Genomic DNA, 230,686 nt, shown 5'->3' with positions numbered 1-230,686 from the left:
GATCGTGATTATCTGCTGATAAAAAAGTTTTAAACTTAAACTCGTTATCAGATAACAAGTATTTAATTCCATCGTTTGTTAAAATACTCATTCCAGTAACAACTGAACTGATATAACCAGATCGTTGTTTATCATTCTCACATTCGATAAAATAAGCGTTCAAAAATTCAAAACATTTTGCTGTTGGGTTGATATCTTTACACTCTAACAAATCTTCAAGTAAATTTTCTTTTTGTTTAAAAATTATTCCTGCAATACTTGGAAGATTGAATTTTTCAGGTGTTATAAAATCAAAACAGAATTCTAACAAATACCAAATAACTCCTTTTACAATCGCTTCAGCTCCCATTACTCATTCAATGTTTTCGCCTTTCTTGTTAGGGTTAAAAAATGGTTCAACTATGTTGTTAATTTCTGAATCCACTTCAGTCTTAAGTTTTAAAGATTTTTCAGAATCTTTTTTGGATTTCAGATATTCTAACCACAAACTATAAGTTCTTGCTAATGGATTTCAGCGATGACTTTTGAATGGATCATACAAATTAACTTCGATAACTTCGTAATCATTATTTTTGAACTCATCTCTAAACTTAGCTAAAATTTCCCCTTTTACGTCAATTACGAATAAATTCGGCTTATTTTCGTAACTTAGCCTTAAGTTATAATTCAAAGTTGGATATACGAATCTTTGAGTTTTACCTGAACCGGTAGCACCTAAAACAAGTGTGTGAACTGTTGATTTTTTGTTATCAGCGAGAATTGTATTGTATGCTATCTTGCCTGACTTATCACGATAAGTTCTTGCCACAAAGGCGGGAATTTGTTTATCTGGGTATTCTTCATTGAATTTTTCTAAAAGTTTAGTTGGTTGTTTTCTTCTTTCGTCAATCAAAAATTTAGCATCGCCGTGAATTTGTTCATCACTAGTTTTGATGAACGTTGAAGATTTCTTGAACGTTGTAAAAGCTAAGAATATCGAAGCTACAAAACCTACACTTGAACCAAAAACTCAATTTCAGTAATTTTTAATCTGGTCTATAATTCCAGTCTTGTAGATAGTCATTTTAGCTACAGAAACAAGCAGCGAAAGCGTAACGCAAGCCATTAAGCAAAATAGCACTAAGATTAAAACAACAAGTTTAGTTTTCTTGAAATTTCTCATAAGTTATCTAGTTGAAAATTTCCTCTCTAGCCAAGTTTTTAAGTAATAGTTGTGAATTATTGTCGAATCGGAATTGTTTAAAACTTTTTGAATTTCGAAAGCAGGTTTTTAAGTAATTAGAAACCAATGGTTTAATTTCGTTTTTTAGGTTAATGAAAAAAGTTTTTGTGATTTTATGCTTTCCGGTTTTTCACATTTCAAAAAATAAATTTTGATTATCGATTATGAAGTCGAGCATTTCGTTTTTTGATAATTCGTTTGAGAAACAATTAGTCATTTCAGAGATCAGATTCATAACCAATTGTTCTGTTTTGATTTTGTTGTTGATAAGTTTTTGAGTTTTGCTTACCAATGTATCTTGAAAAAATTTTTTAAAGTTTATTTTTGGGGTTCGATTTCGGTTCATAAAACAAAGTTAAATTTGGTTTATTTTTTTGAGGTAATTTTTAGTGGTTTTTAAAAATATTTTGCTCGATTAAGAAATTTATAAGAAATTTATAAGAAATCTATAAGAAATTTATAAGAAATCTATAAGAAATTTATAAGAAATCTATAAGAAATTATTTATCCATAAAAAGCATATATGTTTAAATAACATATATGCACAAAAAAAGCAAAGTGCAAAATACGGAAAGAGTTGTGCAAAATACGGAATGACTTGTGCAAAATACGGAATGACTTGTGCAAAATACGGAATGACTTGTGCAAAATACGGAATGACTTGTGCAAAATACGGAAAGAGTTGTGCAAAATACGGAAAAAATCGTTGTTTTTTAATATCAAAATTCAGCTAAAATCAGCAGCATTTTTTAAGCTAAAAATCGGATAAAAATTGACTATTTTTTCTGATATATTTTTTCTTACTTTTTCCATTTTTATTTTGTCTCTTAGTTCGCTTTTTTGAAGCTATTTTATTAACTTAATTTATCGAATTCTACCGTGCTTAATAACTGTTTTGTATCGTTCTTAATCTCTTGAAAGAAGTACTCTTTGTTGATCTGATAACTTTCGTATTCACCTCGATATCACTTGTTGAATTCCTTGTTTAAGAACCTTCCTTCAACCTTAACTGATTTGATAAAATCAATGTTTTTAAGTTGGTCAATCGAAGCAAAAACTGATCTTTTTTTAAGCTTAGTTAGTTCAAAAATAATATCGTTGTTTATCAATCCTCTAGGCACTAATCTATGACCAAAAGAACTAAACAAATCAATAGAATATATAACAGCAAATATTTGTCTAATTGACCAAGTTTTTAACTCAGGTAATTTATTCATTCAGGGTTTTAAGAAAAAGAATTTATTGTTTTTAGAGCTTAATTTAGCTTCTAATTCATTAGATAAAAGCAATTTATATTCGGTTGTTTTATCGCTATTTTTAGTTATTTTTAATAAACCTGCTTTCGATAAGTCTTCTAATGCCTTATATACAGAACTTTTCTTTAAACCGGTTAGATATATCAAGAAGTTTATATTGCCGAAAATAATCTCCTTCTCTGATTTATGAAAGAAGAAAAGAACCGCAAATATACAAACATGCTTGAATGTCTTTAATTCAGGCATATTAATCATTTCTTGATTAATAAATATTGAAATTTTATTAAATTTTTGTTCTTCAAAATAATCTAGGAATTTCATAGTTAACTAACTTTCTTTTTGTCTTTCTGTTTCTTAATGCGGTTATGATATTTCTTAACTATTTTTTTAGCTCTTTGTTCAAGAACTTTACTTATTACTTCGTCTTGAACATATTTCATATCAATAAAATATTCATAACCACCTCTATCTGGTCTATCGAATCTTCCGAAAATTTTATTTTTAATTAAAAGATCTAAACTGTCATTCAATTCCTTCTTGCTATAGCAAAAAACCTTTCTAAAAGTATCAAATTCAGATTCATTGATTCCATAACAAAACTTTTCATTTCTAGTTGGACCAGACCTTGTAAAAACCACAGAAAATAAAACCAGAGCTTTAACGTTCTCTCTTAATAAAGGCATTCATAGCATTCATTCTTCAAACATGAAAGAAGCGCCTCAACGATTTACAAACTCAAATTCAACCATTTCTTCGTCGGTTATTGTTTCTTTTTGTTTTTGATAAATTGATAAAGCTTCTTTGTAATAATTAACAGGAACTTTTTCTTTCTTATTAACTTCTTTTTTCATAATTTGTAATTTCAGAACTATAAGAATTACACTTATATAAAACTATTACTGTTCTGATATACCTAGCAAAAGCTAGGAATAATAGTTTATTAATCATCTGTTTCAGAAACATCGTTTTCTCTAGTCTTATTAAGTGATTCTTGATTCGCGTTTTTTTTATTTTCAAACTTATTTAATAGCTTCAAAGGTTCTAAGAACACTTCAATTGATTCTTTTTTATTGCTACCTTTAACTTTAATTTGCGCATCGATACGAATGAATTCACCATTTTTTAAACCTTTCATGGCATAAAAAATTGTTTTATTTTTGGAATTAGCAAACACACAGGCATTGAATCCAAAATTAGCGGTATCTTTATCACTTTCGCGATATAATTTTTTGTTGCTAGATTCTTTAAGCTCTCCGTCCTGATTAGGTACTGAAAAATAAAAACTCACGTATTCTCTACCTTTACTTGTTGTTCCAGTTTTATGGTTGTAAACTGACCCAGATAAGGTTCCACTCCCTATTACAATAGCGTTTTTAGGTGGATTAAAAATTCTTTCAGTTTTAGAATTATTAGATTCAGAGTTTTCATACTCTTCAATTTCTCAAGTTGGATCATTGTATTGGTCTAGTTGACTGCCGTCAAACTTTCCATTATAAAAGTTTATAAACATAGTATGTAATACCTTTTTTAAAGTAGTTTATAGACTTACTCAGGTCTTTTACAAAGCAAAATTAAGATATCGTTCGATATCCTTTTTTCATATAAACCAATTTATCTTGGTTTAGAAGCTTTAAGTGTTCAACTACTTTTCTCTGGCTACATTCAAAGAATCAAGCATTCATATATGAACTTTTATCAAAGCTATCTTTGAAAAAGTTATGCATCATATTTCTTGTCTTATAGTTGATTCGTTTGAATTTCTTGGATTTATCAAAATCTACATCGTAGCTAGAGTTCTCAAATAAAGATCTAGTTTTGTTGTCAAGAGTTTTTCTATACCAAACACTTTCTGATTTTTTAGCTTTAAAATGAAGCGATTTAATGAAAGCATCGCTAATACCATCGTCCATATGACCGCCATCAATAAATCCGTTATGAAAATTGTTATCAATATCTGATGATTCATTTTCCATTCCAGCCTTTTTAAGATCGCTACCAGGGTTATGAGAAGCTTTAATAAATGCATTTCCGAATTTTGCATTCAATTCTTTTGTTAAAAAATCAGCACTCAACTTATCATAGGTCAGATCATGATAATTCAAGCTACTCTTATCTTCTGGATCATCTATATCGTTATAAGTAGCTATACGATGATTTTCATTGAATTCCTTGATTTGTTCTTGAATTCAAGAATTAATAATTTTGGCTTGCTTGTAGTACTCATCAAGCATTTTAGCTAGTTCAGGGTCAGTTTTAAATACACTTCTAACTCCTTTAAGGATTATTTCCTGTTCTTGTTCAGTTAAATTTTTGAAACGAATTTCTTTAGTTGATTTATTTTCCTTCACCCAATTATAGGCATCGGCATAGTCTTTGTTTTCAAACGAAACAACACCGTTTTCAAGTTTGTTTTTAAAGATTTCAACAAACTCGGAAGTATAAAGTTTTTTCTCATTTTGAATTTCAAGAATTCTAATGAAGATGTCTTGTTTAAGTTTTAAAAAAGTTTCTTTTTTAAGCGCTCCCTTAATTCTGAAAGATCTATCTTCTCCATTTTTAGTTCGCAACTTATAAGTTTTTTCTTTTTCTCAGAAAGAAAAATGAATATGTGGATGTTCTGTATTTTGATGAATACTGAAGACTAAATCAATATTTTTAGGATTAATTCCATTGCTTTTTCAGAAATCATAAAGCGGACGTTGAATAAGTTTAGCTATAGATTTCTTATCGTTAAAATCAATCAGTTTTTTAGTCTTGTCATCAAAAGATAAAACATTTTCTCATACGAATTGATCATCATCTAATTTAGCCATTTTTTGTTTAGCTAAATCTAATGATATTTCGTTACCTTGAATATCGAAAACCTTACTGCGATCTTCTTTTGATACAGCTTCTTCTCTTGCGATGTACTCTAAATACAAACCATCTTTAAAGTATCTCGCATGTCTATTCTTTTTTTGATTTGCGGATGAAGTTACTTTTTGAGATGCTTTAAAAAACAACGATCCATAAAAAACTGCGTTTTTATGTACGCTTCCAAATTGCCCTGTTAAAGAATCTAGTTTGTTTTGTCTTGTCTTTTCCTCAAGGTTTCTCATAACTTTTTACGAGAACCCCCAAGTTTGTTACAACGGTCAAAATAAACTATTATTAAATAATACAAGAAACCAAAAAATAATTACTACTAACATAAAAAATACAACCCTATTTAGAATGGGTTGTGTTTTACATATTTTGTTTTTTATATTTGAAGGTTAAAAGATATTATTTCTTAAAGAACATATCATTTATATAAACTTTGTAATTAGTTCTTAGAGGTACAGTTTCGTTCATTCCTGTCTCCTCAGCAATTACTACACCATAGTAATATTTAGCGTTCTTATCTAAAGCTGCTAATAAATGACCTCATTCCTTAACTTTTTCTTCACTAGTTAAACCGTATTTCTTATAAGCTTTTCTTTCACCTAGAGTCGATTTGAATAATACAGTTGATAAGAAATCGCTTGTAATACCAACATTGTCATCACTTACTAAAGGAGTGCTGAATGAACTATAGTAGATATCACCATAATTTCAATCGTGAGCTTTAACAACTTCGTCAGTTCCTTTGTTATAGCTGTGAACTGTAGATACATTAACGTTATTAGATTCTATACGAGTGAATCCTAAAATACCTTGAAGAATTAATTTAGCTTTTTCATTAGCATTTAAAGTTGATGATGCGTCTTGTAAAGCGGGTAAATGTAATTTAGTTCTTAAAAGGTTTCATTTAGCTATTTGTTTAGCTGTATAGTTATCATTAAATGTAATTAATGGTTGTAATGTGGTTACATCAACATCTTCAATAGCAACCATAGCAGCTTTATCTTCACTTAATAATCCGCGACCTGCATCGATTTCAGTTTTAAACTTATTCTTGTATTTAGTTATTAATCCCTTTACTTCTTCGGTATCAATAACTGTATCGTATGAAGGATTATCTTCAGTTTGTTCAAAGAATTCTCCGGCAGTGATATCATCGTACATTTTAGAACTTAATTCAAATAATTTGAAGTTTTGTTCTGTATTTGATCAGTTAAATGTAGCTGGTGCCTGAGTGCTATCGAATTCTGATTTAGATGATTCTATTCTGTTTGCAAAAGCAATTCTTTTTCTTAATTCATTTTCGTATAAGTTTTTAGTTTCTGTGAATTTGTTATAAAACTTACCTGTACCATCTTCAGAGTTATATTGTTTTAATTTATCATCTGCATTTTCTTCTTTTTTAGCGTTTTCTAATTCTGCAGTTAATCAAGCTATATTATCATCAATAGTTTTCTTAATGGAATTATCAACTATTTCTGTTTTAAAACCTTCCATTTTCTTTATAAATGATTTGGTTTTTCTTTCTTGCAAAAGTTTCCCAGCTACTTCAGTAACCTTATCTTCTACGACATTTAAAATTTGATCAACATCAATATTTACTTTTTTAAGTACAGGTCTTATTTTGGTTAAAAGAGCGTTATATTCACCTTCGCCATTATTCTTTTTAGCAAACTCTTGATCTGATAATCTTTTTATTTTATTTATTTGGCTATTTGCCGCTGTCACCGCTGCTTTCTTAGCTATTTTAATTAATTTAGCAGTTACACCCTTTTTCTCAGCTATGGCATTTACTTTTTGGATTAATAGCTGAATTTTTTCAATAGCTTTTTGTCTAGGTGTTTTTTCAACTTCTGTTTCTTCTTTTTTAGAAACATCTAATGATGCGTCAATTTGAACAGCATCTTCTTGAACAGGCTTAATTTTATCAGCGCTAGATTTAACTATTAACTTGTCGTTTATTTCAACAGGTTTATTTTCACTAGTACCTGATTTATTGCCATCAGAATCCTTCGGGGGGGGGGGGCTATCATTCCATCATTTTCTTTTTTACATGATGATAATGATAACGTCGGTCCTGCTAATGTTAACATTAGCAATCCGTTAACTAATATTTTTTTAATACTTAATTTCATTTTCTATCTTTATTATTGGTTAATATTATAAATTTTTATATTTATAAACAATCTTTTCATTTTTAAATTAACTAAGACTGGATGTTGTGAATCATGCCTGTAAATAAAGTTAAATGTCCTATTTATTTACAATTGTATAAACCTCATTTATTATTAAACTTATTAAACAACTATGGCAATTAAATAGAAATCCTTAAAATTTAATTTATAATTATTAGATAAAGATTGAATAGATTAAGATTGAATTTATAAATTAATACATGAATATTTATATTTCCTTGTATTAATTTTTTTATTAACACTAAATAATCACCCCTAGATTAATAAATAAAACTTAAGATTATTAACAATGAATATTAAGAAATCTAAACTATTATTTAGCCTATTTGGAACTTTAATAACTCCAGCAGCCTTACTTACTTCTTGTAAGAACTATTCTAACGATGTAAACTATCAACTAGAAAAACAAACTCTAAGTTTGATTTTAGATGATCAAGAAGTTGAATTAAGCAAATACGACCAACCTAAATACAATGTAATTGTTGTTGAATTGCGTGAAGCTTTTAATCAAGCTAAACAGATCTATAATAATGATCAATCTACAATTAGTGATCTTAGAAGAGCGATTGGTATCCTTGAAAAAGCGATTACTAAAGCGTTAACTGATAAACGAAGTATTGATAGTAATAACTCTGATCATCAAAATGGTACTAGTGAAAATGGGTCTAGTTCAGGTGATAATAATTCATCTAATGAAGTTTCTAATAATGCCAACTTAGATAGCAACAACAGCAATAATAATAGCTCTTTAGGTTCAACAACTTTAGATAATAGCAATCAAGATACAAATACTAATTCATCTAATAATAACAACAATAATAATCAAGATAACGCATTAAGCAGTGAAGATAATCTAAAACTATTTAACGATCTAACAAAAGATTTAATGAATATTGATAAAACTCAGGATGATCAAGTTTTAGATTCTAGTTATGATATTAATACTGCTTTAAAAAAATGAAACTCATTGTCTAGTGAAGTTAAATCAAGTTTAGCATCAATTAAAGCTAAACTTGATCAATTAAAAGCTAGATTAAATGAGTTAGAAAAAAACTTACCAGATTTTGATAATAAATATCGTGATGTATTAACTAAACCTAGTTATACGAATGAAGATGAAATCAAAGTGATAACAGCATTAGCTGAATATGAAACTTTTAGCGCTGAGAAAAAACAAGAGTTTTTATCTAAGAAACAAAAATTAGATAAGATTAAGGATGATATTTATAAACAAAGAATAAATCAAGGTGTTTTCTATCGTGACTCTCAAAGTGCGCAATGATTTAAGCAAGATAACTATAATGTTTTAAATCTAACTCTAGATACAGTTCAAGCTTCTGATTATAGAGCGATTAGTGAAGCTAAGAAAACAATAGACAAACTTCTTCCATCTATTAAAGAAATATTAGCTAAAGAACATACTTTAATTAATAATTTATGAACTAAAGTTCAACAATTAAGAGATGCTCAACCTAATAGTGTTTATGGTGGATCATCAACCAATTCTCAACCAAGAGAAGAAGAAAGTATAACATACATCCCAAGAGCAGAAAACAGTGAATACCAAGACCCTAAACAATTTGATTTTGCTAACAAAACAATGTTTGTTTATGGGGTAAATGCTCCTGGATTTAAAAACGATCCTGAGAAAAAATGAATTGTTAGAAATGATGTAGCCAGATTACCTTATGATAAGAAATATGGTTGATATGATGTTAATAAGATTGCTTTAGTTGAAGATCAATATCGTGATTTCAACTTATGTTGAGCTGCTTCTGCTTCTAATCTATTGCACTGATGAATTAACAATAATAAGCAATATATTGATGCTTATTTCAAACTTAATTCTACTTCAGAATGATCTAAAAATGTTCCAACTTATTATCCAGAACGTCAATCTATTCAGAATGATAATAAAGAAGGTAGAAGCCAGATCTTCCAAAGATTTAGTGATGCTTGAAGCGACCGTGGTGGATTTATCAATGACGGAATTAACTGATTTGTATCAGGTTGAAAACCTAGATCATCTGGTCTTTTAGTAGATATTGATGAAAATAAAGGAGGATACTTCAAAGATGTATTTACTCCTAAACCTAATAGAGAAACTAGAGGTCGATCAAACGATGTAACAGAAGACTATAACGGTTTAAGCTTTAATCGCTTTAACGATGTCTTAAAAGATGCTTTCTTAAACAAGAAAGCAGTAGGATTCTCATACCCAGGTCACGCGATGTCTATTTGAGGAGCAGAATTTGATGCTAATGGGAATGTAGATTATATTTACTTCTGTAATAATAACTATGGTGATCAAGAAGAAGATCTAAACGGTGGTTCATTAATTAGAGCTAAGGTTGTACCAATTAGCACTTATGCTGTTGGTTATTACACTGACTCATTCTATGCTAATAAACCTAAATCAATTAAATCATTTACTGTATTACCTTTATATCAAGATACTTGGAAACAATATTTAGCTAAACACAAATCATAATATAAAATCCCAACTATAAAGATTCTTCTTAGTTGGGATTTTTCTTATTAGTTAATTGTTTATATTTATCATAATAATTTTAGATAAATCATTAAATAGGTATTGATACATTTTTAATCGATCAATTTAAATCTTTAGATATATCTTGCTTTAGTTGGGTGATTTAATTAATTAGATAAAACTTAGTAAGTAGTAATATTTTCTATTCAATACTTGATAAAAAATACAACCTATTATTCAATGTTTTTAATACTTTTATAAGAACGATCAAAAAACGTGATTAAAAAAATTTAATTTTTTTATCAAAATCTGATTTTATTAAATATAATTTAGAATGTTTCAAATAAGATAAATTTAAGAGTTATTACTAAATAAGCTTATAAAATTATTAATAACTCTTAATCGGTATATGTTGAATTATTTGATTAGTTCAATTAAATAATTCAACCATTGATTTGTTAATTGTTTGATTTATATATTAGTTACAAGAAAGATTCATAGATAGAAATCTACAAATCTTTCTTGATAAATTTTTAGTCTAAGTGAAGATAAAAAACTTTTTAAAATTTCTAAGTTTAATGGGTGTAGGTTCATTTGTTGGGCTAGCTATAGCTAGTTGTTCTAAAACAGAACCTTCTAAATCTCTAGATGGGCAAAGTGGTAGTGATTCAGATAAAACCACTACAAATAAAAACGCTAAAACAGAAGTCGAAAAGTTAGCTAATTCCCTAACACCTGATAGTTTTGTAATAGTTGATAATTCTAAAAACAAAATAGATAAAACTAATATTAAAGCTAACGAAGTTAAAAAAGAAAATATCAAACTGAAAAAAGAAATAGAAACTAATCCTATCCTGGAAGGATGAGAAGTAGTTTTAGAACTAGTCTCTAATCCTCAAGATTTAAATCAAAATAACGATAGTATTCAGATCAAAATCAAATTCAACAAAGATAATGATTCTGTTACTTCTAATCCTATTACTATTGATGGTTTTAAATCATTAGCTAATTCAGTTAGATCTGCATTGTTATCTACTGAAGAGATAACAAACCAAGATGGATCTAAACAATCTATAAAGTTATTAAACTTAGGTGATAGTGGATGAAAAACCTTAGAAGAATTACTAGGTTCTAATTCTTCAATGGTTGATAGTTCATCTGATATGATGGCTAATCAACGAAATTCATCTATTAGTTTAGCAGAATCTAATGATAATAGTGATGAATATATCAATGATGCTAAACCACTACTAATTGATAGTAATTCTTTATTAGTTAAAGAATTATTTAAAAACAAGGTTGCTAGTTCAAATATTACTTCTAATCTTATGCTTTCATTAGAAGGAAAAGTTAAATTTGAAAGTATTAGAAAAGCTAATGATTCAGCAGAACTTATCCTAACTTCTTCTAGTGGAGAAAAACTTAAGATAACAGGTTCTTCAGTTGAAGATAATCAACAAAACACTAGAATAGATATCGAATTCGATAAAATTGTTTTAGCTAATGTAAAACCTTCAGATGTTGTAGTTCAGGTTTTATTTGGGGATACAGACAATATTAATAGTAGGAATAGTTCTCTGAACATTGTAAAAGTTTATAAAGATCTAGTTCTAAAGAATAATGAAACATCATCTGAAACTGGAACAGAAACAGACAACACATCAATAAAAGTTCCAAGTAAATACACTGATGTAGATGGCGAAAAACTCGGTTTAACTATTAAAGATAAAAAATGAGTATTTTATCCATTAGGAATAAGTTATGACGGTAATTCTGATATCGATAATTTTAGAGTTCTAGTAAATTTATCTTTCGGAAAAACATTAATCGCAACTAATGCATATGATTATAATGTTTATGTAAGGAAAATAAATGGTAAAGATTATGGATCATCTAGTAATAATGATGGTAGCAAGGAAAGTGAAGTAAATGCATTACTTATTAAACCTACCGTATTTAGTAATATTAGCGTAGATGGAAATAATATTAATGAATTTCTAAAAACTACTGATAGAAAAATTGATGAAAAATTAAATTCTTGATACAGTTTATTGGATAGTTCAAATTTAAGTTCTCAATGAGTAAATGATAAAAATCAAAAAGGGATGGGTAATGTGATAGCTAAAATAACTAAAAATAATGAAGAATATAAATCTAATTTAGTGCATATGAAAACGAATAATTATCTTTTCATAGCTGGTATTAAATCAGGTTCTAATGATTACAAGTTCTTACCTAGAATTACGTTTGTAACCTTTGTTTATGATGATAAAAAACCAAATAATCCAGCTTCTAGGGGCTAAAAATTAAAATCTTGTACTATAAATAAATAGATTTAATTAAAAATATATTAATTAGTAAATGAAAATTTAATAACAATATAATTTATTGGTTTTAATAAATCTAATAACAAAAATTAAGTCTATAAAAATAATTATTCGAACATCATTTAGTAATAAGTATAGAATTGTTTTCACAATCTTTAAAAATGAAAATTTAATATTATAAAAAGCAAGAAGCTAACTTTCTTGCTTTTTTATTTATTAACTAAAATAAATATCAATTTTCTTATCAAAACCCTTTGTTTCTAGAAGAAGAAGAAGAAGAAGAAGAAGAAGAAGTTCCTATACAATCTTGTTATATTTAAATAATTTTTATTAATAATGTTCATAATTTCTAAATTATTATAAAGTTATGCTCATAGGTTTTAGTAAGCCTATATTTTTTGCTATGTGAGCATATTTAATTAATAGATTGAAATATAACAATGAATAAAAAGAGTATATTAAAAGTAGTTAGTTTATTAAGTGTTGGATCTATAGTTATGTTATCAGCTACTAGCTGTAACGGAATTAAATTATCAGAACAACTAAAAAGTTCTAATTTAGACACGCAGCCTCAACCTGATCCAACTCTAGATAAAAATCCAACCAATGAACATATGGTTGAAGGTGGAGTATCTGCTTTAGTAACTAAAGCAAGAACAGAATTAGATAATCTAATTAAAACTAAAGCTAATAAGCTTGATGCTTATTCAGACTATTCTGTTATTAAAAATGAATTAATATCAGCATACAATGCTGCTGAATTAACTAAAAATTCTAATAGCGCCACAGAGCAACAACTTAATGAAGCAAAAGCATCATTACAATCATCTATTAACAAGGCTGAAGCTGATAAAACTGAGTTTGATAATGGTCATACAGATATAGTTAGAGCTTATAACGAACTTAAAACAACATTAAATAATAAATCTGCAATATTATCATCACTTAATGATGATAAATATGTCGGTATAAGAAGTTATTTTAAAACTTATTATGATACAGCAGAACAAATCATAACAAATACACTCCAATATGATGGATTAACTAAGAATACTATTGATCAAGCTAAAAATAAAATAGTGGAATTGACAGATAATTTAGATAGCAAGAAATCTAATATTGATCAGTATTCAACTTTTAAGATGTTTAGAGTTAATAATACCAACTTTAAAGGTAGTTTAAAATATAGCGCAACTCCAGCAGATAGTCAAAAGCTTGTAACTTTTTCATCTGATTTTGATAACGATAATAATTCATATCAATGAAGATATGCTAATAGATTAATTGATAGCGAAACTAAAGAACGTAGTATTCAAATAACAAATGTTAGTTGAATCTATAGTTTAGATACTCAGGATGGAATGAACATAACTACTGCTAGTTATGATCTAGATTTTGAATATTACGGTGGTAATACTGCTACTTTATACTTCCCTTTTAAAGCAGCTAAAGCTGATCAAGTCAGCAGTTCTAATCTTTCTCTTAAATATAAATTGAATGAAGCTAATCCAGTTAATATTGATTTAAATGGTGTTGCTGTGGACACTATAAAAGTGGCTAGCATCAACCTAACTGGATTAAAATTCGGTATGAATAAAATATCATTTACTACAGAAGCTAATAAGAAAGCTCCTATGATTGGTAATATTTATATCTCTACAACTGGTGATACTGTTGATGCTGTCTATAATGATATTTTTGGTAATGAAGTTAGTAATGAAAATCCAGATAAAATAACAGTTAATTTCCTTAAAGGATATGGGTTAGCTAACAAAGGTTATGGAGTTCTTGTTCAAAATACTCCAAACAATACTTTTATCAAAAAAATGAATTTTAAATTAGATTCAGATACACTTGGAAATAATGTGCCAACTAAAGAATACTATATAATAGGTTATTTAGGTGGTACCGCTGGTGGTTCAGGAGGGGCTAATGGTTCCAATGTTAAATACTATACTTTTTATGTAAATGCTCCTAAGGATGGCATGTACGAAATTAGTGGTGTCTTTAATTCAGGAGATAACAGAGGATTAGCTTTTTGAAAAGGATCATACAATGCTTCAAGTAATGGTAATAAAGCTAAATTTCAAAATCTAAATTCAGGTGATTGGAATAGTAAATTAAAATCGTTCAATAAAAACCAAAAAGCTACTAATGAATCAGCTAGTTTACAACTTACTAAAGGACTAAATAAAATTATTGTTTCTGGTCCAGATTCAAACTCTGCTGCTCCTAATTTAGGGAATGTATCATTTACATTTGTTAATAGTTCAGCATCAAATACTTAATTAAAATTATTTAAAAATATTAAATCATTTAAAACTCTTTATTTCTAGAAGAAGAAGAAGAAGAAGAAGAAGAAGAAGAAGAAGCTCTTAATCGATTTCGGTTCATTAATATCGCTCATGAGCGATAATGAACTGAAATTTTTTTATATAAATATAATTAGTGGTTTTTAAAAACTATTGTTTTGTTATTTATTTAAAAAATAAGAAGATTGAATGAAAATTAAGAAAAATATATTAAAAATAGTTAGTTTATTAAGCGCTTTTTCTATAGTTGTATTATCAGCTACTAGTTGTACGGGAGTAAAAATATCAGAAACAAACCCTCCATCAATATCTCCGAATCAACCAACAGATCCTAATCCAAGCAATCCTGAACCTACTAAACCAACGATGAAGGATGAATCCAACCCATCGTTAATTCTAGCTAAAGAAGAATTAAATAATTTATTAAAAACAGAAGATTCAAATATTTCCTTATATAATGACTATTCTGAAATAAAAAGTAAATTACAAAACGCTTATAATGTTGCTAAAAGTATAAATAGTGATTCCACTTCAAATGAACAAAGTATTCTTGAAGCTAAGAATACTTTACGAACAGCTATAGATAATGCTGCTAGCGAAAAAAGTTCATTTGATAGTTCTAAACCACAATTAGTTGAAGCGTACAAATCCTTAAAAAATACTCTAGGAAACAAATCAAATGTTTTAAATCAAATAGGTGATAATGCTTCATATCAAGGATTAATAAATCAATATAATTCATTGTATTCTGTTGCTGAATTAATAATAACTAACACTCTTCAAGCTAACGATTTAACCAAAGGCAAAATTTATAACGCTAAATCTGATATAGAAAATTTTGTTTCTACAATTAGTGATAAAAAAATGGTTTCTGATGAATATTTAAACTTTAAAAAGTTTTCAATTAAATCTGATAATTTTATAGGTGATTTTTCAAAAACTCAAAATCAACCAGAGAATTGAAGAATTGTTTCATTTAGTTCTAATTTAAATAATGTAAATAATAAGTTCGCTTTTAGAAAAATTGATAAATTAGCTCAAACAGATAACTTATCAGATATAACTGATGTTGCTTGAATTTATGATCTAAGAAGTCAAGAAGGCAAAACTGCTAGTTATGATTTTAAATTTAACTATTATAGTGGTTCAAATGCTGTTCTGTATTTCCCGTATAAAATCTATACAACATCGCAAAATTCAACTAATTTAGGATTACAATATAAACTTAACAATGGAGATCTAATTGATATCTCTTCTATTATAAGTGATGCTCAAATAGATGATATAAAGATAGCTAAAATTAATTTAACTGGTTTAATTTTTGGAGAAAACACTATTTCATTTAGTGTTCCTAGTGATAAACAAAATCCAATGATTGGTAATATGTATGTTGCTCAATCAGAATCTGAAGAATCAATAAACAAAATTCGTGACAATATATTTGCTAATGAATGAAATGAAAACAATCATAATGTGATAACAGTAAATTTAGTTAAGGGATATGGAATAGCTAATAAAATCAAAACTAACTTAACTAAATTTAGCGGGAAATTTAATGATAATGAAGAAACTAAAACATATTATCTATTAGGTTATCTAGGTTCTAAAGAAGGATCAGGAAATGATTCGAAAACTGATCGTTACTATGTATTCTATCTAAACGCACCTACTCAAGGAACATACAAGATAAGTGGATTTTATAATTCAGGAGAGACTAGAGGTTTATCTTTTTGAAAAGATGCTTATAATGCTCAAGAAAACGGTAAAAAAGCTAAATTTAATAATTTAAATTCAGGTAATAATAATTGAACTAGCAAATTAAAGAATTTCAATGAAGCACAAAAATTGAGTGGTAATAATGCTAGCTTGGATTTAATAAAAGGTTTGAATAAAATTATAGTTTCAGGTAAAGAAGCAAATAACGCAGCTCCAAACCTAGGGAATATAACATTTACTTTAGTTCAATAAGTTGAACCAACAGCTTAAAAAGAATATATTTTGAATAATAAGAATTTAATCGAAAAATTATTTTAATTAAAACCGTTTATTTTTAAACCTAAAAGAAGAAGTAAAACAAAATTTAATTAATTGTTTTGGACTCGTTCAACTAACGCAAGTTTGTGAATGAGTCTAATTTATTTAATTGAGTGTGTTTTTATAAATTTATATAAATTTCAGTAAAACCATTTATTATCGGTTTTATAAATCATTTTTGTGAAACGAAAAAGTTTTTTAAAAACAATTAGTTTCTTAGGTATTAGTACATTAGTTAGTCTATCAGCAACCAGTTGTAATGCTTTAAAAACAACAGAACCAATAAAAGAATTCAAAACTGATTTAAAACCAGAAACACCAATTAATACAGAAACACCAATTAATAAAAAGAATTCTGATCCATTAATAGATAATGCTAGAGCAGAATTAACTAATATAATAAAAGATAAACAATCAAAAATTAATCTATATGCTGATTACTCAAAAATAAAAGAAACATTAGAATCAGCATATAATCCTTCTGAATCTATTAATACTAATCCTGATTCAACATTAGAACAATTACAAAAAGCTATAGCAGATTTACAATCTGCTATAGATACTGCTGCTAACAATAAAGAACAATTTAATAATGCTAATGAAGCATTGATAAGAGAATTTAATTCATTAAAAGTAACTTTAAATAATAAAGATGAAAAATTAAATTCTATAAATCAAGATAAATACAGTGGCATTAAATTTCATTTAAATTCTTTATATGAAGTTGCTGAAAATATTGTTCAAAGCGGTTTACAACCTAATGGAAGTTTAGAAGTTAGTTCGGTGATGACTGCAAATAATAGTATTAAAGATGAAATATCTTTAATTGATAGTCAAAAAATCAATGCAGACAAGTTTGCGGATTATGAAAGATTTAATATTAACCAAACTAATTTTAAAGGAACTTTCACTAAAACTGGAATGCAAAATTCAGATTACAGTATCGTAGCTTTTAATTCTGATTTAGATTTTAATTTTAAGTTAGCTAATAGAATCATTAAACAAGAAAATAAAAGTCAAAATTTAAGCGACACAAAAGAACTGACCAATGTTGCTTGAATTTACGATCTAAACGGTACTCAAAATCCGATGTACCAATTTGAATTTACCTATTATGGTCCTGCTAGTGCGACATTATATTTTCCTTATAAGTTAGCTAAAGCTAACGATAAGGATAATTTATCATTGAAATATAAATTAAACGATTTAGAACTCCAAGATATCGTTTTAAATGATCCTAAAGTTGATGATATAAAGGTTGCTGCAATTAGATTAAGTAACTTAGCTTTTGGTAAGAATACAATTTCATTTACTACTGATAATAATAAAGTTACACCTATGATTGGTAATATGTATATATCTTCAATAAATAGTTCAGCGGAAAAGGTATATAATGATATCTTTTCTAATGAATTATCGAACAATTCTAATTCCATAACCATTAATTTTATTAAAGGTTATGGAATTGCAAATAAATCTGACACAATAATTAGAAAGCTTAATGCAGCATTAGATGATTCAGGTAGTCCTAAAGATCATTATTTAATAGGGTATTTAGGTAATGGTGGAAGTACGAATCCTAAAACTAATGAAAAATACTATTCATTCTATGTAAATGCTCCGCAATCAGGAGCATACACTATTAGTGGAAGTATTAATTCAGGAGAAAACAGAGGATTAAGGTTTTGAAGTGGAACTTATGAAAATCAACAAAATATTGTTAAGTTTCTAAATTTAAAATCAGGTGACAATTGATCGGGATTAAAATCATTTAGTTCATCTACTAATACGATGAATAATAAGAAAACAATAACTCTAGAAAAAGGTATTAACAAAATTTTTGTTTCAGCAGATGAAGCTACTAAAGATGCTCCTAATTTAGGAAATGTAACATTTACCCTAACTCCATCTTCAAACCCATCTTAATATTTTTCTTATAAATTTTTAAAAGACTAAATAAGTCTTTTAAAAATACAAAAACTCACCGAATTAATTTTTATCAAAGTTCAATTCTGGTAATAGATCTAATTTATTCATGTTTTTAATTTTATATAAACCTTTGGTATTAATGTTTGATTAAATTTCATTAATTAGAACAATTGAATATGAAAGTTAAATCTATCACAAAAATAATAAGCTTATTAAGCACATCTTCTTTAGTTACTTTATCCATAACTAGTTGTAATGGTTTAAAGTTATCTAATTCTAATGAGATAGATCAGCCTAAGGATATAGATCCTAAACCTGATCCATCTTTACCAACTACGAATAATAAACCAAGCAATGATCCTTTAGTAAATCAAGCTAGAACAGAGTTAAATTCATTAATAAATGATAAAGAAACTAAAGTGAATTTATATGAAGATTACTCAAAAATAAAAGAAACATTAGAATCAGCATATAATTCTTCTGAGATTATTAATACTAATCCGAATTCAACATTAGAACAATTACAAAAAGCTAAAGCAGATTTACAATCTGCTATAGATACTGCTGCTAGTGCTAAAACTGATTTTGATAACAATAATAGTGAATTAGTAACAGCATATTTTTCATTAAAAACTATTCTTGCTACAAAAGATAATAAAATATCTGAATTAGGTTTAAATGATATTAAATATAACGGAATTAAAGAACATATCAATTCCATTTATAACTCAGCTAATACCATAATTAATAACACTTTACAGCCTGTTACACCTTTAGATATTTCAACAGTTAATACTGCAAAACAAAATATTGAAAATAGTATTAAATCTACTGATATACAAACTTATAAAACTAATGTAGATGGTTATGTTGATTTTAAGAAATTTCCAATTATTAATGACGCAGAACACTTTAAAGGAACTTTTGCTAAAACAGGTAACCAACCAAGTGATAAAACAATTGTTGCATATAGTTCTAATATTTCAGAACCTAGCTATAAATTTGCTAAAAGAACAATTAAAGATCTTGGTAGTTCTGCAAATCCTACAGATGTTGCCTGAATCTATGATTTAAAAAGCGGAGAAAACCAATCTGCTAGTTATGATCTAAAATTCACATATTATGGTGGGAGCTCTGCTACTCTATATTTCCCATATAAGAGTTATTCAAACTTGATAACTCAAGATAATTTTGCTCTACAATATAAATTAAATGATGGAGAAAATGTTTTCGATATTACGTCATTAATTAGAGATGCTTCAGTAGATGATGTTAAGGTTGCTAAAATCGAGTTAACTGGATTAAACTACGGCGATAATACAATATCATTCAGTATTCCTAGTGATAAGAAGAACCCTATCATTGGTAATATGTACATAACATTACCAAATTATTCTGGTTCTGAAACTAAGGTATATAATTCTATATTTGGTAATGAAGCGGATATGCAAAATAAAAATAAGATAACTATTAATTTTGCGAAAGGTTACGGATTAGCCAATAAATCTATTACTGAAATTAAGAAAATAAACGCGGCTATTAATAACAATGGTACAGCTACAGATAATTTTGTTTTAGGTTATGTAGGCAGTAGAGATAGTGGCAGTAATAATGATGCAGTTAATATACGTTACTATTCATTTTATGTTAACGCTCCTACAGAAGGATTGTATGAAATTAGTGGAATATATAATTCAGGCGAATCAAGAAAGTTAGTATTTTGAACTAAACAATACAATAATACAGAAACGGATGGAAAAGCACAATTTAAGAATCTTATGTCTTCTGGAAGTTGAGATAACAGTTTAAAATCATTTGATTCTACTAATAAGGATGACGGTTTTAAATCAACACTTAAATTGAAACAAGGATTAAATAAAATAGTAGTTTCTGGTGATGTGAATAGTTCAAATGCTAACCTTGCTCCTAATTTAGGTAATGTTACATTTACTTTATCAACATCAATGAGTAGTTCAAAATAATAATTTATTTTAACTAAATAACATAAAATATCAATTTATATAAAATCCTTTATTTCTAGAAGAAGAAGAAGAAGAAGAAGAAGAAGAAGAAGAAGCTCCTAATCGATTTAGGACTATAATTCGTGCATATACGCGATAATAGATCTAATTTTTACATAAATATAATTATTAGGTTTTTAGTTACCTAATCCCATTTTTTTATATTAGTGAATAACAGTAAGAGAATTGAATGAAGAATAAAAAGATATTAAATATCGCTAGTTTATTAGGTATATTTTCGGTAGTTTCATTATCAATGACTAGTTGCAATGGGCTGAAGCCATCTAATTCTCAAATGAACAATGAAAAATCTACTAATCGAGATGAATTGAATAACGGATTAAATCCAATAACTCCCGACAATTCAGGTGTATCTGTTGATGAGATGGATAATTCTGTAGTAAATAAATTGAAAACAGAGTTAAGCCAATTGATAACTAATAAGAATTCTATTGTTTCGATGTATGCTGATTATGCAAAAATTAAAAAAGAGTTAGAAAATGCATACACAAATGCTGAAACTATAAATAACAATAATGGTTCTAATAAAGAACAGTTAGAAAATGCTAAAGATAATTTAGAATCAGCTATCAACAAAGCTAGAACAGATAAAAATGAGTTTGATGATAAAAATCAATCATTAGTATCTGCTTACAATAATTTAAAAAATATTGTTAAGTCAAAAAATACCAATTTGGATCAATTTGAATCTGCAAAATATAAGGGAATTAAAGATAAACTTAATATTTTGTATGAAAACGCTGAAACTATTTTGAATAATACATTACAACCTGAACGAGATTTGCAAATAGATACTATAACATCTAAGAAAATTGAAATAGATACAGCAATATCAAACATATCAACATGAAAAACTAATGCTGATATGTTTTCGAATTATCTGATGTATAAAATTACTCAAGAAAAATTTCAAGGTACATTTACAAAAACCGGAACTCAAAGTGCTAATTATAGTTTCGTAGGATTTAGCAATGATGAGCAACATGATTTTAAATTTGCTAAAAGAGTTGTAAAAGAAAATGTTGCTTCTGCTAGTCTTAGTAACTCAGATCAATTAACAGATGTATCTTGGATATATGATTTAACAGGTACAGACGCTAAATATGAATTTAATTTTGAATATTTCGGACCGTCTAATGCGTTTTTATATTTTCCTTATAAATTAGCTAAAAGTAGCGATATTAACAATTTATCTCTAAAATATAAACTAAATACCTCTCAAACCCAAGAAATAACTCTTGAAAATCCTGAAGTTAAATCAATAAAGATAGCTAAAGTTCGGTTAAATAATTTAATTTTTGGACAAAATACAATTAGTTTTAACACTGATAATAATAAAGTAACTCCGATGATCGGTAATATGTATATTACATCATCAGAGGATTCTGAAAATAATATTTATAACAATATTTTTGGTAATGAAATTTCAAATACTAACCAAAATTCTATTACGGTTAATTTCTTAAAAGGTTATGGTCTTGCTAATAAGCATGATACGATAATTAGAAGATATAATGCTACATTAGATGATCGTGGTTCTGCGCAGCAACATTTTGTTTTAGGGTTTCTTGGTAACAATGGAACAACTAATCCTGAAAGTAATGAATCTTATTATTCATTTTATGTAAATGCTCCTCAAAAAGGTAATTACGATATTAGTGGAATTTTTAGTTCTGGAGAAACTAATAATAACAATATAAGAGGCATAATTTTATGAAGAGATTCATATAATAATGATAAGAAGGCTAGGTTTGATAGATTAATTTCCTTTAACAGTTGAGATAAATTAAAAACTTTCACTAAAACTGATAAAGCTAGCGGTTTTTCAGGTAGTTTAGAACTAGAAAAAGGGTTAAATAAAATTATAGTTTCTGGGAATATGTCTGCAAAACCTGCTCCTAATTTAGGTAATTTAACATTTACATTAACTACTATAGATTCAAGATCTATGTAAGAAATTAAATTTTTCATTGATTGAAACCAATTTTTCAATATTTTAGGATCGTTTATTTTTATTTAGTAAACGATCCTTATTCATTGTTTCTATTTATATAGAAATGCTTATTATATAGAAATACTTATACTTTTAAGTTGAAAATTACTTAAAATCATGTGGTTTTGATAAAAAACTACTGTTTAATACATTAATAAAATAAGAGCATTCAGTTATTAAGATCTTTTGAAAATGTGTAAAATTTAGAGCTATTTTTATATTTGTAAAGTAATTCAATTATATATTTCTAAATCTTTATAAAAATTTTAAAAAGTTTTAAAACCCTTTATTTCTAGAAGAAGAAGAAGAAGAAGAAGAAGAAGAAGAAGAAGCTCTTATATGTTTCAGGGTCATTTTTCGGTTTTTTAACCGAAAAATGATCCTGATTTATTTATTAATTATTCAGATTTATATAGATTTTTAGCAAAATCTATTATTTGAATTAATTAAGGAAAAAGATTTTGCTAATTACAAACTTTAAGTGAAAAGAAAAAATATCTTAAAGTTTATTAGTCTATTAGGTGTTGGTTCTTTTGTTGCTTTATCTGCAGCTAGCTGTAAACAACCGGTTACTGAAAAACCTACTAAACCAACTGAACCAAAAAATCCGGATAACGGAGGTGGCACAACTACGACTCCTCCTACAACAGGTGGTGGTGGTGGAGCTACCACTTCAAATCCTAGTGGCGGATCTGATGGATCTAACAATATGACTCCATCTGAACCAACAAATAGTAAAAAAGCAGTTGAGGCTTATGTAAAAACATTAATGCCGGATAGTTTTAAACTGGTAAATTCTAGTAATGCTGAAATAGCTAAAGATAGCATAAAAGCTAGTGAAGTAACTAAGGAAAATATTAAATTAAAAGAAAATAATCCCGCAACTGAAGGATGAACATTGGGTGTTGAGTTAGTTAGTAATAGTGATAGTACAAATCCAGAAAATGACTCTGTTAAATTTAAGATTAAATTTACTAAAGAAAGTGATGAAGTAACTAGTAATGAAATTACTATATCTGGATTTAAGACATTAAAGAGTTCTATAGCATCTGTTTTATTAAAAACAGCATCAGTTAAAGATGAACAAGGTGAGAAAGTTAATAAAACTGTCTTAGATTTAGGAAGTGCTGAATTTAAAAAATTATCAGAGTTAAATAAACAAATAACCATAACAACATCTAGTTTAGAACGATCATTAAGAACAACTGATGATGTTAATGAACCGAATGTATCAAAAACATCAGAATTAGCTATAAAATTTAAAAGTTTAATAACAAATAATGAGTCAGAAATAAAAAATGAGTTAAATAGCTTAAAAACTAATTTTAATGAGTTTGATCCAGAAAAATTATATTTATCAGGTGAAGCTGAGCTAGTGTCAATTATTGATTCTGAACAAAACCAATCACAGGCTAGCTATTATTTAACATCTAAAGATGAAAATAATAAATTATCAATAAAATACGAAGATAATCCGAATTGATCAATAATATTAGATGACGGAATAGTTCTTAAAGATTTATTACCAGATGATATAAAAATAAGTGTCTATATTAAAGATGGTGATAGAATGGAAAATTCTTCATCTAACATTGATGAATACAAAGAAAAAATAAAATCTGAAGGTTCTGAAAGTACAAGATATTCTTTAGATAGTAATAATAATTTAAAATTTAAAGTCAGCGTAAATGCAAACAATTCTTCTATAGATAAAATAGTAAATGTTGATCCGATTAAATTACCTTATATAGGCGAAGGTAAGGTTGATAAGATATTTTTCAAATCAAAATACATTTTTGATGGTAAAGAAATATTTGATGATAAATATTTTGGTACCAAATTAATTTTCAAGAAAATTCATAATATTGATTCTGGATCTAAAAAAGCATTAGATTCATCTGTTGTAAATAATTCAGGAAATGGCTTAGGGAGCATTCCAGGAAGAATGGGCGACAGTGTTACTGATTGAAAATCAGTACTATCTTCAAATGATGCTAATTATTTCTTTTCAAAGAATGATAATTCTAATGAATTTAATGACTTAATTTATGGAACCAATAATAGTAGTAACGGTGATGGGGTTGTTCAATTGATAGAAAATAATATTATGTCTGGAAATATTAATGTTACTAAAATTAACAATAATAATCCTACGACATTTATAATCTTTTCAAGAGTGGCTTATAAAAAGTCAGCTACTACATTCGGTTATTACTGACCAAATTCTGTTACTATCTTGTATTTTGCTAATAGAACAAATTAATAATCATAAATTCTTAAAACAATAAATAGGTATATACTAAAGTTCTATTTTATTAATTATTGAATTTAACCAAAACCCTTTATTTCTAGAAGAAGAAGAAGAAGAAGAAGAAGAAGAAGAAGAAGAAGAAGCTCCTATTTGTTTCAGGGTCATTTCTTGGTTTTTTAACCGAAAATGATCCTGATTTATTTATTAATTATTCAGGTTTATATAGATTTTTAGCAAAATCTATCGTTTAGTTAAGAGGATTTTGTTAAACAGAACTTTAAGGTGAAAAGAAAAAATATCTTAAAGTTTATTAGTCTATTAGGTGTTGGTTCTTTTGTTGCTTTATCAGCAGCAAGTTGTAAAACAGAAAAGGTAGTAAAACCTACTAATCCAACCGATCCAAAAAATCCGAATAATGGCGGTAATAAAACACCAGAAAACCCAGGAACTGAAAATCCTGTAACCCCTCCAACAAATGGTGGTGGTAACGGAGGAACAACTACTCCTACTACTCCTGCAAATTCAAAAGCAGAAGTTGAAAAATTCGTGAAAACTTTAAGTCCTGAAAGTTTTAAATTAGTTAATGCTGATGGAAATGAACAACCTTTTAACGAAGTTAAAACTAGTGAAATCGATTTAACTAAAATAATGTTAAAAAACACTAGTCCAGCTATTGAAGGATGACAATTGGGAGTTAAGTTAGTTAGTAATAATATTAGTTCTAGTGAGGATAAAGATAATATTCAAATCAAAGCTGAATTCACTAAAGGTAGTGATCTTGTAGCTAGTGATCCTATAACTTTAAGTGGTTTCAAAACTTTATCTAGTACTATAGCTTCACTACTATTAAAAGATGAAACTGTTAGTGGCTCTGATGGAACAAGTACAGTTGCTAAAGTTTTAGATTTAGGTGATGCTAATTGAGATACGTTAGAGGATTTAATCTCTGCTGCGACTAAAGAAGTTGGAACTGATGATAGTACTGAATCGGCACATCCTGAAAGAGCAACTGCATCAGGACCTTCTGGAGTTGGCGCTAGATCATTAATTAAATTAGTGGATTCGACTTCAGGTGATACAGAAACATCTGGAAAAAGTTCTAGTAAAGAAAATTCTACGACAACAGAATCAGATAATAGTTCAAGTATTGGTGATAATTCTAAGTTATCTACTATATTATTAAAAAATAAAGTAGAAACAATTGGTAAAATTAAAAATCCTGAATTATCAATTAAAGGTAATTTAATTTTTGAATCAGTATCTAAAGATGGTGAATCTCCTAAATTAGTGTTTAAAGCGCAAGAAGGTAAAAAACTTAAAATTGTTGGTACTGCATCTGAAAATGATTCTGAAGTAATTAAGAATATTAGTTTTGATTTTGATAAAATAGTGTTAAGAAAAGTTATTCCATCAAATATTAAAGTAGATGTGTTTAATGATAACACAATATCTCAAAATAATTTCAAAGATTATAGCGATGCTAGTTTAGTAGCTAATTCCGGTGAAGTAGTCGGTACCGTAGGTACTGTTGATAATAATGCTAATACTAGAACTATAACTGTTGCAAGTAAATACACAAAGAATGATGAAGATAAACTAGGTTTACAAATTCAACAAAAAAATTGAGAATTTATTCCGACATCTATTTATTATAATGGTCAAGATAAAATAGAAAATTATAAGGCTTTAGTTAAAGTATCTTTCGGTAAAACATGGACTACTACAAATGTTTATGACTACAATGTTTATTTAAAGAAAATGTTTTCTGATGATTATGAAGGTAATGGAACGGAAAGTGCTAACAAAGCAAAATTATCTTATATTAAGCCTGAAGTATTTAGTCGTATAAATATGTGGAGAAACAACGTTAATAAATTTTTAGATCCTAATCCAGGTTTTGCTGACAATCTAACTTCATGATACAGTTTATCTAGTGATAATAATGCCAGTAAGTGGGTTAATGATAATAATCAAACAGGTAAAGGTAATATTATATCTAAAAATATAGATGTAACTAAAAACAATGAATCAGAAAAAGGTTGAAGATCAAATTTAGTTAGCAATCAAAATAACAACTTTATGTTTATAGCAGGAATTAAATTAAGTGATGATAACAAATATGTATTTTTCCCTAAAATAACATTCGTTACATTTAAATATCAAGCAGCTCCTGCAGCAACATCAACCTCTGAAACAACATCTTCTTCGGGAAGAAACGCTTAATCTATTTATTTAATAAATAACTCATTGTTAATCCTAAAAGGATATTTAAGAAACAATAACGATTATAAAATTATAGATAAACAAGAAGTAATAGCATTAAGCTAAATACTTCTTGTTTTTTTAATTATTATCTTATTGGTATACTATAAGCATTATTTTATGCTAAGCAATCTTCTTTGAAGAATATACATAACAATAAACTAGATATAATAAAAATAAAATAATCAATGTAATAATATATAGAAAGTAATAAACCTTTAAATAAAACCTATAATTTATTTAGTGTATATTATTAGATAAATAAGTTATTCCTTTCTAAGATATAGTTTTTAGATTTAGCCAAAACCCTTTATTTCTAGAAGAAGAAGAAGAAGAAGAAGAAGAAGAAGAAGCTCCTATTTGTTTCAGGGTCATTTCTTGGTTTTTTAACCGAAAATGATCCTGATTTATTTATTAATTATTCAGGTTTATATAGATTTTTAGCAAAATCTATCGTTTAGTTAAGAGGATTTTGTTAAACAGAACTTTAAGGTGAAAAGAAAAAATATCTTAAAGTTTATTAGTCTATTAGGTGTTGGTTCTTTTGTTGCTTTATCAGCAGCGAGTTGTAAAACAGAAAAGGTAGTAAAACCTACTAATCCAACAGATCCAAAAAATCCGAATAATGGTGGTAATAAAACACCAGAAAACCCAGGAACTGAAAATCCTGTAACCCCTCCAACAAATGGTGGTGGTAACGGAGGAACAACTACTCCTACTACTCCTGCAAATTCAAAAGCAGAAGTTGAAAAATTCGTGAAAACTTTAAGTCCTGAAAGTTTTAAATTAGTTAATGCTGATGGAAATGAACAACCTTTTAACGAAGTTAAAACTAGTGAAATCGATTTAACTAAAATAATGTTAAAAAACACTAGTCCAGCTATTGAAGGATGACAATTGGGAGTTAAGTTAGTTAGTAATAATATTAGTTCTAGTGAGGATAAAGATAATATTCAAATCAAAGCTGAATTCACTAAAGGTAGTGATCTTGTAGCTAGTGATCCTATAACTTTAAGTGGTTTCAAAACTTTATCTAGTACTATAGCTTCACTATTATTAAGTGATGAAACTGTTAGTGATCCTGAAACAACTAACAAAGTTGTTAAAGTTTTAGAATTAGGTGATGCTAATTGAGATACGTTAGAGGATTTACTATCACCTAAAGCTGAAACTGTTCCAGAAACTGCGGCTGGTGAAAATCAAGGTTCAGAATCTCAATCACAACCCGCAGCAGCTATGTCTTCATTAAAATTAGTATCTACTGATGAAATGGATACTGGTAGCACTGCTTCTGAAACTCAAACTGATAATGCTTCAACAATAGAAGCTAAATCTGATTTATCTACAAAACTTCTGAAGAAAAAAGTTGAAAGTATTAGTGAATACAAACCATCTTTATCGATAGAAGGGAGTTTAATTTTTGAATCGGTTACTAAAGATAATGAATCACCAAAATTAGTGTTTAAAACACAAGAAGGTAAAAAACTTAAAATTGTTGGTACAGCTTCAGATAAAGGTAGCGATGTAGTTAAAAATATTAGCATTGATTTCGATAAAATTATCTTAAAAAATGTAGCTCCATCTGATATCAAAGTTGAAGTATTTAATGGTGATGTTAGATCTCAAAATAATTTTAAAGATTATAATGATGCCGATCAAGTTTTAAAAGATAACGAAATATCAACTAATGTAGGTACTGATAGTACTGCTAACGGGAATGAAACAATAGCTGTTCCGAACAAATATAAGAAAATCAAAGATAACAAACTTGGTTTAGTTATAAAAGGAACGTCTTGAGAATTTACTCCAACATCTATAATAAATTATGGATCAAAAAAAATAGAAGACTTTAATATTTTAGTAAAAACATCATTTGGTAAAACTTGAATTGTCACAAACGCATATCAATACAAAGTTTATTTAAAAAAAGTGTATAATGATGATTATCCAACTAGTTCAAGTTTAACTAATGTACAAAAAATGAGATTAAAGTACATTACACCTGAGGTATTTACAAGAATTAATGTATACAGAAATAATATAGATAATTTTATAAAAGGTGAACATAATCAATTCGGAGATACCTTAAAATCATGATTCAGTTTATCTAACGAGAATGAAGTAAATAAGGTTTGAAATAACGATAAAAATCAATTAAATGAAGGTAATTCTCTTGACAGAGCTAAAAACGGTCCTGGAAATACTCAAAACGGTTGAAAATCTGATTTTGAAACAAATCAAAATAATAATGTAATGATTATAGCCGGCATTAAACTTGCTGGAGATAAATTCACTTATTTCCCTAAATTAACATTTGTTACATTTGAATATCAACCAGCATCAGCAGCATCGCCAGCTCCTGCAACTCCTGCTGCATCTGGAACTTCTGGAGCAACAGCAGCATCTTCTAGAACTGTTTCTTAATCTATTTTCTTAATCTATTTATTAATAATTAAGTAATTATTATTTTTAAAAAGATATTTAAGAAACAATAAGAATTATTAAAATTATAGATAAACAAGAAGTAATGGCGTAATGCTAAATACTTCTTGTTTTTTGTTCCACCATTACAATTAATTTGTATTGGATTTATTGCAAAAATCCTATGAATTAAATAAACAATATAGCAAATTTATTAACTGCATAATAATTTATTTATATCTACTTGACTTATAAACTGTGATTAATAAAAGAAGAAATATATTAATATTTGGATCGTTTTTATCTTTAAGATCATTCCTAAGCATAGTTGGTTTTAGTTGTAGTTTAATACAACAAACTATAAATTTAAATTAAATATAGAAACTGATATATCTGCTAATGATGATTTGCAAATATCACCAGCTGTTCTAAACTCAAAAAGAGTAATTGAAAAAATACGCTTCTAGTTTATCAGCTGATAACTTTATATTTGTAGATGGTTATGATTCTTCTATTGATATTAATAAGATTAAATCTAACGAAGTAGATATTTCAAACATTAAATTAAAAAAGACAACTTTGTAATTTGTGAATGATCAACTACTATTGAAATAACTGATAATAGCAAATCTAAAAATAATGAATATGGTAATCTTCAATTAAGAGTTGTCTTTACTAAAGGGGATGAAAAAGTCTATAGTAAACCTGTAACCATCAACGAGTTTAAAAGATATACTAACACAATTAAGTCTGTTTTATTATCAGAACAATCAATTAATGATCATGATAATAAAACCACTATTAAAATTTTAGATTTAGGTGATCCTGAGTGAAAGAATTTAGAAGAATTATCAACCTGGATTATTTAATTCATACTATCAACTAAACTATTAAAAGGAAAACTAAAACAATCTGGTTTAATAGATAAATTAAAACTTCATTTAGAAGAAGATCTTAAGTTTGATTCCATCACTAAAGACAGCGATTGATCGCTACTAGTTAATTTAACTTCTAATAATAAACAAAAACTTAAATTAGTAGGTATTATGAAAATTGATAGTTCTTATCAAATTAGATCTATCAATCTTGAATTCCATAAGATTAGATTAAAAAATCTTAAACCAACAGATCTTAAGATTCAAGTATTCTTAGATAAGAATCATAAATCTGTTAATAGTTTTCAAGATTATAAAGAGATATCAGATAAAACACCTACTGATGTCAAGGTTGGTTCTTGATACGAACAAGGAAGAATTAAAGTTCCTGCAAAATATACTAGTTATCAAGATAAAAAAAACTAGGGTTAGTTATCAATAGATTCTGATGGAAGTTTAATCTGTCTTCCATCAGATACGACAGAACTAAAAATCTAGATGAATACAAAGTTGCAGTTCAAGTAGCTTTTAATAAATCATGAACTATAACTAATGCTTATGATTTAGAATGTTTATCTAAAAAAGAATTAGATCAGAAGATAACGATGAAAATATAGAATCTAGTAGAATTAAGTCTAGAGATAACAACATTGAATCTGAAGTAGTCTCAAGAGTAAATGTGTATAGAAACAATATTAATAGATTCTATACTAATGACTTAGCTGTTATTAGTAATGAACTAAAATCTTGATATATTTTATCTAATAGTAATTCTGTAAATACAATTAGAAACAATGATGACAATTTAGAAACTATAGGTAATGTTATACATAGAGTTAAGAACAATTCAGAATCATTGTCTTTTATTCTAGTTTAACATTTGCTGCTTTTAAGTATGAAGTTGATGTTAATGAAGATAGACCAATCAATGGAAATGATCATAATCAAGATGATGATTTAATAGATAGCGAAGAATCTCAAGAATAATTTAAAGTTATTTAGTTTAGCATATTTTTAATATAATAAGTTTTTATTCTTTAGGAAATATTTTTAAATTTAGTTAAAACCCTTTATTTCTAGAAGAAGAAGAAGAAGAAGAAGAAGAAGGTCTTATTTGTTTCAGGGTCGTTTCTCGATTTTTTAGCCGAAAATATCCCTGATTTATTTATTAATTATTCAGGTTTATATAGATTTTTAGCAAAATCTATTGTTTGAATTAATTAAAAAAGATTTTGCTAATTAAAAACTTTAAGTGAAAAGAAAAAATATCTTAAAGTTTATTAGTCTATTAGGTGTTGGTTCTTTTGTTGCTTTATCAGCAACAAGTTGTAAAACAGAAAAGGTTGTAAATCCAAAACCTATGAAACCAAATCCTGCGCCAGAAACAGGTGGCGGTAGTTCATCTGGAGGTTCTTCAGAAAATTCATCAGGTACAAATGATGCAAATACACCTTCAACTGGGTCAGGTAGTAATAACAACACCGGAATGAGTAGCAACAACGATGTTGCTACTAAAGAACAAGCTACATCATTCCTAAATTCATTAACTAGTGATAAATTAGAAGTTTATAAAGATAATACTGTAGTTACTAATAGAAAAGATATAAGTGTTGAATCATTTGAGGTAAATAAAGATTCAATTAAATTAAAAGACAATACTTTATTACCTAAAGGATGAACTTATGGTGTCAATCTAGTTAGTAATGGTAAGAATAAACAAGATGGAACTATTAAAATTAATGTTACTCTTACTAAAGATGGTGAAACACTTACTAGTAAAGATATTACTTTAAACGGATTTCAAACATTAGCTACTGCAGTAGCATCTGTTTTATTTAAACAACAATCTGTTAAGGATGAAGATGGAATGATGGTTAATAAAGATGTTTTGGATTTAGGTGATGCTAAATTTGAAACTCTTAGCAAACTAAATTCTAATGTTGTTATTAAAACAGATGGTCAACCTGCTGAAGCAGCCGCTCCTGGTACTTCTGGAACAATGGAAAGAACTAGTCTAAGAGAAGAAGCTAGTACTACTCCAGAAGCTTCTAATCCTCCAGCTTCTACAACTAATCAAGAACAAACAACTGTATTAGGAGCTGAATTTAAAACTTTAATAACAAAGGGTGACTCACCATATAAGATAGGGTTTGATAATGTTAAAAAGTTATACCCAGAATTTGATGTTGATAAACTTTATCTTACAGGCCAAGCTAAGTTAGTTTCTTTATTTAAAAAAGATAGTGATTGGAAAGGTAATTATTATTTAGTTTCTAAGCAAGAAGATAATAAATTAAGCTTAAAATTAAAAGATAATGCCGATTGATCTTTAGATATTCCTGGATTAGTTATTCAAAATTTATTGCCGGATGATGTTAGAATAAGCGCTTCTATTAATAATGGAGAAGAAATAAAAAAATCAACTTCTAATATTGCTAAATATAAAGAAAAAATAAATTCTAAGGATCCACAAAATGCAAGATATTCTTTAGGTGATAAAGATAATTTAAAAATAAAAATAACATTTAATAGCAAAGATAAATATGTTGATGTTAACCCTATAAAACTTCCTCATATAGCACCAATGAATACTGATAATATTTTATTTAAATCTGAATACATATTTGATGGTGTAGCAATATTTGATACAGATTTTTTTGGAACTAAATTAATCTTTAAGAAGATTCATAACGAACAAAAGGGCGCTAAAGAAGTATTAGATTCCGAAGTATTAAATGGAGCTGGTAATGGTGTTGGTGCTATTACTGGAAGAATGGATGGAGATAATGTTGCTGATTGAAAATCTGTTGTCCAACCATCAGATATGAATTACTTCTTTTCAAAAAATGACGATTCTAAGGAATTTATTGACTCTATACATGGAGAAGCTAATTCAAAAGATGGACAAGGTGTAGTTCAATTAACAGAAAATGACACTATGTCTAATGGAGTTAATGTTACAAAAATCAATGATGGTAAGGCTACAACTTTTATAATCTTTTCAAGAGTTGCTTATAAAAAAACTGATAAGACATTTGGATATTATTGACCAAAATCTGTAACTATCTTGTATTTTGCTGATCCTAACACTGCAACCACTACTACTCCAGGTGCTGGCGCTTAAATAAAAACTAATTAATAGAATAGTAAGAAGTAAATCTTCTTACTTTTTTATTTATATAAGAGTTTAATTTTATTCAAAACCCTTTATTTCTAGAAGAAAAAAAAGAAGAAGAAGAAGAAGAAGAAGAAGAAGCTCCTATTTGTTTCGGGGTCATTTCTCGGTTTTTTAACCGAAAATGATCCTGATTTATTTATTAATTATTCAGGTTTATATAGATTTTTAGCAAAATCTATTATTCGAATAAAAAATAAAGGATTTTGCTAATTCAAAAAACTTTAAGTGAAAAGAAAGAATATCTTAAAGTTTATTAGTCTATTAGGTGTTGGTTCTTTTGTTGCTTTATCTGCAGCTAGTTGTAAAACAGAAAAAACTGTAAAACTCACTAAACCAACCGAACCAAAAAATCCGAATAACGGAGGCGGCACAACAACTACAAACCCTCCTAGTACTGGTGGTGGTGATACTTCTACTACAAACCCTGGTGGTAGTACAGATGGATCTAATACTATGACTCCATCTGAACCAGCAAACATCAAAAAAGCTGTTGAGGCTTATGTGAAAACATTAATGCCTGATAGTTTCAAAATAGTAAATTCTAGCGATACTGAAATAGCTAAAGATAGTATAAAAGCTAGTGAAGTAACTAAAGAAAATATCAAGTTAAAAGAATCTAATCCTGCTATACAAGGATGAACATTGGGTGTTGAGTTAGTTAGTAATAGTAATAGTTCAAATCCAGAAAATGACTCTATTAAATTTAAGGTTAAATTTACTAAAGAGAATGATGAAGTAGTTAGTAATGAAATTACTTTATCTGGATTTAAGACGTTAAAGAGTTCTATAGCATCAGTTTTATTAAAGACAGTATCAGTTAAAGATGAACATGGAATGATGGTTAATAAAACTGTTCTAGATCTAGGTAGTGTTGGGTTTGAAACTCTTGTAGATTTAAATAAAGAAGGCGTTGTAAAAACTCCAGCGTCAGCATCAGATGCTGAACATGCGCAACCTCAACCAGGAGAACGCGCTAGTATTGTTGAAGCGGAAGAAGTATCAACAGAACAACCTCAACCAGAAGCTACTCAAGACAATACAACAGGATTAAATGATAAATTTAAGACTTTGATAGATGGAGAATCTTCAACATACAAAACAAAGCTAGAAGATATTAAAAAAACATATCCTGATTTTGATCTAAATAATCTATATTTATCAGGTCAAGCAAAACTAGTTAGTTTATGAAAAACTGGCGAAAGTGATTGACAAGGTAATTATTATCTAACTTCTAAAGAAGGGGATAGTAATAAGTTATCAATTAAATATAAAGGTAAGGATGAACTTACAATCGAACTAAATGATGGATTAGTTCTTAAGGATTTATTACCAAACGATGTTAGAATAAGTGCTTCTATTAAAAATAATGATAAATACACAAAATCGGAATCAAACATAGAAGCATATAAGGTTAAAAAAGAGTCTGAAGAAGGAATGATGGGTAATTCAGTCGGGAAAAGATATGAATTATCTAATAATGATAAGGAATTAAAAATAAGAATAACAGTTGATAGAAAGGATAAACATGTTGATGTTAATCCTATAAAACTTCCTTATATAAAACCAGGGAATACTGATAAGATTTTATTTAAATCAGAATACATATTTGATGGCGTAGTAATATCTGATACTAATTTTTTCGGTAATAAATTAATCTTTAAAAAGATTCATGACGAAAATAAAGGTGCTCAACAAGCATTGGATTCTAATATATTAAACAATTCAGGTAATGGTGTAGGAATTTTCCCTGGAAGACCATCAGTTAATGCTACAGAATGAAAAACATTTGTGCCAGAAAGTGACAAAAAATATTTTTTCTCAAAAGTCGATAGTTCTAACGAATTTAAAGACTCAATACATGGAGAGGATAATTCAAAAGATGGACATGGTGTTGTTCAATTAGCAGAAAATAATGAAACTACATCTAATAACGTTAATGTTACTAAAATTAATAATGATAAAGCAACAACATTTATAATCTTTTCAAGAATTGCATATAAAAAAGCTGCTAATACATTTGAATATTATTGACCAAATTCTATTACTATCTTGTATTTTGCTGCACCTACTACTAATGCTTCTAGTCCTTCCTCTACTTCAGCCGCTCCAGCTGCCCCAGCCACTGCAGGCACTTCTAGTAATGGAAAATAAAATCTAATTAATATAATAGTAAGAAGTAAATCTTCTTACTTTTTTATTTACATATTCTTAATTTGATTAAAACCCTTTATTTCTAGAAGAAGAAGAAGAAGAAGAAGAAGAAGAAGTCCCTATATGTTTCAGGGTCATTTCTCAGTTTTTTAACCGAAAATGTCCCTGATTTATTTATTAATTATTCAGGTTTATATAGATTTTTAGCGAAATCTATTGTTTGAATAAAAATAAAAGATTTTGCTAATTTAAAAACTTTAAGTGAAAAGAAAAAATATCTTAAAGTTTATTAGTCTATTAGGTGTTGGTTCTTTTGTTGCTTTATCTGCAGCAAGTTGTAAAACAGAAAAAACTGTAAAACCTACTAAACCGACTGAACCAAAAAATCCGAATAACGGAGGCGGTACAACAACTACAAATCCTCCTAGTACTGGTGGTGATACTTCTACTACAAACCCTGATACTACAAGTCCTGGTGGTAGTACAGATGGATCTAATACTATGACTCCATCTGAACCAACAAACAGTAAAAAAGCAGTTGAAACTTATGTTTCTAAATTAACGGCTGATAGCTTCAAATTAGTTGATTCTAAAAATGCTGAAATAGCTAATGATAGTATAAAAGCTAGTGAAGTAACTAAAGAAAATATTAAATTAAAAGAAAATAATCCTGCAATTGAAGGATGAACATTGGATGTTGAGTTAGTTAGTAATAGTGATAGTTCTAATTCTGAAAAAGACTCTATTAAATTTAAAGCTAAATTTTCTAAAGATAGCGATATAGTAACTAGTAGTGAATTTACTATATCTGGATTTAAGACATTAAAGAGTTCTATAGCGTCTGTTTTATTAAAAAACATGACTGTTAAAAACGCTAATGATCAAGAAGTTACTAAAAAAGTTTTAGATCTGGGTAATGCTAATTTTGAAAAACTTTCAACATTAAATGAAATGAAAGTTATTGCTACTCCTAGTAATAATACTCCTCAACCGGCTGCTCCTATGGCTGAAGGTGCTACAGTTAGAGAAGATGCGACAAGCATGGAAAATCATGATAGCGCTTCAGATGGCGAATCTAATCAAGAGCATACAACTGGTTTAGGAGCGTTGTTTAAAACCTTAGCGAATAGTGAAGAATCTGTTTGAAAAGAAGGTTTTTCTAACATTAAAAAATCATATCCTGACTTCAAACCAGAAAATCTGTATTTATCAGGCCAAGCAAAACTAGTTAGTTTATGAAAAACTGATCAAAATGATTGACAAGGTAATTATTACCTAACATCTAAAGATGCTGATGATAATAAATTATCAATTAAATATAAGGATAAAGAGGATTTGGTAATTGAACTAAACGATGGTTTAGTTCTTCAAAATTTATTACCTGATGATGTCAGAATAAGTGCTTCTATTAAAAAAGAAGATGATAAATACATAAAATCGAAATCAAACATAGAAGCGTATAAGACTAAAATAATGACTGAAAAAGATAGTAGTACAGCAGAAAAAAGATATGAATTGTCTAATGATGGTAAAGATTTAAAAATAAAAATAACAGTTAGTGATAAAAATAGATATGTTTATGTTAATCCTATAAAACTTCCTTTTGTTGGGTCAGGAAAAACCGATAAAATATTATTTAAATCTGAATACATATTTGATGGTATAGCGATATCTGATACTAATTTTTTCGGAACCAAATTAATATTTAAAAAAATTCATAATACTAACAAAGGAGCTGAAGCAGCATTAGATTCTAGTATAGTAAATAATCCAGGTAATGGCGTTGGAGCTATTACAGGAAAAACTGAGAATAATATTACGGATTGAAAAACATCTATAACACCAGATTCTAATAAACAATACTTTTTTTCAGAAGCTGACAGCAGTTCATTTGGATTTGATACTTCTATACATGGGCAAGAAAATTCCGAAGAAGGTAACGGTATTAAGCAATTAATTGAAAATAATATAAATGCTAGTAATAGTAGTGTAAATTCATCTAAAATAAATGATGATAATGCTACAACATTCTTAATTTTCTCAAGAGTTGCTTATAAAAAAGATACTAATTCATTTGGGTATTATTGACCAAATTCTATTACTATCTTGTATTTTGCTGCTCCTAGTTCAAGTTCTGCTTCTGCTACTCATGGCTCTACTACTCCTAGCGCATCACCTGCTGCCGGAGCTCAAAAATAAAATCTAATTAATATAATAGTAAGAAGTAAATCTTCTTACTTTTTTATTTACATATTCTTAATTTCGTTAAAACTCTTTATTTCTAGAAGAAGAAGAAGAAGAAGAAGAAGAAGAAGCTCCTATTTGTTTCAGGGTCATTTCTCGGTTTTCTAACCGAAAATGTCCCTGATTTATTTATTAATTATTCAGGTTTATATAGATTTTTAGCAAAATCTATTATTTGAATAAAAAAATAAAGGATTTTGCTAATTTAAAAAACTTTAAGTGAAAAGAAAAAATATCTTAAAGTTTATTAGTCTATTAGGTGTTGGTTCTTTTGTTGTCTTAGCGGCAGCTAGCTGTAAACAACCGGTTACTGAAAAACCTGCTAAACCAACCGAACCGAAAAATCCAAATAATGGAGGAGGCGGTACAACAACCACAAATCCTCCTAGTACTGGTGGTGATACTTCTACTACAAACCCTGATACTACAAGTCCTGGTGGTAGTACAGATGGATCTAACAATATGACTCCATCTGAACCAACAAACAGTAAAAAAGCGGTTGAAGCTTATGTTTCTAAATTAACAGCTGATAGCTTCAAATTAGTTGATTCTGCAAACAAAGATCTTGTTAAAGATGAAACTAAAGTTGAACAAATTCAACCTGCAAATATTAAATTAAAGGATGAATCTGATTCTGCAATACAAGGATGAACATTGGGTGTTGAGTTAGTTAGTAATAGTAATAGTTCAAATCCAGAAAATGGTACTCTTAAATTCAAAGCTAAGTTTTCGAAAGAAGGTGTTGAGGTAATTAGTAATGTAATTACTATATCTGGATTTAAGACATTACAATCAACTGTAGCTAAAGCGTTGTTAAAAGAAATGACTGTTAAAAATGCTGATGGTCAAGATGTTAAGAAGAACCTTTTAGACTTAGGTAGTGCTGAATTTAAAACTCTTGTAGACTTAAACAAACAAGGTGTTGTAAGAACATCTGCAGGTGGAACAGGTGATGCTTCAGCTCAACCAACAACTCGAGCTAGTATTGTTGAAATGACTGGAACTTCAGAAGCTCAACCTCAACCAGAAGTAGCGCAAGATCAAACATCAGGATTAAATAATAAATTTAAAACTTTGATTCATGGTGAATCTTCTGAATACAAAACCAAATTTGACAAAATCAAAGAGTCATATTCTGATTTCAACCCGGATAATCTTTATTTATCAGGTCAGGCAAAACTAGTTAATTTATGAAAAGCTAGTGACTGACATGGTAATTACTACCTAACTTCTAAAGACGGTAATGATAATAAATTATCGATTAAATATAAAGGTAAGGATTGATCTATTGATTTAACTGACGGTTTATTTATCCAAGATTTATTACCTGATTATGTAAATGTGTTTGTTTCTAAAGTTGATAATAAATCAGTTACTATCGAAGAACAAAATAATTTAGAAGTATACAAAAATCAGATTAATACAGAAAAAGATTATACCAATCAAGAAAAGACTAGAAATAATAAATATTCATTCGATGAAACTAAAGGTATTTTAACTGTTAATCCGGATAAAATTAATGACAATGATACTACGCAAAAGCCAGTTGTTGTTAATCCAATTAAAATTCCTTATACAAACCCTAATAATACCGAAAAGATCCTCTTTAAAGTTAAATATTCATTCGATGGAATAGGATTTTATAATGGTGATATATTCGGAACAAAATTACTATTTAAAAAAATTCACAAATGAGATTTCAATAATGTTGATAATGCAGCTATAAAATCTCAAAAAGTTGCTTCTATATGATTAGGAACAAATTATATTCCAAGAAATACTACCGATAAAATAGATATACAAGCAGTTAAGAATAAAAATAGAGATTTTAATACATGACCAAATTGAGAAGAATATTTCTGAAAAGGCAATGAAAACGATAAAGGTTTTGTAAATGCTATTCAAGGAACTGAAAATTCTACCAACGGTAATGGTGTTAGTCAATTAATAATGAAATCAGGCGATAAAACTTATGCACCTGGTGGTCAAAATTCTCAAACTGATTCTAAATATAATTTAAATCAAAATAGCGCTACTAATTTTATCGTTTTTTCTAGAGTATCGTACATAAAGAATAATCAGAATGATGATCAAAAATGAGGTTATTTATGATCTAATTCAATTACATTACTTCATGTTGATGCGCCTGTTTCTAACTCTACTAAATAATTAATTGTTTTAAATTATCGATTTTAAATGAGAATGCTTTTATAGTCATTTATATGTATTAATCTTATATATGTATCATTTTATACAGACAGCATATAAATAAAAAATAAAGAATATTATGTGTAGCGATTTAGGTTGCTACACATTTTATTTTTAAAGAATTTAATATTTGAATTTATACAAAACCCTTTATTTCTAGAAGAAGAAGAAGAATAAGAAGAAGAAGCTCCTATCAGTTTTAGGGTCATTTTGTCGATTTTGGACGGATAATTCGATCGATTTATTATTTTATTAATTGTTCAAAACAAAAATGAAACAAAAAACTAAGAAATTATTACAACTTTCTTTTTCGTTAGGTTTTCTAGCAACTACTGCTTTAGTTGCGACATCTTGTAATGACCCTAAGACTGTCACTCCAAAACCAAGTAAACCAAATCCAATGCAACCAGGAAATGGATCAGGATCTGGAACTGAAACAACGACGCCTGGAACAGGTGAAACTATGCAACCAGGAAATGGGTCAGGTTCTGGAACAGGAACAACAACACCTGACAATAGTGAAGCTAAAAATCAATTAAAAGCGTTAATTGATAAAGAAAATGACAATTTAGCTTTATACGCAGATTATTCTATGATTAAATCAGCATTAGTTGCTGCTTATACTGCTGCTAAAGAAGTTAATAGTAAATCAGATGCAACTAAGGATGAATTAACTGACGCTAAAACTGCATTAGAAGCTGCTGTTAATAAAGCTAAAACTGATAAAACTGATTTTGATAGTAAAAACACAAGTTTAGTATCGGCATATACAGCATTAAAAGATAAATTAACTTCTAAGGAATCAGATTTAGCAATGATAACTGATGATAAATATTTACCGATAAAAAATCATCTTACTAATTTATACAATCAAGCTTCAACTATTATTAGTAACACATTGCAAGCTAATCCAATGCCTGTTGAAGAAAATTTAACTCAATTAAAAACTAATATTGAATCAGTTATTAGTGAATTAAATGAAGAAAAGACGAATATAGATCAATATTCTAATTTCAAATTATTTACAGTCGATAACAGTAATTTTAAAGGTGATTTAAAATACAATAAGCAACCTTCAGATTCTCAAAGTTTAGTTGGTTTTTCTTCTGATTTTGATAATTCTGCTGCAGATAATCAATGAAGATATGCAAAACGAATTATAAAAAACATAACACCTGCTAATGAGAGTTTTCAACATACAAATGTTTCTTGAATATATAGTTTAGATAGTCAAGATAACGCACAAACCCCAGGAAGTTATGATATTTCTTTCAAATATTATGGAGGATCTACTGCTAAACTATATTTCCCTTACAAAGCGAGTAAAAATTCTGATACTCAAATGGACGGAACATCTAATAATAAACTTTCATTGAAATATAAATTGAACGGTGGTGATTTTGTAAATATTGATGTTTCTAATGCTAAGGTTGACTCTATAGAAGTTGCTGAAGTTAATTTAGATAAATTAAATTTTGGAGAAAATGTTATTTCTTTCTCAACAGAAATGAATAAAACTGCTCCTATGATTGGTAATATTTACATTTCATCTTCTGATGCGAATAAAAACGAAATATTAAATAATATTTTTGGTAATAAAAAAGATGAACATAACCCCAATAAAATAACAGTAAATTTTGTAGAAGGATATGCTCTTGGTAATAAAGCTTATGGAGTAACAAGCCCTACTATATTAACTAAATTAAATGGTAAATTAGATGAGGATACTATGAACAAAGATTACTATTTAATTGGTTATTTAGGGAAAGGCGCTTCTAATAATAACAACGAAGACTCAAATATAAGATACTACACTTTCTATGTTAATGCTCCTCAAGCTGGAATGTATGAAATAAGTGGTATTTATAATTCTGGCGATCCAGATAGAGGATTATCATTTTCAAAAGATCGTTTAAATAATACTGATTCTAATTCTAAGGTTATATTTACAACACCTAAGCATGGAGAATGAAACCAAAACAAATTAAAATCATTTAACGATCAATCTAAAACCCTGCAATTAACAGAAGGATTAAATAAAATAATTGTATCTGGTAAAGAGAATAATAAAGATGCTCCTAATTTAGGGAATGTAACATTTACATTAAAAGAAGCTGTTGCACCTGCTGGTGAAAGTAATAAATAGTTCTTGATTTAATTAACTTAATTGTAAAGTTAAGTTAAAAGACAATTATTTGCCAAGTAGTTAATAAAAAGTTATTAAAAATCAAGTTAGTTTTATATAAAGAACAGTTATTAGTTAAATAAAATAAAAATCATAAATGTGTAGCGCTTTAGGTTGCTACACTTTTTTATTTTGTAAATATCTTAATATTTAAATTTCGTTAAAAGCCTTTATTTCTAGAAGAAGAAGAAGAAGAAGAAGAAGAAGAAGAAGCTCTTATCAGTTTTAGGGTCATTTTGTCGATTTTGGACGGATAATTGGTTCGATTTATTATTTTATTAATTGTTCAAAATAAAAATGAAACAAAAAACCAAGAAATTATTACAACTTTCTTTTTCATTAGGTTTTCTAGCAACTACTGCTTTAGTTGCGACATCTTGTAATGACCCTAAGACTGTCACTTCAAAACCAACCAAACCAAATCCAATGCAACCTGGAAATGGATCAGGATCTGGAACAGAAACAACAAAACCTGGAACAAGTGAAACTATGCAACCTGGAAAAGGATCAGGTTCTGGAACGGGTACAACAACTGACAATACTGAGGCTAAAAATCAATTAAAAGCGTTGATTGATAAAGAAAATAACAATTTAGCTTTATACGCAGATTATTCTGTGATTAAATCGACATTAGCTCAAGCCTATAGCAACGCCAAGTTAGTTAATGAAAAAACAGATGCTACTAATAATGAATTAACTAGTGCTAAAACCGCATTAGAAACTGCTATTAATACAGCCGCAACTAGTAAAACAACTTTTGATAAGGAACATAAAGAATTAGTTGAAGCGTATAAAGGATTAAAAACAAAATTAGTAAATAAAGATTCTGTATTATCTATGGTAGATAATGATTCATATATAAAAACTTACATTTCTAACCTTTATACAGAAGCCTCAAATATTGTAACTGCTGGATTACAACCAAATACTCCTCCTGTAGTTCAAGATTTAAAAACATTAAATGAAACTATTCAATCATCAACTTCAAATTTAGATCAAAAGAAAGAAGTAGTTAATCAATATTCAAATTTTAAAAAATTTGTAATATCAGAAACTAATTTTAAAGGTGATACTCTTTATGATAAAGTTTCGCCTGATACTCAAAGTATAGTAGCTTTCTCTTCAAGTTTTGATAATTCTCCAGATGATTATAAATGAAGAACTGCAAGAAGATTCATAGATAAAGAAGAAAAAACTAAAAGCTTGCAAGAAACTAATGTTAGTTGAATTTATAACTTAAATACAAAAGCTGAAGAAGGTAAAATACAAGCTTCTTATGATATTGAATTTGAATATTACAGCGGCAATTCTGCTAAATTGTATTTTCCTTACAAAGCTATAACAACAGATCAGGCTAGTAGTCCAACAACAAAACTTTCATTAAATTATAAACTTAATAATAGTGAAGTTAAATCTGTTGATTTAACAAAAGCAAAAGTAGATGGGATTGAAATTGCCAAAATAGAATTAACTAACTTGAATTTTGGTCTAAACAAAATTTCATTTACTACAGAAGCAGATAAATCTACTCCTATGATTGGTAATATCTATATTGCTAATTCAGATAAGAATCCTGCTGATATTTATGATGACATTTTTGGTAATGAGCGCGCTAAAGATAATCCTAATCAAATTACAGTCAACTTTGTTAAAGGGTATGGTTTAGCTAACAAAGGTATAGGAGTTATAAAGTCTAACAAAAAAGAAAGTACTGATATTTTCAAGCTAACAGGAAAATTAGATGGTCAAGGTAGTGATAAGGATTATTATCTTTTAGGTTATTTAGGTCACAGTTATGATTCATCTAGCAAAAACAATGCTACATCGCAATCAAGTGATAAAGAAAAAAAATATATATTTTATGTCAATGTTTTGAAATCTGGTAATTATAAAATAAGCGGCTTTTATAATTCTGGTGTTTCTGATAGAGGGTTATCATTTAAGAAAAATGATTATAACGCTACAGGTGAAGGAAATATTGCTTTATATTCTTTACCTATGTCGGGTCGCTGACAAGATTCTATAAAGTCATTTTCTATACAACAAAAAACTGGTGAAACATCTGGAATGTTATCATTAACAGAAGGTCTAAATAAAATTATAGTTTCTGGAAAGGTATGAAATAAAGAAGCGCCTAATTTAGGTAATTTATTATTTACTTTAAATGAGAGTCAACCAACAGGATCTTCTATGTCGACTCCAGATAATTCTAGTAATACTCACAGTAATGATCAAGGAAATAAATAACCTAATTATAAATACAAGTATATAATGATATGTTTAGCCTAGTTAGTTATTTTAAAAGTTATTAGAAAACCAAGTTAGTCTTATATAAAGAACAGTTATTAGTTAAATAAAATAAAAATCAAAATGTGTAGCGCTTAATGTTGCTACACTTTTTATTTAGCAAATATCTTAATATTTGAATTTCGCCAAAACCCTTTATTTCTATAAGAAGAAGAAGAAGAAGAAGAAGAAGAAGAAGAAGAAGCTCCTATCTGTTTCGAATCCATTAATCGGCTTTTCAGTCGATAATGGACTCGATTTATTAATTGTTCAAATTTATATAAGGATTATTAGTAAAAATCTAATTTTAAATTAGATTATTGTTAAATCATAACTTTAAAAGTGAAAAAGAAAAACATTTTAAAGTTTATTAGTTTATTAGGTATTGGTTCTTTTGTTGCTTTATCTGCGGCTAGTTGTAAACAACCGGTTGCTGAAAAACCAACTAAACCAACGGACCCAAAAAATCCAGTTAATGGAGGTGGCGGTTCTACTACCGACCCAAGTTCAGGTAGTGGTGATAATTCTAATATGAATTCAAACTCTGGTTCCGATGGTTCAACTGGAACAGGTGACTCAAGTAGTTCTACAGATAATTCAGGTAGTTCTAATGGCATGACCGCAACTAATAAGGCAGCGGTTGAAACTTATTTAAACTCATTGATGCCTAATGATTTCATGGTTGTAGATTCGTCTGGTACTGAAATAGTTAAAGATAACACAAAAGCTACTGATGTTAAATCTTCAAACATTAAATTAAAAGAAAATAATACTGTAACTGAAGGATGAACATTGGGCGTTGAGTTAGTTAGTGATAGTGCAAATATAGATAACGGTACCGTTAAATTTAAGGTTAAGTTTACAAAAGAAGGTGTTGAAGTAACTAGCAATGAAATTGCTATTACTGGATTTAAAACATTAAAAACATCTATAGCTAATGCTCTATTAAAAAGCATGACTGTTAAAGATGAATCAGGTCAAGATGTTTCTAAAAAAGCTCTAAATTTAGGTAGTGTTGGTTTTAAAAAACTATCTGAACTTAATAATCAAACTGTTGTTAGAACAAGCTCTAACAACCAACCAACAATATCAACAAGAGATGCAGGCAGTATGGATGGTGCTGCTGAACACCAAGAACAAGTATCTGGTTTAGGAGCTAAGTTTAAAGAGTTAATTACGACAAATGAATCTGCATTGAAAACTAGTCTAGATTCTATCAAAACAGATTATCCTGAATTTGTTCCTGAAAAACTATCTTTATCAGGGAAAGCTAAGTTAGTTAATTTATGAAAAGGTAATGATAATGATTGGCATGGTAATTATTACTTAACATCAAAGGATGATAGTAATAACAAACTGTCTATTAAATATGCTGATGCTGATTGAACTATTGATTTAATGGATGGATTATTTGTTCAAGATTTATTGCCAGATGATGTTAGAATAAGTGCTTCTATTAAAAAAGATGATGGTAGTTATACAAAATCTGAATCTAATATAGAAGCATATAAAAATAAAATAGAAAGCGAAAAGAATGATAGTTCTGCTGGAAAAAGATATGAATTATCTGCTGATGGTAAAGATTTAAAAATAAAAATAACAGTTGATAATAAAGATAAATATATTGATATTAATCCTATAAAACTTCCTTATATAGGACCAGGAAAAACTAACAATATATTTTTCAAAGCAGAATACATTTTTGATGAAGTAGCAATATCTGATACTGATTTCTTTGGAACTAAGTTAATCTTTAAGAAAATTCATGATGCTACAAACGGCGCTAAGATAGCATTAGATTCTAATGTGTTAAATAACCCAGGCAATGCGGTTGGAATTATCCCTGGAAGAATAGATGATGAAACCACAGATTGAAAAACAGTTATACCTTCTAGTGATGTTAATTATTTCTTCTCTAAGAACGATATGTCATTAGGGTTTGATGATTCTATTCATGGTGATCATAATTCTAGCAATGGGCTAGGTGTTGTTCAATTAATAGAAAATGATGTTAAGTCAGGAAATGTTTTTGCAACAAAAATTAATGATAATAATGCAACATCGTTTATAGTATTTTTAAGAGTGGCTTATAAAAAATCGGCTGATACATTCGGATATTATTGACCTAACTCTGCTACTATCTTGTATTTTGCCGCTCATACTAACACAACAACCGGAAATGGTGTTTCTGCATAAGATAGAACATAAAAATATTATTTAATTAATAACAGAATAGCAAGAAGTGAATCTTCTTACTATTCTGTTTTATATATATAGGTTTAATTTTATTCAAAACCCTTTATTTCTAGAAGAAGAAGAAGAAGAAGAAGAAGAAGCTCTTATTCGTTTTAAGGTGGTTTTTTGGTTTTTTAAAGCAAAATACTATCGGTTTATTATATTGTTCAAATTTATATAGATAAAATTAGTAAATTCGACATTAAATAATGTTAACTTTACTAATCAAAAAACAACTTTAAATGAAAAGAAAAAATATTTTAAAGTTTGTTAGTCTATTAGGTATTGGTTCTTTTGTTGCCTTATCAGCAACTAGTTGTAAAACAGAAAAGGTAGTAAAACCTACTAAACCAACCGATCCTAAAAATCCTAGTAATGGAGGTGGCACAACACCTGAAAACCCAGGAACAGAAAATCCTGTAACTCCTCCAACAAGTGGTGGTAATGGAGGTGCAACAACTCCTACAAATTCTAAAGTAGAAGTTGAAACATTCGCTAAGCAACTAACTTTAGAAAAGATCAAGCTTTTAGATTCTAATAAAGCTGAAATAAATAGTTCTACTATAACAGCAGATCAATTTATTAACAAAATTAACTCTAAACAAGTAAGTATTGAATTAAAAGAATCATCTCCTTCTATAAAAGGATGAACATTGGGTGTTAAGTTAGTTAGTAATAGTGAAACTTCATCTACTGAAGAAAATAGCATTAAAATTCAAGTTACCTTTACCAAAGGTGATGACACCGTTAGTAGTAATGATATATCTATTAATGGTTTTAAATCTTTAAGCACATATATTAGTGAGAAACTATTATCTAGCGAAATGGTAACAGAAGGTGATCAATCTAAAACAATAAAAGTTTTAGATTTAGGTAATGCTAACTGAAAGACATTAGAAGAATTAGTGGCTCCTGAAATGAAAGATTCTGGTGGCGACATGCCTGTTACAGATGAAGCAACTGAACCTGCTAATTCTGGTAATGCTATGGAATCTGCTGGAGTTGCTCATGATGATGGTTCTGTTGAAACTAGAACTTCGCTTAGAACTGATCGAATAACTGAAGGAACTGAAAGTGATCCCCAAACCCCTTCTGGAGCTGAATCTACTGATGAACAACCTAAAGTTACTGATAATAATTTATCAGTAAATTATAATTCTTCATTATCTACTCAATTATTAAAAAGTATTTTATCAACAAAAGAGGTTAGTGAAAATGTATATTTAGAAGGCGAGTTTTCTTTTGAATCTGTTAAAAAAGAAAATAACTTACCTCAAATAACATTAGCTTCATCAACTGTGCAAGGTAAAGAATTAAAACTTGTTGTTAATAAAAAAGTCGAAGGTTCAGAAGAAGGGTCTAAAACAGAAGTTAAATTCGATAAAATCAAATTAACAAATGTAAAACCTTCTGATATTAAGGTTGAACTTTCTACAGTAATTGGTGATAGTAAGAAAACATCTTCTTCTAATATAGCTGGATACAACTCTATATCTGTAGAAAAAACTGCTGTAAACAATGATAAAGTTGGTCCATCAACTCCAACTAATGAAAGAATACAAGTACCATCAAAATACACTAAATTAGAAAACGATAAATTAGGCTTAACTATTCAAGATAAAAATTGAGAATTTACTCCTACTTCTATTGATTATAACGGCGTAGATATTGATAGTTACAAAGCTTTTGTTAAGGTTTCATTCGGTAAGTCATGAACTATAACTAATGCATATGATTATAATGTATATCTCAAATTATTAGTTGGCGATGATTTTGAAGGTAATAATGCAGAAGCTAAACAAACAGAAGCCACTAAAGATCATATTAAAACAATAGTGTTTAGTTTTATTGGTTCTTACAGAAATAATATTAACGAATATTTAAATAAAGAAAATATCGATTTTAATTCAAAACTTAAATCTTGATATAGTTTGTCTGATTCAAGTGAAATTAATGAAACTAATATTTGAAATAATGATAAAAACAAAGATGGAATAGGTAATGTCATTGGAAAAGTGAAAACCGAATCTTGAAGAACTAATATAATTAAAAGTAAAACAAACAATTTAATGTTTATAGTTGGTATAAAACTAGGTGATTCTAATAAATATACTTTTATGCCTAAAATTACATTTGTAACTCTTAAAAAAGTTTAATAATTAAACTATACAAAAAAAGCTTTCCTGCAATAGGAAGCTTTTTTTGTTATCTTAAAGTTGAATTCTAAAATTCTTCAAAACCCTTTATTTATAGAAGAAGAAGAAGAAGAAGAAGAAGAAGAAGAAGCTTCTATCAGTTTTGAGGTCATTTCATCCATTTTGGACGGATAATCACTTCGATTTATTATTTTATTAATTGTTCAAAACAAAAATGAAACAAAAAACTAAGAAATTATTACAACTTTCTTTTTCATTAGGTTTTTTAGCGACTACAGCTTTAGTTGCTACATCTTGTAAACAACCTGCGACTGTTGCACCAAAACCGACAAACCCAATGCAACCAGGAAATGGATCAGGTTCAGGTGAAACTATGCAACCTGGTAATGGAGCAGGAACTGGAACAGGTACAACAACACCTGATAATACTGAAGCTAAAAATCAATTGAAAGCGTTAATTGATAAAGAAAATAGCAATGTAGATTTATATACTGATTATTCTATGATTAAATCCGCATTAGTTGCTGCTTATACAGAAGCTAAAACAGTTAGTCAAAAAGTGAATGCTACTAAAGATGAATTAACTACTGCTAAAACGGCTTTAGAAACCGCTATTAACAAAGCTTCTATCGATAAATCTGAATTTGATAAATTAAACTCAGATTTAGTTACAGCATATACAACTCTTAAAGATAAAGTTAAGTCTAAGGATGCTACTCTAGAACTTCTAAATAATGATGAATATGCTCCGTTGAAAGCTTATATTACCAACTTATATGATAAGGCTTCACCTGTTTTTACAGCTACATTACAATCAAATCCTAAGCCTGATAAAGCTAATATAGAAAAAATAACTTCTGATATTGAAAATGCTATAAAAAATATCGAAATCGAAAAAACTAATGTAGCCGAATACTCTAAATTTAAGTTATTCAAGATCGAAGAAGCTAATTTTAAAGGGAGTAATTTATATTCCACTTCATCACCTTCTGATCAAAGTCTAGTAGCTTATTCTCAAGATTTTAACAACAGTGAAAACGGAAAGCAATGGAAATATGCAAAAAGAATTGTAAAAGGAGGTGTTGATAATTCAGATCAATTAACAGATGTTAGATGAATTTATAACTTAAATTCGCAAGCAAACGCTGATAATACAACTTCTGCTAGTTACGAAGTTAGTTTTACGTATTATGGAGGATCTAATGCTACATTATACTTTCCATATAAACTAATTAAAGATGAAGATAAGTCTAAACTATCATTAAAGTATAAATTAAATGATAAGACAATTACTGATATAAATGTATCTGAAGCTAAAGTTGATCAAATAAGTGTGGCTAAAATAGATTTAACTGATCTTATCTTTGGTGAAAATAAAATAGTATTTTCAACTGAGACGAACAAAGTTGCTCCTATGATAGGTAATATCTATATAGCGGCAACTAATACAACTTTAGATTCTGTATATAACAGTATTTTCGGTAACGAAGTAGATAGTAATAACTCTAATAAAATTACAGTTAATTTTGTGAAAGGTTATGGTTTAGCTAATAAAGCATTTAATTCTGATAAGGGTACAATAATAACTAAATTTAATGGAAAAATTGTGGGTAGTTCAGATCAAAATAAAGATTATTATTTAATTGGTTACCTAGGTAAAGCATTACCTGGTGCAATGCCTCAAGATAATCCAATAAGCATAAGATATTATACTTTCTATGTAAATGTTCCAGAAAATGGTAAGTATGAAATTAGCGGTATTTATAATTCTCATGAATCTGAAACTAATGAAAGAGGATTAACTTTTTGAGTTGGAGAATATAACGTTGGTAATGATGCTGGTAAGGTAGCTAAATTTAGAGCTCCTGACACCGGTGATTGAACTCACTCATTAAAAGAATTTAATAAAGATCAAGTAGTTACTAATTCGAATTCATATTTACAATTAACTAAAGGTTTAAATAAAATTGTAGTTTCTGGTAAAGAACAAAATAAAGATGGACCTAATTTAGGTAATGTTACATTTACTTTAAAAACAAACTAACTCCGAAGACACTTCTGGAAACACACATTAATAGTTATAAAACAGAGTTTAATAACTATAGTATCCAAGTTAGTTAATTCAAGAAGTTATTAGAAATCAAGTTAGTTTCAGGTAAAACTTGAAATAAAGAGGCTTCTAATTTAGGTAATCTAACTTTTGAATTAAAAGAATCTATATCAAATAACGCAACCCCTGATGGAATGCATGTTTCTGGAACTACTAAATAGATAAATGTTCATATATTAAATAACCAAGTTAGTTAATTTAAAAAGTTATTAGAATCAAGTTAGTTTTATATAAAGAACAGTTATTAGTTAAATAAAATAGAAATCATAAATGTGTAGCACTTAATGTTGCTACACTTTTTATTTTATGTATATCTCACCATTTGAATTTAATCAAAACCCTTTATTTCTAGAAGAAGAAGAAGAAGAAGAAGAAGAAGGTTCTATCAGTTTTGAGGTAATTTCGTCGATTTTAGGTGGATAATCACTTCGATTTATTATTTTATTAATTGTTCAAAACAAAAAATGAAACAAAAAACTAAGAAATTATTACAACTTTCTTTTTCATTAGGTTTTTTAGCGACTACAGCTTTAGTTGCTACGTCTTGTAAACAGCCTGCGACTGTTGCGCCAAAACCAACAAACCCAATGCAACCTGGAAACGGATCAGGGTCAGAAACAACAACTCCTGGATCAGGTGAAACTATGCAACCTGGAAATAATTCAGGATCTGGAACAGGTACGACAACACCTGATAATACTGAAGCTAAAAATCAGTTAGACACAGTTATTGGTACAAAAGACACAAATCTTGCTTTATATTCAGATTATTCAATCATCAAATCTGAATTAACTAAAGCCTATGAAACAGCCAAGTCAGTTAGTGATAAAGCGAATGCTAGTAAAGAGGAATTAACAGTAGCTAAAACAACTTTAGAAACCGCTATTAACAAAGCTAAAACTGATAAAACTGATTTCGATTCTGAAAACGCTAACTTAGTTAATGCTTATGCAGCATTAAAAAACAAGTTATCTTCTAAAGAAACTGATTTAGCGATGATAAGTGAAACTAAATACCTTCCTATAAAAACTCACCTTGCTAATTTATATGACCAAGCTTCAACTATTATTAGTAATACATTGCAAGCTGATCCGAAACCTAATGAAGATAATTTATCTCAATTAAAAACTAATATTGAATCAGTTATTAGTAAATTAGATGATGAAAAAACTAATGTAAATCAATATTCAAAATTCAAATTGTTTAAAATTTCTAATAGTCAATTTGAAGGTAATTCATTATATTCCGCTAAGCCATCAAGACCTCAAAGTATAGTGGCATTTTCATCAAATTTCGATAATTCTAACGAAACATATCGTTGAAAATATGCTACTAGAAATATTATTGATGTTAACGATGAAGTCATAAATTCAGAACTTACAAGTGTAGGATGAATATATGATCTTAATACTAATTCTAATGAAAGATCTTTAACTTATAACATCGATTTCGAATACTATGCAGGAACTACTGCAACTTTATATTTTCCGTATAAAGCAACTAAAACAGACGAAAACAATAGTAACTTATCATTAAAATACAAATTAAATGATAAACCAATCATGAATTTTGATCTATCTAATGTAAAAGTTGACGGTATAGAAGTTGCTAAAATTCATTTAACAGATTTAAAATTTGGTAATAATAAAATAACATTTTCAACTGATGCAAATAAAAAAGCTCCGATGATAGGTAATATTTATATATCAGCAACATCAGAAACAGATGATGAGGTTTATGATGATATTTTCGGTAATATAAGATATTCTGATAATGCTAATAAAATTACCGTAAATTTTGCTAAAGGATATGGTTTAGCTAATAATGCGCTAGGTGGAGCTGACAATCAAAATACAATTATAAAAAAATTTAACGGAAGATTGGATAATCAAAATGCAGATGTTTATTATTTATTAGGTTATTTAGGAAGTAATACTAGATATAATAACCAATCAGGAATAGAAAGATATTACACTTTTTATGTAAATGCTCCTAAAGAAGGTGTTTATAGCATTAGCGGCTTCTATAATTCTGGCGAGAATAATAGAGGATTAACTTTTTGAAAAGGTCAATACGCAGCAACAGGAAACGAAAACGTTGCTAAATTTAATCTTACTATGTCCGGGGATTGATCTAATACTTTAAAATCATTTAATAAAGATCAAAAAATTGATGGAACTACAGGATCTCTGCGATTATCGAAAGGATTAAATAAAATTATAGTTTCTGGAAAAAATATGACTAGCCCAGCTCCTAATCTAGGTAATGTTACATTTACACTTGAAGAATCAACAGATTCATCTATGATATTAGAAAACTAATATCATTAAAATGCAGACTAAATATGTTATTAAAAAGGTCAAGTTAGTTATTTTTTGAAAAAATTAAAATAAAAGTTCAATATCAAAATAACAGTTATTAGTTAAATAAAATAGAAATCATAAATGTGTAGCAAATAATGTTGCTACACATTTTATTTTATGTCTATCCTAACACTAGAATTTAGATAAAACCCTTTATTTCTAGAAGAAGAAGAAGAAGAAGAAGAAGAAGAAGAAGAAGAAGAAGAAGCTTCTATCAGTTTTTAAGTAATTTCTCAAATTTTCGACGGATAATGTGCTCGATTTATTATTTTATTAATTGTTCAAAACAAAAATGAAACAAAAAACTAAGAAATTATTACAACTTTCTTTTTCATTAGGGTTTTTAGCAACTACAGCTTTAGTTGCTACATCTTGTAATCAACCTAAGACTGTTGCACCGAAACCGACAAACCCAATGCAACCTGGAAATGGATCGGGTTCTGAGACAACAACACCTGGAACAGGTGAAACTATGCAACCTGGAAATAATTCAGGATCTGGAACAGGCACAGCAACACCTGATAATACTGAAGCTAAAAATCAATTAAATGCATTGATTGATGGTGAAGATACTAAATTAGCTATGTATGATGATTACTCTGTAATAAAATCTACATTAGCTACTGCTTATGCGACAGCTAAAACCGTTGATGATAAAACAGATGCTACTAAGGATGAATTAGCTAATGCTATAACAACTTTGCAAGCTGCTATTACTAAAGCAGCAGCTGACAAAAAAGAATTTGATGACAAAAATATCGATTTAGTTACTGCGTATAAAACTTTAAAAAATACTCTTTCTGACAAAGAAACAAAATTAAATTCTTTAACAGAACCTAAATATCAAGGAATAAAAACATATTTAACAGAATTGTATAAAGTAGCTGAAACTATCACCGCTAATTCACTTCAAGCAAATGATTTAACTAAAGAAAAAATAGAAAAAACTAATACTGATATAACGACCTTTGTAAATGATATCGGTAAAAAGAGGGAAGATGTTGATCAGTTATCAGTATTTAAAAAAATAGTTATATCTTCTGATGGTTTTAAAGGCGATTTTGTTACAAAAACTGAACAAAATTCAAATTATAGTATAGTAGGTATTGGTTCTGATTTAAACGAACCTATTTCAAAATATGCAAAAAGGGTTATAAAAAACTTAGGAGAAACTCCGAATCCTACAGATGTTTCATGGATATATAGTTTGGTTTCTGAAACTGGCGATGGAAAGAAACCTGCTAGTTATGGTATAGAATTCGAGTATTATGGAGGTGAAAAACCAACATTATACTTCCCTTATAAATTAGTTAAAAGCAACGATAGAAATAATTTATCACTTAAATATAAATTAAATGATTCAGAAGCTAAAGATATAAATTTAGATGAACCAAAAGTAGATGAAATAAAAGTTGCTAAAATTCCTTTAGAAAACTTAAAATTAGGTGACAATAAAATATCTTTCACAACAGATTCTGGTAAAGTTTCTCCCATGATAGGAAATATGTATATTTCTTCTCTTGATACTAACGAAAATCAGATTTATAATGATATTTTTGGTACAGAATACGATGAGCAAAATCCGGATAAGATAACGGTTAATTTTGCTAAAGGTTATGGATTAGCTAATAAACAATGAACTAGCGGGAAAAACGCTACTATAATAACAAAATTACATGGTAAATTAGATAATCAAGAACCTGAAAAAGATTTTTATTTAGTTGGATATCTAGGGAATAGATATGATGGAAATAGTAATGATGCTTCAAATATAAAATTTTATACATTTTATGTTAATGTTCAAAAAGCAGGAAATTATGAAATTAGTGGAATATATAATTCAGGAGTAAATAGAGGTTTATCTTTTTATGTAGGAATGTATGGAGCTTCTGAATCTGGTTTACATGCTAAATTTACTAATTTAAATTCAGGAGATAATAATTGAGATAGTAAGGTAGCTGAATTTAAAAAAGGATCTAATAACAATAATCAACAAACATCTCTTAAATTATTAAGTGGTTTAAACAAAATTATAGTAGCTGGAGATCAAAATGCTAAAGATGCTCCTAATCTTGGTGATGTTACATTTACTTATATGCAATCTACTACACCTTCAACTGACGCAGCAACTAGAACTGATACTGCTAATTCAACGTCTTAATAAAGGCTTATAATAAAAAAGTGATCGCTAAGTTAGTTAATTTAAATAAGTTATTAAAACTAGTTAGTTTGTATATAAAGTTCGGCATAAAGAACAGTTATTAGTTAAATAAAATAAAAATCATAAATGTGTAGCACTTAATGTTGCTGCACATTTTATTTTATGTGTATAACACTACTTAAATTTCTTTAAAATCCTTTATTTCTAGAAGAAGAAGAAGAAGAAGAAGAAGAAGAAGAAGCTTCTATCAGTTTTATGGTCATTTTGCTGGTCTTGGACGGATAATGTGCTCGATTTATTATTTTATTAATTGTTCAAAACAAAAATGAAACAAAAACTAAGAAATTATTACAACTTTCTTTTTCATTAGGTTTTTTAGCAACTACAGCTTTAGTTGCTACATCTTGTAATCAACCTAAGACTGTTACACCAAAACCGACAAACCCAATGCAGCCTGGAAATGGATCAGGTTCAGAAGCAACAACTCCTGGATCAGGCGAAACTATGCAACCAGGAAATGGATCAGGATCTGGGACAACAACACCTGATAATAACGAAGCTAAAAATCAATTAGAATCAGTTATCAGTGGTGAAATGAATAATTTAGCAATGTATGACGATTACTCTATGATTAAATCTACATTAGCTCAAGCGTATGAAAAAGCTAAGTCAGTTAGTAAAAAATCAGATGCTAGTAAAGAAGAATTAACAACGGCTAAAACGACTTTAGAAACTGCTATTTCTACAGCTGCTAGTAGTAAGGATAAGTTTAATAAAGATAACGCCTCTCTAGTTTCTTCTTTTAATGCATTAAAAGAAAAAGTTAAAAATAAAAATTCAGTTATCTCACAATTAACAGATGACTATGGTTATATAAAAACTTATATAACAAATTTATATAAAAACGCATCAGATATTATAAATGCTGGATTGCAAGCGCAAACTGCTCCAAGAACTGAGGATGTTCAAACATTAAATTCGAATATTGATTCATCATCAGCAGATTTATCTAGTAAGAAAGAAGTTCTTGATCAATATTCAGCTTTTAAACCTTTTATTATTTCTAAGGATAATTTTAAAGGAAGTTTTGCTTATACAAACGATGCCCCAAGCACAGGAAGCAATATACAATCTACAGTAGGTTTTTCTTCTAATTTTGATAATGATGATAATTCAAATAAATGAAGATATGCTAGAAGAACTATCAAACAAGCTAGTGAAGAAGAAAGTAAAAATTACACTGACGTAAGTTGAATATATAGTTTAACTAGTTCAACAACGGGTGAAGATCAAACTTCTGCTAGCTATGATCTCGATTTTAATTATTACAGCGGAGATAAAGCAGTTCTGTACTTCCCTTACAAGGCTGCTAAATCAGATCAAGTTGTAACTGAAGGACAAGATAAAAAACTCTCATTAAAATATAAATTAAATGATAGTGAAGCTGTTGATATAGATGTATCTAAAGCTAAAGTAGATGGTATTGAAGTTGCTGAAATTGAATTGTCTAAATTAAATTTTGGTAAGAATACTATTTCATTTACAACAGATTCTGGTAAATCTGCTCCGATGATAGGTAATATGTATATATCACCAACAAAAGAAAACAAGAGTAAAGTTTACAATGCTATATTCGGAAATTCCGTTGATCAAGAAAATCCTGATAAGATTACGGTTGATTTAGCTAAAGGTTATGGTTTAGCTAATAAACGAAGTACTATATTTACTAAATTACATGGAACTCTAGATGGTGAAACTACAGCTAAAGATTACTATCAAATCGGTTTCTTAGGCGGTCGTCTTAATAATACAGGATCTAACGATTCAACAAATATACAATACTATACTTTTTATGTAAATATCCCTAAAGCTGGTGAGTATGATATAAGTGGAATATACAATTCAGGAGATAGTAGAGGTTTGTGATTCTGAATAGATAGTTATAATAATGATACCCCAAATACTAAAGCTAGTTTTAAAAATTTAATGTTTGGTACTTGAGAACAAAATAAATTTAAAAAATTTGATGTCGCTGACAAAAATCAACAAAATCCTACAAGTTTAAATCTGAATGTCGGTTTGAATAAAATTATTGTGTCAGGACTATTACCTAATAATTTGGCTCCGAATCTATTAAATGTAACATTTACATATAAAGATTCTAATCAAAGCGGTTCTATTAATAATAGAGAATAAAACACTAAATTTTTATTTTATAAGATTAGTCATAAAATAGAAGTAATCAAGATATTATTTACATTGAATGTATAAATAATATTAATATTTGAAGTTAATAAATATTCAATAGTGTCAAGTTAGTTATTTTAAAAAGTTATTAGAAACTAAGTTAGTTTTATATAAAGAACAGTTATTAGTTAAATAAAATAAAAATCATAAATGTGTAGCAATTAATGTTGCTGCACTTTTTATTTTATGTGTATAACAACACTTGAATTCCTTCAAAACCCTTTATTTATAGAAGAAGAAGAAGAAGAAGAAGAAGAAGAAGAAGAAGCTTCTATCAGTTTTTAAGTCATTCCACAGATTTTAGGTGGATAATTCGTTCGATTTATTATTTTATTAATTGTTCAAAACAAAAATGAAACAAAAAACTAAGAAATTATTACAACTTTCTTTTTCATTAGGTTTTTTAGCAACTACAGCTTTAGTTGCTACATCTTGTAATCAACCTAAGACTGTTACACCAAAACCGACAAACCCAATGCAGCCTGGAAATGGATCAGGTTCAGAAGCAACAACTCTTGGATCAGGCGAAACTATGCAACCAGGAAATGGATCAGGATCTGGGACAACAACACCTGATAATAACGAAGCTAAAAATCAATTAAAAGTATTGATTGATAGTAAAGATACGAAATTAGCTATGTATGATGATTATTCAATGATCAAATCCAAATTAGCTAATGCTTATGTGACAGCAAAAATAGTCAATGATAAAACGGATGCTACTAAAGATGAATTAACTAACGCTAAAACAACTTTAGAAACTGCTATAGCTACAGCTGCTAGTAGTAAGGATAAATTTGATAAAGATAATGCTCCTTTAGTTGCTCTATTTAAAACTTTAAAAGATAAAGTAGCAAATAAAGATTCTATTTTATCTACATTAACAGAAGATAATTACATTAAAACTTATATAACAGGTTTATATACAGAAGCGACTAATATAATAACTGCTGGACTACAACCTGCAACAGCGCTTGTGGCTAATAATCTAGAAACTTTAAGTAATAATATCGAGACATCAACATCGAATCTTGATATGAAGAAAAATACATTAGATGAATATTCTAATTACAAAAAGATTTTAGTAGATAGCGGAACATTTAAAGGTGATACGCTTTATAATAAAACATCTCCAGATAATCAAAGTATAGTTGCTTTTTCATCCGATTTTGATAATTCAAATATGAATTATCAATGAAGAACAGCTAGAAGATTGATTCATAAAGAAGATAAAGCTAAGAGTCTAGAAGTTACAAGCGTTGGATGAATTTATAATTTAAATTCAATGATGGGTGATGATAAAAAAGCGGCTAGTTACGATTTAGATTTTAACTATTATAGTGGAAGTTCAGCTAAATTATATTTCCCTTATAAAGCAGCTAAAACAGAGCAAGCTAGTGATGTTCAAAACAAATTATCTTTAAAATATAAACTAAATAATAAAGAAGCTGTAGCAGTTAATTTAGATATGGCTAAAGTAGACGGAATAGCTGTAGCTAAAATTGATTTAACAGATTTAAATTTTGGTAAAAATACAATTTCATTCACTACTGACGCAGATAAAGCTGCTCCTATGATTGGTAATTTCTATATTACGAATGCAGATAAAGACTCTAATGTTGTTTATAATGATATTTTTGGGAATGAATATGCAACTGATAACCTTAATAAAATAACCGTTAATTTAGTTAAAGGTTATGGTTTAGCTAATAAAGGTATAGGAGTGATGGATAATGGTAATGATGCGAGTACTGATTTTTCTAAATTAACTGGGAAATTAAATGATCAGGGAGAAAATAAAGATTATTATTTATTGGGTTATTTAGGACTTAGCAATCCAGTTAATTCTGAACATTCTGCAAACGAAAAATATTATACATTTTATGTAAATGCTCCGAAAGCTGGGGTATATGATATTAGTGGAATATATAACTCTGGTTCGAATGTAGGGTTAACATTCTGGGTTGATACATTTAATAACAACATGAATAATTCACTTGCTAAGTTTAAAAATCTAATGTTTGGTAGATGAGAAGAAAAAAAACTTAATGTTTTTGATTCAAATAAGAAATTTGATAATATGACCCCTACAAGTTTAAATCTTAAGGCAGGTTTAAACAAAATTATAGTTTCAGGATTAACAGGTAATCAACAAGCTCCTAATCTAGTGAATGTAACATTTACTTTACATGAACAAAATCCATCTGCAAATACTGAAATGGCTAATCATTAATAAATAAAATTAAGTAAAAATATAGCCAAGTTAATTATTTAAAAAGTTATTAGAAAACAAGTTAGTTTTATATAAAGAACAGTCATTAGTTAAATAAAATAAAAATCATAAATGTGTAGCAATTAATGTTGCTGCACATTTTATTTTATGTGTATAACACTACTTAAATTTCTTTAAAATCCTTTATTTCTAGAAGAAGAAGAAGAAGAAGAAGAAGAAGAAGAAGCTTCTATCAGTTTTATGGTCATTTTGCTGGTCTTGGACGGATAATGTGCTCGATTTATTATTTTATTAATTGTTCAAAACAAAAATGAAACAAAAAACTAAGAAATTATTACAACTTTCTTTTTCATTAGGTTTTTTAGCAACTACAGCTTTAGTTGCTACATCTTGTAATCAACCTAAGACTGTTACACCGAAACCAACAAACCCAATGCAACCAGGAAATGGATCGGGATCTGGAACAGGTGAAACTATGCAACCAGGAAATGGATCAGGAACTGGAACAGGAACAACGACAACACCTGATAATAGCGAAGCAAAAAATCAATTAAAAGTATTGATTGATAAGGAAAATGATACTGTAGGTTTATACAACGATTATTCTATTATTAAATCTTCATTAGTTGCTGCTTATAATAACGCTAAAGAAGTTAGTAAAAAATCAACAACAACTAAAGATGAATTAACTTCAGCTAAAACAACATTGCAAGCAGCGATAGATAAGGCTGCTGCTGATAAAACAATTTTTGATAAAGAAAATTCAGAATTAGTTGAAGCATACAAAGAATTAAAAATAAAATTAACAAATAAAGATTCTACATTATCTATGATAGATAATGATCCATATATAAAAACTTATATTTCTAATCTTTATACAGAAGCCTCAAATATTGTAACTTCTGGTTTACAACCAACTAAAGCTCTTGTAGTTCAAGATTTAAAAATATTAAACGAAAATATTCAATCATCAACTACAAATTTAGAGCAAAAGAAAGAAGTGGTTAATCAATATTCAAATTTTAAAAAATTTGTAATATCAGAAACTAATTTTAAAGGCGACACTCTTTATGACAAAGTTTCACCTGACACCCAAAGTATAGTAGCTTTCTCTTCAAATTTTGATAACTCTCCAGATGATTATAAATGAAGAACTGCAAGAAGACTAATAGATAAAGAAGAAAAAACTAAAAGTTTAGAAGAAACTAATGTTAGTTGAATTTATAACTTAAATACAAAAACTGAAGAAGGTAAAATACAAGCCTCTTATGATATTGAGTTTGAATATTATAGTGGCAATTCTGCTAAATTGTATTTTCCTTACAAAGCTATAACAACAGAACAAGGCTCAAATCCATCTACAAAACTTTCACTAAATTACAAACTTAATAACGATGAAGTTAAATCTATTGATTTAACAAAAGCAAAAGTAGATGCGATTGAAATTGCTGAAATAGAATTAACTAATTTAAATTTTGGGTTAAACAAAATTTCATTCACTACAGAAGCTGAGAAAGCTGCTCCTATGATCGGTAATATTTATATTACTAAATCTGATAAAAATCCTAATGATGTTTATGACGATATTTTTGGTAATGAACGTACTAATGATAACCCTAATCAAATTACAGTTAACTTTGTTAAAGGATATGGTTTAGCTAATAAAGGTATAGGAGTTATAAGAAACGGTCAAAAAGAAAGTACTGATATTTTCAAACTAACAGGAAAATTAGATGGTGTAGGTACTGATAAGGATTATTATCTTTTAGGATATTTAGGAAATAGCGTTTCTCCATCAGATTTAACATCTAGCAACCAAAAATATTACACATTTTATGTAAACGCTAATGAAGCAGGGACATATGAAATTAGCGGTGTATTTTGATCTGGTGAAAAAAGAGGGTTGTCTTTTTGAGTAGATGAATATAATAATCAATTAAATGATAAACATACAAAATTTAAGGATTTAATGCTTGGAAATTGGATGGAGAAAAAAATAAAGATTTTTAATGTCGATAACAAAGATGATGGTGGAACAGGATCATTAGTTTTGAAACAGGGATTAAATAAAATTATAGTTTCAGGTAAAGACTCTAATAAAGAAGCTCCAAACCTAGGAAATGTAACATTTACACTTAAAGAATCTACTGAACCCACTGCATCGACAGCTGCTGTTAGTCATTAATAGTATATTGATAGAATTAAGCGTGTGCCAAGTTAGTCACTAAAAAGTTATTAAAAACTAAGTTAGTTTTATATAAAGAACAGTTATTAGTTAAATAAAATAAAAATCATAAATGTGTAGCAATTAATGTTGCTGCACTTTTTATTTTATGTGTACAACAACACTTGAATTCCTTCAAAACCCTTTATTTCTAGAAGAAGAAGAAGAAGAAGAAGAAGAAGAAGAAGCTTCTATCAGTTTTATGGTCATTTTGCTGGTCTTGGATGGATAATGTGCTCGATTTATTATTTTATTAATTGTTCAAAACAAAAATGAAACAAAAAACTAAGAAATTATTACAACTTTCTTTTTCATTAGGTTTTTTAGCAACTACTGCATTAGTTGCTACATCTTGTAATCAACCTAAGACTGTTACACCTAAACCGACAAACCCAATGCAACCTGGAAATGGATCAGGCGCAGAAACAACAACTCCTGGATCAGGCGAAACTATGCAACCAGGAAATGGATCAGGATCTGGGACAACAACACCTGATAATAGCGAAGCTAAAAATCAATTAGACATAGTTATTAATGCAAAAGATGCAAACCTTGCTTTATATTCAGATTATTCAATGATTAAATCTGAATTAACTAAAGCTTATGAAGCTGCTAAGTCAGTTAGTGATAAAACAAATGCTAGTAAAGAAGAATTAGCTAGCGCAAAAACAACTTTAGAAGTTGCTATTAATAAAGCTAAAACTGATAAAACTGATTTTGATAGCAAAAATACTAATTTAGTGTCTGCATATACAGCATTAAAAGATAAATTAACTTCTAAAGAATCAGATTTAGCGATGATAACTGATGATAAGTATTTACCAATAAAAAACCATCTTGATAATTTATACAATCAAGTTTCAACTATTATTAGTAATACATTGCAAGCTGACCCAAAGCCTAGTGAAGAGAATTTAACTCAATTAAAAACTAATATTGAATCAGTTATTAATAAATTAGATGAAGAAAAGGATAACATAAATCAATATTCTAATTTCAAATTGTTTGCAATCGATAACAACAATTTTAAAGGTGATTTAAAATACAATAAACAACCTTTAGATTCTCAAAGTTTAGTTGGTTTTTCTTCTGATTTCGATAATTCTGTTCCAGATAATCAATGAAGATATGCTAAGCGAATCATAAAAAACATAACACCTGCTAATGAAAGTTTTAAACATACAAATGTTTCTTGAATATATAGTTTAGATAGTCAAGATAATGCGCAAACTCTAGGAAGTTATGATATTACTTTTAAATATTATGGTGGTCCTAGCGCTAAATTATACTTCCCTTACAAAGCGAGTAAAAATTCTGATACTCAAATGAATGGAACATCTAATAATAAACTTTCGTTAAAATATAAATTGAACGGTGGTGATTTTGTAAATATTGATGTTTCTAATGCTAAGGTTGACTCTATAGATGTTGCTGAAGTTAATTTAGATAATTTAAATTTTGGAGAAAATGTTATTTCTTTTTCAACAGAAATGAATAAAACTGCTCCTATGATTGGTAATATTTACATTTCATCTTCTGATGCGGATAAAAATGGAATATTAAATGATATTTTTGGCAATAAAAAAGATGAACACAACCCTAATAAAATAACAGTAAATTTTGTAGAAGGATATGCTCTTGGTAATAAAGCTTATGGAGTTAGTGAAGCTACTATATTAACTAAATTAAATGGTAAATTAGATGAAGATGTTATGAGTAAAGATTATTATTTAATTGGTTATTTAGGGAAAGGTGCTTCTAATAATAACAACCAAGACTCAAATATAAGATATTACACTTTCTACGTTAATGCTCCTAAAGCCGGAATGTATGAAATAAGTGGTATTTATAATTCTGGTGAAAATAGAAGTTTATCTTTTTCAAAAGATCGATTAAATAATACTGAATCTAATTCTAAAGCTGTATTTACAACTCCTAAGCACGGGGAATGAGACCAAAATAAATTAAAAACATTTAATGCTCAAAATAATAAAGTTGATAACCAACCTACAAAATTACAATTAACAAAAGGATTAAATAAAATAATTGTATCTGGTAAAGAGAATAATAATATGGCTCCTAATTTAGGGAATGTAACATTTACATTCAAAGAGACTGTTGCACCTACTGGTGGAGGTAATGCATAATTTTTTATTTAATTAACTTAAATATAAAGTTAAGTTAAAAAACAATTATTTGCCAAGTTAGTCACTAAAAAGTTATTAAAAACAAAGTTAGTTTTATATAAAGAACAGTTATTAGTTAAATAAAATAAAAATCATAAATGTGTAGCACTTAATGTTGCTACACTTTTTATTTTATGTATATATTACCAATTAAATTTAAGCAAAACCCTTTATTTCTAGAAGAAGAAGAAGAAGAAGAAGAAGAAGAAGAAGAAGCTTCTACCAGTTTTAGGTTCATTTTCTTGGTTTTGGACGGATAATGAGCTCGATTTATTATTTTATTAATTGTTCAAAACAAAAATGAAACAAAAAACTAAGAAATTATTACAACTTTCTTTTTCATTAGGTTTTTTGGTGACTACTGCGTTAGTTGCTACATCTTGTAATCAACCTAAGACTGTTACACCAAAACCGACAAACCCAATGCAGCCTGAAAATGGATCAGGAACAACAACACCTGGAACAGGCGAAACTACTCAACCAGGAAATGGTTCAGGAACAACAACATCTGATAATAGCGAAGCTAAAAATCAATTAAAAGCGTTAATTGATAAAGAAAACGATAATTTAGGTTTGTATGCTGATTATTCAGCTATAAAATCAGCATTAGTTACTGCTTATACTGCTGCTAAAGAAGTTGATAATAAAGCGGATGCAACAGTTCAAGAATTAACAGATGCTAAATCTAAATTAGATACTGCTATTAATAAAGCTAATGCAGATAAAACTGCCTTTAATTCTGAAAATGCTGATTTAGTTACCGCTTATATGGCATTAAAAAATAAGTTATCTTCTAAAGAAACTGATTTAGCGAAGATAGATGATAGTTTCACATCAATTAAGAATCATCTTAATGATTTATATGTTCAAGCTTTATCCGTTATCGATAAAACATTGCAATCAGAACCCAAACCTAATAAAGGTGATATTGAAAAATTAACTTCGGATATTACTAGTGTAATAACTAATATAGACGAAGAAAAAGCTAATGTTACTGAATACTCTAAATTTAAGTTATTTAAAATAGAAGGCGCTAACTTCAAAGGTGAATTCGAAAATGCATCTAATCCTGCGACAACTCAAAGTTTAGTTGCTTATTCTCAAGATTTTAATTATCAAGATAATAATAAATGAAAATTCGCAAAGCGAACAATTATAAATGCTGTTGATAATTCTAAAGATATAACTAATGTAGGTTGAATTTATAATTTAGATACAAAAGCAGATCAATCTGAAAATGAAACAGCGAATTATGAAATAAAATTCAAATACTATGGCGGATCTAAAGCTGTATTGTATTTCCCTTATAAATTAGTTAAAAATGAAGCTGATAAAACTAAGATCTCATTGAAATACAAATTAAATAACGATGATGCTGCTTCTATAGATGTATCAGATGCAAAAGTTGATAGTATAAGTATAGCTAAGGTTGATTTAAGTAATCTTAATTTTGGTGATAATACAATTTCTTTTTCTACTGAAAATGGTAAAATGTCGCCAATGTTTGGTAACATCTATATATCAATTAATGAACAATCATTAAATCAAGTACGTGATGATATTTTTGGAAACGTAAAAACAAGCGAAAATCCTAATAATATTATTGTAGATTTTGCTAAAGGTTATGGTTTAGCTAACAAGTCATTCAGTTTTTCAAACGGTACTCAAATTAAAAAATTTGAAGGTAAAATGAAAGACATGGGAAATCCTAACACTTATTATTTATTAGGTTATTTAGGTAAGGGTGTAACAAATGGTAATAATCAAAAAGATAATGTTAGATATTACACATTTTATGTAAACGCACCTAAAGATGGAATATATGAAATTAGCGGTATATACAATTCAGGCGCTATGGGGCAAGATCAAAGAGGATTATCGTTCTGAAAAGATGAATATAACTCAACTGAACCTGGTAAATTTGCAAAATTTGACACTCCAAAATCTGGGGAATGAAATACTTCTGTAGATATTTTTGATAAAAGAAATATGGTAGCTAATTCGTCGTCAACCCTTCATCTAACAGAAGGATTAAATAAAATTATAGTTTCTGGAAAAGAAATTAATAAAGAAGCACCTAACTTAGGTAATGTTACATTTACTTTTAAAGAAACTACACCTACTCCATCTTCTTCTACGGATTCAGTTTCTGCAACAACAAGATAATACTAAAAATATAATTAATCAATTAATTGCCAAGTTAGTTAAAATAAAAGATATTAGAAGTCAAGTTAGTTTTATATAAAAATAGTTATTAGTTAAATAAAATAAAAATCATAAATGTGTAGCATTTAATGTTGCTACACTTTTTATTTTATTTATATCTTACCACTTAAATTTAAGCAAAACCCTTTATTTCTAGAAGAAGAAGAAGAAGAAGAAGAAGAAGAAGAAGAAGAAGCTCCTATCAGTTTTAGGGTCATTTAGTCGATTTTGGACGGATAATTCGTTCGATTTATTATTTTATTAATTGTTCAAAACAAAAATGAAACAAAAAACTAAGAAATTATTGCAACTTTCTTTTTCGTTAGGGTTTTTAGTAACTACAGCTTTGGTTGCTACATCTTGTAATCAACCTAAGACTGTTACACCAAAACCAACAAACCCAATGCAACCTGGAAATGGATCAGAAACAACAACTCCTGAATCAGGTGAAACTATGCAACCAGGGTCTGGGTCAGGATCTGGTGCTGGAACAACAACACCTGATAATGCTGAAGCTAAAACTCATCTAGAATCAGTTATTAGTAGTGAAATGCAAAAATTATCTATGTATAATGATTATTCTGTAATTAAATCTACATTAGCTAATGCTTATGCGACAGCTAAAACAGTTTATGGTAAAGCAGATGCTACTAAAGATGAATTAACTAACGCTAAAACAGCTTTAGAAACTGCTATAGCTACAGCTGCTAGTAACAAGAATAAATTTGATAATGAACATACTGATTTAGTTACTTCTTTTAATTCATTAAAAGAAACTCTTAGTCATAAAGAAACTAATTTAAATTCATTGGTAGATTCTAGATATCAAGGACTAAAAACTATTTTAGTTAATTCATATAATGATGCTCAAGGTATTGTCACAAAAACTCTTCAAGCAGAAGGATTAAATAAACAACAAATAGATAATGCTAATTCAGCTATTACATCTATAACTACTGATTTAACTAATAAGAAAGCAAATATAGACTCATATTCATCATTTAAAAAGTTTGAAATAAATGAAGCTAATTTTCATGGTGATTTTATGTATACTAGTAAGCCAGCTACTAGTCAAAGTATAGTTTCTTTTTCTTCGTCATTTGATTATGCTGCTAGTGGTAAAATGTGAAGATATGCAAAAAGAACTATAAATGGAGCAAGTAATAATTCAGAAATAACTGATGTATCTTGAATATATAGTTTAGATAAGGGAACTGGTTCAGCTAATAATAGTAATGCTAGTTATGATATTGAATTTGAATACTATGGAGGATCTACCGCAACTTTATATTTTCCTTACAAGGCTGCTAAAACAGAACAAGTAAGTTCTGGTAGCGAAACAAATGATAAATTATCATTAAAATACAAATTAAATGATGAAACTGAATCAAAACCTATAAATATATCTGATGCTAAATTAGATGAAATAAAAATAGCTAAAGTTGATTTAACAAATCTTAAATTTGGTATGAATAAGATATCATTTTCGACAGAACAAAGCAAATCAGCTCCGATGATAGGTAATATTTATATATCTACAACTGATGAAACATTAGATGATGTTAGAGATAACATTTTTGGAAATGTAAGAACAGAATCAAAACCTAATGAAATAACTGTTGATTTTGCTAAGGGTTATGGATTAGCTAATAAAGCTATTGATGTAAGAGAAGGAACAATCATCAAAAAATTAACAGGAAATATAGTAGGGACTAGCGAAAACAACACATACTATTTATTAGGATATTTAGGTAAAGGCGTCCCTAACACTAACAACAATCCTGAAAATGTTAGATACTACACTTTTTATGTTAATGCTAAAAAAGCTGGAATGTACGAAATTTCAGGCGTTTATAACTCAGGTGAAAATAGAGGTTTAACATTCTGAAAAGGCGGATATAATGTTACAACCGGAACAGGTGTAAAAGCTGCTTTTCATAATTTAAACTCAACTCCTAATAACTGAAATGATAAATTAAAAACGTTTAATAAGGATCAAAAAGTTTCTAATGAAGCTTCTAGCTTGTTATTATCAGTTGGTTTAAATAAAATTGTTGTATCAGGACTTACCCCTAATAACGAATCTCCTAATTTAGGTAATGTAACATTTACTTTAACTGAAGATTCTAGTTCTACAGAAACTTCTAATGAAACTAGAAATTAATATAGTAGCAAACATCATATAACAATCGCCAAGTTAGTTAATTTAAAAAGTTATAAAAAGTAAGTTAGTTTTACACAAAGAACAGTTATTAGTTAAATAAAATAAAAATCATAAATGTGTAGTAATTAAGCTACACATTTTTATTTCATATCAATATATGTGAAATTTATAGAAAATAAAAATAATAATTTCATAAAAAATAAGAAAATTTACCGATATTTATTAAATAAATTTAAGAGAAATCAAAGATAAAATTATGAAAAAATTCTGAATAATTTTTAACAAAAAATAATTAATAATTCGAAAATAACCTAATAATTAAAAAATAAAAAAAACTAAAAATATACGAGTATATTTTGATAAAAAGCAGATAATAGTTTGATTCATATAAGAAAAATAATCAAGAATTTTAAACTAATTTTACTGTCAAAATATCGACAATAAATCAAAAATTAAATGAAAACATTTTAATAAAAATCTGATATTCCTAGAATAAGTTCAAAACTTCTTACAACATACTTATAAACAAACAATAAGGATTGCTTTATAAGCAATCCTTATTCTATACCTTATAAATAAAACCTTAAATTAACTATTTACCACTTAATATCTTGTATTATCTTGTCTATCACTTGTCGATGTCCCATATTATGTTTAACTAATAGATCATCATTATTACCATGTTGTGGAATATCTTTAAAGTTAAAGATATGTAACCTTTTATTTTGATAGTTATTATTAACTATCAAACGATAAAACTCATTAGCTAACCCAACATTATGATAAATATCTTCATAAAGATAGATATCATCATATTGTTCTAAGATCTTGATAATATTTTTATCAAGATCATCTCCATGTACTAAGATAGCATCATAACAATCAACATAGTTAATGTTATGATGATCCAATAGTTTCTTAAAAGTGTTAGCATTATTGTTATATGAGATTAATGCTGTTCTATTAAGAATCATAGTTAAATTTAGTTTAACCCATTCGTTGATATTATCAAATCCTTGATAATAGATTTGATAATTATCAAATGGATTGAAATACCGGTTGTAGCGAATTGCTACAACATCTGTGGTGTTGTTAGCGAATTGATCAATTAGTTTTTTTAATACGATTGGATTACTAGCTGCGTAGATCTTTGATCTTGGAGTGTTTTTGATCATTCCAATATCAAAGATTCCGTGGTGTGAAGCTCCTTCTGTTCCGTTAAGTCCGCAACGATCAATTAAGAGGTTCACGCCTAATTTAAGTCTTGATAAATCATGGATTAATTGATCATAACTACGTTGTAAAAATGTTGAATAAATTGGTAAATAAACTGGTAGTTTATTTAGACTAATTCCAGAAGCCATACTTAGAGCATGTTCTTCTGATATTCCGACATCGATATAATTCTTTTTATACTGATCAATTAGATCAATAAATCCAGTAGCATAAGTCATAGCTGGATTAATTAATGCTAGTTTATCTTTCTTAGCTAGTTTTTCTTTAAGATAACTAGCAGCTATATACCCAGCTTGATCTTGATATTTCTTATTAGATGTATTGGAACTATGATAAGTTCCAATACGGTCTAATTCTGCTTGTTTTAACCCTTTACCTTTAATAGTTTTTACATGAACTATTACAGGTTTATGTTTAACTAGTTGTTTAGCTTGTTCAAAAGCTTTGAATAAGTCTTCTAAATTATGACCATTATCAACTTTGATGTAGTCATAATTTAGTTGCTTAAAGAAGTTCTTATCGTCATCTTGTAGATTAGCTAATAACTTGTTAAATTCCCCAAAGTTTTGTGAGATTGACATATTGTTATCATTAATCACAATAATCATCTTGTGATTATAATAACTGATATTGTTGATTGCTTCAAATGCTAAACCACTAGCTATACTACCATCCCCAATTACGGGAATGATTAGTTGATCTTTATTTAGTAAATTATTACTAAATACTAACCCACTAGCAACACTTAAAGAATTTGAAGTATGACCACCTGCGTAATAGTCATACTTTGATTCGTTCATATCTTGTAATCCACTCAATCCGTTAGTTTGACGGATTGAGTCAAATTGATCGAATCTTCCAGTTATCATCTTATGAACATAAGCTTGGTGGCTCGTATCATAAAATACCTTATGATCATTAAGATTAAAACTATAAGCTAGTGCAATACTTAGTTCTACAATCCCTAGATTAGAAGATCAATGAATTGATTTTTTATTACCTAAATCAATTAAGTAGTTTCTAATCTCGTTAGCTAATTCAGATAGATCTGATTTCTTAAGTTTTAAGAAATCATCATAAGTTTTAATTGTTTTTAATAATTTCATTAATCTTTTTTATTGTTATCTTCTAAAGACAAAGAACTATGGTCAATCTTTTCGACTTGTTCTTTTAAAATATTTAGCAATCCTTTGATCTTACCGTATTCCATACGGTTAGGACCAACAATTGCAATATGGTGTTTGTTTTGATCAGTTTCAATTACTGTAGATGCTACTGATACCCCATCAATACCAAATTCATTACCAAAAGTAATGGCTGATTTACCGGTTTTTTGGTGCATAAATGAGATCTGTTCTCATATTGATGTGTTTTCAAGTAAATTTAAAATCTCGCTTAGTTTATTATGATCATGAAACTCTGGATGAATAACTAGTTTTTTAGTTCCTTTGATATTAATCGTGCTCTTTTCATTAATATCAAAGATATAATTAACAATTCTTTGCATTACGAATTCGTATTCATGTACTTTTTTACGAACAATTTCTTTAATCGCGCTTAACTTATCTTTTAATTCAATAAACGGAGTATCAATCAACCGATCATTAAAAATCTGTACGCAAGTTGATACATCGTTATATTGAATTAAACTTTCGTATTTAATTGTTTTTTTAATTACCTCACCAGAAGAAGATACAATCAAGATTAATGCTGTAGTATCATTAATCTTGATTAGATCCATCTTTCTTAATAAATCATATGATTTGAATTTAGTGATGACAGAAGGGAGATTGGTAACATTATTAATAAATTCAACGGATTGTTCAATTACTTCGTCAATTGAATGATAACGCTTAGTTAAGATTGCCATTAACTTTTGTTTTAAGTTATCTGAAATCTGGGTTTCAGCTAAGTGTTTTTCATAATACTTATAACCTTTAATGGTTGGTACCCTTCCTGCTGAAGTGTGAGGTTTTTCAATATATTTTTCTTTTTCTAACACCGACATATCATTACGAATCGTCGCACTAGATACTTCGTTATTAAAATATTTCTCTAAAATTATCTTAGATCCAACAGCACTAGCTGTTGAGATATACTCATTAATAATTGCTTTTAGTATTAGAATTTGTCGATCTGTCAATTTATTAATCATAATAATAAAATTATATAAGACAATGAATTTTAATCTTAAACAAAAGATGGATAACGCACCTAAAAAACCTGGGTGCTACCTATGAAGAAATAATCTTAATGAGATTATTTATGTAGGTAAAGCTAAGAATATCTACAAAAGAATCCATCAATACTTTAACGGTCCTAAAGATTTAAAAACCTCTAAACTAGTCAATGATATCAACGATGTTGATTTCATTGAAGTTAATAATGAAAATGAAGCATTATTACTTGAAGCAAACCTGATTAAAAAACATAAACCAAGATATAATATCCTATTAAAGGATAACAATGGTTATCCTTATATTTTAATAACAAAAGAAAAATATCCAAGATTATTATATACAAGAAACTTTGAACCTAAAAAAGGGAAATACTATGGACCATTTGCTTCAAGCGAACTAAAAGCTTATGATCTATATAATCTTTTATTAAAACTGTTTCCCTTAAGAAACTGTTTTAATAAGAAAAAAAGAAAGTGTGAGTTTTATGATTTAAATTTATGCATGAAAGCATGCACTCATGAAGTAACTGATGAAGATTATGAAGTTGTTAAAAAAAAGATTGATTATTTTTTTAACAACGGAGCTGATCAAGTATTAGATAACCTAAAACAAAAAGAAGAATTAGCTAGTCAAAAACTTGATTTTGAACTAGCTAAAAAATACCTAGATTTACAAAAAGCTATTAAACTCATCTTTGATAAGCAGATCATCAATCTGTACAATAACAAAGAACGGATTGATGTACTTGCTTATCAAACTAAGGATAATGTAATAAGTATAGTTTTATTCTCTTATGTTGATGGTAAGTTGGTATCTAAAAACAGCTTATGTGATTTTTATTATGCTTCTGAACAAGAGGTATTAACTTCATATATCACACAATACTATAAGGATAATATCAAGCCTAAAACATTATATGTTTCACTAAATGAAGAGAACGCTAAACTATTAGAAAATAGTTTATCTATAGAACTAATCAATCCAGTATCTGGTAAGATGTATGAAATCATGTATCTTGCATTACAGAATGTAAGCAGTTTATTAGATCAAAAATATGAAAGTTTAGTTAAAAAAGAAAGATCAATTGATCAAGCTCTTGATCAATTGAAAGATCTACTTAAACTAGATAAGCTTAATCTTATTGAAGTCTATGATAACTCTAATCTATTTAATACAGACAAAGTATCAGCTATGGTAGTTTTTGAAAATAAGAAGTTTAATAAGAAAAAATACCGTAAGTATAAGATTAAAGATAATGATAATCAGGGTGATTATCATTATATGTATGAAGTGTTGTATCGTAGGTTGTATAGTTGTATTAAGAATAATTTAGTAGATTTAGCTGATCTGATTATTCTAGATGGAGGCAAACTACAAGTATTAGCAGCTAAGAAAGTTATTAATGATCTAGATCTACATAATAAAGTTAATGTAATCGGATTAGCTAAAAACAATAAACACCAAACAGATAAATTAGTAGATTATGATCTTAATGAGTATGATTTAGATAAACGATCAGAATTGTACTTCTTCTTAGCAAACTTGCAAGAAGAAGTACATAAGTTTGCAATTAGTTTTTTTAGAAAAACTAAAACTAAGTCTTTTTATGATTCAATATTAGATGATATCAAAGGATTAGGTAAGAAAAGGAAGGATAAATTATTAGAACACTTTAAGAGTGTTGATAATATAAAAAAGACTTCTTTAGAAAACCTAAGTCAAGTAGTGCCACTAGAAGTAGCTAAAAACATTAAGCAGAAATTAGATCAACAGTAGCGATAGCAGTTTTTCGATAAGCTTTAATCAATCCTCCAGCTCCTAGTTTTATTCCTCCAAAATACCGAACAACAAAAACGACATAACCATATAATTCTTTAGTTCTTAAAAGGTCATAAATAGGTTTGCCGGCTGTATTTTTAGGTTCGCCATCATCATTGTAGCCACCTGATTCTACACCGTTATCTTTAAAAAGATAACCATAGCAAATATGGCGGGCTTTTTTATATTCTTTTCTTAGATTATCAAGATGTTTTTTGATTTCATCTTTTGATGAAATTTGATAATAAATACCTATAAATTTTGAGTTCTTAAAAATTAGTTCAACCATTAATTTAATTATAAAAAAACTAAGTGATAAATAATGAGGTTTTGAAATGTGTTTGTGATTGTTGTTTTTATAGTTTAATAGTGATCCTTAATAAGCAAGATTTTATTAATAAAAATCTTTTTTATTGTTTAACTATATTTAATGAATTTAATGATCTTTATTTAAGAGTATTGTATTAAGTATTTGAAGAAATGTTTTAAGATTTAGATAATATAAATTAATCATTTATTATCAAAAATTATATAAATGTGTGCCGACCTCAGAACACAAAACTTTTTCAGAGGTCAGCACACTTTCTTCTATTATTTTATTAGGGTTATTTTTAAAGAAACTAATATTTTTTATATTTAAAATAAACTTGGGTATTTAAATCATAATGATTGATTTATTTCCTTATTTGAGGTTGTTATCTTTAAAATAACAAGTTAATTCAAAGGAGTTTATTATTAACTCTAACAAAAGCGACAATGCTTTAAAAGTTAGTGAACAAGATTATCGAAGGTTTAAAGAAAACTTATCTAAATTAGATTTTGAATTTATTTCACAAATAAATTCAGAACATGAATCTTCTAAAGATGCTTTTTCTTTCAAATACAAGAATCGAAATATCGAGTGTGAATATACTTCGAATAGAAAAATTATTTTTCGTGTTTCGAAAATATCTAATCCTAAAATTTATATTGATAAATTAAAAGAAAAGGTTAGAACATTATTAAATTCATCTAAAAAATCAGATAGCACTATTGGGAAAAATAAAAAAACTTCTAATATTTCGAATAATGTTAGTAATAACAAAAAAGAAAAACTAAAAGAAGTTAAAAAAGAAAATGTTTTAACTACCCAACAATCTGAAAACAAACAGATTCCCATAAATGATCCTATAAAAATTTTTGATAACAAAAATGAAGATTTAAAAGCTTTATTTAATAAAAAAGAAGAAACTTTTAATAATAAATTAAACGACATTCGAAATAGTTTTAATTCAATTAGCAATAAGTTTAATTTATTTGTTGATAAATTAAATAAAACTATAAATCAAAATGATCAAAAGATAAAAGAGCTATCAAATAAAATTGATAACTTAAACCAACAACAGATCTTATCTGAATCTAAAGCAACAATAGGTTGTGACGAAGTTGGTTTAGGAGAACCAATAGGACCAATGATAACTTGCGCTGCATTAGTTAAGGATGAATATAAAAAAATACTATTAGATCTAGGTGTTAAGGATTCAAAAAAGATTGGTAACACTAAAATTCATACAATATATGAACAAATAAAGCCGTATGTTAAATATGTGGTTTATGAAGGTGATAAATTAACAGGAATAAATCATCTGATTACTCTATTCAATAAGAATATGTCTATTGTTCAAGTTTATATGCATAATGAAACATTGTTAATGTTTAAGAATAAGTATGATATCAATTGTCCAGTCGTTTTAGATAAATTCTGTGAACCTAATAAATATAATGAAATCTTAGATGAAATTAATGTCAAGGAAAAAATTCCGATTGAAATTATGAAATCTAAGGCTGAAAGTGACTATGTCAGTGTGGCTGCTGCTAGTATTATCGCAAGACATTATTATTTAAAACGTGTTGAAGAATTTGCTAATCTGATTCAATGACCAAAGGATAAATGAGAAGAGCTTTTAAAAAATGATAAAGATACCAGAAAAAAACTTAGAACTAAGTTAATGGATCAAAAAAAATTATTAAAATCTCTTCCATTTGTTAAAACACCTTTTCTTTCAGAAAAATCTTAAGTTCAACTAACAAAAAATATCAAGCAAATGCTTGATATTTTTTATCTTATTAAGTTAAATTGATAATTACTTTCATTTAGCAATTATTCTTAATAACCACAATTTAATGTATTAATAGAAAAGAACAAAATATAAAAATATCCCTTTGATATAATAATTAAGTTATTTAAATTTTTATTATATGAACAAACTATCGATTATTAAGGTTATCTTGGGAATAGTCTTTATATTGTTTAGTTTTATTAGCATTGGAATTTATTCTATATGCCAATACGCTTGAACAGTCAGCCTATTCTTAATCCCGTTAGGGGCTTGATTGTTACTAAGTGTGTATCAATCAAATAAAAAAATAAATTTGATTAAGCTAAAAAAGCTTTAATTTGTTATAATTACAGAGATGATCTTCAAATATATTTATTATTTGAATTAAAGATTGTATAACAAAATCGAATCATCAAAGACATATCAAGCAAAGCAGTGTAACGCTCACCTAAATCTCTTAAATGTAGATCATGGTTGATATCAGATTCATTTTTTAGGTCTGTATATATTTACATACATATATAAATGGTCACGCTGCGTTTGTAGTGTGACATTTTTTATTTATAAAGGAATATATGAGTCAAAATAACAATCAACGAAGTAAAAGACCAAAACCAAACTTACCACCTATTAACAAAAATATTAAGTTTAATAGTTTCACATTAATTGATGAAAACGGAACTAACTTAGGTGTTGTATCTAAAGATCAAGCACTAGCTATGGGTGATAGTAAAGGTTTAGATGTTGTTGTGATCTCAAATAATTCTGACACTGTAATTGCCAAGTTAATGGATTATGGTAAGCACGTTTATGAACAAAAAAGAAAGAAACGTGATAACAAGAAAAAACAAACAGTCGTTAAAGTTAAAGAAATTAACTTTAAAGCAGGTGTTGGTGATCACGATATCGAATGACGTGCTAAGAAATCATTAGAATGATTAGATGATGGTTTCCATGTGAAATTTACTATTAGAGCTTTTTCTAGAATGATTACTCGTGAAGAGTTAATTAAAGAAGTTCATGATAAGTTTTATGCGATCATCAAAGATCACGCTGAGATTCAAAAACCATACACTAAGGTTTCTCGAAATATGTATGAAGCAGTATTTATACCTGCTAAAAACAATAAAAAGAAATCTGAGTCAAATCCAGAGACAACTACTGAATAAATATAAATAATAAAAACTACTTAATACAGGTTAATCACTATGCCAAAAATGAAAACTAAAAGCGCAGCAGCAAAGCGCTTTAAAATAACTAAATCAGGGAAAATTAAGCGAAAACAAGCTTACACTTCTCATTTAGCACCTAACAAAACCACTAAACAAAAAAGACATCTAAGAAAAGATGCTATAGTGCACAAAACTGATTACAAGAGAATCAAAGAATTAATTTCTAAATAATACAGGAGTAAATAATAATGAGAGTAAAAGGCGGACCTACAACTAGAAGACGAAGAAAGAAATGATTAAAACAAGCCGAAGGAACATTCGGTACTCGTCACGCATCATATAAAGTTGCTAAGCAAACTGTAATTAAATCGGCTAAATACGCATTCAGAGACAGAAAAAACAAGAAACGTGAATTCAGAGCATTATGAATTCAACGTTTAAATGGTTCTTTACGTGAATTAGGTGTTACATATTCTGTATTCATCAATCTATTAAAGAAACAAAACATTACTATAAACCGTAAGATGTTATCTGAAATTGCGATTCACGATCCAGAAGCTTTCAAAAAATTTGTTAAAGAAGTTACAGGTAAATAAATAATATGCTTTTAGATCTTGAAAAGTTAATAGAAGAACAAGCAGAGCTTGATAATAAGATCTTCAAAATAACTAAAAGCTCTTATAAGAAAAATCAAAAACAAAGAAGATTGTGATTAGCAGTAGAAATCGGTAACTTAGCTAATGTAACTAAGTCGTATAAGTTTTGAAAAGATGAACAAGACTTAAATCGTCCTGAAGTTTTAGAAGCTTGTGCTATCGTTTTGCACTTGTCATTAAGTTTTCTTATTCAATTTAAATCTGAAATTGATGAAAGTAAGAAAAGTGAACTTAATTACGTTGTTGATGTTAAACCACAAAAACAAAAACCTTCAAGTTTAATAGCATCAAAACGTTTTTTAGAACTTTACGAACTTTGCTTATCAATGGAAGATTGATGATCTTGTCAAAAATTTATTGACGAATTATTAACTCTAATTAGTTTAATGCGTTTAAACTTTAAAGAATTAATTAAAGAATACTTTAGAGTTAGCAACGTTATTTTAGAACGCGTTAATGAAGATATTTAAAGCTCTTACGACTTTAAATATCTTTTTTATACCTTAATACTTAAATTATCAGTATATGAAGAATATTCAACTTATCATTGATGATTTTAATAAGACGATTAGTTCAATTAAAGAAAAAAAAGAGCTAATTGTAACTAAAAACATCTTTATAAAAAAACACGTAACACCTTTATTTGGTGAGCTTAAAAAGATTGTTGACTTAGAAGAAAAAAAAGCGTTTGGTAAGAATTTAAACTTATTGCAAACTAAGATCAACGAAATCTTTGAAACTAAACAAAGTTCATTAGAAGTAGATAGTGATCAAGTTCAAAAACCGAACTATGATCTAATGATTCCAGCGCTCAATTTAGTAGATGGTTCAATGCATCCATTAAATTTAGTGATTAATCAGATTGTTGAATTTTTTAAAAAATTCAACTTTACAATTGTTAATTACCCTGAACTAGTTACAGTTAAGCATTGTTTTGATGATCTTAATATTCCTATGGATCATCCAGGTAGAGCTACTACTGATACGTTTTATATTGATAATAAAAAGATATTAAGAACTCACTGTACAGCAGGAACGATTCAAGCGATTTCAGCGATGAATAAACACAAAGACATCCGCGTGATTAGCTTTGGTAATGTTTATCGTAATGATACGGATGATGCTACTCATTCACATCAATTCATGCAAATGGATTTTATGTGAGTTAAAAAGAATTTATCACTAGCCAATTTAAAATGATTTGTTACTAAATTTATTGAACATATGTTTGGTAGTGATCTTAAGACTCGTTTTAGACTATCACACTTCCCATTCACTGAACCTAGTTTTGAAGTTGATGTAGAATGCTGAAATTGTCAAAATGGTTGTTTCTTATGTAAGAGAACTCGTTGAATCGAGATTATGGGTTCTGGGGTATTACACCCTAATGTGTTAAAAGCGGCTAACATTAAATCAGAAGAGATGGTTGGAATAGCTGCTGGAATCGGGATTGAACGCGTTGCGATGTTAAAAAATAACATCACTGATATCAGGGATTTTTATCTTAATGATTTCAGATTCAACAAACAGTTTTATGAGTAAATAAATTATGTTGTTATCAAAAAAAGTTATATCTAATTTCATACCATCAATCATTAAGGTTGATGATAATAAAATTGTTGAAGCATTGAATGCGATTGGTGCTGAAGTTGAATCGGTTAAAAAATTCAATGAGATCGATTATTTAGTAATCGGGAAGATCATTAATATTAAAAAACACCCGCACTCAGTAAATGATAATATCTGTAGTATTCAGATTGATGATAATGATTTCATTAATGTGATATCAGAATCACCAAATTTATCTGATGCTAAAGAACAAATTAACAAATACGTTATTGTTGCTAAAGAAGGTGCAGAATTACCTGGCGGGATCACTGTTATAAACAGTGACTACCGTGGGGTTAATACGAACGGTTTATTATGTTCTTATGCTGATCTTAATCCTGAATACAAACAATACTTATCAGCTAAAGATGCTTCAAATATCATCATTCTAGATAAAGCCAAATTAGGTGATGAAGATGTTTATAAATATCTAAATATCGATGATACGATATTTGATATTTCTTTACCTTCAAACCGTCCTGACTGGTATGGGGTTAGATTTTTAGCTAAAGAATTATCAGCTTATTTAAACCTTAAGTATGTTTCGGTAATTGGCACGCATAAACAAGCTGATTTTCATCAAATTGATATTAAAGTAGCCGATGAAACTAATAACAAAGCTAAATACTTTGGCGGGATTCATTTAAGAAACCATCAAGTTAAAGAATCAACTTGAAACACTAAAGGGATCTTGATTAACAATCAAATCAAACCGATTAATGATATTGTTGATCTTTCTAATCTAATTCCATTGTTTACTGCTAACCCTTTCCATATTCATAATGCTGATAAAATTAAGGGTGAGGTTAAATTAATTGAAGCAGTCAAACAAGAAGAATTCTTGGCATTAGATAACAAGAAGTATATGATTCAACCAGGTGATCTGATTGTTGTTGATTCTGAAAAAATCATAGCACTAGCAGGTGTAATTGGTTCTAAAGCGACAGCAATTGATGAAAACACCACAAGTTATTTCATTGAGATTGGTAATTTTGATAAATACCAAATAAGAAAAACTGCTAATTTCCATAAGATTTCAACTAAAAGTGCTAATCTTTTTTCAAAAGATATCTCACTATATCAAACTAAGATGACGATTGAATATATCTATCAATATTTGATTGATAGATCTTCTAATAGTCAATTATCAGAAATTACTAAACAAATCAGTATTGATGAATATAACCAACAAGTTAAGGTTAATTACGATAAGATAAGAAGCTTACTAGGCGCTAGTGTTTATTTATCTGATGCAAAGATTAAGAAATATCTAACTAATCTTGGTTTCTTAGTTAAGAATGACATTATTGAGGTACCAAGTTATCGTAATGATATTTATAACTGACAAGACTTAGTTGAAGAATTGTTAAAGATTTTAAATATTAACCAATTCGAACCGATCCCAATTAAGGCTGATTATTTATTAGAAGTAAATAATGAAACGGATGATTTATTAACTAAATTATCTAAAAAACTGCGTTCATTAAAATTCAATCATGTCAGAACATATAACTTAACATCTCAAAAAAGATGTCAGTTATTAAACTTATTTAGATACCAAGACCCGATTGTAGTATCCAACCCGATATCAGAAACTAGACAATATTACCGACAAAATATTCTAGTTAATTTATTAGAGATCTACCAATTAAACCAATCATACAAAAATAAGTTAGAACCAATCTTTGAGATTCAAACTTTGTTATCTAAAAATAGTTGCAACCACCATATTGGTTTAATTGCTACGAATAACTTATTTAATAATACATATGATCCTAATTCTGGTGTTAAACTCGATTTAATCACGATGAAAGGGATTAGTGATATCATTATTAAAAACTTTGGGTTTAATTGTAATTACCAAGAGATTAATGATGACACTTATTTAGTTAAGAATGATTCATTAAAACTGGTTGTGTATGATGAGACAATCGGTTATATTGGTAAGATTAAAAAATCTGTTTTAAAAGAATTTGATTTAGCTGATCAAGATATCTATTGTTTAGATATCAACCTAGAACGCTTGATTACTTCAATTAACCGTTATACTAGAACATATGAAGGGTATGATCATCACCAAAGAGTAAGTCGTGATATTACCTTCCAATTGAAAAAAGAAGATAATTTTGATTGTTTTATCAAAATTGCTAACAATTTTAATAAGTTATCGAATTGAGAGATTATCTCAATCTTTGATGGATCTAAAAAAGCTGATAAGAATGATCTTTATCAACAGATTAAATACACAGTTAGATGTTATTTAAAACAAATTGATAAGACCTTTACTACAGAAGAAATTAATGAGATCTTTAATGAACTTATTGAAATAATGAAACAAAATCAAATATTGGTTTAAAAACCAATATTTTTTTATGTTTTGTTGGTAAAGATATGAATGATTTAAATAATTAAAATTATTCTCAATCAATTTCGTCTTCAGATTTATTGTTAATAATAATTCGTTCGTTGATATCGATTTCATTAACGATTCATTCTCTTGCTATGGAACCTCTAATAAAATCATGAATTCTGTTTTTGCCGTTTACTTCTTTGATAGTAATAACTATAGCGAATTTAGTTGGTCCATCAGAGCTTCCATCGTAACGTTCCTTAGAGTTTATGCTAATTCCTCAAAGACCTGCATCATTATATACTTTTTTAGGTTTTTTATTATTGAATTATTTTTATTTTCTATTTAATTCCCTCGATACTTGACTTTTAGATATTCCTGTTAGGATTTCAATTTCTCTAACAGTAAATCCTTTTTTCTTTAAATTTGATAGATCTTTAGTTCGATCATTTGTTATTGATTCGTATAACCTTTTTAGATAATCATATTCACTGTTTGGATCACTAAAAGCTAAAGATGTTCTAATCAGATTTTTTAAATCACCAGGATAAGGAATCTTTTCTTGTAATTCGATGATTTTCTTAAACAAACGAATGTTTTTAGTAACGTTATCAAATTTAGATAAATAACTGTTTAAGATGATTTCAGCAATCTCCATTAGATCTTGTTTAGAATAACGATTAAAGTTGATAACAGAATCAAATCTTCTAGTAAGTGCTTTATCAAAGTGTTCGTATAAATTGGTTGTAGCTACAATAATAATTTTTTCATTTAAGCCGTCCAAACCTTTAAGTATAGCAGTAGTAGCTCTACCCATTTCTCTTAGATCTTTTGAGTTAGTTCGATCCATAGCTATCGCATCAATTTCGTCAAATAAAATAATTGAATTACTAGGGTCAATACCTCTATTGATTTCATCAAATAATCTATTAATATTTTTTACAGTTTCTCCAAGTTTGCTATCAACTAAATTTGCAAAATCTACGGTATATAATGTCTTTTTTAAGATAACTGCCATTTGTTTTACAGTTTCGGTTTTACCTGTTCCAGGTGCTCCCTGAAACAAGAATTTATTAACACCAATCTTACGATTAGTAGCATTAATTATTCCGATAATATCACTCTCGATTTCAGTTGGTAAAGGTAATGAATTTTTTCAAACATCAATCTTTTTTATGAACTGTAAATCACTTTCAACAATCTGAGGAAAGAAACTAAAATCACCTGCCAATAAACTTACGATATAGCTTGATAATTCTAAATCACCAATCTTTTCAAATTCGTTAGCTATCTGATAAGCCTGCGCTCTAAACCCTGGGTGATTGTGCTCTGCGTAATATTTAATCAAATTTATAACATAACCTTTTTTCATAATTCAAGCACCTTTTATATTTTCCTAATCTAAACGCTTTTTATAAAGTGTAATATATCGGGACAAAAAACAAAATAAAGGGACAATAAAATAAAAAATCTTCTCTAACAATTAGTTAAAGAAGATTGGTAAAGTTTTGTATTAATGGTGGAGATGACGGGAATCGAACCCGTTTCCACAATCGACTCATCAGATTAGTTTTATTTACAGTTTAGAAGTTTAGTTTTTTAGAACTAAGTTATAAACTTCAATTATTTAGTTCGTAGTAATTGCTTAATATAAAACTTATTAATCAATATTAATAAGTAAAACTTCAAACAAGAACAAAATTTAGTTTTATCCGAATTAGCATTAATTTTCTATAAGAAAATTAAGCCCGCTTTTTATATATTATTTATTTAGAAATTTAAAGCGTAGTTGTTTCCTAACTGATTTAAAACAAAGTTTTCTTCAGCTAGTTGTTTAGATGTTTTGTCGGTTATTTTTACCTTGAGCTATAAAGGGCAGACCCTACTGAACCAATAAGTTTATCAATCATGTCGAAGCCTTGACATCCCCATTGAGTTGTGTATTATAAATTAAATAATTTATAATTCTTTTAGTTTTATTATCCCAAATTATATGAGTAATAAATTAGATCAGGCGACAACGAAATTTAAAGAATATTTCGTTGAGTGTCTAAATGCTTTAGACAATTTTAATTTTAGCGAAATAAAAAATTTTTACGAAGTTAATCTAGAAAGAATTAAGAATTCGCAACGATTACCAAAGATCGCAGAGCAATTAACTAAACCATATATTAATTTCGATCAATGTAACAATGTTGCTGATTTTAAAAAACAATTATTAGATATCATCAACGAGTTTCACGAAAAATTTAATAATCAATACACATTATTTACTTATTCAAGTATCATCATGAACTATTTTTGTGTAGTTGATTTAGCTTATTCTAAATACCATTTTGGAACTAATCAAATAATTAATGATGAACGTAAGTTCTTCTTAGAACTAAGAAATAAGATTTATAACTGACTTTCAGAATAAATGAAGTACATATTAAGAAATTTTAAATTAAAAAACTGAATTATTACCATTATTGGTATTAGTTTTTGTATTGCTTATGTGATTGCTTCTGGTTATGTTGTTCGTTTAATTGAAAGTTTTGTTGATATTATTGGCGGTGAAAAACAAGCAGATTGATTAATTCCAGATCCTAAGAATAAAATTCAAGCAGTTATTAATCTAACTGCTTTTAGTTTTGGTTTAATCATCTTTAGTTTTATTATTAAAATTATCGGAAGAATAATGTTGTTAAAACAAACATTATTAGCTTCTAATCTTTTTAAAAACCAGATCTATTACAAGATTAATAATCTCTCATTAGAAGAATTCTATGGTTATAAAAAATCAACATTAATCAATCGGATTAATGTTGATTATGCGAAACTCGAAAAAACCGCTATCAATGTTTTGGTATATATGATTGAATGTTGTTTTGAACTACTTGTATACATAAGTTTTTCAATCGCATTGAGTCCATATTTATCGATAATTTATTTAATTTTTATTCCTTTAATTATTTTCATTATTGTTAGAGGATCTAGAAAAACTGAGGATCATTATCAAGATAGTTACAAATCACTTGATAATTTAAATCAAGTGATTCGTGAAAACATTACTGGACTTAAAGTCGTTCGAATTTTTAACTTGGAAGAATTCCAAACAGCAAGATATGATGATCATCATAAGAGTTGGTTTAAATCAATTATTAGAGCTGATTTAATCCTTACTTCAATGTATCATTTAATCTTTTTAGCTATAAACATTTTCATTACACTTGTATTAGTAACCTCAGGTTATTTAAACAAAGTTAATTCAAATCTAAGTCCAGGTACTGTGATTGGGTTTTTAAACTATTTAACATTTAGTAGTTATGTTGTAATTGCGATTGCTGATTATGCTTTAAACATGATTAAAACAAGACCAGTTCAACGCCGTTTTAAAGAGATTTTAGAGTTAAAAAACGAAGATTTAGATAAAAATAAATTAACCAATCCGATTTTTGGTAAAATCGAATTTAAGAATTTAAATTATAAGTATGAACAAAACAATTTTAATGTTTTAAAGAACATTAATTTAATGATCAATCCAGGTGAAAACATCGGAATTATTGGTTCAATTGGTTCTGGTAAATCAACAATCTGTTCATTGTTATCTGGCATTAAAAAACCTAATGATAATTCGATTTTTATTGATGGTATTGACATCAATCAATATAATATTAAGCACATTAGAAAAAATGTTAGTTATGACTTCCAGAAGAAGTTATTATTTTCAGGAACGATCAAATCAAATATAGTTAAAGCTAATTTACAAGCGACACAAAAACAAATCGACCAAGTAATTAACTACGCTTGCGCAGATGAATTTATCAATAATTTTAGTGATAAATTAGATCATCAATTAGTAGAATTTGGCAACAACTTATCTGGTGGTCAAAAAGCTAGAGTATGTATTGCTAGAACATTAATCAAAGACAGTAAGATCATGATCTTTGACGATTCGCTAACTGCACTTGATAATATTACTGCTAAAAAAGTGCTTGATAATATCTTGGATAACTACAAAGACAAAACTAAAATCTTTATCAGTCAACAGATTAGAAACATTAAAGATCTTGATAAGATTATTGTTCTAGATAAAGGTAATGTCGTAGGTTTTGATACCCACATTAACTTATTAAATGACTGTAATGTTTATAAAGAGATCTATGATTCACAAAAAAAGATTGGAGACGATGTTTAATGAAAGAAGTTAAGCACTTATTTCAATTCTTAAAACAAGATAAGCGAGCGCTTATCTTGATGATGATCTTTACTACTTTTAAGTCATTATTAACAATCACAGGTTCAATTATCTTTGGGTATGTAATTCAAAATATTTTTGTTAATATCACTTTAGAAAATCCTATAGTAGCACAAGAGAATTGAATTAAACTATTAAAATTTACAGGGATTTCAGCAGCTTTGTATTTTGTTTTATTTATCTGTCATGTTACTAGTGCTAAGATTGCGATTAAAACTGCGTATAACACTACTGTAAGAATCCGAGATATCGTATTTAGAAAGATTCATAAAATAGATTTATTAACCCTTGAAAAGATCATGCACGGTGAGATCATTAATAAGATCTCAGTTGATATTGATCTAATATCAACTAACTTATCAACATTCTTAAGTGAGATCTTTTCAACACCGATCGTAGCAACTTTTATTATTATTGCTCTATTTGTAATCTCGCCATACCTAACATTAATCATATTAGGATTAATGGTATTTATGTTTATTGTGCAATTGGCAGTAATTAAAGTTGCTAACAAACGCCAAAAGAAAACTCAAGATCTTTATGAAAAGATCTCGACTTTTATCGAAGAACATATTCAACAATATGAATTGATTAAATCATTAGATATTATTGATATCATTAATCAAGAATTTAAAGAATTATGTAATCAATATCTAAAAGCTAACTTGAGATCGTCTAGAATATTTTCAACAATCTATCCGATCAATTTTTTATTCGAAGATAGCATTATTATTGCTGGGTTTGTATTCTCTTTATTATTTCAAGCGTTAAATATCCCTTCAGGATCACCAGTTTATTTTATTAAAGATATTAATCTAGGATTAATTACGATCTTTAACTTAATGTTAAGATTTGCTTTAGGTGAATTAGGTTATCTATTCAGAGTAGCAGCTGATGTTCAAGTAACTTTTGTTTCGATCAAAAGAATTAAAGAATTCTTAGATTTAAAACAAAAGTTTGAATACCAAAAACAAAAGATTGATAAACTTCAATCTATTAAATTTGAAAATGTTTCATTTTCATATGATGATAAAAACTTAGCAATTAATGATGTTAGCTTTGAAATTAAAGCTAACAGTTCAATAGCACTTGTTGGTGAAACTGGTTCAGGTAAATCTACGATTATGAATCTCTTATCAAGATATTATCAACCAACTAAGGGACATATTTATCTTAATGATATGAATTACACCAAAATTGATGAATATCATTTTAACGAAATGATTAGTGTAGTGTTGCAAGATAGTGTTATGTTTAGTGATACGATTTATAACAACATTGCTTGCGTTAATCAAAAAGCTACTAAAGAACAAGTGATACAAGCAGCTAAAGATGCTAAAATTCACGATTTTATTGATAATTTAAAAGATGGTTATGATACTTATATCGATGAAAACCAAACTAATTTATCAAGTGGTCAGTTACAACAAATCGCATTAGCAAGAGCTTTCTTATCAGACGCAGAAATCTTAATCATGGACGAAGCCACTTCAAGTGTGGATTCGAAAACCGAAAAAAATATTCAAGATGCGATTTTTAAATTAATGAAAAATAAAACCGTAATCTTAATAGCGCACAGATTATCAACAATTATTAATGTTGATAATATCCTTGTAATGAAACAAGGCAAGATTGTTGAAAGTGGTAACCATGAGCAATTAATTGCTAAAAAAGGTTATTATTACGAATTAAATCAGGTTAATGTTGATGAATCAAACCTGATGTAGTTGATTTTTTTGATATAATATATAAGACTTATTTTAAAAATAAGCAAAATTAGAATAAAATCTAGTTTCAACCGTTTAGAAGTGGTTAATAATATAAAGTATCAATGTCTATTGATCGCCATCATAACGAGTCTATCTGGAGGAAAAAAATAAAATGTTTGCAGTTATTGCATCAGGTTCAAAACAATACCGTGTTAAATTAAACGATGAAATCTACGTTGAAAAAATTAATTCAGAAGTAGGTGCTAAAGTTGTTTTTGATAAAGTTTATTTTGTAAACGGCTTATTTGGTAAACCATTCGTAGCTGGAGCTTCTGTGGTTTGTGAAGTAGTTAAACAAGGTAAACAAAAGAAGATTAATGTAATTAAGCATATCTCACAAAAACACCACTTAAAAAAATACGGTCACAGACAACCATACACTAAGCTTAAAGTTGTAGAAATCAAGCACGGATAAGATATATAAGATGATTGACATAACTTTTTATGCAAGCGCAATTAAGATCTCAGGTCACGCTTTTTTTGACAACCACGGTCGCGATATTGTGTGCGCAGGAGTTAGTGCGATTGTTTTTGGTGGGATTAATTACTTTAAACCTGAAGATGTTAAGGTAATTAAAAATCAAGAAAATAATTCAATCTTCTTAGAGTTGCTTGAAGTTAATATAAAAAACTTAACCGCAATCAATGTTATTAAAACACAATTATCAGTGATTGCTTCAGTCTATGATAAAAACATCAAGATAATTGATGAAACTAACAGAATCGTTACAGGAAAATAATAATGAAAAAAATCTGATTTCACTTAGACCTTCAATTTTTTGCTTCTAAAAAAGGTGTGGGTTCAACTAAAAACGGACGTGATTCAAACCCTAAATTTTTAGGTGCTAAAATCGCTGATGGTCAACAAGCTAAAACTGGTCAAATTATTTACCGTCAAAGAGGTAATAAAATCTGACCTGGTAAAAATGTTGGTCAAGGTAAAGATGATACGCTATTCGCATTAGCTAACGGTGTTGTTCGTTACACTAAATTTATGGGTAACAGAACTAAAGTTAGCGTTGTTGTTGAAAGCAAGTAATTTTTAAAATAAAACAAATTAAAATTAAACCAATAGGCGATAAAACCTATATGGTTTTTTTATTTATATATGAAAACAGAAAAATTAAAGTATTTAGGTTGCTTTGTTGGAGCTAAAAGACCTGATTTTATGCTTGAAATGGTAAAAACAGTTGTTGATTATAATGCAACTACTTTTATGTTTTATAGCGGTCCGCCACAAAGTTTTAAACGAGTACCCACTACTGAATTCAAACTAGATTTAGCTAAAGAATACTTAAAAAACAACAATTTAGGCGATTTAGATGATAACTATGTTGTACACGCTCCTTATTTAATTAATTTAGCGAATGGCGATGAAGTTAAACGAAAAAGAAGTTTTGAGTTTTTTGTCAGCGAATTGCATAGAACATATGAACTAGGTGCTAAGTATTTTGTTCTACACCCAGGTTCAGCTTTAAATGTTGATAACAAAACTCAAGCATTAGATCATTTAGTAAATGAATTAAATAAAGCGATCGCGCAAACAACCAAAACAATTATTTGTCTAGAAACAATGGCAGATAAAGGTCAACAAATTTGTTCAAAATTTGAAGATCTTAAGTATGTTATCGATAGAATTGATGACAAATCAAGAATCGGTGTTTGCTTTGATACTTGTCACGTTCATGATGCTGGTTATGATCTATCTGATACTCAAGGAATTATCGACCAATTTGATCAAGTAATCGGCTTAGAATACTTACATGTGATCCATTTAAATGATTCTAAAAACCCTAAGGGTTCTAAAAAAGATCGCCATGCTAATATTGGTTATGGTCTTATTGGATTTGATAACTTAATCAACTTCATTTATCATGAAAAAATTAAGGATAAAGTGATTATTCTAGAAACGCCTTGAATCGATGATCCAATTAAGGGTGAGATCCCTTTATATAAAGAAGAGATCCAAATGATTAATGATAAAAAATTTATTAAAGGACTAGTAAATGACTAAAGCTAATCAAATTCAGCATTATCTAAAAATCCTTAATAAAAACGAATATCGAATCACCAAGCCTAGAAGACTGATTCTAGAATGTTTATTAGATGATTCTAATTATCATTCGATTGAAGATATTGTAGAACATATTGCTAAAAAAACCAAAACAAGACCTAATATCTCATCAATCTATAATGTTTTACAAACATTCATTCAACTTAATATTGTTGATTCATTCCTTAACACTTCGCATGATTTAAAACGTTATTACACTATCAAACACGAAGTTCATGAACATATTTATTTCATTAATAATCAATCAAGAAACAAAAAAAACCTAAATACTTTAGTGATACCTGATTCTATCAATCAACAATTAAAAGAATACTTTGATAAGATCGGTATAACTAACTTGCAATATTACATTGTAGTGTCAGGTGAAGCTAAAGAAAAAATCAAACCACACAAAAACGATGAACACAAAGAATAATCAACAACAAACATTTAACAGCATTGATCAGATCATACAAGCTATTAAATCTAATCCTGATAATGATAATGAACAGATTAGGTTTTATCTTTCATTATTAGAATTAATCAACCAGGATCTTGAAAAAAAGCTTTATAAAAAAGCTTTAGCAAGTATTCAAGAAGAGCTTGATACTGATTATTTACCTTTAGATTTAATTGATTATTTCAATCAAGCTTTATTGATTACTAAAAGAAAGATGTATGAAGATGAGTTTGATTGACTTGAAAAGCTTGATAAAAAAGAGTTGATTAATAAAACAATAATCAATTTTCCAGATAACCTTTGATATTTCGATTATTTAGCTACTAAAGAAAAAAATTATTGAAATTTTGATGATTTTGAATTTTTTCGACATATCTTTATTACCAAGACATATGATAATAGTTCAAAATTGTTAGCAGCGCAATTACTTCAAAATATTGAAGCTTTCAATAATATCAAGTTTAATGTTTATAACAATAAACTTAAACAAACTTATGAAGTCTGTTTAACTAAGAATGATATCTGGGCAATTGGTACACAAGATTATTTCAATGAAATCTTAGATAAAGTTGAAGATAGTTTCTATAAAGATCCTTCAAAAGAACAATTAGCAAGTGAGATTACAAATACAATTATGCAGACATATTATCCTAGTTATCCTGATCTAGCTAAAGCTAAAGAATTAGCTAGTGGGATTATTAGATATGTAAATAACTGTTTTGAAAATAAAACCCCAAATGACAAGATCGATTCAGTTGTTTATGATGTCATTCTAAGTTGTATTAATGAATAAAATTTTATTATTGTAAAATAGTACGAGTAAAATAATGTTTGTAATTCAAAATAGTCATGTTTAAAATTCGCGAAAAAAACAATGTTGATCATAAAGTAAAATACATCCTGGATGTTGATCAAAAAACTTGAACAGACGCATATCAAAAAAAGCTTAATGCGGCTGTTAAAAATGTAAAAATTCAAGGTTTTAGAAAAGGTCATGTACCTTTTAATGAAGCTGTTAAATACATTAACCATGCTAACGTATATGATCGTGCGATCAATAGTTTAACTCAACCAATCTACACAGAATTAGTTAAACAAGAAAAATTAACTGAATCTGAAGAAGTGCTAGAAGAACGTCCAGATGTTGAAGTTATTGAACTTGATGATCAAAAATTAACTTTAAGTTATGCTTTTGAAACTGTTCCGACAGTAAAACTTGGGGATTATTCATCAATTAGTGGTTTTGTTGAAACTAAACCAGTTGATGATGAAGAATTACAAAAAGAACTTGTAAGAATCTTTAAATCAGCTAGTAAATTAGTTGATAAAGCTGCAGGTTCTACTTTAGAAAAAGGTGATATTGCCTTCTTAGATTTTTCTGGTGAAATCGATGGTAAAGCTTTTGAAGGTGGTAAAGCTAAGAACTATGAATTAGAAATTGGTTCTAATTCATTTATCCCTGGTTTTGAAGATCAAATGGTTGGAATGAAAGTTGAGGAAAAACGTAACCTAGATTTAACATTCCCTAAAGATTATCACGAAAAAACATATGCTGGTAAACCAGTATTATTCAAAGTTAAGTTAAACGCAATTAAAGAAGTTCAATTGCCAGAAATGACTGTTGAAAAGCTTAATGAAATAATGAGAACTTCATACAAATCTCTTGACGAAGCTAAACAAGATATTAAGCAAAGAATTGAGATTAATAAAAATGAACGCATTAGTCAAATGAACACAATGTTATTAAACCAATTTGCAGTTGACAAATGTGAATTCTCACACATTCCAAAAACTTTAATTGATCGTGAAGTACAACTTCTATACCGTCAATTCGAAAATCAAATGGCACAAATTAAGATGTCTGTAGATGATGCTCTTAAGATTCAAAACAAAACTAAAGAACAACTTTACAACAACTTAACTGAACAAGCTACTAAAGCAATTAAACTAGTTTTAGTTCTTGAAGAAATTGCTTCTGTTGAAAAAGTAGAAGCTACTGAAGAAGATGTTCAAAAAGAAATTGAACAACAAATCAAGACAATGACTAATAATCAAGAGCTACAAAAAGATCAATTAGAAGCTCTTAAAGGTTATTTATCAGGTCAAAAAGAACTTTTTGAATCAATGATTATCAATAAGAAAACAGTTGATTTAATCATTCAAAAAAACCTAAAAAAATAAAGAACATCCTAAATTAGCACTTAAATAATAAGAGTGCTAATTATCGTGCTATAATATTATTCATATAGTTTTGTTTGAAAGGAAAAAACACAATAAATTCATGGCAGCAACAAAATCATCACAAAAAGCACATTTAATTATTTCTAGAAAAATGGTTGTATTCCCTTATAACCAATATGTTTTAAATATTGGTAGGGCACGATCTTTAGAAGTTATTAAAAAGCTAAGAGAAAGTATCAGAGAAGACCAAGCTAAACGTAAGACACAATCTTCTAAACAAGAATGTGAGAAAATTTTAGTTGTTGTTCAAAAAAATGACACAATCGATAAACCAACGATTAATGACATTTACAAATACGGAACATTGTGTGAAATTACCAAAATCAAAGAACTAATTGACAGTGATACTGGTGAAATTGCTTACGAATTAACTGTTAGAGGTGTTGAAAGAATTAAAATTAGCACAACTGGACTTAAGAATGTTCAGTTAGAAGAATATACTGATCCAATTGGTTATTCAGTATGTAAAACTGTTTCATCAATCAAGCCTAAAGATTTATGTGATCTAATTCTAAAAGAAGGATTACTAGAAGATTCTGATGAATTAAAAAATATTTCTAAAGGTGATTTAGAAGTTAATGATTGAGATTTAATCTCAATGAATTTAGTTGCTAACGCAAACAATAAAATTGGATTTAATTTCTTATCAGAACACAACCAACAATCATTCTTAGAACTTGATGATGTTAAAGATCGTTTTGAATTGTATTTCAAACTTTGAAAAAAAGCTCAAAGTAATCTTAAAAATTCAGAACGTAACGAAGAAGTAAAACAAGTTGAAAAAATGATTGAGCTGAAAATGAAAAAACAGCTTACTAAACAACAAAATGAATACTATCTTCGTGAAAAATTAAAAACAATTAAAGAAGAATTGGGTGATATCACAAATCGCGAAGATGATATCGACAATATCAGAGCTAAAGTTAAAGAAAATCCTTACCCAAAACATATTAAGGAACGTATTTTAACTGAAATTGATCGCTACGAATCAACTGCTCCAATGTCTCAAGAAGGTAATGTAATCAAATCTTATTTAGATTGATTAATCAACTTACCTTGATGGCAAGTTAAAGAAAATAATTTTGAAATTAACAAAGTAACTAAAACTTTAGATGATAACCACTACGGTCTTGCTAAAGTTAAAGAAAAGATTGTTGAATACTTAGCTTTAGCAATGCGTTCTAAAAACGCTAAAGGTCCGATTATGTGTTTAGTTGGTCCTCCAGGAGTTGGTAAGTCATCATTAGTTAAATCAATTGCTGAAGCGCTTAATAAAGAGTTCGTAAAAATCTCTTTAGGTGGTGTTCATGATGAATCTGAAATCCGTGGTCATAGAAGAACTTATGTAGGTTCTATGCCTGGTAGAATCATCAAAGGAATGAAAAAAGCTGGTGTGACTAATCCGTTATTCTTATTAGATGAAATTGATAAGATGGGTCGATCAACAAACCATGGTGATCCGACAGCAGCATTGCTAGAAGTATTAGATCCAGAGTTAAACAACAAATTCAATGATAACTACATTGAAGAAGATTACGATCTATCTAATGTAATGTTTGTAGCGACTGCAAACTATGTAGAAGGTATCCCTGAAGCTTTATATGACAGAATGGAGATTATTGAATTAACTTCATATACTGAAAACGAAAAGCTATCAATCACTAAAAACTACCTAATTCCAAGAGCGCTTAAAGAAGCAGAATTAACTCCTGAAGAATTAAGTTTCACTGATGAAGGAATTATGCACGTTATCAAGCACTTTACTAAAGAAGCTGGTGTAAGAAGTCTTGAACGTGTTATCAAACAAATCGTTCGTAAGTTCTTAGTTGCTGCTTTAAGAGATAAGAAACTTAAAACGCAAACAATTGGTGTAGAAGAAGTTAAACACTACCTTAAAAAAGAAATCTTTGACTATACTCAAAAAGATGAAGTTACAATTCCTGGGATTGTAAATGGTATGGCTTATACACAATACGGTGGTGATTTATTACCGATTGAAGTAAGTATCGCTCAAGGTGGTAAAGGTAATGTTGTGATTACTGGTAACCTTAAAGAAACAATGAAAGAATCAGTTAATGTTGCTTTAGGTTATGTTAAAGCTAATGCTACTGAATTTGGTATTGATCATGAAATATTCCAAAAAGTAGATCTTCATGTACACGTTCCAAGTGGTGGTATTCCAAAAGATGGACCAAGTGCTGGTACAGCATTAACAACAGCTATTATCTCAGCATTTACTAATAAAAAAGTAAGTCCATCAGTAGCAATGACTGGTGAAATTACTTTAAGAGGTAAAGTTCTTCCTATTGGTGGTGTTAAAGAGAAAACTATTTCAGCGCACCGTGGTGGAGTTAGAAAGATTTTCTTACCAGAAAAAAATGAACGTTACTTAGATGAAGTTCCTAAGGAAATCTTAAAAGATCTTGAAATCATCCCTGTTAAGCAATACACAGAGATATACAAAAATCTATTTAGTAAATAATTAAATAATAAAATAAACTTGGCATTAAAAAGCCAAGTTTTTTATTAACTTAAACAAATGAAACAACAAAAACAATTTTTAGTCTATTTCGCATTTTTATTAAAACAAATTGTTAAAAAACCGTTTATTTGAGCTACGATATTAGCTTATTTTTTAATGGTTTTAGTAATCCTTTTAGTTTTTCCGCTGTACCAAAAAACATCGCCAGCACAATATTGAAATAACCCAGTTATCCAAATATCAACATTTTTAATCCCAGTAGCTTCAATTTTCGGGATTATGGTCTCGATGTTTTTATTTAAAGATGGTGTAGCAGATGGCACTGAATTGATTATTATCTCCAAGCCAGTCTCGCGGAGAGTTTATGTAATAGCGAAATTTCTAGTTTTGTTTATCACTTGTTTAGTATTTAGCTTTTTAATAAGTTGTAGTGCGATTATTGCTAAAATCAATCCACAATTTAAACTTCAAAATATGAAGGACTTAATGCTAGGATTGTTTATTGGCAACTTTATTAATTCATTATTCTTTGGTTCGATTTCAATCATAGTTTCGTTTGGATTATCTAAAAACAGTACGATTGTTATTGTTTTTTTAGCCACATTCTTAATTAATTTTCAAACACCATTATCTAACCTTTTCTTTGAATCACCTGCTAGAGTTTTATCAAGCTCTAAACATAGCTTATTAGATCGTTCTTTTTTAACCAAACAATTAGATAAAAATGGTAATCCAACTGGTAAAAACGTTGTTTTTGAACCGAATCCATCAAAAAAAGCTGATAAAGATAATATAAAAAAGATTTATCAAGAAGCTGAAGCTAAAACTTTTTATAATCAATCTTTTTATATCAATATTGGTAACGCATTGAATTCAATTTACAACTTGAATAGTTTATCTTATGAAAAGAATGCTAATGTTAATTTCTTATCATCAAATACTAAAATAGTATTCGATGAACTATTCAATCAAAACGAGTTCTATAATATTAGTTTATTCACACAAATGCCTGACGAAAAGGGGTTATTAAAATTAGAAGAATACAAATTATTTTTAACAACTCCTTTACCAACACAATCAGCTACTTCATTTTTAAGAATTATCAACCCACCAAGTTTTAGTTATCTTGAAGATGACAATCAAAACTACAAAACTGAAACAGCAGAATTTGATTTATATAAGAAGTATGATAATAATGATGATTTATTAACTAAAGCTTATCAAACTTTTTATAAAAATGTTTTTACATCAACTAAGAATAGTCAGCAACGCTCAATTTTATCACTGCTTAGAGAATTAGCTACTAAATATCTTGGTGAAATAACTGAATTAAGAAAACTAAAACCAGAACAATTAATTGCTAAACTATCACCTAATTTGGTGATCTTTAATGATTTATTAAGATCACCAAATTTAATGTATGATTTTATTGCAGAAATAGAAAAAACAGACAACCTTACAAATAAGCAAAAAGCACAAAAAGTCTATAGAGATCGAACAAATTTATTTTATTCGTTATCTGAAGCTAACAATATAACTAATATTAAAAAATTTAGCAAATACACTCAAGCAATAATTGATAATGATCAATTATTTAACAATATTCCAGGGGTTGATCATAATGCTAATATTAATCAAAACTTACCTGATTTTATTAGATTATTTTTGAATAACTTCGTATCAGATCTAAAAATACCAGAGATTAGTCTAAATGATATTAAGTTATTATTCTATAACCAACTATTTATTAATTATGTTTCGTTATATATCGGTCAAGTAATTAATACTTCATCGATTAGAGAACAAATCGAAGGTAAAGATAAAAAACAACCTTATTTTGTTAATTTATATCCTAACGCAATAAGAAAAGATCAATTAGCTAATACTTATGAAATTAGAAAAGAACCTATTGTTAATCCTTGAGTTATTGTTATTATATTAGCATCAGTATCAGTTGCTCTATTAGGCATTTCATCAGTTTTATATTATTCAAAAGACTATGCATAATCAAAAGATTTTAGAAGTTATTAACCTAACTAAAAAATTTAAACGCAATCAAGATCCAGTTATTAATTGTATTAATTTTTCTGTTAAAAAGAATCAATACCATGTTTTTATTGGAGCTAACGGGGCAGGTAAAACTACGACAATAAAAACAATAATTGGAGCGTTTAAAAAAACTAGTGGAACAATTCTTATTAATGGTATTGATAGCGAAGTTCCTGATGCTAGAAAATGTATTGGTTATGTTCCTGAAGTATCAAGATTTTCAAATAATTTAAATACTTTTGAATACTTAGTTTGAATGGGTAGATTATCTGGATTAACTAAAGAACAAGCTCAACATAAGGTAACTAAAAAACTAGAAGAATTTAATATGATTAGATTAGCTAAAGCTAATCCAAATAAATTTTCTTCTGGTCAAAAGAAAAAGATTATTTTGATTCAGTCATTATTAAGTGATCCAGAATTATTAATTCTAGATGAACCGACTGCTAATCTAGACCCTAAAGCAAGAATTGAATTTATGGATTTTACCAAACAACTTCAAGAAAAAAATCAGACTTCAATTTTTATCTCTTCACATGTTTTAACTGAGGTTGATCAGTATGCTAATAGCATCACAATCCTTGATGGGGGAAAAGTTATTTTTAGTGGTGACCTTAATGAGATTAATCAGATTGATGCTAAGTATAAAAAATACGTAATTAAATTAACTGATATTAATAATGCTAAGAAGTTATTTAGTGAAGCAAAAATCAATTGGATTTTTAATAAAAATAAAAATGAGTTTTATCTTTATCTAGAAGATAAAAAGATAACAAACTCATTATTACATGATTTAATTGTTGATAAGAATACAATATTAGCATTCTATGAACATAAGTTCTCGATTAACGAGATTTATGAGCAATATATAAAAATTGGTTCAGTGCAAACTGCTAAATAGTTGAAAAATCTTCTTTTAAATAATTTTCAACATCGTCTTCTAAAATTTGAATCCTTTTAGTTGATATACCTTTATTAGTACGATCATCAAATTCCATTAAAATCGCATTTAATTGCGCACCTAATTTAGATACTTCTAAATTAAATCTTTGGTCTGGATAAAAGAATTTTGTTAATACGTTTTGCGCTTTTGCGCCGATAATACTTCCAAACCCAGGACCACACATTCCCACATCGGTAACATAAATCATACCTTTAGGAGTTAGTCTTAAATCTGCTGTTGGCACATGTGTATGAGTTCCTAAGATTGCTGATACTTGACCGTCAAAATAAACAGCTAAAGCATTTTTTTCGCTTGTTGTTTCAGCATGAAAATCAACAATATGAAGATCTTCATTGGTATTTTTAACTAAATCTTTAAGTACATAAAAAGGATTAGTAAGTTTAAAGTTTAATTTCACGCCCTCACCTAGCATATTAGTAACTCTAATCTTTTTATTTTTATATTTAATAACACTTGTTCCCAAGCCGTCATTTCAATATTGAAAACTCTTATCTAAATTAAGTGGTCTAATGATATTTTGTTTATTTCTTAAAATATCTAAAATTTCTTTCTTAGCTCAAGTATGATTTCCCATTGTAAAGAAATCAATTCCATAACTCATTAATTCAACATAATGTTGTTTTGATAAACCCTTACCGTGTGTGCAGTTTTCAGCGTTAGCAATAACTAAATCAACATTGTGTTCAACTCTTAAATTGCAAAGATGTTTTTTTATAATATTTCGACCATTTACGCCAAAAATATCACCAAGAAATAGAATTTTCATATGTATTTATAAGTTATTAATATTAAAGATATAGTCAATTTTTACATCATATTGATGTGTATCAAATTGATCGTTAAGCATAAAGTCATATGCAACACAAACTTTATAACCTTTATATTTTAAATTATTAAAAAATCTATCATAGCACCCTTTACCATGACCCAGTCTGATTTTTCTGGAATTATAACCTACTAAAGGGATAATAAATAAATCTAGATTATTATCAAGTTTATTTATAGAATTTATAGGTTGTTTGATTTTATATTTAAGATCAAAACTAAAATCTAATGACTCAATCTGGTAAAAATCAATTGTATTATCATCATTAACTCTAGGTAAAAAAACCTGATAATTATCATCAATTAATTTTTGAATTAATTGAATTGTATCAAACTCATAAATCAAACTACTATAAAGACCGATCTTTTTAAAGTTGTTGGATTTAATATATTCAAAAACTATTTTTGTTAATGATTCATCAATAATTTTCTTATCGTTTGTTTTAGCAAACGCAATTGCTTGATCAATTAATTCTTTACGAATTAATTGATTTTTATTCTTTGACATAGCTAATTAACTTGTGATCTTTAAGCAATTCTTTGCTACCAGATTTTTTATCTTTAAAAGTTACTTTAATTGTTGAATCACCAATTAAACGAACGATTCCTTCACCATAAACTTTATGGTAAATAATCTCACCGACAAAATAGTTATGTTTTATTTCAGTGGTTGAGTTTCAAGCATTTAGATTTGAACTATCTTTTTTAGAATTGTACCAACCATCTTCATCAGTTAGAAAGTCGTTACGATGAATGATGTTGTTAGCTTTATTTTGAATATCTAATACTTCTTTACCGATTTCATATAAAAATCTTGAAGGCATTGATTCATTTCTTGAGCGATTATCATAATCTTCATTTGAGCATAATCAAAGGTTTTCTTTAGCTCTAGTGTATGCTACATAAGCAATTCTTCTTTCTTCAGCAATTTTTTTATTGCTATTAGTAGATGATATTGCTCTAGCACTTGGTAGAATGTTTTCATTCATATTAATAATAAAAACATTCTTGAATTCTAAACCTTTAGCACTGTGAATCGTCATTAATTTTAAAGCGTTTTTTTCTTTTTGATTAGTCCCTGTTTGGATATCGCTTTCAAGCGCTAGATTTTGGATAAAGTCATCAATAGTTAGAATTGTTCCAAAATCATTTTCGTATTCATTTTGATATTTTTCTAAGAAATCAACGAATTCATTGACACTAAAGATCTTGGTAGATTCATTTAAATAATTATAATAATCGGTTACTTCAATAATTTCTTTAAGGATTTCTAAAGGAGTTTTATCTTCTTTTTTGCTTCTTAAAGTTTCAATCAATGCTTTAAATTTCAAAGCATTATTTTTAACACTTGGCTTTAATTCACTTTCATCTAAATAATCAAGCGATTGAAAATATGTTACGTTTTTTTTGTTTGCTAGTTCTTTGATAATAGCAACACTACTTTCACCAATCATTCTTTTAGGGGTATTAATAATTCGATCAAAAGCAACATTATCATTTGTATCGACTAATTTAAGATAAGCAACTAAATCTTTAATTTCTTTTCTTAAAAAGAATTTGTATCCGCCATAAATTTCATAAGGAATACGATTCTCTTTAATTAGTCTTTCAAGAGATAACGAACTAAAGTTCGTTCGATATAAAATCGCAAAATCGCCATAAGAATATCTTTTAGTTGAAATCATTTTTTTGATTTCATCGATTACAAAACGGTTTTGATATTCACTATTAGCAAAATTAATTCAGATCGGTTTGTTACCTAGATCAGTCAGATCGTGCGATATTAATGATTTGAAATAACGACTATTATTTTTTTTAATTGCTTCATTAGCTAAATTTAAAATACTTTGTTTAGATCGATAGTTCTTAGTTAAATATTTAATAGCTAAATTACTAAAATCGTTTTGAATTGAATCACCAATCTCACTACTAGCACCTCTTCAACCATAAATAGATTGATCAGGATCGCCTACGAATAAGAAATTATCATTTTCTTCTCTTAATAATTTAATGATGTTGTATTGAATTTCATTAGTATCTTGAAATTCATCTACTAAAATACAATCAAAACGTTTTTGCCATTTTTTCAAAACATAACGATTGTTTTGAAAAAGGTTATAAGTAATATTTAATAAATCATTAAAATCAATTGAATTAAGCTCAACTAATGCTTGTTGGTAATCTTCATAAAATTCGTTATAACAATTAATTAGATTGTTGGGAATCTTATGATCTTCACCTAATTTATTAAAATCAGAACTTAAAAATTCAGGAATATTTAAGTTATATATTTTAGCTTCATTAATCAAAGCTAAAATATTACTTTTCTTAAAGTCTATATAGGTATCGCGATAACTATCATACTTAGGTGATTTATAGATTTCATTAATCACACTTCCTTGATCAACTTCATCGAGAATATTGAATTTGTTGTCTAAGTTATCAATATGATCAACTTCTTCACGAATGATTTGTGCACACAGTCCGTGAAAAGTTCTAAAAGATACATCTACTTTAGGTTTTTGTAATAAAAGTTCTAGTCGGTGTTGCATCTGTTTAGCAGCTTTATTCGTGAAAGTGATTGCTAATAATCGGTATTCTGGAATATTGTAATGATCAATCAAATAAGCTATTCTTGATGTTAAAACATTTGTTTTACCTGTTCCAGCGCCTGCTACAACAAAGATTGGAATTAACTCACTAGTGACAACATCATATTGTTGTTTGTTTAGTCTTTGTAGATAATCTTTCATATTTAAATCTCACTTATATCAATATTTCCAGGTAGATTAATTTCAATCTTATCAGATTGTTTAGGTTTTTTTTCTTCTTGTTTATATAGATCTATCTTAGTAGATAGATCGATCATAACTAGGTTAGCAACTCTGTCGTGTAATGCTAGTTTTCTAGAACGCATTATTACTGATATCAAAATAACTAATAATAAGATTGCATAAACTGAATATAATCCCTTAAAAAAGCTAACAAAGATAATGATATTAACCGGTTGATCTAAGATATTTTTTTTAAGGAATAAATTGATAATTTCTTTTTGTTGATTGTTAGTAAAACTAAATAAAGAAGCGCCCATAACAATCATAATAACAACTAAAAACAAATAGATTAAGATATTATGCAAAAATAAGTGAATTACGTATTTTTTAATCTCATTTCTTTCAATCAACTGAATCTTAAACACCAATCTAAAAAGCGTTTTACCTTTAGTTAATCTAGGAATTAAAATAAAATAAAGACTAAAAAAAATAAAAGTAGTTATTCCTACTAAAATTACGAATAATCCAATCGGATAATTAGTTCAATATTGATCAAACAAAAAGTTAATTAGGTAATTAATACCAAAACTAATACCGCTAATGAATATTAAATCAAATAAAGCTGCAAAAATTCTTTTAGTTGCACTAGCTAGATAATATTGCTCATTAATCTTTTTGTCTTCGTTATAAAATATAACGTTCATTATTTATCAGCATCAAACTTAGTTTGAATTCAAGCTAATTTAGGTTTGAACTTCAAGAAGTAATTTCTTCAATGTTCGTTTTGAATCTCATTAATAAACTTGTTTTTTTCGTATTTAGGAAAGAAGCGTAATAACATTTCATTACTTATTTTAATAGCATTGCGTTTATCACGATCTGAAAAGTTTGAATGTAATACTAAAGAAACAAAATGATACATAGACATTAAGATCGCAATGAATTCTAATTCATATTGGTACTTATCAGTTCATTTATTGTATTCTTTAAGTTGGGAAAACTGGTTGATTTGGAATAATACGTCATAGATGTTATTACCAAGACTAATTTCTTTTCTTCGCTTAGCTAAGATCTTTTTATAAACTGCACATTTATTAGTCTTGCCATAAACTTTCAAAATAAACAACCCTGGTTGGTAGTGAGTAACATTAAATTTAAGTTTATTATCAACTAATAATTTAGTTCTAAACAATTTATCATAAAAGTTTAATGAACCCTTAATGATTAGATCGATATGTAACTTATCATATATTAACAAGTTAGCGTCCTTGTTATCAGCCATATCTTTTTTCTGATCATAGAAAGCTGGTTCATCGATTAAAAAGTTAAGCACACCAACATCATCATCGAGTTTTTCTAACTGTGCTGTTAATTCATCTAAAATACTAGGTTTAAAATTAATCAATTGGTTAGTTAATAAACTAAACTCACCACTAGCTACTCTAACTCCTAGATTATAAGCTTCGCTCATTCCTAATGATTGCGAAACATTAACGATTTGATAGTTTAAATCGTTATATTTGCTTAGTTCTGTTTGTCAAATTTTTATCACATTTTCATTAACATCATCATTAATAAAAATCAGTTCATGATCTTTTAGATTATTGATGTTAAATAAAGAATTTAAAGAAGTCTTTAAATTCATAACTTCTTGGCTTAAATAGTAGATAATTGATATTTTTGACATAATTCTATTTATTATATAACATAATAAAACTTGTTCTTTAACTCATTTTAAATAAAATAAATATTTATAATATTTTTGTTAAATTTATGGATTTAATAAAGAAGAATAAAGATAAAAACAGTTTTAATCTCGATATTAAAAATATCGTTAATTTCAATATTCAAAAAATTAACAAAAGCTTTTTAGATTCAAACTTGTTTAATGCATCATCACAAAAATCTCAAAAAATAACTATAAGTTATTAAAAGCTAACAACGAAGAATTTTTTGATGTGCAGTCTTTACTTAATGAAGAATCTATTGGTGATATCATTAATTTTTCATTAAAGAAAATTAATAGTATTATCGGAACAAACAACCTTAACCATTTTGATGTTATTCGTCACGATGAATACGGTGAGGCTTTTTATGTTAATATCACTAATATTAATAATGATTTTGAAATTGAAGCTAACCAATCTCAAGACTTAAGATTTGTTTTTGAACTTTATGTTAAGGATTATTCTTATTTAAATCAGTATTGTGATAAGATTCAAATCAATCTGATGTTTGATGAAATCAACAAAATTATTTCGGGTAATTTCGTATTTTTCAAACAAGCTATTGAAGTTAATTTTGAAGATTTTATTAAAAATGTTTATCGGAATTATTTCATAAAAAATTTCATTAAAGAACATTTTATGGAAAATTCTCTAAGAAGTCAGGTTCGCTTATTTGAAGACTTAAGTATTAATAAGCAAGATGATTCAATTTATCTGTCTTCAAAGTTTAAAAATCAATTTGTATCAACGATTAAATCATTAGATGAAAATAATGATTTAGGAGTTGATTACGAAGAATTCTTTTATGCGATTAATATCTTAAATATGATCATTCTAATGATCTATGAAGATCTTAAAGCGTTTTTTCAATCGAATAAGCCGATTAGTTTTCTTGATTTCATTCAAAGAAAAACTAATCTAAGTAATGTAAAAACTAACGCTCATGCAGAATTAGATTTTTTAAATCTTTTTAATTATGTTAATAGTAAATATTTCTTTAACCATGAATTAGATTTGCAACAAGAAGATGTTGATAATCTAGAAGATGCGTTAGATTTAATTAATGAGTTTTATGATCTTTATCAATTTGAAGAAAAATCCTTATCTGATCAGATATTAAATTTTGAATTATCTTTATCAGATAAAAAACTTGATAAGTATGAAACGATTGTTTTACTTTTAATGTATCCTGAAATCTTTGGGCTGGATAATAAAAACTATATTAATACGAAGTTTGATCAACTTTTATCATCAGTTAGTAATTTCAAAATTTCAGATCAAGTTGATTATCAAAAAAAACATGATTTAGTTTTGTGTGAGTTAAACCAAAACTATGAATGTTTCATTAATCAAAACAAGGACTTTTTAATAATTAAAAGTTATTTTGAAAATCTTAACTTATTTGAAATTTATAACTGAGCTTTAATTTATGAAAACTTATATGAAGCAAAGTATTTAAGTATTTCTAATAAGTTTTACAAACTAAAAAATACGCAACCTCAAATAATGCGTGAGTTATTAAACGAACTTAATCAACTTAAATATTACACAATCAAACAAATCTATGGTCTTGGTAATATTGAAGTTGTTATTAATAAATTGCTTAAATACAACGACTTTAACGATACAATTAATCAGTTTATTAAAACGATTAATCGTGACGATCAGATGTATGGTAAATCCAAAGAACGAAAATATTTATTATTAGGGATTATTACCGCATTCTTATTCGGTTTAATGGATTTCTTAACAACAATCTTCTCGATATTACCTGTAACTCAAGAAAATGTTGAAGTGTCAATTAAAAACATTCCGAGTTTAATAGTGATTGGAGCTGGTTCATTATTAGCAACAATATTATTAATTATCTTAACAATCAGTTTTTTTAAAAGACATTCATCGCGATCTAATAAAACCGGTCATTAAGTTTATTAAAGATTATTTTTATGTAATTAAAACAACTCTTAAACCTAGGAGTTGTTTTTTATTATTTTGATAACTAAAAATCCTTTAAAACACAAGGTTTTATAAGTTTATAATGCTAATTTTTTTAACTTATTTATAAGTTAGTTATTTTATTAAAAAATAAACCTAATAAGCAAGCAAAAATAACAAAAACACGGTAAATTTAAATGTTTTTTTAATTTTTTTAAGCAATTAAAATTGATATTTATAACATATTATTTTTATTTGAGTAAAATAAAAAATTTTTAAAAAATAAAAATCATTACAAAACTTAATAAAATAAAAGGATTTTATTAAGATAAATTTTTGTAAGAAAATTTTTTTATTTTCATTGTGGTTTTTTCTCTTATAATTATTTCCCCTAGACTAAATTAGCAACAATAATCTAAGAACATGTAATCAAAACTTTTATTTTTATAAAAAATAACGCTATGCCTTTTTAGTCTAAACTTATCTTTAATTCAATATTGCGAAAGGAACTATTTTATATGTCGAATAACAATAAATACTATGATGAATCATTTAGCCCGCTTGGATATGTTGCGAATGGACAAAAAGGTGTTATGCGTTCTATTAACTGAAATGTTATTAACGATCCAAAAGATCTAGAAGTTTGAACGAGAGTAACGCAAAATTTTTGATTACCAGAAAAAATTCCTGTATCTAATGACCTTAAGTCTTGAAATGAAATGACACCGGAATGAAAACAACTTTTAACAAGAACATTCACAGGTTTAACGCTTTTAGATACGATTCAGTGTACTTTAGGTGATATTGCTCAGATACCTAACTCATTAACAGACCACGAACAATTTATTTATGCAAATTTCTCATTTATGGTTGGAGTCCATGCTCGTAGTTATGGGACAATCTTCTCGACACTAAATACAAGTGATGAAATTGAAGAAGCTCATGAATGAGTAATTAATAATGAAAAATTACAAGCTCGCGCAAAATTCTTAGTACCTTATTACACTTCAAGTGATCCATTAAAATCTAAGATTGCGGCAGCACTTATGCCTGGATTTTTATTATATGGTGGATTTTATTTACCGTTTTATTTAGCAGCTAGAGCTAAGTTACCAAACACAAGTGATATTATTAGATTAATCTTAAGAGATAAAGTAATTCATAATTACTACTCAGGGTATAAATACCGTAAAAAAGTAGAAAAACTACCAAAAGAAAAACAAGAAGAATACAAACAATTCGTATTTGATACTTTGTACAAACTAATTGAATTAGAAAAAGATTTCTTAAGAGAACTTTACGATGGTTTTGGGTTAGCAGACGAAGCGATTGCGTTTAGTTTATACAACGCTGGTAAATTCTTGCAAAACTGTGGTTATGAATCTCCATTTACTCCAGAAGAAACTAAGATTGCTCCCGAAGTATTTGCTCAACTATCAGCTCGTGCTGATGAAAACCATGATTTCTTCAGTGGTAATGGTAGCTCATATATTATGGGTGTAACTGAAGAAACAGAAGATGATGATTGGGAGTTTTAATCAATGCAAGATAATCAAAAGCTTAATGTTCCTAAAAGAAAACCTTTAGGAAGTATCAATGTAGTTTATTTTTCAAGCGTAACCGAAAATACTAAGAAATTTTGTGATAAATTAGGTTATCCTGCAACTAGAATTCCAATCGATTTAAACGAAGATATCGAAGTTGATTTTGACTATGTCTTAATCTGTCCAACATATGCTGGCGGATTAGATGATTTCAAAGGTGCTGTACCTAAACAAGTTATTAAATTCTTAAATAAAGAAAAAAACCGTAATCACTGTGTTGGTGTAATTGCTAGTGGTAATACTAATTTTGGTGAAACATATGGACTTGCTGGTCACGTTTTAAGAACAAAATTAGATGTACCTTTATTACATATTTTTGAACTAATCGGAACTAAATATGACGAAGATTTAGTTCGTGAACGAATTCAAAAATTGTGACAATGAGAAGAATAAATTTATACTAATATACCAATATTTATAGAAAGATAAATATTGCAACTTAAGGAAGAGAAATAAAAATGAGTAACAACTTTAAAGAAGCTGATCAATATCTTGCTTATAATGCAATGAGTAAGCTTGACGAAGGTAAAAATTCTACTAAAAACGATGCTAAAGCTGTGGAAATCTATATGGATGTTCACGTAAAACCTAGAACAAAGCAGTTTAATAGCATTAAAGAACGAATGGAATATTTAATTAACAACAACTTTTATGAAAGAGAAGTTGTTGAAAATGTTTCTGAATCTCAATTAATCGAACTTTATGAGTTAATTAAAGAATTTGATCACAAATTCCCATCATTTATGGGGGCATTTAAGTTTTACAATGCTTATTGTTTGAAGACTAATGATGGTAAAGAATTTTTAGAAACTTATAGCGATCGTTGTTTGATGAATGCCTTGTTTTTAGGTGGTAAAAACTTTGAAAGCGTTAAGAATATCCTAATCGAAATCCTATCAGGACGATTCCAACCTGCAACGCCAACATTTTTAAATGCCGGTAAAAAACAAAGGGGTGAATATGTTTCTTGTTATCTTTTAAGAGTTGAAGATAATATGGAATCAATCGGTCGCGCAATAACTACTTCATTGCAACTTTCTAAACGTGGTGGCGGTGTTGCTTTATGTTTAACTAACTTAAGAGAATTCGGTGCTCCAATTAAAAATATTGAAGGGCAAGCTTCTGGAGTAATTCCAGTTATGAAGATTCTTGAAGACTCATTTTCTTATGCTAACCAATTAGGACAACGTCCTGGAGTTGGTGCTGCTTATTTACACGCGCATCATCCAGATGTTATGGTTTTCTTGGATTCTAAAAGAGAAAATGCTGACGAAAAAATTCGTATTAAATCTTTAGCGCTAGGTTTAGTTGTTCCTGACATTACTTTTGAATTAGCTAAAAATAACGATCAAATGGCATTATTCTCGCCATATGATGTTCAAAAAGAATATGGTATTCCATTATCAGATATCAAAGTAACTGAAGAATATCATAATATGGTTAATAACCCGAGAATCAAGAAAACATATATATCTGCTAGAAAATTCTTCCAAACTGTTGCTGAATTACATTTCGAATCAGGTTATCCTTACTTATTATTCGATGATACAGTAAACAATCGCAACCCGAACGCTGGTCGTATTGTGATGTCTAATCTTTGCTCTGAGATCGTACAAAGTTCATCATCAACTGAATATAATATCGATTTATCAATTAAAAAACTAGGTCAAGATATCTCGTGTAATTTAGGTTCTGTTAATATTGATAAAATGATGCGTTCTGGTGATCGATTTGAAGAATCGATCTACTATGCAATTAAATCATTAGATCATGTTTCAAGAACTGCTAATTTAGATGCTGCTCCTTCAATTAAAAATGGTAATACTAATAACCACGCACTAGGACTTGGAGCAATGAATTTACATGGTTTCTTAGCAACCCACCAAATTTATTACAATTCACCAGAAGCACTAGAATTTACCGATTTCTTCTTCTACACTTTGGCATATTATGCATTTAAAGCTTCTAATCGTATAGCAACTGAAACTAAACAAACATATGCTAATTTCTCTTCTTCTAAATATGCTGATGGATCATATTTTAAAAAATATACAGAATGCGATCCTAATACATATGTAATTAAAAACTCTAGAATTAAAGAAATCTTTGATGGTTATAAAATTAAAGTTCCTACTCAACAAGATTGAAGAGATCTTGTAGAACAAATTAAAAAAACAGGATTGGCTAATTCGCACTTACTAGCAGTAGCTCCTACTGGAAGTATTTCTTATTTATCTTCTTGTACTCCTTCATTACAACCTGTTGTAGCACCAGTTGAAGTTCGTAAAGAAGGTAAAATTGGTCGTATTTATTCATTAGCATACCAATTAGATGAAACTAACTATAAATACTACAAAGATGGGGCGTATGAATTAGGACCTAATCCTTATATTGATATCTGCGCTCAAGCACAGAAACATGTTGATCAAGCAATTTCATTAACATTATTTATGAATGATACTGCCACAACAAGAGATTTAAATAAAGCTTATATTCGCGCTTATAAATCTAAGTGTTCATCAATCTATTATGTAAGAGTTCGTCAAAACGTTCTAGAAGATTCTGAAAACTTAGACTGAGCTAAAGATCAAGCTGGCGTTATGGAATGTGAAGTTTGTAAGATCTAATAATAATTAAATCATACTTTTAAACACAACTCAAATGGGTTGTGTTTTTTTATTTTTATGCATAAAACACTATCTATTTTTAGTTAGTTCTTTTATATAAAAATGTTATTTTTTTCGATGATTTATAAAATTTTTAAGATTTATTGCATATCTTAAAATTCATAAAAAACAAATAAAAATCACCTAATTTAAATGGTTTAGATTAGGTGATTAATCAGGTTTCTATGATTCTTTTTTATTTTCTGAAGAGGTTGATTCATCAGTTGAATTTAATTCTTTAGTTTTTTCTTTATTTGAATTATTTTCATCTGTATCTTTTTGCTTATCGAGATTTTTTACCCAGCCGCTGATTTTATCTTCTTGATTACATCTTTGATCACCAATTAAGCTAATTAAATATTTTAATAAGCGTTTTTCAAACTTAGCATCATACTCAAAGATATCATTAGATATTCCCACATCGATATTTGATAATTCAATCTCACCATAAATATATTGATTATTTAAATGATTAATATCACCAAACAATAATTCAGGACGATATCTTTCGTAATAACTAATACCTTTGATTAGTTTATTATTGTTATAAAGATACAAACCAGCTCTTTTAAAATCAGGATCTTTTAAAATCCCGACATAACCATTAACATAGATATTTTTGTCGTTTCATTCGATAATTTTATCGACAATAAGACGGTTTTTACCGTTTTTTAAAGTAGCTAAAACAGGTTTTTTAGTCTTGGCTAGTGGTTTAGCTTTATCAAATGAATTGATCTTAGCAGGGTTGCTACCAGCTAAATCGTAAAACTCTTCGTTTTTCTTATGTAAGATAAAGATTTCCAACTTATTAGTATTAATAAACTTTTGATAAATTAGTTTTAAACGATTAGCAATTACCTTAGATTCATCTAATTCGTATGATTTTTTCAGCTTCTTTATTCTTACTAAAGTTCCATTTGAAAACTTCGTTCGATAATAATACTCACCGCGTTCGGTTTGTTTTAAATCATTAAATTCAAGTTGGTTATCTTTCTTCTTTAAAGTAAAGTAATAACCAACTTCTTCAGAAGCATTTTGATTGATGAATTCAAAACTGTCACCTAATTTGATTAATGATCTAAAATAGGCATGATATTGATCGTTTTCGCCTTGGTAAAAATTACTTAAACTCTTGATTTCATCAAAACTAAATCCATTCGTATTATCAAATATTAATAGTTGATTATCATCTTGATCGCAAATGATAAAAAATACTAATGGACTATTCTTTTTATCAAAATTTAAATGGTTAATTAGTGCTGGATCTATAATGTTGCAAAACACGTAACCACTATCATAATGGATCTGCTCTGCTAATTTAATTCATTGTAACTGATGATTCATAAGCTTAAAAAAATTTTAAATTATTTTATAATCAACCCCGAATAAAATCAATAATTTTGTATATAAATGCATAATACGGTATTACTATATATATACTTAAAGATTCAATCAGGTCAATGATTACCAGGTAAAAGAATCCCTTCAGAACGACAATTATCAATTAAATTTGGTATTTCTAGAAACTTAATTAGAAGAGTGTTCTCCATTCTTTGTAATTACAATGTTCTAGATAATAACTCTAAACCTGGATATTTCGTTCATAAAGATTATAAAACAGGATTCTTTATTAATTTCTTAGATTTCGATAAAGTTGAAAGTTATGACTATAACGAACTTTATCGAACTCCTTATACTTCATTTGACATCAATATGTTTAAGGAGTTATCTGATAAAGAAGATTTCTTATCTTCTTCTTTCTCAAAAAACGATCAAGTAATTTATTTTGGTAAAGATAAAGAAATTTTATATATTAATCAAGTTTTATTGAATCGTAAATTGTTAGTTTATCATAATTCAAACTCGATGTCATTTAAAGACTTTACGATGTTTGCTGATAACGGTCAACCAGTAGTTAAACATAAACAAATAACAATGATCTGTAATGATACTGGACCAATTAAAGAGTTTTTAAAACCAAATAATGAAAACTTTCCTTGTTTAGTTACTTATTCAGTTTATTTCAATATAGAGAACGAGATCTTAGCAATATCTAAGATCTTCCACTTAAGACCTGATTCTAGAATTAACAGTATTGATGTTAAGTTAGAATACAATGATTACCAATCTACTTTAGAATCTAGAAGAAGTAAAAAATAATTAGTTATTAGATATTTTTAAAACAAAGCAATTCAAGCAAAAGAAAAGGCATAAATTAAGGGTAGTTATGTCTTTTTTTATTGCATTCTCACCTCATCAACCTTAATAATTTTTTCGTCAGATTTCCATCAATCTAGTTAAGATATATTTTTATAAAAATATATAATTAAAAAGATTATGAATTCTATTAACAAAGAATTAGAAAAATTAAGTATTAGTACAACTTATCCATTTTATATTGACAACGTTAATATAAAGTTTTTTAACAGTTTACAACAGCACCCTAATAAATATTTTGTTAATAAAATCTTACCGAAGATTAAGAGTCAATTAGATCAAGAAGAACTAGATAAACTAAAAGAACTAGATGACTTAACAAGAAAAGATCGGATTAAATTAATGCTAAATTTAGCATTAAAAAAGATCGTTTCTAAAACCGGTTCAGCTGATTATGATTTTTTTAAAATCATTAACTATGATCAATTCCACGAACCGCTTTATATTTCTGAAAAAGAAACTGCAATCAACGAACTAGTTCATGGTAATTTTCATGAACGAAGATATAACTATTACATTGATGTAAATAAGAATAGTTACTTATACCAATATGCTCATAGAATCAACCTTTGATTCTATCTTAATGAAGAGAACAAGATCTTATCTGGTTCATTTAGTTTTGAACTTGTTAATCTTGATGATCAGATGCTAGACAGTGATGCTATCTATGAAAAGATTTATCTGGTTTCATTAGTTAAATATTTTATTTACAAGCAACTTTATCCATTATCACTAAACAATCTTATTGACATTATCGATAATGATGATTTCTTATCAAATTTTGATAAGAAAAATACCAAAGAACACCAAAATAATCTTAATAAGAACATTTATAAAAAATCTTTAAGTTATGAAGTGTTAAAAAGTAACTGGGATAATTTGATAACTGAAAAATTCTTAAAACACAAGGATTATGATCAAAATAAGATTAATCAATTAAAAGATGATCTTTTTTACGCGGTTATGAACTTAACAATGATTAACCTAGCTTTGTATCAAGAATTGAAATCTTATTTTAATTCTGAAAACCCAGAGTTAATCTTAAGCATCTTAAAAAACCCAACCCAGATCAAGAGCGACCCAGACCAAAGACCGTTTAATGACTTTATTGAATTATCAAGATATCTTAAACAAGAATACCTTAAGAAAAATTCTAATAAGATTGAATGGAATAAGATTGATGACTTCAATGATCTGATTGACGAAGTAAGCAAACAACAAGCAGCTCAGGACTATGAAGCATTCAACACTTCAATTAACTTTTTAGAATTAAAAGTTAAAAATGAAGACACTTTCATTTCGTCAAGCGATCTCTTGATGAAGAATCCCAATCTGTTTTTAATTTATTCTTTAATTATTAACCCCCACCGTTTTGGTTTGAATTCCAACACAACCCAGATCATTTCATATAATGATCTGATGAAGAATTTAAAGAATACGCACATCTCAGATGGTTCTAGGAATAAGATCATTTATGATATTAATCAATCTGAGGTTGAAATCAACAAGAGTTATATTAGTTTTATTAATTCTTCAAGTGATTTTATTGTGATTAAAAAACACGAACAACCTTTAATTGATCTGTATATTTGAGCAATTATTTATTCTGAAAGCCGTAAGTGAATTCACCACGATATTGAATATGACTTTAATAACAATCGGATAGCTAAAAATTCTAATTTTTATCGCCAAAAGATTGAATCTCTTGAAAATCTAAAATTTGACTGGTATGATGATTTTTACGGAATTCCTTCAATAAAAACTATAGTTAAAAAAATCGACCAAGTATCTAACATTAAATCGTCAATTGATATTTTAGTATCAACTATTAAACAAAAAGATGCTTTGTTAAAAAAGGATTTCGAAAGAAAAACAATGGTAATTGCTTATGTTGTAGCATTATTCATTGGATTTATTAATTTCTTCGGAATGATCTTCACAATATTAGCAGTAACCAAACCTGAAGATGGTTTGAATACAACGAATATTATTGTAATCTCAATAGCTTCACTATTAATTACTTCTCTAATAATAATTATTAGTTTCTTCTTATTTAGATTGTCGAAGAATAAGAAATAACTGTAAATTTCACTAATATAAAAAATGCAAGAAGTTAAATTTTTCTTGCATTTTTTTATTGTTATTTTTGTGTTTATACACACTGAAATTTGTTAATTAAACCTAAAACAAAAATTATATTTAACAAATTTATTTAAACAAAACTCAATTAACTAATTTGAATTATAGAGATAGTATAAGAGTTTAATAAAAGTTAATAATGATACGAAAAAGAATGTTGCTGTGTATTTAATGATTAATTTAAAAGATAATAAAACAACATTTATAATTTCAATGAAGGAAGGTTGGTTATTAATTTAGCTGTGTAAATTTCAAAAACTGAATGTTATAAAGTTTTATTACTTACAATAGAAATTTTATACCTTCTTTAAAATAGTTAAATTTAATACAAATAATACATAGAATTCTTATAAAAATTACTCAACAAATGCTAAGTACAAAATGATAAAAACAATAGATCGTAATAATCAATAATTATCCAATTTGAAAAAGAATAAAATAATTTAATTATTGTTATATAAGTTCAAATATATCTAATATTTAATATCTATAATTTAAAAAGAATAATGCTTAATAAAAAATAATTAAATTAATAATAGTTATAAACTTTTAATCTATTATTCAATAACAAATAAAAATACAGCTAAAACTAGCCGTATTTTTTAATAATTAAAAAATTAAATTTATTTTTTACGAATAGCCATTAAACCAGCTGTGTTGATTAGGTTTCATGGTTGATCGAATTCTGGTTGGAAGAAGAAGTCGGAATAAGCTAATTGATCAACAGTCATCTTGTGATAAATCGCTAATGACATCGCATTAATATTAGGTGTTAAGTCGTGTTTAGACATAATTTGAGCACCTAATACAACCTTAGTTTTCTTATCGTAGATTAACTTAAATATTGCTTTAGCTTTTAATTCTTCTGGAACAAAGCTCATCTTGTAGTATTCATCAACAAGAACACTGTCAATTTCTAAATTAAGTTTCTTAGCGAATGCTTCATTAATACCAGTTGAAGCGAATTTATAATCAAATACTGATAAAGCAGATGAACCTTGGATACCAGGGAATTTATGTTTAGCTTCAATTAAGTTTTTAGCAGCATATCTTCCTTGTTTTCTTGCATTAGAAGCTAATGCTATACTGATATCAATATTAGCAGGATTGAATTTAATTAAAGTAGCATCACCAACTGCGAATACATCTTTAGCGCTTGTTCTTTGATATTCATCAATTTTAATGAATCCATTAGGTAATAATTCAAGAGTATCTTTTAATCAGTCAGTATTTGGTCTAACACCAGCAGCAATAACTACTAAATCAGCTGGAATAGTATTGTTATTAGTTACTACAGCACTTAATTTAGTATCACCTTCAAACTTAGTTACACCTTCGTTAAGAACAAACTTAACACCATGTTTTTCCATTTCAGCTTGTAATACTGAAGTGAATTCTTTATCTAAGTAAGTAGGTAAGATTGTTGGAGTAATATCAACAACAGTTACATTTTTATTTGCTTTAGCAAATGATTGAGCCGCTTCAATTCCGATGTATCCACTACCAATAACTACAACATTTTTAACAGAAGCATCATCGATCTTAGCACGTATTTTTTTAGCTCAAGCACGACCTCTCATGTAATAAACATTTTCTAGTTCTTCGCCTGGTACATTTAATTTTCGTGGAACAGATCCTGGACTAATAATTAATTTATCATATGATTCAGTTCTCGTTTGATTAGATACTAGATCTAAAACTTCAACTGTGTGGGCATCCGGATTAATTTTAGTGATTTGCGATTGTTTGAATACTTGAACACCCTTAGAAGACATAATATCTTCAGTACAATAACGAATGCTATCTAAATCTTTTACAATACCTTCAAGGTGTAATTGCATACCGCAAGATAAGAATGAAATGAAATCACCCTTTTCATATCATTGAATTTGAGCATCTGGATATAGTTCTAAAACTTCGTTACAAGCTTCAAAACCACCATGAGATGATCCTAATATAATTACTTTTATAATGAATCTCCTTTGTAATAAATTTAATTTATATTTATATAAATTAACACAATAAGATTAATATTGTTAATAATTGCTTAATATACAAGTGGGGTTATTTATTAAACAAAGGCGACTTAGTTATATTTAAATTATTATTTTGATTCGATTCATCTTGAATTAAAATAACTGATTTTACTTCTGGTATTTCTGATTTAAGAATAACCTCAACACCACTTTTATAAGTCATATCAACTAAGTTGCAACCATTACAATTACCTAGCAATTTAATGGTTACTACACCTTTATCATAGTTCTCAAAAGATAGGTCGCCACCATCTCTTCTTATTAATAATCTTAGATCATCTAAGAGATCTAAGATTTCTGCTACAATCGTTTGCTTTCGTCTAGCCATTTTAAAACTTTTTAGTAACTTTATTTTCTTGTTTATTAATTAAACGTTTAATGTTAGCGCGATGTTTTCAGATAACTGAAAAGCTTAAAATAAAATTAGCTATTCCAAAAAAAGTGATAATGTGTCAGTCGTTTTGATAAGTTAGATAAGTTATCTTATCAAAACTAAACCATCACAGATAATCTAAATAAGGGATATAAACTAAAAAGATAAAAATTACAAAACAAACAATAGATGATAATGATACATATTTTGTAATTAATGTAATTGTTCATCAAGTTACAGCAATAATCAAAAATCATCAAGGAGAAACAACAAATACAAACCCTGCGGTTGTAGCTACTGCTTTTCCACCCTTAAATTTAGCAAACACAGGATACATATGACCAAATATAGCAGCAAGTGGCGCTAAGTAAGTTAAGTAATAAATCTTATTATTAATATTTTGATCAAGTTCTATAAGCTTATCTTTTAATCAAAAATTGTAAATACAATATATGATAGCAAAGGGTATTACAGATTTAATAACTTCAAAAAAACCAATCGTAATAGCAACTCTTTTAGAGAAAACTCTAAAAGAGTTTGTTGTACCTGGATTTTTTGAACCTAGTTCTCTTACATTCTTTTTTAAGATAACGCTAGCTACGTCCGCGAACATAATTGAACCAAATAAATAACCAATCAATAAACTTAAAATTACTAATATACTAATATATCCTGCTATATTCATAAGATTATTTCTTAATTATATCGAATTGATTATGCCCTAAGATTATCTGATTTTTATTCAATTCATTTTTAAATTGATCAACTAACAATTCGTTAATATGATCAATAAAAATTGATTCAACATTATGACCTATATCAATTACATTAACATGATGATTAACTGCGTTGATTCATGATGATCATTTTAAATCGCCAGTAATCAAGATGTCATATTGTTTAAATAGATCGATATCTTGTTGATTTGAACTATAACCACTACCTAAACAAATCAAACCTTTTTTAAGGTTTTTTTTAAATTTAGATGTTGATAAATATTTTACTTGATCTATATATTTGATTGATTTTAATGATTCAATTAACTCTTCTAATGAACTATTAATTTCAAATTCGTAGTAGTGATTGATTGGTGTAACATTAAATTTATTAATATTTAACAACTTAAAAAAATAAGCATGCGCACCTTTTTCATTAAAATCGTAAGCTGTATGTAAAACTAAAAAACTGCGATTATTTTTTTGAAAATCATCATAAGCATTTCGAATAAAGTTATCATTCTTTAAATCGTTGCTATCAATAAACATTGGATGATGCGAAATAATCAAATTAGCATTTAACTTGTTAGCTAACTTAAAATTATAACCATCGTAATCAGCACATATCAAAAGCTTATTTAATTCATTTTTTAAATTCTTATGGTTTATTAATTTAGCATTATCAAAAGCTAACTGATTTTTTAAAGGAAATAGCTTTAATATTCAGTTTGTTATTTTTTTAATTTGCATGTGCTTTTAAAAAGTTATCGTATTCTGTAAATGAAATAGTTTGCAACTTATTACGAGATTGTTCAGGGATCTTATCAATTAATGATTTTTGTTGTTCAACATAACCAATTAATTCTGGAGATATCTGATTTTTTAAGATCGGACCTAGAACATAATCAGTATTAGTTAAATATATTTCATTTTCAGTTTTAATTGCTTTAACAATTAAATAATAATGTTTATTTTCATAAACTATTCTTTCATCAACAATTTCATAGCCACCTTTAACTAAAAAATATCTTAGTTTAATATGGTTTCTTTCAGGTTGTAAAATTAAAGTTTTTAATTCAACTGATGAATTACTAATAATATCGTTAATTTTAGTAACACCCATTCCAGCAATTACACAATAATCTATTGGATTTTGAATGTTTAAATTTGTTAAACCATCATTAACAATATTAATAATTCTTTCTTTACCAACAATTTTTTTTGTGTTAGATATTGCTTGTTTTAATGGTTCTAGGTTAATATCAATATTTAAAACATATTCTGTTTTGTTGTTTTTGATTAATTCAATTCCTAGATGACCATGATCACAACCAACATCAGCAACTAAAAAAGCTTTATCTATAAGACTTGCGATAGCTTTAATTTTTTGAGTCATTTTTAATCTGCATCATATTTTAAGAAAGAACGTAATTTAGCATTTTTAGAAGGGTGTTTTAGTTTTCTTAAAGCTTTAGATTCGATTTGACGAATTCTTTCTCTAGTTACATGGAATTGATCACCAACTTCTTCTAAAGTCATTGGTTGATTGTATGGACTTAATCCATATCTCATACGAATAATTTGTTCTTCTTTTTTTGTTAATGCATTAACAAAAAGTTCGTTGATGTGTTCAGTTACAATTAATTTTTCAGTAAATTCATCTGGTTTTAAAATATCTCTGTCTTTAACAAAATCAACGAATTGCGATTCTTCATCATGTCCAATCGGTTTATCTAAAGAAACTGGTTCTTGGTTAAGTTTTTTAATATCCGCAATTTTCTTTGGGGTAAAACCATGAACTTGACCACCCATTGCTTCAGTTAATTCTTCTAAAGTTGGGTCTCGACCTAATTGTTGAGTTAATAGTCTTTCTGTTTTAATCAATTTGTTGATTGTTTCAACCATATGAACAGGAATTCTAACTGTTCTAGCTTGATCAGCAATAGCTCTTGTTATTGCCTGTCTAATTCATCAAGTAGCATATGTCGAGAATTTATTACCAAGTTTATAGTTAAACTTAGAAATAGCCTTCATTAAACCAATCGAACCTTCTTGAATTAAATCAACGAAGTCCAATCCTCTATTTAAATATTTCTTAGCAATTGAAGTTACTAATCTTAAGTTTGAAGTTACAAGTTGATTAACAGCATAGTCCTTAGTATCTTCATCACTACTACCTAACAATTTAGCAATTTGAATCTCATCTTCAAACGAAAGAATTTTAGAAGAACCTAAAGTCCCTAAAAACGCTTTAACGTTATCTTCTACTTTATCTTTAGTTGAAGCACCTTTGTTAACCAAATCGTCAAGATTTCTGTCAATTTCGCTTAAGTCTTGATTTTTTCTAAATAACGAAATTCTCTCTTCGACATCTTTATCTAAAGATATATTGTTATCTTTTAATTCTTCGATTATTTCTAAATCTTCTTGTTCAGTAAATTCATAAACTCTAAGAACATCGATAATATCTTCACTAGATAGTTTTTTAGATCTTTTAGCTTTTGCTAAAAGCGTCTTAGTAGCTTGAATTGTATCTTGATCATTATTTTTAGTCTTAGATGAAGCTTCTAATACTTCATGATAAACCAAATCGTTTTTTTCGTTACTAGGAGCATGCTTAGGTTTACGACCTCTTTGGCGTTTTTGATCAGTTAATGGTTTTTCAGAGTCAATTTTTGTGTCAGCAAAAAAATCAGATAAATCTAAGTCTTTTTCTTCTAATTCATCTTCTTGACTAAAATCAGTTTCTTTAAATGATGATTTATAGTTATTACCCTTAAACTCATTTAAGTCAATAGATGAATCATCATCTTCAAAATTATCATCTTGATCATCATTGTTTATATCATTATCAATGATAATGTCGTCAACATTAATAGAATTTTCCTCTATTACTTTTTTATTTGATTTCTTAATTAATTTTTTAGAAGATTTAGATTCAACTTTTTCTTCTTTTTTATTTTTATAACTAGCTTTAGATTCTTTTGTTTTTTTAGTTGATTCAGTTTTTTTCTCTTTGATTTCTTCCGATTTTGAAACTAAATTTTTAGCAGCTTTAGGTTCTGCTTTAGCATTAGTTTTCTTTTCTTTCTTTTCTTTTTCAGCTAACGCAATGCGTTCTTTTAAAGAAAGTTGATTATTTTTTTTAGATTTTAAAGCGGCTTTATTATCCGCAGTTGATTTAGTTTTTTTTGACATTTATTGTAATTAATGACGAAATAGCAATAATTAATACCTAATTATAGAATATTATAAAAATAATGCTCAAAAAATTTTTATTTGATAATTTCTTTTAAAACATTTAAATTTTTTAATTCAGCAAGTTTAAACATTTCGCCTTTAGCAATTCATTCTTTTAATTCTTTTTTAGAATGAAGTTCATATTTTTCTTCAAATCCTGATATTCCATTCTCATGAATTTTTAATGAAGCGATCAACTGCTGTTCATTTAAATTCTTATCATGAGCTAATGAAGAACTATTTAAATATTTAATGTTTTTTAATAAGTTGTTTTTAATATTACTAAATGAATCATGACTTAAATTATCGTTAATATGTTTTTTGTATTTGCGTAAAATATCATTGAAAATACTAATTTTAATTTTAGCAATAATCCGATCTTTTAATGTACCTTCTTTAGCTTTATCTAAATAAATAGAATTGATTTTACTCGAAATACATTTATTGAATTCATTCAAGAAATCATCGGCAAAGTTATAACAGAAAAGAATTCTTTTTAATTGTTCTTCGCTAGTTATTGTGTTTATAACTCTACTGTTTAAACTAATTTGCAAAAGTGTATTAAAGAAATATCTGATTGGTTTATAATAATTGATTTTACTTACAATCTTAGTACTAACCGATCGCAGGTCTTCATAAGTTGAATAATTATGAACAATAATATAGTAATGACAAATCTTAATAGCGGCTATTACAAAATTTAGTAATTGCTCATTAAGTTTTTTATTAATGTTATAGCTATTCATAGCTGCATTAAAGTCGATATCTTCTTCTATTTCTTCATAGCCGATCGACTCAATCTCACTCACTAATTGAGTTGCTAGTTTATCTTCTTTATAGACTACATTTTCTTGTTCTTTTTTAGTAGATAACTTCTTATTTATCAACTCTTTTAATAATACTTCGCCATTTTCAGAATGATAAATTTCGTCTAAATCTTTTTGGATTATTTGAGAATAATCAATCTTATAAACGTTATGTATTCTTCTAGAAGCTAATAACTTAATGCAAGTTTCTGTTGCTTTTCTACCTGCTTCATCATTATCAAGACATAAAACAATTTCATTAATTTTATTAAGTTTAGACTTAATTAAATTAATCTGATTATCAGTCATCGATGTCCCCATGATTGCTACAGCATTTTTGATACCAATGCGATGTAAAGAGATAACATCCATATAACCTTCGCAAATGTATAAGGTTGAATTTTCTTTATTAAACTCTAAAGAATTGTAATTATATAGAATATCCCCTTTAATAAAATAATCGGTTTCTGGTGTGTTTAAATATTTAGTTGGATTATCCGCTAAAATTGTTCTTCCAGAAAAACCAACTACTTTATTGATCGAGTTTTTTATCGGAAACATCACTCTATCAGTAAAATAAAGATAATTTTTATCAGAAATATATTTAATATATCTTAGGTCAGATAAAATGATGTTTTCATCCACATCTTTGTTTAGTTTTTTATTATAGAAAACCTTTATGTCTTCTACTAGTTTTTTAATCGTATAAGATTTAGGATGAAAACCGATTCGAAAATTCCTAACAATATCAGGGTCAATTAAATTTCGTTTAGTTAAAAAATTTTCTAATAGATCATTTTTACTAAATTCAAGCTTTAAATTAATTTCAGCTTTTCAAGCTAAAAATTCCATTAATTCGTAGAATTGTTGATCTTCTTCTTTAATTGGATTTTGTTCTTTAATTTCTAAAGAATAACCTAAACTATCAAGATCAATACCTTCTAATTCAACAATCTTTTTAAGTGATTCAACAAATTTAAGATTCTCTTTTTTTGCAACAAATTCAATAACACCACCAGATTCATTGCAGCTAAAGCATTTTCAAACATGTTTGGCATCATTAATGCTAAATGAAGGGTTATTATCATCGTGAAAAGGACATAAAGATTTGTAGTTAGATCCTTTCTTTTCTAAATCAATATATTTAGAAATAACAGAAGAAACACTAACATTTTCACGAATGTATTTAGCTAATTGGTTTAAATCATTACTCATCTAAACTAAAATTATTTCTTATTCATTTTTTAAGTGAAGATATCGGCATTGTAATTTGTTTCATACTATCACGTTCTCTTATTGTAACGATTTCTTTTTCTAATGAATCAAAGTCGTATGTTAAACAATACTTAGTTCCAATAGCATCATATCTTCTATAACGTTTACCAATTGATCCAGAACTATCAAAATCAAAGCGTAAATTATTATCGCTTATACTTAATAAATCTTGATAAAGTTGAAAAGCTTTATCTTTTAGTTTATTAACTAAAGGTAATACAGCTAGTTGGTATGGAGATAATTCTACAGGTAATCGCAACACTTCTCTTTGATCGTCATTTTCTAGTTTTTCAACTTCATACTTATCGCAAATGATTGCATAAAGAAGTCTTTCAATACCTACAGAAGGTTCTATTACATCTGGAATAATCTTGCTTCCATCAGTATCATTATTGTATTCTAATGACTTACCTGATTGATTAGAATGAGCTGTTAAATCGAAATTACCTCTATGAGCTAAACCTCATAGTTCAGATCACCCATGCGGGAAGTTGTATTCAAAATCAATAGTTCTAGATGAATAATGCGCTAATTCATCTTTAGGAATATCATGTCTTCTTATCTTGCTTTTATCAATTGATACTTTATTAAGTAAAAAATCTTCGATTCGATCAACAAATTGATCAAATTTAGAATTAATTATTTGTTTATCTAAAAAATATTCAATTTCAAATTGTTCAAACTCACGAGTTCTAAAAATGAAGTTGCCAGGAGTAATTTCATTTCTAAAAGCTTTACCAATCTGAGCAACACCAAAAGGTAATTTCATTCTTTGAGTTCTTACAACATTTTTGAAATTAATAAAAATTCCTTGTGCAGTTTCTGGTCGTAAATAGATCGTATTTAACGAATCTTCCACTACTCCTTGAAATGTTTTAAACATCAAATTAAAACGTCTGATATTAGTTCAATTAGAACTTTCACATTTTGAACATTTGATTTGTTTATCTTGTAAGATTTTTTCTAAATAACTAATTTCAGAGTTTTCTGTAATCTTAATAGATTCATCATTCAATTCTTCAATTAATTTATCAGCACGATAACGTGATTTACAATTTTTACAATCAACTAAAGGATCAGAGAAGTTGTCTAAATGACCAGATGCTTTTCATACTTCAGGATTTAAAATTATTGAACTGTCTAATAATTTCATATCTGGTTGCGAAAATACGAAATGTTTTAATAACATCTGTTTGATATTATTTTTTAATAAAGCACCTAATGGACCATAGTCTCAAGAGTTAGCTAGTCCATTGTAAATTTCAGATGATTGATAAACAAAACCGTAGTTTTTTAAAAAATTAACTATTTGTTCTTGTGTTAAGCTCATAATATTATTATTTTAACTTTTTAAATAACTAAATAATTGTTCTAAATAAATTCCTGCGTTTCAATATATTGAACTCGCAAGCCCCTTTATTAAATATATGTATTGTTTATTGTTTAAGGAAGAAATTTCATAAGAATTTTTATAAATTAATCAAATAAATGTTTTAATGAAATTTTGATCGTATGAGAATTCATTATATTTATAAGCGCATTCTTCACATAAAGCATACATAGATTTGAATGATATGGTGATTATTTTCTTAGAATCACATATCCCACAATTAGTTAGTTGATAAGTTATTCCTTCTAGTTTAATGATCGTAAGTAAAATGTAGATTATAATTGTTTCATTTGAATATTTTTTACTAATTACGTAATTGATAATATCTTCATAAAAATTAAAGTAATTAGCATCTAATTCACCTTTTTTCTTAGATAAGTATTCATTTAAAACGATAATTGGTAATGATTCACTAACCGTTGTATCTTTCGTATCGATAGGATAAATCTTTTTAAGTTTAGATAACTTTTCAGTACTTCTCGCTTGAAAATATTCAAAGTTGTGTAAAGAACCTATTGTGATGTATCTACCGTTTTTAGATAAAATTTTTTTCGTTCCAAGAGCTATCAAACTTAAGATATTATTATCTTGAAAAAGAATTTTAATAATTTGATCATTTTCTAAATAATCAAAATAATCAATGATGTAACCCTTTTTGGTTATAGAACTCATTTTTTATGACCTAATGATTTAATTAAATAATCATCGTTTCGTCATTCTTTTTCAACCTTAACAAATAATTTCAGGTTAATTTTACAGTCATAAATGCTAAGTAGTTCTTTTCTAGCTTGGATACCGATCTTTTTAATCATTGAACCACCCTTGCCGATAATAATCTTTTTTTGCGATTCTCTTTCAGTTACAATCGCGCAATCGATGTTAAACATCTTTTTTTCTTGATTGTAACTCTTAGATTCTAGAATAACCGCAACTGAATGAGGGACTTCTTGAAAAGTATTTTCAAGAACTTTTTCACGAATAATTTCTCGAATTTCGAAATTATCTTTTTCATTTTCATCTAACTCAGATTCAGGAATTTCGTAATCATCGACTAACAATTGTTCCAAACCTTCATCAATGATATCGTTAATATCATCAACTATTAAATTACTTTTAATTGTTTTGATCACTATAAAAGATTCATTAATTAATCGATCGGCAATATTAATATTATCTTCATTTTTAATTAAATCGATCTTAGAATAAATAACAATTAGATTGTCAATTTCATAAGATTTCATGATTTTTAACAGATTGCTAAACTCTTCATTTGGTTTTTTAGAGCTATCAACAATTAGAATGCAAGCATGAGCATGTTTATAGGCTTGTTTGATTTCACTATTTAAGAATAAACTTAACTTGTTAAAACTCTTATGAAAACCAGGAGTATCTAGCAATAAATAATCAACTTTGTCATGTGAAATTTTATGCGCAATGACATTGCGAGTAGTTTGATCGTATTTCGAAACAATAGCTACTTTATTTTTAGCTATTTTATTGATTAAAGTAGATTTACCAACACTAGCTAATCCAGTAATGACAACAATTCCTGATTTTTTCATTTCTTCTTTTTAACTTCTTTTATCACTTTATCAAGAATTTGATCTTGAATTGTTAAAGTGACATATTCATAAGCATCACTTTGTTCATGATCAAACTCTAATAAATGTAATAGACCATGGATAATCATTCTTATTAATAAATATAAATATCCAACACCATATTTTATAGCATCTTTTGATATTTTTTTAGAACAAATAAAAATCTCACCTAGTAAGGGGCTAACAATTTCAGCATTTTCTCATAAACAAACACTTATAACATCAGCTATATATTCTTTATGTCTTAATGTTGTATTTAGTTCCAAACTTTTTGCTTCGCTAACAAAACTAAGTTCATAAAACAATCCGTTTTTAATTTCAAAATGTTCAGAAAAGTTTTTATTTATTATTTTTAATAAATCATCAAAATCGTCTTTTAAATTTGCTGGGATTTTATTAACTTCAAAATGATTAATCATATTCTTTATTATAGATTAACCGATTTAATTAAATGTTGGTATAAACGACTTTTTCCTAAATAAAAACTAAGCGTTCCAATATTTTGATTAATTGAATTAGCTTCTAATGAAATGCTGTTTTGATCACTAATTTCAGTGATGTTAAATATCATTGAATCTGGATTATTTTTGTAATATCCAATAAGGTATTTAGGTTTAGTTTTATCGATAAAATTAGCTAATTCTGATTTTTTATCAAAGTTTATATAAAGTGTGTTTTCAAATTTTCTGAAAGGATAACTTTCATAAATATTAATTTTGACTAAAAACATGATGGCTAAAAAAGTTATTATTGCAACCATTAAGCCAGCAATTATGCTATTGATAAACTTGTTGGTATTCATGTAAATTAATTTGATTTTCGAAGTATTTACTAAAACTATTATCATGTTCGATCATAATAGTTAGATTATTTTTAATAATTTGTTTGACAATAATTTCAAAAACAAGATGCTTGATTGATTCATCAATATTATTCAAAACTTCATCTAGTAAAAATAACTTGTTACGACTGTTATATGAATGCAACAATTTTAAAACTTGATTTTGACCTGAACTAAGATTATATTTATCAGCATCAAATAACTTAAAATATTCGATGATTTTTAATAATTCTGGTCTTTTATTCTTTTTCATAAAATCAATTAATCATTCATTACTAAGTTCAACATTTGATCTTTGATCAGATAGATATACAACATGTTTTAGAAATCATTCGTTTGAATATTTATTAATATTTAGTTCGTTAATTTTTATTTCACCAGAAGATAATAGTTGTCTTTTAATAACTGCTTTCATTAAAGTAGATTTACCACTAGCATTCCTTGCAATTAAAAATGTCGGTTTATCAATGAATAAATTAAGATCAGATATTATTGGAGTGTTGTCAAAGAAAAGAAAGATATTCTTAAATTCAACTGATCTAATTTTTTTTGAAAAATTGATTAAATTATTTGACTCTTTTCTTAGTAGAAGAAGATTAACAATTTTATTGTTAGCAATATTAAATTCATAAGATTCATTAATGAATTTAATCAAACCATCAATACTACCAATTAACAAACCTTGTAATGTGCTAACATATATTAATGTAGCTAAATCTATCGTACTTAAATTAATAATTAAAGAAATTCCGACAACTAAAGTAATGCTAGTTAAGAAATATTTAATAAGTTCAAAAATCCCATTACTAACATTAGCACTGTAATGTATTTTTTGATTTAAATTTAAATTATCACCAAACACATCATTGACATTCTTAATCCATTCTTTATAGAATTTTTCATGCATAGAATTAACAATTGTTTTATGAAATTCATATATGCATGTTTGTTGTTTAATCTGTAACTCTTTAGATCTTTGATTATAACCTCTAAATCAAAGTAGATTAAGAATTAAATATACTAATGAAACAAAACTTTGAAACAATGTAATAAATAAAAAGAATATATGAATCCGATAAAGTAAAAATATTGCAATAATAACAATCAGAAGATTGTTAATAAAACTAGAAATTTTCTTGATATAAAAATCTAAACAAGTTGTTAAAAAATCATCGTATTTATATATTATTCCGATATCGTCTTTGACAATCTTAATTGTTTTATGATTGCAAAAAGTATATAGTAATTGTGATCATCAATACTGATATCTATTCTTAATTATTTGTTGTTGCCAAATACTTAGTAAGCTACTACCAATTAAATTGATGACTTTTATAAAAATAAAAGTTGTAATAATTATAAGAATATTGTTAATTATCGATGTGTTAATAATGTCATTAATCAGTATCTTAAATAAAAAAGTTAAACCAATACTAGTTGATGTAATTAATAACTCAATAAATAAAAACACTATGATACATTTAATATTTATTAAATTTTTAAAAATAAATGAAGTTTTGTAATCTATCGGTTGGTAATTATCTATATCAGGTTTAATTGTTATTAAAATTCCTGAAAAGATTGATTCAAATTCTTTATAACTAATCCGTTTTTTATAAGTACTACCTGGATCAAAAATTAAAAAAGAATTAGCATTCTTTTTAACGATAACAAAATGATTAAAATCTTCGTTTTTTAATAAACAAACTAAAAAATCATCTTTTAGTTTTATCAATTCATTAAAACTTGCTTGATATGATTCACATATTAAATGGTGTTTTCTAGCAATTTCTTCAAATTGCGAAATATTAATGCCACTGCTGCCAATATGATTATCTGCTTTAATTAAAAAATCGTTTAAATCAGCTTCAAAATAATGATTATATAACATCCTTATTACAGCTATTCCGCAATCATTATTTTCTTTTTGTCTAATTAATCTCACTAGTTATGACTTATACATATAAAGATATGTATTTTGCGATTAAAAAGAAGAAAATATTAATTTGTTATAAACGATAATTTAAAAAAGCAAATCGAGCTTTTATATAAACATTGATTTGATAATTTAAATTTCTGTAATAAGAAAAATAAACCTTATAAACTATCAGGTGGTAAATTAATTTGAAATAAATTTATTAAAAGAAATATTCCTGAAGGTTGAAAAGTAGAAAAATTAACAGATTTAATAAAATGGGAAAGTAGTTACCAACCCCCTAAAAAAGATTTTATTTATTCTATGAAGGAAGGCTATGTCAGATTTATACAAAACAGAGATTATAATAGCGATGGACACAAAACTTACATCCCTATAAAAGATAATCTAACTATAGTAGATAAATTTGACATTCTTATGGATAAATATGGCGATGCAGGAAGAGTTAGATATGGAATTGAAGGAGCATTTAATGTTGCGTTAGCAAGAATAAATGTAAAAGATCCAGCATTAAAAGAATATATTAGATCTTATTTCGAATCTAAACCAATCTATAATTATTTACATAATTCATGTATGGCTTCAACTAGAGCTTCGTTAAGTCTAAACAATTTAAGTTCTTTGATGGTGATGATCCCTGATAAAGAAACATTAAATTCTTATGAAATTATTTTGCATAATATTAGATCAATTGTTTTAAAAAATAAAGAAGAAAACGAGAAACTATCTGAAATTAAAGATTTTCTATTACCACTATTAATGAACGGTCAAGCAACGATTGATTAAGAAATCAATAAATAAATTATCGTTTATCTTATTATTTTTCTGAATTTTCAAATCTATTTGATTTATTATTTTTATTCTTTTTTCTTGTTCATCGATTGATGGAAGTCACACCTCTAAATCGTAGTAAGTGTCAAATGTCATTTTTGGTAATGTTGAACCTGTATTTCTAGGGGAAAGATTCAATAATTTTAAATAGTAATACAAATATTTAACATTAGCGAATTCTTTATTAACTTCCGTTCAGTACATAGTATTAGCTGTTCAGAACTTATGATTAACATATAATATGTTTTTCAGTGATCCTATTCTAGGAAGTAGAATACTTTCTTTATCTGAAAGATAGCTATCTGTGTATTTAATAATCCCGCCGGTGCCATATACTGGAATACTACCACCTACTACTTCCTTATAATCTTTTCCGTTCTTTATCTTTATTAATTCTCTTAATTCAAACTTTCTCAACATATAGTTATCCAATATATTTTCTATGAGCAATTTTTACATTGCTTTGTTTAACCATTGCATATTGCAATGTAGTATCAATTCTTGTATGCCCTAATAAACTTTGAACTTGTTCAATAGGCATTCCCTTATCTATAGCTACAGTAGCCATTGTTCTTCTAAATTTATGTGGATGAACCCTACCTATATTTAAGGATTTTCCTATTTTTCTTAACATGGTTTCTACCGCTCCTATTGTGATTCTATTATAAGGTAGTTTTTTACCAACAAATAACGCTAGATTTTTATCTTTTCTACTTTTTAGATAGTTTAATAAATGAAGCTTAGTTCTAGCGTCAAAATAAACAACTCTTTGTTTATTCCCTTTACCTAATACAATGAATTCTCTTTCATGAAAATTGATATCAGATATATTTAAAGATACCATTTCACCAATTCTCATACCTGTAGAAATTAACATATCAATAATTGCTAAATCTCTAGGATTATTACAACTATCTCGCATTAATTCTAATTCTTCGTCAGAATAAATTTCTTTTACACTAGATATTGATTTAACCTTCTTAATTCTACGAACAGGGCTTTTTAATATGTAATCTTCATCTTCTAGTCAAGAAAAGAAAGTAGCAAATATTCTTCTTATATTATCTATGGTAATTCTAGATAGTTGTTTGTCTTGAGAATATTTAATTAAATATTCTCGTATATCATCTGTTGCGATTTCTACTATTCTTTTGTTTATATCGTTTAATAATGTTGATATAGTATTGTAGTAATACAATAACGTTTTGTTAGAACAACCTTCAATTCGTTTTGCAGATATAAATCTATCTAAATAGAATTCATCATTTTTATCATTAATATCTTCTTTTTTATTGATATCGTAGTGATTAAATTCTTCATCTAAGATCTGTTTTAATTTAGATAATTGATTATTATTTAAATCGTTTTTTATTGCGTTTAAAATATTTAATTTTATCTGTTCTTGCATTGCTATTCACCTTTTTTCCAGAGAACAACAAGCAACAGCAGTTCATTGGTTATTTTTTAATGTTCCGCTGTTGTTAGAACATATTTTGCGGGATTAATGATATTATAACGAATAAGCAACATTTTAGAATGGAACTTTGAAAACAAAAAAAAATAAAGTTCATTAGAACTTTTTAATACTAATAAAAATAAACTAATACATAACTTAATCTTAAAATTCATTGGTTATAAAATAGTTATTAATTAATAAGTTAAGTTATCATTTTCTTTGTATTATCTATAAACAGAAATTGATTGATAACTAATATCAATAATATAAAGAAATTACGGTAAAAGATGCAAAACATTAAATTAATTTATTAAACAAAGATAGCATTAATTACTAATAAAAAATAACGATAATTTATGTTAATACATCTTTGTTTTTTTATTTGTTGAATATAAAATACTATTCAATCAATTATTTGTTTTTGTAAAAATCTAAATAATATTTTAGTCAACTTATTTAACAAATAAATAATATTTAACTTAAAATAATTAAACAAGATAATAATGGAATTTCAATTATGGTAAAGGAACTATTCGACAATAAAGCCAACCAATTATTAGAAAATAAAGCATGATTTAATAAAACTTTTAAGATTTTTATCGGATTATATATAGTTACTTCTATTTTAGGTATTATTGTTACATTTTTTGAAAATTTAAAAGCTTTTTTTGCTATTAAAAATGTTATTAATTACGAAAATAACGCAAATAACCAAGCTACCAATAATTTAGTCTTAAACACAATATACTCAACTTTATTATTGATAATCTTTATAGCGTGAATAATGTTTATTTTTTATTCAGTTTCAGCAGCTAAAAGAATTAAGACAAATTTCTTAGAATTATCAAGAATCCGAACTTTGTTTATTGTCGGAATCTTTGTTCCAGTTTTTGGAATAATTGCAATCGTTCAAGCAACTAGCGAAATTGATAAAAAAGTTGAATCAGTTTTAAATCCATCTTTAAAACCGAATAATGAACAACAAGAAGAAGATAAAGAATAATTTTTATAAATCATTAAATAAATCCACCAAGTAAATTGGTGGATTTATTATTATTTCGTTCTAAATTATTAATTTATATTGTTAATTTAAGTTAATAAAATTTTAAGAATTAAATCATACCTGAAGTATGAGTTTGTGTTTTGTATTCAAACCAAGGTTTGAAGCTTAATAGCGCTTTAATATTTAAGAATGTAATCACTAAACTAACGATACTAATTAAACTTATTCCCGCAAAATATAAGATGTAGTTAAAACTAGTTGGAGCGTTCATGGTATCTAATACATCAAAAATTGCGATTGTGGTAATTGCTCCAGAAAAACCGAATGCAGTTCAAGCAAAACTAGAATTATGTATCACTAACATCTTAATCATTGATAAGATATAAATAAATAAACTAATAGCTGAAAATAAGATAAATAAATAGATGAAAATTTGAAATGCTTGTTCTGAGAAATTAATTAAAACGGCTGGTGTTAAAGGATTAAAAATCTTTGTAAAACCTATCAATAGTAAATTAGGGCCAACAGCCATTATAGCCATAGAAGCATAATCATTTTTATCAGTATAACCTTTGAAATATTGCTTGTATCCAAATAAGAAAAATGAACCGATAAACAGGATTGCGCAAATTAATCAAAGCACTTGAAAATAAGCTAAATAATATTTATTATCAATCCCTATATTATCATAAAAATTACAAGCGATCCCAAGCCCAACTAATGGTAGAAACCAAGAAGCATACATTTCATCTTTTTCAAGATCATGTTTTGCCAAAACTACATTAACGAAATAAATTAAACTAAAAACATGGCATAAACTACCAAAACTGATAATAATATTAACTATTACACTAAAAGCAAAATTACTATCAAAATAATTGACATTAATGAATCCTAGAAAGTTTCCAAAAACCCCTACAACCATAAATAAAGCGAACACTGATCCTGCTTTTTTAGGTGTTCTTAAAAAACCTACAAATTGTTTTTTATTAAGAATAAATTTGCTAATTACAAGCAAAGCATATAGTAAAGAAAAGATAACTGAAATAACTAGGATTGATAAACTAGCAATGTTATATTTATCTTTAATTTCATCAAACTGTGCAAAGTGTGATAACAATGCGTTTCAAGCAAAACCAAGACCAATCGTTCCTAAACTTAAGTTTGCTAGGGATAATGGTACTTGTTCAAACTTTTGTCTATTTAGTTTTTTTGACATCTTATTTTTATTAATAATTATTTGCATAAAATAAATCAGATTATGCAACTAACGTTTTTTTAATGTTAAAATTTTAAATAAAATATGTTTATATTTTAATTTAAATTAAATTATCGTAAAAGTTACGATTAATCTTTAATTTAATAGAAAGAAAGAAATGAGTACAAAAACTAAAAAAACTGAAGCATCTTCTAAAAAATTATTAATAGTTCAAGCTAAAGTTAATAATAAATTAAAAGACTATTCTTTTAAAACTGAAGATGGAATCGTATTGTTTGAATTCATGTCACACTACGATGGTGTTAAGCTATACAAGAAACTAGTTGAAATGTTCTGTGCGCAAAAAGACAAAGTAGAAGTTGATGTTGATAGTTTCTTATCACTAGTTGAAAAAGATATTGGTATCGATTCTGAAACTGTAGCTTTATCTCTTGCTTGCGCAATCGAATATGCTAGCGTTATTCCATTTACTAGAAAAACTAAACCTGATACAAAACCTAGTTTTGTAATAAAGGTTACTAAAGATTACAAACCAATTTATGATGCTGCAAAAAACATAGCTCAAGCTATGACTTTATCAAGAAGACTTCAAGATACACCATCTGATGTTTTATACCCAGAATCATTTGTTGAAATCTTTAAAGAAGAATTCAAAGATCTTAAGAACATTAAGATTTCAGTATATAACAGAGAACAAGTTAAAAAGATGGGACTTAACCTTTTATATGGCGTAAATAAAGGTTCTGATCGTGAATGCCGTTTCTTAGTTGTTGAATACTTAAACAACAAAGCTTCTAAAGAAGTATTTGCTTATGTTGGTAAAGGTATTACTTATGACTCAGGTGGTATGAACTTAAAAACTGGTCCTCACATGAGACATATGAAATATGATATGTCAGGTGCTGCTATTGTGATGTCTACTGTTTTAGCTTTAGCTAAAAACAAGATTAAAACCAACGTAATCGCATTAGCTCCATTAACCGAAAACTTAATCGGTCCTAAAGCGCAACGTCCAGATGATATTGTTGTAGCTTACAACAAGAAAACTGTTGAAATCGATAACACTGATGCTGAAGGTAGATTAGTATTAGCTGATGCCATCTCATATGCTGCTTTAGATCTTAAAGCTACTAGAATCTTTGATGTTGCAACTTTAACAGGTCTGATGAGCTACATTCTAGGTAAAACTTACACTGGTATTTTCTCAACTTCTGATAAATACTGAGAAGAATTCAAGAAAAACGCAGAAGACGCTGGTGAACCTGTTTGAAGATTACCTATGCATAAAGATTACTTAGAAACTCTAAAAACTCCTTTAGCTGATATCGCTAACTCAACAAACAGCCCACACGCTGGTTCATCAAGAGCTGCTATGTTCTTAAATGAATTTGCTGAAGGTGTTGATTTAATCCACTGTGATATTGCTGGTACTGGATCTGACCAAGCTGGTTTAGGTTTATCGCCAATGTTACGTGCTTTATACCAACAAGCTAAAAATCAAAAATAATTTTATTTAGAAGATGTCAAAAGAGCTAACTAACCAAACCAATCAACCCGATCTTGAAGAAATAAAAGAATCACATACAAAAATTATTCAAGAAGGCATCAATCAAGACCAATTAAATTTAACTAATAAAGATAATACTCATAATGAAGTTTATGAATACCAAAGTAAATCTAAATTAGATAATTTATCTCTTTGAAGCAAAGTCTTTATCATTATCTTATTAGTATTAATCTGTATCGGGGCTATTATTGGTACGGTGTTTGCTATAACTGCTGCCAAAGAAATGATTCCTAAATAAAATAAAAAAAATCTTAAATCATATCAGTAACAATATTTTATAAAATAGTTGTTACTGATTTTTTTATTATATGTTTTTTTCTTATACGCTTAATTTTATATAATTAGATAGTAATTCTATGGATTATTTTAAAAGCTCACACTACAAAAAAACCAAACCTTGAATTATTACATTATTTTTGTTAATTTTTGTTTTTGGGTATTATCTAACTATCTGAGTTTTGCTAGGTGAGTTTAATTTACTTAAACTTAACTGGTTATTAGGTGAGGGAGTAATAATTACAAATGATCAGCAAATCAATGAAAGAAATTTTAATTTGTTGATTCTTATTTTTTTAATCCCACCTCTTGGTGTGTATTTTATTTTAATCCTTATTATTAAGTATTTATTCAAACAAACCGCTTATGATCTCATTCCATTAACATATAGTTTTAGTTTAGCAATGATTACAACGATCCTTTCTGGATTATTTAATTTTGCTAACCAAGGGATAATCATTTTTGCTAGAATAGTCTTAGTAATAACGGTTTTTAGTATTAGTTTTTTCTTTTTAGTTTTTATTACCAATAAACTCTTAATTAAATTTGATCAATATAATGATTATGTATACCTTCACGATCTAGTTAATGAAGTTGAAGATAAAAACCAACGCAAGTTAGAAATCAATAAACTAAAACAAAAACAAGAACAAGAAGAAACAATAAAAATAACTGATAAGAATAAATAAAATCGTAATATGCAATTTATAGATCGTTGTCAATTAAAACTAATTGCTGGTAATGGTGGCGATGGTATCATCGCTTGAAGAAGAGAAGCACACTATGATAAAGGTGGTCCAGCTGGTGGTAGTGGTGGTAAGGGCGGTAATGTTATTTTAGTAGCTGACCACAACCAATCAACATTATTAAGTCTTAAGTATTCTAAGATCATTCGAGCAAGCAATGGTGATAATGGAAAACCTGATATGTCTTCTGGCCAAAATGGTGAAGATAAATATATTAAAGTTCCTATAGGTACTACTGTTTATGATGAAGATACAAACGAAATTATCGTTGATTTAGTTCGCGATAAACAAGAATTCATTATCTGTAATGGTGGTAAAGGTGGTCGCGGAAATGCTGCTTTTAAATCATCAACTCTAAGAGCTCCTAATCTTTATGAATTAGGTGATGAAGGTGAAGTTCGTTCAGTTCGATTAGAATTAAAATATTTAGCTAATGTAGGTATTGTTGGTTATCCTAATGCTGGTAAATCTACTTTAATTTCCAAACTTTCTAATGCTAAACCAAAGATTGCTAACTATCAATTTACAACTTTAATACCAATTCTTGGGATGGTTGAATTAAATAACAAACGTCTTATATTTGCTGATATCCCTGGTTTAATTGAAAATGCTAGTGAAGGTTATGGTTTAGGGCATGATTTCTTACGTCATGTTGAACGTTGTGAAGTATTAATTCACTTAATTTCAATGAATCCATTTGATCATGATAATGTCATTGATGCTTATGAAAAAATCATGACCGAATTAAAGAAGTATTCGCAATTATTAGTTAATAAAAAGATGTTAGTAGTAGCTAATAAAATGGATGCTGAAGGTGCTATTGAAAATTTCAATAAAATTCGTGAATATTTAGCAAAAAAAGATATCGATATAAGACCTATTTCTGCTATCAACGGTGATGTTGGTAATTTAATTGATCGTGTTTTTAATCTTTATGAAAAAACACTTAATACCTCAAACGATGATAATCCTTTTTCAACACCTTCGGTGGTTGAAAAAGTCTATCACTATGACGGTGAAAAAGCGATTGATGATGATCCATTAGATGTAACAAGAGATGGAGAAAATCGCTGGATTGTATCTTCTAAAAAACTTACTTATTGATTTAAAAAAATTCCACAAACAACTCTTGATAACATTACCAGACTTGGTCAAAAAATTAAGGCGATTGGTGTTGAAGATCAACTAAAAAGTATGGGTGCTAAACCCAATGATGTTATTGTTATCTGTGATTATGAATACTTAATTGATGAATAGGTCAATTAATTATTAAGACATAGCATAAATTTTAATAAACTTACTTGGCGAGATCGGACTTATTGTGGTTATAACATTATCATTAAGATTTATAACAGCATAAGTTCTCTTATTCTTTTCAATTAAAAACTTCTTAGGAATTTCAAAATAACCATTATTTGCTTTATCAATATAATAAGGCAAAATACCTCTTAAGATATCATTGATTTCAGAATCAATAAAGATATCACTTTTTTCTTGTAAAACTAAACGTTGAATAGCTCGTATTCGAGAATGGTGAGTAAGTTTATACACAATTAATTTTTTGCCATCTGAATAATGGCATTTTCAATAATATTCATACCTTCATTATTTAGAGTATATCAAGGTAAGATTAAGTTTGCATCCTCTTTTTGTTTTTGCACATATTTGCGATGCATTATGCGAACTTGATTACGTCATTGATACAAAACTTGTTTGATATCTCTTGAACGTTCTAAACAATCACGCTCGATTCTTCTAGCTAATCGTTCATCTGATGGAGTGTCAATAAATAATTTAAAGGTAACTAGTTCTAGAATCTTATCATCATACAATGATAAGATTCCCTCATATAAGATGATATCCGCTGGATTTATGATCATATACTCATCTGATTTTCTAGTGTAATTTTTATAATCATAAATTGGCATTTTAATACTTTTGTTATTTTTAAGATCTAATAGATCATTATAAACCTTATTAAAATCAAAACTATTTGGATCGTCATAGTTAATTTTTTTTCTTTCTTCTAGTGATAGATCACTAAAAGGTTTGTAATAATTATCTAAACAAACCGTAGCTACTTTAAGCTTAGAATCCTTTTTAATCGCATCAATGATCGATTGGGTTATTGTCGTTTTTCCAGATCCACTCCCACCAGCGATCGCGATTATCATAGAATGAGTGTTTTTCATCTTATAACAAAGTATTATTAATTATTATTTATTAATAATATAATTATAAAAGTATTTAATTATCTAAGGTTTAAAAGTGGCACCTAAAAAGAAAAAAACCAAAAAAAGAACAGCAAAAAAAGTTGATAAAAAAGTTGACAAGAAAAATGAAGTAAAAGCTAAAGCTCAACTTACAACAATCAACGATCTAACAAATAGATTAAAAGCTAAGACAAGTGTTGACTTTAATGTGTATAGTAATGCTTCTAAACTTAAAGAAGTAATTATTTACCGTCCTGGAATTGAAGTTGAGAGAATTATTAAAAAACCTAACCAAACGTTTAGTAGTTCTAAACACTTAGAAAGAATTCAAAAAGAACATGATATTCTAAGTGCGATTTTACAAAAAAGCGGTGTTAAGGTACATTACCTTAATTTAATGCTTGCATCAGCTTTAGATCAGATCGATGTAAGTTTAAAAGAAGAGTTTATTCAACGCTTTATTATTGAAGCTAAGGTTACTAGTTTATCAGCATTTGACACCTTATTTAATTACTTTAGAAGTTTTGATAGCAATCTAGAAATGATTAACGCGATGATTGCGGGTGTTAAGAAAAATGAAGTACCTTCATTAATTATTGATCGTTTTAGTGATCTTGTATTAGATGATAGCGCTTATTATATAGAACCACTTAATGATTTCTTATTACAATCTAAATACTTCTCAACCATTGGTAATGGAGTTGTAATCTATAAACACAACGATCCTTACTTTAATAGACATACCTTGTTTTATGAATATCTAGTTAAATTCCATCCAAGATTTAACAATGTTAAAGTGTATTTCTCAAGAGATAATGAAAACTGTTATCTATCAAGTGATGATATCTTATTAGTTAATAATGATACGTTACTTATTAGTGTTTCACAAAACACTAACATTTTAGGTATTGAAGTATTTGCAAGAAATCTTTATAACGATCCAGATAACAAAATCTTAAGAATTATTGTATGTGCTAAAAAGAATAGCGATGAATTCATTAGCATGAACCAATTAATCACTTCACTTGATTATGATAAGTTTATTGTTAATCAAAAAGTAATTGGTGAGATTATCTTTTTTGAATTATTAGATTCAGAACAAAAAGATCTTGATGGGTTGAATAAATTAGATTTCAGACAGATCGAAATCACTTTTGAAGAACTAATCGAATTATTAATCAAAAGAAGACCGAAGTTTATTTTATCAGGTGGTGGAGATGAAATGAATGCGATTAGTGAATCGAATAATTCTTGTTTAGAAGTTTTAATGATCAAGTCAAATGAAGTGGTCGTTTATGATCGTAATAAGATTACCAACCACTTATTATTGCAACAAGGATTGATTGTCCATTACTTACCATCAGCAGAACTTTCAAGAACAAATGGTGGAGTAAATAACTTAGTTATTCCATTAATTCGTGAATAATTCAAAAAAATATTATATAATTATAGAAGGTAAGAATATAAATACCTTCAATTGCGCCGGTAGCTCAGTTGGATAGAGCACATGCCTTCTAAGCCTGTTGTCAGGGGTTCGAATCCCTTTCGGCGCGCCATTAATTACACTTTTCTTTTGAACAAACTCATTTAGTTTATTAATCATTCTAAAGTATAAATAACTAAATCAACAATTAAAACGGTTGAAAATAAGTATACCGTTAACTGAGTTTCAAGGTTCGGTATATCGTCCTAATGAGTTTGTTATTTTATTAAATTCATACTAAAAATCTAAACGGCTGATTAATATCGGCCGTTTTTTTATTTGTTTTTATTTAAAATAATATATTGCAAAAAAAATTAAAAATTTAAAATAAAAAAGCTATTTTATAAAAAATTGATAAGGAAGTAATAAAAATATGGCACAAAAACGTGGAACTAGATTAGGGTGTGATACTTGTAATGAAATTAACTACATTACAAGAAAAAATGCGAAGAAAAACCCTGAAAAATTAAACTTACACAAATATTGTTCAAGATGTCGTCAAGCGACTATGCACAAAGAGGTTAAACGTAAATAATGTTGTTAGAAGATTTTCAATTCAAACACGACATTATTAAAAAAGAATTAGATAAACACAACGCAGATGGAATCTTATTAGCTTCTGATCAAAATCGTTTATGATTTACAGAGTTTAATTCGTCTGCTGGTTTTTTATTAGTTACTAAGTCTAATTCTGTTTTAATAATTGACTCGCGTTATTTTGAGGCTGCTACTAAATCAATTAAAAATACTGAAGTAGTTTTAATGACAGCTAACGCATTAACTGATGTAGCAAAAAAATTAAATATCAAGCACTTATTAATAGAAGCTGATTATTTAACTTACCAATACCAAGGATTATTAGATCGTATTAGCGAAAAACAAACTGCAATTGATACGCAAAGTTTAAGAGCAATTAAAACTCCTTCTGAACTTGAAAAACTAATTAAAGTAATCGATATTACAAAAGAAGTTGGTAATAAATTACCAGAAATGATCAAGTTAGGCATGACTGAAATGCAACTAGCTAAACTTGTAACTTTCGCTTTAATTGAAGCTGGTGGTGAAAAAAACTCTTTCGATCCGATTGTAGCATCTGGACCAAATGGATCTAAACCACACCACAAACCTACTAACCGTAAGTTTGAAGATGGTGATTTTATTACTATAGACTTTGGAACAATCTACCAAGGCTTCTGTTCAGATATTACTAGAACTTGAGTTTTAAACAAACCAAAAAACCAAAGATTAATTAACGCTTATAAATTAGTTGATCAATCTAATTTGGCAGGAATTGAAGCTGCTAGAGCCGATTTAACTGGTAAAGAAGTTGATAAGGTTTGTCGTGATTTAGTTGATGAATCAGAATTCAAAGGAATGTTTGTTCACTCAACTGGTCATGGTGTTGGAATTGATATTCACGAAAAACCAAACGTTTCAAGCGCATTTAATGAAAAATTAGGTGTTGATTCAATCGTTACTATTGAACCTGGTATCTACATCCCAGATGTAGGAGGCATTCGTATCGAAGATATGATTCAAGTAAAAGAAACTAACTCGATTTGATTATCTAAAGATATTGCAAGGATGAAACTTTAGTAAAATGATAAAAATACAAGCCGAAGATATTGATAGCAAAATTGAAGAACTTCAAAAAGAACTACAAGACTCTAGAAAAAATTCAAAATTTTTCAACTTCATCAAAGTTGATTTTTGAAGATTTTTAGTTGCTTGTATTTTTTCAATTAGTCTATTATTATTATCTTTATTAATCCTAATAGGTGTAGTGTATCCTAAACAATACCAACCAAATACTGATAGCGCTATTGGATTATTTTGATTATTTTCACCAAACAATGATCCTATTATCGGATCATATATGAAAACTAATACTTCACTAAGTTTATCGGCTTATGGAGTTTGTTGTATTGTGTTATTTTTAATAAATGTAATTAGCGCTTTATTCTATTATGGTTATAGTTTTAAAGATGAGAATTATTTAAAACTAGATAAGAAAAGTAAAGTAATTTTTAACTACAGAACTTTTGGTTATAGTTTTTTTATACTAGTTTGCGGAATTATATTAATTCTAGGTTTATTGATTACTGATTTTACTCAATTCCCTGATGCTAGTAAAGATATTATGATTGGCGATCATTTTGGATATGCTTTTAAAATTAGCAATATACCATCAACTAATGTTTATGAGTTAGGAATTGATGTTTTCGGTTACTTATTAATAGTTGGTTTTTTCTTAATTAATGCAATAAACATCTTTTTATTCTTGAAACTTAACACTAAGTTTGATGAGATGGTAAAAAACAAAAAACAACAAAAAGCTTAATGAGATTATTAGTTAATAATAAAAAAGCTAAACACAACTACGAACTACTAGATAAATACGAAGCAGGCATAAGTCTTTCAGGTAATGAAGTTAAATCATTAGCACTACACCATGGAAGTCTTGATGATAGTTATGTCATTATTAGAAAAAATGAAGCATATATTTTAAACTTATTGATCCCAAAATATAAGTTTGATACTTCAAAAACTAATAATGAAACAAGAACACGAAAATTGTTATTACATAAAAGCGAAATCTTAAAGATCGATTTATTAAGAAAACAACAATCGATGGTAATTATTCCTTATCAGATCTATTTTTCAAAAAATAAAATTAAAGTTAGTATTCATCTAGCAAAACCTAAAAAACGTCACGATAAAAGAGAATCAATAAAAAATCGCGATATTCAAAGAGAGATAAGAAAGTACTAAATCTTATGGAAAAAAACAATAAATTAGATTACAAAAAATACTTAAAGAAAAATTTAAGTTATCAAAAAAACCGTGAATATTTATTAACTAGAAATGCATTAGTTACTAATGATATTAATACTTTAGCTACTAATGTATTTAACCCTGATAAGAACTTAAATGAGTTTTTAATCGACGCACAAAAACCAAGCTTTAGCATTACTGATCAAGATATGAGTGGAAGATGTTGAATCTTCGCTGGTCTTAATGCTTTAAGAAGAAGAACAGCTGACAACTTAAAGATGTCTAATTTCGTATTTTCTCAAACTTACATGGACTTTTGAGACAAATATGAAAGAGCTAACACCTTCTTACACAAGATGGTAGAAAAAGCTAATATCGACCTAGATGACCGTGATCTAAATTCTGAACTTAGAAACGCAGGACAAGACGGTGGTTGATATGGTTATTTTGATAACTTAGTTAATAAATATGGTCTAGTTCCTCAAGAAATTATGCCTGATAGTTTTTCAGGTCATAATACTTTCATATTAAATGAGTTATTACAAATCTTATTAATTAAAGCTACTAAAGAAATTAGAGCTAATCAAAAAGATAGTAAAAAACAAGAAGATATTATCAAATCAACACTTAAAAAAGTGTTAGAAATGCTTGTTTTAGCTTATGGACCTGTCCCTACTAAGTTTGATTGACAATACCAAGCTGACGCTAAAAAAGAAGAAGAAAACAAGGAAAAAGATAAAAAAGAAGAAGATTCTAAGAAATCTGAACAAAACAAAGCTTTAGAAAATAAAGAAGCAAACAAACAAACCGAAGAACTTAAGAAACAAGAAGAAAAAGATAAGCAAGAATTCAAAGAAATTAAAGCTGAATTCTCTTATATCAAAGGTATTACTCCACTTGAATTCGCTAAAGAATACGTTAAGTATGATTCAGCTGAATTTTTAGATCTTTGAACTATTGGTAATGATCAAGATTACAAGATCAACCAAAAATACGAATTAAAAGATTCTAATAATATTATTGAAGCTGCTAACTTCACATTCTTAAATGTTGATAAGAAGATCCTTAAATTATTCACGTTAGCTAACTTAATTTCTAAGCAAACAATGTGATTTGCTGCTGATGTTTTACACTACCGTGATAATAAAACCGGTGCTTTTGATAACGAGCACTTTGATTATGACGCTTTATTCAACTCTGACTTTAGCATCGATCGTAATCAACAAGTAAGACACCACTTCATTTCATCTAACCACGCAATGGCTATCTGCGGCGTTGATTTTGACGAACAAAAAACTTTAAATAACCAAAAAGCTTTAGTTCAAAAATACAAGAAAACTAAGAAGATCAACCAATACGAATTTGCTTTAGAATTAGCTAACACTTTCGAATTCAAGAAATGAAGAATTGAAAACTCTTGAGGTGGTAAAGTTGGAGTTAAAGGATTCTATTACATGACTGATAGTTGATTCAATGACTACTTAATTGATGTGGTTGTATCAACTAATGCAGCTGATAACTTCTTCGCAAATCCAAAATTCATTAATAAAGAATTAATCGATTTAGTTAAACAACTAAAAACTAAAGAGATCTTAAAACAAGCAATTGAATCTAAACCGATCTTAATCGATGGTTATGATCCATTAGGAACTAATCTAAAAGGAGTTAAATAATGTCAAAATTAGAACTAAAAGACTCAATTAAACAAATCCAGGCATTATCAAGATCTAAATTTAACAAACAATTAACTAATATCTTAAATGCTAATGGTGCTAAAGCTGTAGCTTACAATGGGTATAATTTTTCAAAAAACTCATTATCTTTCAATGTTGATCTACCAAGTTTAGATGTTGTAAACCAATTCCAAACTGGTCGTTGCTGAATCTTTGCTGGATTGAACTTATTAAGATATTACTTAGCTAAAGAACTTAATATTGACGATTTAGAATTATCACAAAGCTACTTAGCTTTCTGAGATAAATTTGAACGTTGTAACTATTTCTTAGAATCAGTTATTGATCTAAGAAATGAAAAATTAAGAGATCGTACTTTAACTTTCATCTTAAGAAATGGTGTTGCTGATGGTGGTCAGTGAACTATGCTTACTAACGTAATTAAAAAATATGGATTAGTACCTAAGAGCGTAATGCCAGATACTGCTAACACTTCATCAACTAACCAAGTTAATTACTTAATTAACTTGAAATTAAATAAAGCTGCTGCTAGTATTCTTGAAAACAAAGATAAACCAGTTGAAGAATTACAAAAAATCAAAACTAAGGCTTTAGATGATGTTTTCTATTTACTAAGCACAATTTATGGTGAATTACCTAGTAGTTTTGACTTTAGTTATACAAAAATAACTAAGAGTGATTCTAGTGATGGTTCTGAATCTAGATTTAATTATCATTCATCAAAAATCACAGAAAAAAACTACACACCATTAAGTTTTTATCAAAAATATTTCAGTGATTTAATTGAAAATCAAGGTTTTATCTCAGTTATCAACGCACCATCAATTAAGAAACCATTTAACCAAACTTTCGGTGTTAAATACTTAAACAACGTAGTTGAAGGTGAAGAAGTTATTCATTACAACTTAGAACAAGGTTTATTTAGTTATTTAACAATCAAACAATTGTTAAATAAAAACCCTGTATGATTTGGTAGTGAAGTAAAACAAATTTACTTAAACCAAGCTAGAACTTTCTGAGATGATCAATCATTTGATTATGAAACATTATTCAATATTGATCTAAGTCTTGAAAAAGCTGATCAATTAGATTATTGATTATCAGCAGTTAATCATGCTATGGTGATTACTGGTGTTGATTTAGATCTTGATAGTTTCTTAGATATCGATATGGAATTTAACAAATTAGTATCAACTAAGAAAACTAAACAAGCTTATGAATACTTAAATCAAGCAATGGCTAATTTAAAGATTAACAAATGGAAGATTGAAAACTCATGAGGTAATGATGTTGGTCACGAAGGTTTTTTTGTAATGTCAGATTCTTACTTCAAAAAATTTACTTACCAAGTAACAATTACTAAGCCATTATTTGAAGATTTAATCGATAAATTAAATCTTAAAAAAGAGTTTGATAAAAAACCGATATTACTAGAACCATGAGATCCAATCGGAACATTAGCGAAATAATCAAATCGATTGATTGATGTATTAGAAATAAAAAACAACCATGAATAATGATGGTTGTCGGATTTTTAAGCGGTATTATTGTTTTTATCATCGGATTATCAATCTTTTTTAAAAATCAAAATAAAATACCTAACACCACAATAATGGTAATGATGGATAAAAATGCCGATGGTCAAACTTATCAATTAATTGAATCAAGATTATTCTTAATTGCTTTTTTAATAGTATTAGGATTTGGGATTTTTGGATTCTTTATGTATACAAAGCAACGTAGCACTTATCTTGATATAGCAACAGCTACAAACTTATTTTTCAAAAAGAATCAATGTTTTTTTAGAATTACCAAATACCAAAAGAAACAATTAATTATTGCTAAAACATTATTATTAGAAATTCAAGAAAGAAAAGCGAAAGAAGATGTTAGAGAAATTAGCACAAATACTTAAGTTATCTAAAGAAGAACTAAAAGAACGATTAAATGTAACCGACGATGTTAGCGAAAGCGATTTATTAAAAGCATTGGGTTTTGATAAATATGCAGCTATTGGTGAATTGTTAAATATAAGTAAATTTACTGGACAAATTCCAGATTCTATAGATACTCTTAACATTGCTAATTTAGGAGAAGTTTTCCAAAAAGTTAATGAAGCTTTGTTTGGTGATGGACAATCTGAAGAACATTCAAAAAAATTCAGTGAATTTATGGAAAACATGGATACTTTTATAAGTACTTTTGGTAATGGTTTTTCAATGTATAATTCAGAAGAAAAACCTAAAGAAGAAGATGATGACGAAGTAAAAGTAACTTCATTAAAGAATAAAAAAGATTTTTCTTAAATTTATCATAGGTTATTTTTCTATTATACACACATTTGTAGCAAAAATATAAGCTTTTAAAGCTTATATTTTTTTATTATTTATTTTATTAACATCTTGATATCGGTCAACAAAGCGAATAAAAAAGCATTTCCCCAAAAATGCTTTTATATAAATGTTAGATACTAAGAGAATTACTAGAAATGACGCTATGCGACAGATCTAGTTACATTAAAAAGTCCACTACTTTGCTTCTTCACTCTTAATAAACCTTTTTTGTCGTTTCTATTGTTTATGTTTAGAAACAGTGATAATTCTTTATCTTGTAATTCAATAATGCTTGAAGAAAAGTATTTAATTTCATCTTCAGTTCATTTTTGAATTTTTTTGAATTTAGCAACCAACTTTTTAAGGCTAGTATTTCAACTTCTATCAATAAGTTTGTTAATTTTATTAATTAATGCAATGTTACCTGATTTATCAGCAGCTCAGTTATATTCTAATTGAAGAGTAACGGTTTCGCGATCAATCTTTAGTAAATTAGAAATCATTCTTGATTTCAAGTTAAGATAAACTCTTGGTTTGCTTATTAGTAATTCTCTTTTTTTCTGAAAAATCATATGTAGTACCTATAATTTTTATTAATAAACTGAATTGTGTTTAATTTTTTAAAATAATAAATTGCGATTTATTAAAGATTTTCTAAAAATCTCTAGAATTTAAAATCGAATAATCTTAATACTGTTAATAAGTTATTTTTTATTGGATCTTAAATTTCATTTAGTAATTTTTAAAAAGTTCATAAACCTTTCATAATGATAAAAGTTTTCTTATTTTCTCTCTTATATATTATTAAACAACCATATATTAACGCATTTTTGTAAAAAATCAATACCTAAGCAATTGTTTTTTTGAAATTTTTTTAATAGAAAAATACTTACTCGCTTTTCTATCAATAAAACTCTTTATTTTAAAGGGTTTTAACTAATTCAAATACGATAATAATAAGTGATATTTATTCCAATAAATAGTTCTGCTGGTTGTAAATATTATTAGTTATGTTAATCTTATAATTTAGACATCTATATTTTTAGATTAATTTATATTTAAAAGCTAATCATTTGTTGAGAAGTTTTAATGCCTCAATTTCAATCATCTTTTATTGTTTAACTTTTTATAATTTTTATACCGTTCTAGAAACTACATAATTAGGTTTGTCTTTTTAATACCAAAATATAATCGATTAAATTAAATTTGTTTCAATAGCTTCAATTAATAATAATTAACTAAAAGTTAATACTGGAATGTAAAAAATACAACATATATCCTTGCTATGTTAGAATTTTCGAGGATTTAAATAACTAAAAATTATAAGAGAAAATTTAGATTTAAATCATTAACAAGGAAGATAGTAAATTTCGTGAAAAGAAAAAATATTTTCAAATTAATTAGCTTATTAAGTGTAGGATCTTTATTAAGCTTAGCGGCTGCTAGTTGTAAAGATGATTCTAAATCAGCAACTCAATCTATGAATTCTAAAACAACTGGATCAAATAGTTCAACAAATAGAATGCCAATTGATCCTTCATCTGAAGTAGCTAATGTTCAACAATACATTAACGGATTAACTAGCGATAGCTTTTCAATAGTTAAAAATAAGATGGTTGTTAAAAGAAACACTGTTAAAGTTTCCGAACTTACTGATATGAGCTTTAAATTAGCCACACCATATCCAGAAACTATTTCTAATGGTTGAAGCTTATCTGTAGTTCTAGGTCAAAAAGAAGATACAAGTATAACTATTACTGTTAAATTTGTTAAAAAACAAACTACCGTAACTGCCGCTAACCCTATTAAACTTACAGATTTTTTATCAGCTAGCGCAACAGCCCCTGCAACTACAACAACTGAAGGTAATGCGGTAGCTAGTGGATCTGTGATGAGCGGTAGCGCATCTGCATCTGCAACTACAAGCACTAGCACTGGTGTTAGCTCTAAATAACAACAATTTTAATCAATTCTTTTTTTGCAATTTTCTAATTAACAAGAGATAAATAGAATTTATCTCTTGTTTTTTATTAAATATATAGAAAGATAAAATAACGCATTTTTTTATTTCTAATAAAATAAATGTAACTATGCTTAGTTTTTTAATTATTAAATAATAATTAACTAAACAAGTAATTCACGTAAATTATTAATATGTTTATAAAAGAATTTTCTGATAATAACGAAGATTGAGATTATAGTATTACAATATCTAAAAACAATAATCAAGATCAATCTAATAAAGCAGACCAAAGTGTAGATAAGAAACTAGATATAGAAAAAGAAGAACCATCTAATTTAGAAGAAAACAAGCAATCCAAATCATTAGATAAAACTAAAGAAGAAACAAAAAATGAATCGGAATTTGCAAAGGAAGAATCATTAAATAATAATGATTCTTTAGATAACAAACAAGAAGAAAATATCAAAGTTTCTGATGCAGATGATTTATGTTCATTAGCTACTAATGATGATACCAATAAAGAAATAGCTAAAATAGCCCCTAAGATTGGTGGGATAGATACCAAAAATGTTGTTCTGAAAAAACAATCAACTAAGATTGAAGTTAACCAAAATAATGCAATTCCTTCAGAATTAGCTAATTCTGAAGACGATATTGTTATATCAGCACCTGAACTTAGTTACAAAGTAACTGATAATAGCGAAATGCCTGAAAATAACAATGCAGAAATTCTTATAGATCTTAAACCAAAAGAAGTCAGACCAACTGATTCTAAACCTATAGTTTTTGAAAATGCTGAAAATGATCACTTAGAAAGTTCTAAAAAAACAAACTTTAACATAAGTAGTTTAATTGACTCTAATACAATATCAGAATTAGCTATTCCAACTTTTGTTAATGATTATAATGAGAATAAATGAAAAGACGAAAATCATGATAAATATCATCTAAATTATGTTCAGATTGCAGTAGATCCGATTAATAATTTTTATGGCAAAATTACTGAATCTATTGATCCGTTAGTTGATCAATATTTATCTACAATAATCAACGAAGATCATAGTCCTTTCAAAAAGCAAGAAGTTTTAATTAAAGAATGTGACCGTTTATTAAAAGAAATTAAGGAGTATTATACTAAGAATAATATCCGAGGTAAAAAGATTGGTAATGGTTTTATTATCTTTTCATTCTTTTTAATTATCGGTCTGTTCTTATTACCAATCTTCTTAAAAAACAAGAAAGCTATTAAAGCATTTGAAGAATTTGAAAGCTCAAGATTAGCTGAAACAAATGATATCTGAAATGTTAATCATTCATTAAGTTTACAATTCGCTTCTCGTGTTAATTACAACGAATTAATGAAGTATGTCGCTAGAAAACTTAATATGGATTTTGAGAATGATTGCGATGAAGATATCTACACTTATTTAAAAAAGAATCACAAAGAATTGCTAGATGTTAGTAGTGCGATAACTCTAAAATATAAAAACACACCAATTCTTGATTGTATTGCTAAACATAAGGAATGAGAATACGTTACGACCAGTCATCAAATGTCATTCCCATATACTGATGTCTCTGTTTCAATCAATTCTGATGGTAGTGTTTCGAGAAGAACTATTACCCGTTATGAAACATTAGTTGCATATCACTACGAAAACACTCCATTCATTCGTGCAACACGTCACCAAATTCTTAAAACAAATTTCAAACCTGGCTTTAGTTTTGAAACTAATTTGTTAGATAAAAAAGCGGCTAAAAAAAATAAAAACCGTATCAATTTTGAAAATGAAGAATTTTCAAAATTGATGAATATTACCAACAAAAATAACAAAATTAATACTGAGTTATTAGAATTCTTTACGATCAAAGCTCAAGAAGATTATGTTAAATGATATCAAAATCCTAATAACTGAATTAATTTCAAAAAATTAGATCGTATTTTAGTTAATGTTCCAAAAACAATTACAAGTAGTGAATTAAAAGGTTTTGATACCGGATTAAGCAATTCACTTAAAAAAGTTACATATACAGAAGCTGATTTAGATTTAACTTATCACTTAAATGATCTTAATGTTCAGTATTTAGTTAAAGATAAATACCAAACAATTACAGAACTAATCAAAATTATTAAAACTGTTGTTAGCGATTACTTATCAAATTGAGCTAAACGAGTTACTCCTTTTATGATATCACCAACGATTAGTCGTGAATGGTATAGCGAAGATAAAAATTACAAGATCTCAACTTCAGATACTTTTGAAAAATCAATTATTCCTAAGAAATTGAATTATGAATACATCTTATCTAAAGTATTTAGAAATAATTTACTATATATAAATAAATCAACCCCTGGAACAGAATCTTGATATAAAATTACTAAAATTGATAAAGAAGGTGAATTTTTTAAATACGAAATCCTACAAAATGCTTATGAAAAATACGAAGAAATTGATTATGTTCCAGTAGTAGGTGCTCATGTGGGTTGTAAAATCATTCCCGTACCTTATGTGAGATATTATCCTGTTTATGAACCTAAGTTTGTTTATTTCTTAAAAAAAGAAAATAAACATAACCACAATTTCACAATAACTAATAATAAGAATAAATCATACTTCAATATTGCTAAGAACTTTAAATTAGATCTTAATAACGAATCTAATTTCGAAATAAATCATGCTAAAAGAAGTATTAATCTTCTTAATCCATTCTTGATTCTTAAGAATCAAGCTAATCAACGTTATTTAGAATTATTAGATGAAATTAGAGAAAATTGTTCTAATTACGTCCATGTTCAAGCAAATGATGATGGCTATTTTATCTTCGTTAATACAACAACTCCAGAAGATATAGATAATCAAATAATCACTGCATCGATCGCTAAATTAAAAAATAATTTATTAGAATTAAATCAATTACTAGATTAAATTTATATACATGTTATGTTAGTAGATCCTAATAAGAAAACCGAAGCTTTTAACCCGAATGTAGACAATACTACATATAATGCACAAGCTAGTGGTGGCGACTCTGGTTTATGATGATTTTTATATATTCTTGCTTGACTAACTATTGTTGGCGGGATTATCTTAACTATTAAATGATATGGTTGAGGTAATGAATTAAGAAGAAAGCAAAACGAAATCAATCAAGCCGCAAGTGCGATTGATATTAACCAAGTTAAACGTAAAGATACTTTAATTAAGTTAGTAGAACAAGTTAAAGCGCAAATGAATTTTGAAAAAAACACTCTAGAAAACATTACTAAATTGCGCTCTTTATCAGGTTCTAACAGTGATATTAACAAAATTAACGATAATGAAAAAATTATGAATTCTATTTCAAAAGCAATTAATGTTAATTTTGAAAATTACCCTAACCTAAAATCTTCTTCAGCTATTGCTGAATTAATGAGCAGTAGTCAATACATTGAAGCAGAAATCTCAGCAAGCAGAAGATTATACAACACTAAAGTTACTGACTTTAACCAATTAATCGTATCATTCCCAATTTCAGTTAAAGCTAAATCTATGAGATGTCATTCTTTACCATTATTCGCAGCTTCAGAAGAAGATAAGAAAGACGTAAAAATGGATAGCTTATCTAAGATGTTTTAATAAAATTAAAAGATCCAAATGATGAAATAAAAAATCCCTCAATTATCTGAGGGATTTTTTATTTGTAATGTTTTTGATAATATTCAATTAATCCATAGAAAGCTGCATCATTCCCTAATGAAGCGCCTACTACTTCCTTATTAAAGTTAAGAGGTAGGTTATTTTTGATTTCATTGATAATTAATTCATCACTTGAAACTCCACCACCAATAATAAAGATTTCTGGATCATAAAATGCATTGATAATCTTAAATGTTTTAACAATATTGTTTATCCATTCTTGTTTAATAGCTTTAGCTTGTTCGTTAACATTGATAAGATTATGATCAGTTAATTTTAAGTTATCTATTTTTAAAATCGCCTTTATTTTATTTGTAGTAATTACTGCTGAACAAGCTGTATCGATATCTTGATCAACCCCGTCAAGAATTTTTAAAACACCAATCTCACCTGCTAAATAATTAGCTCCATAATAAACATCTTGTCTAGAATACAAGCAAACACCAAATCCTGTACCTAATGTTACCATTATTCCATTATCATTATCTTTTTTAGCAAACTCAGCTAAGCTACAAGCTTTAATATCATTTAAAACAACAACATCAATCTTGTTTTGTCTGTTATTGTTAATCGTTTCATCCCAGTTCGTATGAAGATACTCTTTAACTGATTCATTTGTGTAGATAATTGTTTTAGTTTTAATATTAACCCCACCAAAAGTAGCGATTCCAACAAAAACAATTTCGTAATTTTTAGTTGCTAGATCTATTTGTTTAACAAGATTTGTTATCAACATTTCTTTTTCAAATAGTCCTTTGCTATTTTTAGTTTCAAATGACCCCTTTTTAATTATTGATAAATTAAGAGAATCAATATAAGCATACTTAACTGAAGTAGCTCCAACATCAAAACAAAGATATATTTTATTATTCATTTTGCATCTATAAGAGCAATATTAGATATATTTTATAAAAGTAGCAAAATATTGATAAACTAAAAATAAAGTTATTGATAAATTTGAATCAATAACTTTATGAATGAATTATTTTGAGTAGTTATTATGTAATTAAAAAACTAATTAAAAAGCGTTTTTAATTGTGAAATCTAACGATGTTTCAAAAGTTTCATCGTTTGTTTTAGTAGTTGGTTTTGATTCTGCTAATTCAGGACCTGTTTTAGCTAAACCTTGCGGATCAGCACCGATGGCTAAATTTAATTTACCAGAAATTGTTTTATCAAGCTTATTAATTGACAACCCGCTAATTCTAAATAAAACAAATAAGTTATCAACAGTAAATAATAAATTTATCTTACCGTAATGAAGTTCTCATTGTTTTCTAAATTCTTCAGAATCTTTTTGAATACCTAATTGAGTAGCAAACACATCTTCAAAAGTTTTCTTTAAGTCTTCTTGACCTTCGGTGAATGCTAAACCTTTTCAAACTTTATTAATCGGTTTATTATTAATTTTGAATAAAGATAAGAAAAGATCTAAATCATCTTCTTTAAACTGAATCGCGCTAACTCCTCAAAGATCTAAACCATAGATTAAAGGATTGCTAAATTCTTCAAATTTAACATTGAATAAATCTAATTTTTTTTCTTTCTTAGATTCACTTTCACTTTTTTTAGCATCAACAGTTTTAGCTTTATCTTCTTTATTCTCTTCAGTTTTAGTTTCATTCTTTTTTTGTTGTTCTCTTGTATGAACTAAATCTGCTAAATCGTTTAATGCTTTAGGAACATTATAAGAATAATAAGATATATCAGCACTATTATCTGGATTTTTCTCAAGATTTACTTGATCTAAAAAGAATGCAGCATCATTAATATCTTTTGAATTAAATTTATTTTTTAAAACTATTTCGTTAGATTTAACTGATAGATTAATCTTTGCGTCTTTAGATGTAAATGTTTTTGGATAAACAGCTGTTGGTTTATCTGGAGTTATTGGTTGATTCGGATCAGTAGGCTGTGACGGATTTTCTTGATTTGGATTGCTTGGTTTTTCTGTTTCTATTTTATTTCCAGGATTAATTGTAGGCAATTTATCAGTACAAGAACTAGCAATCACACTAATTCCTAAACTACTAAGTAAAATAAGTTGTTTAATTTTTTTAAGTTTCATCTCTTTTTAATAATGAAACAAATATTGTCTATCTATAATTGTTGTTATATACATTTTGTATTATAGCAAAAACTAAATTCTAAGTAATCCTATAAAAACGCACATTCTTATAGCTTTATTAAACAAAAATCAATTTATAAATTTTAATAACACTATTATGATATTTTCTTCCTTATAAATACTTTAAGCATATCTTTAATATACGCAAATTATTATAAGGAGATAACTTGAATGACTATAATTACTTAAGTGAATTTAAAAACTCTTCAAGTGGTTTAAAAAAAACTTTAAATATCTCTCTTCAATTTACTAAGTCTTTATTAGCTTTAATATGTTGTTTAATTCTTTCAAGCGTTTTATTGTCTGAACCTAGCATATTTTTATAATCATCAAAATAATTTATTTTAGCTAGCAACTGTTTACATAGATCTAGATAGTATGCTCTTGCTAATATACTAGCGACTGCAACACTTAAATATTTAGATTCAGCTTTCTGAGTCATGTAATCAATTTTAATGATTGGATTGATATTAAAATTGTTTAGATGTTCATAATATTTCTTAGAAGTTACAAATTCATCCAACACAATTTTGTTTTTAATCAAATACTTTTTATTAAAAGCATCTAATCCCGCATTATGCATATAAGCTTTAAGCGCATTAATGTTTTTTAATTTATCATACATTTCGTTAAAACATAAAGCGCTCGGAGTAGAATCAAAACAAAAAATTTGATAATCAATAAACTTCTTAAGTTCGTTAGCAATACTGATAATCTTATCATCAGTTAATTGCTTAGAGTCCTTAACTCCTAGTTCGATGACTCTATTAAAATCATCTTTTTTAACCAAAGCACAACAAGTAACAATAGGACCAAGATACTCACCAACGCCTACTTCATCACAACCAATCGTTGATTCGTTAGTTAAATCAAAATATAAAGCATCATTTTTATAAAAACGGTTAGAACTTGCTTTAGTTTGTTTTTGAACCTTATTATAAGTAGTTTTATCAGTTAAAGTTGTTTGATTTTTATTATTAGTTTCTCAAAAACAATACTTATTAATAAAAGTATTTAGATGTTTAGAATTAGCTAATTTTGTAGGTTGGATAAGAATGCTATTAGTTTTATAAACACTAATAATCAGATAATCATAATAATTAAATCGTTTATAAACAAACTCGTTGTTGTTATCGATCTCGAATTCCTTTATTTGATCAATAAATTTTTTAATTACTTGATCTGATAACTTTTTAATTGAATAAGTATTACTAGACATAAAACAAATTATAAAAGTTTTTGATATTCTAAAATATACAAAAAGATAAAATAACCAAAATAGCTATGAACGATAAAAAGAAAATAATTACTTCTACTGATATCGAAAAATTAGGATTAAAATATAACGATGCAGGTGAATATAATCCTGAAGAAATCGACAAACTACTTGATATAGTTGTAGAAACATTAAAGTTTTATGAAAGAGAATACAAGCGTTATCAATCACTTGATAAGCAATGCGCTGAACTTAACTCACAAGTTAAAACTTTAAAAGATGTAATTGGCGAAAAAGAAGTCATCATAAAAGAAATGAATGAAAATGGTTATGATCGCGTTACTTTTATGAATAAAACTAATTTAATGGATAATAATATTAAGAACTTATCATTAGCAATTAGTCAAATCAAACAAATTGACAATACCATTGCTCAAATGAATAAGGATATTAGATTAATTAAGCAAATCTTATCCAAATAATAATGCTTAATTGTTTTTTATTGATTATTATATAATCATAAAAGTAATAAAACATTGATAAATAAGGAATAAAGACAATGATTATTGGAATTGGCATAGACTCAGTAACTATTTCAAGATTTCAACAAAAGAAATCACCTGAATTTGTAAAGAAACTTTTAACAGAACACGAATTAAATAAATATAAGTCTGTTATCGGAGACAATAACCAAAACATCTTTTTAGCTATTAGATGAGCTTTTAAAGAAGCTATTTTTAAAGCTCTTAGAACTTGAGATGATTTCACTCAATTAGAAATTCGTAAGATTAATGGTGCTTATGAATGTTCTTTAAACGATAAGATTAAATTGCACCTTTCAATTTCACACGAAGGTGAAAGATTAGTTGCAGTTGCTGTAGCTGAAAGAGTTTAATGCGTTTTATTATACGTTTATTAAGCTTTTTAATTTTTCCTTTTGTTGGTTTAGAATTTGCAATTAGATATCTTGTAGCTCTAATTAAAGCTAGTATTTATAAGAATAATCCAACGTTTTATACAAAGGAAAATCGTTTTAAAACCGTATATATTTTAGCTAGTCGGATAATATTTTTTAAAGGATTAAAAATCGAGTTAAAAAACGAAGATTTAATTCCTAATAAACCTGTTCTTTTTATCGGAAATCACAAATCAAACATTGATCCATTTGTAATGATTTGAATGGCTAACCACTTAAAAGATATTACCGAATTAACTTTTGTCGCTAAAGCTGAATTAAAAAAGAAATCTATTGGTAAGATTATGTCTTTAATTGATGTAATTTTTATTGATCGACAAAGTATTAGACAAGCAGCTAAAGCAACTTTAGATGAGATAGAACTATTAAAAAACACCTCAGTTTGCGTATTTGCTGAAGGTACAAGAGTATTTTCGCATGAGTTAGCTGAATTTAAAGCTGGTTCTATCAAAGCTGCTTACAAAGCTTTTTGCCCTATCGTTCCTTTTAGTTTATTTAACACACAAGGACGAATGGAGAAGATTTCAAATAAGAAGAGACCGGTTCAAGAAGGTTTTAGAAAAGCTAAAACTAAAAAGATCTACATTGAATTCTTAAAGCCATTAAAACCAATTGATTATTCAAGATCTGAATCAACTTATATTATTAACAGCATAAGAAAGCAAATTCAGGAAACTTATAATAAACAGTTAGCTGATTTTGTTAAAAAATAACTCAATATTAATTAAAACAGTTATCACATTAGATGGTAACTGTTTTTATATTTTTATAAATAAAAATAAGAAAAACTAAAGTGTTTTTAAAAAATTAATGTGTTAAAAAAATTAAATAACAACTCAACAAATATGATTAAACTTATCTGGTGTGAAGACATTAATCATGGAATAGCTAAAGACAATCAACTTCCGTGAGATATTAAAAGTGAACTAAAACATTTTAGAGAAAGCACACTTAATCACCCGATTATTATGGGGTATAACACTTATACTGCGATTAACAAAATTTTAGATAACCGAGCTAATATCGTAATTTCTAAAAAACATCAAAATGAATTAAGGAATAACAATGAAATCTTCTTATATTCGGATATTAAAAAAGCATTAATCGATTTTAGTGTTGTAGATTTATTTATCATCGGCGGGAAGAAGATAATTGAAAACTCAATTAAGTATGCTGACGAATTGGTCATCTCTAAATTGGAAGATGATTATCAATGTGATCTATTTGTTGATGTCGATTACACTGATTTTGAGTTAGTTGATACTAAAATTAATGATGAGTTTAAGGTTGAGTACTGACGCAGAAAGAAAAATACCAAAAAGCCAGAAGATTTAATAGAAGAGTTGAATATTAATATCACTGACGACTTTTTAAACCTATCATTTAAACATTTTAGTGGTCCTTTTGATCTATTACTTCATCTTATTAAAGATAAAAAAATGGATATAATGGCTTTAGATCTTTTTGAATTAGCCAACCAATATTTCCAATACATTAACAAGCATATGATTAATCTAGATGTAGTATCAGATTATTTATATATGGCTTGTGAGTTGTTAAGAATTAAATCTGATTTATCTATTCCTAATTTTGATACTGAAGAAAAAGTTGATCTTAATAATGATGACGAACGCGATCGAATTGTAAAGAGAATTATTGAATATAAGCGTTATTCAGAATTATTGCCATCACTACACAAAATGCAACTTGAAAGATTTTCATTATTTTCAAAAGAAGAAGATGACTGAGATGTATTCAAATTAACAACTAATGATTTACCAGAAGCACCATTGCCAGATTATGTTAATCCTAAGAAACTTAAAAAAGCAATGGAACGAGTTTTTGAAAAACTTAAAATTAAAACCATTACAGAACATAAGATTGTTATTGAAGAGTTATCAATCGAAGATGTTAAAGCTGAAATCTTAGAAATTATTAAAAAAGAACTTGATAATAAATATGATGTATCAACTGATTTAGAAACAATCTTTAGTCAAATTGATCAGAAAAAATTATCATTAAGATATTTTGTAACAGCTTTTGTTTGTTTATTAGTTTTAGTACGCGAACAAAAAATTGACTTGCATCAAAGAGAAGATGATGATTTAATATATATTTCTTTAGTTGATACTTCTAAGATAGTTGTAGTTCAAGAATCAATTGAAGATGCAATCAAACGCCAGAAACAAGACGAAGAAGAATTGCAAGAATCAATTAAAAAGATTCAAGAAGAACGTCGTCAAGCATTCTTCAAACAACGTGAAGAGTACTTTAAGAAAAAATATGGTGAATATTATGTTTCTAAGGAAGATTATGCAAAACTATCTCCAGAAGAAAAAATTAATATCAGAATTAATCAACGAAAGATCGATGAACAAGAAAAATTAAATAAAGCTAAAGAACAAAATTTAGTTGATGAAAATAATCAAGTGATTGATCTTAAGAATAAAAAACCCACGGCAAAACAAATCTTATATGAAGCAGATCTAATTGTTCAACAACTAGAAGATCTAATTAATGACAAACAAGAAGATTATGATTCGGAAGCTAAATTAGAAGCATTACATACTGGTTTAATCAATCTTGATGAAGATGGTGAAGAGATCAAAAAAGACGATAACGAATCAAACTAATAATTGGTTAATACATTAAACTATTAAACCTAAACACATATATAAGCTATGATAAAAACTAAAATAAAAAAGATAACTAAAAAATTTAAACTAAGCAACAAAAAGGAAGTTGAAGAACTATCAACAAAAGAAATCTTAGAAGATCAAAAAGAGTTTTCTGAACAAGTTGATAAATTAACTGAAAAAAAACAAAAACCAACTTTCGAAGATATCGGTAGTTCAACAGTTGATTTTGAAACTGATGATAACGATAAATTCTATCAATCAGTAAGAGAAGCGATAGAACAAACCAGTGAAATTGTTGATGATTTAGAAGAAAAAGATAAGCCAAGTAAAGATCAAAATAAAAAAGAGTTATCAGTAAAAGCGATTATTCAAGCTGCATTATATGTTGCAGGTAAAAATGGTATGAATCTACAAGAACTAAATAAGATCTTACCAAGATTACATCAAGATCAGATTTTTAAAGAACTTGAAGAAATGACTTATAGTTATGATCAAAATCAAAACTTTGGTTTAACAATCAAAAACTACGGTGGGCGATATAAGATTTTAACTAAAGCTGATGTTAAAAAAGAGATGCAACGCTATGTATCTGAAAAATTCAAAAATCCATTAAACAAAGGGTTAATGGAAGTTTTAGCAATTGTTGCTTATAACCAACCTTGTACTAGAACTAGAATTAATGAAATTAGAGGTGTAGATTCGTTAAATTTAGTTGATAATTTACTAGAAAAAGGTTTAATTGTTGAAATCGGTAGAGCAGATACTCCAGGAAGACCGTTCCTATATAATGTTTCTGAAAAATTCTTTGATTTATTCGGGATTGAATCAATTGATGATCTACCTGAGATTAAGCATTTTGATCCGGATTCATATCAAGAAGGGAACTTCTTTGATTCGAATCGTTATGACGATAACGAATAGCTCCCACTTCCCACCACAAATTAGTAAAAAGCAGTTAAAAATGACCTTTCGGGGTCATTTTTTTATATTTTTCAAAAAAATTATTTATCGTTATAACCCTTATAAATAAAGGGTTTTAAAGATTTCAAAATAATTAAGTGTTAAAAAGTGTGGCAAAGTGGGAAAAAATTGTTTAAAATATAAGTACGTAAGAATTCTGCTATAGGAGGTGAAATAATATGTTTATTGGCAATTACCAACATAATATTGATCCTAAAGGTAGATTAAGCGTTCCCGCTAAGATAAGAAACCTTATTAAAGAAAGTGTTGTTTTATCTAGAGGATTAGATGGATGCTTGGAATTACGTACCCCTGAAGAGTTTGAAAATTACGCTAATAAGTTCTTAAGCAAATCAAATAACAAACAACAAAACCGTAATTATAAACGTTTATTATTTGCTAATTCATTAACTATTGAAATTGATAGCGCTAACCGTGTTTTAATTCCTGCTAACTTTAAAAAGATGGCTAATCTTGAAAAAGAAGTTGTAATCATTGGTATGGGTGATCATGTTGAAATTTGAGACAAGAAAGCATACGATGAATTTAACGAAGCTAATTTCGATAACTTTAATGAACTAGCAGAATCGATGGAAGATGATAATCAATAATCAGATTCATTACCCAGTGTTATTAAAAGAAGTGATAGATAACCTGATTACTAATAAAGATGGTATTTATCTTGATTTAACGATTGGGTTTGGCGGACATAGTTACAATATCATTAATGCTTTATCTGATAAAGCGAAGTTGTTTGGATTTGATCAAGACTACGAAGCAATAAATCATTGCAACAAATTATTTGAGAAATATAGCAATGTCAAACTGATTAAGGATAATTTTGCCAATCTTAAAGATCATTTAAAAAGATTAGAAATCAACAAAATTGATGGATGCTTAATTGATCTGGGCGTATCTAGTTATCAACTAGATCAACCTAAAAGAGGATTTAGTTACCATTCAGTTGGTCGATTTGATATGAGAATGGATCAAGATCAAAAGCTTGACGCAACTGAATTAATTAAAACCTCATCAGTTAATCAACTAATTACAATCTTCAAGAAGTATGGAGAGATCAAAGATCCTTTTAGAGTTGCTAATGAACTTAAAAGAGCATTTGAACAAAAAGATTTAAATACTCTTGAAGTAGTTGAACTGATTAAGGCTAATGTAAAAAAAGAAGAATTGTATAGCAAGAAACACCCTGCAAGAAAATATTTCCAAGCAATAAGAATAGCTGTTAATAAAGAATTAGATGTTTTAGAAAAAGTTTTAACAATTATTCCAGAACTATTAAATGTGAATGGTAGATTACTTATTATCTCCTTCCATTCATTAGAAGAAAAACTTATTAAAAAGGCATTTCGTAATTTAACATCAACAGCATCTTTAACAAACATTCCATTGAATAACGAAGAACTATTAAAATACAAAAATCATTATAATAAGGGACTTGAACCAAGTAAAAATGAACTTGAGACAAACAAGCGATCAAGATCAGCTAAGCTGTTTGTTTTAGAAAGGATAAAAGAATAGCGCATGTATAACTTAAAACAAACTTATTGCACAATCAATTTTGCGAAGGAAAAAATTGATTTTGTATTATCAACAAATAGAGATCAAAGTATTAATTTATTACGTCAAGTCTCAATTAAAAACCAAAACTATTACGACGAAACTAAGATCATTAATAAAAGATTATTGCTAGAAAAGATTCGCCACCAAATTGATTTGTTCAATCAAAAAAATAAGATGGAGATCAAAAAAGTAATTCTTAATTTTGACTCTTTAATTAATGATCTTAAAACTAACCAAATTAATACTGCGCCAATCAGTTATCTAAGTGCTGATCAATTTGATAACGAAATCAAAAAGTTTGTTTTAAACCAACAAAGAACACGCCCTGTTAATGAACAGCTTGTTAATTACAAAGTGTTCCAAACAATTGATAGACAATCTAGAAAAATTGCTGATCAATTAGAAGTTGGTAAAGAATATTATGCTGTTATTTTAACTTATACTTCTAAATCTGGTTTAATACCTGAAATCAGAGATATTCTTAAAACATTAAATGTAAAAATTTCAAGCATTTCTACTCAAGAAATTAATTATCAAGCATCTCAGCAAGTTAAAGATATTAATGATACGATTGTTGTTGATATGGTTGAAAACTTTACTAATCTTAATATTTATTTAGATGGTAATTACGTAATCACTAAAAGAATAAACTTAGGAATAAAACAAGTTAAAGAAAACCTAATTAAGAGTTTGAATGCGAAAAACTACAACAAAGATGCAAACAACAATAGAGATATTAACGAAATAGTTAATATGTACTTTAATAACGATCTTTTATCATTAAATGAAGATAACAAATTCAATTTATTAATTAAAACTAATAAGGAATTTTTAAGTTATCAATACTTATCAAAAGCCGATTTAGATATACTTATTCAAAAACAATTAGTTCATATTGTCGATTTTATTAACAAAGAATTGGAATTAGTTAAAAAAGAATTTAACAAACCAATTAAAGAAATCATTATAAATACTATTAACAATTACGCTATTGCTAATAACTTATTAAATAAGGATGGTGAATTAATTAATGATGTTGATATTAGTAAATTGTACCCTCCAAAGCTATGAGATTATAAAAACGAATTTATGCAATCTTATTTAGCTATTAAAAGACAATACGAACATGATTGCTCTATTAATAAGATTGATAACTACATCACTACTCCACACGATTATAACTTTGATCATGAAAGTGATAGAAAAGCTATGATCTTATCAATAAATAAGGAGCTTGCTAACATCATATCAAAAATCGCTATCAAATAATAAAAATCTAAATATTAATTAATTATGTCTGATCATAAACTAAAAAATATGGATGACTCTAAAATTTTAGAAGAAATGAAAATAGAGTTAGAAAAATTAAGACAACAAATAGCAAAAACGGAGTTGAAAAGCTCTAATGGATCAGATTATAATAACAGGATAAAATTAGGTGATTTTAGCGAACATATTTTATCTTTAAATGACACTCCATTTTCATTTGACTTGCAATCTGAAAATAAACCAATTGCTAATGAATTTATTCAACCGCAAATTATTGATGATAATGAAATAGATTTTTTTGTAAGTAAATATAAAAAAGATTACAAAATCAAAGTAATAGGAATCGGTGGTGCTGGCAACAATATTGTCGAACATATAGTTACTAAATTCAATGATCTAGTTAGCGACAACGTTACATTCTATCAAATAAACACTGACGCTAAACATCTTAATGCATTAGTTAGAAATAAATCTAAAGCAAAAAAATGCTTTATCGATTCACCATATACTTATGGTAATGGAGCTGGTGGAGATATTCAAAAAGCTAAAAAAGCAATAAGAGAATATTATGATCAGCAACTTGATGAAATCTTAAGTGATTGTGATATTTGTATTGTAATCGCTGGACTTGGTAAGGGTACTGGAACTGGTGGTTCAACTTATATCGTAGAAAAAGCAAATAGTAAAAACATTATTACTCTAGCTTATGCGATTATGCCGCTTAACAATGAAGGTAATCAGACTTATGAAAGAGCAACTGATGGTCTTTATGAATTATTAAAAAATGCTACAGCTATTAACATTATTAACAGCGATGATTTAAACAAAAGTTTATCTAATCTAACAGTTGAAGCTCGTAATAATGAAGTTAATAATCAAATCGGAACGTCGGTTAATGCAATTATTAAACTAGCTCAAGAAAAAGAAATTAAGAATATTGATTTCGGCGACTTAATGTATTTCTTTGATAAAGAAAGCGATGTGTCGTATGAATTCTTGGTGAAAGAGATTAAAATCCCGAGTAGCCAAGGCAGTTTAATAAATTTTAATTTATTAAACAATGATTGATCAGAGACCAATAAGCTGATTGTCATGTATCAGCTCAACAAGCAATTACCCGGAAAATTGTTTGATGAGTATAACGCAAAAATCAAAAATTCTGTCAGCAAGGATGCCCATATTGTGTTTGGTAGCAAATCTGTTGATGGTGATGAAAGTATCGTTACGATCCTTGGTAAGAAGCCTAGTGGTTTGATTCATTCTAATAGCAATTTAGATGTTTCTTTTAATGCTTTGATTAATCGCCCTGATAGTTATAATTCGACTGAATATGATAAATTTCCTGAATGAAAAAAGATCATAACTGATAATAATGGGTCTGTAACTGAAAATGCTCTGGTTGTTGTTAATAAAAACGGTTCTCAAAACGAGACAAACTCGTCAATAGAAACAAAAAGCATATTAAGCTTATTTGATTCTGAAGAATAGTAAATTATTACTATTAATTTTGTTAAATCATTTTAATCTCTAATCTCTCGCTTTTTCGATAATAGAATCTAACGACAATAATAGTTTTATTATTTTGTTTTTCATATTATTTCTCTCCTTTCGTAATTTTTTCTCAACTATTTTTGTCCTTTCATGTTTTCTTTCTAAATTTTTTCATTGTTTTATGTTTTTATAAACTATGTTGGACGTTAGAAAAGATCGAAAAATACCTTTAATTTAAATAAAAAAATTAAAGCCATTAATTCCTTTTAATTAAAAACTCAGCAATCTCAAAGTAGGTTGATGAGTTTTTTATTTTGCTTATTTATAAATTGAAATCCTTAGAGTCACAAAATATTTTCATAAAAAAGATTTAAAAATACTATATTTATTCTTATGTAGTGTTTAAAATCAATTAAAACTTCTTGCAAATAAAGATATGTGTTTAATTGATAAAAAGAAGAAAAAATATGAAATATTTTGAATAAAACCAAAATAATCACCCTAAGTTAATTTAAATTCTTATACATTGTACTATTGATCTAATTATTAATTAGTTAATATTACATCCATTAACTAAATCAAATAAAGATAAGTTTGGCTTTAATCAAAAAATTAATAAAAAATCTACCAATTGAATGGTAGATTTTTTATTATTATTGTTTGTGTTTATTTAAATATTGCTTTCAAGTATCTTGATAAAGAGGTAAAACTGTGAATGATTTAATTGATTTAGGATTATTAGCATAGAATGGGTCTGTATAGTATCCGACACCGTAATTTCCAATAGAGACAACTTTAGCTCTAACTAATGAACCACCATTTAAATCATCTTCTTGATCACCATAGTTGTTATTACAGAAATAAATGTAATCAACATTTCCGTTAGCATCAAATTCAGCACCCCAAATAGACATTGCGTGACCAGGATAAGAGAAACCAACAGCTTTTTTGTTTAAGAAAGCGTCTTTCAATACATTATTGAATCCTCTATAACTTAAACCATTATGATCTTCAGTCACATCATTTGATCGACCTCTGGTTTCTCTAACAGGTTTAGGGGTAAATACATCTTTGAAATATCCACCTCTGTTATTTTCTGTATTAACTAAATAACCTGATGTTCTAGGTTTTCAACCTGAAATGAATCAGTTAATTCCATCATTGATAAAACCACCTCTATCAATTCATGCATTTGTGAATTTTTGGAAAATTTGACTTCTTCCTTCTTCTTTGTCATTTTTAATTGATTGGTGTTCTGGATAATACATCGGAACACTCTTAGATCAATCAGAAGTTGATTTTAACGCAAAGTATTGATCAATATATTCTTTGTTATTATTGATTCATCAGTGAAGTAAATTAGAAGCAGATGCTGCTCAACATAAGTTGAAGTCACCATATTGATTTTCAAGTAAAGCTATCTTATTAACGTCATATCATCCATATTCTTTTTTGAAAGCTAATCTAACTACATCACCTCTATTAACTCATTTTTCAGGATTATCTTTGTAACTAGGAGCATTAACTCCGTAAACAAACATTGTTTTATTAGCGAAATTGTATGTCGATGGATTTACATATTCACTATTAGAAGCTGTAGGAGTATACTCAATTCTTTCGTCTTCTTCGCTAGTATCAAGAGAATTTGAAGTTTCGTATGAACTTTCATTATTTCTTAATTCATTAACTTTAGTTCATAAAGAATTAACTAATGTCTCTTCTTTCTTCAGGATACTTCTAATATCAACTAGAAGTTTATCCATAGAATCTTTAGCTGCTTTAATTGATTTGTAATCAGATGCTTTAACTGTATCAACAGTTAAACTTAAAACATTGTAATAATCAACTTTGTAATATTGTGCACTTCTAGAATAAATCGCATCTGCACCTTGACTAGCTCTTATATTAGGGATCTCTTTTTTAAATTTCTCCAATTTAGCTTTATCAGCCTTGTATTGTTCTTTTTCTTCGCTGCTTAATCTTTCGTATTCTGCTAGCGCAATAATAATCTTTGTTTCATCATCAACACTAGGAGTTGTTTTAGATAAAACATCACGATATTTTTTAGAAAAAGGAGGTAGAGTGTTTTCTAGATTGGTTAAACGGTTTTTTAATAGATCTAGTTTATTTTTAACATTAGCTAGTTTTGATTTAACATCATCTGGTAGATTGTTTCAACGACTTAATGCTTCGTTTATATCACTTCCAGAACCTAAAACTTGATCATCTTGACCAGCATCAATATTCATTAAACCATCAGTTAAGTAATTAAATAACTTAGTATTATCAGCAGTAGTACTACCTAAACTATTTGAAGTATTGTTATTATTTGTTGATTCTACAGAACCACCTAAAGTCGCATTTTCATTAGAGCCATTAGCACCTATTTCGCTATTTGAATTAGGTCTTGAATTGTTATTACCCGAATCTGTTGATGATACCGATGAATCAGTTGAATCGGATGAACTAGTTGATTTTTTATCGCTAGAACTATTATCTGTTCTGTTATCGTCGTTATAGATTTGATCAATACTATTTTTATCTTGCAAAGCTTTATCAATCGCAACTTCTAAAGCATCGATTGCATTTCTGATATCTTCTAGCGATGATGAGTCGTTATCATAAACTTCTTGAGCTTTTCTAAAAGCTTCGCGTAATTCAACAATAATTTTTTGGTATTTAGAATCATCATATTTACGCATTTCACTATCTTGATCACTTAAGATCAAGCTTAAACTTTGCTTTTCAAGTTGGTAATTTAATCCTTTAGGGTTGGTACAAGAAGCTAAAATTGAACTTGGAGTAATCAATGCACCAAATAAAGAAAAAAGAAGTCTAGATTTTTTTAATTTCATTATTTACTACTTATTAATTTGATATTTACTTTTGTAATAAAATTCAAAAATATTTAACAATCTGAGTTTTAATGAAAATGCTAATATTTATATTAGTTTTAATCTCTATCTGTTCCCATTATTATAACAAAAAATATCAAAAATTCTAGTTGTGGATTGTTAGTTTTTTAAAAAATAACAAGAAGATTTTGTAAAAAAATAGGTAATAATATTTTGAATAAACTAATCGATATTAATTAAATTATCTTTAATCAGATTGTATAAATCATCAATATTACCAGTTAATAAATATTTATTGATTCCGTTAAAATAATCGTTTTTAATATCAGGATTAACAGAATATAACTTGGTTTTATACTTAAGTTGCATTAAGAACATAATCGCTCTCGCCACTCTTCCATTACCATCACTAAAAGGATGTATCTTATGAAAAATACAATGATACTTTAAGATTAATTCAGTACGATCTTTTTCAGATAAAACTTCAACAATTTCGTTCTTAAAATTGCTATTAAGTTGTTCTAGTTTACTAACAATTTTACTATGCTCACTACCGATATGTTTAGCGCTTTTAATCTTTAGATTATGCTTACGAAAAGCACCGTTATCATCCAAAATAAAACGCATAATAATGCTGTGTAATTTTAAAATGGTATCAATACTTATATCTAATTGATCATAAAACTTAACAATGTATTCAATACCCATTTTAAAATTAACTAATTCATAAAACTCTTGGTTATTTTTTTGACCTGTTGGCGGTTTATTACTAGCAAATAAATCTCTTACTTCATCATAAGTAAAGGTATTGTTTTCCATGCTGCAACTACTATAAGCTAATTCTAGAATAATCTGATCTAAGGTTTCTTTCTTAAAGTTCATGACACCTTTTTATTTTATAAAATTTTAATTATTTTTATTTGCGTTTGAACTCATATTAAGATTAAATAACAACTTTTTTAATTCAAGCGATAACGTTTGATATTATTCTTAACAATATAGTTTTTATCTAACCTAATTAAAATATGTCTTTTTATTAATAAGAAAGAAAACTATTGATAAATTAATTGTTATTGTTTATTAATTTATTTAAACAATGCAGTCTTATAATCATTACCATAAACCTTATGTAAGGTTTGACGATAAGAATTAGTTTGATGAGGATATCTAGCCTTATTAGTGCCATCAATAATGTTATAAGGCTCTACATAATTATTAATCTTTGAAGATCAGAATGGAACATTCAAACTAAAACCAACCATTAAAGCATTATTAACATTCTTATAAGTGTTATCATCACCTAAAAAAGGAATCTTACCATCTGAAGCGAATAATAAACCAATAGGTAAATTATCTTCGTTAGTTACTAAAGAACCACTCATACCACCAATAATTGAATTATCACTTAACATAGAATATGTTAAACCATAAAACAAACCTTTAGGTTCGTTGTTAAACATTGCTCCATGCGAAGCAATTGCATAACCATTATTCACATCTTGAGTAACAAAGACATTGTTACTTAAGTTATCAATAATCTTATCATTAGATGATAAGAGATTAGAACTTACATTGTAATGCACTAACGAAGGGTTAGGTTTATTTATTTCATAAGGAAAACCGATGAAATAATCTGTTAATGGTTTAACATTTAATTTAGTATCAGCGAAGAATTTTTTGATGTCAGCATCATTCTTAATAATCTTATTAATTGTATTTGGTTGATTGAAGACTTTATTGTCATCATTACTTCTAGTTAGGTAGTTATTAATATAAAGATTAACTGAACCATAATCCATTGTTGCGTATGGCAATGAATTTAGTTGCATATTGTGACTACCATCTTTAAATTTATTTATCGAGATATCTAGTTCAGTTATCGCTTTATCTAGATGCTGTTTAATTAACTTATTATCTTCTTTTTCTCTTTTAGCTGCTTGAGATACTACTTTTTGGTCGCTTTTTGATAATGCGGCGTATTCTTTAGCTGTTATATAAGGCTCAGCAAATTTCTCAGTATCATAATCAAACTCAATAACTGAAAACTCGGTATAGTATCTTTTGTTATTGAATAGACTAGCAACTTTATCATCCATAAAGTTGTGCCCTAAAAACAAGGTTTTAGGAAATTGTTCTTTTCTTAACTTCTTATATTTAAATTTAGAATGTTTATTTCTTCAATCATCAGCAACACCAATGAAAACATCCTTAACTTTTTTAGTTCGGTTAGGTTGAGCATTGAATGAATAATCATTAGTTCCAAATAGCTCTAAAGCTACATGGTAGTTAGTAGCAAAGAACAATTTATATTTAGCATTTGATTGTTTATGATAATCCAATAATCATAATGTTCCAGCAGTAACTGATCCATCATCAAAATTTCAAATTAATGAAATTGAACGATTAAAGTTTGATTGTAAATAATCTGAATTTTTACTATAAGTTTTAGTTTGATTAGCTAAACTAAAACGTTTTAATTCAGAATGCGTTGCGTAGTAATTATTGATTTCTTCATTAGTTAAAGTTTGATCATTTGGACCAGGTTTAGTTTCAATATGATTGTTAGGTTGATTTTGATTATTATCAGTTGAATCTGATTCGATATTATTAGAATTCGTAGAATCTGTTTCTGGTTTAATGATACCTATAGTAGTATCGCTATCATTATTTGAGTTATCTACTTTATTATTATTTTGATTAGAACCGTTATTATTTAGTTCTGAATGATTCGAATTATCATTTTGATCTGTTGAATCATTTAAATCCGATTCGGAATTATTTTGTTCGTTATCATTACCGATTACTTCGTTATCGTTATTAGATTGATTACTAGAATCATTGTTTTTATCAAGTTTTTCTTTTTGAGTTTTAGCTAATTTAATTGCTGATTCTAACTCTTGCTTAGCTCCATATAAAACATAATAATCATTTCTATGACTCGCTTCTTTAGCTTTATCGTACACTTGAGATAAAGCTTGTCTTATTTCTTCGTATTTCGACTTGTTATACTTAGCTAATTCTTTAGTTTCGCTATCTAATAATTCTTTTAATTGATTCTTTAACTCATTTATGTAATTCATATTATCTGCTTGTGGTTTCTTACAAGCAGATAATATGAAACCAAATGTACTCAAAGTACTTATCAAGCTAAGTGAAATCTTTAACTTTTTAAGTTTCATAATAATGATTTATTGCGATTAGAATCGCCTAAGAACCTATCTAAAATCTATTAACTTATATGATAATATATTTTATTTAAATAATGTTGGTTAATCTTTAGATTATTTAGATGATTGTTTCACAAGTTTAGATCAAAATATTTATTTTTTTAGATAATTTCTAGATTTGTATATTGTTTGATATTTTTACAAGAAAATAAAGATAATCAATCAACTAAATTTAATAAAAATAAGTTAAGGTTATATATATAAATAAAACCTAAAAAATTTATTGCTTATTTATAAATAAAAAATGAATTTCTTCATGGGGTATTTTAAGAAATTCATTTTTGACAAGCAACAACTATTAATTGAATATAAATTTATAAAGAATTGTAATCTCAAGTCGCTTCAACATTGATAGTTTTATCTTCATTATTTAATTCATGAACTAATTTTTTGGATTTTAGTTTTTCAAATAAGCAATTAACAACTATTAGCTCGATTGCTTGTTTAATAATATTAGGATCTCTTTCAAGTTTTCTATTAGAATCATTAAATTGTCTTATAATCCCTTCTTGATCTGTTTCATTTAAATCAAAAGGAATCGCCAAGTTTTCAAGAGTTTTAATAAATTCTTGAATATCATTATCGTTGAATTTGTAATCTTTCTTTATTAATATGTGAGATCGTTTAAATAGGTCTGGATTCAATGGATAACTCTTATATTCAAGGTGATCGCAATCATCACTTAAAAAATATCGAGAATTTATTTCAATAAAGTTTTTTAACCCTCTAATGTCATATTTATCATTCTTATATTTAAGAATATGGAAAGGGTTTTCTATGATAATGATTAGTTCTGGTTTTTTATCTTTTTCTTCTTGATTGGTTTTTAGTAGATTTATTAACGAATCTTCAAACTTAGGTTTATTATCTTCACTAGCTATAGCTTCTTCTTTGAAGTTATTATCTCCTTGATCAAGTTTAGTTTCATCAGATTTAGATTTATCATATTCATTAGTTTTTTCTTGATAATCTTTTTTAGAAAATTCTGAATGTGTATTCTTAATCAGTTCATCAATATTTGAATTAGAGGATTCTATTTCATATTTAGATAAGTCATGATTTTTAACTTTAAATTGTTCATCTTTATTAGAAATATCACCGTTTGAGATAGATTCATTTTTATCAATTTTTTTATAAAATTCGTTAATAAAATCATCAACAAAATTTTTATTTTTTTCAGTCTGAATTTCGCTATTATTATCTAATGAATCTTCTCTATTTTTAATAGCTATATTAGATGAATTAGAACTACTATCATTTTTGTTATTTTCAATAATCGAAGTATTATTGCTAATTTTTAAATCAATTTGTTTGTATAGTTCTTCTTTTTTAGCATTGAAATCAGCTTTATCAACACTATTAGCTAATACAGGAATAACATCTTTTTTGTTATCAGCAAATTTTTCTTGATTATCTTCTTTAGATTTATTCTCTTGATTTTTTTGATTATTTACTGCTAGTTCTTGAGCTTTAATAACTTCATTTATAGTAATTAAATCTACAACTTTATTATCAGATGGTTTATTATTGTTCGATTCATTTATTAATTCATTTTTATTTTGTTCATCCTTGTTTTTTTGATCTAGAATAGACTCTTTTACTTTTTTATCTTTTAGTTTAGACTCAGACGAGGATTTTTTATCTTTTCTAAGATGATCTACTTTTATCTTTAAATCTTTACAAAGACTAATAGAAAAAATCAATGCTATCAAAAACATTAAGAAAAATATCACTAATGTTACTAAGTTTTTAAATAATACTGTATCTATCATGATCTTTTGTTTGATCTCTTTATCAAATACAAAATGTTTTTGATTGTATAAAAATAATTATATAAAAATAAAATTAGCGTATCAATCGTTATTTAAAGTCTTATTAGGTTTTATTAATATTTTCAATTAACTTATCAATTTAAGTTTTCATTCATTCTTATAAATAAAACCATCACCTATAATGATTGGTGATGGATTATCAATTATTAGATCGAAACTAAAAACGCAATTGTAATATATGAGTTTATAGTTAAAAAGATAATTCCTAAAGAATTATTGATGATTAAAAACAATAGTTAAATTATATTAATTAATTCTATTGTTAGATAGTATGTTAATTTAGTTTTAGTTAAGATATTTTATTTAGAAAGATCAGGACTTGTTTCAGTAAGACCTGTATCACCTCAACTACTAGTTTTGTACAACCCTGAATTATCCGATGGTATTGGTTCTGGTGAAGTTTCTCTAGTAGTTGCTTCATCCGATCCATAAGGATAACCAACAGTTGCTGGTGGGTATGCTTGATCTGGTTGTGAAGGATCAGTGTTATTATAAGCTCCATTTTCTGCTCAACCAGTAGTAAAATGTTCTGATTCTGTTGGACTAGTTTCACCTCCAATAGGTTGAGAAATTCCATCATCAGCTCAACTATGAGTCATACCAACTCCTGAATCAGAAACAGAAGGTTGCATTAAATCATTATCTTTAGTTCCTGTTTCAGAAGGATTATCTTCTAATTTATCAGTTGATTCTTTATTATCAATACCAGGAAGACCTGTATCACCTCAGCTTGTAGTTAATCCACCTGATGCAAAACTCGGATCTACAGGAGGCATTTCTTCTTTATCTAATCCAGTTTTTTCAGAATCTTCCGATTTCGAGCCATCAGACGATTTAGGATTTTTTACTTCGTTAGATTGATGATCTACTGCAGCATCTCTGCCAGCCTCAGTAGATCCTTCAGCATTACTAGTATTTCCTGTTCCCGTCGAACTAGAATTATCATCTTGATTAGGTCTATTAGGCATTCCTTCGTGGTTCATTGCGGAAGAATCAGTTCCTGAATTATCTGAATCTGCTTTGTTGTTAGACTCATCTACTGATTCTTTACTTGGTTGATTGTCAGTTTTTTTGTCAGTATCTATAGGTTTACTTTCAGTAGGTGGAGTTGTTTTTTCTTCTTTAGTTTTATTATCATCAGATTCAGTTTTTTTATTATTTGAATCATCAGATTTTTGAGGCATTTTTTGTTCTGTGGTTGGTTTTTTACAGCTAGCAACCGAAATTGCTGCTACTGAAGCAATACTTAATAAACTTACTAACTTTAAAAAGTTTTTTCTTTTCACTTTAAACTAATTTTTAAAACAAAATCTTAAATCAATTTCGTTAAATAGCTATATAAATAATCAACATCCAAGTCAATCGTTTCAGTAATTCTGAACAAAAAAAAAAAAACGGTAATATGAAACAACAAAAAATGATTTATTAGGTTTAACTTCTTATATTTTTCTTATAAATAAAGATTTTTAACAATATTTTTATTTATGTCTTATTTATAAGACTATAATATTTTTTGAAATAAAAGATAACTATTATTTCTTAATTAGAATACTATTTAAAACTAAAAATTAATATGCTTCATTATTTTTTAAATAAAAAATAAGATTCATTACTTAAAGCGAAAATGAATCTTATTATGATTTGTTTGTGAATAGTTTTAAACTCAAAAGAGTTTAAATTTTTTTATTAACAAAAGAACTTATACGATTATTTAATTATTGAGCCGTTTATAATTCGATAGGAGGAGAGCTTTCTGGAAGCGAAGATCCTCAATCAGTAGGCGCACTACCTATCCCTGAATCATCCCCGACACCATTTGAACCTGGTTCAGGCATGGTATCATATGGACCGGTTGGTGTAGGACAAGTTCCTGGGTAAGAACTAGGATAACTTGATGGATAATTATCACCATAAGAACCATCAGATGATCCTGGTGTTCCATTATAATTTGGGTATGTTGGAGAATCATAACCAGGATACATACCATAAGGACTACCTGTTCCGCTAGTAGCTCATCCAGCAGACGGATCTGAAGGTACAGGAGGTGCATATGGATCACTTACACTAGGAGGTGTAGATCCTGTTGGATTGTATGGTGATCCGTATGGATATTCTGTAGATAGTACATTTGGACAATCATTATCAGGAGTAACTGCCGGGTGATAAGAGCCACTATCAGTTCCATCACCTCAACTAGGTGTTAATGGAGTTGCTAAACCATCTTCTGGACTATCTGCTGATGGTGGTGAATTTTCCATCATTGTAGGTTTGTGTTCTTCTGTAGAATTAACTGGATCAACTTCTTTTGAATCCAATTTTTCTGCACTGGTTTCTTGATCAGATTCAGATTGCGCTTGTTTGTCTTCTCCATTGATTGAAGAATCATCGTGAGTTTCTTTATTTTGATCAGATTCATCTTTTGAAACCGAATCTGTTTCAGGATCATGAACATCTCCTGATACACTAGAAGGTTCATCTTGTTTATTACTATATTGAACTTCTCCAGATTTAGGTTCGCCTTGTTCGCTAGTAGATTCAATATCTTTTTTAGTTTCAGTTTTTTCTTCTGTTTTTTCAGTTATAGGTTGCGCAGATTGATTTTTTTCACCATTTTCGACATCTGTTGCTGGGTCTTCTTTTTTAGGTTCAGTTGTTTCATGGCCTTGTTCTGCTTTTACCATTTCACCTACGCCATCTCTTGAATCTTGTTGATTATCAGTTTGTGGATGATCAGTAACCATACCATCATCTTTAGATTTTAAAGTTTCACTATCAGAATGATCAATCATAGAAGTTTTTCCATCAGTTACTTCTTCAGATTGTTTAGAATTTTCTTTTTCTGCTTCAGCATGGTTGCCAACTTGTTTTTCAGAACTTCCTTCAGAGGGTTCATCTGATTGATGCTCTTCAGTTTTTTCAACAGATTTATGAATATTAGTTTCTTCTGAGTTTTTAGTTTCTTCAGATTCGTCTGATGAATGCATCATATTTACATCATTAGAAGCATTATGCTTAGGTTGTTCTGTTGTTTTTTCGCCAACTACACTATCAGTTGAACTGGTAGATGATTCTAAATTTTTACTTGATTCTGCTTTAGGTTGTTCATTAACACTTTTATCAGTTGTTTCTTGATTTGTTGAATCAGAAACTGATTCATTTGAGTTTTCTTCATCAGTTTTTTCTGGCGATTCAGATCGGTCTTTAGTTTCTATCGATTCAGAATTATTCGTATCATCAGAATCAACGTTACTTTTATTATTAGATTCGTTTTTATTATTAGATAAAGCTTTTGTATCTGTTGTTTTTTCTTCGTTTATTTTTTTATTATTATCTTTAGATTCAGAGTTATTTTTATTTTCTGTTTTATCTCGATTAATTTGATTTGTTAAATCGATATCTGGTTTTTTACAACTTGATACTGCGATTGATACCATCGAAACAACACTTAATAAACTAATTAACTTTAAAAAAATTTTTTCTTTTCACTTTTAAAATTTTTAAAGACAAAATTATTCTTAATTTTGCTGCTATCCATATATAAAATCGGACATTAATAAAACAATTAATTTTATTTTGAATAAAAAATAATAAGTTGTAATTAAATCAAAAAAATAAAAGCAATTATTTCATTTTACTTCTTTTCAATATCTATTAAATAAAGTCTTTTAATCAAATTTATTAATGTATCGATTTATTAAATTCTTAATTTTTTAAAAATTTAAATAATATCTATAAGAAACGAATATATTAATTAAAACAAATATATTAATTAATTAGATAGGTGCCATTTAATAATTTAACTATGGTTAATTATTGTAATAATCAAACTTTTTCTTTACCAAAATAAATAATATAAACTAGTTTTTAAATAATCTAATCTTAAAATCGGTTATAATTATCTAGCGCGCCGAATTAGTTTAGTGGTAAAACAGATGCATGGTAAGCATCAGAGACAAGTTCAATTCTTGTATTCGGCACCATTAATTTTTAGACATTTAAAGCCCTATTGTTCATAAAACAATAGGGCTTTTTTATTATTTATATTTTTTGATATTCATTAAAATAACCGATAAATCTAAAATTTTTATTTATTACGAATAATAAAAAAATTATTTAAAAAACTGATTTCGTTTATGACGTTTTTCTAATTTCTTTAAATACACCCCATCATCACAATGGAGAACAAACGAGAAAAACGAGTATGGATGAATTTTGTTTCTAGTAATTGCTATTATTTTATAAACTGAATTCTTGAATTTTTGATAAACCACTAAGTATCAATAAAATAAATAAAAATAATGAAATAATATGAAGATAATAAAATTACCACCTACATACATAATAATAATCTTATTAATATTCTGATAATTATTTGGTGGATAAAAATAATCTGTTAGATAAATAATTAAAGTAGCTCAAATAATAAACGATAAATAAATACCAGCAAATATAATCAAGAAAACTATTCAGTTTTCACCACCAACTTTAAGATATTGATTTTTAAGTTTGCTATACTCTAATTTTTCGTTAGTTGATTCAATCTTAAAAATAAAATAAATAAAACCAACAATCGGGATTAAATATAATCAATTGAACTTAGTATGTTTTAAATATCGATTAGCTTGTCTTGTCGCATTAATAAAAAAGTATTCTTTTCAATTAAGATAATAGGGTTTAATAACATTAGCCAAACGATGTTTCTGTCATCGCTTAGGTAATCTATTAATGATTTGTAATGTTTTATTAGAATCGCTTGATGAATTTAACATTATGTAAGATTAATGACCTTTTTTATTGCGAATATTTTGTTGATCAAGGTAACCATTATTAAAAAAGTTAATTAATATTTGCACCATCCATTTATAAAAGTATTTACTAATATAACCTTTTTCATTATCTTTATCATTAATAATACTGTACAAGATTGATGTTAATGGTAATCCTTTAATTTGTTTTTGTTCTTCTCATTTGACTGCATTGCCAGTATATCCATACCAGTTTTTTCAATAATCCGAATCAGTTCTAACTAAAATACTTCCATAAGGACTAAGAACACCAGCAGATGACTCAAGAAAAATGCTAGTATTCGTTAATACAACTCCTTTAGAATCTTGATCAATGACTATTTTAGAATTAGGGTTAACATTAATTGAGAATCCAACTTTAGTAGTTACATCACCAAAAAGTTTATGAACAGCAATTAAATCAGATTTAGTCGTAAATCTGAAGTTGAAATTGTTCTTATCCAAGAAATAAGCATTGCTTGTTTCTGTGTGATATTGTCTGAAATAACCGTTTTGAATTCCTACTTTTTTATACTTATATAAAAGAATTCTTTCGGTTAATTCGTTAATTCAAGAGTTGTGATAAGTCGCATAAAAACCAACAAAAGAATTTAATATATCTTCAAAAATATCATGATCTAAGTGATCATAAACATATTTATTAAATGTTTCTCAGTTTTGATAATCAATACCTGATTTTTTTAATTTATCAACAATCTTAAATTGGTAATTATCATAAATAGTATTAACAAGTTTTTTAGCTTGGTCTGAATCATTAGTATTTGGATGAAAATCCTGAACAATATCTTGGATAATTGCTTGAGGATTTTCTTTTCTAATCTTTTCTTTAGCTGCTTTAATTAATCTTTCATTTTTTGAAATATCTTTTAGATTTTTCTCAGTGTTAATCTTACTTATGTATCTTTTATAAAGCGGGATGTTTGCTAATGGAACAATCGTTCCAACCACTAAAAAGCCGATAAAAGCAGAAGTAATTCTTTTCACTTTTTTAGAACTTTTACTTTTAGTTTTATCTTTTAACTTCTTTGGTTTACACAACATTAATATACCACCTTAAGAGATCAACGAATAAAATAAATTGCTATTTATGTTTTTTTTAGATAAGAGAGATGATTTTATAACTATGATTAGGTATCATTATAATATTGAAAAGTTTATCTGATTTTTTTATTTAAATTAATATTTATAATATTATCTAGATTATGAAACGAGCAGATTATTGCGTTATAGGGCTTGGAAGGTTCGGTAGTAAAGTAGCATCCAAGCTGAAAGAATTAGGCTATAAAGTTCTAATTATTGATAAAGATAAAGAAAAAATTAATTTAGAAGCTAAAAGATTTGATTTTGCAATCAGCTTGGATGCTACTGACATTATGTCTTTATCTGATGTTGCTATCAATAAATTCGATACGGTAATCTTATCGGTTAGCAGTCTTGAAGAATCTATTATTATAGCAACAAACCTACGTGAATTAAAGGTTAAGAATATTATAGCCAGAGCTAAAAATGAGGTTCATAAAAGAGTTCTTAAAACCTTTGGGGTTAAAGAAGCGGTAATTCCTGAAGAAATCGTCGGTGAAAACATCGCTATGAGAGTAGTTCATAGTATTAATAGTGAAATAATCTCGATTGATGATGACATCTCATTAGTTCGTGTTTATGCTACTTCTAAGGATGTAATCAACAAAAGAATTGTTGATATCGACATAAGAAATAAAACTAATGCTAACATTATCTCAATAACAAGAGATTATAAGAATATTTATTCTATCGACAAGGATACAATTATCTCAAAAAACGATTTAGTTACAGCGGCTTGTAACAATGTTGATATCTCTCGTTTTCTTAAATTAATGAGCTCAGATAATTAATTCAATAAATAAACTATATGTATAACCATAATTTAATAGAAAATAAATGAAGGAAAGTTTGATCAGATCAAAATGTTTATCATTTTGATCTAGATAAATCTAAAACTAAATACTATATTTTAGATATGTTTCCCTATCCTAGTGGTAAAGGATTACACGTAGGGCATGTTAAAGCATTTATGGCAACTGATGTTGTTTCTCGTTGAAAAAATGCTTTAGGTTTTAATGTTTTACATCCGATTGGTTGAGATGCTTTTGGATTGCCGGCTGAGCAATATGCAATTCAGACAAATAATCATCCTGCTAAATTTACTCAAGAAAATATTGATAATTTTAGAAACCAATTACAAAGCTTAGGATTTAATTATGATTATCGATTAGAAGTTGATACTACCAACCCTAATTATTTTCAATGAACTCAATGAATTTTTAAAAAGTTATACGAACACAATCTAGCTTACCAAGCTGATATTGAAGTTAATTGATGTGAAAAACTAGGAACAGTATTAGCAAATGAAGAAGTACTAACTGATGAAGCTGGTAATAAGATCTCTGAAAGAGGATCTTATCCAGTTATCAAGAAAAAAATGCGTCAATGAGTACTTAAAATTACTGAGTTTGCTGACGAATTAATCAAAGATCTTGATGATATTAACTGACCTAATTCAATTAAAGCGATGCAAGTTAATTGAATTGGTAAATCAACTGGTGCTAGCATTAAGTTTGATGTTGAAGGTTTAGATAATCAAAAAATCGAAGTCTTCTCATCAAGAGCTGATACTTTATTTGGAGTTAGTTTTATTGCTTTAAGTTTCGATCACGAACTAGTTAAACAAAAATTAATAACGAATAAAAATGACCAAATCGAAGAATTTATTAAAGCTAACAGTATTGATCAAACCGTAAGATATGTTGGTATTGATACAAATTATTTTGCTATTCACCCAATTACCAAAAAAAGAATCCCAATTTATTTAGCTGACTACATTATCAGTGATTATGGCACTGGCGCTGTTATGGGTGTAGCTGCTCATGATGAACGCGATTATAATTTTGCTAATAAATATAATCTAGAAATCATTCCAGTTATAAAAGCTGATAGTTATCCTTATCTTGGTGATGGAAGCCATATTAATTCTGATTTTATTAATGGTCTTGATAATGATCAAGCAATTAATAAAATTATTGATTACCTAGAAAAAAATAATATTGGTAGTAAAAAAACTAATTACAAACTGCGTGATTGAATTTTTTCAAGACAACGTTATTGAGGAGAACCTTTCCCTGTTGTGTTTGATGAAAATAATAATTGTCATCTTCTTAAAGATGAACAATTACCTTTAAAGTTACCAGAACTTAAAGATTTTTCACCAAACAAACAAGGATTACCACCACTAGCTAACGCTAGTGATGAATGACTACATCCAATTATTGATAAAAAAAAATATACCCGAGAAATTAACACCATGCCACAATGAGCTGGTTCTTGTTGGTATTTCTTAGGATATATTTTAAAGTTACACGAATTAAATAAAAATCATTTAGATCAAAATTATCTAGCATTAAATTCACCAGAAGCTAAAGCGTTATTTGATCATTTTATGCCAGTTGATTTATATGTTGGCGGACAAGAACATGCTGTATTACATTTATTATACGCTCGTTTTTGATATAAATTCTTATACAAAATCAATGTTGTAAGTTCAAAAGAACCGTTCTATCAACTAATGAACCAAGGAATGATTCTAGGTGAAGATGGCACCAAGATGTCTAAATCTAAGGGAAATATTATTAATCCAGACGATTTAGTATTATCACACGGAGCTGATACGATTAGAACTTATGTGATGTTTATGGGGCCGTTAAATGCTAGTTTAGCTTGAAACTCAAACGCATTAAATGGAACTAGAAAATTCCTTGAAAGAGTTTATAACCTATTTGATAAGATAACTATCAATGACGATCCAAGTGAGCATCTAAATTATGATTATCACAATTTCTTAAAAAAAGTTAATCAACATTTAGAAAACTACGAATTCAATCTTGTTGTTAGTGAAATGATGATCTTTATTAATGCTTGTTACAAACAAGAGCAAATTAATAAAGAGATGATAAAAAACTTCTTGATTGTTTTATCATTCTTTGCGCCATTCTTAGCTGAAGAATTGAATGAAAAAATCAATAACAAGCAATTGTTATATACAATGAAATTAGCTAAATGAGATGAACAATACTTAGTTAAAAATGTTGTTACAATCTCTTGTAGTATTAATGGTAAATATAAAATGGTTAATGATTTTAATATTGACGCATCAGAACAAGAAGTTGCTGATTTTTTCTTAAATCAAGAAACAATCAAAAAACAAACCCAAGATAAACAGATTGTTAAAACAATCTTTGTTAAGAATAAGATTATTAACTTTATCGTTAAATAATCTAAAAATTAAAATAAACAAAAAATATAAGCAGATAAAGGGGCAACTGCTTATATTTTTTTGTTGATCTCGAGTTTTTAAACTCATAATAATTATAATATATAAATTAATATTTTCTGTTATTTATTTAAATATCACATTTTAATAAAAAAGCAAAGGAAAAATTAAAGATTTTTTTTAATTATTTAAATCCAATAAATAAGACAAAATAAAAACCTAATCTTAAAAGAATTAGCTTATAACTTTTTAAGATTAGGTTTGTTTTTTTTATTAAGTTGGTTAATCTTATTAACCAACTTTTTTATATCTAAAGTGAAGAGTGTGTTTACCTACTACGTGGTTGTGAATCGCTTGAATAAAGTCACCTACATAGTAAGGTTTGTTTAAATAATTTTCTTGAGTTCTGTGTTGTTTGTGATAGCTTAATTCTTTAGCTTCAACATCTAGACCATAAACAGTTACAGTATACGTGTGATCTGCGTTTGGTGGGTAGCATCCAAAATACATTAATGATCCATCATGGTGAGTTGAAGTAAATCCTTCAGGTAAAATACCACCTAATTGATCATTTGTTTTATTGTTAGCAAATAATGTTTTGCAAACACTAGAGTTATGACCTTGTCATAAAACATCATCGCCATAAACTTCCTTTTTAGATTCTAATCATTTCTTATGATCTAAATAAGATTTGTTAGCTTCTAATTTATTAGTTTTAACATTAGCAGCAATTCAGTGAATAAAACTGAATCCAATTACAGCAGCCGCATCAAAGTCTTCAATTAAAACCGCATAACTCTTAGCATTCGGAATTTTTTCTCATTCTAAATCTAAAGAATACGAAGGGAATGGAGTTTGGTTTTTGTTATCTAAAGCGCCACCATGTGCGTGAAGATAACCATCTTCACCAACCATTTTAGATCAGATTTGTTTGTTGTTACCGATTAAATATTTCTTCATTTATTATTGATCCTCTTTTAATTAGGTTTATATCAGAAGTGCAATTCATGTTCACCAACACAGTGCTCAATAATTTTTGCATTAAGATCTGATAAATTATAGTGTTTTGGTAAATCTAGTTTTTCAACATCTAATCCATAAACACGGATAGTATAAAGATGACTATCATCTGGTGGAAGTGGTGGTAAGTAATCACTAGCAGCTTCAGGAGTATTTTTAAAAGCGCTTGGAACACATTCAATGATTACACCCTTAGAAGTTTCAGTCATTCCTTGAGCTGTTGAGTTAAGACCTTGAATGATTTCAGAATTATTAATATTAGCTGCATAGGCTAATTCGTTACCCTTAATGTTAGCTACAACTCAGTGAATAAATGATTGACCTATTACACGTGAAGCTTCGTAATCTACCATTACAAGAGCGTAACTTTTAGCTGATTCAATTTTGTCTCAAGCTAAATCTAAACTTTCATATCTTTCGTTGTTTTGTTTAACAGTTTCATTTTTTAAATAAATACCATTACCTTTTTCTATAAAACAACTAGAACGGATTGTTGTATTTTTGTTTGTCATAGTGATAATAATTATATGCCTAATAGTTAATTTGTGTAAAAATAAGATTATTTTTATATTTCACTATTTTTATGAAATGTTAGCCACAGTTTTAAACAAATATTGTGTGATTTATGTTCCTTGACAACTAAGTAATTATTAGTTATCAACTTTAAATATCAAAAGATTTTTGAGGTGATATTATATAAAAAATCACCTAAAAATTTAGGCGATCATTATATCTGTTTTTATTCAATTTTACCGTTGATTTGTTAAAATTCAACTTCATCTGGATGAAGGTCTAATCCGCCACAATCTGGTAATTCGTCAATAATTTTAATATCTTCTTTGCTTATTGAAAAATCGAAAACAGCTAAATTACTTTTAATTCTTTCAAATGTTTTTGATTTAGGTAATGGAACGATATCTTTTTGAATAATTCAATTAAGAATTAATTGCGCAGTGGTTACTTTATATTTATTAGCTAATTCTAGTAATTTCTTGTGTTCCAGGATTTGAGATTGTGAAAACGGAGATCAAGCTTGAACAACAATGTTATTATTTTTACAATAATCAACTATTTCAGGTTGCATATAACCTGGATGAAATTCTAATTGATTAACCATTGGCGTAATTTTTGCAGTTTTCTTTAATTCTTCTAAATGATGAACTAGAAAATTACTTACACCGATTGATTTAATCTTACCTTCTTGATAAAGTTCTTCCATAGCCTTTCAAGTTTGACTATTAATTTCTTTTCAGTTATTTTTGAAATCTCTTCCAATCGGTCAATGAATTAATAAAAGATCTAAATATTCAAGTTCTAAATCATTAAGTATTTTGTTAAATGCCTTCTTAGTTGATTCATAACCTTTGTCACTATTTCAAATTTTAGAAGTGACAAATATATCTTTACGATTAACACTAGATTGTTTAATAGCTTTACCTACTGATATTTGGTTATTATATATTTCAGCACAATCTAAGTGACGATAACCTACTTCTAAAGCATATTTAACAGCATAAACAGTTTGGTTTCCATCTTCTAATTTATATGTTCCAAATCCAATGCTAGGCATTTTAATATTATTAGCTAGTACATTATATTTCATATATCGTTCTCTACCGTTTTTTATTAATTACATATATGTTTATAACATATATAGGACTTATTACTTTAGCTTAGGATTTCTAATGGTTATTCATTTGCTATAACATTTTAGTTAGTTATATTAACCTCTATTGAGTAATTGAATTTAAAGTGTAAATATTATTTATTTTGGTTCAGATAACTACATATAAAATTAATTTTTATCAAAAATATTCGGTAAAATGATTTTTTTAAAAATAGTTTTAAAGCAATGTATTCCTGAATATTATTAAACAAATAATTAAAAATCATTTTTAAATTAAAGTAAATATTATTTGAATGCACCTTATCATAAGGCTAACTGGTTTAACTAAAAAAGTCTTTTTAAAGACTAAAGTTTTTATTAAATAGATATGCTAAAAATTACAACTCGCTTATATAAAAATGAGTAAGAAAAAAACAATTAAAAAACAATTATTTTAATAAAAAAAATATTAAAATAATTATAAATATAGAACTAGATAAGAGGAGTTTCTAATAAGCCATAATTAAATTTGTGGTCTATTTTTAGTAAAAATTATTCAATTTTACTAACTAATAATTTAATTTTGACTTCATTTTTTTACTCATTATTTAGTTCGGAATGGATGATTATAATGGTAGAAAAATCATATCCTCAAGTAGCTTTAGTATTTTTATTAGCTTGGGTTGCTTTCATGATTGTTTATATTTTATTTTGTATTATTTTGTTTCGAACAATATATAAAAATAAATTACAACTTTCTAAAAAATTAAAATCTATATCAGATCTTTTAGATAAAAAATCAAAATTATCTAAAATGATATTTTCATTATCTGAATTTAATAAATTAGATTATAAAAAATTGCTATATAATGCGCATAAGATTTCTTCTTTTGCCATGGCAATAATTTATGTTGTTTCAACCACTATTTTAGGCATAATCAGATTTGTGTGATTTAACGATAATTCAGATAATTTTTATGTTATTGCGCTAAAAAGCGATTTTTGATCTCCTATTATTTTTGCATTAACATTATTTTGTTTGATGTATCGTGTTGCAGTTCAAATTACTATTGATAATAAAATTAATCCCGAAATAGAAAGATTAACAAATTTTATCGTTTTAGATCAAAATAAATATGAGGAATTTCTTAATAAAATTAACGAATTAAATTTTGAATTTTATGATGAAGAAACTAATACAGGATTGCAAAATCTATTAAAGGACAAGGTTTTAAATACATTTACGAATCTTTTTAATATTGATACATCTATAATTTCTAATATCAATAAAAAGATGAGAATTCAAAAAATTGAAGCTATTAATTTTATTGTAATCTCATTATTAACAGTTATAGATAAAAATTCTTGCATACAAAATGATAATCTTGAAAATAAAAACCTTCAAATATTAATTCAAAGCGCAAGAGATGTTAAGTTAGCTTTCTATGCTAAAGTTTTTTTAACTAAGAAGATCAAAACCAAAATAACTTCTAAAAACAACCCAGAAGAAGCAATTAGCGATAAATTACCTAGCATCTTATTGAGTGTTGCTGATATGCTTTTATAAGAAAGATTGCTAGTCTATAAAATAGATAAAATGTAGCTATTACATAGCTACATTTTTTATTGTTGTTTTAATTATCAGAACTATTTATAGATAAATACAAAAGATTTATGATTAATCAATATAACATTATAATTTCATATTACCAAGATTAAAATTTGCTATTTAAACAAATAAAAACAACCTAACCTAAAATAAAAAAAACACCTGCTAAGTATGGCAGGTGTTTTAATTGATTGCTAGTTAAATTATTTTTTAACTATTTGGTGAGTAATTGGTTGTTTAGGTGCTGAAGGAGGGGTTGGAGCAGATGTTGGTTTTGTTGGATGAACAACTGGTGGTTTGTTAGGAGCTTGAGCTGGAGGAGTTGGAGCAGTTGGTTTTTGTTTAGCTGGTTCTTGAGCGCTAGGAGCTGGAGCAGGTGCTGGAGTAGGTTTTTCAGCCACTTCTTCACTAGCAGCTTGTTCTGGTTGGTAATCAACACCATCAGATACTGCTACCATTGTATGACGAATAACTCGATCATATAAGATATAACCAGATTTCATAACTTTAGATACGTGATCAGCAGGGTATTTAGGATCACTTACCTTATCAGAAGCGCTCATGTATTTTTCATCAAACTTGTCACCAGGTTTGATATCCATTCTGTGAATATTAACATTTTTCAATCAGTTAATAAATGAGCTTAATACCATTTTAAAACCACTTACATAGTTTTTAACTGCTGGATCTTTAGAAGCAAAATCAATCGCAATTTCTAATTGATCAACAACATTAATTGCTGAGTCAATTGATTTTTCAATCGCATATTTTTTAGCGTTTTCGATCTCTTCTTTTTTGCGAGCATCCAATTCTTCAATCTTATCACTAATTTTCTTTTGAGCTTTAGCTTCAACTTCTTGAATCTTGTTCTTGATACTTTCGTTAGTTGATTCCAATCTTTGTGTCAGATTTTCAATGTAGCTGTTAATATTATTAACAGAATTTTCAATCTTAACGAATTCATCGTACATCAACTTGCCTACTGTAGCAATTTTTTGTTTATGATTTTTTGGATTTTGAACGAAATTTTTTAAATCTTCTAATGAACTCTTGATTTGAATATTTTCATTAGATAAATTAACTGTAGCTCCAACATTAGCAGTTGGTTGCACTTCAGTTGTTGGTTCGTGGATTGTTGAATCTTCTAAAGAAGCATCTTCCTCTTTAAGTTCTTCTCTTGTTTTTTGTTCTTGGTTGTTCATATTATTCTCTTCTTATTATTTATTTTTATTAGCTTTTTCGCGAATTTTTTTTATATCATCTAAAGTTCTAATATCTTTAATAGTGTTTAAAACGCGATTAAATGCTAATGTTTGTTGTTGCTGTTGCGAGATATTAGAATCGGTTGGCTGGTTATTATTTGGTTGATTGTTTTCTGATTGGAAACTTCAGTTTTGTTGTTCTTGCTGAATTTCTTGTTGGTTATATTTTAATTCTTTAATTTCTCTTAAAGCCAACTTGTTAAAGTGTTCAACTTGTGGGTTTGGTAATTTCGCAACTTCTTCAAGACTTAGTGATCCATCATTAGTTTTATTAATGTCAGCATATACAACATGGATTACTAAAGAACCTTTATCGTAGTGTGATTTAGTCTCTAAATCATATCTAGCTTCAAGACCCATATCTTTAATAATTACTTGGTCTCCTGCTTTTGTACCAGGTGGTATTCTAACGTTAATTAATTTGTTAATCGTCGGAACTTTGATAATCCCACCAATTGAAGCTAGCATAGGATCTACTAACGCTTTAACGTGGATATCATTATTCTTAATTGTGAAGAAGTTTGAAGGTATTACTTTAAAGATAACAGTTAAGTCACCTTTTAGATTATTAGGGAAGATGTGACCAAAACCTGGATAGTTAACTGAAATGTTTAGTTGAGAAGTAATTGGTAATTTAATATCTAATGTAATAGCTTCATTTGTATAAGATTTACCTAAACAATTTTTACAAGCGATACGGATTAATTTACCATATCGGTTACATACCATACAAGATTCAACATTACCATCAACATTACGACAAGCAGGACATAGTTTGTATGGTTGGCTAGAACTTAGATCAATACCTGTTGCTGAACAATGATTACAAGGAGTGTGACGAGTGTATTTTATACGCTTGATAGCATTGTTAAATAACAACACTTGGTGAACTTCCACTTCTTTAACAACGTTAATTTCATTTAAGCGTTCTATTTGAATCAAGTTTGGTTCTTGATATTTAGTTGACGCTGGTTGTGGGGTTGTAGAATCAGTTTCACTTAAGCGTTTTAATAATTTCGACTTGAAACTTGATAAATCGTTTATCGTTTTAGCGAGGTTTTTAGAATTGTCATTATCGTCCATTTTTACACCTACTTGTTTTCTCAACAATTTAATGCTGTAATCATATATCTGTTCTTCTGAAGTATGCATTGGTCGAACCGGTTGTTGTAACGGGTCATAATCAACTTCTTCATACTCAATTCGGTTAGGTCGTTCTTCTCTGATGATATCATCACTTTCAACTTGATTTACATAACTATCCTTGAAATTAAGGTTCGAACTTATGATAGTTGGTTCAGTAATATTATTGAACTCTTTGTGATTATCAACTAGCTCATAGTTTTGATCATCAGCAACACTGATGTTATCAATGTTGTTTTCGATAATGATGTCGTTTGTTTTTTGATATGTTTGACTATCTTCTGATGCGTTATTTGAACTTTGACTTAATAATTCTTCAATTGATAAGAACTTATTATCATCATTGAATACTAGCAATTCGTCATCTTTTTGTTGATCAAATAACTCTTTGTATTCCTCTTCTTTTCTAAGTTCTTCAGTTAATTCTAGATTAACATCATTTACAACTGGAGAGCGATCAATTAAATCATCTGATAAATCTTTTTCATCTTTAGATTCTTGATCAAGAAGTTCTTTAATACTAATTTCTTCAATGACTTTTGGTTCTTCTTGTTTTTGGAATACTTCTTCAATTGATATTTCTTCAGTTTTTTGTTGATTTAATTCTTGGACTGGTTTATGTTCGATTTCTAATTCAACTGGTTTAGGTTGTTCTTCTATTTCTAAGGCAGCTTGATCTTGTAGAAGTTTTTCTAAATCATCTTTATTTTCTTCTTCATATCAATTTTTATCAGTATGAGTCGGTTCAGACAATTGATATTCAGTTGCTCAGTTAGTATCTTCTCTAACTGGTAGTTTTTCAAAGTTTTGCTCAACTAATTCGAATTTTAATTCTTCTAATTTAGATAGATCAATTTCAACAATCGGATTTTCTTTAACAACTGTTTGCGGAGGAGTTACTTTTGGTTTGTCTTCAATTTTAACTTCTAATGTTGATTGAATTTGTTTTTCAACTGTTGATTGAGTAACTTCTTGGGTATTATTTTCAACAATCGGTTTAGTAGATTCTTCAGTTTTTAACTCAACCGTTGATTCTTTTATTGATTTGGTTGCTTGTTCAACTGTTGATTGAGCAACTTCTTGTGCATTTTCGACAACTGGTTGAGTAATTTCTTGAGTTTTTAATTCAACTGTTGGTTCAGGTTTTAATTCAATAACTGGTTGAATCACTTCTTGTGTTTTTGTTTGAACAATCGGTGCAGTTTTAAATTCAACTGTCTTGGTTTCTTCAACCTCTTTAGTTTTAACTACTGGTGGAGTGATTTGCGAAGTTTTAGTTGTTTCTTTTTGTTCAGTAGTTTTTAGTGTATGAATAATAACTTCTTGAGTTGATGGCGATTTAACTTCTTTGGTTTTAACTTCTTCAACTTCTTTAGTTACTTCTTGAGTTTTTAATTCATCAATTGGAGTAGCTGTAACCTCAACTTTTTCAGTTAGTGTTTCTTCTACTTTATTTGTTTGACTATTTACTTCTTGAGTTTGTTCTTTTGGTTTCGTTACTTCTTGAGTGTTAGCTTCAGTTGTTCGATTCTTTAATAAGAATGACAAATCAAATGGGCTTCGTGAAATTTGTTGTGTTTTGTTTTTTGAAAAATCAACAATTTCAGGCATATTTGAATCAATAAAGTCATCATCAACCGCAATATCTGAATCTTCTTGTTCTTCTTTAACTTCTTCTTGTGATTCAACTTCAGTTGGTTCAGATGAAACTTCTTCTTCTACTGGTTTAACAAGATCTTCTTCTTTAACTTCTTCAACCGGTTCAGGTTTGTCTTCTTGAGCATTAACTTCTACTTCAGGTTGTTCAACTGTTGTTTCTGGTTGAGCTGATACGTAATCATCTTGATCGCTTTCAGTTGATTCTTCAACACTTTGTTCTTCTTTTTGAACTTCTTCTTGAACTGGTTCTGAAGCAACTTCTTCAACAGCTTCTGTTTTTTGTTCTTCTTCTGATTGAGCTGTTGTTTCTTTAACAAATTCTGGTTCTGATTGCTCTTCTTCTACTGAATCTTCGCGAGTTGATATGAAGTTATTGTCGTCATCGAAATAACCTTCTCATACTCATTCACTGTTCTCATCATAATGACCATAGTCAGGATCACCAATAAAGCGAGTCCATGACATATCTTCATCTTCTTGAGTTTCTTCTTCAACACTTGAAGTTACATTATCATCGAATAAACGTTCTTCAGACTCATCTTTGTTATCATCAAATAACTTCTCTTCATTGTTATCATCAAATAGTTTTTCTTCATCCTTGTTATCGTCAAAGAGTTTTTCTTCTGTGAATGATGAAGTAGCTTCTTCACTATAATCTGGAGTATCGTCAAATAAGCGTGGTTCATCTACGCTAGTTGTGCTAGCTGCGCCCACATCGATAATTTCAGGTTCGGTTTCAATCGTTTTTGAAGCTTCTTTTGATTTTGCTCAAAATCCACCTTTTTTGTCTTTTTTCTTTTTCTTTTTCTTCTTACCGAATTCTTCTTCATCCATTCAATCATCATCAAATGAGATGTCATCAAATTCATCCGCAGCGTTGATCGTATCAAAAAAAGAATCAAAAATATCAGGATCGAAGTCTAAATCACCTTCGCGATCTAATCCATCATGTCCATATTTATCATAACGTTCTTTCTTTTCAGGGCTTGAAAGAACTTCATAGGCTTCATTTATTTCTCTAAAGAGACTTTCAGCGTTAGGATCATCCTTGTTTGTGTCAGGGTGGTATTTTTTAGCCAGCTTTCTAAACGCGCGTTTTATCTCTCGCTCATCTGCGTCCCTGTCTATTTCCAATACTTCGTAATAATCGCGTTTTTCTGCCATAAAAACCTTATTTTCAATTTATTGAAAGTTCAATAAAATGCTTGTATATACTTTATTTTAATTATAACTAATAAAACTTATTTATTATGTCGAAATGTTTCTATTTTAATTTAGCAATAAAATCTTTAATAAAATAATAGTACATTTCTTTATTAATTTGATGCGGCAAATGCGCTGCTTCATCTATAATTCTAGTCGTTAAATTATTGGTGTATTGACTAATATAATTAATCGATTTATTAGGCGGTATCACTGGATCATTTTCACCAAATATCAATAAAACAGGTTTATTATTAAGTGTTTTATAAGCGTTATCTAGCAATGTTTTAGATTTTTGCGAGATCAGATTCAAAAATAATGGGATCTTGTCTTTGTTATTGGTATAAATCTTTTTTAATCAGCCAATTAATGAAATTTGATCATTAACTTCATCTTGTTGTTTTAGGATATCTAAAAATGATTTATTGTTAAATGATTTTAATGAATCAAAAATTCTTTTTTTATCAAAACTAAAAATTGCTGGATTTAGTGGAGCTTCTAGAATTAGCGCTTTAATTTTTTGAGGAATTAAATAATTAACAATACTACAAATTCCACCACCCATTGAGTGCCCGATTAGAATAACATTATCCAGTTGCTTTTTATTAATAAAATCGACTACTAAATCACTTAAATAATCTAATTTTAGCTGAGATTTATCAAAATCATTTTCATCTATATAATGTTTTCCGTGACCAGGAAGATCGAATGTATAATAATTAACTTGTTCTTTATTTAGTCTTGAAAAAATTTCGGAATGTTTGGTATGAGAAGAACTAAAACCATGCACAAATACAGCGTTGTATTTGTGTTTTTTTATCTTTAATTCGTATGAAAAGTTAGTATTATCTAAATTCAACATTATTTTTTTGAATCAAAGACTAATTGAACTTTTTTAGTTTTTTGTTTTTTAGTAGGTTCTGGTTTTTTATCTTTAAAATCTGTGGTTTTAGTTTTTGCTAAAAAACTGTTGTATTCATCTGATAATTCAGTTTTTATATCATTAAGTGATCATTCTTCATAATCATCTTCATCATTAATTATTTTCGATTGTTTGTATTTATTGATATAACTAGGGTTGTGGATTTTTTGAGTTACTAAATTAGTATCTGTTCTTACTTGTTGTAAGCTTTTATCTAAATGTTTATTAATTGATTTAAAGATTTTTCTATCTTCTTCAAGTGATTCGTTAAGATCTGATAAATTAAAAGTTCTTAATGTTTTTTTAGTAATATCTAATTTATCATGCTGTGAAGGTTCATATACAATTTCGCTTGATAAAGAACTTAAATCGTTTGTTATACTTTCCAACTTTTGTTCAAAACTAGGATCTTTATATGAATTATCTAGTTCAAAGTCTTCAAAATGTTTTCTAGATATTTCTCTTGTTTTCTCGGTTTTGATATTCACTACTTGGCTAGTTGTAGCTCTTAGAATCGCTAAATCACGTTTTAAAACCTGAATCTCTTTCTCTTTGTTATTAACATCTAAAAATAACTCATTAATTCTTAATTGATTAGAATGAGTAGTTTCGGCCATTATTTTTAATTGTGATAATAACTGGTTTAGCATCTGATCTTTTTTGACTAAACGAGTATCTAGTTCTTTATTTATCTTGGTTGATAACTGGTTTAATTTGTTATCAAATCCTTGTTTTAGTTCAACTATTTGATTGTTGCTTTGTTCTTCTTGGTTGGCTTTAACTGATTGTTGAGCTAATAACTTATATTCATTAGCTTTTTCGTAAGCTTGTTTCAAGATTTCATCAGCTTGTTTGTTTGCTTTAGCTAGAATTTCTTCCTTTTGTTTTTCTAGATTTAGTTTTTCTAAATCCATTTCTTTTTGATGGTCTTTGATTGCTTCTTGGAATTCTTTGTTGATTGATTCAAGTTTAACCTGTTTGCGATCAAGTTCTTCATTCAACCTTTCGATTTCTCTTTCGCGTTCTTCAAGATTTTCTTTGTATTTTTCTAGTAAATTTACTTTTTCTTGATATTGATTGTTAACATCTTGATAAACTAATTTAGATATCTCTTTAATAACTTGATTGTTAGCTTGTTCTATAGTTTTATTTCTCTTGTTGTTTTTTTGCTCTAAATGATCAAGATCAAATTGTTTAGTCGCATTAATAATGTCTTCTTTAGTAATTTCTTCTAAAGTATCATCATAAGAAACATCTTTTTTAGCTATTACTTCTGGTGATAGCTCAATTTTTTCAGTATAAATCTCATTACCGATTTGTTCATTATCAGATATATTTTCAACTGGTTTTTGCTCTTTAGTTTTTGTTTTTTGTTCTTTGGTTTTTTCTTCGTCAAAAGAAGCATTTAAAACTTCGCTTGTTGATGGTAAATCATGTTCAGAATCATCATCTGGTTCATAATCAACATCAAGCATATCAGTTAGATCTACTTGTTTTTCTTCAACATCATCAGTAGATTCAAAACTGTAATCACTGCGGTTTTCAGTAATCGCATAGTCATCTTCTTGTTTTGTTTTAGTTATGATGTCAGTTTTTTGATTTTTTGTTTCTTTTTGAGTGATTGGTTGGTTATAAAATTCTTCAGTCGCTTGTTTTAAATCAATGTGTGTAGTTTTGTTCGTTTTTTTAGATTGTTGTTCAGTGATCTCAAAACTATTATCATCTTGCGCGCTAATAAATGAACTTAAGTTTTTGGTGAATGCTTCGATTAAATTTTCATCATTATCATTAGTATTTTGACTTCGCTCGAAGTCATCATCGCCAACAAAACGTGTCTTATTTACCTGAGAATTTTGATCTTTAGTGTCAGTTTGATTAGAATCAAATATTCTAGAACGATGGAATTCTAAATCTAAATCATCTTCTTCATCTTCTTCTGGCACAATTGTATCTTGAGAACTATTTTTGTTTGATTCATTGATTACTGAAGATTTTTTATTCTCATATAAATTGTCATAATCCTCTATAACATCTTTTAAAAAATCAAAATCATCTTCGCCATCGAAAATGTTTTTGTTTTTATCTTTTTTATCAATATCTAAAGAATTATCATTAATTAGTTTAGAATCAAAATCATTAAATCTGACTTTCGGACGATTCGCGCTTTCTCTTCTATTAAAGTAAAACTGACTTCTTTTGCTATTATTTTTATTATCCATCGAGAATCTAAAGTATTTTATTTATTATTTTAAATTAATTAACTTTTAAATAATAAATAAAAAAGTCATTACACACAATTAAGATACTTAATGCTGCTTCATTTCTGACCTGACATGTTTCGTGATAATTGTTGCAATGACGAATTAATTTTAATATATCTATTCTTTAAAGTCACTAATTTTTTTATCTAATAACTGTCTTTTCTTTTTGTTATTCTTCTTTTCTTTGATTTTTTTAGTAACTTCAGAGAATTGTTTAGCTCATTGAGAATCTAATTCTTCATCATCTTCAATATATTCAATTATTTTTCCAGATGTTGGAGCTTTTTTAGGTAATTCGATTGGTTCGTTTTTAATGTTTTTAGACTGCTTGTAAGTTTCGTTAACTGCGTTGATTTCTTTATCAAGATCTAGAATTTTTTTATTAGTTATATCATCATTACTTGTCGATAAAACTTTTTGTAAAGAACGTTGAGAAGCATTGATTTTATCCAGTTGTTCTGATATTGATTTAGAAACAGATAACAAATGATCGTTATCATTATATTTTTTAACTAATAAGTTGTTAAGTTTATCTAAATCATTGTTTTCAGCAGTTAATGCTTCAACTTTAGCTAATAATTCTTTGTTTTTTTCTTGTTCTAATTTGATTGCTTCATTCAACTCACGGTTAGTATAAACAATTAAGTCATACTCAGATTTAATTCTTTCTATTTCGTTAGTTGTTAATTTAGCTGTTTCTTCCGCTTGCAGCAAAGCATTTTTCATCACTTCGATTTTAGCTTCATTAGCAATTAAAATCTTATCAACTTCATTCTTATGTTTTTCATAAGTCTTACCAACAGTATCTTCATATTTCTCGACTTGTTCTTTAAGTTTAGACTCTAACTGACTAAACTTAACTTTAACACCTTGTTTAATACCATCGTTAATTAATTGGTTAACAATTTCGGGTTGATCTTGAATAAATTTTTTAAATTCTTCGTCTTTGTGTTTAATTTTAGCTCTTAGTTGGTTAAGTAAGTAATCTTTTTCTTTAACTTTGCTCTTTAATTCAAAAGATAAAATTTCATAATTTCTTAATACTTTTTTAATCTTTTCAATTTCTTCGTAATAATCTCTAGTTCTTAAAGCAATTTGGTTTTCGGTTGTTACATCACGTTCATAAATTTCACCGACTAATTTTGCATTTTCTTCTTTTAATTGAACTACTTTTTCTTTTAATTTATTGTAATAATCCGAGATTTTTTCAATCTTTCTATCATAAAAATCTTTAAGGTTATTAACCTCTTCATCAAAAATCTTCTTAGTTTCTTCTTGATTTTTAATGAATTCTTCTTGATGTTTGTTTTTAATTTCTTCGATTTCTTTGTAGTATTTTAGTTCTAAGTCTTTTTTAGTAGCTTCATGTTCTGATAAAGTTACAATATGTTCAAAATGTTTTGAGCGACCTTTTTGAATAAACTCGCTTTGTTCGTTTAAAAACTCAATGCGTTCTTTTTCGAATTCAGCACGTTGTTTAGCTAATTCTGCTTTTTCAAGTTCAATATCAGTTAAATTCTTATTGTGAATTAGTTTATCTAACTCTCTTTGAAGTGGAGCAACAAACTTATATGTCTTGATGTATTTGTGTAAGTGTTCTAATCACAATTCATCAGACATACCATTTTTTCTAGCTCTTACATAACTGTTTCTAGCATTTTCTAAAAAATCTGCTAAATCTTGTTCAGTAGCACTTGGATGTTGAGTTAGAAAGCTGTTTATGCAATAATCAGCTTTGTTAATATTGAAATCTTGAAGAACTTCTTCTTTTGAACTTTCGTCAAAACTAAAAACTTTATCAGTGATAGACATTAAAACTTAAATTTTTATATAAAAATATAAATATCTAAATTATTATATTATATTTAAAATATATAAATGAAGACTTACGACCTAATCATTTTAGGAGCAGGAACTAGCGGTATATATTGTGCTAGTTATGGTGCTATGAAGGGTTTGAAATCGTTGGTGATCGAAATGACCGACAGAATAGGAGGTCAGCCAACGCATTTATACCCTTTCAAAAAGATTTATGATTTTCCAACAGCTAACGGAATTTTAGCCAAGGATTTTATCAATCTTTTATCTAATCAGCAAGATAGTTATATCAAGCAAGGATTGATTACATATTCATTAAATACTTTAATTAGTTTCCAAAAATACTTAACCAGTGAAAATTTATTTGAATTAACTTTATCAAATAATTCTATTGTTCGTTCTAAAAAAATTATTATCGCAACTGGTAACGGTGGGTTTGAACCAATCAGATTAAATGAAGATTTAATTCGTAATCAAGATATTAGTAATATCCATTATCAAATCAATGATCTGTTAATTTATAAAAATAAAGATGTTTGTTTTTTAGGTGGTGGTGATAGTGCTGTTGAATTAATAAATCAGTTAGCAGATCTAAAGATTGCTAACAGTTTATCAATTGTTCATAGAAATAATAAATACCGAGCTTCACAAAATTTAGTTGATCAAATTAATCAAAAAGATATTAACCAATATCTTGATCAAACCATTGAATCGATTAATAACAACACAATTAATTTGATAAATAATCAAAACAATCAAAAAACAACGATAAATTTTGATTATCTGATAGTTCAATATGGTTTAAAACCAATTAAATCTCTTGATTGTTTTGATCATTTAGAGCAAGATCTCAATAACAATTTAATCGTTAATGATTTTCAACAAACTTCTGATGATAACATTTATGCAATTGGTCTTGCTAGCAACTACAAAAAAAGACCTAATTTAATTATTTGCGGAATGAATGAAGCTGTTGTGGCTATCAAACATATCAACGATTTGATTAATCCTTATACTAGATCTGTTGATTATCTAATTAAATAAACTGATTTAAAATTGTTTATATTTTTAAACTTTATTTTTAAAATTAAATGATTAATATCTAGGTTTTGATAAGTCTGAAAATAAAAAATAGATAAGGAGCATTAATGTTAAATAAGATAAAAGTTTACAGTGAAATTGGTAAACTAAGAAAAGTTTTAGTGCATACACCAGGTAAAGAATTAGAATATATAACTCCTCAAAGATTGGATGAGTTATTATTTAGCGCTATCTTAAACCCAGTTAAAGCGAGAGCTGAGCATCAAGAATTTATTAAGATTCTAGAATCTTATGGCGTTGAATGTATTCAGTTATCAGAATTAACCGCGCAAACATTCGAACAAGCAGATAAGCAAGTTCGTGAAGCATTTATTAATCGTTGATTGGATGAATGTATTCCGGTATTATCTAATTCTAATCGTCAAATAGTTTATGAATATTTAAAGAGTTTAGAAAATCAACCGGTATTAATGATTAAAAAGATGATGTCAGGAATATTAGCTAAAGAAGTTGATATAAAATCAGATGTCGAATTAATTGTTGATCCGATGCCAAATCTTTATTTCACCCGTGATCCATTTGCAAGTGTTGGTAATGGTATTACTTTACATTATATGTATCATCCAACAAGAAGACGCGAAACAATTTTTGCTGACTTTATCTTTAGTCATAATCGCCATTATAAAGATACACCTAGATATTATTCAAGACAAGCAGAATACAGTATAGAAGGCGGTGATCTGTTTGTGTATGATGATAAGACATTAGTAATTGGTGTTTCAGAAAGAACTGAGAAAAAAGCAATTCAGCATTTAGCTGAAAAAGTGCGCGATAATACAGAAACTTCTTTTGAAAAAATCTATGCTATTAATGTCCCTAAGATGAGCAATCTAATGCATTTAGATACTTGACTAACGATGCTAGATTACGATAAATTCTTATATTCACCTAATATGATGGGTGTACTTAAAATCTGGGAAATTAACTTAACAAAAGAAGAGTTAGAATGAAAAGAACTTAATGAATCGCTTGAAGAGTTTTTATCAATGGTGATAGGCAAAAAAGCAATTACCATTCCTGTTGCCGGCGAAGATTCTACACAGATCGAAATTGATGTTGAAACTAATTTTGATGCAACTAATTTTTTAGTAATTGAACCTGGTGTAGTAATTGGTTATGATCGTAATCGAAAAACAAACCAAGCATTAAGAGATGCTGGTATTACTGTTTTAAATTGAAATGGTGATCAATTATCATTAGGTATGGGTAGTGCCAGATGTATGAGCATGCCATTGTACCGCGATTCAATTAAAAAATAAGTTTTAATAATTCTTAATTCAATAAAAAGTGATTTAATTACTTTAAATCACTTTTTTTATTTCTTTAAAAGAATATTTTTTTCTTCTTTTTTTAGATGAATTTACATATCTTTAATGGAGGATGAAATGAGAAAATTAACCACGAATGATAAAAACTTATTACACGGTGGGTCCATAGCTGCAATATCAACTGCAGTTTTAATAGGTCAGATGGTTATCGGATCTATTAGCAAGTCTGCTGTAACAATAAGTAATATCGTAAATGATATCAAAAATAAACCTGATCCTAATGGATATGCAGTCGGAATTTCGAATGAACCTCAAGTAAAGCATGTTTATTCTAGCTTTGCTCCAACAAAAGCTAGGTATTCATTCTTAAGCCCATATGCTTCATCAATATATTCAGGTTTATAACAATAAATAAATATGCCAGTAAAATCAACAACAAAATCTGTTGGCGCTACTAGAAAAAGGGCTACTAAGAAAACAACTACTAAAACAGATAATGATCAAGGTATCAGCGCGGTTGCTAATAATGGAGCTGTTTTGTTGCCGCCTGATATGAAGGTTATGCCAACAGTAGTTAAAAAACGCGGTAGACCTAAAAAGATTAAACCAGATGTTGATGTTGAATCAAATCTAATGAAAAACTTAATAGGAGGGATAGACGATGATTTAGGGTTCGGGATTTCAAATTTCGCAATCGGAGATAATGAATTTATAAATAGTAATTCATTATTTGATAATCGACCTAAACAAGAATCAAAACAAAAAGTAAGTGCTTCTGATAGCAAAACAACAAAAAAATCAGCTGCTAACAAAAATAAAAAGAAGAGCGGATTAACTGGAGCATTATGAAAAGTCGGAATTGCTACTAGTGTTGCTGGTGATACATTATCTTCAGCTACCGAGGATTTTTATAATATATATAAACAAAATACCGCAAAAGCACCAACAAATTATTCTATGGCAATTGATAACTCCGTATTTGGACAATACAGAAATCACGAAGGGACATTCAAATATGTAAATAATTGAACTAATATATACAAAACGTATAAAGAACCGGATACAAAAATAAAAACATTAGATATTCATAATAAATATCTGAAACTTTTTGGTGATTAAAAATATAAGTAACTAAACACACTATTTTCTTCTTAATCTTATTATTTTCTTATTAAAGTGTTTAGTTACTTATCAATAAATTTCATTCAGTCAATACGACATAAAAATTGAATAATCAGGCAGATAGTCTGATTATTTTTCTGTTATTTTGAACTTGTTAATTTTTTAGGTTCGTTCTCTTTATATATTAAATTAGGTCCTCTAAATTTGAAATCTTTTAAATCGTTAAGAATTGATTTAGCTGGAGTTTTTTTATTAGCTTTATTAACTAATCTTAAATCCTGAGAATTAATTAATTTATCCTTTAAGCTTTTGTTAACAAAAGGATTTATTGTTTTTATTTCGGTCGATACTAAAGGCTTTTTATATGAATTTATATCATTAATATTGTTATATTGCTTAGCAATATTTTTAATGATAATTTTACTAGTTTCTTCTCTTAATTTTTCAGTTAAAGCTTTAGAGAATTTTTCAGAATTAAAATTATCTTCAGAAATTAAACGATCCTTAATAATTCTTTTTTGTTCTTTTATTAATTCAAGAATATTTTCATCTATACCTTCAAAATTAGATTCATTTAATTCGATTTCTTCAGTATTAGATGAGTGTTTATTCTCTAGATAATATTTTGGTGTATCAAACTTTTTGTTAATCAATGAGTGGAAGTCAATTGTCGAATTATTATCAACAGTCTCTCATTCAGTAGTTTCAATTACTTCTAAATTAGATTTTGGCAATTCAGTTTTAGATGATGCAAAAGTTTCCGAATTATTTAATTCAATTGTGTCATCCACTAGTTTAGTGGATTCATCTAGAACTCTGATAATAGGCGCTTTTGAGTAATCAATTGCTTTTTTACAGAACATTTTAAATTCTGTCTGTTCTTTTATGATCGAGTTGTAACTTTCAAATTCAAAATCAATGTAATTATATTTAACGTCTAGCTCTTTTAAATCTCAATTTAAATCATTATTATTTACAGGATAAATTCTGTCATCTAACAATTCAGAATCAAGTTTTTTGTAGTTAGGTTTAAATTTAACGCTAACAGTTTCTAAATCTTGTTGAATAACTGATTCTGGTTTAATTTTGATTAACGGAGACGAAGAGTAATCCATTCAATCAGCTACCATCTTTAATTCATTTTGTTCTTTGATGATATTGTTATAGCTTTCACAATCAAAGCTTAACATGTCATATTGAGTGTTATCTTCTTTAAACTTCCAATTAAGTTCACGTTTTTGAATCGGATAAATTGTTTGATCAGTTAACTCTTCATTTAATTTATCTAGTTCAATTTTAAATGTTTCTTCTTGAATATCTAAAACAATTTCGTTTACTAAGTTATCAGTTTCAACTAAAAGTTCTCGTTTATTTTGCTTGATACTTTCAATATCAGACACAATATTTGCATCTAAAATGATTTCAACATTTTCAATGTTAATTCCTGAATCCTTAATTTCATTTTCTATCTGACTTAGCGAAGCTTCTAATTCTTGAATCGATTTTTGTTTGCTTACTTCTTCATTAACTGAATTATCAAATGTTCTGAAGTCATTTTCAGGGATATTAATAACTTCTTGTTTAACGAAATTGTTATTCATTGTTATCGCTGGAATGACTTCTAGTTCATCTAATGATTTTTTATTTGTTCTATGAACTACAACAGCAGGAATGACTTCTAATTCATCTAATGATTTTTTCTTTTTTGTGATTGATTTCAATTCAGAATTTAATGCTGAATTCATTTTATTTACATCAACATATAATTCTTTTTCTTTAACACCATCTTCGATAACTTGGTAATGGATAATCGAATTATCTTTATGAGTTTTTTCTTCTAATTTATTACTTGTTTGATTAATATGAATAACTTCTTTATCGATATTCACACCTTCTAATTCAATATCGATTGTATGATTTAAATCAACAGAGTAATCAATTGTTTCAGAAATTGATTGATAAGATGGTTTATAAACTTCTTGAGAATTAGTTTGATTTTCACTTAAATCAACTACATCGATTTTTATAACTTCATCATTAATTAGATCAACATTAACCTCAGGTAAGTTCGTAACTTCTAAAACTTCAGGTGGAAGAACTGGATATTCAGAGATTTCAATAACTTTTTGTTCGATTAGAGGTAGAATCGATTCAACATTCGGTTTGTGAATGTTAGCATCTGATAAATTAATTAATGATTCACTAGATAATTCTACAACTGGTTGATTGATTACGACAGGTTCTGATATTACCTCATTTTGAATATTTGGCTCAGTGATAGTTTTAACTTCTTGAATAACTTCAGATTGAATTACTAATTCTTCATTTATTTCTAATGGTTGTTGAATATTTAAATGAATGTTTGGTTCATAAACATCTTTTTTTTCTTCTACTTCATCTGCAGGAATTGCGTCATAAACAACACTTTCTTTATTAAGTTGTAATTCGTTAAATTCCTTTTCATTATCAAAAGCTAAATTATTAACAGATAATTCCTCTAATTCTGTTAGCTCTTCAATATTTAAATCAGCAAGATTTTCCGGCAATTGATCGAGTGATTTTATTTCACCTTCAATAACATCTTCTTCTTTATTGTTAATAGGTTGGCGTTTTTCAGAATTATAGATAATTTCTTCAATAATATCACTAGCAGTAGAAAAGTTTTTAGCTTGTTCTATTATATCTTTTTCTTCTTGTTCTTTGTAATCGCCGTCATAAATCGTATCAGTAATTAAAGATTGATCAGTTTCATCAAAAAAACCGTCAAAACGTTTACTAATCGATTCTTTGATCGCTTGAGCTGTACGATCTTCTTTTTTCTTTTTCTTAGTTAATAAACTTTTCTTAGACTTAAGTTTAATTTCGTCAAATTCAGCTTGAAGCAAATCTTCTTCATCTAAAACAGAATCAAAATATTTATTTTTTAAATGGCTTTTGTTAGTTCTTATTTCTCCAGAAAAGATGATGTTTTCATCGTTTAAAATTGATTTATTACTAAAATCAAGATCATCTTCTTGTTCAAATTCACTTTCAACTTTTACGTTTAAAAGCTCTGGTTGGTTATTAGCTAGATTTTTAGCAACACCTACTTCTTGTTGTTCTTTCTTAACTCTTTTTTTTGTTTTTTTATTTTCTGTTTTATTTTTTTTAGTTCTAGCCATAATGTTTTATTTTATAAAATTTGATACTTCTTGAAATTCTTAAGTTCACGATTAGCAATTAAATTAATTAAATCATTTTGATTTAAATAATTAACGCGATAACTATGTTTTCAAGTTAATGCATTTAAAATTGGTCCAATTTCATTATTATTGATACCTAAAATATATGCCCTTTTTCTATGTTTGTCAATCAAAGTTATTTGTTCAGTTCAAGAAACATGATAATCATAAACAATTTCTAGAACTTCATCAAAGTTAGTTGCACTAATAAATGCTGATAATAAAACCTTGGTGTTATTCATTAGATCAGAAATTGATAAATTATTATGTTCAAAAATGATGTAATTAATCGGGTGATAGAACACTAAGAAATAAAGTGGTTCACGTTTTTTAGTTAAATCATTTTCAGTTACTCTGATCATCCTTAAAATCTTAGCTTTATCTAAAATCCTAATGATTTCTAGTAATTCCTCAAAATCGATATCAAGTTCTTTTGACAGTAAATTTAGATTAAAACAAGGAATATCAGCATAAACAACAACATTTAATAATGACATGCAAGTTTTAATTGAATACTTCTTGTTAAATAATTCATAAACATCATGCCTAAATAAATTAACAATTTGATTAAAAAATAAAATCTGCGCATCAGCTTTATCGTTAAATCTTGCTAAAATAGGACTGTATGAATTTAAATAATCATAGTAATCTACAAAATTAATATCACTAAACTTTTCTTTAGTAATTAAATATTCACTAAATCTAAAGGGTTTTAGGAAAAAGTGATTAAAGTTATAATGATCGATAATCTTATTATAAAGAATACCAGAGTTGTTTACAAACAAGTAAAATATAATGTTTTGCTTTTTAGCAATCTTAGCAATTTGTTTAAACCAAATTTTTGTCCCTTCTTGTTGGTTCATATTACTAATAATAAAGAAAGCATTATTAATATCTTTAATTTTATTTAAGAAATCATCAATTTTAGTTTCATCATTAACATAAACAGAACTTAAATCTACTAAATAAAGACTATTTAATAAGTTTTGTGAGTTAAATCTAGAATAGATTTCACTAATAATTTCCGTTTGTCCGCAATAATCCAAACCAGAAATTACTGATACCTTTTTAGTCTTTTTTGTAGAAAATAAAACATCAACAAAGAAACCACGCGTAAAATTAGTGGTCAGGTTTTGACTAATTCAGTTTTTTATCTGTTCTGAATGAATGAATTCCATAATGTCTTTTTCTACTTGTTTGAGTTAATAATTTTATTAGCGTATTGTTTAATTTCGCTCTTAGATAATCTTCCTTTATTTACGCGTTTGAATACACCGCGTCTTCCGCTCATTTTTTGAGGGATTTTTTCTTTTTCACCAGCTTGCGCTTGGTAAATTTTTTTAGCAAATCAACCACCTGGTTTTCTAATTTTTAATGATTGATCATTGTTTAGTTGTTCTTGAATTTTATCATTAATAATTACTACATCTTCCGTCTTGTAATGATTAATTCCATCATAATTATCATCATAATCAAATTGATTATCGTTTTGATCTGGAATGAATTCATGAGATGATGATTGATTGTTTTGATACTTACTTATGTAAGCCTCTTGGTTTTGATCTTGATAATTATAGTTTTGATCATATTCATAGTCATTTAATCCGTTTTCATAACCATAATTAAATTGTTCTATAATTTCAGGATCTAATTCAACATCAACAGGTTCGAAATACATTCCATTTTCATCAACATAACCTTCATCATATTGGTCATATTGATCGTTATAATACCCATAATAACCAGAATAATCAGGGTAGTAATTATAAGTATTTTCTTTTAGTCGAGAAATTTCTTGATTGAATTTTTCAGAAACTTTAGTTGTTATTTCATCAGTAATTAAATTAATGCTATCTTTGTTATAGATATTATGAATATTGTTTAAGAACGATTCTTTTGATTTGTTGTATTCATCAATAATTGTTTGATTTTTTTGTTGTTCTTCTTTTAATTTATCAATTTTTTCGTTAATCGCATTAACATTAATTTGATCAACCTTATTACTGTTTTTGTATTTTTCTTTTTGTTTTTCTAATTCGTCTAGATCTTTATTATTTTTATTGATTAATATTTCTTGATATTGATTTCATTCGAGATTTTTTAATCTAATAATATCGTCAAACTGTTCTTTTTGTTGGTTTAGTTTAGTGATAATTTCAACTTGTTTTTGCTTAATTTGTTTATCATATTCTTTTTGTTGTTCGTTAAGAACATTTAGGTAAGTATCTCTAATTTGATCGAAATCACTTTCCTTTTCATTTAATAATTCGTCGGTTTTAATTTGAATTTTTTCGTTAATTAAGTTTATGAAATCATTCTTACTTTTGATAAGCTCATTTTCATATCTTTCTTTATGTTGATTTAAGATTGCTTCATACGCAATTTTTTGATTTTCTAAAACATCTTTAAACTCAGTTGTTTTCTTAATGATTTCAGATTGATTTAATTCTTGATTTTTGATCAATTGATTTTTTAATTGACTAATTTGTTCATTAAGAGCTTGAATTTGAACATTTGATTCTTCTTGTTTTAATTCAAGAGCTTTTTTATCTTCTTGATATTTTTGTCTTAGTTGTTCTAAAATATCAAAGTTGTATTGATTGTTATTTAAAGCAACTGCACTTTGTTCTACAACGACATTAGGCGTTAAAATTTCTGGTTGCAATGATTCTAAATCAATTACTTTATTTAATTCATTTAATTGACCTAATGATAGTTTTTGATTTTTATTATTTAATTCTTGATTAGCTAATTGATTATTAGGAATTTCTTGTTTAGTTAATTGACTAAATGGAGAAGTTTCGGATTCAAAATTACCAACTATTTCAGGTTGTTGATTTTGCAGTTCATTTGGAACTTGAACATTTACACCTTCTTGTAAAACATAGCTAGAATCAATTGTTGAAATCTGAATATTTTGTTCCTGAATATTTTTCTTGATTTGATCTAATTTTTGATTTTCTACCTGAATATTCTTAACAATATTGCTTAAATCTTTAATCTCATCAATTTCTTCGTTAATTGTGATGTTTTCAATTTTTTCAACTGAAACATCTTGATCAACAACTTCCGGAACAATTGAATCTCTAGCTTCTATTTTGATGTTAGTTTCAATTAATGGATTTAATTCATTGATCTTTTTAGTTAAAATTACTGCTTCATTTTCAGAATCTTCTTCTTTAACCACAAGAACATTTTGAATCGGTAATTCTTGTTGGATTTCTTCTTTTTGTTCTTTTGATTGAATTGGTTTTAATTCTTTTTCTTGATCATCGTAATAATCCGGTTTAACAGTAATAATTGGCGATGCTGGTACTGTTGTTTCTGTGATATTAATCGGTCGAAGATCTTTTAAAGATTGCAGTTTTTCTTCTAGAATTTTTTCTTGCTTAATGATTGCTAAAGCTAATTGTTCAGCTATAAATTGTTGTGAATATTTAGTTAATTCTAGTTGCGCTTGGTGTTCTTGCTTCAATTCATTTAATTTTTTCTCATTAATCTCAATTAGTTCTAATTGTGTTTTTAAAACTGATTGTTTTAACGCTTCTAGATCTTGTTTGTTAATCAGATCTTGTTTATTAATGTTATTAATATCAACTTTAATTTCTTCTCTTAATTTATCTAAATCGATTTTAGCGATTTTATTAAAATCAGTGGCTAATTGATTTTTTAATAAATCCAGGTCTTTTTTAGTTGTTGAGCTAAGATCGATACGTAGATCTTGCTTTAAATCTTCTAGATCTTTTTTTGTTAAGTTATCTTGAACGATTAATTTATTTTCAATATTATCTAATTGTTTATTACTAGAGTTAGATAATGATCTTATCTCATTAGCGATTCAATCAATTGATTGTTCTAAATTAACTAATTTAGTTTTAGCATCTAGTTTTAATTCAAATAAGTATGTTAAAAATTCATTTTGTGAATTGAACTCTTTATTATTTAAATAAAATAATCACGGCTTAATATTAGCTTTGCTAATTTCGTCCGCTATTGTTGCTGAATGTCTATTAATTTCATCAAAAACTAACTGAACTTTTGTAAGCGTTTTATTTAATGAATAATATTCTTTCTTAAGTTCAACTAAATCTTGAACAGATAATCGATCAATGTTAGAGCTATCAAAATCGTTGTTATAGAAATTTCTATATAAGTTTTCTAACAGCTTTATTCGAGTAATTATATTTTGTCTTAATGCTGTTAAATTATCTTCTTCTGAAGTTGGTTTAGTTATTTGTTTTGCATCGTTATCTGAATTTATTTCATTTAACAATTGCGCTTTTAGTTGTTCTAATTGTTCTGTTAATAAAGCAATTAGCGCATCATCTTCAGCTTCTTGTTCTTTAGTGTATTCTTCTTGACAATTTACACGATAATTAACTTGGGGAGGTTGATAGTTAGAAAAGAAGGTAGATTCTTCTCTTCTTTCTATAATATCATCTTGTAACAACGCTTTTGATTGATCTTTATTATTCATTTTTAATGCTACTTAGCTTTCTTTTTTTCAATTAGTTCTTTAATTGTTTTAATTTCATTTGCTAATTGATTGATGCGTTCTTTTTTACTATTAGAAACATCCTTTTTGTGATTTAAATCAATTCTTAAATTCGAGTTTAGATTGTGATCAAAAATTTTACTTCTTTCTTGATACATTCTAAGGTTTTCATTGTATATAGAGTTTAAATCATCTTGGAATGGTTTAACTTCAGTTTTTTGAGGAGTTGCTTTAATTTTTTCTGTATTTGTTTTTATTTCAGAAATCTCTTCATATAAACCAGATAAACGTTTTTGCAATTCCTGATTTTCGTTTCTTAGCAAACTAATGTTCTGTTCGTAAGAATTTTTTAAGTTATCGAACATTTTTTGATATTTTTGATCTTGGTATTCTAATGTTTTCTTAACTTCAATAGGACTTTTTTCTATTACTTGAGATAATTGGTTTATTCTTGAATTGAATTCTTCTTTTTCGTTTCTCAATAAATCTACTTGGTTTTTAAAATCAGATTTAATTTCGTTAAATAAACTTCTAAATTCGTTTGTATTAAGATTTTGTGAATCGCTTGTTTGTTGTTTTGTTTCATTAAGAATATTTTTGATTTCTTCTACTAATTTTGAATTAGCAGAAATTTCTTCTAATTCTCTAGAAGTTATTTGACTTTGATCAATGCGCTTTTGTTCTAAATCGCTTTCAATTTTCTTAATGCGTTTTTCAGTGTTAACAGCAACTTGGTTTAATAAGTTGTGTAATGAATTAATCTTATAAGAGTTATCAGCGTTTAGTTGATTGTGGTAAGTTAAATGTTGAGTTGCGTTTTCTGCAAAAGCTTTTTTGTGTTGTTTTAATTGTTTTAATTGTTTAGTTAATTTAGTGTTTTTCTTGTTCGCTTCTTGTAAAGCTCATTGGTGTTCTTTTTGAATAATGAACATCTGCTGATTGTTAATCATTTGTTGCATTTGCATCAAAGGATTATTGATATCAAATGTAGGTTGAGGTGGGTATGCTAAACCAACAAATTGAGGAGATTGCATTGGTAATACTCCTTGATTTGGTACGATTTGTTGATTTGGATTTAAAAAATTAGGGTAGGGATTTTGGAAGTTTGCCATATTGTTTTTCTTAATTTCTTCTTGAATTAATCTTCTTTGTTTTAAAAGATTATTTCTAGCATCTAGGATTTTTTTATTTAGTTGAACTAATTTTTTAAATTGGTTCTGGATATCTTCTTGTTTTTTCTTTAAAGCATTATCAGTAGCTTTTGCAGATGTTAAGATTTTTCTTGCCTTATTATATTCAGAACGAAGTTTTTGTTTTTTCTCTTCTAGTAATCTTTCTGTTTCTTGTAAGCGTTGAGAATTTTCTGCGTTTTTCTCTAACTCTTTTTGAAGATCAGCTTTTTGTTTACTAACAAGTTGTTGTAAGTTAGATAGTTGTTGTGTCTTAAAATCAACTTCTTGCTTAATATTACTAACTTTGTGTTTTTCTTTTACGATCTGTTTTAGTTTATTTTCAACTTCTTCGTTTTTAAATTTGATTTCTTGGAATTGTTGATTTTTTGCTAAATTTAGTAGATCGCGTTCTTTATGTAATTCTTGTTGTTTTTTTAATAAAGATTTGCGTAGCTCAGCATTCTTAAACTTTTGTTCTTCTAAGATGCGTTTTTCTCTTTCTTGTTCTTTATAATTTCGAATAATTTTCGAACGAAGAATTTCAATTTTATTATTTTTTTGATTTAATTGATCTTTTAGTTGTTCAACTTTATTAAAAAAACTTGTTTTTTCGTGAGCTAATTTGTTTTGTTCATTCTTGATTGATTTAGCTAATTTTTGATATTGTTCAATTTTAATTTTTAATTCTTTCTTATTAGAATTAACGTTGAAACTTTCTTTTTCTAAAATGTAACGTAATTGTTTTAAGTCTTCTATTTTGAAGCTTAGATTACGTTCTTTTTGTTGAACTTGTTGGTAAAACTCATCAATTTCTTTTAAGTCGTTTTCTTTTTGTTGAGAAAAATTACGTTTTTCAGTTTCAAGAGTTCGGTATTTATTCTCAAGATCACGTGACAAAGCTTGTTGATCTGCCATGATTCGATCAACATTAGAACGATCTAATAGAACTTTTTGTTTTTCAACTTCAAGATCATTTTCAATTTTTCTTAAACGAGTAATAAACTCAGTTTTTTTACTGTCTAAGTATTCGCTTTCGCGGTCAATTTTTTCTTTCTTTTCATTCAATAAAGCTAATTGATCATTGATTTTAGATTTATCAGCTTTATTATTCTTGCGAATTAAATCTAATTTAGCAAAAGCTAAATTGATTTTGCTCATCGCATTGTTTACTTCTTTTTCCTTAGCAGATAGTTGTTCTTTTTCTTTTTTTATTTTTTCAAATTCCGCTTTACGATCAAACGAAAATTGTTCTTTTTCAGATTCTAAAGAATCTATCTTACGTTGTAAATCAGCTTCTTTTTGTTGTTGTTGTCTAGTTTTTTCATTTAATTCTGCTGAACGTAAAGATAAGATTTCATTTTTTTGATTAATTTCAGATTTTAAAACGCCGATTCTTTGGATTAAATCGATACGTTTTTTAGCTAACAACTCATCTTCTTCTTTAAATTGTTTTTCCTTTTTTTCAAGAATTAACAACTTGTCATCAATTTCTTGTTTTTTTAACTTACCTTCGCGAGCAATTGCAACTAATTCATCTTTTTGTTTATCGATTTCGCGTTGTTCGTTTTCAATCTGATTGCGTTGTTTTTGAATTTCTAAATGAAGCTTAGAAATCTTATTGTATTTATTACGTTTTTCTTCGTCAAAGTTATTTCTTTCTTCTTCAAGACGTTTAATATCTTTTTTAATTTGAAGTTCTTGTTGATCTTGTTCTAGTTTTCTTCTTTTTATCTCTTCTTCTTGAAGTTGTAAAACTACATTACGTTGATTATATTCAGCTTCTAGTAATTTAACTTGATTATCAAATTTAACACGTTCTTGTTTGATTGCTTCGTCTTGCTTAATAAATTCAATTTCAGCACGTTTAAATTCTTCAAGTTTTAACTTAATTTCATCGCTTTTAGCATTATTATTTTTTTCAATTGTTTTTAATTGGCTGTAGCGATCATTAACTTTTTGAGCATATATAAGTAATTCGTTTTCTTTAACGTCTAACTTATTTTTAGCTTCAATGAACTCCTCAAATTTTTGTTGTTTTTGATGAGCAAATTTTTTCTTTTGTTGTTCTAAATCATCTAATTCATTACTTAAACGTGTATTAAGTTCGTTGTAATGATTTTCTTGATCTTTTTTAAGTTGTTCTAATTCAGTTCGTTTTCTAACTAAATCAGATTCGATATCATTAATTTTAGCAATTGAATTAGCTTTAAAATTCTCGATATTGTTTTGATAGATTTCTAAATCACTTCTTTTTTTAGCTAATTCTCTAATTTCATCATCAATTGATTTTTTAAGCTTATAGTTTTCTTCTTTATCTAGATCTAATTGTTTTCTTTCATTACTAAGCTTTCTCAATTCATTTTCAAGATGAGCTTTCTTAAGTTCAAGTTCTTGATGCATTACTTGAGACTTGTGAAATGCTTCATTTTTTTGAATCGTTACATCATTTTGGTAATTGACTAAAGAAGCTTCTTTCTTTTGTAGATTTTTTTCATAGATTGAAAGATCTTCTTTTTGACGTTTTAAATCCTGTTCAAAAGCTTTAAAATCTTCAATCATCTTACGTGATTTTTGATTTAATTCTTCTTTTTGTAGTTCTAGATTACTTTTACTTGTGTTTAAATTTTCAAGTTCGTTTTTAAGCTTTTGTTCAAGTAGTAATGATGACTGCTTACTTTTTTGAGCTTTAGCTATTTCATCGTTAAGCTCATCAATTTTTTCTTGAACTTCATTTTGTTTTTGTTCAAGTCGCTCATAACCTTCTTTTAATTCTTTTTCTCGCTCAGATAGTTTTTTTTGTTCGTAACTAACGTTGTTTTCAAAGTCAGTTTGCTGACGTTTAATTTCGCGTTCGTATTGAATTAACTCTTGTTCACGTTCGTCATTTTTTTTACGTTCAATCAAAAGCATTCTTTGCAAATCAGAACGTTCAGATTCAACATCAAGTTGAATCTTACGAATCATTTGTTGATCAAGAATTTCTTTTTGATCTAAATCACGTTTTCTTTGATCAATCTCGATTTTTAATTGTTCAAGATTTCTTAATTTAGATAAGATTTCACGTTTTTGATTGTGAAGGTTATCTTCTTTCAGCGACGCTTGGTTTAGTTTATTATTAGCTTCTAAGAAAAGTTCATCAATTTCTTGACGTTTCTTATTTAAAGAAGCTTCATAGCTTTTATATCTACGTTCTTGATTTTCTTTTTCTCTTTCGAACTTTAATTTATCTTCGTTAAGTTCAGAGCGATATGTTTCAAGCTCGCTAATTTTTTCATTAACTAAAGCGTCTTGTTTATGTTTTTTTTCTTCTAAAATGCTATATTTTTGATTTAATTCACTTTGCAGATTATTTAATATAGCAATAGATTGCCTACGCATTGACTCAAATGACAGGTTAGCAATCTTTAGACGATCTTTATCGTCTCTTAATTTATTTAATAAACGCTCAGCTTTATTGTTTTTTAAAACTAAATAGTCTTTTTGCTGAATATTTCTAGCTTGAGCTTTGTTCGCTTCAAGAACAGCTTTTTTAGCTTTTCTATATGCGTTTTGTAGATCAGTTTTGCGTAGTTCAAAATAACGATCAGCATTAGCTTTAGCTTGTAAAATTTTGCTTTTTTGATCGTCAAAACTGCGTTTTGCTTTTTCTACTTCTCTTTTTAAGTTATCTAAATTATGAGCATAACCTTTTAGTTTGTTATTATGCTCATTGCGCATTTGTTTTAAAGAATTTAGATATTTTTGTAATTGTTCTTTATAACGCTTAATCGATTCTTTCTTTAAATTAAGGTTATAAAGATGCATCTTTTTAGCCTTTTCTAAAGTGTTACGCTGAGAAATTAGATCATTGATCTGTTTTTTTAAATGTTCTCTAGCGAAATCATCTAAGGCTTTAATACCGTAAGAATCTTTATTCAATTGTGAAATTTTTTCGTCAATTAAATTTTGTAATTCCGAAATTTGACGATCGATATCATTAATTTCACTTGTTGAAGAATTTAATAAATTTTTGTATTCATCAGTTTCAGTAGCTAACTTATCTTTTAATTCATCAATTTTGATGTAATTAGTTCGAATATTTTTATCTGATTCTTTATTATAAGAATCGATATTAGCTTCTTCTTTTTTTAGACGATCATTTAATTTATTAACAAAATCAATAGAATCATTTTTATACTGCTCAATATATCACAGTTCATTATCTAAACGATCTAATTCGTTTAATAAATAGTTTCTTTCATCTTCAAATTCTTCTGGATGAAATTGATCTTCGTTAGCTTCTAAATCATCAATAGCTTGTAATAAGCGTTTTTTTTCATCAGCTATTTCAGACTGTACTTTTTGATAATAATCGATATCATCATTTACTTGAGCACTTTGTTTTTTTAATTCTTCTAATTCTGCTTGTGTATTAAAAGTATTGTTATCAGAACTATGATAACTAAATTTACTTTTAAGTCTATACTGGTTTGCTAATAAATTTTCTTGGTTTGCTTTGATATATCCATCGTCAAATCCAGTGTCATAGACATCCTGAAAGACGTTATCGGATTGATCATCAAACTGACCAGTTTCGAATTCAGAATTAGGGTTTTTTCTCATTGTCGATTTATATCGATTTTGTTATTTTAGTTTTATCTGTTACCGTAAGGATCGAATTTAGCTCTTCCCCCGCGTCTTCTGAATGATGGTTGAATTTCTTCGTATTCTGGATATTCATAAGCAGCTTGTGGGTAGTAATGGTTTTCCATTTCATACATAGCTTCATCATAACCAGCGTTGTAAGCATCATCAATCATTAAACGTTCGTTAATACGATTGTTATAAAAATCATTTTGTCTTGGAGCTGGTGAGTGAATAATTTGTGGAGCTTGAGGTACTAAGTAGTTAGGTGGTTGTTGAACTACTGTAGGAGGTAAAGCTAAAATTTGAGGAGGTAATTGTTGCGGTTGTTGTGGAGGTAATTGAGGTAATTGTTGCGGTTGAGGTGGATTAATAGTTTGTTTAAACATATTAGCCAGCATTAATTTTTCAAATAATGTTGGGTTTTCACCTGGTAATTGTAATGGGTTTTGAATAATCGGTGCTGGTGCTGGCGCTGGCGCTGGAGGAGGTGGAGGTAATTGTTGATATTGATGAACAGGAGGCATCATTGGATGGTTATGACCAAAACCACCGTAAGGGTTATTCATTCCCATTGCCATCATTTGTTGAGGCAACATTTGACTCATTTGATTAATTTGCGCCATTTGTGCCATTTGTGCCATTTGAGCAGATTGTCTTAAAGAGTTGTTAATTTGTTGTTGGTGATAAGATAAAGTTTGGTTTAAGTGTTGAGATTGTAATTGTGATTGACTTGCGTAGTTCTCTACTTTACTTACAACATCAGATAACGCTTTTTGTAAAGAAGATTGTAATGTATTCATTTCATTCTTCTTAGCAGTTTCTTGTTCAACCATCTTTTCACTGATTTTCTTAGAAGTAATTTCAGTTAATTTATCAGCAAAAGCTTCAAATTTATTTTCTAACTTACCTTCAATATTAGAAGAAGATTCTTTTAAGCGGTTTTCTAAGTTAGCATTAGCTTCTTTTGATTGAGCGATAATTTGTTCTAATTTTGTAGCAAAATCTTTATCTTGTTTTTCTTTTGCTTGTTTAGATTGCTCAATAATTTCTTCAATCTTAGTTGTAAATTCTTTGCTTTGTTTTTCTTTCGCTTCTTTAGATTGTTCGATAATTTCTTCAATCTTAGTTGTAAATTCTTTGCTTTGTTTTTCTTTTGCTTCCTTAGATTCTTCGATAATTCTATCTAATTTGCTAGCAAAGTCTTTGTCTTGTTTTTCTTTTGCTTCTTGACTTAAATTAAACGCAGCTTGAGTTTGGTTCAATTTTTCAGTTAATAATTCAATTCTCTTTTCAAAGCTTTGAATTAATTCATTACTAGATTGTTGGTAAGTTTCTCTAGAAATTTCTTTAGATTCATCAATAATTTCTCTAGTTTGATCAAGTTTATTAGCTAATTGTTCTAAGCGTTCTTCTAGTTTGAATTGTCTGTCTTCACTTTCATCTTTAGTTTCACTTGATTTATTCTTAATATCGTTAATGTTTTCTAGCAATACTTGTAATTGGTTTTCAATTCTTGAATTTGAATTCTTTAATTCTTGGTTAGAAACTCTTAATTCTTCGTTAGAATTTCTTAATTCTTCGTTAGAATTACGTAATTCATCGTTAGTATTTTTTAACTCGCTGTTACTAGTTTTTAGTTCATCATTTACTTGTTGTAACACTTTTAAATTCTCTGCACTTTCTAATTTAACTTTTTGAATTTCTTGTAAGCTTGCTCTTTGAATTTCTTCAAATTTAGGTAATAAAGCAGATTCGATATCTTCAATCGGTAAATTGATAACACCTTCTTCTTCATCCTCTAGATCATCTTGTTCTTCATTTATTTGATCATCAGATTCTTGAGCACCTTGAATTGTCCCTTCTAATAGGTCGTCATCATCTAATTCATCAGTTGATAATTCTTCATCAGAGTCGTCGTAAATCGGTTTTGAATTAAGTTCAGGTGTAACTGGAGTTTGGTCAGGTTGATTAACTGTTGCTAATTCAGGTAATAAACCTCTTGTTTGGTTAGCAGATCGAGGTTTTTTCTTACGAGGTTTTTCTTCCTCTTCTTCGTCATAGTAAGAAATTAATTCAGTACCAGTGTTGTTCTTTAAGAAGTTTCTTAAGTCATCTTCTTGTGCAGCAATAACATTATTTTCAGGTTGTTCTTCAACTGGTTGAACTTCTTCTTGTTGTTGTTCTTGTTCTCAATCTTGAGCAACTAAAGCATTGTTTTGTTGATTATATTCATCTCACTGTTCTTGTTGAACTGGATTACCATATTGATCATATTCCATTTGTTGGTTTTGATCATATTGTTCTTGCCCATAACCATCATAACCTTGATTATTAGGCAACATACCAATTGGATTGCCATATTCATCGTATTGAACCATAGGGTTTCCGTATTGATCGTATTGCATTTGGTTTTGATCATAACCTTGATCACCACTTGGTAACATGCCTACTGGATTACCATATTGATCGTATTGTTGATATTGAGATTGGTCTTGTGAAGACGGTAAAGCTTCAATTAGATTACCGTATTGGTCATATTGTTGCATTTGATTTTGTCCTTGATTACCGCTAGGCAACATACCAACAGGGTTGCCATATTGATCGAATTGTTGTTGGTTAGAGTTTTGTGATTGTGTCGAACCATTTGGTAACATACCAACTGAGTTACCATATTCATCAAATTGTTGATTTTGATCTTGTGACTGTGCAGAGTGACCAACAGGTAACATAGCAACAGGGTTACCATATTGATCAAATTGTTGATCTTGCCCTTGATTCGAGCCAGGTAACATACCAACTGGGTTACCGTATTGATCATATTGTTGCATTTGGTCTTGCCCTTGACCTGAACCAGGTAACATACCAACTGGGTTACCGTATTGATCATATTGTTGCTGGTTAGGATCTTGCGATTGATTACCAGGCAACATGCCTACAGGATTTCCGTATTGATCGTATTGTTGGTTTTGGTTTGATGAAGGTAGCATACCTATAGGATTGCCGTATTGATCAAATTGTTGTTCTTGACCTTGGTTAGAACTTGGTAACATACCTATCGGGTTACCATATTGATCAAATTGTTGATCTTGCCCTTGATTCGAGCCAGGTAACATACCAACTGGGTTACCGTATTGATCATATTGTTGCATTTGGTCTTGCCCTTGACCTGAACCAGGTAACATACCAACTGGGTTACCGTATTGATCATATTGTTGCTGGTTAGGATCTTGCGATTGATTACCAGGCAACATACCTACAGGATTTCCGTATTGATCGTATTGTTGTTGATTTTGACCTGATTGATTGTATTGTTGATAATAAGGGTCATTTTCTTGAGAATAAGTGTTACCTGATAACATACCAACAGGATTTCCATATTGGTCGTATTGCTGATTTTGATCTGGTTGATTCTGGTTAATAAGCATCCCATTAGCATCATAAACAGCTAATGAAGGATCGCTTACAGGATTACCATTAGCATCATATCCATATGATACTAATGATGATTGTTGTTGGTATTGGTCGTTTCCTTGGCCAGGTTGGTTGTAATTGTTTTGATTGTTATCCATTATTGTATGCCAATTGCAATTTTGAAAGCAATATTAATTTTGTAGATATATGAAAAACCTTCTGAAATAATGAAAATTCAGTATTAGGTCCATTATCATACATATTATAACAAAAGAAAAATTAATAAAAATTATGAAATTTTATAGTATCTAACTTAATTTTTCATTAATTAAGCTAGTTCAGTTAGTAATTCTTCAATCAGTTTTATCAGGCTGAGAATCTTGGTCAATTAGTAAGCCAACAACCTTATTTTTATAATAAGCTTTTGACTCTTCAAAGTTATATTCATACTCTTTTTTATCAATCATTCCGATTATTTTAGCTTTTTTACGGTTAAGAATATCAAATAACTTTCCGACACCATCACAGAAAGTGTAAGGATAAGTTTGACTATCCCCACACCCGAATAGTAAAAATATTTTATTAGTTACATCAAGACGTTTAAATTCGAAATCTAATCAAACATCTAAGATATCGCCAGTCCCTCAAGTTGATGTACCAAAAATAATTACATCATATTGATTAATTTCATCAACATTGGTTTTTGTTACATCTAATAATGTTGTTGGATATTTAATTTGATTATTGATTTTCTTGGCAATCAACTCAGTTGTACCAAGATTTGTTCCATATACTATAGCAATCTTTTTCATCTAAACTAATTCACTGCAACGATCACAAATTTCGTTGTTTTTATTACTTAATTCTTTAAAGTAGTTTCAACATCTTAAACATTTTAAGAAATCGGTCTTTTTAACGGTGATTTCTTGATTTTTTGTAAATAAAACATCAGCAACATTCAATCATTGTTTTAATGATTTAACTAGTTGTTTATTTGTTTCTAAATATTGGCTAGATAAATAAACAACAGCTTCATTAGATTTAGATAATATCTTGTCTTTTCTTAATTTTTCAATTTCAGCATAAACAGCATCTTTAATATTATTAAATTCATTATCTAATTGTTCTAGATCTATATCAGTTTTAATTTCAAATAAACTTGGAGGATTAATTAAATAAATTGATTTTTCTTTATTAGGAGCGGTATAGAAACTGTAAGCTTCTTCACAAGTATGAACTAAAATTGGTGCAATTCGGTATAAAGCATTAATAAAGATGTAATTTAAAGTAGCTTGAATAGCTCTTCTTGAACTATCATCTTTTTTATTACAATATAAACTATCTTTAATCAATTCGAAGTATCAAGATGACAGATCAACGATCATCTTATTGATTTCTTTAGTAATTTCTAAATAATCATAATTTAAATAAGCTTGATCAATTTTTCTAAAAGATTTATTCACTTGATTAATTGTTAATAAATCAGCTAAACTAAGTTTGTAAGTTTTTAAATCTTTAAAGTCGAAATCGTTTAAATTACCGAGAATAAATCTGAATAAACTGTTGCGAATTTTACGGTAAATTTCGCTATTTTGTTCAATTATCTTGTTACCAATTCTGTGGTCATTTGAATAATCAATTGAAGCAGCTCACAATCTTAAGATATCAGCACCTTTATCTTTGATAATTGTCAATGGATCAATAACATTTCCTTGTGATTTTGACATCTTGAATCCTTTTTCATCAAGAGTAAATCCATGAGAAATTAATTCTTCATAAGGAGCTGTTTTGTTCATCACTGTAGCACATATCATACTTGAGTTGAATCAACCACGGTATTGGTCGTTTCCTTCAAAGTAGATAGCAGCTTTATTTTTAATACCATTGTGTTTTAATATATTAAATGAAGTGCCTGAGTCAAATCAAACATCTAAGATATCAGTTTCTTTGTAATAAGTTTTTCTTGGATCGTATTTATTAGTTAAGAAATACTTAGCATCATGTTGGTATCATGCTTGAACACCTTCAGTTTCCATAATTCTGATTGTGTTATCAATAATCTCTTTATCAAGAATTGGTTCCTTATTTTCATCAAAGATAATCGGAATCGGTAAACCTCATGTTCTTTGACGAGAAATACATCAGTCAGAACGCTCAGCAATCATACTTAACATTCTTTTTTCATAACGTTCGTTTGGATATTTAACACTTTTAATATTATTTATCAATTGTTCTTTAATTGACTTAATATTAATGAATCATTGCTTAGTAGCACGGTATATAACTGGTTTTTTACTTCTTCAGTCATGTGCTGCTTGGTGTTTAATGAAATCTAATCCTAATAATGCATTCTTCTCTTCAAGTTGCTTAGCAATAATCTTATTAGCATCGTCATAGAAAACACCAACTAAAGATTGATCATATACAGTGTTATCAAAACAACCTTCATCATTAATCGGAACGTAAGCATCAATCTTATAGCGCTTACATACTAAAAAGTCGTCTAACCCAAATCCAGGAGCAGTATGCACTAACCCTGTACCATCAGAATCACTAACATGTTCTCCTAAAACAACAAGACCTTTTTTGTCTGGATATAGACAGTGTGCATATTCAATGCGATCAAGTAAATATCCTTTAATTTTCTTAATTACTTTCGGCGAATTGAATTGAAATTTTTCTACTAATTTATCGTATAAATTTGAACCAACTAAGTATTTTTGTTGGTCAGATTCGAATAGTGTATATTCAAATTCTGGGTGAACTGAGATAGCTAAATTTGATGGTAAAGTTCAAGGAGTAGTTGTTCAAATAATTAAATTAACATCTTTACCAATTAAATCATTATCTAAAGTTCTAAACTTAACATAAATACTTGGACTTTTAACTTCTTTATATTCTACTTCAGCATCAGATAAAACTGATTTAGATGATCAAGATCAATAAATCGGTTTGTAATCTTGATACACTAAACCTTCGTTAATCATCTTAGCAAAGACTTTTAATTGGTCTATCTCATATTGCTTATCATAAGTGTAATAACAAGCTTTAAAATCAGTAATTAAACCAAGAGTTTTGAATTGTTCTTTTTGGTTTTTAATCTGGTTAATAGCAAAATCACGACATACTTCCATGCGTTCTAATACTGATAATTTAAAGAATTGTTCTTGCCCAAGTTTCAATTGAACAGCATGTTCGATTGGTAACCCATGAGTATCTCACCCAGGGATATATGGACTATAATACCCTTGCATTAATCATCTACGAACAATGATGTCTTTAATGATTTTATTCATCGTGTGACCAACGTGAATATTCCCGTTAGCATATGGGGGGCCATCGTGTAAGATTAACTCTTTATTATTCTTATTTTTTTCTAATCTTAATTGATAAATATTATCATCTAATCATTGTTGTTGAATCTTACTTTCTTTAGTTGAAAGATTAGCCTTCATCTCAAAATTAGTTGAAGGCATTAATAATGTATCTTTATAATTTTTACTCATATACCAGATTTAATATTTTAAGTTTGTAAAATATACTATTTTTATTTTATATTTTAATAATTAAAATTATATAGATATGTCATCAAAAATTAATATTGTTTTATACCAACCACAAGATCCAAGAAACGCAGGAAACATCGCTAGAAGTTGTGTTGGTTTTAACGCAACTTTACATATGATTCATCCTTTTGGCTTTTTTATTACAGATGAAAAATTTAAAAGAGCAGGATTGGATTATTGAGATAAACTAGAATTAAAACAATACGCAAGTTTTGATGAATTCTTAAATAAAAATAAAATTCAAGATAATTTATTTTTATTTACAAAAAAGCGACTAATTATTTATCTAATATCGATTTTAACGATTATTTAGATAATAAAGGAGTTTTTCTTATTTTTGGTAAGGAAACTAGTGGATTGCCAAATGAGTTATTAGAAAAATATCAAAATTACTTAGTAAAAATTCCAATGCATGATAATATTCGGAGTTTTAATTTATCAAACAGTGTAATCTGTGCGTTGTATGAACTAAGTCGTCAAAATCAATTTAAGAATACAAAATAAATAATTAACTTATGCGTATTAGAAATATCAAAGATGCTAATCTAAAAATTACAAAGGTTCGTAATACTATAAAAATTGAACAATTAATTGATATCCTTGATTTCAATAAAAATAATGTTTTAGAAATCGGTTCTGGTAAAGGTGGTTTTATTTATCAAAAAGCATTAAATAATCCTGATATTAATTATTTAGGAATCGAAAAAAATGCAACAGTTATTTTAAAAATGATAAATAAGTTTTCTGATATCGAAAATTTACAAAATTTATCGATTTTAAACGGTGATTTTGCAATAATTCAAGAAAATATTCCTGAGCAAATTTTTAGTAAAATTTACTTAAATTTTTCAGATCCATGACCTAAGAAACGTCACGCAAAAAAACGTTTGGTGGATTTAGAATTCTTAATGAAATATAAAAGAATTTTAAAACCTGATGGTGTTATTGAATTTAAAACTGATAATGATGGATTATTTGAGTATGCGATCGAAACAATACAATCAAATGATCAAATAAAAATCATCGCTTTAACTCGCGACTTGCACAGCCTAGATGAAAACGATGATTTAATAAAAGATAATGTAATTACCGAATACGAACAACGTTTTATTAATCTTAATAAGAATATTAATAAAGTTGTTTTTAAATTTATCTAATTAGATAAATTATTAATCTTAGTTGAGCTAACTCTGATAACTCTTCAGATATAGCTAAAAGCATCTTCGTATTTATCAAATGTTCTAGTAACATTCCCTAATCTAATTTCATAGATTAAATGAAGATTATTAATTCTTACTAATTTTCCATTATCATATAAGAATCTTGTAGAAGGATCAATTGTTAATGTGCTAGTAGCTGTTGAGGTAATATTTTTTAATTCTTGTTCAGTTGGTCATTGATCATTTTGATAAGTTTCTTCATAAACAATATCACCTAATCAATTACGTAAAACTAGAATATTCTTAGATTCTTGAATTACATTAACTAATTCTGGTTTAACTTCACTTCGATATTTAATAATCTTAGAATTAGTTACCGATGGATTAATTGTTAAATTAAACGCTTTAGCTAATTTAGTCGGCTTAATTGAACCATCTTTATTTCAAGCAATCAAAACATCATAAACATTAACTAAGTGCTTGTTATTAACATTATCATTAGAACTAAATAATGTATTGTTAAGTGCTTGAATAATTCCGTAAGGTTCAACATCACTATTCGATTTATCATCAGGATTGTTTAGCAACGTTGCTTTATGTCCTGGTGTTGGTGTAATTCCGAATTGGCTATATAGGTTTTGGATATCAAAATTAGTTACATTATATTTAACTAATAAATTATCATCATTTAACGGTTTTAAAGTAATTTTTTTATAAGTCGGATTGTATGAGATAGTATTTGAAACATTAGTTAATAAACTATTAACTCGGTTTGGATAAATCTTTTTATATTCTTTTAATGAATCCGCTAAAGTATCAATAGCAGTTTTTGATAATTCATTACTATATCTCTTTAAGAAAATATTCTTAAAATTATCATCACTTAAAATATTTAATCCAAATAAAGGTTGATCGTTATATTCTATAACAAACATTTTGTCTCTTGAATTTAATGTATCATTCAATGAGAATAAATTACCTATTAAGTTTTGTAAAGCAGCACCAGTATCGATATTTACTGCTTCGTTAGATTGAGTTAATGCTGATGTAAATTCTATATTTAATTGATTAGCAATAACTGAACTCATATAAGTTCTTATATCATCTCGTGATGTGTTTGAGTTAATATCAAAACCTTCAAAAATCTTTTTAGTAAGAACTCTTATACTTGCATCAATAATACGATCAATCAAGACCATTTTTTGGGAATTGGTTGATGAAGGAATTGCTGCGTTTAATTCATTTCTGAATTTTGTTATATTCTCTTCTGAAACTTGGTAGCTATTAATCTTATTTTGGTTAATATTCAAACTAATAGACATATTAACAAATTTAGCTGTTGGATTTACATAAATTCCAACATTATTGTTGTAGTCGATTTGCGTAGATCAACCAATCCCGCCTTGATCACCATGGACAATAGCATTAATCTTACTATTTTTATATCCACCAAATAATCCTTTATCACTATTTTCAATGTAGTTATCAGCAATAATCTTATTAAATGCTGTATATACTGGATTGCTTTTTAAAAATCTATCTCTGAAGATAACGGGGTCAGTGAAACTTTGAACACTATCAATAAATTGATCTAAATTATTAAAAGAACCAAATTTATTAACATTTTCAGTTGATGACCTTAAATAAAAAGGAAGTTCATATTCAACTGAAGCACTTTTGCTGATCGATAGATAAGGAACACCAAATCATACTCTGAAATCTTTATTGTTATTATTTACAGTTCCTTTAATATTAATGAATAAGTTATTTCATAAAAAGTTATTAATAACGCTAAATAACTTATTGCTAAGATTTGAGATGAACATCTTATTTAACAAGATTGCATTATCGACTTTATTGTATTGCGTATGATCTTCATTAAGTTCATATAACTTTAAATTAAAATTTGTGTTATTTAAATTTAACGAATCAATTGCTAAATTTTTAACTTTTAAAATATCGATTAAATTTAAAGGATTGATGTTAATTTTTGTAGGTTTGTCTTTAGTAACATCTTCAAATTCATAATAATAAAGATCTTTGAAAAACTTATCAAGTTTATCATCCATAGTTTTCTCAATTAGATCATCACTTACAATGTTCGGAGTCGGATCTTCAACAGCTTCATTTTCACCATAAATTAAACCATTGGGGCTTTTTATGTAATGTTCAGGCTTACCAATTCTTTCTAACGAAGCTTTTGTTTGATCTGAAGTATATTTATTGTCTTGTAATAAATATGCTGGACGGTATTTGTGCGGTCTAAAAGAAGAATCATTGATATCTTTTAAACCATCTGCATTAATAATTTCACCTGTTGATGGATCTTTTTTAATTCCATCACCGATCATTAGTTTTCTTGTAACAAAATTATTAGCAACTGATAAGAAATAAGATGCTGCTTGTTTTTCTGTGCTAAAGGTGTGATTGTTAAATGCAATATTAGATTTTAAAAACTCATTTGGTTTAAGCGGATCATAACCATTCAAACCACCTACTTCTGAGATCGTTTCATCATTTTGTCTAATATTGAATAGATCTAATGCTTTGTCTTTTTGGTAGTAATACAATCCACTCATCATCGAAGCTATACCTAAACCGAATAATGTAGCTCCAAAAAAGACTTTTTTAAATAATTTCATATATGAACTGCGTTAGCACTTATTAAGTAATTATAACATTTTTACCCTATAATATTGATATAGCTCAATATAAAAGATTATTGCTTATTAATAATTTTTGTTTGCTAATATTTATTATATAGTATAATATACACTGTGTTTATGGCGGTTGTGGCGAAGCGGTTTAACGCACCTGACTGTGAATCAGGCATGCACGGGTTCAAATCCCGTCAATCGCCCCATTAATAACAAATCATCAATATTATTTTATAAAAATAGGGACAAGTCCCTATTTTCTATTTTTTTGTAAAATTACCGCATTTTTAATATTTTTTAACTTTTCTCTTTCAATAAAAATGCTTGTTATTGGTGAAAAATATAAAAAAGTTATAGCGTTTAAGCTATAACTTTTTTATTGTATTTTTGGATTAGTACATTCGGTGTTTTTTTTGTAAACGTTTTCTAGCCGCTTTTTGTTTTTCGCGTCTTCTAATCCCTTTTCTTAGGTGGTATTCGTGTCTTAGAAAAGATCTTTTAGTTTCGCTAGCTACACGTTTAAATTTACGTAAAGCCAATTCAAGATCACCATCTTTTACTTCAACCTTAGGCACAAAATTACCTCCTTTACTAAATTTAACATCCTATATATTATAAGATATTATCTTTTTTTGTGAGAATAAGATTGATTAATATTTTCAATTTCTTTGGTTAAGTTTTGTCTGAATTCCTTAGTTTTTTCGTATTCAATTTCAGATTTCTTGCGAATTCATTCAGCTTTTTTGAATTCAGAATTAATTAAATCAGAAGTTGATTTGATTTCACGAATTTTTTGATCAAGTTTCTTTTGAAAAAAATCATTCATTTCATCTTGATAATTAGCAACTTTTTTATTATGTAATAAATCTAGCTCTTTATCAATATCAGGAATTGATTTTGGTAATGTATTATATTTAACTTCTGGAATACTTTCATGTGGTTTTTGGAATGGTTTTGTAATTAATTCATCATCAGTTTGAGTTTGAACATTTTCATGTTGATATTCTTGTTCTTGTTCATCAACAAAACCACTTACAACTTGACGATAATTTAAATATTCTTGTTTTTTACTAGCTTGTTTTTTTTCGTGTTCTATTAATTTGGTTGCAAAATCATTATGAAAATCAATAACTAATGAAGCTTCGTTGATATTTTCTTCAAACTCGTTCATTTTTTTGGTTGAAAAACGATCAGAACGTTCTTTAATATTTTTGTTTAAATATTCTTTTTTAATTTCTTTAATCTGTTTTAAGATATTATGAACTTCATCGTAATCATAACGATAATCGTGTGGATCACGCTCACCTTTTTTAAAGGGAATATTGAGAATTGATTTCATTCATTCGCGTTTAGTTAATCCTTGTGATTTTGCCTTTTTTCAAGATTTTTTTAACGCTTTTTTTTCGTAACTATTCTCGGGGTTTAAAAAGTTAATTAACAACCTTACTCTTAAACTATCAGCATAAAAAAGTTGATCATAAACATTAAACAGTTCTTTTGATAACTCTTGTTCTGCCTGCTCTTTGTTTTGTTCTTCTTGTTTTTTTTGAGCTATTAATGCCTTGAATTTCTTAAAGTCTTCTTCGCATTCTTTTCCGTAAGCTTTAATAAATCCATGGATATCAAAATGTCCGTAATAAAGTTTGCAGTCCTTGATGTATCTTGATCATTCAAAATCAAAACCATAGAAGTCTTTATAACCTTCTAAGAATGCTTGCCATTTAGAGATATCTTTATATATCGCTTCTTTAGTTAAGTTTTGTTCAATCTTACTGCTCATACTTTTTTTTAATTATACTAAACGCTAATTTAGGCTGTATGATATTAACTAATTAAACATTTGGGAAACGTTTTTTTAATATCCCATTAATTCAAGGAATGAAGAAGAATAAGAATAATGAACCAAAATAAATAACTGTAAGCATATAAATAGGAAGACCTTTACCACCGATAGTTGTATCAGCTTCAATAAATCCGCCAAACGCGCTTGTTGTAATTTCTGGATTGTTAATTGCTTGTCTTATCGGATCAATTAAATAAACATAAATTCCTTGGTAAGCAAAAATAACAAATACTAAAATCGAAGCAACTGGAGCAATGAACATAAAGAATTTGCTAATTCTATGTTCTGGTGTTAGTTTAAACAATTCAATATAAGCTTCTTGTTTTTTCTTTAATTCAGTTAATCTAGTTGCTTGTTCGTTTGTCGGGTTAGTAACAGATGATAATTCTTTTATTTCTTTGATTTCTAATTTAGTTAGTTTTTTATCTTTATTTTTTAATGAAACCTTAATTCTTTTAATAAAGATTGAAAATGGTATTAACGCATAGATAATAAAGAAGAATAATGTAGGGAAGTTAGTTATTCCATCAGCCACACGGTCATTTCCAAGTCCAATACTAATAGCAGCTATAATCATACCAAAAATAACAATAACAAAAAGATATGATAAGATTCCAGGAATATGACTTTTTAGACCATAGAATTTATCTTGTTCTGATAGGTTTTGATATTTTTTGTTGTATCAACGTTTTAATAACTTAGATCCAAAAATTAAATCATCTTCAATTAATCCTTGATGGTTAGAAATCGTTACCACCATAAACGCATTAGCAACTCCTAGAATTGATACTAATAAGAAGATATTGAAAATTACTTTAAAAGCAAGTGAAATTTTTTGAGCATCTTGTTCAGATCATTTAAAGACATTTTTAAGTAATGTTTCATTGATTGATAAAACAGCATAACCATTACCTAGAAAAATCATTCCAAGTGTTATTAATAAATAAGCAATAGATACTGTTATTACACCTATTGATAATAATATCTTAGTGTATTTTTGTGGATTTTTCATCTTATCTTGAATTGATGTAAAACTCAAGAATGAATCAAATGAAAATAAAATTGATGGCAAAACAACTAGTATAGTTGAGAATGAATTTACTTGATTGATTTTAGTCGCCATAGAATTCATCACTGTTTTACTAGTGTTAAATAATGACTGATCATATTGCATAGCACCAGCAATAATTCCTACGATCGTAATAATAATGATCGGTAAGAACTTAATGATCATACTAAACGATTGAAATGCTTTAGATGCAGTTAATGAAATCGAATTGATCGCTAAAAAGATAATAAAGATTATAAAACCAATTCCGATCGTCATTAGTATTGATGATCGTGGTGACTGATTATTAAAATCAGTTAATAATCCTCATTTACCAGCAGAATCAACCATTGATAAGAATAATTCTCCGGCATACATAAACAACACAACCCCAATAATTCCATTATAAAAGTGTGATTGCGAAATTTTTAAAAAGCGACCTGCTTTCTTACCTAGTGTTAAATCACAATAACCAGAAACACCGAATTTAGAATTCCCAGTTGTGGTTACTTCGATGTAAGATAATGCTAATAATAATGTAATAATAGCACTAATTACTCAAGCTGTTATTACTAAGTAAGGATTGTTATTCGTAGCTTTAAATACACCGATATTTTTAACGAAAATACCGACACCTATCATAGCCCCGATCATCATCGATAGCGAGGCAAATAATCCTATTTTGTTTTTATTTTTTTTAATCTTTATCATTGTTTTTTTGTATTATAATTATTTATTTATCTTCCTTTTATACTTAAGCACTTCTTTATTTTATAAAAAAAATAACAAAATGTTGTTTTTTTCAATAAATTCAAAAATTTGCAAAATAAAAAAACTCAGTTTTTTACTGAGTTTTTTTGGTGAATCTTATTTTAGAAATATTATTTTAATTATTATTTTAAGACCTGTTTTCGAATTCTTTTTATATATTTTTACTTAAATGTTATTAAGGATAATATATTATATTTAACGCTTTTACTAAAGAATTACCTATTATTTAAACAATTAAAAGTTATCTAGATAAGAATTTTATATACGGATTTATTTTTCTTGAATAGCTTCGATACCTGGTAGAATAGTATCTTCCATAAATGTTAATGAAGCACCACCGCCAGTTGATACGAAACTAAATTTCTCAGCTAAATTAAATTTATTAGCAGCAGCAGCGCTATCACCACCACCAATAACGCTATAACTATCAGATTCAGCGATCGCTTTAGCGATTTCTAATGAACCTCTTTCATAATTAGGGTTTTCAAACACCCCTAAAGGACCGTTTCAGAAGATTGATTTAGCTTTAGCGATGTATTCTTTGAATGTTTTGATTGATTCTTCACCAATATCTAAAGCTTCAAAGTCCTCATCTTCTTGATCTTTAGCGAATACACATTTACCTGCTTTAGCAGTTTTGATATCAGTAATTTCACTAGCTTTAGTTACCATCTGATCAGTAGCTAAAACAATTTTATTTTCTTTATCTTCTTCTAGAATCTTCTTAGCAGTATCTAACATTTCAGGTTCAAATAAAGACTTACCAATATGGAATCCTTTAGCTTTATTAAATGTATTTACCATACCACCACCAATTAAGATATGGTCAGCAGTTTTTAGTAATGATTCAATAACTTTTAATTTATCAGATACTTTAGCGCCACCCAGAATTACTACGAATGGTCTTTTTGGTGAATCTGTTAATTTAGATAATGCTTCAATTTCTTTTTGAACTAAAAAACCAACACAAGATTGACCAATATTTTTAGCAATACCAACGTTTGAAGCATGCGCTCTGTGACAAGTACCAAAAGCGTCATTTACATAAACATCAGCTAAACTAGCTCAGAATCTTCCAAGTTCTTGACTGTTTTTAGATTCTTTTTTAACAACTTCACCAGTGTGGTCAACGTCGTTGTATCTTGTATTTTCTAGAAGTAACACTTCTTTAGGTTGAAGTTTTTTAACAGCTTCAACAACTTCATAACCGAAGTTTTGTTCTAAAAATTTAACATTATCAATCTTAGTTGATAAATTTTCATAAACAGCTTTTAAGCTTTTCTTTTTAGAAGTAATATCATCTAAAGATTTAATACGGCTTAAGTGACTTAATAAAATAATCTTACAATTTTGTTCGATTAAGTATTTGATTGTAGGTAAAGCCTCAATGATTCTTTTTTCATCAGCTACCTCACCGTCTTTAATTGGAACATTAAAATCAACGCGAACTATAACCGTCTTATCTTTTAGATCAATATCCTTTAATGTCTTTTTGTTGTATGTAATCATTGTTTATTGATCTCTTTTAAATTTATTTTTTAATTAAAGTTTAGCGAAGTATTTAGCAACTCTGATTAATTGAGCAACGTATGAAGATTCGTTGTCGTATCAAGAGTAAAGTTTGTATAGTTTTTCACCATTAGCTTCTAATACTGCAGTTAATTTACTATCAAAGATAGAACCGTGAGTTTCATTAACGATATCAGATGAAACTAAAGCATCTTCAGAGTATAAGAATGATTCTGAACTAGCAGCTTTCATAGCGGCATTAATTTCTTCTACTGAAACTTCTTTTTCTAATTTAACAGTTAAATCTACTAATGAACCAGTAATAGTAGGAACTCTTACAGCTATACCATTTAATTTACCAGTAGCTTTAGGAACAACTAAACCGATAGCTTTAGCAGCGCCAGTAGAAGTAGGTACCATGTTAGTAGCAGCAGAACGACCTCTTCTAAAATCAGAGTGAGGAGCATCTTGTAATCTTTGGTCAGCTGTGTAGGCGTGAACAGTAGTCATATAACCAGCTTTAATTCCGAATTTGTCTTCTAAAACTTTAACAACTGGAGCTAAGCAGTTAGTAGTACAACTAGCAGCTGAAATTACAGTATCATCTTTGTTAAGTTCTTCGTGGTTAACATTATAAACAACTGTTTTGATTCCTTTTTCTTTAGCAGGCGCTGATAAAACAACCTTTTTAGCACCGCCTTTTATGTGAGCATTAGCTGTTTCTTGAGTTAAGAAACGACCAGTTGATTCAATAACTAAATCAACTCCGTGATCTTTTCAAGGAATTTGAGCAGGATCTTTTTCGCTGTATACTCTGATTTTGTGACCATTAACAATAATTTCGTTTTCAGTAGCAGTCACTTCTTCACTCATCTTACCATGAGCTGAGTCATATTTTAATAGGTAAGCTAAAGTCTTAGCATCTGTTAAATCGTTAACAGCAACAACTTCAACGCTTGAATCTTTTAAAAGATCTCTACAAGCTAAACGCCCAATGCGTCCAAACCCGTTAATACCAATTTTTAATTTAGACATTTTTGTTCTTCTTTCTTTTTTAATATTTCAATTTAATTTTAATACTAATAATAAAAAGCATCAATAAAAATCGTGAAATTTTCAGACGGGTTTTTGTGCAGATTTATATTAAACTTTTATTTATCAATTAAAAAACTTAATGCAAAAGCATTTATTCCTGTATGAACCCCAATTACTGGAGTAATCATAGCAACATCTAATTCATTAAATTCTAAACTTTTTAATCCTTCTTTAACTAATTTAAGAACTTCTTTTGTTTTCTTATCTTCTTTGAAAGTATGACAAAATCCTAATTTTACGATTTTGTTTTTTGTTAGCTTTAATTTACTAGTCGCTTGTTCGATACATTTTTCGATTGCAGTTTTTATATTAATCGCTTTATCAACTAATTGATTAACCCCTTTATGAAATGATATTATCGGACTAATTTTTAAAATCCCTGCAATCAGCGATTTCATTTTTGAAATCCGACCACCTTTTCTTAATTGGGTTAAGTCATTTACCACGATCATTGTGTATATACGATTTTTTCAGTTTTCGATATATTCTTCAATTTCTTTAATCGATTTATCTTGACTAATTAATTGTTGAACTTCATTAACTAATCATTTTAATGAAATCGCAGTGTCGCAAGTATCAAAGATACTAATATTTTTAAGATCACTTAATTCAGTTTCAATCACCATTTTTCATTGGCTATAAGTTCCACTTAAACCACTTGAAATCGGTAATACGAAAACATGATCATAATTCGATGCAACTTCTTTTGTTGTTTTTAAGATCGATTCAATTACTGGCATCGATGTTTTGATATCAACATTTTTGTCTTTGCTTAAATAATCATAGATCTCATCTTGTTGAATATCAACACCATCTAAATAAGTATTGGTATTATTGATGGTAATCTGTAAAGGAACTACAAAAACATCTTTCAATTCATTAGTTTTAATCGTCGAGGATGAATCTGTAATAATCGCAATCTTCTTCATATTTTTAGTTTTACATAAAAAACAAATTGTTTTTTTATGCTTCTTATAATTTTACTACTATAAAAGAAAAAACGAGCAGATAAAATAATACTGCTCGTTAAGTAAAATGGTTTTATTAATGGTGGAGACGAAGGGGGTCAAACCCTCGACCTCCTGAGTGCAAGTCAGGTGCTCTATCAATTGAGCTA

164 protein-coding genes, 4 tRNA genes, 2 other RNA genes and 1 pseudogene (2 of these 171 cut by a window edge) are annotated in these 230,686 nt (G+C 27.6%); 100 read left to right on the top strand and 71 right to left on the bottom strand.

Features of this window, described 5'->3' with window-relative positions; translation table 4 throughout:
* From NMG77_RS02295 to NMG77_RS02270, 6 genes are all read right to left on the bottom strand, one after another.
* On the bottom strand, window positions 1-1,105 hold the 5' portion of the coding sequence (locus tag NMG77_RS02295) for a type IV secretory system conjugative DNA transfer family protein (protein WP_255045630.1). 782 nt of this gene lie to the left of the window's left edge; only the first 1,105 of its 1,887 coding nucleotides appear in the window; the start codon lies at window positions 1,103-1,105; its stop codon lies beyond the left edge, outside the window.
* Between the two features lie 971 nt (window positions 1,106-2,076).
* Entirely contained in the window at window positions 2,077-2,799 is a 723-nt protein-coding gene (locus NMG77_RS02290) for a hypothetical protein (protein ID WP_255045629.1), read from the bottom strand.
* A 2-nt stretch (window positions 2,800-2,801) separates the two neighbouring features.
* Window positions 2,802-3,329 carry a hypothetical protein gene (locus NMG77_RS02285; RefSeq protein WP_255045628.1) on the bottom strand — a complete coding sequence of 176 codons (528 nt, stop codon included), beginning with the start codon at window positions 3,327-3,329 and terminating at the stop codon, window positions 2,802-2,804.
* A gap of 89 nt (window positions 3,330-3,418) precedes the next feature.
* A complete protein-coding gene (locus NMG77_RS02280; protein ID WP_255045627.1) occupies window positions 3,419-3,988 on the bottom strand; it encodes a hypothetical protein in 570 nt (189 codons plus the stop codon).
* A 61-nt stretch (window positions 3,989-4,049) separates the two neighbouring features.
* Complete coding sequence (gene mobL, locus NMG77_RS02275) at window positions 4,050-5,576, bottom strand: relaxase MobL (RefSeq protein WP_255045626.1); 1,527 nt, start codon at window positions 5,574-5,576, stop codon at window positions 4,050-4,052.
* A gap of 166 nt (window positions 5,577-5,742) precedes the next feature.
* Window positions 5,743-7,068, bottom strand: coding sequence for a hypothetical protein (locus NMG77_RS02270; RefSeq protein ID WP_255045625.1), 1,326 nt, complete (start codon window positions 7,066-7,068; stop codon window positions 5,743-5,745).
* A gap of 756 nt (window positions 7,069-7,824) precedes the next feature.
* Here NMG77_RS02270 and NMG77_RS02265 point away from each other — a divergent pair.
* From NMG77_RS02265 to NMG77_RS02110, 33 genes and pseudogenes are all read left to right on the top strand, one after another.
* Entirely contained in the window at window positions 7,825-10,026 is a 2,202-nt protein-coding gene (locus NMG77_RS02265) for an IdeS/Mac family cysteine endopeptidase (RefSeq protein ID WP_255045624.1), read from the top strand.
* Window positions 10,027-10,604: 578 nt separating this feature from the next.
* Entirely contained in the window at window positions 10,605-12,329 is a 1,725-nt protein-coding gene (locus NMG77_RS02260) for a hypothetical protein (RefSeq protein WP_255045623.1), read from the top strand.
* A 464-nt stretch (window positions 12,330-12,793) separates the two neighbouring features.
* Window positions 12,794-14,641 carry a hypothetical protein gene (locus tag NMG77_RS02255; protein ID WP_255045622.1) on the top strand — a complete coding sequence of 616 codons (1,848 nt, stop codon included), beginning with the start codon at window positions 12,794-12,796 and terminating at the stop codon, window positions 14,639-14,641.
* Between the two features lie 213 nt (window positions 14,642-14,854).
* Entirely contained in the window at window positions 14,855-16,633 is a 1,779-nt protein-coding gene (locus NMG77_RS02250; RefSeq protein ID WP_255045621.1) for a hypothetical protein, read from the top strand.
* A 246-nt stretch (window positions 16,634-16,879) separates the two neighbouring features.
* Window positions 16,880-18,625, top strand: coding sequence for a hypothetical protein (locus NMG77_RS02245; protein WP_255045620.1), 1,746 nt, complete (start codon window positions 16,880-16,882; stop codon window positions 18,623-18,625).
* 179 nt (window positions 18,626-18,804) lie between these two features.
* Entirely contained in the window at window positions 18,805-20,610 is a 1,806-nt protein-coding gene (locus NMG77_RS02240) for a hypothetical protein (protein ID WP_255045619.1), read from the top strand.
* A 229-nt stretch (window positions 20,611-20,839) separates the two neighbouring features.
* Complete coding sequence (locus tag NMG77_RS02235; protein WP_255045618.1) at window positions 20,840-22,624, top strand: hypothetical protein; 1,785 nt, start codon at window positions 20,840-20,842, stop codon at window positions 22,622-22,624.
* Window positions 22,625-23,144: 520 nt separating this feature from the next.
* On the top strand, window positions 23,145-24,926 hold the full coding sequence (locus NMG77_RS02230) for a lipoprotein 17-related variable surface protein (RefSeq protein ID WP_255045617.1): 1,782 nt from the start codon (window positions 23,145-23,147) through the stop codon (window positions 24,924-24,926).
* Between the two features lie 270 nt (window positions 24,927-25,196).
* Complete coding sequence (locus NMG77_RS02225; protein ID WP_255045616.1) at window positions 25,197-27,137, top strand: hypothetical protein; 1,941 nt, start codon at window positions 25,197-25,199, stop codon at window positions 27,135-27,137.
* A 531-nt stretch (window positions 27,138-27,668) separates the two neighbouring features.
* Window positions 27,669-29,600 carry a hypothetical protein gene (locus tag NMG77_RS02220; RefSeq protein WP_255045615.1) on the top strand — a complete coding sequence of 644 codons (1,932 nt, stop codon included), beginning with the start codon at window positions 27,669-27,671 and terminating at the stop codon, window positions 29,598-29,600.
* A gap of 444 nt (window positions 29,601-30,044) precedes the next feature.
* Window positions 30,045-30,182 carry a hypothetical protein gene (locus NMG77_RS02215; RefSeq protein ID WP_255045614.1) on the top strand — a complete coding sequence of 46 codons (138 nt, stop codon included), beginning with the start codon at window positions 30,045-30,047 and terminating at the stop codon, window positions 30,180-30,182.
* Window positions 30,183-30,643: 461 nt separating this feature from the next.
* Window positions 30,644-30,898, top strand: coding sequence for a hypothetical protein (locus tag NMG77_RS02210; RefSeq protein ID WP_255045613.1), 255 nt, complete (start codon window positions 30,644-30,646; stop codon window positions 30,896-30,898).
* A 253-nt stretch (window positions 30,899-31,151) separates the two neighbouring features.
* Window positions 31,152-31,349 carry a hypothetical protein gene (locus NMG77_RS02205; RefSeq protein ID WP_255045611.1) on the top strand — a complete coding sequence of 66 codons (198 nt, stop codon included), beginning with the start codon at window positions 31,152-31,154 and terminating at the stop codon, window positions 31,347-31,349.
* 375 nt (window positions 31,350-31,724) lie between these two features.
* Window positions 31,725-33,596 (top strand): hypothetical protein, encoded by a 1,872-nt coding sequence (locus NMG77_RS02200; RefSeq protein ID WP_255045610.1) that lies wholly within the window; start codon window positions 31,725-31,727, stop codon window positions 33,594-33,596.
* A 279-nt stretch (window positions 33,597-33,875) separates the two neighbouring features.
* Window positions 33,876-35,801, top strand: a complete 1,926-nt coding sequence (locus tag NMG77_RS02195; protein WP_255045609.1) for a lipoprotein 17-related variable surface protein — start codon at window positions 33,876-33,878, stop codon at window positions 35,799-35,801.
* A 261-nt stretch (window positions 35,802-36,062) separates the two neighbouring features.
* On the top strand, window positions 36,063-38,000 hold the full coding sequence (locus NMG77_RS02190) for a lipoprotein 17-related variable surface protein (RefSeq protein ID WP_255045608.1): 1,938 nt from the start codon (window positions 36,063-36,065) through the stop codon (window positions 37,998-38,000).
* Between the two features lie 264 nt (window positions 38,001-38,264).
* Entirely contained in the window at window positions 38,265-40,214 is a 1,950-nt protein-coding gene (locus NMG77_RS02185; RefSeq protein WP_255045607.1) for a hypothetical protein, read from the top strand.
* Between the two features lie 310 nt (window positions 40,215-40,524).
* Window positions 40,525-42,399 carry a Vmc-like lipoprotein signal peptide domain-containing protein gene (locus NMG77_RS02180; RefSeq protein ID WP_255045606.1) on the top strand — a complete coding sequence of 625 codons (1,875 nt, stop codon included), beginning with the start codon at window positions 40,525-40,527 and terminating at the stop codon, window positions 42,397-42,399.
* A 336-nt stretch (window positions 42,400-42,735) separates the two neighbouring features.
* The gene (locus NMG77_RS02175; RefSeq protein WP_255045605.1) at window positions 42,736-44,685 is read left to right on the top strand and encodes a Vmc-like lipoprotein signal peptide domain-containing protein; all 1,950 of its coding nucleotides are present in this window, start codon (window positions 42,736-42,738) and stop codon (window positions 44,683-44,685) included.
* Between the two features lie 381 nt (window positions 44,686-45,066).
* Window positions 45,067-46,920 (top strand): lipoprotein 17-related variable surface protein, encoded by a 1,854-nt coding sequence (locus tag NMG77_RS02170; protein WP_255034330.1) that lies wholly within the window; start codon window positions 45,067-45,069, stop codon window positions 46,918-46,920.
* Window positions 46,921-47,201: 281 nt separating this feature from the next.
* Window positions 47,202-49,115: a hypothetical protein gene (locus NMG77_RS02165; protein WP_255045604.1), complete on the top strand. Its 1,914-nt coding sequence runs from the start codon at window positions 47,202-47,204 to the stop codon at window positions 49,113-49,115.
* A 214-nt stretch (window positions 49,116-49,329) separates the two neighbouring features.
* Window positions 49,330-51,159 carry a hypothetical protein gene (locus tag NMG77_RS02160; RefSeq protein ID WP_255045603.1) on the top strand — a complete coding sequence of 610 codons (1,830 nt, stop codon included), beginning with the start codon at window positions 49,330-49,332 and terminating at the stop codon, window positions 51,157-51,159.
* Between the two features lie 530 nt (window positions 51,160-51,689).
* A complete protein-coding gene (locus tag NMG77_RS02155; protein ID WP_255045602.1) occupies window positions 51,690-53,546 on the top strand; it encodes a hypothetical protein in 1,857 nt (618 codons plus the stop codon).
* Between the two features lie 334 nt (window positions 53,547-53,880).
* Window positions 53,881-55,749, top strand: coding sequence for a Vmc-like lipoprotein signal peptide domain-containing protein (locus NMG77_RS02150; RefSeq protein WP_255045601.1), 1,869 nt, complete (start codon window positions 53,881-53,883; stop codon window positions 55,747-55,749).
* Between the two features lie 297 nt (window positions 55,750-56,046).
* Window positions 56,047-56,157: pseudogene (locus NMG77_RS03900) on the top strand (Vmc-like lipoprotein signal peptide domain-containing protein); the annotation flags it as partial.
* Window positions 56,158-56,196: 39 nt separating this feature from the next.
* Window positions 56,197-57,945, top strand: a complete 1,749-nt coding sequence (locus NMG77_RS02145; RefSeq protein WP_255045600.1) for a hypothetical protein — start codon at window positions 56,197-56,199, stop codon at window positions 57,943-57,945.
* 403 nt (window positions 57,946-58,348) lie between these two features.
* Entirely contained in the window at window positions 58,349-60,229 is a 1,881-nt protein-coding gene (locus tag NMG77_RS02140) for a hypothetical protein (protein ID WP_255045599.1), read from the top strand.
* A 310-nt stretch (window positions 60,230-60,539) separates the two neighbouring features.
* Window positions 60,540-62,414: a hypothetical protein gene (locus NMG77_RS02135; RefSeq protein WP_255045598.1), complete on the top strand. Its 1,875-nt coding sequence runs from the start codon at window positions 60,540-60,542 to the stop codon at window positions 62,412-62,414.
* A 148-nt stretch (window positions 62,415-62,562) separates the two neighbouring features.
* Entirely contained in the window at window positions 62,563-62,685 is a 123-nt protein-coding gene (locus NMG77_RS02130; protein ID WP_255045597.1) for a hypothetical protein, read from the top strand.
* A 40-nt stretch (window positions 62,686-62,725) separates the two neighbouring features.
* Window positions 62,726-64,600 carry a Vmc-like lipoprotein signal peptide domain-containing protein gene (locus tag NMG77_RS02125; RefSeq protein WP_255045596.1) on the top strand — a complete coding sequence of 625 codons (1,875 nt, stop codon included), beginning with the start codon at window positions 62,726-62,728 and terminating at the stop codon, window positions 64,598-64,600.
* 173 nt (window positions 64,601-64,773) lie between these two features.
* Window positions 64,774-64,899 (top strand): hypothetical protein, encoded by a 126-nt coding sequence (locus NMG77_RS02120; RefSeq protein WP_255045595.1) that lies wholly within the window; start codon window positions 64,774-64,776, stop codon window positions 64,897-64,899.
* Window positions 64,900-64,939: 40 nt separating this feature from the next.
* Entirely contained in the window at window positions 64,940-66,805 is a 1,866-nt protein-coding gene (locus tag NMG77_RS02115; RefSeq protein WP_255045594.1) for a hypothetical protein, read from the top strand.
* 319 nt (window positions 66,806-67,124) lie between these two features.
* On the top strand, window positions 67,125-69,008 hold the full coding sequence (locus NMG77_RS02110) for a hypothetical protein (RefSeq protein WP_255045593.1): 1,884 nt from the start codon (window positions 67,125-67,127) through the stop codon (window positions 69,006-69,008).
* Between the two features lie 596 nt (window positions 69,009-69,604).
* On the opposite strand, the gene NMG77_RS02105 is transcribed toward NMG77_RS02110, so the two are convergent.
* Both NMG77_RS02105 and hrcA read right to left on the bottom strand, forming a co-directional pair.
* A complete protein-coding gene (locus tag NMG77_RS02105) occupies window positions 69,605-71,350 on the bottom strand; it encodes a 1-deoxy-D-xylulose-5-phosphate synthase (RefSeq protein ID WP_255045592.1) in 1,746 nt (581 codons plus the stop codon).
* Window positions 71,350-72,399, bottom strand: a complete 1,050-nt coding sequence (hrcA, locus tag NMG77_RS02100) for a heat-inducible transcriptional repressor HrcA (protein WP_255034309.1) — start codon at window positions 72,397-72,399, stop codon at window positions 71,350-71,352. Before hrcA ends, NMG77_RS02105 begins: the two co-directional genes overlap by 1 nt.
* Before the next feature lie 22 nt (window positions 72,400-72,421).
* On the opposite strand from hrcA, the gene uvrC reads away from it, so the two are divergent.
* Window positions 72,422-74,200: an excinuclease ABC subunit UvrC gene (gene uvrC, locus NMG77_RS02095; protein ID WP_255045591.1), complete on the top strand. Its 1,779-nt coding sequence runs from the start codon at window positions 72,422-72,424 to the stop codon at window positions 74,198-74,200.
* Here uvrC and NMG77_RS02090 read toward each other — a convergent pair.
* Window positions 74,175-74,531, bottom strand: coding sequence for an IMPACT family protein (locus tag NMG77_RS02090; RefSeq protein ID WP_255045590.1), 357 nt, complete (start codon window positions 74,529-74,531; stop codon window positions 74,175-74,177). The two genes, uvrC and NMG77_RS02090, sit on opposite strands and share 26 nt — an antisense overlap.
* A 442-nt stretch (window positions 74,532-74,973) precedes the next feature.
* On the opposite strand from NMG77_RS02090, the gene NMG77_RS03870 reads away from it, so the two are divergent.
* From NMG77_RS03870 to pheT, 7 genes are all read left to right on the top strand, one after another.
* Window positions 74,974-76,299 carry a ribonuclease H family protein gene (locus NMG77_RS03870; RefSeq protein ID WP_322098512.1) on the top strand — a complete coding sequence of 442 codons (1,326 nt, stop codon included), beginning with the start codon at window positions 74,974-74,976 and terminating at the stop codon, window positions 76,297-76,299.
* 617 nt (window positions 76,300-76,916) lie between these two features.
* Window positions 76,917-77,510, top strand: coding sequence for a translation initiation factor IF-3 (infC, locus tag NMG77_RS02080; protein ID WP_255034306.1), 594 nt, complete (start codon window positions 76,917-76,919; stop codon window positions 77,508-77,510).
* 39 nt (window positions 77,511-77,549) lie between these two features.
* A complete protein-coding gene (gene rpmI / locus NMG77_RS02075; protein ID WP_255034305.1) occupies window positions 77,550-77,744 on the top strand; it encodes a 50S ribosomal protein L35 in 195 nt (64 codons plus the stop codon).
* Between the two features lie 17 nt (window positions 77,745-77,761).
* A complete protein-coding gene (gene rplT / locus NMG77_RS02070) occupies window positions 77,762-78,109 on the top strand; it encodes a 50S ribosomal protein L20 (protein WP_255034304.1) in 348 nt (115 codons plus the stop codon).
* A 5-nt stretch (window positions 78,110-78,114) separates the two neighbouring features.
* A complete protein-coding gene (locus NMG77_RS02065; protein WP_255034303.1) occupies window positions 78,115-78,639 on the top strand; it encodes a dUTPase in 525 nt (174 codons plus the stop codon).
* A 55-nt stretch (window positions 78,640-78,694) separates the two neighbouring features.
* Window positions 78,695-79,711, top strand: a complete 1,017-nt coding sequence (pheS, locus tag NMG77_RS02060; protein WP_255034302.1) for a phenylalanine--tRNA ligase subunit alpha — start codon at window positions 78,695-78,697, stop codon at window positions 79,709-79,711.
* Between the two features lie 7 nt (window positions 79,712-79,718).
* The gene (gene pheT / locus NMG77_RS02055; RefSeq protein ID WP_255045588.1) at window positions 79,719-82,133 is read left to right on the top strand and encodes a phenylalanine--tRNA ligase subunit beta; all 2,415 of its coding nucleotides are present in this window, start codon (window positions 79,719-79,721) and stop codon (window positions 82,131-82,133) included.
* A gap of 328 nt (window positions 82,134-82,461) precedes the next feature.
* Here pheT and NMG77_RS02050 read toward each other — a convergent pair whose 3' ends face one another.
* Both NMG77_RS02050 and ssrA read right to left on the bottom strand, forming a co-directional pair.
* On the bottom strand, window positions 82,462-83,499 hold the full coding sequence (locus NMG77_RS02050; RefSeq protein ID WP_255045587.1) for an ATP-binding protein: 1,038 nt from the start codon (window positions 83,497-83,499) through the stop codon (window positions 82,462-82,464).
* 145 nt (window positions 83,500-83,644) lie between these two features.
* Window positions 83,645-84,057, bottom strand: a transfer-messenger RNA (tmRNA) gene (gene ssrA, locus NMG77_RS02045).
* A 63-nt stretch (window positions 84,058-84,120) separates the two neighbouring features.
* Here ssrA and NMG77_RS02040 point away from each other — a divergent pair.
* The 13 genes from NMG77_RS02040 (at window position 84,121) to NMG77_RS01980 (ending at window position 98,322) form a co-directional block, all read left to right on the top strand.
* Window positions 84,121-84,546 carry a hypothetical protein gene (locus NMG77_RS02040; RefSeq protein ID WP_255045586.1) on the top strand — a complete coding sequence of 142 codons (426 nt, stop codon included), beginning with the start codon at window positions 84,121-84,123 and terminating at the stop codon, window positions 84,544-84,546.
* On the top strand, window positions 84,547-86,307 hold the full coding sequence (locus tag NMG77_RS02035) for an ABC transporter ATP-binding protein (RefSeq protein ID WP_255045585.1): 1,761 nt from the start codon (window positions 84,547-84,549) through the stop codon (window positions 86,305-86,307).
* Entirely contained in the window at window positions 86,307-88,094 is a 1,788-nt protein-coding gene (locus tag NMG77_RS02030; protein ID WP_255045584.1) for an ABC transporter ATP-binding protein, read from the top strand. The genes NMG77_RS02035 and NMG77_RS02030 overlap by 1 nt, the downstream gene beginning before the upstream one ends.
* Before the next feature lie 154 nt (window positions 88,095-88,248).
* Complete coding sequence (gene rplU, locus NMG77_RS02025; RefSeq protein ID WP_255034296.1) at window positions 88,249-88,551, top strand: 50S ribosomal protein L21; 303 nt, start codon at window positions 88,249-88,251, stop codon at window positions 88,549-88,551.
* 10 nt (window positions 88,552-88,561) lie between these two features.
* The gene (locus NMG77_RS02020; protein ID WP_255034295.1) at window positions 88,562-88,876 is read left to right on the top strand and encodes a ribosomal-processing cysteine protease Prp; all 315 of its coding nucleotides are present in this window, start codon (window positions 88,562-88,564) and stop codon (window positions 88,874-88,876) included.
* A 2-nt stretch (window positions 88,877-88,878) separates the two neighbouring features.
* Entirely contained in the window at window positions 88,879-89,175 is a 297-nt protein-coding gene (gene rpmA, locus NMG77_RS02015) for a 50S ribosomal protein L27 (protein ID WP_255034294.1), read from the top strand.
* Window positions 89,176-89,244: 69 nt separating this feature from the next.
* Complete coding sequence (locus NMG77_RS02010) at window positions 89,245-90,150, top strand: deoxyribonuclease IV (protein WP_255045583.1); 906 nt, start codon at window positions 89,245-89,247, stop codon at window positions 90,148-90,150.
* Window positions 90,143-90,625: a transcriptional repressor gene (locus NMG77_RS02005; protein ID WP_255045582.1), complete on the top strand. Its 483-nt coding sequence runs from the start codon at window positions 90,143-90,145 to the stop codon at window positions 90,623-90,625. Before NMG77_RS02010 ends, NMG77_RS02005 begins: the two co-directional genes overlap by 8 nt.
* On the top strand, window positions 90,609-91,442 hold the full coding sequence (locus tag NMG77_RS02000) for a DUF3196 family protein (RefSeq protein WP_255046065.1): 834 nt from the start codon (window positions 90,609-90,611) through the stop codon (window positions 91,440-91,442). The genes NMG77_RS02005 and NMG77_RS02000 overlap by 17 nt, the downstream gene beginning before the upstream one ends.
* 56 nt (window positions 91,443-91,498) lie before the next feature.
* A complete protein-coding gene (tig, locus tag NMG77_RS01995; protein WP_255034290.1) occupies window positions 91,499-92,830 on the top strand; it encodes a trigger factor in 1,332 nt (443 codons plus the stop codon).
* Between the two features lie 100 nt (window positions 92,831-92,930).
* Window positions 92,931-95,372, top strand: a complete 2,442-nt coding sequence (gene lon / locus NMG77_RS01990; RefSeq protein ID WP_255034289.1) for an endopeptidase La — start codon at window positions 92,931-92,933, stop codon at window positions 95,370-95,372.
* Between the two features lie 57 nt (window positions 95,373-95,429).
* Window positions 95,430-97,379: an ABC transporter permease gene (locus tag NMG77_RS01985; protein ID WP_255046064.1), complete on the top strand. Its 1,950-nt coding sequence runs from the start codon at window positions 95,430-95,432 to the stop codon at window positions 97,377-97,379.
* Complete coding sequence (locus NMG77_RS01980) at window positions 97,372-98,322, top strand: ABC transporter ATP-binding protein (RefSeq protein ID WP_255046063.1); 951 nt, start codon at window positions 97,372-97,374, stop codon at window positions 98,320-98,322. The genes NMG77_RS01985 and NMG77_RS01980 overlap by 8 nt, the downstream gene beginning before the upstream one ends.
* Here NMG77_RS01980 and NMG77_RS01975 read toward each other — a convergent pair.
* The 5 genes from NMG77_RS01975 to NMG77_RS01955 are packed head-to-tail and all read right to left on the bottom strand — an operon-like array spanning window position 98,315 to window position 103,671.
* The gene (locus NMG77_RS01975; protein ID WP_255046062.1) at window positions 98,315-99,151 is read right to left on the bottom strand and encodes a TIGR00282 family metallophosphoesterase; all 837 of its coding nucleotides are present in this window, start codon (window positions 99,149-99,151) and stop codon (window positions 98,315-98,317) included. The genes NMG77_RS01980 and NMG77_RS01975 overlap by 8 nt on opposite strands.
* Window positions 99,152-99,157: 6 nt before the next feature.
* A complete protein-coding gene (locus NMG77_RS01970) occupies window positions 99,158-99,718 on the bottom strand; it encodes a 5-formyltetrahydrofolate cyclo-ligase (RefSeq protein ID WP_255046061.1) in 561 nt (186 codons plus the stop codon).
* The gene (locus tag NMG77_RS01965; RefSeq protein ID WP_255046060.1) at window positions 99,705-101,963 is read right to left on the bottom strand and encodes an ATP-dependent helicase; all 2,259 of its coding nucleotides are present in this window, start codon (window positions 101,961-101,963) and stop codon (window positions 99,705-99,707) included. The genes NMG77_RS01970 and NMG77_RS01965 overlap by 14 nt, the downstream gene beginning before the upstream one ends.
* Window positions 101,964-101,965: 2 nt before the next feature.
* On the bottom strand, window positions 101,966-102,688 hold the full coding sequence (locus NMG77_RS01960) for an RDD family protein (RefSeq protein ID WP_255035031.1): 723 nt from the start codon (window positions 102,686-102,688) through the stop codon (window positions 101,966-101,968).
* Complete coding sequence (locus NMG77_RS01955; RefSeq protein WP_255035030.1) at window positions 102,688-103,671, bottom strand: glycosyltransferase family 2 protein; 984 nt, start codon at window positions 103,669-103,671, stop codon at window positions 102,688-102,690. The genes NMG77_RS01960 and NMG77_RS01955 overlap by 1 nt, the downstream gene beginning before the upstream one ends.
* 205 nt (window positions 103,672-103,876) lie before the next feature.
* Between NMG77_RS01955 and NMG77_RS01950 the strand changes: the two genes are divergently transcribed.
* From NMG77_RS01950 to nrdE, 4 genes are all read left to right on the top strand, one after another.
* Window positions 103,877-105,637, top strand: a complete 1,761-nt coding sequence (locus NMG77_RS01950) for an MPN337 family protein (protein ID WP_408954339.1) — start codon at window positions 103,877-103,879, stop codon at window positions 105,635-105,637.
* Between the two features lie 527 nt (window positions 105,638-106,164).
* The gene (gene nrdF / locus NMG77_RS01945; protein ID WP_255035028.1) at window positions 106,165-107,184 is read left to right on the top strand and encodes a class 1b ribonucleoside-diphosphate reductase subunit beta; all 1,020 of its coding nucleotides are present in this window, start codon (window positions 106,165-106,167) and stop codon (window positions 107,182-107,184) included.
* A gap of 3 nt (window positions 107,185-107,187) precedes the next feature.
* Complete coding sequence (gene nrdI / locus NMG77_RS01940) at window positions 107,188-107,643, top strand: class Ib ribonucleoside-diphosphate reductase assembly flavoprotein NrdI (protein WP_255035027.1); 456 nt, start codon at window positions 107,188-107,190, stop codon at window positions 107,641-107,643.
* A 65-nt stretch (window positions 107,644-107,708) separates the two neighbouring features.
* On the top strand, window positions 107,709-109,877 hold the full coding sequence (gene nrdE / locus NMG77_RS01935; protein WP_255046058.1) for a class 1b ribonucleoside-diphosphate reductase subunit alpha: 2,169 nt from the start codon (window positions 107,709-107,711) through the stop codon (window positions 109,875-109,877).
* Window positions 109,878-110,099: 222 nt separating this feature from the next.
* Here the strand turns inward: nrdE and NMG77_RS01930 are convergent, their stop codons facing one another.
* On the bottom strand, window positions 110,100-111,260 hold the full coding sequence (locus NMG77_RS01930) for a hypothetical protein (protein ID WP_255035025.1): 1,161 nt from the start codon (window positions 111,258-111,260) through the stop codon (window positions 110,100-110,102).
* Between the two features lie 66 nt (window positions 111,261-111,326).
* Between NMG77_RS01930 and NMG77_RS01925 the strand changes: the two genes are divergently transcribed.
* Both NMG77_RS01925 and NMG77_RS01920 read left to right on the top strand, forming a co-directional pair.
* Window positions 111,327-112,076: a GntR family transcriptional regulator gene (locus NMG77_RS01925; protein ID WP_255046057.1), complete on the top strand. Its 750-nt coding sequence runs from the start codon at window positions 111,327-111,329 to the stop codon at window positions 112,074-112,076.
* Window positions 112,077-112,253: 177 nt separating this feature from the next.
* Window positions 112,254-114,212: an MPN338 family protein gene (locus NMG77_RS01920; RefSeq protein ID WP_255035023.1), complete on the top strand. Its 1,959-nt coding sequence runs from the start codon at window positions 112,254-112,256 to the stop codon at window positions 114,210-114,212.
* A 683-nt stretch (window positions 114,213-114,895) separates the two neighbouring features.
* On the opposite strand, the gene NMG77_RS01915 is transcribed toward NMG77_RS01920, so the two are convergent.
* The 13 genes from NMG77_RS01915 to NMG77_RS01855 form a co-directional block, all read right to left on the bottom strand.
* Window positions 114,896-116,227: an FAD-dependent oxidoreductase gene (locus NMG77_RS01915; RefSeq protein ID WP_272456997.1), complete on the bottom strand. Its 1,332-nt coding sequence runs from the start codon at window positions 116,225-116,227 to the stop codon at window positions 114,896-114,898.
* A gap of 109 nt (window positions 116,228-116,336) precedes the next feature.
* The gene (locus NMG77_RS01910; RefSeq protein ID WP_255046056.1) at window positions 116,337-116,636 is read right to left on the bottom strand and encodes a NifU family protein; all 300 of its coding nucleotides are present in this window, start codon (window positions 116,634-116,636) and stop codon (window positions 116,337-116,339) included.
* 1 nt (window position 116,637) lies between these two features.
* A complete protein-coding gene (gene plsY / locus NMG77_RS01905; protein ID WP_255046055.1) occupies window positions 116,638-117,366 on the bottom strand; it encodes a glycerol-3-phosphate 1-O-acyltransferase PlsY in 729 nt (242 codons plus the stop codon).
* A 4-nt stretch (window positions 117,367-117,370) separates the two neighbouring features.
* Complete coding sequence (locus NMG77_RS01900) at window positions 117,371-118,147, bottom strand: Nif3-like dinuclear metal center hexameric protein (protein WP_255046054.1); 777 nt, start codon at window positions 118,145-118,147, stop codon at window positions 117,371-117,373.
* A complete protein-coding gene (locus NMG77_RS01895) occupies window positions 118,137-118,793 on the bottom strand; it encodes a class I SAM-dependent methyltransferase (protein ID WP_255035019.1) in 657 nt (218 codons plus the stop codon). The genes NMG77_RS01900 and NMG77_RS01895 overlap by 11 nt, the downstream gene beginning before the upstream one ends.
* 2 nt (window positions 118,794-118,795) lie before the next feature.
* Window positions 118,796-120,595: an RNA polymerase sigma factor gene (locus NMG77_RS01890; protein ID WP_255035018.1), complete on the bottom strand. Its 1,800-nt coding sequence runs from the start codon at window positions 120,593-120,595 to the stop codon at window positions 118,796-118,798.
* A 77-nt stretch (window positions 120,596-120,672) separates the two neighbouring features.
* The gene (dnaG, locus tag NMG77_RS01885; RefSeq protein WP_255046053.1) at window positions 120,673-122,658 is read right to left on the bottom strand and encodes a DNA primase; all 1,986 of its coding nucleotides are present in this window, start codon (window positions 122,656-122,658) and stop codon (window positions 120,673-120,675) included.
* A complete protein-coding gene (locus NMG77_RS01880; protein WP_255035016.1) occupies window positions 122,651-124,048 on the bottom strand; it encodes a glycine--tRNA ligase in 1,398 nt (465 codons plus the stop codon). The genes dnaG and NMG77_RS01880 overlap by 8 nt, the downstream gene beginning before the upstream one ends.
* Window positions 124,049-124,060: 12 nt before the next feature.
* Window positions 124,061-124,780: a DNA repair protein RecO gene (gene recO, locus NMG77_RS01875; protein WP_255046052.1), complete on the bottom strand. Its 720-nt coding sequence runs from the start codon at window positions 124,778-124,780 to the stop codon at window positions 124,061-124,063.
* Entirely contained in the window at window positions 124,768-125,670 is a 903-nt protein-coding gene (era, locus tag NMG77_RS01870) for a GTPase Era (RefSeq protein ID WP_255046051.1), read from the bottom strand. Before era ends, recO begins: the two co-directional genes overlap by 13 nt.
* Window positions 125,634-126,128, bottom strand: coding sequence for an rRNA maturation RNase YbeY (ybeY, locus tag NMG77_RS01865; RefSeq protein ID WP_255035013.1), 495 nt, complete (start codon window positions 126,126-126,128; stop codon window positions 125,634-125,636). The genes era and ybeY overlap by 37 nt, the downstream gene beginning before the upstream one ends.
* 8 nt (window positions 126,129-126,136) lie before the next feature.
* Window positions 126,137-126,511 (bottom strand): hypothetical protein, encoded by a 375-nt coding sequence (locus tag NMG77_RS01860; protein WP_255046050.1) that lies wholly within the window; start codon window positions 126,509-126,511, stop codon window positions 126,137-126,139.
* Window positions 126,486-128,495 carry a cysteine peptidase family C39 domain-containing protein gene (locus NMG77_RS01855; protein WP_255046049.1) on the bottom strand — a complete coding sequence of 670 codons (2,010 nt, stop codon included), beginning with the start codon at window positions 128,493-128,495 and terminating at the stop codon, window positions 126,486-126,488. The genes NMG77_RS01860 and NMG77_RS01855 overlap by 26 nt, the downstream gene beginning before the upstream one ends.
* 66 nt (window positions 128,496-128,561) lie before the next feature.
* On the opposite strand from NMG77_RS01855, the gene NMG77_RS01850 reads away from it, so the two are divergent.
* Window positions 128,562-129,272, top strand: coding sequence for a restriction endonuclease subunit S (locus NMG77_RS01850; protein WP_316242948.1), 711 nt, complete (start codon window positions 128,562-128,564; stop codon window positions 129,270-129,272).
* Here NMG77_RS01850 and NMG77_RS01845 read toward each other — a convergent pair.
* Together NMG77_RS01845 and xerA are read right to left on the bottom strand one after the other, a co-directional pair.
* Complete coding sequence (locus NMG77_RS01845; RefSeq protein WP_255046048.1) at window positions 129,243-129,737, bottom strand: restriction endonuclease subunit S; 495 nt, start codon at window positions 129,735-129,737, stop codon at window positions 129,243-129,245. The two genes, NMG77_RS01850 and NMG77_RS01845, sit on opposite strands and share 30 nt — an antisense overlap.
* 4 nt (window positions 129,738-129,741) lie before the next feature.
* The gene (gene xerA, locus NMG77_RS01840) at window positions 129,742-130,725 is read right to left on the bottom strand and encodes a site-specific tyrosine recombinase/integron integrase (protein WP_255046047.1); all 984 of its coding nucleotides are present in this window, start codon (window positions 130,723-130,725) and stop codon (window positions 129,742-129,744) included.
* Between the two features lie 565 nt (window positions 130,726-131,290).
* Here xerA and NMG77_RS01835 point away from each other — a divergent pair.
* On the top strand, window positions 131,291-131,776 hold the full coding sequence (locus NMG77_RS01835; RefSeq protein ID WP_255035005.1) for a hypothetical protein: 486 nt from the start codon (window positions 131,291-131,293) through the stop codon (window positions 131,774-131,776).
* Window positions 131,777-131,885: 109 nt separating this feature from the next.
* Here NMG77_RS01835 and NMG77_RS01830 read toward each other — a convergent pair whose 3' ends face one another.
* The gene (locus tag NMG77_RS01830) at window positions 131,886-132,995 is read right to left on the bottom strand and encodes an SLAC1 family transporter (RefSeq protein WP_255046045.1); all 1,110 of its coding nucleotides are present in this window, start codon (window positions 132,993-132,995) and stop codon (window positions 131,886-131,888) included.
* A gap of 157 nt (window positions 132,996-133,152) precedes the next feature.
* Between NMG77_RS01830 and NMG77_RS01825 the strand changes: the two genes are divergently transcribed.
* The 4 genes from NMG77_RS01825 to obgE all read left to right on the top strand — a co-directional run bounded on the left by NMG77_RS01825 (window position 133,153) and on the right by obgE (window position 136,841).
* Window positions 133,153-134,502 (top strand): leucyl aminopeptidase, encoded by a 1,350-nt coding sequence (locus tag NMG77_RS01825; RefSeq protein ID WP_255046044.1) that lies wholly within the window; start codon window positions 133,153-133,155, stop codon window positions 134,500-134,502.
* 13 nt (window positions 134,503-134,515) lie between these two features.
* Window positions 134,516-134,800 (top strand): hypothetical protein, encoded by a 285-nt coding sequence (locus NMG77_RS01820; RefSeq protein ID WP_255035002.1) that lies wholly within the window; start codon window positions 134,516-134,518, stop codon window positions 134,798-134,800.
* A gap of 118 nt (window positions 134,801-134,918) precedes the next feature.
* The gene (locus NMG77_RS01815) at window positions 134,919-135,527 is read left to right on the top strand and encodes an MPN565 family protein (RefSeq protein ID WP_255046042.1); all 609 of its coding nucleotides are present in this window, start codon (window positions 134,919-134,921) and stop codon (window positions 135,525-135,527) included.
* 9 nt (window positions 135,528-135,536) lie between these two features.
* Window positions 135,537-136,841, top strand: coding sequence for a GTPase ObgE (gene obgE, locus NMG77_RS01810; RefSeq protein ID WP_255046041.1), 1,305 nt, complete (start codon window positions 135,537-135,539; stop codon window positions 136,839-136,841).
* 12 nt (window positions 136,842-136,853) lie between these two features.
* Here obgE and NMG77_RS01805 read toward each other — a convergent pair whose 3' ends face one another.
* The gene (locus tag NMG77_RS01805) at window positions 136,854-137,135 is read right to left on the bottom strand and encodes a hypothetical protein (protein ID WP_255046040.1); all 282 of its coding nucleotides are present in this window, start codon (window positions 137,133-137,135) and stop codon (window positions 136,854-136,856) included.
* A gap of 2 nt (window positions 137,136-137,137) precedes the next feature.
* Entirely contained in the window at window positions 137,138-137,776 is a 639-nt protein-coding gene (udk, locus tag NMG77_RS01800) for a uridine kinase (RefSeq protein WP_255046039.1), read from the bottom strand.
* A 76-nt stretch (window positions 137,777-137,852) separates the two neighbouring features.
* Between udk and NMG77_RS01795 the strand changes: the two genes are divergently transcribed.
* The 10 genes from NMG77_RS01795 (at window position 137,853) to NMG77_RS01750 (ending at window position 146,055) form a co-directional block, all read left to right on the top strand.
* The gene (locus NMG77_RS01795) at window positions 137,853-139,223 is read left to right on the top strand and encodes an arginine deiminase family protein (RefSeq protein ID WP_255046038.1); all 1,371 of its coding nucleotides are present in this window, start codon (window positions 137,853-137,855) and stop codon (window positions 139,221-139,223) included.
* A 53-nt stretch (window positions 139,224-139,276) separates the two neighbouring features.
* Window positions 139,277-139,353, top strand: a tRNA-Arg gene (locus NMG77_RS01790).
* Between the two features lie 300 nt (window positions 139,354-139,653).
* Window positions 139,654-139,815 (top strand): 50S ribosomal protein L33, encoded by a 162-nt coding sequence (gene rpmG, locus NMG77_RS01785; protein ID WP_255034995.1) that lies wholly within the window; start codon window positions 139,654-139,656, stop codon window positions 139,813-139,815.
* Complete coding sequence (locus tag NMG77_RS01780) at window positions 139,815-140,876, top strand: aminopeptidase P family protein (protein ID WP_255046037.1); 1,062 nt, start codon at window positions 139,815-139,817, stop codon at window positions 140,874-140,876. The genes rpmG and NMG77_RS01780 overlap by 1 nt, the downstream gene beginning before the upstream one ends.
* 4 nt (window positions 140,877-140,880) lie before the next feature.
* On the top strand, window positions 140,881-141,621 hold the full coding sequence (locus NMG77_RS01775) for a hypothetical protein (protein ID WP_255046036.1): 741 nt from the start codon (window positions 140,881-140,883) through the stop codon (window positions 141,619-141,621).
* Window positions 141,621-142,052, top strand: coding sequence for an SsrA-binding protein (smpB, locus tag NMG77_RS01770; protein WP_255034992.1), 432 nt, complete (start codon window positions 141,621-141,623; stop codon window positions 142,050-142,052). The genes NMG77_RS01775 and smpB overlap by 1 nt, the downstream gene beginning before the upstream one ends.
* 5 nt (window positions 142,053-142,057) lie before the next feature.
* The gene (locus NMG77_RS01765) at window positions 142,058-143,728 is read left to right on the top strand and encodes a C1 family peptidase (RefSeq protein WP_255046035.1); all 1,671 of its coding nucleotides are present in this window, start codon (window positions 142,058-142,060) and stop codon (window positions 143,726-143,728) included.
* A complete protein-coding gene (locus NMG77_RS01760; protein ID WP_255046034.1) occupies window positions 143,728-145,218 on the top strand; it encodes a C1 family peptidase in 1,491 nt (496 codons plus the stop codon). Before NMG77_RS01765 ends, NMG77_RS01760 begins: the two co-directional genes overlap by 1 nt.
* Window positions 145,188-145,664: a hypothetical protein gene (locus tag NMG77_RS01755; protein ID WP_255046033.1), complete on the top strand. Its 477-nt coding sequence runs from the start codon at window positions 145,188-145,190 to the stop codon at window positions 145,662-145,664. Before NMG77_RS01760 ends, NMG77_RS01755 begins: the two co-directional genes overlap by 31 nt.
* Window positions 145,636-146,055 (top strand): hypothetical protein, encoded by a 420-nt coding sequence (locus NMG77_RS01750; RefSeq protein ID WP_255034988.1) that lies wholly within the window; start codon window positions 145,636-145,638, stop codon window positions 146,053-146,055. The genes NMG77_RS01755 and NMG77_RS01750 overlap by 29 nt, the downstream gene beginning before the upstream one ends.
* Before the next feature lie 188 nt (window positions 146,056-146,243).
* On the opposite strand, the gene NMG77_RS01745 is transcribed toward NMG77_RS01750, so the two are convergent.
* A complete protein-coding gene (locus NMG77_RS01745) occupies window positions 146,244-146,654 on the bottom strand; it encodes a hypothetical protein (protein ID WP_255046032.1) in 411 nt (136 codons plus the stop codon).
* A gap of 800 nt (window positions 146,655-147,454) precedes the next feature.
* On the opposite strand from NMG77_RS01745, the gene NMG77_RS01740 reads away from it, so the two are divergent.
* The 3 genes from NMG77_RS01740 to NMG77_RS01730 all read left to right on the top strand — a co-directional run bounded on the left by NMG77_RS01740 (window position 147,455) and on the right by NMG77_RS01730 (window position 151,662).
* Complete coding sequence (locus tag NMG77_RS01740; protein ID WP_255046031.1) at window positions 147,455-148,036, top strand: hypothetical protein; 582 nt, start codon at window positions 147,455-147,457, stop codon at window positions 148,034-148,036.
* A gap of 200 nt (window positions 148,037-148,236) precedes the next feature.
* Window positions 148,237-150,972, top strand: a complete 2,736-nt coding sequence (locus tag NMG77_RS01735; RefSeq protein ID WP_255046030.1) for a hypothetical protein — start codon at window positions 148,237-148,239, stop codon at window positions 150,970-150,972.
* 15 nt (window positions 150,973-150,987) lie between these two features.
* Window positions 150,988-151,662 carry a LemA family protein gene (locus tag NMG77_RS01730; protein ID WP_255046029.1) on the top strand — a complete coding sequence of 225 codons (675 nt, stop codon included), beginning with the start codon at window positions 150,988-150,990 and terminating at the stop codon, window positions 151,660-151,662.
* A gap of 58 nt (window positions 151,663-151,720) precedes the next feature.
* Here NMG77_RS01730 and NMG77_RS01725 read toward each other — a convergent pair whose 3' ends face one another.
* The 3 genes from NMG77_RS01725 to NMG77_RS01715 all read right to left on the bottom strand — a co-directional run bounded on the left by NMG77_RS01725 (window position 151,721) and on the right by NMG77_RS01715 (window position 155,069).
* Window positions 151,721-152,596, bottom strand: coding sequence for an ROK family protein (locus tag NMG77_RS01725; protein ID WP_255034980.1), 876 nt, complete (start codon window positions 152,594-152,596; stop codon window positions 151,721-151,723).
* Window positions 152,597-152,740: 144 nt separating this feature from the next.
* Window positions 152,741-153,790 carry a hypothetical protein gene (locus tag NMG77_RS01720; RefSeq protein WP_255046028.1) on the bottom strand — a complete coding sequence of 350 codons (1,050 nt, stop codon included), beginning with the start codon at window positions 153,788-153,790 and terminating at the stop codon, window positions 152,741-152,743.
* A gap of 241 nt (window positions 153,791-154,031) precedes the next feature.
* Entirely contained in the window at window positions 154,032-155,069 is a 1,038-nt protein-coding gene (locus NMG77_RS01715; RefSeq protein WP_255046027.1) for a ribonuclease HIII, read from the bottom strand.
* A gap of 65 nt (window positions 155,070-155,134) precedes the next feature.
* Here NMG77_RS01715 and NMG77_RS01710 point away from each other — a divergent pair, with 65 nt between their 5' ends.
* The 9 genes from NMG77_RS01710 (at window position 155,135) to NMG77_RS01670 (ending at window position 163,976) form a co-directional block, all read left to right on the top strand.
* Entirely contained in the window at window positions 155,135-155,548 is a 414-nt protein-coding gene (locus tag NMG77_RS01710; protein WP_255034977.1) for a hypothetical protein, read from the top strand.
* A 77-nt stretch (window positions 155,549-155,625) separates the two neighbouring features.
* Window positions 155,626-155,961: a holo-ACP synthase gene (locus tag NMG77_RS01705; protein ID WP_255034976.1), complete on the top strand. Its 336-nt coding sequence runs from the start codon at window positions 155,626-155,628 to the stop codon at window positions 155,959-155,961.
* Entirely contained in the window at window positions 155,961-156,755 is a 795-nt protein-coding gene (locus NMG77_RS01700) for a lysophospholipid acyltransferase family protein (RefSeq protein ID WP_255034975.1), read from the top strand. Before NMG77_RS01705 ends, NMG77_RS01700 begins: the two co-directional genes overlap by 1 nt.
* 99 nt (window positions 156,756-156,854) lie before the next feature.
* The gene (gene scpA / locus NMG77_RS01695; RefSeq protein ID WP_255046026.1) at window positions 156,855-158,675 is read left to right on the top strand and encodes a segregation/condensation protein A; all 1,821 of its coding nucleotides are present in this window, start codon (window positions 156,855-156,857) and stop codon (window positions 158,673-158,675) included.
* Between the two features lie 48 nt (window positions 158,676-158,723).
* Window positions 158,724-159,602, top strand: coding sequence for an SMC-Scp complex subunit ScpB (gene scpB, locus NMG77_RS01690; protein WP_255046025.1), 879 nt, complete (start codon window positions 158,724-158,726; stop codon window positions 159,600-159,602).
* A gap of 218 nt (window positions 159,603-159,820) precedes the next feature.
* Window positions 159,821-160,252 (top strand): division/cell wall cluster transcriptional repressor MraZ, encoded by a 432-nt coding sequence (mraZ, locus tag NMG77_RS01685; protein WP_255034972.1) that lies wholly within the window; start codon window positions 159,821-159,823, stop codon window positions 160,250-160,252.
* Window positions 160,239-161,177 carry a 16S rRNA (cytosine(1402)-N(4))-methyltransferase RsmH gene (gene rsmH, locus NMG77_RS01680; RefSeq protein WP_255046024.1) on the top strand — a complete coding sequence of 313 codons (939 nt, stop codon included), beginning with the start codon at window positions 160,239-160,241 and terminating at the stop codon, window positions 161,175-161,177. The genes mraZ and rsmH overlap by 14 nt, the downstream gene beginning before the upstream one ends.
* 3 nt (window positions 161,178-161,180) lie before the next feature.
* A complete protein-coding gene (locus NMG77_RS01675) occupies window positions 161,181-162,488 on the top strand; it encodes a hypothetical protein (RefSeq protein WP_255034970.1) in 1,308 nt (435 codons plus the stop codon).
* A 24-nt stretch (window positions 162,489-162,512) separates the two neighbouring features.
* Window positions 162,513-163,976 carry an FtsZ/tubulin family protein gene (locus tag NMG77_RS01670; protein WP_255046023.1) on the top strand — a complete coding sequence of 488 codons (1,464 nt, stop codon included), beginning with the start codon at window positions 162,513-162,515 and terminating at the stop codon, window positions 163,974-163,976.
* A 656-nt stretch (window positions 163,977-164,632) separates the two neighbouring features.
* On the opposite strand, the gene NMG77_RS01665 is transcribed toward NMG77_RS01670, so the two are convergent.
* From NMG77_RS01665 to NMG77_RS01640, 6 genes are all read right to left on the bottom strand, one after another.
* Window positions 164,633-166,834, bottom strand: a complete 2,202-nt coding sequence (locus NMG77_RS01665) for an IdeS/Mac family cysteine endopeptidase (protein WP_255046022.1) — start codon at window positions 166,832-166,834, stop codon at window positions 164,633-164,635.
* A gap of 222 nt (window positions 166,835-167,056) precedes the next feature.
* The gene (locus NMG77_RS01660; RefSeq protein WP_255046021.1) at window positions 167,057-167,716 is read right to left on the bottom strand and encodes a Fic family protein; all 660 of its coding nucleotides are present in this window, start codon (window positions 167,714-167,716) and stop codon (window positions 167,057-167,059) included.
* Window positions 167,717-167,919: 203 nt separating this feature from the next.
* Window positions 167,920-170,013 carry an MIP family Ig-specific serine endopeptidase gene (locus NMG77_RS01655; RefSeq protein WP_255046020.1) on the bottom strand — a complete coding sequence of 698 codons (2,094 nt, stop codon included), beginning with the start codon at window positions 170,011-170,013 and terminating at the stop codon, window positions 167,920-167,922.
* 362 nt (window positions 170,014-170,375) lie between these two features.
* Window positions 170,376-171,833 carry a hypothetical protein gene (locus NMG77_RS01650; RefSeq protein WP_255046019.1) on the bottom strand — a complete coding sequence of 486 codons (1,458 nt, stop codon included), beginning with the start codon at window positions 171,831-171,833 and terminating at the stop codon, window positions 170,376-170,378.
* A gap of 359 nt (window positions 171,834-172,192) precedes the next feature.
* Entirely contained in the window at window positions 172,193-173,179 is a 987-nt protein-coding gene (locus NMG77_RS01645; RefSeq protein ID WP_255046018.1) for a hypothetical protein, read from the bottom strand.
* Window positions 173,180-173,620: 441 nt separating this feature from the next.
* Entirely contained in the window at window positions 173,621-175,327 is a 1,707-nt protein-coding gene (locus NMG77_RS01640) for a hypothetical protein (protein ID WP_255046017.1), read from the bottom strand.
* Window positions 175,328-175,799: 472 nt separating this feature from the next.
* Here NMG77_RS01640 and NMG77_RS01635 point away from each other — a divergent pair.
* Window positions 175,800-175,873 (top strand) — tRNA-Thr (locus NMG77_RS01635).
* A gap of 129 nt (window positions 175,874-176,002) precedes the next feature.
* Here NMG77_RS01635 and NMG77_RS01630 read toward each other — a convergent pair.
* Together NMG77_RS01630 and NMG77_RS01625 are read right to left on the bottom strand one after the other, a co-directional pair.
* Complete coding sequence (locus NMG77_RS01630) at window positions 176,003-176,662, bottom strand: hypothetical protein (protein ID WP_255046016.1); 660 nt, start codon at window positions 176,660-176,662, stop codon at window positions 176,003-176,005.
* 9 nt (window positions 176,663-176,671) lie between these two features.
* Window positions 176,672-177,739, bottom strand: coding sequence for a hypothetical protein (locus NMG77_RS01625; protein WP_255034957.1), 1,068 nt, complete (start codon window positions 177,737-177,739; stop codon window positions 176,672-176,674).
* A 161-nt stretch (window positions 177,740-177,900) separates the two neighbouring features.
* Between NMG77_RS01625 and NMG77_RS01620 the strand changes: the two genes are divergently transcribed.
* Window positions 177,901-178,569 (top strand): potassium channel family protein, encoded by a 669-nt coding sequence (locus NMG77_RS01620; RefSeq protein ID WP_255034956.1) that lies wholly within the window; start codon window positions 177,901-177,903, stop codon window positions 178,567-178,569.
* A 17-nt stretch (window positions 178,570-178,586) separates the two neighbouring features.
* Window positions 178,587-181,004, top strand: a complete 2,418-nt coding sequence (gene leuS / locus NMG77_RS01615) for a leucine--tRNA ligase (RefSeq protein WP_255046015.1) — start codon at window positions 178,587-178,589, stop codon at window positions 181,002-181,004.
* A 288-nt stretch (window positions 181,005-181,292) separates the two neighbouring features.
* On the opposite strand, the gene NMG77_RS01610 is transcribed toward leuS, so the two are convergent.
* The 3 genes from NMG77_RS01610 to NMG77_RS01600 form a co-directional block, all read right to left on the bottom strand.
* The gene (locus NMG77_RS01610) at window positions 181,293-181,961 is read right to left on the bottom strand and encodes a YbhB/YbcL family Raf kinase inhibitor-like protein (protein ID WP_255046014.1); all 669 of its coding nucleotides are present in this window, start codon (window positions 181,959-181,961) and stop codon (window positions 181,293-181,295) included.
* 17 nt (window positions 181,962-181,978) lie between these two features.
* A complete protein-coding gene (locus NMG77_RS01605) occupies window positions 181,979-182,533 on the bottom strand; it encodes a YbhB/YbcL family Raf kinase inhibitor-like protein (RefSeq protein ID WP_255034953.1) in 555 nt (184 codons plus the stop codon).
* A gap of 251 nt (window positions 182,534-182,784) precedes the next feature.
* Window positions 182,785-183,624, bottom strand: coding sequence for an aldo/keto reductase (locus tag NMG77_RS01600; protein ID WP_255046013.1), 840 nt, complete (start codon window positions 183,622-183,624; stop codon window positions 182,785-182,787).
* Between the two features lie 634 nt (window positions 183,625-184,258).
* On the opposite strand from NMG77_RS01600, the gene NMG77_RS01595 reads away from it, so the two are divergent.
* Window positions 184,259-185,194, top strand: a complete 936-nt coding sequence (locus NMG77_RS01595; RefSeq protein WP_255046012.1) for a hypothetical protein — start codon at window positions 184,259-184,261, stop codon at window positions 185,192-185,194.
* Window positions 185,195-185,439: 245 nt separating this feature from the next.
* On the opposite strand, the gene grpE is transcribed toward NMG77_RS01595, so the two are convergent.
* From grpE to NMG77_RS01565, 6 genes are all read right to left on the bottom strand, one after another.
* On the bottom strand, window positions 185,440-186,438 hold the full coding sequence (gene grpE / locus NMG77_RS01590) for a nucleotide exchange factor GrpE (protein WP_255046011.1): 999 nt from the start codon (window positions 186,436-186,438) through the stop codon (window positions 185,440-185,442).
* Between the two features lie 15 nt (window positions 186,439-186,453).
* Complete coding sequence (gene topJ, locus NMG77_RS01585) at window positions 186,454-190,464, bottom strand: terminal organelle assembly protein TopJ (protein WP_255046010.1); 4,011 nt, start codon at window positions 190,462-190,464, stop codon at window positions 186,454-186,456.
* A gap of 100 nt (window positions 190,465-190,564) precedes the next feature.
* Window positions 190,565-191,365, bottom strand: coding sequence for an alpha/beta hydrolase (locus tag NMG77_RS01580; protein ID WP_255034948.1), 801 nt, complete (start codon window positions 191,363-191,365; stop codon window positions 190,565-190,567).
* On the bottom strand, window positions 191,365-193,644 hold the full coding sequence (locus tag NMG77_RS01575) for a coiled-coil domain-containing protein (protein ID WP_255046009.1): 2,280 nt from the start codon (window positions 193,642-193,644) through the stop codon (window positions 191,365-191,367). The genes NMG77_RS01580 and NMG77_RS01575 overlap by 1 nt, the downstream gene beginning before the upstream one ends.
* 58 nt (window positions 193,645-193,702) lie before the next feature.
* An RNA gene (gene ffs, locus NMG77_RS01570) (signal recognition particle sRNA small type) lies at window positions 193,703-193,788 on the bottom strand.
* A 15-nt stretch (window positions 193,789-193,803) separates the two neighbouring features.
* Window positions 193,804-195,498 carry a coiled-coil domain-containing protein gene (locus tag NMG77_RS01565; RefSeq protein WP_255034946.1) on the bottom strand — a complete coding sequence of 565 codons (1,695 nt, stop codon included), beginning with the start codon at window positions 195,496-195,498 and terminating at the stop codon, window positions 193,804-193,806.
* A gap of 66 nt (window positions 195,499-195,564) precedes the next feature.
* Here NMG77_RS01565 and NMG77_RS01560 point away from each other — a divergent pair, with 66 nt between their 5' ends.
* From NMG77_RS01560 to NMG77_RS01545, 4 genes are all read left to right on the top strand, one after another.
* A complete protein-coding gene (locus tag NMG77_RS01560; RefSeq protein WP_255034945.1) occupies window positions 195,565-196,548 on the top strand; it encodes an NAD(P)/FAD-dependent oxidoreductase in 984 nt (327 codons plus the stop codon).
* Between the two features lie 104 nt (window positions 196,549-196,652).
* Window positions 196,653-197,864 carry an arginine deiminase gene (locus NMG77_RS01555; RefSeq protein ID WP_255034944.1) on the top strand — a complete coding sequence of 404 codons (1,212 nt, stop codon included), beginning with the start codon at window positions 196,653-196,655 and terminating at the stop codon, window positions 197,862-197,864.
* A 126-nt stretch (window positions 197,865-197,990) separates the two neighbouring features.
* Window positions 197,991-198,278 carry a hypothetical protein gene (locus tag NMG77_RS01550; RefSeq protein WP_255034943.1) on the top strand — a complete coding sequence of 96 codons (288 nt, stop codon included), beginning with the start codon at window positions 197,991-197,993 and terminating at the stop codon, window positions 198,276-198,278.
* Window positions 198,279-198,290: 12 nt separating this feature from the next.
* Window positions 198,291-198,992: a hypothetical protein gene (locus NMG77_RS01545; protein WP_255046008.1), complete on the top strand. Its 702-nt coding sequence runs from the start codon at window positions 198,291-198,293 to the stop codon at window positions 198,990-198,992.
* Window positions 198,993-199,135: 143 nt separating this feature from the next.
* On the opposite strand, the gene NMG77_RS01540 is transcribed toward NMG77_RS01545, so the two are convergent.
* The 7 genes from NMG77_RS01540 to ileS form a co-directional block, all read right to left on the bottom strand.
* A complete protein-coding gene (locus NMG77_RS01540; RefSeq protein WP_255046007.1) occupies window positions 199,136-202,156 on the bottom strand; it encodes a hypothetical protein in 3,021 nt (1,006 codons plus the stop codon).
* An 11-nt stretch (window positions 202,157-202,167) separates the two neighbouring features.
* Window positions 202,168-203,394, bottom strand: a complete 1,227-nt coding sequence (locus NMG77_RS01535; RefSeq protein WP_255046006.1) for a hypothetical protein — start codon at window positions 203,392-203,394, stop codon at window positions 202,168-202,170.
* Window positions 203,395-203,405: 11 nt separating this feature from the next.
* Window positions 203,406-206,693, bottom strand: a complete 3,288-nt coding sequence (locus NMG77_RS01530) for a cytadherence-associated protein (RefSeq protein WP_255046005.1) — start codon at window positions 206,691-206,693, stop codon at window positions 203,406-203,408.
* 8 nt (window positions 206,694-206,701) lie between these two features.
* On the bottom strand, window positions 206,702-212,485 hold the full coding sequence (locus NMG77_RS01525; RefSeq protein WP_255046004.1) for a cytadherence high molecular weight protein 2: 5,784 nt from the start codon (window positions 212,483-212,485) through the stop codon (window positions 206,702-206,704).
* Window positions 212,486-212,517: 32 nt separating this feature from the next.
* Window positions 212,518-216,078, bottom strand: a complete 3,561-nt coding sequence (locus NMG77_RS01520) for a fibronectin-binding protein (protein WP_255046003.1) — start codon at window positions 216,076-216,078, stop codon at window positions 212,518-212,520.
* A 150-nt stretch (window positions 216,079-216,228) separates the two neighbouring features.
* Window positions 216,229-216,732 (bottom strand): flavodoxin domain-containing protein, encoded by a 504-nt coding sequence (locus NMG77_RS01515; RefSeq protein WP_255034936.1) that lies wholly within the window; start codon window positions 216,730-216,732, stop codon window positions 216,229-216,231.
* Window positions 216,733-219,426 carry an isoleucine--tRNA ligase gene (gene ileS / locus NMG77_RS01510; protein WP_255046002.1) on the bottom strand — a complete coding sequence of 898 codons (2,694 nt, stop codon included), beginning with the start codon at window positions 219,424-219,426 and terminating at the stop codon, window positions 216,733-216,735.
* Window positions 219,427-219,502: 76 nt separating this feature from the next.
* Here ileS and NMG77_RS01505 point away from each other — a divergent pair, with 76 nt between their 5' ends.
* From NMG77_RS01505 to trmB, 3 genes are read left to right on the top strand one after another with little or no spacing between them, the layout of a single operon-like run.
* On the top strand, window positions 219,503-219,799 hold the full coding sequence (locus NMG77_RS01505) for a TrmH family RNA methyltransferase (RefSeq protein ID WP_255046001.1): 297 nt from the start codon (window positions 219,503-219,505) through the stop codon (window positions 219,797-219,799).
* Window positions 219,739-219,990 (top strand): TrmH family RNA methyltransferase, encoded by a 252-nt coding sequence (locus NMG77_RS03895; protein WP_408954338.1) that lies wholly within the window; start codon window positions 219,739-219,741, stop codon window positions 219,988-219,990. Before NMG77_RS01505 ends, NMG77_RS03895 begins: the two co-directional genes overlap by 61 nt.
* Before the next feature lie 11 nt (window positions 219,991-220,001).
* Complete coding sequence (trmB, locus tag NMG77_RS01495; protein ID WP_255034933.1) at window positions 220,002-220,643, top strand: tRNA (guanosine(46)-N7)-methyltransferase TrmB; 642 nt, start codon at window positions 220,002-220,004, stop codon at window positions 220,641-220,643.
* Here trmB and NMG77_RS01490 read toward each other — a convergent pair.
* Window positions 220,640-223,288, bottom strand: coding sequence for a hypothetical protein (locus NMG77_RS01490; protein WP_255046000.1), 2,649 nt, complete (start codon window positions 223,286-223,288; stop codon window positions 220,640-220,642). The two genes, trmB and NMG77_RS01490, sit on opposite strands and share 4 nt — an antisense overlap.
* Window positions 223,289-223,432: 144 nt before the next feature.
* On the opposite strand from NMG77_RS01490, the gene NMG77_RS01485 reads away from it, so the two are divergent.
* Window positions 223,433-223,509 (top strand) — tRNA-His (locus tag NMG77_RS01485).
* 186 nt (window positions 223,510-223,695) lie between these two features.
* Here the strand turns inward: NMG77_RS01485 and rpsU are convergent.
* The 7 genes from rpsU to NMG77_RS01450 form a co-directional block, all read right to left on the bottom strand.
* A complete protein-coding gene (gene rpsU, locus NMG77_RS01480) occupies window positions 223,696-223,878 on the bottom strand; it encodes a 30S ribosomal protein S21 (RefSeq protein ID WP_255034931.1) in 183 nt (60 codons plus the stop codon).
* 47 nt (window positions 223,879-223,925) lie between these two features.
* Window positions 223,926-225,083 (bottom strand): DUF5454 family protein, encoded by a 1,158-nt coding sequence (locus NMG77_RS01475; protein ID WP_255045999.1) that lies wholly within the window; start codon window positions 225,081-225,083, stop codon window positions 223,926-223,928.
* 52 nt (window positions 225,084-225,135) lie between these two features.
* Window positions 225,136-226,905, bottom strand: a complete 1,770-nt coding sequence (locus NMG77_RS01470) for an amino acid permease (protein ID WP_255045998.1) — start codon at window positions 226,903-226,905, stop codon at window positions 225,136-225,138.
* A 330-nt stretch (window positions 226,906-227,235) separates the two neighbouring features.
* A complete protein-coding gene (locus NMG77_RS01465; protein ID WP_255045997.1) occupies window positions 227,236-228,474 on the bottom strand; it encodes a phosphoglycerate kinase in 1,239 nt (412 codons plus the stop codon).
* Window positions 228,475-228,507: 33 nt separating this feature from the next.
* Window positions 228,508-229,509 carry a type I glyceraldehyde-3-phosphate dehydrogenase gene (gap, locus tag NMG77_RS01460; protein WP_255034926.1) on the bottom strand — a complete coding sequence of 334 codons (1,002 nt, stop codon included), beginning with the start codon at window positions 229,507-229,509 and terminating at the stop codon, window positions 228,508-228,510.
* 116 nt (window positions 229,510-229,625) lie between these two features.
* Complete coding sequence (locus tag NMG77_RS01455) at window positions 229,626-230,498, bottom strand: DegV family protein (protein ID WP_255034925.1); 873 nt, start codon at window positions 230,496-230,498, stop codon at window positions 229,626-229,628.
* A gap of 119 nt (window positions 230,499-230,617) precedes the next feature.
* Window positions 230,618-230,686, bottom strand: a tRNA-Ala gene (locus NMG77_RS01450); it runs 7 nt beyond the window's last position.

The sequence above is a fragment of the Mycoplasma bradburyae genome, from assembly GCF_024339025.1.
GTDB classification, from domain to species: Bacteria; Bacillota_I; Bacilli_A; order Mycoplasmatales; family Mycoplasmoidaceae; genus Mycoplasmoides; species Mycoplasmoides bradburyae.
The sequence above is the reverse complement of the archived record's forward strand: the minus strand, read 5'-3'. Positions and strand labels throughout refer to the sequence as shown.